The organism is Streptomyces sp. NBC_01571 (assembly GCF_026339875.1).
Lineage (GTDB): Bacteria > Actinomycetota > Actinomycetes > Streptomycetales > Streptomycetaceae > Streptomyces.
The window spans coordinates 115,343-285,215 of record NZ_JAPEPZ010000003.1 but is presented as its reverse complement, the minus strand read 5'-3'; the positions used below and the strand labels follow the sequence as shown (position 1 = coordinate 285,215).

The following is a 169,873-nucleotide window of genomic DNA, read 5'->3' as shown; positions in this document are numbered from 1 at the left end:
GGTTGGGTGTGGGGGTTGGGTTGCGTGGGTGGTGGGGGTTGGTGGTGGGTTGGGTGTGGGGGTTGGGTTGCGTGGTTGGTGGGTTAGGGGTGGTGGGTGGGGGTGGTGGTGATGTGGGCGGTGAAGACGGTGTGGTTGTTTTGGTGGCCGGTGACGTGGATGGTGCGGGTGTTGGTGGGGGTGTTGGTGGGGGTGTTGGTGGGGGTGTTGGTGGGGGTGTTGGTGGTGGGGGTGGTGTGGGTTCGGTTGTTGTGGGTTCGGTTGTTGTTGGTTCGGTTGTTGTTGGTGGTGGTGTTTTGGTTGGTGTTTGGGGTGGGGGTGTCGCTGGTTGTGTGGGTGGTGATGTAGGTGGGGGTGTGGTGTTCGGTGTAGCGGTGGAAGGTGGCGTGGAGGGTGGTGAGGTGGGTGGGGGTGGGGTGGGTGTGGGTGTGGGTGGCTTGGCGGGCGGCTTCGAGGAGGACCATGCCGGGGATGTGGTCGGTGGTGTGGTCGAAGAGGATGGGGTGGTGGGGGTTGGGGGTGAGTTGCCAGGTGTGGGGTTGGGGGGTGGGGGTGAGGACGAGGTCGAGGGGGAGGTGGCGTCCGTAGGGGGTGGGGTCGGTGGGGGGTGTGGGGGGTGGGGTGGGTTGGGGGGTGGGTTGGGTGGTGTGGGGTTGGCGGAGGCGTTGGTAGGTGGTGGGGGTGAGGCAGGTGAATTGGCCGCCGCCGGTGGCGGTGGTGTGGCCGTTGCGGGTGATGTGGATGTGCATGGTGAAGTCGGCGAGGCGTTTGCCTTTGTAGCGGAGGGTGGTGCAGGTGGCGGTGAGGGTGAGGTCGGTGGGGGTGGGGCCGATGTGGAGGTGTTGGGGGTGGGTGGTGAGGTGGATGTTCCACATGAGGAAGTGGTGGTCGAGGGGGACGCCGAGTTCGGCGTGGGCGAGGTAGAGGCCGGTTTGGCGGATGGTTTCTGCGGCTTGGAGGGGGTCGTGGTGGGTGCCGTCGGGGGTGGTGTAGAAGGTGTGGGCGCGGGGCCATTGGGCGGTGAGGGTGTAGTGGTTGTCGCCGGTTTTTTCGCTGCCGGTGAGGAAGACCTCGGCGAGGCTTGAGCGGTGGACGTATTCGCGGGGGACGGTGGTGGTGAGGCGGGGCATGGGGGTGGTGGGGGCGGGGTGCGGGGGTGGGGTGGTGGCGGGTGGGGTGGGGTGGTTGTCCTGGTGGACGGTGAGCAGGGTCATGGGTGTCTCCGTTGCGCCGTTGGATGGGCTGGGATCGACCGTGCAGGGTCATAAGATACGAACCTACCGGTTTTCTTTTCAAGGGTGGGCGGGGAATTTCGCGGCCGGCGGTCGGGTGGAGGGTCCGGGCGGGCGGGGTGGCGGGGGTCGGTGGCCGGGGGCGGGCGGGGTGGGGATCTTTCCGGGTAAACGGGGGGTTGTATTCCGTTCTGGTGGTGTCTTCCGTGGGTGCGGGGTGCTGTGCGAGGCTCGGGTTCGGTGGCGGGGGTGGGGTGGGGCTCTCGCGGGTGGCGGGTTCGGGGGCTATGGTGAAACCGGCTGAGCGGTTTGGTTTGGGTGCTGTTTTGGGCGGGTGCGGGCCTGTGCCGTGGGCGTGGGCGTGGGCGCGTGCGCGGGTGTGGGTGTGGGTGGTGTGAGGGTTCGGGCCGGTGCTGTGGGTGGCGGTGCTGGTGGCGGGGCCGGGATGGTGCGGTGCTGGTGGTGTGGGGGGTCGGGGGGTGCCGGCCGGGGGTGGCCGTGCGGGGGTGCGGGGGGGTGCGGGTTGGGGGTGGCCGTGCGGGGGTGCGGGGGTCGGGGGGTGCGGGTTGGGGGTGGCCGTGCGGGGGTCGGGGCGGGCGTGGGGTCTGGTGCCGGTGTGGGTGTCGTGTCTGCTTCGTTCCTGGTGGGGGTGCGGGGGTGGTGCGTTGCCGGTTTCCTCGTGGTGGGGTGACGGGCCGTTCGGTGCCGGGCGGTTCGGTGCGGGGCGGTTCGTGGTGGCGGGGGTGTCGGGTGGTGCGTGGGTGCGGGGCGGCCTTGGTGGCGCTGGGTGTGCCGCGCCGTGCCGTGCTGTGTTGTGTTGTGGGCTGGCGTTTTGTGCCGGTTTTGTGTTGTTGGTGATTGTTTGTATTGCTGTGTTGGTTCGTGTCGTTGTGGTTTTTCCGGTGTTTTCGCTGTCTGCGGGGAGGGTCTGATGGTGCGTCGGCTGGATGGGCGTGAGCAGGGTCGCAGTGGGCTGGACGGGCTGGACGGGGGCGAGGCGGCCGGGGGCGGGGTGGCCGGGGGCGGGGTGGCCGGGACGGCCGGGAGTGAGGCGGCGGCGGTGGCTGGGTCGGGGGGCGGTGGGACGGCCGGGAGTGTGACGGCGGTGGCCGGGTCGGCGGGGTCGGCTGGGCTTGCGGGGAGTGAGGCGGCGGTGGTGGCGGGGCTGGCGGGGCTGGCGGGGAGTGGGGCGGGTGTGGGGGTGCTGGGTGGTCCGGGTGGGGTGGTTGGGGTGGGTGGTTCGGGTGGTGGGGGGTGTCCGTTTGTGTTGGATGTGTTGGGGCGGGATGTGCAGGGGGAGGCGGCTGTGTTGCGGGGGCGGGGTGCGGTGTCGCGGGTGGTGTTGCCGGGTGGGGTGGGGGCGTGGGTGGTGACGGATGCGGGGGTGATGCGTGGGTTGTTGACGGATGGGCGGGTGTCGAAGGATGCGTATCGGCATTGGCCGGCGTGGCGGCGGGGGGAGGTGTCGGGGAGTTGGCCGTTGGCGGTGTGGGTGTCGGTGCAGAATCTGGTGACGTCGTACGGGGCGGAGCATCGGCGGTTGCGGGGGTTGATGGCGTCGGCGTTCACGGCGCGGCGGGTGGCGTTGCTGGGGCCGCGGGTGGAGGAGATCGCGGGGGGTCTGCTGGATGGGGTGGAGGAGGCGGCGGGGCGGGCTGCGGGCGGGGTGGTGGATGTGCGGGAGTTGTTCGCGCTGCCGTTGCCGGGGCTGGTGATGTTGGAGTTGTTCGGGATTCCGGAGGAGTTCCGGGGGCCGTTGCGGGAGATCATTGACGGGTTTTTCGATACGGCGGTGTCGTCGGTGGAGGCGCAGGCCAATTACCGGGCGCTGTATTCGACGATGGGGGAGTTGGTCGCGTTCAAGCGGCGTTGTCCGGGTGAGGATCTGACCAGTGCGCTGATCGCGGCGGGTGATGCCGGTGGTGCGGGTGGTGCGGGTGGTGCGGGTGGTGCGGGTGGGGGTGGGGGGTTGGGTGGGAAGGAGCTGGTCGACAACTTGATCATGTTGTTGAGTGCGGGGTGTGAGCCGACGGTGAATCTGCTGGGCAATGCGGTGGCGTTGTTGCTGGGGGATGTGGGTCAGCTGGAGTTGGTGCGGTCGGGGCGGGCGTCGTGGGGGGATGTGGTGGAGGAGGCGGTGCGGGTGGAGGCGCCGGGGGCGAATGCGATTTTGCGGTATGCGGTGGAGGATGTGCGGGTGGGGGAGACGGTGATCGGGCGGGGGGATGCGCTGGTGATGTCGTTCGCGGCGGCGGGCCGGGATCCGGGGGTGCACGGGGAGGATGCGGATGTGTTCGATGTGACGCGAAAGACGCGTCGGGAGCATCTGTCGTTCGGTCATGGGGTGCATTACTGCCTGGGGGCGCCGCTGGCGCGGCTGGAGGCGGAGATCGCGTTGCGGGCGTTGTTCGGGCGTTTCCCGCGGATGCGGGCGGCGTTCGGGCCGGGGGAGCTGCCGCGTACGGAGTCGTTCATTTCGAACGGGCCGCGGGTGCTGCCCGTGGTGCCGGGCCCGGCGGCTCACCCGGCTGCTGCGGCCGGGTGAGCGACCGGGCCTGCCGGACTCCGCCAGGCCCGCCAGGGCCGCTTGGCTTGGTGGGTTTGGTGGGTTTGGTGGGTTGACCGGGGTGGGGGTCCTGGCCGGTGCCGGCCAGGGGCTGGTGCGGGGCGGTGTGTTGTCTGTTTCGCGGGCCGGGTCGCCCTGCGGGTGCGGTGTGTGTGGTGGTGGTGGCCGTTCTGGGGCGGTGGGCCGGGCGGTGCCGGGGATGGCGTGGGTCCGGGGGTGTCGGCTGCGTCAAGTTCCGTCATCCGGGCTTGCCTTGCCTCGTCGTGCCTTGTCTTGTCTCGTGGGGCCTGGTGTTGTCTTGTCTCGGGTTTGCCGGCTGTGGTGGGTGGTTGTCGGTGGCGGCCGCCCGGCGCTCTCCTTGTGGCTGTCTCGGGCGGGTTTTTGTGGGGCCGGCCGGTTCTGGCCTGTGGCTTGTCGCTGCTGTGGGCGCTGTGGGTGCTGTGGGTGGAGTGCGGGCTGAGGGGGAGGCTCCGGTCGGTGGTTGCCGGAGTTTTCGGCTGGTGCTGCCCGGACGGGGCCGGCGCCGGTGGGGGTGGGGTGCTGCTGGTTGTGACGGTGCGCGGGAGGCCGGGGGCGGGGGGTTTCGTGGCCGGTGGCCGGTCCGGGAGGCCGGTTGGGGGTTCGCGGACCGGGGGAAGGGTTCCGGTCCTGTCGGGTGCGGCCGGTCCGGGTGTTCGGGGGCCTGGTGCCGGGTGGGCTTGGTGGCGACCGTCTGCGTGACGTTGTGGGTGTAGGGGATTTTCCTGCTGTGTGAACCGGCCGGCGCCTGTGGTGTGTTGCGGTGCGGCCCCGGCAGGAGACGCGGGCACCCAGGGGTGCCGGGGTGCCCAGGGGTGCCGGGCGGCAGGGCCGGGGTGGGGTGGCAGACGTCGTTCTGCCGGGCCGTGTGCGGATGCGGTTTCTCCGGTGTGCCGGGCCGTGCGGGGAAGGGGCCCGGTGGTGCGCGGGTGCCGGTGTCCGCCCCGTCGTTGTCTGCGGTTGTCTGCGGTTGTGTGCTGTCTGGGCGGGTGGGTCAGGCGTCTTGGTCCCGGGGGGTGTGCTGCCGGGTGCCGGGGCGCCTGGGGGCTGTTGGCGGGCGGGCGGCTGGGTGGTGTTCGCCGGGGTTTTCGGGTGTGGGCCCGGCGGTGCGGGTGGTGAGCGTGGCGGCACGGGGTGGGGGGTGCGGGTGGGGTGTGGGCCGTGTCCGTTCCTGGTGTGGTCGGGTGAGCGTCTGGTTGTAGTGCCGGGGTCTGCCGTGCCGGGTGTTGGTTGTTGGGCTGTCGGGTGTGGGTGGGGGTGGCGGGTGGGGTTGTTGTGGGGTCGGGGTGTGCGGGTGTGGTGGTTCGGGGCGGGGCGGGGTGGGCGGGGACCGGTTGAATCCGGACTTCCGGTTGGGTGGGTGCGGGGGGTGGCGGGTGGGGGGTGGAGGTGTTGTCCGGCCCGGTGAGGGGGCGGGCGGGGCGGTGTGGTGCGGGGGTGGGCGGGGGCGGGGTTTTGAGCCGGGGCGGGGTGGTGGCGGGGGCGCCGCCCTTGTGAAAATACGGACTACCTGGTTTGGTTTGGAGTGGTTGCAAGGAAAACATCTTGCGATGGAGTGAGGAACGACCACTGGAGGGTTCGTGGTGCGGCAGGAGCGTGCGATTCGCACCCGGCGGGCGATTTTGAATGCGGCGGCGTCGGTTTTCGACGAGCGCGGGTATGAGGCCGCCACGATCGGTGAGGTGCTGACCCGGGCGGGTGTGACCAAGGGGGCTCTGTACTTCCATTTCCCCTCGAAGCAGGCGCTGGCGGAGGGGGTGCTGGCGGAGCAGTTCTCGGGTTTCACGCTGGCGCCCCGGGCGAGCAAGCTGCAGGAGCTGGTGGACATGGGGCTGTCGCTGGCGTACCGGATGCGCCGCAACCCGGTGGTCAGTGCCTCGGCGAGACTTTCGCTGGGCCAGGAGATGGGGGCCATCTTCGGCACCTGGACGATCACGACCTGGCTGGATGCGACGGAGAAGGTGCTGCGCGAGGCGCGGGAGCAGGGTGAACTGCTGCCGCATGTGGACCCGGCGGAGAGTGCGTGGGTGTTCTCGGCCGCGTGGACGGGTGTGCAGGTCTACTCCCACACGCTGGCGGGCCGGGAGGATCTGGAGCGGCGGGTCTCCGCGCTGTTCGAGCATCTGCTGCCGAGCATCGCGGTGCCCGCGGTGCTCGGCAAGCTGGTCACCGACCCGGCCCGGGCCGCCGAGGTCGCCGCCGAGGGCGAGCGGCTGGCCGCCGAGGCGGGAGAGCTGGGGGACCTGGACGAGGTCGCCGCTCCCGCCTGACCGCCTGACACCCGGCCCGCTCGCACCGCCCACCCCCAGACCCGCAGGCCCGCAGACCGGCAGGCCCGCAGACCGGCAGGGCGGCGGGCGGGCAGGCCGGCGCCCGTCCCGCACGGCCCTCCTCGCAGTCGTGGACCGGCCCGTGACTCGGGGCCCGTGCCTCGGCCTGTGGGCCGGTTTGTGTGTGCGGACCGGGCGGGGTGGCTTGTGCGGGATGGGCCGTGTGGCTGCCCGCGCGGTGTGCCGGTGCCGGTGCCGGTGCCGGTGCGGGCGGGGTGGGGTGCGGCCGGTTTCTGTTCCGTGGGGCTGTGTCCGGTGGCCGGGCGGCCGTTGGTGGGTGCCGGGGGCGGTGGCCTGGGGTTTCCGGGCCGGTGGCGGCCGGTGGCGGTGTCTGCGGGCCGGGGTGGGGCGGGGTGCCGGCGGGGCATCCCCGCAGTGAAACATACCGCGCGTGCGGTTTGGTAGGGTATGGCCTCGGAGTGCCCGGGGGTGTCCGCCGTGGCGGCGGCCGGTGCGGGCCCGGGAGGAGGCGGGATGGTCAAGCAGGTTCGGGCGGCACGTACGCGCCAGGCCCTGGTCCGGGCGGCGGCCGAGGTGTTCGCCGATGACGGGTACGCCCTCGCCTCGCTGCCGGCGATCAGCCGGCGGGCCGGGGTGAGTACCGGGGCGCTGCATTTCCATTTCCCGAGCAAGGATCTGCTGGCCCGTGAGGTGGAGGCGGCGGCGACCGTCTCCCTGCAGCGGCTGGCCGCGCGCCAGGACGCGCCGCCGGGCGGGGTGCCGGGCGGCCCCGCCGGAGCGGGTGCGGGGGGTGCGGCGCTGCGGTTGCTGGTGGAGGTCAGCCGTGACCTGGTGCTGGGGCTGTCGGCCGACCCGGTGCTGCGGGCCGGGTTCGGGCTGGGCGGTGATCCCTCGCGCAAGGGCGGTGAGGGGCCGGGCCGGTGGTGGAGCGAGTGGGTGCACGCGCTGCTGCGCGAGGCCCATGGTGCGGGTGAACTGGCGGAGGGGGTCTCCCCGGAGGCGGCCGCGGTGGCCGTGGTCGCCGCCACCCTCGGGCTGGCCGGTCTCGCCTCCCGCCACCGCTTCCACCTCTCCCCGCATCTGGTGGAACAGTTCTGGGCCCTGCTGCTGCCCGGCCTCGCCGCGCCCCCGCCCCGGCGCCCGGCACGGCCGGGCATACCCGCCGCCGAGACCGGCCCCGCCCCCCGCTAGCGGCCCCGCCCCCCGGCGGCGGATCTCCGGTCCCGCCCCCGGGCGCAGGCCGGTTCCGTCTGCGGCGGCAGGCCGAGTCCGCCTGCGGGCGGCGGACCGGTTCTGCCCGTCGGGGCGGGGATCCGGCTCGTTCCGTGCGGGGGACCGCACCCGCCTCCGGGTAAACAGACCGCATGGTCCGGCAATGGAGAGGTCAAGTCGTGCGGGGAGCGGGCCCGCAGGGCCGGTGTTCCGCCTGGCCGGGGCGTTGTGCGGCAAAAGTCGCGTTCCCTGGAGGGGGTCTCGAGTGCCGGCGGAGAGAAAACACGACGACCGGTTTGAGATTGACATACCGTCCATGCTGTTTTTTACTCGGGTGTGCCGGGAAGCACGGGGGCGGCGGTCAGTCCGCGGCCCGGCAAGTCCCGGCAGAACGGGGCCTGCTGACGGACCGGCAGAACCCTCGGCCGGCACACCTGAAGACGGCACACCTGAAGACGGCACACCTGAAGACGGCGGACCTGGAGCCCGGCGGACCTGGAGGCCGGCGGACCGGCTGGGCGGATGATCTGAGGATCTGACGCCGGCGGGTCTGAAGGCCGGCCGGCCGGTGACGAGCCGCAGAGCGGCCGGCGGGCCGGCGGCCGGCCGGACGGGCTCACGGGTCCTACCGGTCCGCGGGTTGGTGGGCCGGTGGGCCGGTACGGGGCCCGGGACCGGGCCGGCCGGCTCTGCGGCGGGCGGCGGGGCGGTGGTGGCCGGTGCGTGGCCGCGGGCTCTGGCAGATGGCAGCGAACGGACAGGGGAGACGGCGTGGACACCGACATACTCGGCACACTTGATGTGCGGGAGAAGGGCATCTCGATCACCCCGACCGCTCCCAAGCCGCGGCAGGTGCTGGCGCTGCTGGTGCTGCATGCCGACCAGATGGTGCCGGTGGGCATGCTGAGCGAGGAACTGTGGGGCGCGCAGCCGCCGCGCAGTGCACGGCCCACCCTGCAGACGTACATCCTGCAGCTGCGTGAGCTGATCACCGCGGCGCTGGAGAGGGATCCGGGCGGGCACCGTACGGCCAAGGACGTGCTGCTGACCGTGCCGGGCGGTTATCTCCTCAAGAGCGGTGAGGGCAGCAGTGACGTGCGGGAGTTCGAGCGGCTGGCCGGGCTGGGCTACCGGGCGATGGACGGGGCGGACTTCCCCGAGGCGGCCCGGCACCTGCGGGCCGCGCTCGCGCTGTGGAGCGGGCCGCCGCTGGCCGACGTGCAGGCCGGCCCGCACCTGGCCACCCAGGTCAAACGGCTGGAGGAGAGCCGGCTGTGCGCGCTGGACCAGCGCATCGAGGCCGATCTGCGCCTGGGCCGCCACCGTGAACTGCTCGCCGAGCTGACCGTGCTGGTCAGCCGGTATCCCACCCACGAGAGCCTGTGCGGGCAGTACATGCTGGCCCTGTACCGCTCCGGGCGGCGGGGCGAGGCCCTGGACGCCTACCAGCGGCTGCGGGCCACCCTGGTACGCGGTCTGGGCCTGGAGCCGTCGGCGGCCCTGGGCAAGCTGCAGCGTTCCATCCTGATGGCCCGGCCGGACGGCTCACCCGCCGCAACCGCCACGGCCGGATCCGGGTCCGCCGGTCCCGGTACGGGCCCCGCCGGGAGCGGACGGCTCGCCGCCCCGGTCGGCTGACCCACCCCCACCCCCACCCCGGCCCAGCACCGGCCCAGCACCGTCCCGCCCCGGCCCAGCACCGTCCCGCCCCCCGGGCTCCGTCTCAACCCCCTGGTCACCGGCCCCGATCCCCTGGCAGCGGCCCCCAACTCCCCGGCCCGGGGCTCTTGTTCCTCCCCGGGCGGGCCCCGGTGCCGAGAGGCACAGCCCGGACCGCCCGGACCGACTGGACCGTCCGGACCGACTGGACCGACTGGACCGCCAGGCCGTGCCGGGAAGTCCGGGCGGTCCGGTCCCTGGCGCGGGCCCCCGGGGTACGGGCATCTGGCCGGGGCTCGGCCGGGGGCGCGGTAGGGCTTGGCGTGGCGCGGGCCGCCCGCTCGGGGGCCTGGACATGCCGTGCCGCGTCGGCCGTGCGATACCGGCGGTGCCGTGCGAAGCCTGGGCCGGGCCGCGCGAAGCCGCTCCCCGCCAGTGCCGAGCCAGTACCTGTCGTGTCCCGTGCCGTGCATGCCGGTGCATGCCGGTGCATGCCGTGCGGGTCGGCCGGGTTGTTCGGGCCGGCGGGGTTGGCGGGGCCGGCGGGGTTGGCGGGGTCGGTGGTTGTTCGGGGTTCGGGGTTCGGGGTTCGGGGTGCCGGCCGGGGTGGCGGGGTGCGGGGGGTCGGTGCGGGCGCGAGGCGGGCTCGAGTGGGGTGGGGCAGGGTGGGGGTATCCGCAGGAGGAGGGGCAGGCATGTCGTCGCGCGTGCACGCCGGCGAGGACGCCGTGGAGGTGGCCGCTCCGGCCGGTGTGGTCTACGGCCTGCTGGCCGATGCCGTGCGCTGGCCGGTGTTCCTGCCCTCTCATGTGCACGTCGAGCGGCTGGACTTCGACGGCGTGCGGGAACGGCTGCTGGTGTGGGAGGTGGCCGACGAGGCGGGTGCCCCGGGCGGCCACGTCCGCTCCCGGCACACCCGGCGGGTCCTGCGGCCGCAGGACCGCAGTGTCGTCTTCGAGGAGGAGGACCAGGCCCGCCCGGGCATGGTGACCTCGGGGGTGTGGACGGTGCGCCCGGCGGGTGAGACCCGGTGCGTGCTGAGCCTGCGTCAGGAACGGGTGCTGCCCGTGCTGCTCGCCGCGGGCGACAGCCGCCTGCGCGGTGACGCGGCCGCCGGCGTACGGCGCCGGCTCGGCGAGGTCCGCGGGGCGGCCGAACGGTGGGAGGAACTCGACGAGCTGCTGCTGTCCTTCGAGGACCGGATCCGTGTCGAGGGCCCCGCCGAGCTGGTCTACGACTTCCTCTACCGGATCGGGGACTGGCAGGAACGGCTGCCGCACGTCGAGGGGACCCGCGTGCGCGAGGACGCGCCGGGCGTCCAGGTGGTGCAGGTGGACACCTGCGCCGCCGAGGACGCAGGGACCGTCACCACCCGGGCGGTACGGCTGTGTTTCCCGCACGCCGGTCGCATCGTCTACAAGGAGACCCTCACGCCCCGCCTGCTCGCCGCCCACAGCGGCGAGTGGTCCCTGCTGCCGGACGCCTCCGGGGTGACGGTCGTCGCCGCCCACCGGGCGATGCTCCGGCAGGACGCCGTCGCCCGGGAACTCGGCGAGAACACCAGCCTCCTGGAGGCCCGCCGGTACGTGCACGGCTGGCTGTCCCGGGCCGACAGACAGGCACTGGGCCTGGCCAAGTGGCATGCGGAGAGCACCGTCCGCCGTCTGCGATGAACAGATGAACAGGAGGCCGCCCATGGCCGTCACCCGTCCCGCCCCCCGCACCGTCCCCGCCGGCCTCCCGCCCGCCCGGCCCGGCCACGGCCAAGGCCAAGGCAGCGGCAGTGGCAGTGGCAGTGGCAGTGGCAGTGGTGCGGTGATACCCGGGCCCCGCCGGGGCGTCGCGCACCGCTATGCCGCACTGCCCCCGCCCCTGGAGGTGGCACTCGCCGCACTGCGCCTGGACGCCCTGCTCGGCGACCCCCGGGATGCCGCCAACCCCTACGGCCTGCCCGCCCTCACCACCACCCGTATCACCGGCAGCACCACCACCGGCAGCACCACCACCGGCAGCAGCACCACCCGCACCACCGGCAGCACCACCGGCAGCACCACCGGCAGCACCGCCGGCAGTGCGGGTGGTGCGGGTGGTGCGGGTGGTGCGGGTGGTGCGGGTGGTGCGGGGGAGGACCGGGCCGGGCTCCTGGCGGCGGCGGGCCTTGGCCGGATACGGGCCGCCGACCAGCTGGTCCGTGCCCTGCGGCCGGTCCTGCGCCGGGACGTTGCCCTGGGACAGGCCTGCGCATCGGCCGTGCGGGCGTGCCCGGTGCCCGCCGCCCTGCTGGGGCCGGCCGCGCTGCTGGCCGCCACCGGTACCGTGCTGCGCCAGGCCGCGCGGATCGTGGCCGGCCGCTGCCACAGCGAGCCGGCCCTGCGGCAGTGGCGGCCGGTGCTCGCCACCGTCTTCGCCGACCTGCTGGCCTGCGAGAGCCTGACCAGCGTGGCGCTGCGCCGCCCGATGCGTCCCGCGTCCGGTGCGCTGCTGCCCGCGGTGGCCGGCTACGTGGTGCCGACGGTAGTGGCGGACGTACTGGCCCAGCTCGAACTGGTGCTGACCGAGTGCGGCCACGGGCCCGCCGGTCCTGAGGGCCGCATGCTGGCGAAACTGGCCGGTGACCTCCCGGCGGCCGGCGTGGACGCGGCAGCCGCCGGGTCCTGGCAGACCCACCTGGTACGGGCTCTGCCGGCGCTGGCCGAAAGCCCCCGCCCCCCGCACCCCACCGCCCTCCCGGCCCTGTTCCGGCTCGCCGACCCCCACCCCGGCTCCGCCTCCGACCCCCACCCCGGCTCCGACCCCGCCGTCACCGCCGCGAACCGGCAGGACCGGCAGGAGCGGGACAGGGACGGGCAGGACAGGGACGGGCGGGGCGGGGACAAACAGGGCGGGGGCGGGCAGGGCGGGGACGGTGTGGTGCTGTCGGGGCTGCTGCGTGCTGCCGCCCGTGCGGGCGGCGGTGATCCGGACCGTGCCGCGCTGGCCGGTGCGGCCCGGCGGCTGCTGAGCGAGCAGCGCGCGCTGCGCCGTCCGTGCCGCGCGGCGGGCCAGGACGGTCCTGACGGTCCGGCCGTACGGGCGCTGGCGGACCGTCAGGCGCTGCTGTGGCTGGCCGCGGCCGTGCTCGGGGTCCAGGAGGCGGCCGACGACGGGCGCGGTCTGTTCCTGGGCGGCCCGCACTGGGCGCTGCTGGCACTGTCGGGCATCACCGAACGGCTCGGGGTGCCGCTGCCCGGCCCGGCCGCCGACCCGCGCGAACAGGTCTGGGCGGAACTCGCCGACCGGGTCCGGCACGGCGTGGACTGCGACATCTACGCGACCCGGCTGCTGTGGTGAACGGACACGGCCCGGCCGCCCCGGGCAGCACCGGCCCCGCCCGCCCCCGCCCGTCGTCCCGCCCGCACCCCTCCCACCCGGACGTCCCCGCCCCGGACGTCCCCGCCCCGGACGTCCCCGCCCCGGACGGGCCGGGCACGGGCGGGCCGGGTACGGGCGGCCCGGGTCTGCCGGAACCGGCGGAACTGGCGGAACCGGCGGATCTGGTGGGCCGGGTGGGCCGGGTGGGTCCGGGGGGCGGGCAGGGGCGGGGGAGCAGCGGGGGGCTGCTCGGGCCGCCGCTGCACGTGGCGGGTCCCGAGGGTCCCTGGGAGGAGGTCCATGACCAGCTCACCGGCCGCGGTCACGTCCTGGTGCACACCACCTGGGGGCAGTGGCTGGCGGCCGCGCTGCTGGATCCGGGACTGCGGGGCCTGCTCGGCCGTGACTGGCCGCGCTACCGGCAGACGGCCGCGCCGGCCGGCCGGCTGCGTTTCGCCGCCTCGCGGATGGTCCTCAAACACACCGCGGCCGCCGCCCTGCAACTGCCCGCGGACGCCCTCGACCTGGCCTACCGGCCCGGCGGCCGCCCCCATCTGCGCGGCCTGGCCGGCACCGAGGTGAGCCTGGCCCACACCGACGAGCTGATCGTGGTCGCCGTCAGCCGCACCGGGCCGATCGGGGTGGACGCCGAGCCCGTCACCCGCCGGCCGTCCTTCGAGCTGCTGCACCCCTACGTGTGCACCCCCGCCGAGGCCGCCGAACTCGCCGCGCTGCCCGAGGACGACCGCACGGCGCGGCTGCTGCACCTGTGGACGCTCAAGGAGGCCTACACCAAGGCACTCGGGCACGGCATGCGGCGCCGTTTCGCCGCGTTCGGCTTCAGCCGCGACGAGCAGGGCCGTACGGTCCTGGCCGACGAACCGGCCGGCGCGCCGCGGTGGATTCTCGCCACCCACCTCGTCCACGGCCGCTATCTGGTCAGTGCCGCCCACCATCCGCTGTTCCCGGTCGAGACCCCTTCGCGGCCCGCTCCACACCCGCTCGAGGAAACAGGCCTCCCACCTGCGGCGACGCTAGGCTGGCCGCTGCCGGGCAGCTCCGGCGCACAGCCGACATGACGAGAGGCGGGCGTCGTGAACCACCGTGCAGCCACCCCACCGCACACCGCCCCGCCCGCCCCCGCGCGGCCCCGTGCCGCCGGCGGCAGGCCGGGCGGCAGCTTTCGCCGCCGCCCGGCCGGATACCGGCCGGGCACCACGATCCCGCCTGTCCCCACGATCCCTTCGGCCCGCCCAGCCGTTACTGCCCGCCCAGCCGGTACTGCCGGGTGTGCCGGGTGTGTTGGCTGCGCGGGGCCGGTCCGGCCGGTCTGGCCGGTGCGGTGGGTGCGGTAGGGGGAGCGGGGGGCCGGTCCGCTGGTGTGCCGCGGGTGTGGTCCCTGGTTCGCGGGAGGGCGGATGAGCAGCCGGTACGCGCCGCGGGGCGCCGTTCTTGCCGTGGTCCACGAGCCGGGTACGCCCCCGCCGGGGGGCCCGCTCGTGCTGGAACTGTGCGGCCCGCTGGGCCCGGCCGACGCGGAGAGCGTCGCCGCCCGCCTCGCGCAGCGCCACCGTGCCTTCGACGTCGCGCTGGACAGTCACCGGCCCGGCCGTCACACCCTGCGCCTGACCCCGCCCGCCGGCGCGCCGGGCCCCGTCCCGCTGCCCGCGGAACTGCTGGCCGACGTGCTGGCCCCGCCCCCGCCGGGCGGTGAGGTCCTCCCGGTCACCGGACACCAGCAGACCCTGCTGATCGCGGCCCTCGCCCCCGCCGGCGCCACCGACCACACCGACCACATTGATCACACCGGCCCCGCCAACGGCACGGACAGCACCGGCGGTACGGACGGTTGGGACAGCACCGGCGGCGGGGACGGTACGGGCGGCGCGGGTGGCGGGGACGGTCAGCTGGAGCAGTTGTACTGGGACTGGTCCGGGCCGCTGGACGTGGCCCGGTTCGCCGCGGCGTGGCAGTCGGTCGTGGACCGGGAGTCGGTGCTGCGGGCCTGTTTCGACTGGGTCGCCTCACCGCGTCTGGTGCTGCACGCCCGCGCCGATGCCGACATCGCCGTCCACTCCCGTACCGCCGTCACCTGGGCGCGGCTTCTGCGGCGCGACCGGGCGCGGGGTTTTGCACTGCACCGGCCCGGCCTGCTGCGCCTGGCCCTGCTGCGGGGGGCGTCCTCGGCCGCGGTGCCGGCCCCGCCCCCGCGGGTGCTGCTGACCTACCACCCGGCGCTGCTGGACGAGCGGGGCGTGCACCTGCTGCTGCGGGAGTTCTACCGCGCCTACGCCGCGGGCGGTGTGCTGCCCGGCGGGGAACGCCGCCCCGACCTGCGTGATCACGCCCGCTGGCTGGCCGGCCAGAACACCGACGCCGCACGGCAGTTGTGGGCGCGGGCCGCGCCGCCGCGGCACGCCGCGACCCGTCCGGGCCGGGCGGGCGGGGAAACCGGGCAGCACGGGCCCGGACTCCTGCACACCCGGCTGCGGGCGGCCCAGACCTTCCGGCTGCGTTCCTGGGCGGCCCTGCGCGGCGTGGCGGAGAGCAGCGCCCTGCACCTGGTGTGGGCGCTGCTGCTGTACCGGGCGGCGGACGCGCAAGGTCCGCTGCCGGTGAGTTTCGGGGTGCAGCTGTCCGGCCGGGACATCGCCCTGCCGGGCGCCGCGGGCATCCCCGGCCCGCTGGACGGGCCGCTGCCGATGACCGTGACCGTCGACCCCGACGAACCCCTCACCAACCTGCTGCACCAGGTCCGCGACACACTCCTGGACCTGGCCGCCTATCCGTGGGCCGGCGCCGAGTCGATCCGCGCGTGGAGCGGCAGACCACCCTCCCCGCCCCCAGCCGTGTCCGGGTCCGTGTCTGCGTCGGTGTCGGGGTCGGGGGCGGGGTCGGGTCTGTTCGCCGACACGTTCACCGACCCCTGCGCCGACACCCTGGTGCGGTTCGAGGGCCCGCTCCTGCTGCCGCAGGCGCTGCGCGGTGAACTCGCCGCCCAGGGCATCGACGTGCAGAGCCCGCGCACCGCGGCCGGCGCCACCGGCCGGCCCCTGACCCTCACCGCCCGCCACGACACCGGGGGCGGTCTGGCCCTCACTGCCGTCTATGACCGGGCGCGCCTGGCCGACGAGGACGCCGCCGCCCTGCACGCCCAGTGCGTGCGTCTGCTGGGCGCGCTGCCCGGACACCGGGATGCCGCGGCCACCGCCGGGCAGCTGCTGGACGTGCTGGCCCGGGCCGCGGTCCCGCGCATGGCCCGCCCCGCCCCGCCCCCGCCGCGTCCCGCGCTGAGCGTGCTGCGGCCCGGACACCCCCACGCGGACGTGATCTGCCTGGTCGTCGTCCCCGGTGTGCCCAGGGGCGGTTACGACCTGTTCGTCCGCGGCCACCGGGGCCCGGAGAAGATCGTGGCCGTGCACGCCGACGGTGCCCCCGGCGCCCCGCAGGCCGTACTGCACCAGGCCCGGGGGCCGGGCCGGCGGCTGGTGCTGTGCGGGTGCGGGCCCGGCGGGCGGGCGGCCTACGAACTCGCCCAGCACATGCCGTATGCCGCCGGCCCCGCTCCGGCCGTGGTCATGACCGGCATCGGCGATGCCGCCGCCAGCGCGTCCGCCCTCGCCCGCGGCGTCCGCGCCGTCCTCACCCCGCCCCCTGAACCCCGCCCCCTGAACCCCGCCCCCTGAACCCCGCCCCCTGAACCCTGCCCCCCTGAACTCCGCCCTTTTGAACCCGGCCCCGGGCCGGCGTCGCGCGCAAGTCCGGTGAGCGCAGGGCGCTGCCGGGGCGGGGGCAGGGCGTTGCCCGGGCGGGCGCACCAGCGGCCCCGCCGCCCGCGCGAAGCAGCGGGGTCCACGAAGCAGGGGGCCCGCGAAGGAGGGGGCCGCGAAGGAGGGGGCCGCGAAGGAGGGGGCCGTGAAGGAGGGGGCTGCGGCGGTGTGTTCGCGCCCGGCCGCCCCGGGCGGGCCGGGCGGGCCGGGCGGGGCGCGGACGGCGGTGTCCCGGCGGCCACCGCTGCGCGGCGCTGCCGGGACACCGCCGGGGCGGACCGTCCCTGCCGTCGTTGCCCGCCGCCGTTGCGGCAGGTTCGGGGACCGTGGGCGGACCCGCACGGCACGGATGCGCCCGTACCCCGTTCCCGTCGAGGAGTTGAAGGGCCGGGGAGAGCGCGCCGGTTCCGCGGGGCATCCGCACGCGCCCAAAACGGCCCGGTGCCGGCACCGCCCGGTCCCGGCACCGCCCGGCATCGGGCCGAGCCGGGACCGGGCGGGGAAGTCACGCGGCCCCCGCGCCCCGCGCCCCGCGCGGCCCCCGGCCCGTGGCGGGCGGAAATGCAGGCGGCCCCCCGCGCCCCGCCCAGACCCGGTGCCGAACCAGCGCCGGGGCCGGGGCCGGGGCCGGGGTCAGGGGCGGGGGTGGCGGGCCCGGGCCGGTTTCCTGTCGTGCTGTCACCGGCCGGTCGGGGGCCGCAGGCTGCCCGGCGGCGGCCGTGTCGCCCGTCCCCCGCCTCCGCCTCCGTCCACGCTCCCGTTCCCGCTTTCGCCCCTCCTGCTCGCGGGTTCGGCTCGGGCTCGGGCTCAGGCCGTGAACAGGTCGTAGGTGGAGCTGTGGCGCGGTCCGGCCAGTACGTCCAGCTGGGGGTCGACGGTGAGGACGGCCTGGTGCAGCCGTTGCAGCTGGGGGGAGGGTTCCACGCCCAGGTCCTCGATCAGCCGGACCCGCAGTCTGCGGTAGACCTCCAGGGCGGAGGCCTGCCGGCCGGAGCGGTAGAGCGCCACCATGGCCTGCGAGTGCAGCCCCTCGTGCTGGGGGTGACGGGCGGTCAGTTCGATGAGTTCGGCGATGAGTTCGGCGTGCCGGCCCAGCCGCAGGTCGGCGTCGATGCGCCGCTCCACGGTGACCAGCCGGCTCTCCTCCAGCCGGACCACCTCGATCTCCAGGACCGGCCCCAGGCGTACGTCGACCAGGGCGGGTCCCTCCCACAGTCCCAGGGCCTCGCGGAAGCGGGCGGCGGAGACCTCGTCGTCGCCGCTCTCGAACGCGGTCTGTCCCTCCCGTGTCAGCCGGTCGTACTGGTGCACGTCGACGCTGTCGGGCGGGATCTGCAGCAGGTAGCCGCCGTGCCGGGTGGCCAGTACCTCCTTGGCGCCGCCCGGCGCGCCGGGCCCCATCGCGGTGCCCAGCCGCCGGCGCAGCTGCAGGATGTAGGTCTGCAGGGTCGTCAGTGCGCTCTGCGGGGGCTGCGTCGCCCAGATCTCCTCCATGAGGGTCGGGACGGGCATCACCCGTCCGGGATACAACGCCAGCAGCGACAGGATCTGCCGCGGCTTGCCCGCGCTCGGAACGATGGATCCCCCGTTGACCTCGGCACTCAACGGACCCAGAACCTGAATCCTCACCGGTCTCCTCCGTATGTCGTCGAGCTCCTTGTCCCGTTCCTTTTTGTGGCCAGAAATCCGCGCCGCCGCTCACGCTAGCCGCGGCCGTCCCTCCCCAGCGATTTCCTGGAGCCGTTCTCGAGCGGACTTCCAAGTCCGGTGTCACGCCCGCTGTCCGGGGCGCTGGAGGACGCTTGCAGCGCGGCTCGAATCGAACTCCTGATTCCGCCGTCGCCGCACTCCAGACGGTTACCGTCGGCCATTTCCACGCGCCCGCGCCGCTGCCGGCGGCATCCGTAATCACCGCCGCGGGCGCCGTCAAGACATCACGTCCGCGCCCCGCCCCGCACCCGCCGCGCACCGGAGCGCACGCCCCGCCCCCGCGCTCCCGGCCCGCCCCGCCGGACACCTCCCGCCCGCCCCGCACCCACGGCAACTGGCCGAAGCGTTTCCCCCCGCCCCGCCCCGCCCCGCCCCGGCCGTCCCGTCCCGGCCTGTGCTGCTGCGTGCGGGCCGTGTCCGGCCGCCGCGGCCCCGCGGCGCGGGTGTGCCGGGCCGTCCTGTGGTCGCGGGCGGCGGCGTGGAGCGCTCTTCAAGCGCAGTGAGAGCGGTTCTTGAGCGCGGTGACCGATGGTGTCCCCCAAGGCTGAAGAAGAAGGAGGAGGAGGGAGGAGGTATGGGCACCCCGAACCAGTACGAGCCCGTCCTGCGCGTGGAACGCGGGCGGGCCGGCGAAGAGGAACTGGCCGCACTCACCGTGGTGCTGCTCGCGCTCAGCGCGGGCGGCGCACCCGCCCGCCGGGGCAGGCCGGTCAACGGCTCCCGCTGGTGGAGGAGGCCCCGGGCCTACCGCGGCCCGCGCGGCTGGCAGTGATACGGACCTCGCCCAGAAAGGGATCTGACATGGCAATGACCACTGCCCCCGCCCCCGTCGAGCCGGGGCCGACCGACATCCGCGGACGCGTGGCGGAACTGCACGCGATCCGTGAGGCGGCCCGGCTGGGCCCCAGCGAGAAGGCGACCGCCGCCCAGCACGCCAAGGGCAAGCTGACCGCCCGGGAACGCATCGCCCTGCTGCTGGACGAGAACAGTTTCCAGGAGGTCGAGCAGCTGCGCCGGCACCGGGCGACCGGCTTCGGCCTGGAGGCCAAGAAGCCGTACACGGACGGTGTGATCACCGGCTGGGGCACGGTGGAGGGCCGTACGGTCTTCGTCTACGCCCACGACTTCCGTATCTTCGGCGGCGCGCTCGGCGAGGCGCACGCCACGAAGATCCACAAGATCATGGACATGGCCATCGCGGCCGGGGCGCCGCTGGTCTCCCTCAACGACGGCGCGGGCGCCCGGATCCAGGAGGGCGTCTCCGCGCTGGCCGGCTACGGCGGCATCTTCCAGCGCAACACCAAGGCCTCCGGCGTCATCCCGCAGATCTCGGTGATGCTCGGCCCGTGCGCGGGCGGCGCGGCCTACTCGCCGGCCCTGACCGACTTCGTGTTCATGGTCCGTGAGACCTCGCAGATGTTCATCACCGGCCCGGACGTGGTCAAGGCCGTCACCGGCGAGGAGATCAGCCAGAACGGGCTCGGCGGCGCCGACGTGCACGCCGAGACCAGCGGCGTGGCCCACTTCGCCTACGACGACGAGGAGACCTGCCTCGCCGAGGTCCGCTACCTCCTGTCGATGCTCCCGCAGAACAACCGCGAGAACCCCCCGCACACCACCGCCCACGACCCGGCCGGCCGGCGCGGCGAGATCCTCCTCGACCTGGTGCCCGCGGACGGCAACCGGCCCTACGACATGACGAAGGTCATCGAGGAACTCGTCGACGACGGCGACTACCTCGAGGTCCACGAACGCTGGGCCCGCAACATCATCTGCGCGCTGGCCCGCCTGGACGGCCAGGTGGTGGGCATCGTCGCCAACCAGCCGCAGACCCTCGCCGGCGTCCTGGACATCGAAGCCTCCGAAAAAGCCGCCCGGTTCGTGCAGCTGTGCGACGCCTTCAACATCCCCATCCTCACCCTGCTGGACGTGCCCGGCTTCCTGCCCGGCGTGGACCAGGAGCACGGCGGGATCATCCGGCACGGCGCGAAACTCCTGTACGCGTACTGCAACGCGACGGTGCCGAGGATCTCGCTGATCCTGCGCAAGGCGTACGGCGGTGCCTACATCGTGATGGACTCCCAGTCCATCGGCGCGGACCTCACGTACGCGTGGCCCACCAACGAGATCGCCGTGATGGGCGCCGAGGGCGCCGCCAACGTCATCTTCCGCCGCCAGATCGCCGACGCCGCCGACCCCGAGGCCATGCGCGCCCGCATGGTCAAGGAGTACAAGGCGGAACTCATGCACCCCTACTACGCGGCGGAGCGCGGCCTGGTCGACGACGTCATCGACCCCGCCGAGACCCGCGAGGTCCTCATCCGCGCGCTGGCGATGCTGCACGCCAAACACGCCGACCTGCCCTCCCGCAAACACGGCAACCCCCCGCAGTAACCCCGCGGACCGGCCACGGCGCACCCGCCCGCACCGCCCCGCACCGCCACGGCACCCGCCCGCACCGCACCCGCCCCCGCGCCCCTGCACTTCCCGCCCCCCGCACTCCCCGCCGCTCCGCTTTCCGCCCGGCATTCCGCACCAGGAGCAGACCCCACGGTCTGCTTTGCGGGACGCCGACCGGTCCCGCCCCGCCGCTCCCCGCCCCACCGGAGCGGGCCGGAACAGGCCGGAACCGGACCGGAGTTGCGCAGGACGCCTGGCAGCCGCCCCTCCCCGGCGGCGCACGGGCCGCGGACGGACAGCCTCCCCCACCCCCATTAAAACAGCACGACCGGTCGGGTATTGACAGACCGGATGCGCTGTTTTGTAATCGGGGGTGCGGCACGGGACACCGAGCAGGGGAGACGGCGTGGACATCGACGTACTGGGCGCACTGGCAGTGCGGGAGAACGGGGTGTCCATCACCCCGACGGCGCCGAAACCGCGGCAGGTCCTGGCGCTGCTCGCGCTCCGTGCCGACCAGGTGGTGCCCGTCGCGGCCCTCATCGAGGAACTGTGGGGCAACTCCCCGCCGCGCAGCGCCCGTACCACCCTGCAGACGTACGTGCTGCAGCTGCGCGAGCTCATCGCGCAGGCGCTCGAGCACGGCCGCAGCGGCGCCAAGGACGTCCTGATGACCCTGCCGGGCGGCTATCTGCTCGTCTCCGGCGGCGGCAGCAGCGACGTGCGCGAGTTCGAGCGGCTCGCGGGGGAGGGCTACCGGGCCATGGACCAGGGGGCCTTCGCCGAGGCGGCCCGCACCCTGGCCGGGGCGCTGCGGCTGTGGACGGGGGCCGCGTTCGCCGACGTGCAGGCCGGGGCGCAGCTGGCGATGGAGACCCGGCGGCTGGAGGAGAGCCGGCTGTGCGCGCTGGACCAGCGCATCGAGGCCGATCTGCGGCTGGGCCGCCACCGTGAACTGCTGCCCGAACTGACCGTGCTGACCAGCCGTTACCGCACCCACGAGAACCTGCACGCGCAGTTCATGCTGGCCCTGCACCGCTCCGGCCGGCGCAGCGAGTCGCTCAGCGTCTACCACCAGCTGCGCGCCACCCTCGTCAACGACCTGGGCCTGGAGCCCTCGCCGCGGCTGCGGCGGCTGCAGCACTCCATCCAGACGGCGGCGCCGGAGACGGCGGCGGCGCCCGCACCGTTCGACGGCGCGGGACCCCCCGCGCCCGCACGGGCCCGCTGAACCCGCACCGCCCACGCGGCGGCGGCACGGGCCACCGCCGTGCGGGCGGCCGGCAGCAACTGCGCCGGACTGCAAGGCGGTTCGGCACCTCGGGCCGCCCGGGCACCTCGGGCACCTCGGGCACCTCGGGCACCTCGGGCACCTCGGGCCGCCCCGACCGTCCGGCCGCACCGACCGTCCGAGCGGTGCGGACGGGCCGGATGGTGCGGACGGACGGAGCGGATGGTGCGGACGGACGGGGTGGGTGGTGCGGGTGGTGCGCGGGCTGCCCGCGGATGCGGGAAGCGGCTGAACGCGCCGTATCCGCGGGCCGGATGGACGGCACCCCCGGCGCCACGGGACCAGTGGCGCGACTCCCCTGCCCGGACCGCGGGTCGCCTGCCGGACGGGCCCGGCGGGCGCCGCACGCAGCCCATGCCCGCCGGGAGACCGGCGCGCGGGCCGGCAGCCGCCGTTGCGGCTGCCGTGGGCGGGCAGGGGCAGGCAGGTGGGCGGGCGGCTCATTCTTTGGGCGGAGGGTTTGGGCGCCGGCTGGTTCCCGGGAGCCAGTCGCCTTCGGCGGGATCACCACGGCCGGGGATGTGGCGCGGTGGCGGCGGCGCCCACAATGCCAGGACGGCCACCCGGGATCCGACCCTTGGAGACGCCCACCATGACCTCCGCCCCTCATCCGCACACGGCCTCGCCGACGCCGGCGGCCGACGTGCTCGCCGAGCTCACCGCGGTACTGGCGGGCATGATGCGGGTCGAGCCGCAGTCCCTCGACACGCAGGAGTCCTTCCGGCTGCTGGGCCTGGACTCGATGCTGTCCCTCGAGTTCGTCGCGGCGCTCAACGCCCGTTACGGCACCCAGATTGCGGCCACCGCGCTGTACGACCACCCCACCCCGGAGGCACTGGCCCGGCACGTCGCGGCCGAACTCGCCGCGCCCGGGCCCCTGCCGCGCACCGGCCCCGCCCCGCGGCACGGTGACGGGCAGCCCGACCCGGTCCAGGCCCCGTCTCAGGCTGCGGCTGCGGTGCGCGGTGCCGGCCCGTGGCCCGTCGCGGGGCCGGACACCGTCACCGACACCCTGCGCACGCAGCTCGCCGGGATCCTGCACTGCGCCGCGCAGGACATCGACGTGAGCGCGCCGTTCGCCGCGCTGGGACTGGACTCCATCCTGGCCGCGGAGTTCCTGGCCGGCATCAACCGCACCTACGGCCTCAGCGAGCAGACCGACCTGCTCTACGACCACCCCGACCTCGCGGCCATGGCCGCACACGTCACCGCGCAGGTGACGGACACCCGCACCACCGGCCCCGCACCCGCGTCCGGCTCCGCACCCGCACCCGCGTCCGGCCCCGCCCCCGCGCAGCCGCCGCGGGCCGTGGAGATCGACCTGAACGCCCTGCTGGACGCGGTGCGCGACGAGGTGCTCAGCATCGACGAGGCGGCTGCCCTGCTGGCGGCCCGTTCCGCCTGACACGAAGGGCACACGGTGACGGACACCCGCGAGATCCTGACGCGGTTCAAAGGCGGCACCCTGCAGCGCGAGCACGCCGTGGCCCTGCTGCGCGGCGCCGCATCGCCGGCCGGAGCACCGCCGCGGCCCGGCCCCGCGGTGCGGCCCGCGGCGGAGCGTGAACCACCGGCCGGCCCCGGTGCCGGCGGCGCCGAGCCGTGCGCCGTCGTGGGAATGCAGGGCTGTTTCCCGCACGCCGACGACCTGGACGCCTTCTGGCGCCACGCCCTGGAACAGCACACCCCCACGGCATCGTCCCCGCGGGGAGGGGACCGATTCGCGGACGGCATCCGGGAGTTCGACGCCGGCCTGCTCGCCCTGTTCGGCCTCGACACCGCCGGCGCGGCCGTCCTGGACTCCCGTGAACGCCTGCTGGCGCGCAGCGCGTGGCAGACCCTGGAGAGCGCCGGATACGCCGGAGTACGGACCGACCGGCTCACCGGCCCCGACCACGCAGGGCGCAGCGTCGGTGTCTACCTCGCCGCCGGCCCGGCAGACAACGCGCCGGGCGGGGACACGCCGGGCGGGCCCGGACCGGCCGGGCGGCTGTCGCGGCTGCTCGACCTGCGCGGGCCCAGCCTGAGCGTCGACACCGGCGCGTCCTCCTTCCTCACCGCGCTGCACCTCGCACTCGGCGCGCTGCGCGCGGGGGAGTGCGAGGCGGCGCTGGCCGGCGCCGTCGAGCTGCCACCGCGTCCGGCACCTCGGCCGCCCCGCACCGGCACCCACATTGACACCGGCACCCACACCGACACCGGTGCGGGCACGGATGCCGGTGTCGATGCCGATGGTGGGGGTGGTGGTGTCGGGGACGGTGGCGGGGGAGTGGTGGTCGTGCTGCTCAAGCCGCTGGCCGCGGCCCGTGCCGCCGGGGACCGCGTGTACGCGGTGATCCGCGCCGGCGCGGCCGGTCACCCGGGCCGCCTGGGAGCCGTACCGCACCACGCCCGGCTGGTCGGCCGGGCGCTGGCTGCGGCCGGCCTGACCGCCCCGGCCGCCGATCCGCACGGGACGCGCACCGGGCCGCCGCCGCAGATCACTCGGCAGCCGGCGCCGGCCGCCGCCCCCGGTCCGGACGGCCCGGGGGCGGGCCTGGTGGCGGGGGCCGGACTGGAGGCGCTGGGCATCGCTGTGCGGGAGAGCGCCCGGACGGCGGACCCGGCGGGTGACACGGGGGACGGCCCGGGGGTGGTCGCCGGGGCGGCCGCCCTGGTCCGTGCCGTGGGGCAGTTGCGCCACGCCACGCTGCTGCCCGGGCCCGGCCGGGCGGCGCCCGCCGGCTGGGAGCCGGCCCGCCGCGACGACGGCACCACGGTGCCCCGCAGGGCCCTGGTCGGCGTGTCCGGGCCGCCGGCCGCGGACGCCGTGCTGGTCGTGGAGGAGGCACCCCCCGCCCACCGTCCCCCCGCGCGGCCCGCCCGCCGCCCCGCAGACGCGGAACTGGTACTGCTGTCCGCCGCCACGCCCCGGCAACTGGCCGCCACCGCGGCGCGGTTCGCCCGCTGGCTGACCGGCGCCGCTGCGCACGGCGGCCCGCCCGGAGCGGACCTCGCCGCGGTCGCGCACGAACTGCGGCTGGGACGCGCGGCCCTGCGCTGCCGTCTGGCGGTGGTCGCCCACACGGTCACCGGCCTGGCCGCACAGCTGGCCGCCTTCGCCGAGGCCGCCGGCCCCGGCCGGCACCCGGCGGGCGTACACAGCGCCGACCTGCGCGACGCAGGCGACCCGCTGCTGCTCGACGGGCTCGCGGAGACCCGTACCTACGTGGCCGCCCTGTGGCAGGGCGGCCGCCTCGAACAGCTGGCGCGGCTGTGGCTGGCCGGCACCGACATCTGCGCCGTACTGCCCGCGCACCCCGGATCCGCGGGCATCGAACTGCCCCCCACCGTCCTGCAACCCCAACCCCAGCCCCAACCCCAGCCCCAACCCCAGCCCCAACCCGAGCCCCAACCCGAGCCCCAACCCGAGCCCCAACCCGAGCCCCAACCCGAGCCCCAACCCGAGCCCCAACCCGAGCCCCAACCCGAGTCCGAGCCCCAACCCCAGTCCGAGCCCCAACCCCAGCCCGAGCCCCAACCCCAGCCCGAGCCCCACTCTCAGCCTGAGCCCCACTCTCAGCCCGAGCCCGAGCCCGAGCCCGAGTCTCAGGTCCACGCCCGGTCTCAGGTGCAGTTCCGGTCTCGACGCGGGCCTCAGGAACGGCCGGTGGAGTCCGGCCCGGACGCGACGGCGTCCGGCGCGGGTGTGCCCGCACCCGACGGCGGCACGGACGGAGCACGGCGGTGACCGCACCCCTGACATCCCCGCCCCCGTCACCGTCGCTGTCCGCGGTCGCACCCTCGTCCTCGTTCCCGGCCCCGGCCCCGGCTCCGGCCCTGGTCCCGGCGTCCGTTCCGGTTGGCGTCGCGGGTGCGGACGCGGGCACGGACGAGCCGGTCAAGCTGTGGCTGTGTCCCAACGACGGCCTGCCGCCCGCGGTCGCCGGCCTGCTCGCCGCGCACTGGCTCGACGCGCAGGAGCAGAAGACCGCGAGCCGTTTCCTGTTCGAACGCGACCGGCGCCAGTACCTGCTCGCGCACACCCTGGTGCGGCGCGCGCTGGCGCTGGAGGCGGGCCTGGCCGAGGCCGAGCTGGTCATCTGGCGTTCCGCGCGGGGCCGTCCCTTCCTGCGGCCCGCTCCGGGTGAACTGCCGCGCGGCGGAGCGCAGTTGGACTTCAACCTCTCCCACGCGGGCGGCTACAGCCTGCTGGGTATCGTGCGCCGCCACCGCATCGGTGTGGACGTGGAGCGGCTGGAGGACCGGGACGAGCGGGCCATCACCACCATCGTGCGCACCTTCGCCGCCCCGGAGCGGGAGTGGGTCGAGCAGGCGGCACAGGGCCCGGACCGCGACCGGCGGGCACTGCGGGTGTGGACGCTCAAGGAGGCCTACTCCAAGGCCCGCGGGCTCGGCCTGGGACTGCCCTTCGACGCGTTCGTCTTCACCCTGGACGACGAACGCGGCGTACGCGCCTTCACGCCGCCCGCCGACGACACGGCCCGCCCGTGGCGGTTCGTCGAACTGGAGCCGGTGCCCGGCGTGCTGGTCGCCGTCGCCGTGCCCGCCGACGCGGCCCAGGACCCGGTGCTCCACCTCGGCTACGGCTTCCCCTGGAGCCGCTCGGAGCTCCGCAGTTTCCCGCTGCCCCGGCCGGTGGGGGGCCGCCTGGCCGCGGTCCCGGCGTGACTTCCCGGGCCGGTGCGGCGGCCCGGGGGCATCTCCAGCGGGCTTCGAAGACCTCTTGAGCCGGGACACCTACCGTGAGGCGTCCGCTGTTCCTGCTGTCTGCAGCCAGGAGGCCGCCGTGCCCATCCTCAGGTATCCGCAGAGCCCGCTGGACGACCTGCTGCGGCGGGCCGCGGACCGTGACGGCGACGCCCCGGCCGTGGTCACGGCCGGGGCCGCGGTGACGTACGCCGCCCTGGACCGGGAGGCGGACCGCATCGCCCGCTACGTGGGGCGCACCGTCCGGCGGGCCGACGCCGTCGTCGCCGCGGCCACCACCCTCGACACCGCCTTCCCCGCCGTGTACTACGGCACCGTCCGCAGCGGCCGGCTGCTGGCCCTGCTCGATCCGCGGATGGGGCCGGCCGCGCTGCACGAGGTGTGCGCGGCGGCCGGGGTCGAGATCGCCTTCGTACCCGGAGCGCTGGCCGCGCTGCTCGCCGCACTCGCGGACCGGCTGCCCCGGCTGCACACCATCGTGGTGACCGACCCCACGGACCCCACCGGCCGCCCCGCACCCGTGCGCCCCGCACCCGGCGGCTCGGTATCCGGCGGCTGGGTGCCGGACCGTCAGCCGTCCGGTGTCCAGCTGTCCGGTGTCCAGCCGTCCGGTGTCCCGGTGTCGGATGTTGCGGTGTCGGGTGCTGCGGTGTCCGGTGGGCAGGGGGCCTGCGCGGTGGTGGCGCTGTCCGCGGCTCTGGCGGCGGTGCCCGCCACCGGGTCCGTACGCAGGGCGCGGCCCGGTGTGGACGCGGTGGCGTGCCTGCAGTTCGCGCCGGACGGCGGCGGGCGGTTGAAAGGTGTGCGCATGACGCACCGCAATCTCGTCGCGGGCGCCGCCCAGACCGCCCTGGCCCACCGGCTCGGTGCCTCCTCCGTCGTCCTCAACCATCTGCCGCAGTACCACGCCGTGCACCTCAACTCGGCCGTGCACGCCGGAGCCCGGCAGGTGCTGTGCACGGACCCCGACCCCTTCGGGGCGCTGGCGGAGGCAGCGCGGGCGGAGGCCACGCACTACTACGGGCTGCCCGCCCGGCTGGACCGGCTGGCGGGTGATTCCCGGCTGGCCGCGGGCCGGGCGCACCTGCCCGGCCGGCACCTGAGCGCCATCCATGTCAGCGGCGGGGTACTGGCGCCGGAACGGGCCCGTGCGCTGCGCGACGCGCTGCGCGTGTCCGTTCTGCAGGGCTACGGCCTGACCGAGGTCTTCACGCTCTCCCACCACCAGCCGCCCGGCTCCCGGCCCGGTCTCGGCGCGGTCGGGGTGCCGCTGCCGGGCACCGAGTGCCGGGTCGTCCTGCCCGGCAGCACCCGGCCCGCCGCGGTGTGGTCGACCGGCGAGGTGCAGATCCGCGGACCGCAGCTGAGCCCCGGCCCGGCGGACGGACCCGGCCCGGCACCGCGGGACGCGGACGGCTGGCTGGCCACCGGTGACACGGGCTACCTCGACGCGGACGGCGGACTGCACCTCGTGGACGCGCACCGCTCCGTGTTCACCTGCGACGACGCGCTGGTCGCGCCCAGCGTGGTGGAGCGGGTCATCGGCCAGGACCCGCGGGTGGCCGACTGCATCGTCGCGGACTGGCCCGACCCGGCGCGCGGCGCCCTGGTCTGGGCCGGCGTGGTGCTGCGCGAGGCGCCCGACGGCGATGCCCCCGGTCTCCTCGACGTCCTCGACTCCGTCGCCGAACAGGCCAACGCCCGGCTCGGCCCCGGCGAGCAGATCCGCCGCCTGGAGGCCCTCGACGCCGTCCCCCGCCGGCCGGGCGGCCGGCCCGCCCGCCGCGAACTGCGCCTGCGGCTGCACGCCCTGGCCGCCGGGGAAGCCGCCGCCTGACCCACCCCGGCCGGCACCCCCGGTACGGACCGCGGCACAACCAGCCCGGGGACAAGAAGACAAGGAGACTTGCGGACAAGGGGACTTGAGGGCGACGGACCCCGGACCCGCCCCGCGGGCAACGGCCCCGCGCCCGCCGCCCGGAGGAGACCGGGCCGGAGCCCGCGCATCCCGGCCCCGGCGGCCCGGAGGTCAACGGGCCGGGGACACAGGGCCGGAGAGATCGGAGGCCGGCCGCAGGCGGGGGCCGGGCCGGCGGGGTGAGACGTGGTAGCGGACCGGTCGTGGCCCGCTGGAGCGCACCGGACACGGCGCCGCCCGCCGCCTACGGTGACCTGGCGGGACATCCCGGGATCCGGCGGGACATCCCCGGACGACAGGGAGGAGGCCGCCATGGACGAGCGGCACGCCGCACTCCGGGTGCTCCCCGCGCCAGCCCCCGCACACGACGAACACGCCGGCCGTGCCCCGGCCCCCCGGCCCGGCGCGACGGCCGCCGTGCGGGTGCACGTGGTCGGCGAGGACCCGCTCGCCCGCCGCGGCATCACGGCCCTGCTCGAGGGCCACCCCGGTATCCGTGTCACCGGCGAGAGCGAACCGGGGCCGGAACTGCTGCGCGCGCTGGCCGCCCGGCCGCCCCATGTCCTGGTCGCCCACGGCGCGTTCGCGGGCGACCAGCGCGAGGCCCTGGCCTTCGGCGGCGGGGACCTGCCGCTGCTGGTCCTGGGCGGCCCGGCCCGCACCGACCGTGCCGGCCGGCCGGCCGGCGGGCATCTGCCGGCCACCGCCACCGCGGGCCAGCTGGCCTCCGCCGTGGTGCTGGCCGCGGCCGGCTACACCCTCGCGCACGGACCCGCCCCGGCCCCGGCCGGACGCCGATCCGCCGCCGCGCCCATCCCGCCGATCTCACCGGTCAGCCCCGACCGGCTGACCGACCGCGAGTGCCAGGTCCTCGACCTGCTGGCCCGCGGCCTGTCCAACGGCGAGATAGCCCAGGCCCTGACCCTGTCCGAGCACACCGTCAAGACCCACGTGCAGAACCTGCTGCACAAGCTGCGCCTGCGCAACCGCGTCCACGCGGCCATCTACGCCTTCGAATCAGGCCTGCGCCCCCCGGCCGCCCGCCCCTCCGCCTGACCCGCCCAAGCCCGTCCCCCGGACCCGGCCCTCAAGCCCGTCCCCCGAAGGCGGCTCTCCAGCCCGTCTCGCTTGGCCCGGCCCTCAAGTGCGGCCTTCGAGCCCGGTCTTCAGGGTTTGGGTCTTCGGCCGGACGGCCGCGGGAGCGCCGGGCCGGGCGGGGTGACGGGCCCGGCAGATGACGAAGGTGACGCTGATCAGCAGGGCCCAGGAGATCCATTTGGAAGCGGAGACGGGTTCCCAGCCGTGGAGTTGGTAGGGCTTTCAACTGTTGCATGATCCATCAGTAAATATCAGCTTTTCTCATCTGTTATCTTGATCGCGTGAAGCTTTCCGAATGGGCGGCGCGCAACGGTGTGCACTACCAGACCGCGTGGACGTGGGCGAAAGAGGGCCGCATGCCGGTCCCGGTGCGCCAGACGCCGTCTGGTACGTGGTTGGTCGACGAGCCCGCCCCGGAGACGTCCGGCCGTGTCGTGGCGTACTGCCGGGTTTCGTCGGCGGACCAGAAGCCGGATCTTGACCGGCAGGTGGCCCGCGTGGTCCAGGGGGCTACCGGGCTCGGCCTGCCGGTTGCGGAGGTCGTGACCGAGGTCGGCTCGGGGCTGAACGGGCGTCGGCGCAAGTTGCACCGCCTGCTGTCCGATCCGCGGGCCGCGGTGATCGTGGTCGAGCACCGGGACCGGCTGGCCCGGTTCGGCGTCGAGCATCTCGAAGCCGTCCTGTCCGCCTCCGGGCGGCGCCTGGTTGTCCTCGACCCCACCGAGACCGCCGATGACCTGGTGCGCGACATCACCGAGGTGCTGACCTCGATGTGTGCCCGCCTGTACGGGCGGCGGGCGGCGAAGGACCGGGCCGCCCGCGCGGTGGCCGTGGCGACCGGCGAGGCTGCCGAGTGAAGAAATTCCAGCCACAGCCCGGGTTCCAGGTTCAGGCGTTCCGGTTCGCCCTGGACCCGAACACGACTCAGGAGCACGCGCTGCGCTCGCACTGCGGCGCGGCGCGTGCCGCGTACAACTGGGCTGTCGGTTGGGTGACCGCGTCGTGGTGGCAGCGCCGCGCGGAGGAGTCCTACGGCATCGCCGAGGCCGGGCTGACGCAGTGGCGGCCGTGGTCGCTGCCCGCACTGAGGAAGGCGTTCAACGAGACCAAGCACGCTGACCCCAGGTTCGCCGCCTGGTGGGAGGAGAACTCCAAAGAGGCGTACAACACCGGCCTCGCCAACGCTGCGGCGGCGTTCGACAACTACACCAAGTCCAAGCAGGGCAAGCGGCACGGCAAGCGGATGGGTACGCCCCGCTTCAAGTCGAAGCGGAAGGCCCGTCTTTCCTGCCGGTTCACGACCGGCGCGATCCGCGTGGACACGGGCGGCCGGCACGTGACGCTGCCGAGGCTGGGCACGATCCGTACCCACGAGCCCACGGTGAAGCTCCTCGCGCGCGTTGAGGCCGGGACGGCCCGGATCCTGTCCGCGACCGTGCGGCACGAGCGCGGACGCTGGTACGTCGCCTTCCAGGCCGAGGTCAAGCGCGACCTCGAACGTGTGGCGCGGCCGGACGTGGCGGTCGGCATCGACCTCGGCGTGAAGACCCTCGCGGTCATGGCCGACTCGACGGGTGAGATCCGCACCGTCGCGAACCCCGGACACTACGACCGGGCACGCAAGCAGCTGCGCCGCGCCTCTCGCATCGTCTCCCGCCGCCAGGGCCCCGACCGGCGCACCGGACAGAAGCCGTCGAAGCGGTGGGAGAAGGCCAACGCCGCCCGCAACCGCGTGCACCACCGGGTGGCGAACCTCCGCGCGGACGCCCTGCACAAGCTCACCACGAGCGTTGCGGCCGAGTACGGCACGGTCGTGATCGAGGACCTGAACGTCGCCGGGATGCTCCGCAACCGGCGCCTCGCGCGCAGGATCGCCGACGCCGGATTCGCAGAGATCCGACGCCAGCTCACCTATAAAACCCGCCAGCGCCACACCACCCACCTCGTGGCCGCGGACCGCTGGTACCCCTCCTCGAAGACCTGTTCCGGGTGCGGCGCGGTGAAAGCCAAGCTGCCGCTGCACGTCCGGACCTACGAATGCGACACCTGCGGCCTGGTCATCGACCGGGACGACAACGCCGCACTCAACCTCGCCGCTCTCGCGGCAGCCTGCCTGACTGGTACCGGAGTGGCTGGAGACCAGGACGCCACCGAGGTGGTGTCGAAGCCTCGTAGAGCCGACCAGAAGACCCGCGCCACCCGCACCCGCCGCAAGGCGAGCGCGGGGCGGGCAGGTGGCGCACCCCTGCCGCACCAGCGGCAGGAGGAAGCGAGAGACCGTACTCACGCCGAAGCCCTCACGCTTTGGTGACGAGACGGACCTTCCGGGCCGAAATGCCCGGAATGCTGAGAGCAGCTGAGGCTCTTAGCAACGGCGCACCGTCTGGGCCAGCCGATGTCCTCGTCGGAGGGGGCGGGTGCCTCTCCGGCCGGCCCGCCGGCGCCCGGTGCCCGGGCCCGGCTGCCGTGTCCCGCGGCGGCCGTCCACGCCGCCCGGTGCGCGCACACCGATGGCCTCATCGTCGACTCCCGGACGTTTGACATGCGCAAGGACTCCACGCCGGCCGGGTGTGCCGGCCGGATGATGCCGAGCGTGCCCGGCCGCGCTGGAGGAACGCTGGAGAAGTGCACGAGACGGACGTGAGACGGACGTGAGACGGACGTGAGAGGGGCGTGAGAGGGGCGTGAGGCGGGCGTGAGGTCCGCACGAGATTTCCGCCCCCGGCCTGGCAAAGGTTTGCCCGCGTGTTGCCCGGCGCCCTACGCTCGGGGCGGCTCCCGGCGAAACTTTCTTGCCCGCTCACCCCAGGGGATTCGAATCATGCTGCGACAGCCCGCGTTCGGACACCGCCTGAAGAAGCTCCGGATGGCCCAGGGGCTGTCGCAGACGGCCCTGGCCGGTGAGGGCATGTCCACCGGCTACCTCTCCCGTCTGGAGTCCGGGGCGCGCCAGCCCACCGACCGGGCCGTGGGCTACCTCGCCGACCGGCTGGGCCTTGAGGTCGCCGATTTCGAGGAGCCGGTCACCGGCTCGCTGGCCCACGCGCTGACCCTGGCCTCCTCCACCGGTTCCGCGGACGCCATCGAGGCGCTGCGCGCGGCACTCGCCGCCGAGGGCCACGAAAGCGCGGTGCTGCGCTGGCAGGCGCTGTGGCTGCTGGCGAGGGCCGCACGCCTGCAGGGCGACCATGCCGCGGAGCGCGCCCACCTCGCCCAACTGGTCGCGCTCGGCGACGAGGTGGGCCTGGCCGAGCTGCGGGTGCGCGGCCTGACCCGGCTGGCACGCTGCCTGCGTTCGCTCGGCGAGATCACCCCCGCCCTGGACGCGGCCGTCGCCGCCCACCGGCTCGCCCTGGGCGAGGACCTGGGCGTCGAGGACCGTGCCGCCGCGCTGCTGGCCCTGGTGTCGGTCCAGGCGGAGGCCGGGCAGGTGCCGGAGGCCCGGGTGCACGCCGACGAACTCACCGCCCTGGTCGAGGGCCGCAGCGACACGCTGTGGGCCGAGGCGATGTGGACGGCCGCCGCCGTGCGGGTGCGCCAGGGCGACCACACCGGCGCGCAGCACTGCCTCGACCAGGCCCTGGAACGCTTCAGCAGCCAGGAGGACCTGGTGCTGTGGCTGAGACTGCGGCTCGCCGCGGGCCGGCTGCACCTGCAGAAACTGCCCGCCGACCCCGCACAGGCACAGCGCTGCGCCGAGCAGGCCGAGGCCGCTCTCACCTTCGTCGGCACCCCCGCCCTGCGCCAGGACCTGACCGCGCTGAAGGCCGATCTGGCCTTCGCCACCGGCCGCTACGACGATGCCCGCGCCCTGCTGGGCGGCCTGGCCGGGGACGAGCCGAGGATGACCTACCGCGACCGGGTCCGGCTGGAGATCCTGCGCCAGCAGCTGCTGATCCTGGGCGGCGACGTCTCCGGCGTGGACGGGCTGCGCACCCTCGCCCAGCAGGCCCAGGCCGACGCCAACATCGACCTCGCCGCGGAGATCTGGCGCACCCTCGCGGACGCCCTCACCCCCGCCCCGCCGGCCTGAGGACTGTCCCCGCACCCCCCCCGCACACCCCCCCCGCACACCCCACCCCGCACACCCCACCCCGCACACCCCACCCCGCACACTCCGCCCGGCACGCTCACCCCCCCCGGCACGCCCACCCTCGTGCGTCCCGGTCCCGGTCCCGGGGCCGGCAGCCGGCGGGGCGGGAAATTCGGATGGCCGGCGCAGCGGATTTCCCGCCGCCCCGGGGGATTTGCTTTCCCGCCTTCCCGCCTTCCCGACCTTCCCGCTTTTCCGGGTTTTTCTCGACGGCGCCTCGAATTCCGGTGGACGGGGCGGAAGTTGCCTTGACGTGTGGAGTGCCGGTTCGTGAATCTCGGTACGGTACTGGCCGTTCACGCCCGAAGGGACACCATCGTGGTCAGCAAGAAGAGGAATCCCGCAGGACCCGAGCCGGAGCTCATCCCCGCCTTCGGCAGTGAGGTCACCGACGGTCTGGACGAGGACACGGAGGCGGACGTCCTGGGCAGCATCGCCCTGCAGTAGGGCGGCGTCGCGCAGCAGGACGGCGGGCGGACACGGGGAGGGGACCCGCCCGGCGGGTCCCCTCCCCTCGTCTCCCCTCGTCCCGTCCGCCGGCCGGTGCCGTCAGGACGTCACGAGCGCCACGCACATCGCGCCCAGGGCCACCGCCTGCAGCACGACCCGGGCGTTGATGACGCTGTCCCAGGTGCGCTGCAGGCCCCGCGCGTCGGGCGCGGTGCGGCAGTCCAGCGCCGCGCCGGTGAGCTCCTTGTTCACCGGCGCGCTGACCTTGTTGTAGACGGCCAGCCACACCACCAGGGCCAGCGCCGCCACCGCCGCGGCGACGGCCGGCGCCGTCTCGCCGCCGAAGCCGGCCGCGACGGCCGTGGCCACGGTGGCGACCAGGCCGAAGACGCCCGGGACGGGCATCCGCCGGTCCCCGAAGCGGTGGATCTGCCCCATGGTGCTGGTCAGCACCGCGTCGTCGACGTGCGCGAGGGCGGGCCGCTGGACGATCGCGGAGAAGACGTCGGTGCCGTAGACCACCGCGTTGGCCATCGTGGCCACCACGGCCAGGGTTTGTACGAGCGCTTCCATCACAACCACCCTTGTCCGTCTGCCGGTTGCCACAAGGGCCTTGCCGCCCCGTGGATATATCAATGCTAGATGTCCTGCCGACACTATCAAGTTCAGTGCTTCGAATGCTAGCGTTGACAACTGCATTGGTTCGCAAGGGATTCAGCGGGGACGTGGGACGGCCCGGCCGCGGCGGTCCGCCGTACCGCGCCCTGCGAGGACATCCGCCCGCACCGCCACGAGGAGACACCCAGATGGCCATTGGACGTGCCCGTCGCGTACTCATCGCCGGCGGAGGGATCGGCGGCCTGGCCGCGGCCCTCGCGCTGCAGCGCAGCGGTGTGGAGTGTGTGGTCTTCGAACGGGCCGAGGAACTGCGCGACGGCGGCGCGGGCCTGCACATCTGGACCAACGGAGTCCTCGCGCTGGACTATTTGGGCGTGGCCGGCCAGGTCCTGGAGACGGCCCCCGCGCAGCAGGTCGCGCACTTCAGCACCCACCGCGGCGAGGTGCTGGGCGCCTGGCCGGTGGGTGACTTCGTCGAGCGCTACGGAGCGCCCACGATCGCCGTCGAGCGCTCCGTCCTGCACGGTGTGCTGCGCGACGCCCTGCAGGGCTCCCCGGTGCGCACCGGGGCGCACGTGGTCGGCTTCGATCAGGACGAGGACGGGGTCACCGTGCGCTTCGCGGACGGCGGCAGCGAGCGGGGCGACCTGCTCATCGGGGCCGACGGCATCCACGGCACCGTCCGCGACTGCCTGTTCGGCCCCGCCGGCAACCGCTACAGCGGCTACATCGCCTGGCGCGGCCGCTCCCCCCTCCAGCACCCCGACATCCCGCCGGGGACCTTCAACGCGATGTTCGGGCCCGGGGTCCGGTTCACCTACTACGACGTCGCGCCCGGCCTGGTGCACTGGATGAGCGTGGCCAACGGGCCCGCCGGCGGACGCGACGAGCCCGGCGTGCGTGAGATGCTGCTGCGCCGGCACCGGGGCTGGGGCGGCCCGGTCGCCGACATCCTCGCCGCCACCCCGGAGGAGGGCATCATCCGGGGCGACGTCGAGGGCCGCCGCCCCGAACGCCGCTGGGGCCGCGGCCGTGTCACCCTCCTCGGGGACGCCGCGCACCCCATCACCTTCAACATCGGCCAGGGCGCCTGTCAGGCGCTGGAGGACGCCCTCGTGCTCGCCGAGCACCTGGCACCCGCCGGCGGCGACCCGGTCGCGGCGCTGCGCCGCTACGAGCAGGAGCGCCGCGCCCGCACCGCGCCGCTGCAGCGGATCGCGTGGCGGATCGGGCGGATGGGCGCGGTGGAGAATCCGCTGCTGATCCGGGCGCGCGAGGCGTTCATGCGCAAGAACTGGAACACCAAGGCCTTCGCCGCGGCCGAGAAGGGCCAGGTCTCCTACGGCACCCGCTGGGCCCGCGAGACCCGCCCGGACCACCCGGTCCCCGCCCCCCGCACCACCGTGGACTGACGCCGGGCCCGAACTCCGTTGGTCCGGCCCCGGGTTCGTGCCATCGCGGACCGGCCCCGGGCCCGTACCCCGGTGGGTCGCCTCCGGGTTCGTGTCACTGCGAGCCGGCTCTGGGCCGCGCCATGGTGGACCGGCCCCGGGCCCGAACTCCGGTGGTCCGGCCCCGGGTTCGTGCCATCGCGGACCGGCCCGGGCCCGTACCCCGGTGGGTCGCCTCCGGGTTCGTGTCACTGCGGGCCGGCTCTGGGCCGCGCCATGGTGGACCGGCCCCGGGCCCGAACCCCAATGGGCTGATGCCAGGCCCGAACCCCGCTGGGCTGACCCCAGGCCGGCAGCACCGTGGACCCGTCCCAGGCCCGAACCGCCGTGCACCGGCCCCAGGCCCGCACCGTCCTGGGCCAACGCCCCGGCCCGGCCCGGGCCCCGGGCCGGTCGGGGGCGCGCCCTGGCCAGGGGTGCAACTCGGACAGGGGCGCACTCTGCTCCAGGGCGCACTCTGCTCCAGGGCGCACTCCGGTCCGGGGCGCACTCCGGTCCGGGCTCCGCCTCCGGTCCGGGGCGCGCCCGAGCGCTCCGGACCCGAGCGCTCCGGACCCGGCCGCCCGCGCGCGTCGGCCGCCGAGGCATCGGCCCCGGGCCGCGCTCCCGCCGGGGAGGGCAGCGGCGGCCGGAGCGCCCGCCTGCCGCAGCCGTCGAGGGGGCCCGCCCGAGCACCCCCGCCTGCGTACCCCGGCCCGTTCCCGAAGCCACCGGCCGGCCACGGCGCCCGCCCCGCCCCGATACGGCACTTCCGGGACCTCGGCCGCACCCTCAACTCCCCGCCGCCACGGCCCGCGTTCACGCCCCGCAGGGCACGGCCTCACGATCCACGCCGGGACCGACCGCACCCGCCCCGCCCACGCGCCGGAGCCCGCCCGGAACACCGCACCCAGGGCCGGCTCCCCGGGATGGCACCGAACCGCAACAGGACCCGAAGCAACGACATGGACGCCCCGCCAGGAAACACCCCCGGCCGAAACCCCGCACCGCCTCCGGGTCAGTCCGGCGGAGCCGCCCGCTGCGGCGCCGACGGCCGCGCCGCGGCCCGTGCCGCCGGGTACAGGCCGTCCCAGACCGGGTGGTCGGGCGGAAACCCCAGGGAGACCAGGACGTTGACCAGCATCCCGTACGCCATGAACGTGGTGGTCCGGCCGGTGTCCGCGCCGAGCGGCAGATGGACGGTGTCCCACAGCCGCTGCCACTCGGCGCGGACCGCCTCGCCGAACCCGGCGTCGCCCCGCGCCTCGCACGCCGCCACCGCGACGTACACCTGCATCTGCATCAGCAGCCGTTCCGGTTCCTTGAGAATGACGCGGGTGTACGCGTTGGCCATCGCGCCCAGCGCCTCCTCGCCGCTCAGCCCCTCGGTCGCCTCGGCGAACAGCCGTGTGGTGTCGGCCAGGCAGCGCCGCGCCGCCGCGAGGAACAGCGCCCGCTTGCCCGCGAAGAGGCGGAAGAGGTACGGCTGCGACACCCCCGCGCGCCGGGCGACGGCCTCGGTGGAGGTGCCGTCGTACCCGCCCCGGGCGAACTCGCTCAGGGCCGCGCGGATGACGCTCTCGCGCCGCTCGTCTGCACTCATCCTCACCATGACCGAAAGTTAGTGGTTGATCACTAACTCGGTCAAGGGGGGCGGGGCGGAAAGCCCGGCCCGGGTGGAATCCGGGTGGAATCCCGGCGGACCCCGGCGGGAAAAGCGCCCCCCGGGGACGGGGGAATCCGGTGGAGGAAATCCCGCGCGGTGGTGCCGGTCCAGACGCATTCGAGGAATGCGCCAGAACTCCGTGCCAGATTCACAGAATCGAGATCCGCTCGCCGACGGCTCGATGACCTTTCTCCGGCGCTTTCGTCAACTCAGTGAGGCAGGAACGGGGATGATCGACAATTTCTTCACGATGTTTCCCGGGCAGGGCTCGCAGCGCGCGGGCATGGCCGGGCATCTGCTGCGTGAGCACCCCCGCACCGCCGGACGCGTCCTGGCGCGCGCGCAGGACGCCACCGGCCTGCCGCTGACCGCGCTGTGCAGCACGGCGGGGGAGGAGGAGCTGGCCCCGACCGAGATTGCCCAGCCCGCCATCGTCGCCACCAGCCTCGCGGTGCTCGAAGTGCTGCGCGAGGAGGCCGGGTTCGTGCCGGCCGTGGTGGCCGGGCACAGCCTGGGCGAGTACACGGCGCTGGTCGCCGCCGGGGTGCTGGGCGCCGACGAGGCGCTGCGGCTGGTGCGCCGCCGCGGCGAGCTGATGGCCGGCGTCTCGCGCCGGGCCGGCGGGGCGATGACGGCCGTACTGGGCCTCGACCCCGCCCGGATCGAGGAGATCTGCGCCGGCTGTGCCCCGCTGGGCGTGGTGGAGATCGCCAACTACAACGAGCCGGGCCAGACGGTGATCTCCGGGCAGCGCGCGGCGGTCGAGGAGGCCGCCCGCCGCGCGCTGGCGGCCGGCGCCGAACGGGTGGTGGCGCTGAAGGTCTCGGCGCCCTTCCACTGCTCGCTGATGCGGGCGATCGAGGACGAGTTCGCCGCCGAACTGGAGCGCGTCACCTTCGCCGCACCCCGGCTGCCGGTGATCAGCTCGGTCACCGGCACCCTGGTGCGCGACGGCGCGCACGCCCGGGACCTGCTGCGCCGTCAGCTGGCCGGGCCGGTGCGCTGGGTGGACGTGCTGGGCGCCGCGGGAGCGCACGGGACGGGCGGCTGCCTCGAGGCCGGCCCCGGCCGGGTGCTGAGCGGCTTCGCCAACCGCACCGGCGTCCACTCCGTGGTGCGCAGCACCCACGACGCGCGCCGCATCACCGCGCTGCTGCGCGAGCTGAGGCAGGAGTCCGCCCCTGACGCCGCCGCCTGACCCGCCGCGCGGGGCGGCCCCCGACCCACGGGCCCCCGCCCCCCGCCCCCGCACCTGCTCCCCCTGCCCGTCCTGCTCGTCCTGCTCGTCCTGCTCGTCCTGCTCCCGTCCTGTTCCCTCTTCTCCTTCTTCCCTCTCCCGTTCCCGTCCGTCCGGTGCCGGCCTCCGGTGCCGGCACCGGAGAACGACCCATCCGAAAGGCAGCCAACGGTGTCCGAAACCCTGACTTCCACCTCGACCGACTACTTCCATGCGGTCCAGGCCGCCATCGCCGACGCCCTCGGCATCGACGAGTCCGAGGCGGTTGCCGAGGCGACCCTGCTCGGACAGCTGGGCGCCGAGTCGATCGACCTGCTCGACATCCTCTTCCGCATCGAGCGCGCCACCAAGGTGAAGATCACCGTGGCCGACATCGCCGCGCTGCTCCAGGGCGGCATCCCCGACGAGGAGTTCGGTGACGAGAACGAGGTCGTCAACGACACCGGCCTCACCCACCTGGAGAAGGTCCTGCCGCAGTTCGACCGCAGCCAGCTCGCCGAGCCGCTGACCGCCGAGGGCGTGCTGGGCCTGTTCACCGTGCAGAACCTGACCGACCTGCTGACCGAGCGGGCCGCGGCGCAGAACGCCGCCTGACCCCACCCGGCCGGTGGTGTGCGGGCAGGCGGCGTCCCGCGCACCACCTGTCGCCTCCCGCCCCTCCCCTGCCAGCGGCCGGCCGGGGTGCGGCCCCTGTCCGCGCGGGCCCCGGCAGCCGCCGCCCACCTCGTAGCAGAAACGGGAAGAGACAGATGAAGCTGAAGGACCGCACCGCCCTGGTCACCGGTGCCTCACGCGGCATCGGCCGGGCCATCGCCCTGGCCCTGGCCGAGCAGGGGGCGGCCGTCGCCGTCAACTACCGCTCCCGGCAGGAGGACGCCGCCGCGGTCGTCAAGGAGATCGAGACCGCGGGCGGCCGGGCCGTGGCGATCGGCGCCGACGTCGCCGACCCGCAGCAGGCCGCCCGCCTGGTGCAGGAGGCCACCCGCCTCCTCGGCTCCCTCGACGTGCTCGTCAACAACGCGGGCACCAGCGACGACGGCCTCATCTACGACGCGCCGCCGGACGCCTGGCTGAACGTCATGAAAGTCAACTTCGGCGGCGCGTACCACTGCACGCACGCCGTCATGGAGCAGTTCATGGCCCACGGCGACGCCACGATCGTCAACATCTCCTCGGCCATGGGCGAGCGCGGCTGGATCGGCCAGGCCAACTACTCGGCCTCCAAGGGCGCGCTGAACTCCTTCACCCGCTGCGCGGCGATCGAACTCGCCCGCTTCGGCGTGCGGGTCAACGCGGTCCTGGCCGGGTTCACCCCGACCGACCTGGTGGACGGGGTGATGCAGCGCGACGGCGGCCGCAGCATCAAGCGGCAGATACCGCTGCGCCGCTTCGCCACCGTCGAGCAGGTCGCCGCGGCAGCGGTGTTCCTGGCCGGACCCGACTCCGGCTACACCACCGGCGAACTGCTCTGCGTCGACGGCGGGTTCTCCGCCCAGCTGGGCATCGGCCGTCCGTAACGGACCGTGAGGGAACGGAAGAAGAGACGACGATGCGATTCCATCTGATCGACCGGATCGAGACCTGGACGCCGCGGGAGCACATCACCGCGCGCAAGGTCACCTCCGTCGACGAGACCTACTGGCAGGACACCGGGAGCGGACCGGCACTGCCCTTCGGGCTGGCCCTGGAGGCGCTGTGCCAGTCGGCGACCTGGCTGATCATGCTCTCCACCGACCACCGGCTGCGTGCCGCGCTCCTCGCCGTCGGCGAGGCCACCGCGCACCGCGCCGTACGCCCCGGGGAGGTACTGCGCATGCGGGCCACCATCGAGTCGATGACCGAGGAGGCCGCCCTCCTGGACGGCACCGTGACCGCGGACGGCGAGGACGTCCTGAGCGCGAGCGGCATCCTGTGCGCGCTCATCGACGCCGAGCGCCTCGACGACCCGGCCGACACCCGGCGCATGGCGCACCAGCTGCAGGGCGGAGGGCCGGTGGGATGACCCGTGTAGCCATCACCGGAGTGGGGGCCGTCACCCCGCTCGGCAACGACGCCGACAGCACCTGGCAGTCGCTGGCCGCCGGACGCAGCGGCGTCGGCCCGCTCACCACCTTCGACGCCTCCGGCTTCCCGGTGCGTATCGCCGCCCAGGTCAAGGACTTCGACGCGGCCACGGCGATCCCCGCCCGGGTGGGACGCAAACACCTCTCCCGGGTCGGCCAGTTCGGCGTCGCGGCCGCCTGGGAGGCACTGCGCAACGCGGGCGCCGACGAACTCGGCGAGGACGTGTACCCCTTCGACGAGCGCGGTGTCGCCATGGGCGCCAGCGTCGGCCGGCCCGAACTGCAGGCCCTCCTCGACGTCGGTCACCTGCGCGCCACCACCGGCCGCCCGGACGCCTTCCTGTGCCACCCGCCGGCCGTCACCCTGACCGACGACCAGAACGTGCCGCTGAGCGCCATGGCCCGGATGATGTCCGCGACCGGCCCGATGATCGGCATCTCCACCGCCTGCTCCGGATCCGGGCACGCCATCGGGGAGGCCTTCCGCGCCATCCAGGAGGGCGACGCCCAGCTGATGGTCGCCGGCGGCTACGACTCCCTGACCACCTGGCTCGACCTGCTCGGCTTCAGCCTGCTGGGCGCCCTGACCGACCGTCACAACGACGACCCCGAGCACGCCTCACGGCCCTTCGACGCCGACCGCTCCGGCTTCGTGGTCGGCGAGGGCGCCGTCGCCGTGGTCCTGGAGGACCTGGATGCCGCCCGCGAACGCGGCGCACCGGTCCTCGGCGAGGTCCTCGGCTACGGCTCCACCCTCAACGCCTGGCGCATCACCGACTCGCCGCCCGACGGCTCCGGCGCGATCCAGGCCATGCAGGCGGCACTGGCCGAGTCGGGCGTGGGCACCGGCGGCATCGACTACGTCGTCGCGCACGGCACCAGCACCCACGGCAACGACCAGTCCGAGACCGTCGCCATCAAGAAGGTGTTCGCCGACGACGCCCGCCGCCTGGTCGTCAGCGCCCCCAAGTCGATGGCCGGCCACCTCACCTCGGCCAGCCTGGGCCTGGGCGTGCTGGCCGCACTCGGCGCGATCCGCCACCGCCTGGTCCCGCCCACCGTCAACCTCGACCAGCCCGACCGCGGCCTCGACCTCGACTACGTGCCGCACACCGCCCGCCCGATGCCGGTGGACGCGGCCCTCATCAACGCGTTCGCGTTCGGCGGCAGCAACACCAGCCTCGTCATCGGCGCCCCGCGGGAGGACACATGACCACCACCGCCCCGCAGACCGCCCCGCAGGGTGCCGCCACCACCGCCCCGCAGACCGCCACCGCCCCGCAGACCGCCACCACCCCGCAGACCGCCGCCGTCGCGCAGGCGCCGGCCGGCACCGGGGGACTGCCGGCCTTCGACCGGCTGCTGGAACTCGCCGAGGGCGAACGGGCCGTGGCCGTGCGCAACGTGCCGGCCACCCTGGCGTGCTTCACCGCCCACTTCCCGCGCCACCCCGTCCTGCCCGGCGTGCTGCTGCTGGAGAGCCTGGCCGCCCTGGCCCGCACCGCCGCCGGCCCGGGCGCCTGGCGCCTGGCCGGCGTGCGCGGGGTGCGCTTCAAGCACTTCGTCGGCCCCGGCGACCAGGTGCACCTCACCGTCGAGGTGAGCGAACACAGCCGGCAGCGCACCGAATGCCGGGCCACCGCCCGGGTCGAGGGCCGGGTGGTCGCCACCGTCCGCGCCCTGACCCTGGTCAGCGCCACGACGACCTGGGAGGGCACAGCATGAGCGAGCAGCGCCGCCGCGTGATGGTCACCGGCATCGGCCTGATGACCGCGATCGGCCAGAGCGCCGCCGAGACCTGGGACAGCCTGCTGGAGGGCCGCTGCGGCATCGGCCCGCTGCGCGCCTACGACCCGGCCCCGCTGCGCACCGGCATCGGCGCCGAGATCCACGGCTTCGACCCCACCCGGTGGGCCGGCCGGCGCACCCTGCGCATGCTGTGCCGCGGCGACCAACTGGCCCTGGCCGGCGCCACCCTGGCCCTGCGCGACGCGGGCCTGGACGGCGAGAGCGACCTGGGACAGCGCACCGGGCTCTTCCTCGGCAGCAACAAGGAAATGCCCCGCATGGACGAACTCATCGCCCAGCTCCAGGCCGTCCGCGCCGACGACGGCACCCCCGACCTGCACCTGCTCGGCCGCACCGCCTCCTCGGTGGTCGCCCCGCTGTTCTTCGTCGAGGGACTGCAGCCCGCCGCCGCCTTCCACATCTCCGAGAAGTACGGCATCCGCGGCGCCAACGCCTACTTCGCCGGCACCGCCGACTCCGGCGCGATGGCGATCGGCCGGGCCATGCGCACCGTACGCCGCGGCGAGGCCGACGTGGTCCTCGCCGGCGGCTACGACGACGCCACCGGCTGGTGGGCGATGTCCAAGATGGACGGCCTCGGCGTCCTGAGCACCCGCACCGACCTCGGCCAGGAGGCCTTCCGCCCCTTCGACCGCGACCGCTCCGGCTCCGTGTTCGGCGAGGGCGCCGCCCTGCTCGTCCTGGAGGAACGCGCACACGCCCTGGCCCGCGGCGCCCACTGCTACGCCGAAGTCACCGGATTCGGCGCCGGCAACGACTGCGTCCGCCCGCCCAGCCCCCAGCCCCGCGCCCGCGGCCTGGCCCGCGCGATCACCCGCGCCCTGCGCGACGCCGAACGCCCCTTCCCCGACGGCGGCTACATCGCCGCGCACGGCTGCGCCACCCCGCAGGGCGACGCCAGCGAGACCGTCGCCCTGCACGACGCGCTCGGCACCGCCGCCAAGTCCGCCCAGATCAGCAGCGTCAAACCACAGACCGGGCACCTGGTCGGCGGCGCCGGCGCACTGAACGCGGCCGTCGCCGCGCTCGCCCTGGACAGCGGCACCGTGCCCGCCACCCTCAACCTGCACCGCCCCGCCCCCGAGTGCGACCTCGACTACGTCCCGCTCAGCCCCCGCCACACCCGCCCCGACAGCGCCCTGGCCCTGGCCCGCGGCCTGGAGGGGCAGGCCGTCGCCGTCGCCCTGGGACGGCCCTCGTGACCCGGCAGCCCGACACACCCGCCATACCCCGCACACCGGCCGCACCCGGCCCGCCAGCCGCACCCGGCACACCGGCCATACCCAACACGCCTGGCACACCCGGCACATCAGCAGCACCCGGTTCACCCGCCATACCCGCGATACCCGCAGCAGCTGGAATGCCCGCAACACACGGCATCCCCGAAAGGAGTGCGGCCATGACCGACGTCTACGACCACGACACCCGGCCGGACGCCGCGGCCCGGCCCCGGACCGTGGTGGTCTGCGGCGTCGGCGCCGTGACCGCCCAGGGCGAGGGCGCCACGGCGCTGTGGGAGGGCATCCGGGCCGGGCATTCCGCCATCGGCCCGGTCCGCGGCATGCCGATGGACGGCTACGGCACGGCCATCGGCGGCGAGGTACCCGACCCCTCCCGGCCCGCCTACGACTACCTGGCCTCCTTCGGCGGCCGCGAGCGCGAGCCGGCGATGGACTTCGCGCTGACCGCCGCCCAGGAGGCGATGGCCGGCGCGGGCCTGGGCGCGCTGCCCGCCGAACGCTGGGGCGTCGCCTTCGGCTCCTGCAACGGCGGCCTGCGCACCGCCGAGAAACTCGCCCGCCGCAGCCGCGAGGGCACCGCGCCCCCCGACGACGGCCGGCACTACCTGCTGGTCCCCCCGCAGGCCATCGCCGAGGCACTCAGCAGCGCCTTCCGTCTCAAGGGCCCCGCGCTGAGCGTCAACACCGCCTGCGCCTCCGGCGCCCACGCCATCGCGCACGCCGCCGAGGCGATCTCCGCCGGCCGCGCGGACGCGATGCTCGCCGGCGGCAGCGACGCCTTCACCGAGACCGCGTTCGCCGGCTTCACCAGCCTGCAGTCCCTGTCCACCAAGCCCGCCGCCCCCTACTCCAAGGACCGCGACGGACTCTCGCTCGGCGAGGGCGCCGGCATGCTGGTCCTGGCCGAGGAGTCCGTGGCGCGCGCCGCCGGCGCCCCCATCCTGGCCGAGGTCCTCGGCTACGGCCTGTCCGCCGACGGCTACCACGCCACCGCCCCGCACCCCGAGGGCGAGGGCGCCGCCCGCGCCATCCGCGGCGCCCTGAAGGCAGCCGGCATCACCCCGCAGGACGTCGGCTACATCAACGGCCACGGCACCGGCACCCCCAAGAACGACTCCGCCGAGTCCAACGCGGTGCGCGCCGCGTTCGGCGAGGCCGCCGACAAGACCGCGCTCAGCAGCTCCAAGTCGATGATCGGCCACCTGCTCGGCGCGGCCGGCGCGGTCGAGGCCATCGTCACCGTCCAGGCCCTGGTGGAACAGACCGCCCCGCCGACCGCCAACTTCACCGGCACCGACCCCAAATGCGGACTCGACGCCGTCCCCGACACCGGCCGTGAACTGGCCATGAACGCCGCCCTGTCCAACAACTTCGCCTTCGCCGGCGCCAACGCCTGCGTCGCCTTCGGCTGGCCCTCCGGCCGCCGCTTCTCCGTACCGGCCCCGCCCGCCGCGGAGAAGGTCGTCATCACCGGCGGCGCCGCCATCACCCCGGCCGGCGAAGGCCTGGAAGCACTCTGGGAGGCCTGGCGGCACGGCGGACGGCTGGGCGCCGAGGAGGACGGACTGCACGTCGCCCGCGCCGACTTCGACCCCGCCGCGCACATCAGCGCCCGCGACCGCCGCCGCATGGACCGCCTCTCCCAGCTCGCCGTCGCCTCCTGCCGCGCCGCCCTCGCCCACGCCGGCCTGGACGCCGACGAGCACACCGGCGTCGTCCTGGGCACCGGACTGGGCCCCATGCGCAGCATCGAGGACTTCCTGCTGCCCGTCCTGGACGGCTGCCCCGCCGAGGGCAGCCCGGCGGTCTTCCCCAACACCGTCTTCAACGCCGCCGCCGGCCAGGTCGCCATGCACGTCGGCGCCAAGGGCCCCACCTCCACCGTAACCACCGGCCACGCCGCCGGCGCCTCCGCCCTGACCGTCGCCCACGACCTGCTGCTGCAGCACCGCGCCGACGCCGTCCTGTGCCCGGCCGTCGAGGACCTCTCCCCGGGCGTCCTGACCGCCTACCGCGGCCTGCCCCTGTTCACCGACACCGGCTACACCCTCGCCGAGGCCGGCATCACCCTGGTCCTGGAACGCGAGTCGAGCGCCCGCGCCCGCGGCGCCCGCATCCTGGCCGAGTTCGCCGGCCACGGCACCGCCTGCGACGCGGCCGGCGTCGGCCGCTGGGACGAGGACGGCGAAGGCGTCGAACGCGCCATGCACGCCGCCCTCGGCCACGCCGGACTGCACCCCGGCGAGGTCACCGCGATCTGGGCCAACGCCGCCGGCCTCACCCGCGCCGACGCCCCCGAGGCACGGGCCACCGGCCGGCTCGCCGCCGAGTCCGGCTGCCCCGTGCACACCCCCAAGCAGACCCTCGGCGAACCCGTCGGCGCCGGCGCCCAGCTCGCCGCCCTCCTCGCCGTCACCGGCTGGCAGGAAGACACCCCCGCCGGCCCGGTCCTCATCAACAGCTCCTCCCTCGGCGGCACCCACATCAGCCTCGTCCTGCGTCCCGCAACGGAGAACTGACCATGCCCCACACCCCCGCCCCGCCCCCCGCACCCGCCGAACGCCACGTGTCCGTCCTGGCCACCGGCGCCCACCTGCCCGGCGAGGCCCTCGACAACGACGCCCTCGCCCGCGTCTGCGGACCGCTGCCCGACGACGTCCTGGACGGCATCCAGGTCGAGCGCCGGCACTGGATGGTCGACCCCGCCACCGGCGCCCACACCACCAGCACCTCCGCCATGGCCACCGCCGCCGCCCGCCAGGCCCTCGACCGGGCCGGCGTCACGGCCGACGAGATCGACCTGATCGTCGTCTCCACCGCCAGCCCCGACTACCTGCTGCCCGTCGCCGCCACCTACGTCCAGGAACAACTCGGCCTGGAACGCTGCGCCGTCATCGAGGTCCGCGCCGGCTGTGTCGGCGCCGTCCAGGCCCTCGACATCGCCCGCCGCCTGCTCGCCGACGGCACCTACACCACCGCCCTGGTCATCGGCGCGGAAGCCGTCTCCCCCCTGCTGGCCCCCGTCTTCCTGGGCCGCGAACCCGAACGCGTACGGATGCGCGACCGGCTGACCGTCTACACCTTCGGCGACGGCGCCGGCGCCATGGTGCTGCGCGCCGGCGAGGAAGGCTCCGCCGCCGGCCGCCCCCGCCCCGTCTTCGCCACCCGCTCCCTGGGCGGCACCCGCAAACCCGGCATGCACATCATCGGCGGCGGCACCGACGCCCCCCTCGCCGAACAGCAGCGCCGCCCCCGCCTCATGGACATCCGCCTCGACATCCCCGGCACCGCCCGGTTCGGCCCCCGGGTCTTCGTCGAAGGCATCCACGACATGCTGCACCGCTCCCGCCTCACCCTCGACGACATCGACGCCTGCGTCCTGCCCGAGGGCAACGCCGAGTACTTCGCCGGCGAGTACGGCACCGCCGGACTGTCCCCCGCCGACCAGACCACCCTGAGCAAGACCATCGTGGAAAACCTCACCGACGTCGGCGCCACCGGCTCCGCCGCCGTACCGCTGGCCCTGGACGCCGGCTGGAGCGAGGGCCGCATCACCCCCGGCGACACCGTCCTGCTGCTCGCCATCGAGGCCAGCCGCTACGTGTACGCGGGCCTCACCCTCACCTGGGACGCCCCCTTCCCCGGCAGGTGACGGGCCGCCGCCCGCCCCCGCCAGCCCCGACCCGCCCCTCGCGGGCGCCGACGCCATAAGGATGGAACGTGTCGATACAAGAGACGGTGCGCACCGCACAGAGCGTGGAGGAGCGCAACAAGAAGACCATCCGCCGGGTCTTCGACGCCTTCGTCAACCAGGGCGACTTCTCGGTCGTGGACGAGATCTACAGCCCCGACATGGTCGACCACCAGCCGCTGCCCGGAGCCCCCGAAGGACTCGAAGGAGTCCGCTACACCATCGCCGGCCTGCGCGAGGGCTTCCCCGACCTGCACGTGACCATCGAGGACATGAGCGCCCACGGCGACCACGTCGTCATCCACAACACCTGGCGCGGCACCCACCTGGGCGACTTCCTGGGCGCCGCCCCCACCGGGCAGGTCATCGAGTTCACCGGCGTCGTGGTGTGGCGGCTGCTGGACAACGGCCTGATCGCCGAACGCTGGGGCATCGGCGTGGAGTCCAACATGCTGGCCGTGCTCGGCATGCGCCGGCTGGCCCCCGCCGCCCGCACCGCCGCCCGCGCCGCCGCCCGCCGGACGGTCACCGGCGCCTGCGCCCTGCTGCCCCTGACCGGCGGCGCGGCCGAGGGCTGGCGCCGCCTGCAGGCCGAGCTCACCGGACCGCGGCTGCACGCCTACGAGGCCTCCCGGCGCCGCGCCGGCATCCTCCAGGAGTCCTTCGACCTGCGCCCCCTCGACGGCCAGGACGTCCTGGTCCACCAGATCGAGGCCCGCGACCCGCAGGCCGCCGCCCGCCGCCTGCTCACCTCCGCCGACCCCTTCGACCACTGGCTGCGCGAGCAGGCCACCGAGGTCCTCGGCACCGACCCGTGGACCCGCCTGGCCGAGAGCGCAACCGCCGGCACGGGCCACACCTGGGCCTCCGTCACCAGCGAACTGGCCACCGCCGACTGACCCGCGAACCGCCCGCCGCCCGGCGCGACCGGTGACCGGCGCCCTCGCGAACGAGCCGCCCCCCGCGAACCGGCCGTGGGCCGGCGGCGGCGAACGGGCCTCCAGCCGGGGGGTGTTGACGCCCACGCACCGGCCCCCAGGCCCCGCCGGCACCGGTGAACGAGCCCGTGGCTCGCAGACGTTGACACCGCGAACAGCCCTCCGGCCCGTGCCGGTGCCGGCGGCGGTGAACGGGCCTCCGGCCCGGGGGGCGGTGCCGGTGAACGGGTTTTCCGGTCCGGGAACGACACCGACGAGCGCAGCTCCGGCCCGCGGGCGTCGACACCCGTGTACGGGCCTTCGGCCCAGGGGAGTGCCCCCGCGGATGAGGGACTCCGGCCCGCGCGGAGACCTGGTGAACAGACCCCCGCCGCAAGGGCGTTGAAACCGGGACGCAGGCCTGCGCATCCCGGGGGAGTCGACCCCGCCGGCCGGGCTCGCGGCCCACGTACGAGCCGGCGCCGGTGAACGGGCCCAAGGCGTACGGGGCCGGATCCGTGAACGGGCCCAAGGTGTACGGGGCCGGAGTCGAAGCCCTGAACTGGCCCTCAACGTAAGGGAGTTGCCCCTCCATGTGCGGGCTCCCGGCCCGGGGGAGTGGCCCCCGCGCACGGTGTCACCGGCCCACGAGAGTTGCCCCCGCGCACCGGCCCCCGGCCCCCGGTCCCCGCGCACCGGCCCCCGGCCCGGGGGAGCGAACCCCCGTGAACAAGCCTGCCGCCCGACGGAGTCGGCGCCGGTGAACGGGCGTAGGCCGGCCGGCGAAGCGCGGCCCCAGTACTTCTCTAGCAGGGGCATCAATACTGTCACTGCTAATTCCCGGGTGGTACCGGCACCGGCAGCCCCCGGGAACGACAACCGCGCGCACGGCTCAGGAAGGAACCGATGATGCGGCAACGAACACTCGGCAGCCAGGGGCCGGCGGTCTCCGAACAGGGACTCGGCTGCATGGGCATGACCTTCGCCTACGGCCCCGCCGACGACCAGGAGGCCCTGCGCACCGCGCACCGGGCACTCGAGCTGGGCGTCACCCTCCTCGACACCGCCGACTTCTACGGCCCGCACAGCAACGAGGAGTTCGTCGCCCGCGTCATCGCCGGCCGCCGCGAGGGCGTCGTCGTCTCCTCCAAGGTCGGCAACGAGATCACCGAGGACGGCACCATCACCGGCCGCCTCAACAACCGCCCCGACTACATCCGCACCGCCGTCGAGGGCACCCTGCGCCGGCTGGGCACCGACCACCTCGACCTGTACTACCTGCACCGCGTCGACCCCGCCGTGCCCATCGAGGAGTCCATCGGCGCCCTGGCCGAACTGGTCGAGGCCGGCAAGGTACGCCACCTCGGCGTCTGCGAGGCGTCCGCCGCCACCATCCGCCGCGCCCACGCCGTGCACCCCCTGGCCGCCGTACAGACCGAGTACTCCCTGTCCACCCGCGACGTCGAGGTCAACGGAGTCCTGGCCACCGTCCGCGAACTGGGCATCGGCTTCGTCGGCTACAGCCCGCTGGGCCGCGGCCTGCTCACCGGCCGCATCCGCAGCCTCGACGGCCTGGCCGAACACGACTTCCGCCGCGTCGCGCCCCGCTTCCAGCAGGGCAACCTCGACCAGAACCTGCACGTCGTCGAACGGCTGCAGCACCTGGCCGCATCCAAGGGCATCACCGCCGGGCAGCTCGCCCTGGCCTGGGTGCTCGCCCAGGGCGACGACGTGGTCGCCATCCCCGGCACCAAGCGCGTCCCGTACCTCCAGGAGAACCTCGCCGCGAGCGACGTGGTCCTGAGTGCGGACGACCTCACGGCGCTCGACGAGATCGCCCCCCACGGCTCCACGGTGGGGGACCGCTATCCCGTCGGCGCCATGGCCACGCTCGACGGCTGAGACCAGACCGGCCGCGGACCTTCGAAGGCGAGTGAGAGCGACAACCATGGCGAACATCACGATCATCGGCGGCGGACTGGCCGGCCTGACCGCGGCGATCTCCGCCGCCGAACAGGGCGCCCGCGTCACCGTCCACGAGGCCCACTCCCACGCGGGCGGCCGCGCCCGCTCCGCCTCCGGCCCCTACGTCACCAACGACGGGCCGCACACCTTCTTCGACAACGGCGACGCCTGGCACTGGCTGCTGCAGCGCGGACTGGCCGGCCGCTACGTACGGCTGTCCTTCCACGAGTGGACCCGCATGCGCTTCCGCCACCAGGGCCGGCTGCGGATGACGCTGCCCGGCGGCTACATGAGGATGACCTGGATGCACCGCGGCATCGACGTCCCCGTCGACCGCTCCTTCCAGGACTGGGCGAGCGAACGCTTCGCCCAGCAGACCGTCGACGAAGCCCTCGGCTTCCTCGGCCCGATCCTCTTCGACGGCGACCCCGGACGCCTCTCGGCGGCCTTCGTGTGGGAACGCCTGCTGCGCGTGGGCACCCCCCGCTTCCCGCTGCCCAGCCGCTACTTCATGGGCGGCTGGGGCGCGTTGATCGAGCGCATGCAACGCGTCGCCCGCGCCCGCGGCGTGGTCATCGAAACAGGCTCCCGGCTGACCGAACTGCCCACCGGCGGACCGGTCATCGTCGCGACCTCCCTCGCCTCCGCCCGCAGCCTGCTCGGCGACAACTCCCTGCAGTGGCCCAGCGGCACCGCCGCCCTGCTCGACATGGCCGTCACCCACTCCAAGAAGGACGGCAACGTCTCCTTCGACATGGACGAGGGCGGCTTCACCTCCCAGTACTCCGACCACGACCCCTCCCTCGCCCCCGAAGGCCAGGCCCTGTTCCAGGGACAGATGCCGATCAGGCCCGGCGAGTCGAAGGCCGACGCGCTGGCCCGGCTGGAGAAACTCTTCGACCTGACCACACCGGGCTGGCAGCAGCGCATCCTGTGGCGCCGCGAAGGCGTCTCCCGGGGCCGCACCGGCGCCCTCGACCTGCCCGGCCTCAGCTGGCGCGACCGGCCCGCCGTCGACCGCGGGGACGGGGTGTTCCTGGCCGGCGACAGCGTCGCCGCCCCCGGCATCCTCGCCGAGACCTCCATCAACAGCGCCCTGCGGGCCGCGGAACTCGCCCTCAGCGCCCGGCCGGCCGCGCACCGTTCCGCGGTGCTCGGGCGATGAGTCCGCCCCGCGTCTCACCCCACCCCGTTAGGGAGCGCAGCACATGAGAATCACCCTGTCCGAGCGCGGCACCCCGGACTGGCAGACCGCCGCGGACCTGGCCCGGCTGGTGTTCGCCAAGCAGTACCGGGCCAGCATCACCCCCGACCCGGACGGCTTCCTCGCCTTCTTCGAGGACACCGCCGACGGCCAGGAGGAAGTCCTCGCCTGCGCCGGCCTGTCCTTCCCCGAGGAAGAGACCATCCTGCTGGAACGCTATCTCGACGCTCCCGTCGAAGACGTCATCACCCAGGCCGTCGGCACCCCCGTCAAACGCGACCAGGTCCTGCAGATCGGCTCCATCGCCTCGGTGCGGGCCGCCGCCGGCGCCGAGATCATCAAAGCGATCCCGCTGATCATGGCCTGCCTGGGCCGCCCCTACGCCGTGATGACCATGACCGGCCGGCTCGCCGCGCTCATGCAGCGCCTCGGCTGCGTCTTCCACCCCCTCGCCGACGCCTCACCCGAGCGCCTGCCCGTCGACGAACGCGCCTCCTGGGGCACCTACTACGACACCCGGCCCGTCGTCGGCTACGCCGAGGCCGCCGAACAGTCCACCCTGCTGCTGGCCGCCATCGGCCGCTACTGCTTCACCTCGGTCGACATGCGGCTGCTGAGCAACCGCCCGGACCGGCAGGGGGTGCTGACCCGTGCCGCCTGACACCGCACCCCTGTCGCTGGCCCGCGGACTGCTCCGGCAGGCCGACAGCGACGCCGTCATGGTCCGCGTCCTGGCCGCCGACGGCGGCGAGGGCACCGCCCACAGCTACCGCGACCTCATCCGCACCGCCCTGGCCCTGGCCGCCGACCTCACCGACCTGGCCCGCACCCTGGGCCGGCCCGCCCGGGTGGGACTGCTCGCCGAGAACTCACCCGAATGGGTCGCCGCCGACCTCGCCGCCCTGTTCGCCGGCGCCGTCGAGATCCCCGTACCCACCGCCTTCACCGCCCAACAGGCCGCCTCCCTCCTGGAGAGGGCCGACCTGTGCCTGACCGACACCGCCGGCGGCGCGGCGCTGGCCCGCTGGACCACCGCCACCCCCGACCCCGTCCTGCCCGCCGGCTGCCCCACCACCCCCCTCGACCTGCCCGCCCTGCTCGCCCGGCCCCCCGCCCCCCACCCGCCCGTCCCCGACCACGACGCCGTCGTCAAGGTCATCCACACCTCCGGCACCACCTCCGCCCCCAAAGGCGTGCAGATCCGCCGGCACGGCCTGGACGCACTGCTCACCTCGCTGCGCACCCGCACCCGCCCGACGATCTTCGAGCGGTACCTGTCCATCGTCCCCCTCAGCCTGCTCATCGAACAGGTCGCCGGCCTCTACATGCCCTTCCTCGCCGGCGGCTCGGTGTCCTTCCTGCCCCCCGGCACCGCCCTGGTCGGCACCGCCGCCGACGCCGCACCGCGCATGCTCACCCTGCTGCGCCAGGCCCGCCCCACCGCCCTGGTCGTCCCGCCCACCGTCGCCGGCCTCTTCCTCGCCCTGTGCGACCAGCAGCCCGCCGAGAGCGTCACCGAACGCCACCGGCGGATCTTCGGACACGACGGCCCCGTCTTCATCGCCTGCGGCGGCGCCCCCGTCCCGCCCGAGATCCTCCAGCGCCTGCACGCCCACGGACTGACCGTCCACGAGGGCTACGGACTGAGCGAGAACTCCTCCGTCGTGTCCTGGAACTTCCCCGGCGAAGTCCGCTTCGGCACCGTCGGACGCCCCCTGGACCACGTGCACGCCGAACTCGCCGACGACGGCGAACTCCTCATCCGCAGCACCTCCCTGTTCGCCGGCTACACCCGCGAGGACCCCTCCAGCGTCGTCGTCGACGACCAGGGCCGCCTGCACACCGGCGACCTCGCCGAGATCGACGACGACGGCTACCTGCGCATCACCGGACGCAAGAAGAACCTCGTCATCACCGCCGGCGGCCGCAACGTCGCCCCCGAATGGGTCGAGGCCCGCTACCGCGAACTCGGCTTCATCCGCGAGGCCGCCGTCATCGCCGACGGCCTCGACCACGTGCACGGCCTGTTCGTCATCGACGCCGGCCTCGACCCCGACACCGCCCGCAGCCGCATCACCGAATTCGGCCGGCGCAAACTCTCCGGCATCGAACGCGCCGCCGTCGTCCACCTCATGTCCGAGGACGACCCCGCCTACGCCACCTGCTTCACCGTCACCGGACGCCCCCGCCGCGACGTCATCCGCCACCACGTTCTCAACCAGCCCCCCGCCGCGGCCGCGGCACCCCAGCAGACCAAGGAGAAGGCATGAGTACGGCTGTGCAGACCACGCCCTACGGCACCGGCAGCGGCCTGCTGGTCCAGCCCGCGGGCCCCGGCGGCCTCGACGGCATCGACCCCAAGGAACTGCGCGACCTCATCGCCCAGGCCGGCTTCCTGCTGCTGCGCGGCTTCGGCGCCGACATGGACGCCTTCACCGCCCTCGTCCAGAACACCTCCACCTCCACCACCCTCGACCCCGCCCGCGACTTCTACTCCGAGGTCGCCCAGAAGGTCGACGCCGGCTTCGACGAGGTCGGCCTGCACACCGAGAACGGCAACAGCCCCTTCCGCTCCCACCTCGCCTGGTTCTTCTGCGAGAAGGCCGCCTCCTCCGGCTCCCAGACCACCGTCTGCGACGGCTACCGCGTCTGGGACGCCCTCAGCGACCAGGCCCGCACCGCGTTCGCCGCCCAGGACATCGTCTACAGCCGCTACGTCGCCGAACCGCAGTGGCGGGCCATGGCCCACCACCTGCTGGGCCGCACCAAGCCCGCCGACCAGATCCAGGTGGCCGAACTCCTCGCCCTGGCCGGACAACTGCCCGGCACCGAGATCACCCCCCAGGACGACGGCGGCGTGCGCTACTCCTTCCGCACCCCCGCCGCCGGCCCCACCGTCTTCGGCCCCCGCCCCTCCTTCGCCAACAGCATCCTGGGCCCCTCCTTCAACTACGAGAAGCCCACCATCACCTTCGCCGACACCACCGAACTGCCCGCACCCCTGCTCGCCGAGGTCGAAGAGGTCACCGCCCGCCTCACCGAGAACCTCGACTGGCAGGACGGCGACGCCGCCGTCATCGACAACACCCGCGTCATGCACGGCCGGCGCGCCATCACCGACCCCGACCGCACCATCTACAACGCCCTCAGCTACATCGAGGCACCCGCCGCCTGACCGGGCCGCCCCCTTCCCGGCCGCCCGCCCCAGGGGCGGCACCGGGAAGGGAGCGGGAGGCAGACCTGTCCGAGAGGGAGCCATGACCACCGACCACCCCGCCGCCGCCCGCACCAAGAACCGCACACCCGACGCCGACGGCGCCGCGGCCGACCCGCGCCGCTGGCGCCTGCTCGTCTTCGTCGCCCTCGCCCAGTTCATGGTGCTCCTGGACACCACCGTGGTGAACCTCGCCCTGCCCGCCATCCAGAGCGACCTCGGCGCCGGCCCCACCGCCATCGAATGGGTACTGACCTCCTACATCCTGTGCTTCGGCGGCCTCATGCTGCTCGGCGGCCGCACCGCCGACCGCTGGGGCAGGCGACGCACCTTCCTGCTCGGCGCCCTGCTGTTCACCGCCGCCTCCCTGCTGTGCGGCCTGTCCGGCGACGCCGGCCTGCTCATCGCCGCCCGCGCCCTGCAGGGCTGCGGCGCCGCCTTCCTCTCACCCGCCGCGATGTCCCTGGTCACCACCACCTTCCCGCGCGGCCGCGAACGCACCACCGCACTCGCCGTGTGGGCCGCACTCGCCGGCCTCGGCGGCACCCTCGGCGTCATCGCCGGCGGCCTGATCACCGACAGCCTCAGCTGGCGCTGGATCTTCTACATCAACCTCCCCTTCGGCGCCGTCGCCGTCGCCGGCGTCCTGCTGCTCTCCCGCGGCCGCCCCGACACCGCCGTCCGCGGCTCCCGCCCCGACCTGGCCGGCGCCGCCACCGTCACCGCGGGCCTGGCCGCCCTCGTCTACGCCATCGTCAACATCCAGGACCACGGTGCCGCCTCCCCGCCCTACGTCCTCGCCCCGGCCGCCGCCGCCCTCGTCCTGCTGGCCGCGTTCGTCCTCATCGAACGCCGCGCCGCCGACCCGCTGATGCCGCTGCACCTGTTCGCCACCCGCTCCCTGGCCACCGCCGGCCTCGGCCGCGTCCTGACCAGCGGGGTCCAGGCCTCCGTACTCTTCCTGTGCAGCTACTACCTGCAACGCACCCTGGGCTACTCCACCCTCAGGTCCGGCTTCGCGTTCCTGCCCCTGGGCATCGTCGCCATCCTGGTCACCGCCCCCGCCACCCGCGTCATGCACCGCGCCGGCCCCCGCCCCGTCTACCTGGCCGGCGCCGCCGGCTCCCTGCTGGGCCTGCTCCTGCTCACCCAGGCCCCCGCCGACGGCAACTACCTGCTGCACCTGCTGCCCGCCCTGCTCATCCTGGGCGCCTCCATGCAGTGCTGCGGCATCCCCGTCAACGTGCACGGCGTCTCCGACATCCCGCCCCACCAGCAGGGCATCGCCTCCGGCGTCCTGGTCGCCGCCTTCCAGGTCGGCGCCTCACTGGGCGTCGCCACCGTCGCCACCAGCGCCCTGACCCGCACCACCAGCGAACTCACCGCCCGCACCGACCCCGCCCTGGCCTGGCTGGACGGCCTCCACCTGGGCTTCTGGATCGCCGCCGGCATCGGCGTCCTCAACCTCCTCACCGCCTACTTCGGCCTGCCCCGCCACCGCACCACCCCCGCCGGCACCCGCACCGCCTGACCCACCCCGCCACCCCCCTCACCGGACGAGAAGAGGCACCCGATGGCCCGCCCCGGAGACACCCTGCGCCTCGGAAAAGACACCCTCACCTTCCTGACCACCGCCGCCGAGACCGACGGCGCCTACGTCGAGGTCGCCGTCGAATACGCGCCCGCCGTCATCAAACCGCCCCAGCACTACCACCCCCGCCAGACCGAACACATGCGCCTGGAAAGCGGCCGCCTCAACCTCCAGCTCGACGGCACCCTCCACGAGTACGACCAGGGCGCCGACTTCCACATCCCCCCGGGCGCCGTCCACTCCATGTGGAACCCCGGCCCCGAAACCACCCGCGTCATCTGGCGCACCACCCCCGCCTACCAGACCGAAACCGTCTTCGAGACCCTGTGGGGACTGACCGACGAAGGCCGGCTGCGCCCCGACGGCACCCCCCGCCTGCAGATGCCGCTGCTCGCCCTCGCCTTCCGCGACGAGTACCGCGTCGTCACCGGCCGCCCCTTCCCCCTCGACATGGGCCTGTGCCTGCTGCTCGCCCCCCTCGGCCTGGCCTGCGGCTACCGCCCCACCTACCGCCCGCCCCAGGACACCGCACGCCTGCAGCCCACCGCCTGAAAACCCCCACCACCCGCCCCCAGCCTGGCGGTTCGAGCCGGAAACGAGGGCCGAGCGAGCGCGCCGCCCTAGCGTCGGCGGCAACCGAACAGGCCGATGCGTGGAGGAATGGTCATGGCCACCGAAGCACACGAATTCACTCTGCCCGGCGCGGATCTCCCGCAGCCCGACGCCGAACTGCGCAAGAAGCGCGAGGCGGTCGTCCTGCAGCACACGGTCGCCGAGATCGCCTGGGACATCGACGGCGTGCTGGCCACCTTCCCGCGCGGCGGCGTCTACCGCATCCAGGCCTTCGAAGAAGGCCCCCTGATCGGCGAAGAAGCCATCAAGAAGGGCTACTTCGCCGACCTCAAGGCGGCCTTCCCCGACCTGGAGCACGACCTGCACCACGTGCACCACACGCCCACCGCGGTGATCCTGGAGGCCCAGGCCCGCGGCAAGCAGCACGCGGACTGGCGCGGCATACCCAACCGCGGCAAGTCCATCGACGCCCCCGTCGCCGTCTTCTTCCACTTCGACGGCGACGTCCTCATCGACGAGACCCTCTACTTCGACATCGCCACCTTCCAGCGCCAGCTCGCCTGACCGGGCCCACCGCCGCCCGCACGCCGCGGCGCCCGCCTACCGACACCGGTACGCGGGCCCCGCGGCGCCGCCGTGCCCGCACCCCGCACCGGCGCCCACCGGGGCTCGAGGAGGAGTCGAGTACGCGTCCGTAGCGTCGTCGGCGCCGGACCGGCCCGGTGGCGACGGATGCGCCGGCGCAGGCCGGACAGGTCACGGCGAAGAGCATCTCGCACTGACCAGCCTCCAGAAAGGATGCTCGATGAGCACCGTCAACCCCCCATCCCCGGGCGGTGAAACCAAGAGGGTGGTCTTCTGGGCCATTCTCACCACCAGCCTCGCCTCGTTCATGGCGGGACTGGACAACCTCGTCATCATCACGGCGCTGCCCACCATCCGGGAGAAACTCGGCGGCAGCCTCACCGACCTGGAATGGACGGTCAACGCCTACACCCTGTCCTTCGCGGTCCTGATGATGTTCGGCGCCGCCCTCGGCGACCGCTTCGGCCGCCGCAAGGTCTTCAGCCTGGGCCTGCTGCTGTTCACCGCCGCCTCCGCGGCCGCGGCCCTCGCGCCCGGCATCAACGAACTCGTCGCCGCCCGCGCCGTCCAGGGCGTCGGCGCGGCCATCATCATGCCGCTGTCGGTGACCCTGCTGACCGCCGCCGTGCCCGCCGAGAAACGCGGCGCGGCCCTGGGCATCTGGGGCGCCGTCAACGGACTGTCCATCGCCGCCGGCCCGCTGGTGGGCGGCGCCATCGTCGAGCACCTGTCCTGGCAGTGGATCTTCTGGCTGAACGTGCCGATCGGCCTGGCCCTGGCCCCGCTGTCCTTCCGCAAGCTCGCCGAGAGCCGTATCGCCCACTCCCGCCTCGACGCCGTCGGCACCGCCCTGGCCAGCCTCGGCCTGTTCGGCATCGTCCTCGGCCTCATCAAGGGCCACGGCGACGGCTGGACGTCCCCGCAGGTCCTGGGCGCACTGATCGGCGGCACCGCCGTGATGGCCCTGTTCGTCGTCTGGGAGAACCGCACCGAACACCCGATGGTCCCGATGCGCATGTTCCGCAACCGCGCCTTCACCGCGATCAACCTGGCCGGCGCCCTGATGTCGGTCGGCATGTTCGGCGCGATCTTCCTGATGACCCAGTTCCTGCAGAACATCCAGGGCTACACCGCCATGCAGGCCGGCGTCCGCCTGCTGGCCTGGACCGCCATGCCGATGGTCGTCGCCCCGATCGGCGGCATGGTCTCCGACCGCATCGGCGGCAAACCCGTGGTCACCCTCGGCCTCGCCATGATGACCGCCGGCATGGTCTATTGGGCCTTCGTCCTCGAACCGGACGTCTCCTACGCCGCCCAGCTGCCCTCCCTGATGATCTGCGGCGCCGGCATGGCCCTGTTCTACGCCCCGCTGATGAACCTCACCATGGGCTCGGTCGCCGAACACGAACAGGGCATCGCCTCCGGCGTCACCGCCGCCACCCGCGAGGTCGGCGCCGCCCTCGGCGTCGCCCTGCTCGCCTCCATCTTCAGCGCCAACGGCGGCTACGCCTCACCACGCAACTTCGTCGACGGCCTCGTCCCCGCCATGTGGGTCGGCGCCGTCGCGGTGGCCCTGGCGACCTTCTCCATGCTGCTCGCCCCCTCCCGCCGCCCCGCCGCCGCGCCCACCCGCGCCCCGGCCGCGCAGCCCGCCCCGGCCGCGCAGCCCGCCCCGGCCGGGCAGCACACACCGGCGGGGGAGAGCACCCCGGCCCCGCTGCACTGACCCGCACACCCACCCGGGGTCCGCGGCCCCGACGGCCGCGGACCCCGCCCTCGGCACACACCGCCACACTGCTGACGGCCCGTCACCCCGCGGCCGGACCACCCCACGACCCGACGACCCGAACCGAGGAAGCATGGCCATTGAGGAGATGAAGGTCCGCGACGCCTTCCGGATCACGCCGTCGCAACTCCCGGACAACCGGGGCCGGTTCTTCGAGGCCTGGCGCCTGGGCGAGCTGACCGGAAGCAGCGGCCAGCCGTTCACCGTCCGCCAGGTCAACTTCTCGGTCTCCCACCGCAACACCCTGCGCGGCATCCACGGCACCACCCTGCCGCCCGGCCAGGCGAAACTGGTGACCTGCGTACGCGGCGCCGCCCTGGACGTGGTGGTCGACCTGCGCGTCGGCTCCCCGACGTTCGGCATGTTCGACACCACCCTGCAGGAGGCCGGCTCCGGCATCGGCGTCTACCTCGCCGACGGCCTCGGCCACGCCTTCCTCGCCCTGACCGACGACACCTGCATGAACTACCTGTGCTCCGAGGAGTACGTCCCCGGCACCATGGTCGACATCCAGGCCCTCGACCCGGCCATCGGCATCCCCTGGCCCACCACCACAGGCCTGATCCGCTCCGAGAAGGACGCCACCGCCCCGAGCCTGTCCGAGGCCGTCGCACGCGGCCTGCTGCCCACCTACGAAGAGGCACTCACCTCCTACGGCCCCTCCTGGCAGCTCCCGCACCCCCAGCACCTCGGCAGCTGAACACCCCCGGCGGCCGGAGACAGCCACCGCACCCCGGCACCACGGCGACCGCCCCAGCGCACCCGCGACGGCGAACACGCCCTCAGCGCACCCGCGACGGCGAACACCGCACCCGTCCCCGGCCCACCGCCACACAGGGCTCCGGTCACCGCCGCACCGAGCTCCGGCGGCATCGGCCACCGCCGGGCCGGGCATCCAGCCGCATGAGGCTCCGGTCCGGCCCGAGACCCAGCCGGCCCGGCCACCCTCCGGCGAGGACCTCTTCGCCCTCCGGCGGAAACCCTCCGAACTGCGGCGAGGACCCTTCCGTCGACCGTCCGGTGGAACTTCTGATGGGCGGGCCGAGGCGTGCGGGACATTCACCCGGGTGCTCACGCGCCCGGAGCTGAAGCGAATTCCTCTTCCTCGATGACGGCCCGTTACCTGGTCGCGCTGCGGCGTACGGGCCTGGCACCCGGCCTGTTGCGACGCCTTCGCGGCAGGCGTCACACCAAGCCGGGCGCACTCTCCTGGGCGGGATCCTTGCCTGCCGGGTGATCCGGACCGCCGGCCGGGGCGGCGGCACGCAGCGCCGCCTCGACCCGGCGGTTGCTGGTCATGGATGCCGTGACGGCCGTCATCGCAAGGAGGAGGACGCCGGCGGCGTAGAGCGGGGTGCGGATGTCGTAGGCGGTGGCCAGCCAGCCGCCGAGGAAGGCCCCGACGGGGGCGGCGCACAGGGCGAGCATGCGGGAGGTGGAGGCGACCCGGCCCATCAGGCGGGCGGGGACGATCGCCTGCCGGAGGGAGGGGGCGAGCACCATCGTGGCGCCCATGCCGGCCCCGCAGACGGCGAGCGCCAGCCCGGCCGCGTACGGGTTCGGGGCGGCGGCCAGGCCCAGGATGGCAAGCCCTTCGACGGCGGCTGTGCAGGTCAGTGCGGTACCGGTGCCGAGCCGCCGGCCGAGGAAGGAGGCGATGCCCGCACCGAGCAGGCCGCCGGTGGCCTCCGCCGTGAGGAGCAGGCCGAAGCCGTAGGTGTCGATGCCGAGGCGGTCGTGCGCGAAGAGGGCGAGGACGGTCTCCACGGCGAGGAAGGCGACGTTCCCGACCGCCGGGCGGAGCGCGAGTCCGAGCAGCACCCGGTCCCCGAAGACGTACGAGGCCCCGGCCCGCGCCTGCCGAAGCAGCGACTCGCGGGCCTCCGGCACGGGGCGGGGCATGGCGGGCAGCGTACGGACGAGCAGTGCGGAGAGCAGGAACGACACCGCGTCGGCGAGCAGCGGGACCGCCCGCCCGAGCGCGAGCAGGGCACTGCCCGCGGGCGGCCCGGCGAAGCCGGACGCGGCGGTCTGGGCGCCGCGCAGGCGGGAGTTGGCGCGCTCCAGGAGTGCGGGGTCGCGGCGGAGCAGATCCGGCAGGTAGGCCGTGGCGGCCGTGTCGAAGAAGAGTCCGCCGAGGCCGAGGAGGAAGGCGACGGCCGCGAGCAGTGGAATGCTCAGCACGTCGAGCGCGGCCGCTGCCGCGGGTATCGCGAGCAGTGCCGCACGCGCCGCGTCGGTGACCCACATCGTGCGGCGGCGGTCCCAGCGGTCCACCAGGGCACCGCCGAGCACCCCGAAGAGCAGCCACGGCAGGGTTCCGGCGGCCGTGACGACGGCGAGCGCCATCGGATCCCGCGTCAACGTCAACGCGAGCAGCGGCAGTGCGGCATGCGTCACCCCGTCACCGAGCGAGGAGATCGTCTGTGCGGTCCACAGCCGTCCGAATCCGGCCGGCAACTTCCGGGCTTCTGAGGTCACTTGGCGTCTCCTTCGGCCTGCTCGCCCGATGCCGGGTGGAACAGTGCGAAGACGAGTGACGCGTCCGGCAGCGACGGATCGGACAGCTCCCGGTACTCGTCCGTCAGTGCCTGCAGCCGCGCCCCCAGCTGTGCGAACTGCTCCTCGGTGAGCCGCAGGTGCGCCATCCGCACATGCCGCTCGGTATCCACCGGCGCTGCCTCCAGGTCCGCCACCGCGTGCCGCATCAGCACATCCGGCCCTCCCTCGCCGGGATCCGGCAGCGCGATCGACCGCGCGGCCATCGCGTAGTACCGCTCGGTGACCCCCCGGACCTTCCGTGTCCGTACCACCTTCACCAGGCCGGCCCGCTCCAGCAGCCGTACGTGGTAGCTGGAACTCCCCTTCGCGAGACCCACTCGCTCGGCGAGCTGCGTGATCGTCGCGGGCTCGAAGCGGAGCACGGCCATGATCCGGTGGCGCGTGAGGTTGGAGACGGCGCGCAGCTGTTCGTCCGTGGTGACGTGGAACGTCTCGGGGAGATCGTCGGTAGGCATGCGAGCAATGGTCAACGATTCTTGACCATTGCGCAAGGGGATTGGCGCGGACTCCCGGAATCCGCTGTCCGGCGCGCGGGACCTTCTGCCGATGCCTCCCGCCCGCTGCCGATCCGAGGGACTGTCACACCGGTGCCCCGAAGACCTGTACGGGTCTTCGGGGCACCGGTGTGCGACCGCGCGGCCCCGCCGGGGCTCACCCGTTCACAGGGCGGCCTTGTGCTTGAGGGGTTCCCACCAGGAACGGTTGTCGCGGTACCAGGCGAAGGTCTCCGCCAGGCCCTGGGTGAAGTCCTTGCGGGGCCGGTAGCCCAGCTCGCGGGAGATCTTGCCGCAGTCGACCGAGTAGCGCAGGTCGTGGCCCAGCCGGTCGGGCACGTGCTCGACGCTGTCCCAGCCCGCCCCGGCCAGGTCCAGCAGCAGCGTGGTCAGTTCCTTGTTGCTCAGCTCGGTGCCGCCGCCGATGTTGTACACCTCGCCCGGCCGGCCGCCGGTGCGCACCAGTTCCAGGGCCTGCACGTGGTCGTCGATGTGCAGCCAGTCCCGTACGTTCAGCCCTTCCCCGTACAGCGGGACGCGGTGCCCGTCGAGGAGGTTGGTGACGAACAGCGGGATGACCTTCTCGGGGAAGTGGTGGTGGCCGTAGTTGTTGGAGCAGCGCGTCACCCGTACATCCAGGCCGTGGGTGCGGTGGTAGGACAGGGCCACCAGGTCGGAGGAGGCCTTGGAGGCGGCGTAGGGGGAGTTTGGCCGCAACGGGTCGCTCTCCGGCCAGGACCCCTCGGCCAGGGAACCGTAGACCTCGTCGGTGGACACGTGCAGGAAGCGGGCCCGGCCGCCGGGCCGGCGCAGCGCCGCGTCCAGCAGGGTCTGGGTGCCCAGCACGTTGGTGGTGATGAACTCGGCGGCGCCGAGGATGGAGCGGTCGACGTGGGACTCGGCGGCGAAGTGCACGATCTGCTCGTGTCCGGCGACGAGTTCGGCCACCAGGCGGGTGTCGCGGATGTCGCCGTGGACGAAGCGGAAGCCGGGGTGGCCGCGGACCGGGTCGAGGTTGGCGGGGTTGCCGGCGTAGGTGAGCTTGTCGAGGACGGTGACGTGGACGTCGCCGGGGCCGGCCGGGCCGAGCAGGGTGCGCACGTAGTGCGATCCGATGAACCCCGCGCCGCCGGTGACGAGGATGTGTGTGGTGGTCATCGGGTTCCTCCGTGGACGGCCCGGCCTTCCGGCCGGGGAGGAAACGGACCCCTGCGGAGCAGGGCAGGGAGTGATGAGTCGCCGACTGCGCTGATCACCGTCCACCGTCGACGGCTTGCGGGGTGATGGTCGGTGGCGGCTTGTACGTTGGTCGCGTGCATCTGCGTTACTCCTTCCGTATCGAGCCGACGCCGGGCCAGCGCGTTGCGCTGGCCCGTACGTTCGGCTGTGCGCGGGTGGTCTACAACGACGCGCTGGCCGCAAGAAAGGCTGCCTATGGGGCGGACAAGTTCCGTATCTCCAGCGGGGTGTTGGCCCGGCGGGTGATCACGGAGGCGAAGCGGACAGCCGAGCGGGCGTGGCTCGCGGAGGTGTCCGTCGATGTCCTGCAGTCCGCGGTGCGAGACCTGGACGCGGCCTACAGAAACTTTTTCGATTCGGTGTCGGGGAAGCGGTCGGGGCGCCGGTTCGGATTGCCACGGTTCAAGTCGAAGCGGGACAGCCGCCAGTCGGTCAGGTTCCCCAAGAACGGGTTCCGGCTGCGGGCGGACGGCAGGTTGAACCTGGCGGAGATCGGTGACGTACGCGTGCGCTGGTCGCGGCCGCTGCCGTCTGCCCCGTCGTCGGTGACCGTGATCCAGGACGCGGCCGGCCGGTGCTTCGCCAGTTTCGTGGTGGAGGTCGAGCCCGCGCCGCTGCCGCCTGCCGGCACCGAGGTCGGCATCGACCTGGGCCTGAGCACCTACGCCGTTCTCTCGGACGGCACGGTGATCGGCAATCCGCGTTTCCTGCGCCGGGCCGAAGGCCGTTTGAGGAAGGCCCAGCAGGCCCTGAGCCGGAAGGCGAAGGGATCGAAGAACCGGGCCAAGGCCCGTGTCCGCGTCGCACGAGTACACGCCCAGGTCGCCGACGCGCGCCGGGACTGGCTCCACAAGGAAACGTCGAGGATCGTCCGCGAAAACCAAGCGGTCTACCTCGAAGACCTTGCGGTCAGCGGGCTCGCACGCACCCGGCTGGCGAAGTCCGTCCACGATGCGGGATGGGCTGCCTTCCGCCGCATGCTCGAGGACAAGGCGGCCCGCGCGGGTCGGCATGGGGGCGTCGTGTCGCGTTGGCTGCCCTCCTCCCAGACTTGCCACGTGTGCTGGACCGTGGACGGGAAGAAGCCGTTGCACGTGCGCGGGTGGACGTGCGCCGGCTGTGGTGCTGTACATGACCGTGACCTCAATGCGTCGCGGGTGATCCTGGCCGCCGGGCAGGCGGACAGACGAAACGCCTCCGGAGGGCCGGTAAGACCTGGCGTGGCGATCCCGCACCAGGCCGGGCCCGTTGAACGAGGAACCCACTCGAAGCCCCAGCCGGTGAGCACCGGCAGGCAGGCCGGAGTCCCGGCCTTGTGAGGCAGGGAGGATGTCAAGAGGAGATCTGCACCTTGCTGTGGTCGCCGAGGATGAGCCGGTGGGCGGCGGGGATCCGCGGGGCGGGGGTCACCTCCACGTTGCGTCCGATGATGGAGGCCTCCACGCGGCGGGCGCCGCGCACCGAGGAGCCGTCCAGGACGATGGAGAACTCGATCTCGCTGTCGGTGATGCGGCAGTCGGCGGCGATGGAGGTGAACGGGCCGACGTAGGAGCCGGTGATCACGCTGCCGGCGCCGATGACGGCCGGGCCCACGATGCGTGAGCCGGTGACGCGGGCGCCCTCGTCGATCCGTACCCGGCCGATGATCTCGCTGGTGTCGTCGACGTCGCCCTCGATACGGGGTTCGGCGTGCTCCAGGACGGACCGGTTGACCTCCAGCATGTCGCCGACGTTGCCGGTGTCCTTCCAGTACCCGGAGATCGTGGTGGAGCGGACGTCGCGGTCCTGGTCGATCAGCCACTGCAGGGCGTGGGTGATCTCCAGTTCGCCGCGCCAGGACGGCTTGATGGCGCGGACGGCCTCGTGCACGGCGTCGGTGAACAGGTAGACGCCGACCAGCGCGAGGTCGCTCTTGGGGTGCTCCGGTTTCTCCTCCAGGCCCACGATCCGTCCGCCGGGGCCGAATTCGGCGACCCCGAACTGCTGCGGGTCGGAGACCTGGGTGAGCAGGATCTGGGCGGCGGGCCGCTGCGCGCGGAAGGCGTCGACCAGGTCGGAGATGCCGCCCACGATGAAGTTGTCGCCGAGGTACATGACGAAGTCGTCGTCGGCGAGGAACTCGCGGGCGATGAGGACGGCGTGGGCCAGTCCCAGGGGAGCGGACTGGGGGATGTAGGTGACGGCGAGGCCGAACTTGGAGCCGTCGCCGACGGCTTGCATGATCTCGTCGGCGGTGTCCCCGACGATGATGCCGACCTCGGTGATGCCCGCGTCCGCGATCGCTTCCAGGCCGTAGAAGAGAACCGGCTTGTTGGCCACGGGCACCAGCTGCTTGGCGGATGTGTGGGTGAGGGGGCGCAGGCGGGTTCCGGCCCCGCCGGAGAGTACGAGAGCCTTCATGGCTTCGATGCTAGGAGCGGGCACTTGAGCCGGGATCGGGGATGGGCCGCGCCCACAGGCGCCCTCCAGAGCGGCTCCAGAGGCGGTGGGGATCCTCGGTGGGCAGCGGCCGGTGGCGAGCTCGGCGGGGTGACCCGCGGGGCCCCTTCGCCCGCCCGTCCAGTGACGCGAGCCCAGAGAGGCACACAGGCATGGCAGACAACCACCGTGAACTCGTCCAGCGCTTCGTCGACATGATCAACAGTCATGACGTGAGCACCATGAGCGCGCACACCGCGCCCGGGCACATCGACCACAACCCGGTCGTCGAGGACGGCATCGAGGCCAACACGGCGTTCTGGGAGCAGATCTTCGCCGCGTTCCCCGACGTCAAGGTCGTCACCCACGACCTGGTCGTGGAGGGGGACCGGATCGCCGGCCGCTTCGAGTACTCCGGCACCCACCAGGGCACCTTCTTCGGGGTCGAGGCCACCGGGCGTCCGCTCAGCTTCCAGTCGATCGACTTCTGGCGGGTCGAGGACGGGCTGCTGGCCGAGCACTGGGACCAGCTGGACATGGCCGGCCTCTTCCGTCAGCTCGGTGTCGACATCCACGCCGGCCAGGACGCGTAACCGCGCCCCCGGCGGACGGGGGGCGGCCCGGCGCGCACGCGGTGCGCGCCGGGCCGCCCCGCGTACCCCCACCCGACCCCGCCCCCCGCCCCCGGTTCCGGTCCCGGCGGCGGCCGCCGGTCAGGTGGCGGCCGGCCGGGGGCCGGGGGAGCGGGAGGGGCGGTCAGGGGGCGGGCGGCCGGGTGGCGGCGGCCTGTTCCACCTCGTCCACGAGCCGGGCGTGGGCCAGGACGGCCTCGGTGTGCGGGGTGAAGTCCTCGCCGTGCAGGACGGCGCGGGCGAAGACGCCCGCGATGTTGGTGAAGTGGGCGTCCGGCGCGAGCCGGATCTCCTCGACGGCGCCGCCGCGTTCGACGTGCAGCACGGGGACGTGCTCGTCGGGGGTGCTGAAGGCACGTTCCAGCCGCAGCCGCCCCTCGCTGCCCCACAGGTCGTAACCGCTGCGGTAGGCGTGCTCGACACCGTAGGCGAGCTGGGCCGCCGCCCCGGACGGGGCCGTCAGCAGCGCGCCGCCCGCGGGAGCGGGCCCGTGCGGGCCGGCCGGGCGCACATGGGCGCCGGCCACCCGCAGGCCGGGGCCGAGGAAGAGCTGGGCGGCGCGCAGCGGGTAGGCGGCGACCTCGGGCAGGGTGCTGGCGCGCCGCAGGGTGCCGTCGCCGTCGCGGCGCAGCGGGATGCCGAACTCGGAGCCGAACAGCTGCAGTTCGCCGATCAGTCCGTCGTCGAGGAGCCGGCGGACGCGGGCGTGCTGGGAGTGGTGCAGGAACATGAAGCTCTCCATCAGCAGCAGGCCGCGCTCGCGGGCGAGAGCGACCGCCTTGTCCGCGTCGGCCTGCCGCAGCGCGAACGGCTTCTCGCACAGCACGTGCTTGCCGGCCGCCAGCGCCCGCAGCGTCCACTCCGTGTGCAGCTCGGGCGGCAGCGGCACGTACACCGCGTCCACGTCCTCGCGCTCCAGCAGCCGCGCGTAGCCGGCCACCGGCGTGCCGCCGAACCGGTCGGTGAACGCCCGCGCCCTGGCGAGGCTGCGGCTGGCCACGGCGCTCACCCGGATGAGCGGCTGGCGGGCCATCGAGGGCAGCATGCGCCGTCCGGCGATGTCCGCGCAGCCCAGCACGCCGATGCGCAGGCCCGGCCCGCCCGGCCCGCTCACCGCGCGTACGCCCCGCCGCGCGCCCAGGCCGCGCGCAGCCCGGTCAGCAGCGTACGGGCCTCGATGTTCAGGTAGTTGCTGTGCCGCAGCAGCGCGGACATCTGGTCCACCGTCACCCACAGGAAGTCCTCGGGCACGTCGACGGGGAAGTCGCCGCCCACCTCCATCAGGACGTAGCGGTTGCCCGCGTGGTGGAAGCGCCCGCCCTCCTCGGACTGCACGGTGTCGTACAGCAGTGAGCCGGCCTCGGCCCGCAGGACCAGGTCCAGGAACCGCGGCTGGCGCGGTGCGGGCAGGGTCAGCGCGCGGCCCGGCTGGCACTGCACGGTGGGGCCGAGCTCCGCCACGTCCAGCACGCCCGCCTCGGAGCGGGCGTGCGCCAGCAGGTGCGGCACGCCGCCGATGCGGCGCACCAGGAACGCGGACAGGCCCTGTTCGGCCGGCGCGAGCAGCGGCTGGGTCCAGCGGGTGACCTCGCGGTTGGCGGCGGCCACGGACGCGGCGATGACGGTGAAGTGGTGGCCGCTGTCGTGGGAGATCCCGTCCTCGGTGCGCCGCCAGCGCCGTACGGCCGCCAGCGGCATGCTGGTCTGCACCAGCTCCCGGTGCGCCTTGATCTCGGTGAGCCGGTTGAGGAGGTGCTCCATGGAGTGCAGCGGGGGTCCCTCGTCGGCGAAGGACGGGATCAGCGACAGCACGGTACGGGCGTCCATGTTGACCACGTTCGACTCGTGCAGCAGCTGGTGGATCTGGCCGAGCGTCAGCCACACGAAGTCCTCGTGCTCGGGGACGTGGCCGAGCGCCTCCACCACCATGTTCCGGTTGCGCTTGCGCAGGAACCAGGAGCCCTGTTCGGACTGGAGGGAGTCGAACAGCACCCGTGAGGCGGTCCGCGGCGGCGCGAAGTACTCGATGTAGTTCACGGGGGCGCCCCGGTGCACCCCGGTGTAGTTGCTGCGGGTGGCCTGCACGGTGGGGGACAGCTGGACGGTCTCGATGTTGCCGGGTTCCATCTTGGCCTGCATCAGGCAGTGCAGGACGCCGTCGAACTCCTTGACGACGATGCCCAGGATGCCGATCTCCGGCTGGTTGATGATCGGCTGCGACCAGGACGCGGCGTGCCCGTTCCACTCGGTGCGCACGTGCAGGCCCTCGACGGAGAAGAACCGGCCGCTGTCGTGCACCAGGTTCCCGGTGGCGCCCTGGAAGCGCCAGCCGACCAGCTCGCGGAAGGGGACGCGCCGCACCTCGTAGCGGTTGGTGCGGCGCTGCTCGGCGAACCATTCGCGGAAGACCGGATTGGGTGTCACCGGGCTGTCCAGGGTCTGGGCCGACAGCGTGAAGCGCCGCCCGAGGCCGGTGAGGGCGCCCGCGGGCACCGCTTGGGTGATGGTCATAAAACATGACTCCTTCGCCGTGTCCCGCGCGCCCAGGGCCAGGCCGCCGCCCACGACCATCCGGCAGCGCGATCGGCCGTTGCTGGAGGGCGCCTCGAAACGCCCCGCACGCCCGCTCGAGGCACGCCCCCGCGCCCGGCGCGGGGGAGCGGAGGAGAGGGTCTCCCCCGCGGGGCGGCCCAGGTGGGGCCGCCCGGGTCGCCCTCCTGGAGCAGCCGCCCCCTCCCGGTTTCTTTCAGCGCTAGATCTATTGTCACTGCTAGACAAGGGGGGCGGGCGTCCCTACGCTGAGGCGGTATGAGAATCCTCTTTGCCAGCGCGGGCAACTTCGGGCACGTCTATCCCCTGCTTCCCTTGGCGAAGGCCGCGCGCGCCGCGGGCCACGAGGTGGTGTTCGCCACCGGCGAGCAGCTCCACCCGGCCCTGCGGGCCGCCGGCCTGGAGCCGGTGACGGCGGGCCGTTCGGTCCCCGAGGCGTTCATGGAAGCAGTGCGCGGCAGTGCCTCCCTCGAGCACGACGGCGCCGACCTGGGCGCCCAGGACGTGCCGCCGGAGGTGCTGGCGGACCTGCATGTGAAGGTGTTCGGTTCGGTGCTGCCCCGCTGGGTGGCCGCCGACCTCGCGCCCGTCCTCGCCGACCGGCGGCCCGACCTCGTCGTCTACGAGGCGATGAACCCGGGCGCCGCCTTCGCCGCACGGCTGGCGGGCGTGCCCGCCGTCGCGCACGGCGTCGGGGTGATGGCGATGGGCCCCGAAGAGGCCCGGATCCAGGAGGAGTTGCTGGCCACCGCGGCCGACCTCGGGGTGAGCGTGCCCTACGGCCAGCTGCTGGCGCTCGCCGCCACGTACATCGACATCTGCCCGCCGTCGCTGCAGGACGCCGGCTTCCTGGCCGCCCCGCTGCCCCGCATCGAGCAGCGCCCCGTCGCCTACGGCGAGCCGGGTGAACTGCCCGCGGGCATCCGCGACGCGGACGGCCCGTTCGTCTACCTGACCCTGGGCACCGCACTGGGCTCGGTGGACGTGCTGCGCACGGTCATCGACGGGCTGCTGCCGCTCCAGGTGCCGGTCCTGGTGGCGACCGGACCCGTGGTGGCCGTCGGCGACCTGGGTGAACTGCCCGAGCGCGTGGTGGCGGTGGAGTGGGTGGCCCAGCCCGAGGCGCTGAAGCGGGCGGCGCTGGTGGTGCAGCACGGCGGTGCGGGCACCACCCTGGCCGCGCTGGCGGCCGCGCTGCCCCAGCTGATCCTGCCGCAGGGCGCCGACGGCCCCGCCAACGGCGCCGCCGTGCGCGACGCGGGCGCCGGCGAGGTGATCCTCGCCGGCGGCCTGTCGGCCGACGCGGTCACCGAGCAGGCCCGCCGCATCCTGGGCGACGAGAGCTACCGGGACGCGGCCCGCAAGGTCGCCGCCGAGATCGCCGCGATGCCCGGCCCCGCCGAAACCGCCGCCCGCCTCCCGCAGTTCACCGCCTGACCTGCCCGACCTGCCTGACCCGCTCGGCCTGTTCGCCCTGTTCGGTCTGTTCGCCTCCGGGTGCCGATCCGCCGGCCGCCCGGTCCCCGGCTCCGGTGCGCGCGTGCACTCCCCCGGTACGCGCGCACCGGATGCTCCCCGGCCGCCTGCGGCCGGGGAGCCGGCCCCGCGACCCGGAGCCCGGAACCGGAAAGGGCGGTGCGGGGTCAGGGCAGGGGTACGGCGAGAGGGCGGGCGGCGGCTGCCTCGTCGCGCGCGGCCGCGGTGTCCGGCAGGTCGTCGACCGGCGTGTGCGGGGGCGAGGTCACCAGTGCCGTCAGGGCGGCGCGCAACGCGCGGGCGAGCTGTGCGGCCTGCGCGCGGGTGAGCCGTGCGCGGGCGAACTCCAGGCTCAGCAAGGGGTGTTCGCGCCAGCGCAGCACCGTCAGGGCGGCGTCCGCGGTGACGGCGCCCGGGTGCCCGTGATGGAAGCGCGCGCTCAGCCCGCCCGCCCGCAGGCTCTCGGGCAGCAGCTCGTCGCGGGCCGCGAACGTCACCTGCGCCAGGGCGGGGCGGAAGCGGTCCGCGGGCACCCCCGCGGCGCGCGCCGTATCGGCGTCGTCGACCTCCGCGTACTGGAGGGCCTCGCTGAACGCGCAGGCGATGCCGCGCAGGAAGTAGTCGACGCCGCCCTCCAGTTCGCAGACCACCGGCACCGTCGCCGAGCACGGCACGACGGTGCGCAGCAGCTCCGCGGTGAGCCGGCGCGGCACCTCGGTGCCCACCAGCAGCCGTTCGCGGCCCGCCCGCCGGCCCACCGCCAGCGCCCAGGCCGCCAGCAGCACCGTGCTGTGCGGCACACCGGCCCGCCGGGCCGTCGCGTCGGCCGCGTCCCGCAGCCGCGTGCCGAGGCCGAACAGCAGCCGCTCGCCGCGGAAGCCGAAGGCGGCCGCCGGCCGCGCCGCGGGCGCCAGGTCCAGGCCGGCGGCCAGGCCGCGCAGCTGCTCGGCGCGGCCGGCCGGCAGCACCCGCGCCGGGCCGGCCGGCCGGGTACGGTGCGGCGCGTCCGGGCCGGGGCGGGGCGTGTGGTCCAGCGGGCGGCGGCGGACGGCGCGGTCGTAGTCGGCGAGCAGTTCCTGCCACACCAGGGCGGCCGACCGGCTGTCCGCCACGGCGTCGTGGTGGACGAACGACAGCAGCTGCGAACCGGCCGCCAGCGGGGTCAGCGCGAAGGCCAGCGGCGGCAGGCCGGGCCGGTGGACCAGCCGCCCCGCCCGCACGGCCAGCCGTGCGTGCGCCGCCGCCACCAGGTCCTCGCCCGGACCCGCGGCCACCGGCTCCAGCATGACCAGCGGCGGGGGACAGACGGCGAGCACCCGCCGCACGGGGCCGCGCGGGGTGGCGGCGAAAGCGGTCCGCAGACCCTCGTGCCGCGCACTCAGAGCGGCCAGCGCACGCCGCAGCGCGCCCGCGTCCGGCGGGCCGGACAGCTCGGCGCTCAGGATCCGGGCCACCGCACCGGCACCGGCGACCCGCTCGGCGGTGAGCGCCGCCGACTGCCCCGGCAGCAGCGCCCGTACGCCCCCGCCGCCCGCGGCCGGCCCCGGTGCGGGCACCGGGGCCGGCCGCGCCCGGGCCAGTACGTCCGCGAGGGGGGCGGGGCCCAGCAGCTGCGCCAGGTCCACGGCCAGGCCCAACTGCTGCTCGGCGCGCGCCTGCAGCCGTACGGCCTGCCCGAGGCCGCCGCCCAGCGTGATGAAGGGGGACCCCGCCGCGCCGGCCGGCAGGCCGCGCCGGTCGCAGCCGATGACGTCCGCGGCCAGGTCGAGCAGCTCCTCCAGGGGAGTCGGCGTCAGCATGGGCGGGCCCTCTCTGTGGGCAGTCGTGCCCCGATGCTGGCGCCCGCGCCTCGAAGGCCGCTCGAACGCGGCCGCACGACGGCACCCGCCGCGCCGCACGGCGGGACGGCAACCCCCCGAATTTCAAAGGCAGTAACCCTATCACTGACAGCTCGATTATCGCTGAAAGTGCTAAAGTCGGTCCATGACGCTCCGAGAACGACGCCTGCGCGAGCAGGCCCAGCGCCACCGCCTGATCCTCACCACGGCCCGCGAGATGGCCGAGGCCGAAGGCTGGGACTACGTCACCACGCGGCGTCTCGCGGACCGTATCGAATACAGCCAGCCCGTGCTGTACCAGCACTTCAAGAACAAGGACGCCATCGTCCACGCGGTCGCCCTGGAGGGTTTCGCCGAACTCGCCGCCGCCCTGCGCGCCGCCCGCCTGGGCGCGGCGGAGCCGCGCGGCGCGCTGGACGCGGTGGCCCGCGCCTACGTCGACTTCGCCGAGCGGGGGCCGGTCCTCTACCAGGCCATGCTCACCCTCGACCCGGGAGGCGACGGCGCCCCCGAAGACACTCCGGAGGGCACTTCCGGCGACACGCCGGCGCCGCTCGCGGAGGTCCTCGCCGAGATCGGCCTCGCCCTCGCGCCCGTCGCGGCCGGCCGCGACGGCGCCCTGCTGGCCGAGGTCCTGTGGAGCGCCTGGCACGGCCTGGCCGCCCTCACCGGGAGCCGCCGTCTGCGCCCCGGCCTCACCGGCCGGCGGCTGGCCGCGCTGACCGAGGTCCTGCTCGGCCCCGCGGCCCAGCCCGCCTGACGACACGACGGCGGACCGGACCACGGGGCCGCACGCACGCGGCCCCGGACACCTGGTGGTTCAAGTCGCGGTGGTTCCAGGGCGCGGTGGTTGCAAGGCATGCCGGTCGGCGGGCGTGGGGTTCAGAGGCATGCCGGTCGGCGGCCACTGCGGCCCGGGGGCCGGTGGTTCAGACCGGGGTCCTGGCCGTCTCGGCCTGCTGCTCCGGCTCGGCGGGTCCGGTCCCGGCGGGCTCGTTCAGGCGCTTGCCGATCAGCACGAACAGCAGGATGAGCCCGACTGTGAGCAGGGTGTGCCCCAGACCCGCGGTGAGCGGTACCGCCTCGGGCACATGGTCGCCGAGCACGGTCTCGGTGCCGTGCACGAACATCATGGCGACGGTGATCGCGATGCCCGCGTTGTAGAACCAGAAGAAGTACGTGAACAGCTTCGTCCCGGACAGCGCGAACTGCTTGTCCAGGGCGAGGACGATGAGGAAGCCCATCATGCCCAGCGCGAGCAGGTGGGTGTGCATGAGCGCCAGCTGGGTTTCACCGTCGAAATCTTTGGCTTTGGTGAACTCCCGGTAATACAGCCCGGAGATCACTCCCAGGATCATGTAGACGTGTGCCGCGTAATACGACTTCCGCATCCCCGTGCTCGCTCCCTGCTGGTCATTGCTGGTCAATTCAGGCCTTCACGTGGGCCATTGAAGCACTCCGGCGTGAACCCTTCGCCCGTTTCCCAAGATCGTTCGAGCCGGCCTCCAGCGGGCCTCGAGGGCCTCTGTGAAGTCCCGGGCCACGCTGGGGCGTCGAGGTTCGTCCCCGCACAACGAGAGGCATCCGCATGAGGCACTCCCGTACGGTCGCGGCCGTCGCCGCGGTCACCGGACTGGTCCTGGCCGCCGCGGGCGCGGCGAGCGCCCAGGTCACACCCGGGCCCGTCACCCCGCCGTCGCCCCGGGACACGGAGGAGGCCGTATGAAGCACCCCCGCAGCGCCACGGGTGTCGCGGCCGCCGTCGCGGCCACCGGACTCGTCCTGGCCGCCGCCGGCGCGGCACCCGCGCGGACACCGGCCGGGCCGGAGCGCATCACCTCACGGGCGCAGCTGGCCCGCAGCATCGCCGGGGCCGTGGCCCGGGAACAGGCCGCCGCGAGCGCGCCGTTGTCCCCGGCGGCCCGGGGCATGAGCGTCGACGTCTCCTCCGTACTGCCGTGCTGACGCGCGACCCCGCACGCCCGGAGGCGGCCGCCGCCGGCCGGGAGCCCGCGCTCCCGGCCGGCGCCGAGGCCGGCACCCCTACGAGCTGGTGCCCCAGCGGTGCGGCGCACGCGCCGGAGTCGCTGGTCCTGGGCGTGCGCTCCGGTCTCGACGGACAGGTGACGTACCTGGCCGAGGCGGTCCCGGCCGCCGCGGTGCTCGACCAGATCCCCGAGGACATCGAACCGCGCCGGATCCTGCGGTTCGCCTCGCACTGCGTCGCCGACTGCGCCAACCGCCGGGGCAGTGACTGCACCCTGGTGGAACGGATGGTGGCGGCCTACCCGGCGCCGGCGGGCGGCACGGTGCCGCGCTGCCATCTGCGGGCCGGCTGCCAGTGGTGGGCACAGGCCGGGGTCGACGCCTGCCGGCGCTGCCCGGCACTGGCCACCCGTCACCCCGCGGACGACGAACTGGCCTCCCTGGTCGCCGACCCGGACGTCACCCCCGGACAGCTCGCCGCCTGGACCGCCGCCCGCCGGGACTGACAACACCCGCCCACCGCGCCCTCGTCCGCCGCGCCTTGCGCCGTGCCCCGGCAGCGGCCCGCGCGGTCGGGCACCGCCGGCCGGACCGGCTCAGGAGGCGACGTCGCAGGAGGTGAGGGCGGTGAAGGCGGGCCGGCGCAGTGCCTCGGCGAGCGACGTGCGCCAGTGCGGGAGCCCGGGCAGGCCCGCCGTGGCCCAGCGGGCGTGGCCCAGGACGCTGAACGCGGGCCGGCGCGCCGGGCGGGCGAAGGCCGCCGAGGTGGTCGGGCGCACCCGGTCGGGATCCAGCCCGCTGAGTTCGTACGCGGCCCGGGCCAGGCCGTACCAGGTGGTGCGGCCGGCGGCGGTGGCGTGGTAGACGCCCGGCGGGGCGCCCCCGGCGCGGCCGAGCGCGACCAGCAGCCCGGCCAGGTCGTAGGACCAGGTGGGCTGCCCGTGCTGGTCGTCGACGACGTCGACGGTGTCCCTGCGGGCGGCGAGACCGAGGACGCTGGCGACGAAGTTCTGTCCGTGTTCGCCGTACAGCCAGGCGGTGCGCACGATGTAGCCGGTGTCGGGCAGGAGTTCGGTGACCGCCCGTTCGCCGGCCAGTTTGCTGCGGCCGTAGGCGTTGACCGGGCCTGCCGGGGCCGACTCCGGGTAGGGCTCGGTGCCGTTTCCGGGCAGCACGTAGTCGCTGGAGACGTGCAGCAGCCGGGCGCCGGTGCGGCGGCAGGCGAGGGCCAGGTGACGTACGCCCGTCCCGTTGACGGCGGTCGCGGCGGCCTCGGCCCTCTCGGCGCCGTCGACATCCGTCCAGGCGGCGCAGTTGACCACCACGTCGTGGCCGGCGACCGCGGCCCGCACGGCCCGCGGGTCGGTGATGTCGAGGCCGGCCCGGTCGAGCGCGGTGACCTGCCCGCCGGCCAGCCGCGCCCGCACCTCGCGGCCCAGCGCCCCGCCGCCCCCGGTGACCAGCCAGCGCGTCATCGACCGCTCCTCGCGTGGAAGGCCCGGCCGCCGGCCGGGGAGGAAACACATCCCGCGCCCGGGGGCGCGCCGCGCCACGGCTCACCGCCCCCCCCCCGCGTCCGGCGCACGCCGCCCGCACGGGCCGACCCGCACCTCCCGCACGTCCCGCATCTTCGGCGCGTCCCGCACGTTCGGCCGTGTCCCCGGGCCGGCACCGGGCACCGTCGCACAGCCCACACCTTCCCGCACCCGGCCCGGCGGCACACCGGCGGCCACGACTTCCCGCACCGCACACCCGCGAGGGCCGGACCCGGGCCGTCCGCCTGGCCCGCGCGGGCCAGGCGGACGGCCCGGGTCCGGGAGCCAACGGGCTAGGCGGACCGGGCGGGTTGGGCGGGTTGGGGGGACTGGGCGGGCTGGGGCGGCCCGGCGGAGTGCGCCACGGCCGGGGCGGCGGTCAGCGAGCGCACCTGGGCGCTGCACAGCGCCGCCGCGGTCGCGCACACCACCAGCGCTGCGCCGCCCAGCAGCGCGCCGCTCGTCCCGGCGTGCGCGGCGACCGGACCCGCGGCCATCTCGCCCACCGGCAGGGCCACGAACGAGCCCAGCGCGTCGTAGGAGTACACGCGCGCCAGCCGGTCGGCGGGAATGTTCTCCTGCAGCGACACGTCCCAGGCCACCCCGAACTGTTCCAGCGCGATGCCGTTGGCGAACATCGCCGCGCCCAGCAGCAGCGCCCCGCCGCCCTGGGCCAGCACCACCAGCGGCAGCGCCTCCACCGCCACCGCCGCCACTCCCGCCAGCAGGATCCGCCGGGCCCGGGAACGGGCGGCGAGCACACCGCCCAGCAGCGCCCCGGCCATCTGCGCGGCCAGCACCGCGCCCCACGCACCGCGCCCGAACGTGGCATCGGCGACGGCCGGTCCCAGCACCTGTACGCCGCCCGCGACGACGGCGTTGACCACCATGAACTGCCCCACCACGATCCACACCCAGCGGCGCGCGGTGAACTCCCGCCAGCCCGCCCGCAGTTCCCGCAGCGGATGGGTGCGGCCCGGCGTGGGTCCGGGCGTGTCGGCGGGCGCGGTGTGCACTCCCAGGAAGCACCAGGCCGCCGCGCCGAACGCCGCCGCGCTGCAGGCCAGCCCCCAGCCGGCCCCGCACCCGGCCGCTACCGCGCCGCCCAGCGACACACCGGCGATCATGCCGAGGTTGGTGCCCATCCGCATCAGCGCACCGGCCGGGCGGATCAGGCCGGCCGGCACCGTCTGCGGGGTCAGCGCGGCGGAGGCGGGCAGCGACAGCGCCGCCAGCGCGCCGTTGAGGACGCTGAGCGCGGTCAGCAGGGGAAGCGAGGTGAGACCCAGCAGCACGCTCAGCGCGATCGCCGTCTGCGCCCCGCACGCGGCCAGCGCGGAACCCCGTACGACCAGGGTGCGCCGTATCCGGTCGGCGACGACCCCGCCGGCCAGCAGCAGCGCCACGTTGGCCACCGAGCGTGCCCCGACGACCAGGCCCAGGGCGGTGGTCGAGCCGGAGGCGTCGAGGACGGCGAAGGCCAGTACCACGGGGGCCATCGCGTTGGCGCAGTACACCAGCGCCCGCCCGGCGGCCAGCCGGCGGAACGAGCGGTGGCCGAGCGGACCGCGCAGACGCGGGGCGTGCCCGGGCGCGGTGGTGGCGGGGTTCATGGCGGGCTCCCTACGGACGGGGCAGGACGGTGAAGTGCACCCGGGAGACGCTCATGCCCAGGTCCTGTACGGCGAAGGGGCAGAAGTAGTAGGCCTGCGGGGTGGCTTGGGGGGCCAGGTGGAGGGTGAACTCGGCGTGGGCGCGCTGTCCGGCGACCGCGTCGACGCGGCGCAGCACGGGGCCCACCCGGGCGTCGAGGTAGAGCGGCAGCACGATGCCCAGGTTGAGGGTGCCGTCGCGGGGGGCCACCGCCTCCACCACCACGTGCAGGGTGCTGCCCGCGGCGGCCTCGGCGGGTGCCTTCACGTGCAGTTCGACGGCGCCGGTGTGGGCATTGGCGACGTCACCGCAGCGCGCGCACACCGTCTGGACGGTGTCGGCGATCGCCGGTACCCGGCCGTGGCGGCGGTAGGAGCGCAGCGGCCGGCCGCAGGCGCACGGGGTGTCGAGCGCGACGGGCGCTGCGGCGGTGCTGCGCTCGCCGAAGTAGGTGGGGAAGGCGAGGGCGGGGTCGTCGTGGTGCTTGGCGAAGCGGTGGGCGAGCGCGAGGTCGAGGGACTTGGTCTCGGCGGCGATCGCGGCCAGTGCCGGGCCGGCGTCCGGTGCGGACCGGGCCACGGTGCGCACCGCGTCGCGCAGCACGGTGTCCGCCAGCGCCCGCAGCCGGGGGCGCAGCGGGTAGTCGGGGCCCAGCAGCCCGCTGTCGAGCAGCCCCGACAGGCGCGCGCCGAGCCGGTGCAGCGGCGGGTACGGGGCGGCCGGGCCGCCCTCCCCGCTCCCGTTCCCGTCCGCGTTCGTGTCCACGGCCTCTTCCCGGGCGCCGTCCGCCGTGTCCGCCGCGCCCGGGCCGGAGGGCCCCGGGAAGCCGGTGGAGCCGGTGGTGTCGGTGGTGTCGGTGGTGTCGGTGGTGTCGAGGGGGCTGGGGGAACCGGAGGACCCGAAGACGTCGCCGGCGGGGGAGTGGGGGTGGGACGGTTCGAGGCCGGAGGACTGCAGGCCGGCCTGGACGAACGCGGGGTAGGGGTTGATGTCGCGCAGCTGCCGGTTCATGGCGACGGCCGCGCTGCCGGCGGCCGTGGTGGCGGTGAGCCAGGCCAGGTTCTCCGGGCGCTGTCCGTCGCAGGCGGTGAGCGTGGCGACGACGGTCTGCGCGGGCCCGTCGAGCGCGTTGAGGAGGATGAGGTATTTCGGGTCGTACATCGCGTGGCCGGCGAGGGCGCCGCTGAAGCAGTTGGCCAGTACCAGTTCGGCGGCCCGGATGCCGCGGGCGGGGATGAGTTTGTCCTGCGGTTTGGTGCAGCCCAGGCCGTAGGCGCAGCGGGGGCCGGGCATTGCGGGTGCGGCCGCGGCGGGGCTCGCTCCGCACAGGGTGAACTGGCCGAGGTTGAGCTGGTCGTCCTTGCCGTTGCCGTGGAAGAGCACCCGCCGCCACACCCGGCCCAGCGCGATCTGGTGGACGTCGAGGCGGTGGACGTCGTCGGCGCCGAGCCATACGTCGGCCTGCGGTGCGGGGGCGGCGGTGTCGAGTTCGGACAGGACGCCGACCGGGGCGTTCGCGGTGACGCGGGCGTACTGCTTGGCCGCCATCCAGCTGAGGCTGTGCACGTCGCGGCCGGTCAGCAGGGACAGGGGTCGCCCGGTGGCGTGGGCGGCGTCGAGGGTGTGCTGCACGGCGTCGGCGCGCAGGTGGGCGTATGCGCCGACCAGCAGTACGGATCCGGTGTCCGGCAGGTCGTGCGGGTCGTCCACCCAGTGGCGGGCCAGCGGGCGGATCAGCGCGTTCAGCGCGGCGGGCAGCGGGCCGCCGGCCACGACGCCGGTGTCGCAGGGTTCGGGGGTGCGCAGGCCGCTGTAGACCTCTTCGGCCAGGGCGATGCCGTCCAGCAGGTCCGTGCGGGGGCCGGTGAACACCGGCAGGGGGCCCCGGCCGCCGGCCACGGCCCGCGTGTAGTCGCCGAGCGAGGTGTACGGGGCGAACAGCGGCTGCCGCCCGGCACCGGGACCGGTGGCCGCGGCGTCCGTGGCGGCCGAAGTCCTCGTGCAGGCCGGGGTGTTCGCGGGGCTCGTGGCGGCGGGGGCGTCCGTGGCGGCCGAAGTGCCCGTGGCGGCCGGGGCGGTGGGGGTGCGCACGGCGTTCACGGGTGGTCCACCTTCAGCTCGAAGTGGGCGAGGACGGCCTGCATGCGCTGTTCGACCTGGTCGGCGGTGGCGCCCTCGACGTGGACGTAGCCGGTGGAGGCGTGGGAGGCGCGGGGCGGGTCGAGGACGTCGCCGGGGGCGGCGTCCAGGTGGGCGCCGATCACACCGGGCAGCCGCAGCAGTTCCTCCTCGGAGCTGATGTGGACCACGCGGCCGGCCCGGGTGGGCAGGAGCAGGTCGCCGACCGCCCGGTCGCGGGTGTAGACGGGCTGCGGGACGCGGTCGAGGTAGGTGTCGAGGATGACGTGCAGGAAGTCGAAGCCGTAGGCGAGGGAGTGGTTCACGGGGACTTCGCAGCCGCTGAGGCGGGCGGCGACCTCGCTCATGCGGAAGGAGCCGTCGTCGGTGAGGAAGAACTCGCCGTGCAGGTAGCCGAAGGGCAGGTCCAGGCCGTCGGTGAGTTGTTGGGCCAGGGCCCGCGCGTCGACGGGGAGTTGCTCGCCGGGCGCGTAGGTGATGTTGGCGTTGATCGCGCCGTCGAGGACCTCCAGGATCGGGCGGGGGTTCTTCGACAGGTAGGCGTCCACGACCCGGCCGCGGGCGACGACGGCGCACAGCTGGAACTCGCGGCCGCGGATGAACTCCTCGGCCATCCAGTCCAGGCCGGGGTCGAGCGGCGGGATCGCGGCGAGGGCGGCGGGGGAGTCGACGCGGTAGGTGTGCAGGCAGGAGTCGGAGTCGACGGGCTTGAGGACGACCGGCCAGCCGTGGCTGTCGCCGAACGCGGCGACGTCGTCGAGGCTGTGCACGGCGCGGTAGGCGGCGTGCGGGATGCCGAGCTCGGCGTAGCGGTCCTTCATGGTCTTCTTGTTGCGGACCCAGGCGACCTGACGGGGGGTCAGGTGCGGCAGGTCGACGAGGGCGGCGAAGCGCTGGGCGCGCTCCTGCAGCGCCTCGTTGGGGTTGCAGAAGAACCGCGGCCGGGGCAGGTCCGGGGTGCCCTTCATCCAGCGCAGGTAGCGGGCGGCCTCCTCGTGCAGGGGGGCGGCGGTGCGCAGGGTGAACGTGGGCAGGTGCGCGGTGCGCCGGAGGTAGTCCTCGCTCAGCGGCACGGAGTCGAAGCGCAGCAGGACGACGTCCACGTCGTCGCGGGCCAGGACGCTGTCGGTGAAGGTGGCCCGGCGGCTTTCGACGAGCAGGACGGCGGGACGGGAGGGCGTGCTGGGCATGGCGGTCTCCAGAGGTCGGGCGGGCCGGCGGGGGCGGGGGCGGGGCCGTGCGGGCGGGGGTGTCAGCCGATGACCCGGGTGGCGCCGTCGAGGCGGCCGGGCCGGGTGCGCCGCAGGTCGCGGACGAGGTTGACGCGCTTGAGCCAGCGGTCTGATCCGTCGAAGCCGGCGCTGAAGGGGCGCCGTCCGTGCACCACGTTGCGGTTGTCGAGGAAGCAGACGGCGCCGGTGGGCACCAGCACGTCGGTGAGGTTGGCGTCCAGGTGCGCCACCAGCCAGGCCAGGGCCCGTTCGGCCTCCCGGTCGCCGGGCAGCGCGGTGAAGAAGTCCCGGTCGATGCGGAGCACCGGCAGGTCGCGGTGGCCCGACAGGACGGCGACCGGCTCGGCCGGGGGAGCGTCGGCGGCGAACTCGTGGGAGGTGTCGGGCAGGGCGGCGAACCGGGGCCGGGCCAGCACCGCGCGCACGTCCGCGGGCACCTGGCGCACGTCGACGTGGGCGACGGTGGTGGGCACCCGGCCCGGGTTGCGGAGCGCGAACAGGCCGACCCAGTCCGCCCGGTGTGGGGAGAAGGCGTCCTCGGTGTGCCAGGCCAGTTCCAGTTCGCTGGAGGCGGAGACGAGGCTGTGTTCGTAGCCCTTGCTGGGCAGGATGTCGGTCACCAGCCGGCCGGCCTGCTGGGTGGCCCAGCCGGTGATGTCGCCGAGCAGCGCCGCGTAGAGCACCAGCAGGCAGCCGTGGACCTGGCTCGCCTCGGTGTCGGCCGCGCTCCAGTGCCCGGGGGTGGGTCCCAGGGCCGCCTGGTCGACGAGGTGGCCGCGGACCAGGGTGGCGTGGGTGTTCTCGTCGCGGCGGGCGGAGTTGAGGTGGCGGCGCACCGCGAGCGGCAGTTCGTGGGCGATCACCGGGGCCTCGTCGACGAACCGGGGGTCGTCGGCGGCCTTGAACGTCCGGGCGCAGGACGCGGCCAGGGCGTGCGCGGCGCGGGCCTCGCGGGCGGTCAGGTCGAGCACGTGGTGGCGGGGGTCGCCGGCCGGCTCCGGGGCGGGCAGGGGCCCCGCGGCGGCGGCCGGGCGGGAGGAACTCGTGGGGCGGGCGGGGGCGATGACGGTCATGGCGGGTCCCTTACGGCTACAGGAGCGGATGCGGGTGCGGGTGAGGATGCCGGTGCGGTGGGCGCTGACGGGCGCGGGGCCGGGTCAGCGGGTGGTCTGCAGGTGGTCCAGGCACAGCTCGTACAGGTCCTCGGCGTGGGTCTCGTGCCAGCCCCCGGGGGCGGGTACGGAGGCCGGCCACAGGGCGTGGCGGTCGCGGGCGTCGGACAGGACGACGAAGGTGCCGTACTCGTCGGCGAAGGGGTCGTCGGCCGGGGGCGGGCCCAGGACGGTCAGCCGGCCGTCGGCGTCGATGCGGGCGGCGCGGCCGGTGCGCCACATGAGGGCGGTCTGCTCGCCGGGGCCGGCCAGCGGGTCGGGCAGGAAGCGTTCGCCGGTGGCGGCGGGCCGGCCGGTGTAGCCGTGGGCGACGCCGGCGCCCGCGATGTAGAGGCTTCCGGTGCGGCCGGCCGCGGTGGGCCGCAGCTGCGCGTCCAGGACGTAGGCGCGGTGGCCCGGGGCGGGCCGGGGCCCGGCGGGGGTGTGTTCGATCCGCAGCCGTCCCTCCGGCCAGCCGCCGGGCACGCTCAGGGTGAGGTGCTCGGCGGCGGCGCGGGCCAGGAGCGCCTCGCCCGCGGCGCCCAGCAGCACGCTCGCGCCGCAGCCGCGCAGCCAGTCCAGGACGGCGGCGGGTGCGGCACCGTCCAGGGGAGTGGCCGGCAGATGGACACGGGCGCCGGAGACGAGGGCGGCGAGCAGGCCGAGGGCGGTGTCCGCGTCCGGGTAACCGGCGCTCAGCCAGGCCGCGTCGGCGGCCGGGGCGAGGGTGGCGGCGGCGACGGTCTCGGAGCCGATCTCCACCAGCGGGCCCGCCGCCGCGGCCACGTCCGCCGTAGTGGTGGTGTCCGGCGTGCCGGTGGTGTCCGGTGTGGCGGGGGCCAGGACCACCGGGTGCGCGGGGTGCGCGGGGTGCGGTGGGCGGACGGGCCGGGCGGGGGTGGCGGGCAGCAGGTCGGCGGCCGGGTCGCGCACCAGGCGGGCGGCTTCGGGGACGGGCGGCAGAGCGCGGTCGGCGGCCTCGTCGAGGAGCAGTACGGCGGGCCGGGCGGAGGCGGGCAGGGCGCGGGCCGGGTCGAGGGGCAGGCAGGCCGCGCCGGTCTTGGCGATGGCGAGGACGGCGACCGCGAAGCCGGTCGGTGAGGCGATCGCGGTGGCCACCGCGGTGCCGGGGCCGGCCCGGTGGGCGAGCAGAGCGTGGGCGAGCAGGTCGGAACGGGCGTCCAGTTCGGCGTAGTCCATGCCCGCCAGGGCCGGTGCGCCGGAGGCACGGGCGGCCTGCGCGGCGAACAGGGCGGCGACCCCCGCTTCGGGCAGCTCCAGCGCCGGCCCCGCCCACCGCCGCGTACCGCCGGCGGGGGAGTCGGGGGCGGTGCGCAGCCTGCTCAGGACGGTGGCGGGAGCGTCCAGGGCGGCCTCGAGCAGCGCGGTCAGCAGGCCGGTCAGATGGGCGGCGGCCGTCTCACCGACGCTCTCGTGATCGAAGGCGGCGCTGACGGTGATGCCGGCCGGCGCACCGGCGGGGGTGTGCCGTTCGGTCAGGGTCAGGCCGAGGTCGGCGTCCTGCGCCGGGAGCTGCGGCGGGGCCGCCTGCACGGTGAGCCCGGCCGCCTCGTACTCGCCGCAGCTCTCCGCCAGGACGCTCAGGGCGATGCCGCCGGGCCGGGCCAGGGCCGCACTGCCGGAGCGGTAGGCGGCGAGGTCGGCGGTGCGCACCCGCCGCAGCAGGTCGGTGAAGGCCGGGTCGCCGGAGGTGTCCACGGACAGCGCCAGCACCCGCCCGTAGGGTCCCACGGCGCGGCGCAGGGCGGCGCTGTCGCGGGCCGGCACCGGCGCGGCCAGCGTGATGACGTCTCCCGCGCCGAGCCGGGTGAGCAGGGCCGCGAGCGCCGCGTGCACCACCATGAACAAGGTGGCGCCCTGCTCGGCGGCCAGCCGGACCAGCCGCTCGTGCAGGCCCGCGTCCCAGTCGAGGTCGAGCCGGCCGCCGTCCCGGCCGCCGGCCGCAGACGGCCCGCTGCCCGGCAGCACCGTGGGCGACAGGTCCCCGGCCGCCGCCCGGGGAGCCGCCTCCGGCACGCCGCCGTCCCGGTGCGGGGCGTCACCGGTGGCCCGCGCCCCGTAGGCCAGGGCGAGTTCGGCGGCCAGCGGGGCGTGCGACCACAGGTCGACCAGGCCGGCGGGCACCGTGAGTTCCAGCAGATGGTCGTCGGCGGCCAGGGTACGCAGCCGGGTGCCCGCCGACCCCAGCCGGCTGTTGCGCAGCGCCTCGTGACGGCGCCCCAGGTCCCCGAGGGCCTCCTCCAGCGCCCGTACGCTCAGCGCGCCGCGCAGCCGCAGCGGCAGCACCGCGCAGCCCTCCCCGGCGCAGGCCCGGCCGGGCCCGGTGGCATCGGCCGGCCGGTCACCGGCGAGGGCGGCGAACAGCGCGGGAGTGGGCGCCTCGTACAGGGCACGGCTGCCCGGGTCGGCGCCCAGCACCGCCCGCGCCCGGGCCAGCAGCCGGGCCGCGGCCAGCGAGTGCCCGCCGATCCGGAAGAAATCGGAATCGGCGTGGACGGTGCGCCGCGGCACACCGATCACCTCGGCGAACAGATCACGGACGATCTCCTGCAGCGGGGTGCCGGGCGGCGTGCCGGGCCGGTCGGCGCTGAACGCGGGCACGGGCAGCGCGGCACGGTCCACCTTGCCGTTGGCGTTCAGCGGCAGCGCCGCGAGGGTCATCAGCGCCGACGGGATCATGTAGTCCGGCAACTGCTCCTGCAGATAGGCCCGCAGGACGACCTCGGTGTCGACGGTGCTCCCGAACGCGGTCGGCGTGTTGGCGCAGGCCTCGGCGGGCACCTCGGGGCCCGCGTACACACCGGTCAGGGGACCGGCGGGCACCTGTACGGGGTCGACGAAGACGATGTCCAGGAGCCGGCCCTCCTCGGCCGACCAGGTCGGCAGCGCCCGGTAGCCGGCGCGTTCCCCGGCCGCGCACAGCTCCTCCGGGTCGGGCGCGCTCCCGCCGTCGGCCGGCTGGGCCACCGCGCCGGACGGGCCCGCCGAGCCGTCCCGCAGGGCGCGCATCGCCGTCCACTCGCCGTGCACCCGCCGGTTGGGCACCCCGGCCAGCCGCACGGCGGCAGGCCGCCGCGCACGCAGGTACGCCTCCACACCGGCCGGGGACGCGGCGTCACGGCCCCACACCACACGGGGTGCGGGGGAGAGGTCCAGGACGGGAGCGGCGGTGGACAGCACCGCCTCGTAGCGGTAGCGGGTCAGTTCGTTGTGCGCGCCGCCCCGCTTGACCCGCACGTCCACCGCGCGCACGGCGGGCAGTTCACGCGCCCAGGCGGCGAACAGGTCCGGAGACAGCAGCAGTTCGGTCTCCAGCGCCACCCGCTGCTCGACGGCGCGCCACACGTCCGCGCCGTCGCCCGGCTCCGGCTGCCCGGCGCGGGCGGCGAGTTCGACGCCGGTCTGCAGGCAGGACGCCAGGTCGAGGTTGCGCACATCACCCAGGAGGACCGAGCCGCCGGGCGCGAGCAGCGGCAGCACGCCCTCGACGACGGAACGCAGATAGGCGAGATGGGGAAAGTACTGGACGACCGAGTTGACGACGACGGTGTCGAAGTGCCCGGCCGGCAGGCCGTCCAGGTCGTCGGCGCCACGGCAGCTCAGCCGCACCTTGCCGCGCAGCCGCTCGTCCGCCCCGGTCTGCGCGCGCAGCGCCTCGATGACGGAGGCGGAGAAGTCGGTCGCCCAGTACTCCTCGCACTCCGGCGCGCCGGCCAGCTGCGCCATGAGCAGACCGGTGCCGACACCGATCTCCAGGATGCGCCGCCCGCCGAGCTCACGGACGCGCTCCACCGTCGCCGCCCGCCACTGCCGCATCTGCTCCAACGGGATGGGCCGGGCGTCGTAACTGCTGTTCCAGCCCGCGAAGTTCTCCCCGTACGCGGCCCCGGCGGCATCGTCGTAGAGCGTCTCGTAGATCTCCTTCCACTCGGTGAGCTGCTCGCTCTCCCGCGCCGCGGCCCGGTGCGCGGCCGGCACCACATGCGCCACCAGACGCCGCTCCCCGCCCGCGCCGTTGCCGTCGTTGTTGTCGTTGGTGTCGTTGGTGTCGTTGTTTTCGGCGGTTGTGTGCACCGACACGACCGCCTCGGACACCGCCGGGTGCGCGGTCAGCACGGACTCGATCTCGCCGAGCTCGATGCGGAAGCCGCGCAGCTTGATCTGGTTGTCGACCCGGCCGGTGAACTCCATCGCCCCGTCCTCGCGCAGCCGCACCAGGTCGCCCGTGCGGTACAGCCGGCCGCCGCCGGGGGTGAAGCGGTCCTCGACGAACCGCTGCGCGGTCAGCTCGGGCCGGTCCAGGTAGCCGGTGGCCAGTCCCGGCCCGCCCAGCAGGAGTTCACCACTGCCGCCCGGCGCGGCCGGCCGCCCGTCCGCGGCCACCACGACGGCGACGGTGGCGCCCAGCGGCCGTCCGATCGGCACGGTGCGCGCGTCCTTCGCGACCGCGGTCACCTCGTGCCAGGTGGCGAACGTGGTGGTCTCGGTGGGCCCGTACACGTGCAGCAGCCGCTCGGGCCCGCCCGCCGCCAGGACCTGCCGTACCCGGCGCGGGTCGCAGGCCTCGCCGCCGAACAGGACGGTGCGCAGCGGGGCGAAGGCGTCGGGCCGCTCGCGGGCGATCTGGTGGAACAGCGCGGTGGTCAGAAAGACGGTGCTCACACCGTGCTCGCGGACCGCGTCGGCGAAGCGGGCCGGATCGATGACGGTGTCCTTGGCCAGTCCGACCAGACGGGCACCGGCGGCGAGAGCGGACCAGATCTCGAAGGTGACCGCGTCGAAGGCGGGGTTGGCGGCCTGGGCGACCACGTCGTCCGGTGTCAGACGCACGTAGTCGGTGGAGGCGACGAGGTCCAGGACGGCGCGGTGCGGGACGACGACGCCCTTGGGGGTGCCGGTGGTCCCGGAGGTGTAGCAGACGTAGGCCGCGTCCTCGGGCCCCGGCCGCACGGCCGGCAGGATCCCGGGCCGGGCCGCGATCAGGCCGGCGTCCGCGTCCAGGTCGACGGCCACCGCGTCCAGCCCCGCGTACTCCCCGGCCCCGGCCCCCTCGGTCAGCACGGCGCGGGCCGCGCTGTCCCGCACGATCAGCCGGCGGCGCAGGCCCGGATGGGCCGGGTCCACCGGCACGTACGCCGCGCCGGCCCGCACCACGGCCAGGAAGGCGGTCACCAGCCCCGGTCCCGGCCCGAGCGCGGTCACCACCCGGTCCCCGGGACCGACCCCCAGCGCCCGCAGATGGGCGGCGAGACGGTTGGCGGCCCCGCTCAGCTCCCGGTAGGTGAGCGAGACGTCGCGGCCGCCGGCCGAGGGGTAGGTGACGGCGGTCGCCTCGGGCCGCGTACGGACGTGCTGCTCGATCAGACCGGAGAGTGACATACGGGCTCGCTCCTTCGACAGCGGCTCGGAAGGACGGACGACTCCGCCTTGGCAAAACCTTGCCAAGATGTTGGCAACAAGATCTTGAGAGTGCGTCTCGCACCACTGGAGCACCGCTGGAGCCGCGGGTGACGGCCGACGGGCGCTTGTGCGGGGGCGGTTCACGGACCGGTGCCGGGGGCCGCACTCGGGGGTGGCGGGAAAGGTGCGCACCACCGGTGCCACTGAAGCGTGAATGCGCTGAACAAGGCCAAAAATCAGTCTGTTTGATGCCTCGATCAGACGCTCACACTCGAAAAATGGCGGTTCTTGAAAGCGTCAGCCAGCCTCAATGCCTGCTGTGCTCCACAAGGCGGCCCGATGTTCGTGAGCGTGGACGCCTGGTGCCTCTGTCGGTCGATCTGTGCGACAGGTGCTGGAACCGGGTCGCCGACGAGCTGGCCGTGGCCGAGGGGGCGACCGCGGCGCCCGAGCCGCAACCGGGGCCGGACGACGTGCGAGAGACCGCCTCCCGTGTCTGCCGCCAGTGCCACTCCGCTGTGCGCCGCTAACGACAGCTACGGCACCTCGCCGCGTTGTCGGATCGCCCGAATACACCCAGTACGAGGACGGCCCTCCGCCTTGCGATGCACCGCATCTGACGCCGCGCGCTGATCCACCGGGGATTACGGGACAGCCCTTAGCCGACGACCGCGGGGGGTGGTGCGGCAAGGGCTGGTTCACCGCCGCATGGTCGGAGAACTCGCCGACCGCGCACGCGACTTGCCTGAGTGCCACCCGCACTTTCCGAGCCGGCGGCGAGCGCCGGGGCGGGGCCGGGTGCGGTCCGGGAAAGGCGGGCGATCGGTGCGGTCGAAACAGCGCACGGGAAAGTCGCAGGACGTGCCCGCGGTCTCGCACCAGGTGCCGCACTCGACGGCGACGGCGATTCGCCCCTCGTCAGGATCCGGCCCGACCGAGGAAGCGGTGCTCGCTCCGTGTACTGCCCGCGTCGCGCACCGGTGACCGGGCGCCGCCGCCCGCGGCGCCGCCCCCGTGCGTCCGTCCCCGGCCGGGCGGCGGAGCAGCGGCCCGGCGGACCTCTGCGGCCGCCGCGCTAGATGTCCCGCCAGCCGGGTTCGAGGTGGTCGAGGAGGGCGTGGAAGGCCGCGCCGGCCCGGTCCCAGTCGCCGTCGGTCAGGGGTGCGAGGAGCAGGCCGAAGGAGGCGTCGACCAGGAGGGTGGCCTCCGTCCCGGCCCGGGCCTCGGCCATGCCCAGGTCGCGGAGGACGGAGGTGAGCAGACCGGTCCACCCGCTCAGTACGTCGCGCATCACGGGCCCGTACCGCTCGGGGTGGAGCAGGCCGGCGGCCATGACCTCGAGATAGAGGGGGAGTGTGGCGCGCAGGTCGGGGTTGCTGAACTCCTGCCAGGTCTCCTCCATGAAGCGGCGCAGCCCCGCCGCGTCCAGGGGGGAGCCGCCGGGGTCGAGCAGGCTCTGGGCGCGCAGGAGCGGTCGCCTCTCGTAGACGGTGAGCGCCTCGGCGATCATGCGTTCCTTGGTCCCGAAGTAGTACAGGAGCATGCGGTCGCTGGTCCCCAGGGCCCGGGCGAGCGGGCGCAGGGACAGGTCGGCCACGCCGTTGTGGATCATGTATGTGCGGACCTGCTCCAGGAGGTCGCGTCGTTTGGCCGGGTCGGTCGGCCGTGACATGAAGGGCTCCTACCTGCAGTGATGCGGGACTGAACGGACCCCGCATGTCCGATTCGGGAATCTTTGTACAGGTATTTACCGTAGCACTCGCTACGTGTATATTTATAGATGTAGCGAGCGCTACGTGAATGTGGGACCTGGCACATGCCGCTCCGGTCGTCGGACCTCCGCCGTTCCCGGCAGTCATCGTCGCCAGCAGTACGGAAGGGACTGATTCCCATGGCCGCCTGGGCCATCGACCTCGCCTCGATCTCACGACGGGGATGCTTCGCCTGGTTCTCCCGCGGTCGGACAGAGGGACTCGGGCGGAAGGCTGCCACGGACCACGCTCAGGACGAAGACCGGTCCGCGAAGGACGCGCCCACCTCGTGGATCACCCGGAGCCAGGCTCTGTGGTCGCGCTCCCTGGAGCCCCTGCGGCCGCTCGACGCGCCGCGCGCCCGGGCCACCGCCTGGGACGCCTCCTGGCCCCTGCCCAGGGAGCTGACCTCGGTCCGCCGGGCCCGGCGCCTGGCGACCGCCCAGCTGAGCGAATGGGATCTGCAGGACCTGGCCGACACCGCCGAGCTCCTGGTCAGCGAACTGGTCACCAACGCCCTGCGGCACACACGCGGCCCGCTGCGGCTCAACCTGTACGCACGCGGTTCCCGCCTGCGGTGCGAAGTGGAGGACACCGACTCCACCGGCCCCGTACGCCGCGTCGTCGACGCCGACGCGGAGGGCGGACGCGGTACCGAACTGCTCGATCTGCTCACCGAGGCCTGGGGCAGCATCCGTACGGCCACCGGCAAGACCATGTGGTTCGAGATCCCAACGCGGACGCTCTGACCCACGAGGCGCCGCGCGTCGCCGCACGCCTCCGGCCCGCCGCCGGGGAACGGACCCGGGCAACGCAAGGAAACCACCGTGGCCGTGCTCACCGCACACGGACAGCGGCCGCATCGTGTCGGCCGCACAGTGTCGGCCGCACCGGGTGCTTTCCGGCATCGCCCCCGCTCCGGGCCCCGTCTCGAGCCGTTCTCGTGCGATTCTGCGGCAGCCCCCGGCACGGTGCGTCCATACGGCCATGACGCCGCAACCCGGCTCCGCGGTCCCCGATCCGCAGCCCCGCCCCCGCGAACCCCCTCCCTTCAACCGCCCGCTCATCGGCTCCCGTTCGCCACCGCCCCGCCCGCGATCTCCGATCCGCAGCCCCGCCTCGCGAACCCCCCTCCCTTCAACCGCCCGCTCATCGGCTCCCGTTCGCCACCGCCCCGCCCGCGGTCCCCGATCCGCAGCCCCGCCCCGCGAACCCCCCTTCCCTCAACTCGCCTCCCACCGGTCCCCGTTCGCCACCGCCCCGCCCGCGCCACCACCCCGTCCCGCCCGCCCCGGCGGGGCTCGACCGTCGCACCCGAGCGCGGTCAAGGACCGCGCGAGGCCCCGCTGGCATGCTCCAGGGCAGCTCACCGCACCACCGCGGTGAGAACCCCGCCGCCTGTGGAGGCTGACATGGGTATCCGCGACACGAAGAACGCGATCGACAACTCCGAGAACCCGGAGGAGCTGGCGCAGACGAACATCAGCGCCGAGGAGGAGGACGCCTTCGACTCCCCGAAGACGATCATGAACCAGATCTCCAACGCCTGACACGCCAGACGGCTCTGCCCGGCCGGAACGCCCGCACTCAGCCGAGCGCTCCGGCCGGCGCCCGGACACCGAAGACACCAGAGCCCTGGGGGTCGGGTTGAACACGTCGCTCGTGGACACTCTGCGCGGCGAGGGAATCTTCGCCGACGCATGGAACAAGGAATTCAGGATCCTCCGCGGCGCGGTCGATCCCGCCGACCACCTCTCCTCCGCCTTCATCGAACAGAAGCTGGACGCCAGCCTGCTGCGCTGGCCCTACTTCTCGGTGCTGCGCCACGGAGCCGTACCGCCGGAAAGCGCCTACACCCGCTCCCGGGACGTCATCGGGCACCAGCGCCCCGGCTTCCCCGACGCCGCGGCCGTCCACCGGCTGATGTCGGCCGGCGGCACCCTCAAGCTCAACCAGCTCTCCGACTGGCACCGCCCCACCCGCACCGTCGTCGAACAGCTCCAGGCCGCCGCCCCGGTCGCGGTGGCCTCCTACGTCTTCTGGACCCCGCCCGAGAGCCGCGGCATGCTCCCGCACCGCGACGCCTCCCACGTCGTCGCCCTCCAGCTCGAAGGCCGCAAGGAATGGCAGCTGTACGCCGGCTCGCAGCAGGTCCGTGCCGACGCGGGCCTCGACGTCGACGCCGCCCACCCCACCCACACCTTCGTCCTGGAACCCGGTGACGTGCTCTACCTGCCGCACGGCTGGCCCCACGACGCCATCGCCCGCGACGGCGACTCCCTCCACCTCACCTTCACCCTCACCGAACCCACCCCCGACGACCTCCTCGAAGCGCTCGGCCGCCACCTCCTGGACGCGGACTCCGACCTGGCCCACCGCTTCCACACCACCACCCTCGAACAGCGCACCGAGCAGGTCCGCACCGCCCTGCTCGCGCACACCCGCCACCTCGACGACGACACCTGGGCCCACGCCGCCCTCACCGCCATGCGGGAGGTGACAGGATGACCACCACCCAGAAGAGCCGGAACACCCCCGACGCCGACGACACCCCCAACGCCCTTGCCGCACAGGCCACTTCGGCAACACCGGCCGCCCGGATCGCCCTCAAGGACCTGGTCGGCGACACCGACGCGTTCTTCCGCGACCACTGGGCCACCCAGCCCGCCGTCTTCCGCGCCTCGGCCGACCTGACCGGCCTGATCACCGAGCAGGAGATGTGGGAGGAGGTGGACTGCGGGCTGCTGATCCGCCCCTACTTCACCGCCTTCGACGAAGGCGTGCGCACCGCCGTCTCCGAGATGACACGCTCACGCACCATCGTCGGCCACCACGTCCCCGGCTACATCAACCCCGCCCAGATCAAGGCGGACTTCGCCGCCGGCGGCACCTTCAAGTTCAGCCAGCCCGAACACTGGCACCCCCGCCTGCGCGCCCTCGTACAGGCACTGGCACCCGAATTCCGCGCCGAACTCGAGTCGTTCGTCTTCCTCAGCCCGCCCGGCAAGACCGCCATCGCCGCCCACATGGACGGCTCCCACGTCCTCGTCCTGCAGATCGCCGGCGTCAAGGACTGGGTGGTGGGCCGGCTCGACGAGACCTCGACCAGCGACTCCGACCGCTACACCGGCGGCGTCATCCCGTACGACCGGCGCATGGAGGTCACCCTGCGCCCCGGCGACGTGCTCTACATGCCGCACGGCACCCCGCACTCCGCCACCGCCCGCATCGGCACCTCCCTCCACATCGCCGTCACCATCGAGGAACCCACCCCCCAGGACCTCGCCAACGTCTTCCTCGCCGAACTCCTCGGCCTGCCCGAGTTCGAGGCCCTCACCCGGCACCACCACGAACTGTCCCTGGCCGAACGACTCACCCGGCTGCGCGCCCTGCTCACCCGCACCCTCGGCGCGGCGGACGAGACCCAGGTGCTCAAACAGGCCGTACGGCTCAAGGCCGGGCACCTCGGATGAGACCGGTGCTGCGCCCGGCGACCGTGCTGCGCCCGGTGACCTCCGCGGACCTCGACCGGTTCGACACGGAGTTCGCCGGGCCCGACGGACCGGGTCCCTACCAGTGGTTCGGGCACACGCCGGCCCTGCGGCTGCGCCGACTGCTCGACGAGCGAGGCCTGCTCGGCGGTGACGAGAACATGCTGTCCGTCACCGTCGACGGCACCCTCGCCGGACGCGTCGAGTGGTTCCGCCGCGCGTGGGGACGCGTGGAGACCTCCGCCTGCTGGGAGATCGCGATCGGCCTGTTCGCCGCCCACCGCGGCCAGGGCATCGGAACCCAGGCGCAGCGCCTGCTCGTGGACTACCTCTTCACCCACACCCGGGCCGAACGCGTCCAGGTGTGCACCGACGCGGACAACCTCGCCGAACAACGCGCCGCCGAGAAGGCCGGCTTCGAACTGGAGGGCCGGGTCCGCCGCGCCCAGTGGCGCGCCGGCACCTGGCACGACCAGCTCCTCTACTCGGCCCTGCGCCCCCTCGGCCCGCCCACCCCCTGACCTGCCGCCACCCCGACCCCGAACCCGACCCCGAACCCGAACCCGTAGCCGTAGCCGTAGCCGTACGACCGAGCGGAGAGCGCGCATGCCCCTGTTCCCGGCCAGTCTGCAAGGCCCCGCACGGCAGCTCGCCGTCCTGCACGGCATCGACGGCATCGGCGTGGGCCTGTACATGTCCGGCTCCGCGGTCTACCTCACCCAGGTCACCGGCCTGAGCCCGGCCCAGATCGGCATGGCGCTGTCCGCCGCCGGACTGACCGGGCTGCTCGCCTCGGTGCTGTTCGGCATGGTCGCCGACCGCACCGGGGCACGCCCGCTGCTGACCTGGCTGCTCATCGGGCTGGGCTGCGGCTACCTCGCGCTGCCCGCCGTGCACACGGCCTGGCAGTTCGTCGTCCTGGCGGTGGCGGTGGGCGCCCTGCAGTTCGGCACCGGCCCCTCCTTCATGTCCCTGATCGCCGAACTCGCCCCCGGCCAGGACCGGGTGAACGCGCGCGCCGCCATCCGCTCCGTCGGCAACGCCAGCATGGGCCTGGGCACCCTGGCCGCCGCGGTCCTGCTCGCCGTCGGCACCCGTGGCGTCCTGCAGGTCATCCCGCTCGCCAACGGCGTCACGTTCGTGGTGGCGGGCCTGCTGGTGCACCGGCTGCCCGCAGCCGCCGCCCGCCCCGCCCCGCCCGCCGCGGGACGCTTCACGGCGCTGCGCGACGGACCGTTCCTGCGGGTCGTCGCGGTCAACGCGGTGCTGTCGCTGCACGACTCCGTGCTGGCGGTGGCCATCCCGCTGTGGATCGTCGTCGGCACCGGTCTGCCCACCGTGCTCACCCCCCTGCTCATCGGACTCAACACCGTGCTGTGCGTACTGCTCCAGGTCCGGGCGGCCAGGGGCAGCGACGACCTGCCCGGCGCCGCCCGCCTCGCCCGCCGCGCGGGCCTGGCCGGGGCCGCGTCCTGCCTGCTCCTGATCCCCACCGGCCATCTCGACACCCTCACGGCCGGATTCCTGGTGTGTGCCGCCTTCGTGGTGATGACCGGCGCCGAACTGTGGCACGCGGCCGGGTCCTTCGGCATCGGCATCGGTCTGGCCCCCGAGGACCGGCGCGGCGAGTACCTCGGCGCCTTCCAGCTCCACCACGGCCTGCAGTCGATCCTCGGCCCGCTGATCCTGACCGCGTTCATCGGCCACGGCTCCGGCCTCGGCTGGACGGCGGCCGCGGTCCTGTTCACCGCCGCGGCCCTCCTCGTCCAGCCCGCGGTACGCGCGGCCGCCGCCTCCGCCGCCGAAGTGCCGGCACCCCGGCCCATCGCGGACCAGCCCGCCCTGGACTGAACCCGGAGCCGGCGCAGACGCCGAAGCCGGCGCAGAGATCACAGACACCGCAGATACCGGAGGCACGGATGCTGCACCCCGCCGCCGATGCCCGCACCCCCGGCCCCTACAGCGGCCGCGAACTGGCCCGGGACCTGCGGGCCCTGGGCGTCGAGCGCGGTGACGTCGTCATGGTCCACACCTCGCTGAGCGCCCTGGGCTGGACGGTGGGCGGTCCCGTCGCCCTCCTGCGGGCCCTGCGGGAGACCGTCGGGGCGTCGGGAACCCTCGTGGTGCCCGCCTTCACCACCTACCTGACCGACCCGGCGACCTGGGTCCAGCGGCCCGTGCCCCCCACGTGGTGGCCCCACATCAGGGCGTCCCTGCCCCCGTTCGACCCGGACGTGCACCCCGTCCAGCCACGCCTCGGCCGCTTCCCGGAATTCGTACGGACCCTGCCCGGCGCCCACCGCTCCACGCACCCGCTCTACTCGCTGGCCGCCTCCGGCCCCGCCGCCCCCGCCCTGCTCGCCGCTCACCCGCTGCCCTACGGCCTGGGCGCGCGCAGCCCGCTGACCGCGCTGGGCGGTGCGGCCGCGAAGGTCCTGCTGATCGGGGTGGGCTGGGACAAGTGCACCGTCCTGCACCTGGCCGAACACCTCACCCCCTATCCGGGGCGCCGCGTCCACCGCATGCGGGTGCCCCGCGCGGGACACGAGGGAGCCACCGTCTGGCAAGGCAGCGACCAACTCGTCATGTACGAGGGTGACTACGCGCGCATCGGCGACCGGGCCGCCCGCGCCGGTCTGGTCCGGGAGGGCCCCCTGGCCGCCACCCGCGCCCTGTTGTGCCCGGTCGCCGAACTCGTGGACCTGGCCTGCGGCTGGCTGGAGCGGCACCGCGACCTGAGCGCCTGGGGTGTGGCACCGAACATGACCGGCGTACGGGAGGCCCCCGCCACGGCCCTGTGACCCGCGGGGGCCTTGTTCCCGGCTGTTCCCGGCTGTTCCCGGCACCGTCACCGGCGCCGGGGTGCTGTCGAGGGGGGAAGCGCTGTCGAAGGGGTCGCCGCACGTGTCCTCGGGAGTGTCCGGGGGAGTGGTGCTGCGGCCGGCGCCGGGCGTGTTTGGCAGCGGTCAGGCGACGGCCCAGGGACCCAGGTCACGTGTACGCCGGCCGGCTGCCGAGGGCCGGCTCTCGTCCCAGGCCGGCTGCAGCGCGGCGGAGAGGATGCCCCACAGCTGACCGACGGTCAGGGTGTGCACGGGGATGACGACCTGGCCGGCCAGGCTGACCCGGAACGCCGACTCCAGTGCGCCGACGATGCCGATGAGTGCCATCGAGTCCAGCCCGTAGGCCTCCATCGGAACGTCGGCCGCGGGCTCCTTGTCCTTGCCGAGCCCCGGCAGGCCCTGGCGCAGTACGTCCTCGAATTTCGCGTTCCACGGTACGTGGGCCATCGGGCGACTTCCTTCCGGACACGGGAGAGGGGGAGCGGTGCTCCGAGCAGCACCGTGCCGGATCCCGCTCGAGCCGCCGTGGACGCCTGCTCAGGCCGGCCGCCGCGATCGGCCGGCACACGACCGAAGCCCCCGCCACGGCACTGCCGGCGGGGGCCTCAAGATTCGGTTGGCTCGGCGGGGCCCGGTGGGTGAGCGGATCGCAGCGGGCCTGTGGTCGGTGAGGGCATCCCTGCCCGTCAGACGGCCGCGACGGTGACCGTCTTGGGCCAGCCGATGTTGGTGTCGTCGGCCGCGGCGGTGACCGTCTTGGGCCAGCCGATGTCGTCCGTGGCGGCGATGGCGGTGACCGTCTTGGGCCAGCCGATGTTGGTGTCGTCGGCCGCGGCGGTGACCGTCTTGGGCCAGCCGATGTCGTCCGTGGCGGCGATGGCGGTGACCGTCTTGGGCCAGCCGATGTTGGTGTCGTCGGCCGCGGCGGTGACCGTCTTGGGCCAGCCGATGTCGTCCGTGGCGGCGATGGCGGTGACCGTCTTGGGCCAGCCGATGTTGGTGTCGTCGGCCGCGACGGTGACCGTCTTGGGCCAGCCGATGTCGTCCGTGGCGGCGATGGCGGTGGTCGCCTTGGGCCAGCCGATGTCGCCCGTGGCGGTGGTGTAGGTCGCCTTGGGCCAGCCGATGTTGGTGTCGTCGGCGTAGGTGACGGCGGCGGCCGGCCACCCGATGGCGGAGGAGACCGTGGTGCCCGCCGACTGGGGCCGGCCGATGCTCTGCGCGGCGCTGCTGACGCCGCCGGTGGTGAGGACGGCGGAGGCGACGGCGGCGGTGGTGACGGCGATGCGGGCGAGGTTCTTCATGACGGCTCCTCCGTGGCAATGAGGCGAATCTGGGTTGGTAATTTCTTGCCAAGAAGCTTGGCAACGCGAACTCGGGATCCGCTCGGCATTCGCTGGAGATGAGCTGGAGACCCACGAGAGACGGGGAACTGCCTGCGCGGATGCCTGGCAAAGTTTGTCAACGGCCCTACTTCCGGGCCCGGTCGGCCCCGGTTCCGAGGGGGTGAACAGCGCTTTCGCGGCCCTTTCGCTAGAGCGCCGCCGGAGTCGGCGTTGCCACCGCGACCCCTCGCTAGGCAACATATTGCCAAGCATGTTGGCAATGCTTGCTCGTGGCGGGTCGCGCACAGCGGCCCCCGCGTCCTGGCAGCCGATGGCCCCGACAGCGGGGGGAGGCCCCGGAAATGAACGCGACGCCGTCATCCACGGATCAGAAGGACCGAAGGGACTACGCGCCCACGAGCGACCGCACGGACCGGAGTGACCGGAGTGACCGGAGTGACCGCACGGACCGCAGCAGCCGGGACGACCGGAACGCGGCGGGCGGCCCGGGCGGCCGGACGGTCCATCTGGACACGGCAGGCTGGGGCCGTATGCCCGCCGCCGTACGCGCACTCGTCGCCGACTGCGCGGCCCGTGAGGACCGTTACGGGCCGCACGAACTCGAGGAACACCTCGAACACGTCCTGCGCACCGAGATCCACGACCGTCTCGGCGCCCTGCTCGGCGTCCCGGCCGCCGACACCGCCGTCGTCACGGACGCGGCCACCGCCTTCGACGCGCTGGTCCGCCGACTCGGCCCCGGCCGCGGCGACCGGATCTGGACGACCCCCTACGAGGGGGTGGCCAACCTGACGGCCCTGTACGCCCTGCGCGACCGCACCCGCTGCCGGCTCGAGGTCGTCCCGCTGCGCGAGGACGGAGACCTGGACCTGGAATGGATGGCCCGGCACATCGACGACGACGTCGCCCTCGTCTCGGTCGTCCACGTCCCCTCCGGCCGCGGCATCGTCAACCCGGTCGAGACCATCGGGCGGATCCTCGCCCCGCACCGGTGCCTGTACGCCGTCGACGCCTCCTACGCCGCCGGCCAGCTCCCCGTGGACGCCGCCCGCATCGGATGCCATCTGCTGACCGGCGACGGCTGGAGGTTCCTGCGCGGCCCCCACGACGTCGGATTCGCCTACCTGGCACCCCGGTTGCGGGACACGTTCGAGGAGGCCGCCGCGCACCGCCCCCCGCCGCAGAACGCGGCCGTCGCGGGCCTCAACGCCGCCCTGGCCCACCACGCGGCGACCCTCACCGGGCCCGCCGGACACGACGGGCTGCGGCTGCTGCCCGCCCTGCGTGCCGCCGTCGAGGAGACACCCGGCACCGAACTGATCACGCCCGGCCTGGTCCAGTCCGGCATCCTCGCCTTCCGCCACCGGGAGCTGCCCGCCGCGCTCGTGCGCCGTCAACTCGCGGCCCGCGGCGTCGCCTTGTGGAAGACGGTCGCGCAGGAGATCCCGCTCCTGGACCACCCCGCGGGCACCGCCCTGCGCGCATCCCTCCACCACGGCACCACCCCCGACGACATCACCCGCTTCGGCCACGCCCTGCAGGCCGTCGTCCGCGAGGAACGCCCGCACCCCGCCGGCCCCCACCCGGCCGCCCGCGGCACCGCCCCCGCTCCGGCACCCGGCCCCCGCCCGCCCACTCGCCGCCACCTGACCCTGTGCCCCACGCCCTGACCCCGCAACGCCCGTGGTGAGAATGGGGGCGTGCGTCATGACATCAACCCCAGGCTGCTGCGCGCCTTCGTGGCCGTCGCCGAGGAGCTGCACTTCACCCGGGCCGCCGCCCGGCTGTTCGTCGCGCAGCAGGCACTCAGCCGGGACATCCGGCACCTGGAACGGGTGTGGGGCAGGGCCTTGTTCGAGCGGGACACCCGGCATGTGGCCCTGACCTGCGAGGGGCAGCGGCTGCTGCCCGTCGTGCGGCATGTTCTGGCCGCCCAGGAACAGCTGGGCCGGGAACTGGAGCAGACCCCGGCCGAGGGGAACGCCCGCCCTTTGATCGTCGACGTCGCGCTCCACGGCTCCACCGGGCCACGCGTCCTGGCAGCGGCCAGGGAGGCGGCTCCCGGCCTGGAGTTCGTCTCCCGGTTCCACAGTGGCCTGACGCGGGCGGCGGCCGAGATGGCGGACGGCCGGCTCGACGTCTCCTTCGGCCGCGTCGCCGGGCTGCCGGCGGCTGTCCGTGCCGGTCTGGAACACCGGCTGATCCGCTATGACCGACTGGCGGTGCACCTGCCCCCGGAGCACCGGCTGGCCGCCCTGCCGCGGGTGCCGCTGGCCGCGCTGGCCGGCGAAACCGTGTACGCCGCCGCGGGCAACGAGGACACCACCGAATGGACGGACTACGCGCGGGCCCTGTTCGCGGGCCGCGGTGTCGACCTGGCACCGCCCTTCCCGAAGATCGAGGGCGAGGTCGAGTTCCGGCGGGTCATGCGCAAGCAGGGCTGGTCGGTGCTGGCCAACGTCGACTTCGCGGACGTTCCGGAGATGGCCCTGCGTCCCCTGACCGACCCGGTGCCTCTTTCGCCCGTCTCCCTGGTCTGGCGCCGCGGCCTTCGCCACCCGGGAGTGAGAGCTCTGGCCGACGCCGCTCAAGCCCTCGGCTCGGCCGAGAACTGGCTCGAACGGCCGCCGGACTCCTGGCTCCCCGACGCCGACCGCACCCTCGCCGCGCAGCCCTCACCCGGCTTCTGAACCACACCGCCACGTCCGCGGCCGAACGCGCCGCGTCCTGGTTGCCGGTGCCGCCCGACAGGCGACGGCCCCCCCGGCCCTCCTATCCTTGAGGAGGACAGGACCCCAAGCCCCGTGTCCCGCGGCACCTCTGCGCACCGCGGCCCGTCGCGTGGCCCCCGCCCGCGACGACCGCGGGCCCGGTCCTCCTGTGCCCGGCCCCGGTCCTCATGTGCTTGGAGTCAGCCCATGACGCACTCGTGCACCCGACCGCGCAGGGGAGTTGTCACCGCCGCCGTGGTGGGAGCGCTCATGGCGGCGGCCGCGGGCGGCACCGCCTCCGGCGCGACCGCGGTCGCCTCCGTCCCCGCCGCCGCCACGACCGCCGACGCCACGCACGCCACCGAGCCCCCGTCGCCGTCCGGTACGGCGACGGGCGGCGTCCGCACCCTCACGCCGGCCGTGACCGGCCAACTCGACACGGCCGTGCGGCAGGTCATGCGCGAGGCCGGCGTGCCCGGGGTGACCGTGGGGCTGTGGACGCACGATCAGGGCACCTACGTACGGTCGTTCGGTGTCGCCGACAAGAGCGACGGGCGCGGGATGACACCGGACCTGTACATGCGGATCGGCAGCGAGACCAAGACCTTCACCGTGACGGCGCTGCTCAAGCTGGTCGACGAGGGCAGGGTGGGTCTGGACGACCCGATCGGCGGATACGTCGACGGCGTGCCCGGCGGGGACAGGATCACGCTGCGCGAGCTCGCCGGGATGCGCAGCGGCCTGTTCAACTACACCGAGGACCCGGCCTTCTTCAAGGCCCTCACATCCGACCCGCAACGGCCTTTCACCCCAGGGCAGTTGCTCGACTACGCCTTCAGGCACCCGGCGCTGTTCCCGCCGGGTCGGAAGTTCTCGTACTGCAACACCAACCTCATCCTGCTCGGGCTGGTCGTGGAGAAGGCCGGCGGCATGCCGGCCGGGGACTACATCCGCAGAAACGTCCTCGCGCCGGCCGGCATGGACCACACGCTCTTCCCGGCCGACGCGGCCTTCCCGGGCCCGCACGCCCAGGGCTACACCGACCAGACCGCGAGCGGCGCGGTCGAGGAGACCGCCGACTGGAACCCCTCCTGGGCCTGGACGGCCGGCGCGATGATCTCGGACCTGGACGACCTGCACACCTGGGCCCGTACGGTCGCCACGGGCGTCCTGCCCGACGGCACGGCCCTGATCGGTCCCGCCACGCAGAAGCAGCGGCTGGCCACGCTTCCCACCACGATCCCGGGCGCCGGGTACGGCCTGGGCATCTTCGACGTCCAGGGCTGGATCGGCCACAACGGCTCCCTGCCGGGCTACGAGTCACTGACCGTCCACCTGCCGTCGGCGCAGGCCACCCTGGTCGTGCTCCTGAACACCGACATCAGCCACGACGGCGCCGAGCCCAGCACGCTCTTCGGCGAGGCGGTCACGAGGATCGTCTCACCGGGACACGTCTTCGACCTGCCCGCGCAGCCCGCGGCGCGCTGACCGCGCACGCCACCACCACCGGCACCGGCCCGCGGCGGTGCCCCACGCCCCTGGGGGCTGCCGCCCCCAGACACGCGCATCGGCCTGGACGGCCTCGTCCTCAAACGCCGGACGGGCTGGAGACGCGAGCCCGCGCTGAGCGGTCCCGTACCGTCCAGGGAGCGGACACCGCGCCGTCGCGGGAGCATGGGCATGACCGGCCCCCACGCCGGGCCACATCCGGCAGACACGGGAGCGCCGGGACACAGCGAGGAGGGACAGGCCGGTGGGCATGGTGGTCTCCGTCGTCTTCGCCCTGCTGGCCGCCGCCAGCAACGCGACCGCCACCGTCCTCCAGCGCCGTGCCGCACAGGACGTCCCCCTGTCCGAAGGCTTCCGCGCCCGCCTGTTCGTCGACCTGCTGCACCGGCCGGCCTGGCTCGGCGGGATGGCCGCGGTCATGGCGGCGGCCTGCTTCCAGGCGCTGGCCCTGGTCAACGGCGCCCTGGCCGTCGTACAGCCGATCTTCGTCCTGGAACTTCCCTTCGCCCTGCTGATCGGCGGCCTGGTGCTGCGCCGGCGGGTGACCCGGCGCGGCTGGACGGCCGTGGTGTGCATCGCCGCCGGGCTGGGCGTCGCACTGGCCGCGGCGGCACCCTCGGCCGGCACCGACCATGCCGCCGCGGGCGGCTGGGCCGTCGCCATCATCTGCTGTGTGGGCGTCATGGCGGCCGCCGTCCGGATCGCGCTGCGCCTGCCCGCCGGACGCGCCCGCGCGGCCTGCTTCGGCAGCGCCGCGGCCATCGGCTACGCGCTCACCGCGGCCCTGATCAAGGACGCCACCCACGCCTGGCAGACGGGCGGTGTCACCGGCTTCTTCCTCGCCTGGCAGACCTACGCCTTCGCCGCCGCCGGGGTCTGCGCACTGTTCCTGCTGCAGAACGCCGTCCAGTCCGGCCCCCTGGTCGCCTCCCAGCCCGCCCTCACCCTCGGCGACGCCCTGGTCAGTCTCGCCCTGGGCGTCACCCTGTACGCGGAGGAGGTGCGCACCGGCTGGTGGCTGGTCCCCGAGATCGCCGGGGTCGGCCTGATCCTGTACGGAGCGGTCCAGCTGGCCCGGATCCCGCTCGCCCAGACCCTGGTCGCCGCACCGCCCGCCCGCCACCGCGGCCGGACCTGATCCCGCCCCGGGCGGCCCGCCCGCTTCCCAAGCCCAGGTGCCGGGGACTGGTTAGCCTGGAGTGGCAAGGGGGTGGCCAGGCCGACAGCCCGAGGAGGCTGACGTGGCTGAAGCGACGACCGACACCGGAGCGCCAGAGGGGCTTCGCCGCGACCCCGGTGCCCCCGGCCCCCGCGGCCCCGGCCCCCGTGGCGCCGACACACCCGCCTACCTGCCGATCGCCGAACACGGCCTGATCGGCGACCTGCGCAGCGCGGCCCTGGTCGGCACGAACGGCACCATCGACTGGTACTGCTGCGCACGCTTCGACGCGCCCAGCGTCTTCGCCTCGATCCTCGACGCGGAGCGGGGCGGGTGCTTCGAACTGACCGCGGACGTTCCCGCGCGCACGAAGCAGTTCTACTTCCCCGACACCAACGTGCTCATCACCCGCTTCTTCGCGGAGGACGGGGTCGGCGAGATCCAGGATTTCATGCCGGTCGTCGACGACTCCCGCGAGGCCGACCGGCACCGCCTGATCCGCCGCGTGATGTGCGTGCGCGGAATGCTTCCCTTCCGTGCGCGCGTCGCTCCCCGCTTCGAGTACGGTTCCGTGCCGCACACCGTGCACGTGCACGACGGCCAGGCGGTCTTCGAGTCGGCCTCCCTCCATCTCGCGCTGACTTCCACGGTGCCCATCGAGGTCGCGGGCCCGGACGTGTGGTCGCTGTTCAAACTCCACGAGGGCGAGTCCGCCGTCTTCACCATCGACCGGATCGGCGGCGAGGTGGCACCGCGTTTCTGCGCCGTGGCCGAGGCGGAGAGGGAGTTCAACGCGACCGTGCGCTACTGGCGGCACTGGCTGTCCCAGTCGCGCTACCGCGGCCGCTGGCGGGAGATGGTGCACCGCTCCGCCCTCACCCTGAAGCTGCTCACCTACGCGCCGACCGGCGCCATCATCGCCGCGCCGACCACCAGCCTGCCCGAGCAGATAGGCGGCGAACGCAACTGGGACTACCGCTACGTGTGGGTCCGTGACGCCGCGTTCTGTGTCTACGCGCTGCTCAGGCTCGGATTCATCGACGAGGCCGAGGCCTTCATGGGCTTCCTCACCGAGAATGTCGGGCTCGAATCGGCCCGGGCGTCCCAGACCGAGGGGCCCCTGCAGATCATGTACGGCATCGACGGCCGCCTCGACCTGCCCGAGCGTGAACTGCCCCATCTCGAGGGCTACCGCGGATCGGCCCCCGTACGCGTCGGCAACGGCGCCGTCAACCAGCTGCAACTGGACATCTACGGGGCACTGCTCGACTCGTTCTACCTCTACGACAAGTGGGGCAAGCCCATCTCCAGCGGGCACTGGGACAGCATCTGCGAGCTCGTCGACTGGGTGTGCGACCACTGGGACCAGCCCGACGAGGGGGTGTGGGAGACCCGCGGCGGACGCAAGCCGTTCCTGTACTCGCGGCTGATGTGCTGGGTCGCGATCGAACGGGCGATGCGGCTGGCCCAGCACCGCGGCCTGCCCTCCGACATGGTCCGCTGGGGCATGGTACGGGACGCGATCTACCGGCGGATCATGAGCCACGGCTGGTCCGCCGAACGCCACGCCTTCGTCCAGTACGAGAACAGCTCCATCCTCGACGCGTCGCTGCTGATGATGCCGCTGGCGAAGTTCATCTCCCCGACCGACCCGAAGTGGCTCGCCACCCTGGACGCGCTGGGGGAGGACCTGGTGTCCGACTCACTGGTCTACCGCTACGACCCGCAGGCCAGCCCCGACGGCCTCCAGGGCGAGGAGGGCACGTTCTCGATCTGCTCGTTCTGGTACGTCGAGGCCCTCACCCGCGCGGGCCGGCTGGACGAGGCCCGGCTCGCGTTCGAGAAGATGCTCACCTACGCCAACCACCTCGGCCTGTACGCGGAGGAGATCGGCCACACGGGCGAGCAGCAGGGGAACTTCCCCCAGGCGTTCACCCACCTCGCCCTGATCAGCGCGGCCTTCAACCTCGACCGCAGACTCGGCTAGAAGGATCGTTTCCCCCGCCCGCGGGACCGCCACACCCCCTCCCGCCGTACGCGGACGGTGACACACGCCCGGGGATCTCTCCCCCCGCCGAGGGCGTGAACGAGGGGATATGGGCCGCATGTCGCCGGCCCTTTCGATTACTGAGAGTCATATACGGTGACGGGCGTCGCGCCGCCGGACACCCCCGAGGACGGCAGGGCGGCGGACAACCTCACACCCCCTTCTGTGACCTACGCCCTGTCGCCGTCACCACGGCCGCCCTTACGTTTGACTGCCCACGCGCCCGCCCCCTCCGGCGCCACGAGGCCCGCGACCTGCTCGGTCGGGCACGGGCCACGGCGGGCACATGCGAAGGACGGTCACCATGCCCAGCGAACTCTCACCCGTCATCAGCGCCTCCGCGCGCTGGCTGCTGTCGGCGTTCCCGCCGGCGGCCGGTTCGTTGAACCATGCCCTCGCCGAGGCCCAGGCGCAGCACGCGGTCACCATCGCCGCCGCGCTGCGCTACCCCACCCCGCTGGACGCCGAACTGCTCAGCCTGCTCGGCCCCGGAGGCTCGGGCCGGCTGGACTACGTGACCGGCGCCGACGTGCACGCGCCGACCGGAGCCGAATACCTCTGGCGCACCTGGGTCGACGAGACCGTCGTCAGCTGGGCGGCCTGTCTGCTGGCCGACGCCGATCTCGCCGCCGTGGCGACGGCCTGCCTGGCCGCCACCCACCACGGCACCGACGGCATCGGCAGCGCACGCAGGCTCACCGTCCCCAGCCCCCGAGACCACCGGGCGGCACCCCTGCTGCGTCACCCGGATCTCCTCGACCCGATCGCCGACCTCCACCGCGCGACCCTGCTCGTCCTGCTGGACACCACCCCGGCGGCCGGCGCACCCGGCCGGAGGTGACCGCCCCCGCCGCCGTCACCGCGGTCAGGGTGCTGTGAACAGGCCCGGGAAGCGGGGAGCGAGCCAAGGCCTGCGGCCCCAGACGGTGATGCCGCCCCGCCCGACGGCGCTCCACTGGCCACGGCGGCCGAGCGCCATCAGCAGGAAGGTGACCGGCTCGGTCAGGATGGTGCAGTCCGGCCGGGCCGGTGGCTGCGGGTCGACCTGTACGACACCGTCGGTCACCGTCACGCCGAACCGGGCACCGCCCCGCAGCCGGATGGTGTAGCGCGCGTCCAGTCCGGCCGCACGGGCGGCGTCGGTCACCCGCGGCATGGCCGTGAGCAGGAACGGCACGGTCAGCCCGACCCGGGCACGGTCGATCATGTGCGGACGGCCCAGCGCGCGGGCGAGGTCGTATCCGTGACCCAGCATGTGGGTCAGCAGGTAGGACCCGAGCACGTCCGCACCCATCGGGCCCAGCGGGGTGACGAGGGTTCCCCGTGCGGCACCCGCGTCCCACGCCCTCAGATATGCCTCGGCCTGCGCCTCGATCATCACGGCCAGCGGCTTCGCCCTGCGCTCGCCGAACGCGGCGAGGGCCTGCTCGTTGGCCGCGGCGAGGCTCTGCGGCGTCCCGTCCCCGTAGCCGCGTACCTGCCCTGCCGCGAGCTGCGCCATCAGTTCGTTGGCCAGCGCCAGATGCGCCGCCGCCTCCCCGACGTTCCACCGCGAGCCGGGTACCGGCAGAGCCATGTCCGTGTCCCGGCGCAGCAGCGCGGCGATCTCCTGGGCGGTTTCGCGGATGGCCGCGCCCAGCCCCTCGGGCAGAGCACCCCGTACGTCCTGCCCGGCCACTGACTCCACGCCGCTCCACCTCGAGGTCCCGCGTCCGCGCCGGACGCGGGACGGCCCGGCGAGCCGGCAGGCGAACGCCTTGCCGGTCAACCGGGGTACAGAAGACCAGGTGAAGCGGCCCGCGACAAGACCCTGGGCGCGGCCGCGCGGATCAGTTCCACAGGGGGTAGGCGACCGTCTGCCCGTACCCGGCCGGCTTGCTGTCGGTGTAGACGAGCCGCAACCGGGTGTACTGCGAGGACTCGGGGTTCTTCTTCCATGCCTGCGGGCGGTCGAGCCGTACGGTGACGGGGTATTTGCGGAAGGTCCCCGCGGCACAGTACGGCTTGCAGTCGTTCACCACGTTGACGCCGCTGGCCACCGCGGAGTTGGCGTCCCAGCGCGACCACTGCAACGAGATGAGACGGCTGTTGCCGTCACCGCAGGCGAGCACGAAGTCCCCGGGTTCCACCTGCGGATGCCAGAAGCAGTCGACGATGACGGGCTGCGTCGGCACCGAGGGCTGCATCGACTCCTGCGCGAGGGTGTGCGCGGACCGCGGCGACGTCACAGGAGCGGCATCCGCCGTTCCCACGACAGTGGCGAGCGATACCGCGGCACAGAACGTGACTGCCGCCCTGACGGTGAGTTTTCGCATGTCCGCTCCCGGCCGCGTTCTCCTTGGACTCACTGGCCCCCACGTCCGTCCGGCCCGCCCACCGGGCCCCGCCTGCACGGCGGGCGCCGACCGGCTGCCTTCCCACGCGGAGGATGCCTCCTCCCACGACGCTACGACCCAGCCGGGAGATCCACCACTCGCACGCAGCAGCAGCACTTGTGGAACAGTCCGCCCCGCCCTCCGGGCCCCCGCCACGGCACCGCGAGGCGCCCGCCACGGCCACGACGGGATGATGGCCGGCATGCGCATCCGTATCGACGCCGTCGACCTGCCCGGCCGCACCTGTCCGGCCCCCGCCGACGCCGCCTTCCCCGAGTACCGCGACATCCATGTCGCCGTGCAACGCCGTGACCGTCCCGCCGAACTCCTCGACCCACAGCCCGGCGACGCCGAGTCCGCGACATGGACCCTGCCGTGCACGGCGGTCGCCTCGCCGGCCGGAACCGACGTCAAAGGCCCCTACGTACAGGACCGCCTGGGCCGCCGGTTCGTCTACCTGTCCTGGGGCACCGTCGACGAGTCGGGCGTCTTCACGATGTTCCGCCGCGCCAAGCTGATGCTCGACGCCGTGCCCCCGGAGGTGCTCGACGCCGCCGCGCGCGAAGGCCTCCTCGTCGGACACCTCGGCCTCACCGACGCGCACGGCAACCCCTTGTGCGCACGTGTCGAACCTCCGCACATCACCTGGACCGCCGGCCCTGCCCAACCCGTCGGGCGGAAAGAGCACATGAGGGGCCCCGGCGCCACGTCCACCTGAGGGCGCCGCCGCGGCGAAGGGCACCGGACCGCTCATGAGGGTGAGCGTCGATGTGTGCGCACGGACATGAAGGTGTTCTTCGGCGCGGACCGGGCCGCGCGGGTACGGCTGCGCATGCCTTCGCGTCAGTCGGTGACCGGGGCCTTCTGCTCCGGCGCTGCCTGCTTCGCGGAGTCGCCGGCCGTACCGGTCCCGGCCGCCGTGTAGTACACCGACGTGCCCTGCTTGCTGCGCTGGGCGCGTCCCTTGGCGACCAGTCCCTCCACCGTGGTGCGCACGACCGTGGCCTTGATGCCGCGCTCGGGGTGGGTCTCGGAGAGCGTGGAGGTGATCTCCGCGGCGGAACGTGGCTCGGACTGCCGGCTCAGGTGGTCGTGGATGAGCTCGACCAGGGTGGGCTTCCCCGCGGCCTCCGGCGCCTTCCTCGCGGCCTCCGGCGCCTTCCTCGCGGCCTCCGGCGCCCTCCCCGCGGCCTCCGGCGCCTTCGCGGCGGCCTTCGTCCCCGCGCTCCTGGGCGTCGTCCGGGCGGCCTTGGCAGGCTTGGCGGCAGCGGCCTTCTTCTGCTGCTTGGCGGCCTTGGGCCCGGACTTGGGTTCGGCGGAAGCCTGCCGCGGCACCGAGGGCACCGTCGCGGCGGGCTCGGCCGCCTTCGCGCCGGCCGCGGCGGGGGACTCGTCACCCAGCGTCCGCCGCAGGTTGACCAACAGGGCCTGATCGCGCCGCAGTGCCTGCAGCAGCTCCTGGAGGGCCACCACCTCGGCGCCGATACGTTCCTGTTCCTTGGTGTTGCGCTCAAGGTCCGCGGTGAGCTGGGCCGCGTACTGCGACTGGAGTTCGGTGGTCTCCGACTGGACTTGGGACATGACAGTTCCTTCTTCCGGGATGTCTGAATCGGTCCTGAGGGCGGATGGTACCTGCATCATCTGGCCATGATCCTGTGCGTGTTCGGGCTCTCGCGCACTGACCGACTCCCAAGGATGCCGTGCTCGGCGCCCACATGACATCGAGGAAGGCCACATGTGAGTGGCACCACCAGCCCACATCGAGGGTGTCTCATTCCCCTCATCAGCACGGGACATCCCCGGGGAGACCAACCCCGCGCGGACCATGGCCGATACCGGCCGCAGCGATGTGCGGCAGGCGCACACACCAACTCCCCTCCGGACCGGGGCCGCTGAGATCGGCCACGTCGTAGGAGGCACAGTCCCAGACAACGGGGTGCGGCATCGGGGAGAACAGCGGAACTCACCCGAACGGCATCCCGTCCGTGGACGCTCTCGTTGATGGGGACCGGTCGCCGGCGCCCACCACCCGCCCGGCCCGCCCACTACGCGGCGGGCTGAAAACCAGCGCCCCACACCTGCCGCAATGTGTCGCAGACCTCACCCACCGTGGCACCGGAAGCCAGTGCCCGCTTCATCGGGTGGAGGACGTTGTCACTGCCCTCCGCCGCCTTGCGTACCGCGATGAGCGCGTCGTCGACCCGGTCGGCGCACCGCCACGCGCGCAGTTTGGCCAGCCGCTCGGTCTGCCGCTGTTCGGCGACGGGGTCGAGACGGGCCGCCTCGTACAACCCGTCCCCGTCGAGGCGGCGGCGCGGTGGTGGTGGTGGTGGTGGGCGACGCGCTCGATCTCGTCCTTCTGGAAACCACGACCGAGGGCGGCGACCGCGCCACCCAGCTCCTCCACCCGCAGCATCAGCTCCAGCGCCGCGGACTCCAGGGCATCGACCGTCCCCGCGGCGGCCCGACTGCCCCCGAACGGGCGCACGGTGGGAGCGGACCCGTACAGCCGGCCGCCGAGCACCGCGGCCAGACCCCGCACCGCCCGACGCACCGGCATACGCGACCCGGGGCCGCGCGCACCGAACTGCTCACCCAGCACCCGCGACCAGACACGCCGCGCCGCACGCAGGGTGGCGAGCTCCTCCAGGAGCGTGCCGGCACCGCGGCCGGGGAGCGCCGGCCGCGCCCCGCATCACCCCGCCGCGCGGGTCACCGCCACCCGGGGCCCCCGGCCACCTGCCCGGCCGGAGCCGTCGTGGCCGGACCGAGCACCCCCGGCGGCCGGCTGACGCCGCGTCCGGTACTCCGCCCGGCGGGCCACGGACACACGCTCACCGCCGTACGCACCGCGCCGAGATCCGGCGTACGGCGCCCCGCAGCACCCCCCCGGTGCCCTCACCGCACCCCATGGTGCCCTCACCCGCACCCCCGGGTGCCCCCACCGCACCTCCTGGGCGCACCCCCAGCCCTCCCCATCAACGCCGCCTCACCGAGGAGCTCTGACATGGTCCACCTGACCGACCCCGAGCCGACCACCCGCGGCCTCGGTACCACCGACGCCCCCGCGATCCGCTTCGGCATACACGTGACACCGGACCTCGCCAAGGGCGTCATCGCCCGCACCGGCGCACGCATCGAGGACTTCGTCCTGGTCCCGTCCAGCGTCCGCGAGTCGTTCACACAGCTGCGCACCCGCCGGGTCGACGTGATGCTGGTGAAGTACAGCCCGCACGAGAATGACATCGCGGTGGGCCCGCCGGTCGGCTTCGACGCCCGCGCCGTGCTCGTCGGCACGGACCACCCGCTCGCCTGCCGGGACACGGTGTCGGTAGAGGAAGCCGCCTCCTACGACGCCTTCGACCGGCCGCAGGGCTTCCCGGAGTCCGTTTGGGACCTGATCGTGCCCCCGCACACCCCCGCCGGGACACCGATCCGCCGCGTCCACACCCTCACCACCCAGGACGCGCTGACCCGCACCCTGACCACCACGCGGGCCCTGCACTTCTCCTTCCGCTCGGTCGAGGCGGGCCTGTCACCGCGGATCAGGGCCGTCCCGGTGAGCGACCTGCCCAGCGCGCCGATCGCCCTGGCCTGGCTCAACGGCGCCGTCCTGCCGGCCCACGTACGCGCCTTCATCCGTGCCGCCCAGGCCGGCGCCACGTGGCTGCCGCAGGCGACCTGAGACCGGCCCCGTACGGCCGGCCCCGTACGGCCGGCCCCGTGCGGCCGGCCCCGTGCGGCCGGGGTCAGCCGGCGGGTTTCTCCCAGACCGAGACGTGCCGGGTGCTCTCGCCGGTGAACGGGGCCCGTGTCCAGTCCTCCCACCGGTCGCGCAGCCGCAGTCCGGCGAGGCGGGCCATCAGGTCCAGCTCGGCCGGCCACACGTACCGGAACGGGAGGGACCAGTGCTCCGCGCGGCCGTCGGTGATCGTGACGTAGTGCGAACTCATCGCCTGGGTGGCGACGTCGAAGGTGTCGAACGCCCAGCGGGTCGAACTGATGTGGAACGGCACGGCGTTCTGTCCCGGCGGCAGCCGGCGCAGGTCAGGCACCCCCACCTCGACCACGAAGCGGCCGCCGGGGTCGAGATGGGCGGCCGCGTTGCGGAAGCAGTCCACCTGGGCGTCCTGCGTCGTCAGGTTGTTGATCGTGTTGAAGACGAGGTACGCGACCGCGAACGTGCCCGGCACCTCCGTCGTCGCGAAGTCGCCGATCGTCACCCCGACGGCGTCGCCTCCCGGCTTCGCGTGCAGCCGGGCGACCATGGCCCGGGACATGTCGATCCCGTGCACCGGGACTCCGCGGCGGGCCAGCGGCAGCGCGATCCGGCCGGTGCCGACGCCGAACTCGAGCGCCCGGCCGCCGCCGGCGAGCTCGGCCAGCAGGTCGACCGCCGGATCGACCGCGCGCGGCTGGAACATGTCCGCGGCCGAGTCGTCGTAGCCGGCCGCGATGGATTCTCCGAAGTAGCCGTCGTCATCGAGCATTTGGGGACCGTACCGCCCGCGGGCCGGCCGGCGCGCGCCGTTTTCCCGCGGACGGGGGCCTTGGGGAAGGTCCACCCGAGCAGCCCCTGGCGGGGGCCTGCGGGGTCTACTTCAGCCAGTCGGTGTAGCGGGTGGGGGCGATGCGGGCGCCCTCCTTGGTGGTGAGGACGTCGCCCTTCGGGACGGCGAACATGCCGGCGGTGTCGTCGACGGTGACCGAGCGCTTGTCGCCCCTGGCGGCGAGGGTGATGCGGCCGATCTCGTCCAGCGGGTAGGTGTCGGGTCCGCCGAGGTCGAGGGTGCCGTCGAGGGGGGATCCGGCCGCCACGTCGGCGACGGTGGCCGCGACGTCGGCCGCGGCGACGGGCTGGAGGGGGGTGCGGGGCAGGCGGACGGTGTCGTCGTCGGCGGTCCAGGACAGGGTGGCGTCCATGAACTCCATGAACTGGGTGGCGCGGACGATGGAGTAGGGGAGGGGGCCGGCCTTGAGGAGGTCCTCCTGGAGGGTCTTGGCGCGGTAGTAGTCGAGCTCGGGGACCTGGTCGACGCCGACGATGGACAGGATGACGAAGTGCCCGGTGCCCGCCCGCTGGGCCGCCGCCAGGAGGTTGTCCATCGACGTCTGGAAGAACGCGGGGGAGGCGTCGTCGAAGGTCGGGGAGTTGGTCAGGTTGACGACCACCTCGGCGCCTTCCAGCGCCGCGTCCAGGCCCTTGCCGGTGAGGACGTCGACGCCGGTGGACAGCGAGTGCGGGACCGCCTCGTGCCCGGCCTCGTTCAGGTCCCGTACGACCTGCGATCCGATGAGTCCGGTTCCGCCGATGACCGCGATCTTCATGACCCGTCCTGCCCTTCTTTGATGGCTTATGTCCGCTATATAGCCAAAGAGACGCGTACGCACTCCACGTCTCTTACTCGGACATTCGATGTCCGGGATACTACTCGGACACTTGATATCCGAGTCAAGGGGAGGGTGGATTAGAGTGAAGCCGTGAAGATGTCGGGCGGGGTCGAATGGGCACTGCACTGCTGCGTCGTGCTGACCTCGGTGGAGGAACCGGTACCGGCCGCACGGCTGGCACAACTGCACGACGTCTCGCCCAGCTACCTCGCCAAACAGCTCCAGGCCCTCTCCCGCGCCGACCTCGTCCGGTCGGTCCAGGGCAAGGCGGGCGGCTACGTCCTCACCCGTTCCCCCGCACAGATCACGGTCCTCGACGTCGTCGAGGCCGTCGACGGGCCCGGCCCGGCCTTCGTCTGCACCGAGATCCGCCAGCGCGGCCCGCTGGCCGCCCCGCCCGAGTCCTGCCCCGCCCCCTGCGCCATCAGCCGCGCCATGGCCGACGCCGAGACCGCCTGGCGCAACGCCCTGCGATCCGTCTCCGTCGCCGACCTGGCCCGCAACGTCAGCTCCGACTCCGGCCCCGGCGCACTGAAGACCATCGGCACCTGGCTGACCACGGCCGAGGGATAGAACCGCCGCGCCCGCGACCCACACCCGCGGCTTACGCGCGCATCCGCCCCCTGCGATCTACGCCCGCGGCATACCGTCCGTCCGCCGTGCCGCTCGTCGTGCCGTCCGTCCGCCATACCGGCGTCCGGCGCCCGCGGCCCGTGGTTCGCGTCCGTGATCCGTGCTCACGGCCCACGTTCGCCCACCGCGTCCGCACCCGGCGTTCGCGGTCCGGCTCCGCGACCCGCGTCCGCGGCCTGCGCCGGCCCGCCGCGTCCGTGGTCCGCGTCGGCGCGCCCGCCGCCCGCGATCTGGGTCGCCCACCGCATCCGACACCGCATCCGTGGCCGGCCTCCCTGGCCCGGCGCCGGACCTGGCGCCCGCGACCGTGTCCGTGACGCGCGTCCGACAAGGACCGTTTTTGCCGGTCCGCCGGCCGCGTACGTGCCACAGCCGCCCCCGCAGCGCCGGGTAGAGCCCGGCAGGGCCCCGGTGTCAGCGCCCCTTGCGCGTCCGGGCCGCCGCGCGGGCCTCCGCGACCTTGCGCGCCTCGGCGGCCTTCCGGGACTCCTTGGCCGGACGGCCCGGACGCGTACCGAGGCCGGCGAAGGGGACATGGCCGCCGCCCTTCACCCCGGCCGGCGGCCGCTTCGCCCCGGTGATGGCGGTCAGCGCTTCCTCCCCGGAGCGCACCTGCGTGACCGTCGGCCGGATACCGGCCTCGGACATCACCCGGTTCACCTCGCGCCGCTCGCCATGGGTGACGAGGGTGACCACCTTCCCGGACTCCCCGGCGCGCGCCGTACGCCCGCCCCGGTGCAGGTAATCCTTGGCGTCGGCCGGCGGATCGACGTTGACGACCAGGTCGAGCGCGTCGATGTGAATGCCCCGCGCCGCGACGTTGGTGGCCACCAGCACGGTGACCTCACCGGCCTTGAACTGGGCGAGCGTGTGCGTCCGCTGCGGCTGCGACTTCCCGCTGTGCAGGGCGGCGGCCCGTACGCCGCTTGCCCGCAGATGGCGGGTGAACTGGTCCACGGCCGCCTTCGTGTCCAGGAACATCAGCACCCGGCCGTCCCGCGCCGCGATCTCGGTCGCCGTCGCGTACTTGTCGGCGCCGTGCACGTTCAGCACGTGATGTTCCATCGTGGCGACCGAGCCGGCCACCTGGTCGACCGAGACGACGACCGGGTCGTGCAGGTAACCCCGTACCAGCTGGTCGACGTTGCGATCGAGCGTGGCGGAGAACAGCAGCCGCTGACCATCACCGCGGACCTGGTCCAGGATCTCCGAGACCTGCGGCAGGAACCCCAGGTCACACATCTGGTCCGCCTCGTCCAGCACCGTGATCCGCACCTGGCCCAGATGACAGTCCCGCCGCGACACCAGGTCGGCCAGCCGTCCCGGCGTCGCGACGACCACCTCGACACCGGTGCGCAGCAGCGCCGACTGCCGGTTGATCGACAGACCGCCCACCACCGTCGCCAGCCGCACGTTCAACGTCCGCGCGTACGGCGCCAGCGCATCGCTCACCTGCTGCGCGAGCTCCCGGGTCGGCACCAGAACCAGGGCCAGCGGCCGCTTCGACTCCGCCCGCAGACCCGCCGTCCGCACGAGCAGCGCGAGCCCGAAAGCCAGCGTCTTGCCCGAACCGGTCCGGGCCCGGCCCAGGACGTCGCGGCCGGCCAGCGCGTTGGGCAGAGTCGCCGCCTGGATCGGGAAGGGCTCCGTCACCCCCAGGCCGCTCATCGTCCCCACCAGCTCCGCGGGCAGCCCGAGCGCGTCGAAGGACGCGGCCGGCGGCAGACCGCCGGAGACCGCCTGCGGCACCGCCGCCGACCGGTGCTCGCCGGCACGGGAGAGTCCGGCAACGGGCGGCTTCGCGTTCATGGGGAACCTTCCTCGATACGACGCCCGAAACGCGCCGGGGTCCGTACCCCTTTCGGTACGGACCCCGGCGACATCGAAGCGTGCCCCCATTTTACCAGCGGCACCCCGCCCGCCCGCCGCCCCGACCGGGCCGCAGAGGCACCGCGCGTTCCGCAGGTGGACGCAGGGACCATCTCGCGCGCGGGGAGCAAGGCTTCGATCGCTCCAGCCTCGTCCAGTACGCGGGATCATCCCCGCATGCGCGGAGAGCAGGTGAAGCAGGTCGCCATGAAACGGGCGGACAGGCCAGACGCTCCAAAGACCGACTCACGCGGGGCCGGACCGGCAGGTGCCGTTGGTGGCCGCCGTTAGTCGGATGCCATCCAGGCGGTGTCGAACAGCGCGCATTCGAGCAGGTCGGAGTCCCACTGGCCGGCCAGCTGTCATATACGGCCAACTGGCTGGCTGCGGCGTGCATGAAGGTGAGGTAGACCCCGTAGCGGTGGGCCGACCAGTTCCCGTCCGACCACACCCAGGCGGCGACCGAGCCGTCCACGTCGTGGCCGCTCTCGCGGCCGACGGCAGCGGCCATCCACCGCAGACGTCTGGAGAGTACGCGGTCGAGGATGAGGGGCCGCAGGCCGCGGGCAGGCGGCAGTGCGACGCCGGTGAAGTAGAGAAACTTGGTGAAGAAGGACGGCCCGAGACCGGGAACCCGCCGGTGGAGTGCGGCGTACGCCTGTGGTGCGCCGTGCGCGCGCAGTGCGGTGACCGCGGCGGCCAGCACCGCGTCCAGCCGGTCGAAGGCCAGGATCTTGTGCAGGGTCGCCGGTCCGCTGCCGCCCGGAGTGCCGCGCTTGCCCTTGCCCCACACATACGTCGCGACCAGCGCCTCCCTGAAGGCATCACGCCGCAGCGCGTCGGCGACGGCCGAGGCCACCTCCGCCCGACTCACCATGGCATCACCGCCGGTACCGGTGAAGGCCAGCGCTGATGGCCACGGAGTGATCTGCGCCCACCGGCTGGGCGTGTAGCGGACCGTGTGCGCGCCGGGTGTCCCGTCCGCACAAGCCGACGTGTTCACCTCCCACCAGCGGCCCAGCCTCCGCACAACGGGACCGGGCAGCAGGCGTGCGGCCATCTCGCGGTCCACCGCGTCGGCACGGTCCTGGCGACCCTGGCCATCCTGTTCGTTCTGTCCGTCCTGTTCGTTCACGAGCCGCTCCCTGCCTGACGTGCCGCCGGCCATGGGGAAGTGGCCTTCTTCGAGCCGACGGACCGGAGACGGATGATGGAGCAGGACGAGGCCCTGCAGGTCGCGGTGGCGTTTCTCGCGCGCAGCCAGCGCGATGACGAGCCGCCTCTCGCCATCGGCGCAGAGCGGGTACGGGAGAGCGACGGGCTCCTGATCGTGCCCTACAACTCCGTGCAGTACCTCGCCTCTCGTAATGCGAGAGAGCAGCTGTTGGGCTGCCGGCCCATCCTCGTCGACCTTGAACGCGGAGACGTGCGATTCGGGACCCTGGGCGAGCGACATCTATGGAAGAACCCGAGCACCTGAGGGGGCTGCGGCTGTCCACAACCGCAGTTACGGGACAGCCCCTAGGAAAGCACCGAAACACGCGCGAGATCACCTCAGTCCTGTGCGTCACCCTCCTCGAAATGCAGCGCCAGCGCGCGCAGGATGTCAGCAGTCGACACATCCGCTGCGCCGTCGTCGTGCGCCTCGGCGAGCGTGACGAACGCCAGGGCGAATGCGGCTGCCATCTGCTCGATGGCCGGTGACCACTCGCGCTTGACGGCCATGGTCACGTCGCGGACGGTCGCGTCGGGAGCGAACGCCAGCTTCGGCATCAGCTCCGTCAGGAGCGACGAGATCATCCCGGATACCGGTTCGTCGCCCTGCTCCTGGCCTTCGCGGACCAGTCGCCGTCTCTCGAGGGCTTCCGTCAGTACGGCAACGACTCCCTGCATTACCTCGCGGTGCTCCATGCGCGGCAGCCTACGACTCCAGTGCGAAGCCACGATTCAGATGGCGCGTGGGCTGTTCGTGTGCAGAGGTGAGCGCTTCGGCCCTCCCAGGACCACGAGTGCAGCCCCTGCCACGGAACCAAGGGTCCCGACCGACTTTCACTGCCCGCGCGGCCCGAAGGCTTCCGCCTGGAGGATGACGCCGAGCGACGCCAGACCCTCTGCCGCGCACAGCCAGTCCGAGGCGCCCCCGACCGTGGTCTGGAGGATCTGGTAGGCCGCACCGTGTTCGTGTCCCCACTGCATAGCCGCGCGCCACAGGGCCCGCCCGTATCCGCGGCCGCGGTACTGCGGGAGCACGCCGAAGTACTGCGGCACGAGGCGAACGATCCCGGCGCCCTCGACCCTTTCGCCGGGGTTTGGTGCCGACCTTGTGGTGGGGCCCAAGCGGCCCAAGCACGGCGGCGAGTTCGTCTTCGGCGACCCGGCCACGTGGGGCACCAGGCTGCCCCGGTGGACTGGACCGAGGGCCGGCAGGTACGGCACAGGCATCAGATGCTCGATCCAATCCCAGTGAAAGCGCATGCCCGCTCGCTACGCGCGCACGACGGCCAACCCTGGGGTCCAGGGGGCAACATCCGAGGTCATGGCCGTACCATCCCCCTCACAGATGCGATCCAGGGGTGGGCAGTGAAGGACGTCGTCATACGAAGATGGGCCGTCGGCGCCGCGGGCATGGTCCTGGGCCTCGGAGCGGTCGGCTGCGGTGCCGAGAAGGACGGGGGCTCCACCGCGGACCACGCCCCGGGCGCGGAGATCGCCGCGCGAACGGCTTCCGCCGCGACGCCGACGCCGAAAAGCCCGACACAGCGCCCCCTGACACAGGGTCAGCTCGGACGGGCGGTGGTCGACGAGCGGGACCTGCCGGCGTGGACCGTCAGCAGGCTGGGCGCCGGCACGGACGGCTTCGGCGACGGCACCGTCCGTGCCCTGCACGAGGAGGCCGCACATCCCGTGTCCTGCGCGCCGGTCGGCTCCGCCGTGGCGGGCGGCGCCAGCAGGTACGCGCCGCTCGGCAGCGTGACGCGCATGGCCCAGAGCAAGGAGAGAGCGTCCACCATGGAACTCGTGTCCTATCGCGCGGCCGACGCTGGGCGGGTGATGGACGAACTGCGGTCGGCCCTGGCGACCTGCACTGCCTACACGATGAAGTGGCCGACGGATACGACCTTCGAGGACGTGCGTCGCACCGGCGATCCGCATCAGGGTGACGAGGGGGTGTCGTTCCAACTCGACGTCGTTTCATCGTCTCCCGCCGTGGACGGCGATCCCGTCAGGACACTCCAGAGTTTCCAGGTCATCCGCTCGGGTTCCACCGTGGCAGTCTTCTCTGCGTTCAACACCCGGGCCCATCGGATCGAGGAGGTTCCCACCGCCCTCGTGACCGCCCAGATGAAGGTCCTGGAAACCGGCGGCCACCGGCCGTAGCGCCGGGTCCCGCCCAATCTTCGCCCAGCCCACCGCCGACGCGGTCCGCACTCAGCTCGACACCGTCGCCGACATGCTCGGCAAGCAGTTCCCCAAGGTCAAGGCGATGCTGCTGGAGGCGAAGGACGACCTGACCGCCTTCGCGGCATTCCCCGAGCGACATTGGAAGAAGATCCAGTCCACCAACCCGCTGGAGCGGATCAACCGCGAGGTCATGCGCCGATCCGATGTCGTCCAGGTCTTCCCGAACGACGACGCCCTCCTGCGGCTCGTCACCGCCGTGCTCTTCGAGCTGCACGACGAATGGATCGCCTTCCCCCGCCGCTACCTGCCCGAGGGCAGCATGGACCAGCTCTACCCTGCGATCTCATCGTCATCCGGGTCGTCGGGGTCGGGGAACCCGACCAGCAGATCATCCAGGAGGGCGAGATTCCGCGGGTCAGGCTGAACAACGGTGTCATCGCCGTCTGCCAAGCTCTGGCAGACAAGAAGTGCCCGGTCGACCGTGATCGGCATCGGCTCGTGCCAGACATAGAGATCGAAGCTCATTGCAATACCACCTGCATGATTGGCCTTTCTTGAGGTGATCACCTTCGCGGGCTGGGGCCAGCCTGGCAAGACCCAAACCTCCGGCGAAGCACCGCTCCAGAGCCCCTCAACGGCCTGGTCACCGCTGTACGCAAGCCCACCGAGCTCCCGAATGAGCCCCCGCGCTACCCAACACCACCAACACAACGTCCCGTTGATCGGCTACACCACAAGAAGGGACACGACCAACGTGGCCGTGTTCGCTAGCCCATGTGAAGTTTCCCCGTGATCTCGGACACGTGATCGTTATGCTGCGAGGGTGTGCTGATGCCGCTGCCTGGTCTCGGCCGGGGTGAGGTAGCCGAAAGTCCGGTGCTTGCGCAGGCGGCGGCGGTTATAGAAGGTCTCGATGAAGGAGAAGACCTCGGCGCGAGCGGTGGCCCGGTCGGGCCAGGTACGGGTGCCGATCTCCTCCTTGAGCAGGGCCCAGAAGCTCTCCGCGGCAGCGTTGTCGAAACATGATCCTGTGCGCCCGCAGCTCTGCCGAAGCCCCAACTCCCGGATTCGGGCGCGGAATTGGGCCGATGTGTACTCGCTGCCGCGATCGCTGTGGATCACACAGTCGGGCTCCAGCCCGCCCCGGCCGTGGGCCATGTCGAGAGCGTCGATGACGAGTTCGGCGCGGTGATGGTCGGCCATGGCATAGCCGACGACCTCGCGGGTGGCCAGGTCCAGCCAGCAGGCGAGGTAGAGCCAGCCCTCGGCGGTGGACAGGTAGGTGATGTCGCCCACCAGCTTGGTCCCGGGGCGCTTGGCATGGAAATCGCGGCCGATCAGGTCCGGGGCCGGCATCGCCTTCTTGTCTGGCCGGGTCAGCGAACGCCGTCTGCGCCGGGTGACGCCCCGGATGTCGCGCTCACGCATCACGCGGGCGATGCGCTTGCGGTTCACCCGCCGGCCCAGGCGGCGCAGTTCGGCGTGGATGCGCGGGACACCGTAGGTGTGCCGGGAAGCGATGTGCACCACGGTGATCTCGTGCGCGAGCGCGTCGTCAGCCGCCTGGCGCTTGCAGCGGGCGGCCTCGCCCTCGTGCCAGGCGTAGTACGAGGAGCGGGCGACCTTCAGCACCCGGCACAGCAGGACGATCGGGTAGTTCGCCTTCTCCGCACGGATCAACCGGTACAACTCATTCACCGGTCGTTCTCCTTCACGAAGAAGGCCGTCGCTTTTTTCAGGATCTCGATCGTCTGCTGCTGTTCGCGGACCTCCTTGCGCAGCCGCTTGAGCTCCTCGCGCTCGGCGCTGGTCAGCTCACCGGACTCGCCCTCTCCCCGGTCCGCCTTCGCCCGGCGGTACCAGCCGCGCAGGGACTCGGAGCTGATGCCGAGTTCCCGGGCAACGGCGGTGACCGTTCTGCCTGAGGAATCGACGAGCGCGATCGCGTCCCGCTTGAACTCCTCGGTGTACCGCTTCGTGTACTTGCTTCCCACCTGGTGCTACTTCCTCTGGAACTTCAAGATCCCAGTCTCCAGGTGTCCACGATCAAGGGGAAGCTTCAATGTAAGGCCCACGGAACCATTCGCTAGAGCCCGGCGTCGTGTCTGGTACTCGTGATTCCTTAGGGGTGCACTGTGGAAGGTGATCCGCCGTGGTGGACCATCATCGTGATTTCAGCCGGAGCAACCGTGATCTTTGGAGCGATCCTTCTGTCTGTGATTGTCGCGGTTGCTTTCGGAGCGGGCTGGATGCGTGGGAGGTATCGCCGCTAAAGCTTGTCCCGTAACCCATGAGGCGGGGTGAAACGGTCCTGGTTTGTGCGTCAGTTGGGGGGTTTGGGCAGGCCCAGGAGCTGCTGGTGGAGGCCGGGTCGGGCGAACAGAGCTGCGCCTGTGTCGGTTCGTCGCTGGCCGGAGAGGTCGCTGAAGGTGCCGCCGGCCTCCTCGACGATGGGGATCACTGCGGCAATGTCCCAGGGGCCGGCGCCCAGCAGCAGGAAGGCGTCGAGTTTTCCTGTCGCGACCAGGAGGGCTCCATGGCAGGTGCCGGATCCGGTGGATGGCTTGCTGGGTGGCGGCGTGGTGGGGTCCGCAGATGCCCAGTTGAGTGCGGGGAGCACGGTTGCGGTTCCTGCTGCCAGCCGGGCCGCGGCGACGCGTTCGGCTTTGCTTAGCCGCGGTGGTGGAGGCCAGATTCCGATGGCGGCATCCTTGGCGTTTCCTCCTGCCGTGAGCGTCAGCCGATGCGGCGGTGCTGACGGATCGGAGGGGCAGGGGCCCATCCAGGCGCCGGTGCCTGGCGTTGCCCACCAGCGGCGCCCGAGCGCGGGCGCGGAGACCATGCCCATGGTCACGGTGCCGTGTTCTTCCCGGGCGATGAGAGTGCTCCATTCCGGATCGCCCGCAATGAAGCTCGCCGTGCCGTCAATGGCGTCGATGATCCATCGGCGGCTGCTGCGCCCATGGGCGCCGAACTCTTCGCCCACGAACGCGTCGCCGGGATGTTCCGTACGGATCGACGCGCGCAGGACGCATTCGATCTCGCGGTCCGCGTTGGTGACCGGACTTCCGTCGCCCTTGTCCTCGGCACCCAGGTCGGGTGCGCGGAAGTGGCGCCGGGCGATCTCGTCCGCCTGATCAGCCAGTTGGTGCGCCAGCGTCAGGTCTGCTGAGTCCGTCATACCGCCCACTCTTCTCGCAGATACCCCCATGATCAAGTCCCGGTCCAGGCGCACGGGCTCGGTGAGACGATCAGCGCTGGCTGGTGTGATCACGGCGTCCGAGCCGTCCTAATCCAGTGGTAGCGACAGCCCTCTCGGCGCCCGGGTCCTGGCCGAGATCGGAGACGACCGCACCCGGTTCGCCGCCGCCCGCGGCCTCAAGGCATACGCCGGCGCCTCGCCCATCACCAGAGCCTCTGGCAAGAAGTCGAGCATCACCCGACGCTGGGTGAACAACGACCGCCTCAACCACGCCGGCTACGTCTGGGCCTTCTCCTCCATCACCGCCTCACCCGGTGCCAAGGCCCACTACCGCCGTCGCCGGGACAACCACGGAGACTGGCATGCGGCCGCCCAGGGAAACCTCTTCAATCGCATGATCGGACAGCTCTACCACTGCCCCCAGCACGGACAGCACTTCGACGAGGCTGTGGCCTTCCCTGAGGGCAACGTCGTCCCACAGGGGGCAGCGGCCTGATCTGTCGGGGCCCGCTATCGGACGACAGAGATGTCTGGCAGCGGCGAGGCGTTCACGCCTTCACGGGCGAGAACCTGCTGAGCCAGCACGCGGGCACGGATCCACCCCACATCGCTGAACAGAGCCGCAGCTGTCCATCGATCCGTGGACTCGTCGCAGCTCATCTCATCGAAGATCGAGTCGATCAGCCGGAGCTCGGGCAGGACATCACGGCTGAGGAATCCTTCCTCCACCAGACCGTCGGCCATGCGGAATGCGTGATCGAAGTCGAGGGCGATCTCGGCCGTCACGACACCATGCTTCTCCAGCCATGCTGTCTGGACCCGCGCAGGTGCCGCCACTATCGTCAGCGCCTCGTTCAGCAGACGACGTTGGAACGAAGGATCAGGAGTTTCCACACTCAGATCATCCCACTCTGGCCCCGAGCACCTGCCCCATCTGTTCGACCGCCCATAGCAACAGACTTGACGCGCTAACCGCCTGAGGTGTCCGGATAGCCCCGTTCACCGGGCTGAGCCCCCGTGCCTTCGGGAAGCTGGTGACGGTGCTGCGGCGTGAGGGTGCGGATGCCTTCCGCAAGGGTCGGCCGTGGAGCCTGTCCTTGGAGGACCGGGCACTGCTGGTCGCGGCGTACTGGCGCACGAACTTGACGATGCGCCAGCTCGCCCCGCTGTTCGGGGTGTCTAAATCCGCGGCGGACCGCGTGATCGACCATCTTGGGCCGATGCTCGCGCTCCAGCCCCGCAAACGGTTCGCCAAGGACACCGTGCTCATCGTGGACGGCACCCTGGTCCCCAGGGCAAGAACCGCCCAGCACGCTGCGCCGACGCGGAGCCAACGCACCGGAAGGCGCGTTGAACTGTCCGGAAAGGCCAGTGACCCATGGCCCGCCGACGAGGACTTCCGCCTGGTACGCATCCCGGAGGGGTGTCAGATGACGTGCCCGCCGTTGCCGGGCCAGCCACTTCCCGATGTCCATGCCGTGCACGGTGACGCCGGGCAGGACCTCGGTCTGACCGGCCTCGCCGTCTTCGTCGGCCAGCAGTTCGCGGAGTGCGGCGTCGCCGAGGTTCGCCTCGAGGGACAGCATCCGGCCGTGCCGGGTCAGGCGCCGCCACAGCGGCACCAGTTCGCCGGGGTGTCAGATGCGGCTCGGGGGATTGGAGTGCGTGGCAGCTGGCGCGGTGCTGACGGCCCGTGAGGGGCCGTCAGAGGTTGTGTGGGTGCCCGGAGGGTGCCCACAACCCCTCACACACGCTCTGACAGTCCCTCACTCCCGTGTCGGTCCGGTCGGGTTGGGCCCGGAGGGCTCAACCCTTCCCGGATTCCGTGGGCTCCCGCCGACGGGTCTGCGAGGATGTTCGGCGGCGTCCGCACCGGGCCCCGCAGCGGTGCGCGGGTCCGGAAATGCGCAGGCGGCGACGGGCGGACGGGGTCGGGCCCGGCGGGCGGGAGAGCGGAGTGGTGGGGGACGTGCCGGAGTACCCGGAGTACGTTGCTGCGGCGGTGTTCGCCGTGGGCGGCGTCGTCCATGCCGTGCTGGCGCCGCACCGGTTCTCCACCGCTGTCCTGTTCTGCCTCGCGGTGACGTCGGCCGGGCTCGGCGAGGCCGCCCGCAGTGCGGAGACTCACCCCACCGTCGTGACCGTGCTCGCCGTCGCCGCCCTGCTCATGACCCTCGCGCTGGGCCTGCTCCTGCTGGTCGACAGCATCGTCCTGGTCCGGCGCTACGGACCGCAGGCGTCCCTGCTGGCCACCGGCGCCGCCGGCTGCGCCCTGCTGGCGGTGCTCGGCTTCGACGCGGTCGTCCAGACTGCCGGGGGCGAGGTGGCGGGTGCCCTCATGGTGGCGGTGAACGCGGCCGCCGGATACCTCAGCCTGCTCTTCCTCGCCTTCACCGTCTACGTGTTCGTCCGGGGCCGCAGCACCCCGCCGCCGGAGACCACCCATGTCGTCGTCCTGGGCGCCGGGCTCAATGGCGACCGGCCCGGTCCGCTGCTGCGCCGCAGGCTGGAGCGGGCCCTCGCGGTCGACGACGCCGGCGCACCGGACGCAGACGGTGTGGTGTTCGTCGTCTCGGGCGGCCAGGGCGACGACGAGGTGCGCTCCGAGGCGGACGCCATGGCCGACTACCTGCGCGCACGCGGGGTGGCTGCCGACCGGATCGTGCGGGAGGACCGCTCCGTGAACACCGGGCAGAACCTCCGCTTCAGCGCGGCTCTCATGGACCGCACCGCTTCCGGGCACCGTGCCACGGTGGTCACCAGCGGCTTCCACGTCTACCGCACGGCCCTGCTGGCCCGTCGCGCCGGCGTCCTTGTCCACGTCGTGGGGGCGCCGACCTCTCCCGCGTACTGGCTCTCCGCGACCCTGCGTGAGTTCGCCGCCGTCCTGTGGTTGGACCGGCTGCCCCTGATCGGGCTCAGCCTGCTGCTGGCGGTGCCCGTGGCGACAGCGGTCTTCCAGCGCTGAGGCACCCGTCGCGCGTGCCGCCCCGGGCAGCAGGGTCGGCGTGGCTCCGCCAGCAACCCGCGCCCGCGCCGAACAGCGGGGGTGGCCGCTGGCTGACGGAGCTTGCAGGTCACAGTGCGATCGGATGGTATGTGAGAGCTTCGTGGACGATCTGCTCTGCATTGAAGTCATCGGGACTGGCTTTGACTTCTCCGGCCAGGATGCGGCCGTCGAAGGTGCCGATGATAGCGACGCTCTGCCGGCGACAGCCTCCTCACCGAATTCTTTAAGACGTCGTCTCATTTGGTGAGTCGGCGGTAGCAAATGAGGGTGCAGGCGATGGCGGTGAAGGCCAGGAAGTGTTCGGCTTTGCGTTCGTAGCGGCGGTGGAGCCGACGGCAGCCGGCGAGCCAGGCCATGGTGTGCTCGATCGTCCAGCGGTGGCGGCCCAGCCGTGTGGGGATTCGATGCCCTTGCGTGCGATGCGGTGCGTGATACCGCGCTTGCGCAGCCACCGACGCAGGTGGTCGTAGTCGTAGCCCTTGTCGGCGTGCAGCTTGGCGGGCTTGCGTCGGCGTGGGCCGCGGCGGGAGCGGATCGGCGGGATCCCGCGGACCAGGGACTGCAGGGCCTGGCTGTCGTGGAGGTTGGCGCCCGATATGCCCACGGAGAGGGGCAGACCAGTCCGCTCGGTGACCAGGTGGATCTTCGAGCCTTTCTTGCCCCGATCGACAGGATTCGGACCTGTCAGGTCCCCCCTTTCAGGGCCCGCATGTTCACCGAGTCGATCGCACACCTCGACCAGTCCAGGTCTCCGCGAGCGCCGAGTTCGTCCAGCACCAGGCGGTGCAGTTTGGCTCAGACCCGGGCCCTGCTCCATTCGCTGAACCGGCGGTGCGCGGTCGGCCCCGACGGGCCGAAGGATGGCGGTAACTGCTTCCACGTGCACCCTGACGTGGCCACGAACACAATCGCGGCCAGCACCTCGCGATCCCCGTACCGCCGTCGGCCACCACCTTGAGGCCGCGTCGGGGCTGGCGGCACCACCCGCGCGAACAACTCCCACAGCTCATCCGGCACCAGGCGCTCCACGATGTCCACGACCGCAGACTATCGAACACGCCAAATGAGATGTCCTCTTACTCGACAGCCGGGCCGACCTCCGGCAGCGATCACGGAAGTGTGCGATCACCTCCAGTGGACCGGTCGCGCTGCTCCTGCGGATTCACACTTTCTCTCTGTCGCCGTCGGCGCTTGCGCAGTTCAGCCCGGCGCTCGCGGTAGCGGAAGTATTCGAGTACCAGGTCCCGCTTGTGCTCGGACTCATCGGGTACCACGATCTTGGCCAGGCCGAGAACGAGCGAGATCAAGAACGTGGCACCCACGGTCAGAACCACGGCTTCCCAGGAGGCGTTGGCCATCGTCAGCGCAGTGACGACCGCGCTGCCGCTGACCACGCTCACAGCCGCCGACCGGATCCCGCCGAAGAGGGACTGCTGCGAGACAGGCGCGCTCACCGCGATGACAACTGAGCTCAGGGCGGTCGGTCGGAGAAGACGCGGTCGGCCGGCCGGAGCGCAGCCGGCGGTGCCGCCAACAGGGTTGAACGGACCGGCCCGGGCGGCCAGCCGTGGAAGAACCGCGGCCCCCGGCCTGTTGGCTTCGGTCATGCGAGCCATCATCACCAACCGCTACGGCGGTCCGGAAACGCTTGAATTCGCGGAGACCGATGACCCCAAGGTCAGCCCGGACCAGGTACTCGTCCGGGTGAAGGCCGCCGGCGTCAACCCTGTCGACTGGAAGATCGTCGCCGGGTACCTCGACCCGATCATGTACGTCCACTTCCCGCTCGTGCCCGGCTGGGACGTCGCAGGCGTCGTGGAGGCCGTCGGCCTGGACACCCCCGAGTTCTCGGTCGGCGACGAGGTCTTCGGCTACGTCCGCAAGGACGAGGTGCAGCACGGCACCTACGCGGAGCTCGTCGCCGCGCCGGTGCGCACCCTCGCGCGCAAGCCCGCCTCGCTGGACTGGCGGCAGGCGGCCGGCGTGCCTCTGGCGGGGCTGATGGCCTTGCAGTCACTGCGCCGGGTGGGCGTCAGCAAGGGCGACACGGTCCTGGTGCACGCGGCAGCCGGCGGTGTGGGGTCGTTCGCCGTGCAGATCGCCGTGGCCATGGGAGCCCGCGTGATCGGCACCGCCAGCGAGCGCAATCACGACTACCTGAGCTCCCTGGGCGCCGAACCGGTCACCTACGGGGACGGCCACCGCCTGATCGACCGGGTGCGGCAGCTCGCGCCGGAGGGCGTCGACGCCGCGGTGGACAACGTCGGCGGTGACGCGGTCGCCGCCTCCCAGGACCTGCTGAAGGACCCCAGCCGACTGGCCTCGATCGTCGACCCCGGCGTGACACAGCGGGGCGGCCACCACGTCTGGGTGCGGCCCGACAGCGCGGACCTCGCCGAACTCGCCGAACTCGCCGACGCGGGCAAGCTCAAGGTCCACATCGACCGTGCCCTGCCGCTGGCCGAGGCCGCTGAGGCGTTCCGCCTGAGTCAGAGCGGTAAGACTCGCGGCAAGCTGGTCCTCGAGGTCGGCTAGGGACATCCAGGGCGAAGGCGCGCCGTGCGGACTACCGGCGGGCGCCGCGACGATGCCGTCCAGGGGCAACCCGTGCGCCGACCGGAGGGAACGCACCACCGCCACCGCATGGGCACCCCTCGACACTACAGGTGACAGCCCTGCACTACTCCTCCACCGCAACGTCGTCCAGCGGCTCGGCCGGCCCCTGCCTGACAGCGACGCCGACCTCCTCCACCAGCTCTCCGACGAACGCACCGAACTGCCCCGACCCTGGTGACTGTGAGGCGCAGTCTGGCAGTGCGAGAAAGCGCAGGGTGGAGTCGGCCACGCCGCGCAGGACGCGGCGGACCAGGGTCACGGACAGCCCGGCCCGGTCGGCGATGTCCTGCGCGGACGTGCCCCACTCGCGCAGCCGGGCCGCTCACCGAGCGTCGGGCGTCTCGACCGCCCCGGCGTCCTCGCCATCCGCGGGCGCCTCAAACGCTGACCCGCACCTCCGGCTACCAGTAACCCAACTCAACCTGCCTCCCAGGCCGCCGAGGGGGCAGGGATGCCGCGCCCCGCGCGTGGACGCGCCTCGGCGAGACCGGCTGCGCGGCCGCGGAGCACGACTGGATCACTCCAGGTCGTCCCATGACCACAAAGGCGCGGCGTTTCCATTAGGTTCGCGCCCGAGCCGCAACTGCTCCACGTTGCCGCTGACCACGATGAATAGACCGAAAAGCCCTGAGACAGGAAGGCGTGCGCCAAGACCGTCTAGCTGCTCCAGCGCCACCTTCCGCATCGTTACCATCAGATAGGCCACCCCGTACGGCCCGCAAGCTGCTGCGCCAGCCCTACTACTGCTACGAGTTCTCCACCGTGGCGGTCATGCACTCCCTGATCGCGGTGGAGATCGGTGGAGCGTGAGATGTACTTCTGCCGGCATGGGCTACGGGGGACCTGGGTCGGCCGGCCTAAGGGCTGGTCGGCGGGGCGACGACCAACTCGGTGTCCGGGTCATGGTCGATCCGCGGAGGGCCGGCGACGATCATGGTGGCTCGGGCCCACGGCTGTTCTCGCAACATGAACGGCAGTTCCTCCAGCAGCCAGTTCGTCACGTGCTCCAGCTGCTCGGGGGAGTCACCGTCGCGGACGACCAACAAGCGCTCTTGCTCATCGAGGTCACCCTGCATCCACACCGAGGCGTCCAACCACGGGGCAAGCTCCTCGCGGATGATGCCGGTGCCCTCCACCCAGATGAAGTCGGCATCGGCGGGGATGGTGATCGATCCGGGCCGGTCGTGGGCGATCCAGGCATCAGGGCGGAAATCCACCGCCTCACCCCGGTGCAGGGGTTGCAGGATGTTCTCGACGAGCACGGCACCCCAGTCGAAATAGGCGTGGTTCCAGGCGACATCGTCGGTGTGCACGATGGCGGAGTTGGGCGCCACCTTGCGTAGCCGCTCGGCCAGGGTCGTCTTGCCTGCGCCGCCCCGGCCGTCGATCGCGATCACCCGCGGACGTCCGGTGACGTCGGTTGATGCATCGCGCAGTTGCCGGACGGTGGCGTGCACGGTCACCACCCGCCAGCCAACGGCCTCGGTCTCGCCTGGATGTAGATGCATCTGCAATCTGTCTCCGGAGGTGAGGACGCCGGTCCGGCCTGCCCGGACAATCCACCGGTCGGGTTACTGCGTGACGTGACTTCTCGGTTCTGGCAGAGATCTTGGGGAGCGGTCGCGGAGGGTGACGTTGGCGTTCGATTTACTCAGAGCGCGATCGGCCGGTACTTCAGAGCCTCATCGACAATCTGCTCCGCAGACGGGCCCTGAGTGATGTCCGAGGGATGGAAGACCAGGTCACTCACCCGGGGATGCGACACGTTCGCCTCCAGGAGCCGCAGATAGTAGTCGCTCTCCGCAGAGGCAGTCAGGAGTCTGCGAACGATCTCAACGAGCTCGTCCCGGGTGATGCCGGCAACCACGGGGCGAGCCGGCCGGGCCGCCTCCCTCGCGAACTGCTCCAGGCTCCTGCTTCCGTCCCTACTCAGCGAAGTCGAGAGCCACGTAGTCGTGCCCGGTCATCGCGTTGAACGCCTCGATCGCCTCGCCCGCCACTTCCGGGCGGGCGACCAGCAACTCAGCGATCCACTCGACCTCAGCGCACAGCTCGTTCAGTCGCTGCTGGCTCACGGGCGGGGGCAACAACTCCGGTCTCAGGTCCACAGCGGCATTATGTCCGTCGGTGCCGACACGCCCCAGCCCTCTGGGTGTTGTCCGTTCTCGGTCTTGGCGAAGGGTTCGGAGGGCTTGGAGTGCTACTGGAGCAGGATCATTTTGCGGAGTAGTTCGAATCCGGCGCGCCCGTAGAGCTGCCGCGTGATCTTTTTGATGCGGTTGACGGCGCCCTCGATGCTGCCAGAGCTCCAGTCCAGAGTGAGTCCGGCTCTCACGGCGTCGAGGTCTCGGAGCAGATGGAGTGCGAAGCCTGTGAGGCCGGGTAGCTGGCTGGCATCGACGGTGTCGATCCAGGCAGGAAGCGTGCTGCCAAGGCGGTCGGTAAGTATCTCGCCGAAGTCGCGGACGTGTCCGGCGGCCTTGTCCAGCTCGGGGCAGCGGGCGAGGACCTCCTTCAGGCCGGCCCGGTCTTCCTCGGTCAGGGCCGTGGGGTGCCGGGTGAGCCAGCCGGTCACCTGCCGCACGGCCGGCGGCCGGGGCGGCGCCCCGGACGGCGTCCCGCGCAAAGTGGCGATGTGCGCGCGGACCATCTGGTAAGTGACGGGTGCGTTGGCGGCGATCAGCTCGCTGTGCAGTCGGGTGACGCTGGTGCATCCCGCGGCGAATCGCCGCTCCAGGTAGGGCTTGTAGGGGTCCAGTCTGCTGGGTCGGGGCGGGTTCTCGCGGATGGTGTCCTGCCAGCGTGGGGTGTTCGCGTATTTGAGCACGGTGTTGAGGCCCCATCCCAGGTGCCGGGCAATCGCCCGGCGTGAGTGACCTTGGGCAAGGAGCTCGTGGACCATGGCATGTGCGGCCTTCTTCCGCTCGGCCCGCCGACCGATGGGCGCCGAGTCGCCCTGCGGCCGACCGGAAGCCAGTCGGGTGGTGGCCTCCGGCAACATGCCGCTGGGCGAAGGACTGCGCAGGCAGTCGCGATGGGCGGCGACGCAGGTCTCCACGGCTCGACCGAGGCCCTGCCACAGATGGAACCGGTCGGCGACCTGCAGAGCGTCGGGGGCACCGCGCCGGGCCCCCTCGGCGTAGGCGCCCGCCCGGTCCCGGCAGATGATCCCCACGCCGGGGTGGCGGATCAGCCAGGCGGCCAGTGGCCCGGCTTCACCGGTCGGGAGCACATCGACCACGCGATGGTCTTCGACGCTGGTCAAGACCGTGGAGTACGTCTGGCCGCGACGGATCGCGAAGTCGTCCACGCCCAGCACACGCGGCGTGCTGAACTGCGGATCGGGCAATGCCATGACCCTGCGTAATAAGGTCATCCGTCCCGCGCCGAAGCCCAGTTGGGCAGCCAGCCGAGCTCCGGCCCGCCCGGCCAGCGCGAGCCCCACCCGCTCCAGGGCGTGGTTGAGCCGCGTGGTGAACCGTGCGTGCGGGGCGGCCAGCCGGGAGAACGGCTCGGCGAACGTCCGGCGCGGGCAGTCCGGCGTTCCGCAGATGAAGCGCCGGACCGTCAGCCGGATCACGAAGCCCTGTTCAGCGAGTGGCAGGTCCTTCAGTCTGCGCTGGTATCGGTCGTGGACTCGGTCCGAGAAGCGGCCGCAGTCCGGACAAGCTGAGCCAGCCGCGCGGCCTCTCGCCGCCACCTCGACCGTGCCGAAGGCTGCCGTCACGGCCTCGACATCCACATCGTCGATCCCGTCGAACACCAGCGAGTCCCAGAACGGTGCATCGGTCTGCATGGCCAGCACCATCACCGTCCACAACCGACCGCAGCAGCGGCCGGCAGACACCTGAGGGAGCGTCAATTCTGATCGTCGGACGACAAGGCGTACGCGGTCTCACGCGAACCCGTCTCCTCGTATTCGAACCTCGGGGTAACGCTCCGCGACGACTCCCCAAGATCTGTGCCAGAACCGAGATTGGACAGCAGATGTTCATGACTTGGGAGGCAGCACAGCACACCGAGCATTCGAACGCTGACTGAGCCACCTGCCGCCGTCAGAGACGACGGTCAGCACACGCGTGCGCTGCGTTGCGCCTCCACGGCGGTGGCCGGTGCTGTTCCCACGAGGATGAGAAAACACGTTGGCTTGCCGGGGGGGACCTCGGGGCCGCGCGGAGCGTCTCCCGCGTGGTGCTCCGGCTCCCCGCCGGCTGGGGCGCCCGCACTCAGACGCTGTCCCTGCAGGCCGGCGCGGACGGCTCCACCTTCACCACCGTGAAGGCCGCAGCCGCCTACGCCTTCGACCCGGCGGCGGACAACACCGTCACCCTCATCTTGCCCGCCACCGTCCAGCGCTGGTTCCGGCTGACGGTCACGGCCAACAGCGGCTGGCCGGCCGGTCAGCTCTCGGAGTTCGAGGTCCGGAGTTCGTAGCACCAGACCCGGCTGCGCGCGGGGCGGTGCGTGCGCGCGGCGCTGCCCCGGGCAATCATGCTGGTGATCGAGAAGCGTCCCGCCTTACGCCGTGGAGGATGACCCGTGTCGAAGCCGCCCCTGCCCGAAGCCGCCGTCGCCATGCTGGAGAAAGCCAACCCCGCCGTCATCTGCACGCTGCGCCGGGACGGCCAGCCGGTGTCCGCGGCCACCTGGTACCTGTGGGACGACGGGCGTGTGCTCATCAACATGGACGAGGGGCGCGTCCGGCTCCAGCACGTGCGCAACGACCCCAGGGTCTCGCTCACCGTGCTCGACGAGGGCGGCTGGTACACCCATGTGACCATCATCGGCCGCGTCGTCGACCTGCAGGAGGACACCGACCTGTCCGGCATCGACCGGCTGTCCCGCCAGTACCTGGGCAAGGACTACGGGCAGCGCGACCGGCGCCGCTACAGCGCGTGGATCGAGATCGACCGCTGGCACGGATGGGGTGCGCTGAAGGACAATGAGCAGCCCGGCTGACGCGGCCGCGGATCCATACGCGGATCGTGCGCCCTGACCGCCGTACGACATACGGCGGTCAGGGCGCACGCGGTGCTCCCCGCCGCCGCCGGCGTGCAGCCCTGGTTGTCGATTCCCGCCTAGGGCGGCATGTCTCAAGGCGTCCTCGCCGACGACCCGCTCCCGCCGCACCCCAATTGCCCGTTCCGGGCCGACCGGGGAACCCTTCAGCACACCTTGGTCCGGCTGCCAGCCGTTCGCAGCCCGTGGATGCGCACGATCCTCAAGAAGCTCGCCCAGGGCGGATCGGCCAGCCTGTTCTGATCGCCTGGCAATCGAACAGCGCCAGACTCTCCTGCCTCCCCAACCGGTTACTCAGCGTGCCCTCACCACACAACCTGAGCCAGAACCACTTCTCGTGACCATTCCCCGACAGGCGAACGTTCGACTGCTGCACAAGCTCATCGACAAACGCTGTCGATAATAGTGAACGAAGCCAGACCCGGACTCCGCGGCGAAGCGTCGCTTGGTGATCGTCTCAACTGCCCACAAGGCCAAGGGACGGGAATGGGTGCGGGTGAGGATCGCGGACGACCTGACGTACCGGCCGATCGCGCTCTGAGTAAATCGAACGCCAACGTCACCCTCCGCGACCGCTCCCCAAGATCTGTGCCAGAACCGGGCTTTGATGTCACCTTCGGTCTTGTGCCTCAGGGTTTCGTGTGCCCTTTCCCGGCGCAGTCTGACCTGCTGGGCCTCTGTGGCGTACGTTGATCCGAACGGGAGGGGATGCATGACAACGTGGGGACTGATCGTCGAGACGACCGTGGGCGCGGGAGAGGGCAAGCACTCCGAGGCCCACGTGCTGACGTATGTGAATGGAACGCGCGACGAGGCGCTGGTGGAGCTGGAGACGCGTGCCAGGCGCTATAAGCCAGATCATCCTCTGAGTCCCAAGCGCCGCAGGTTGTTCCGGGACGGCGACGGCTTCCTCCTGGTCATCGACGGCGCCCGGCAGTCCTATGGATCCCGGTTCACGGTCGCGGAGTTGCTGGAGGACGTCACCGTACGATAGCTGCGCCGAGGTCCGGCGCGAGGGGATTCGAACGCCTACGCAAACACTGAGCCCGGCCGCCCGGCCCCCGGCTGCCCAATCCGCGTACGACACCCCCCGCCACCTTGCTGGGGGCTACGAGCCTGAGCGCTTCGGCAGACAGCGCGGCACCGGCGCCCACAGCCCGCTTCCTTGGCCTGGACACGAGCCTGGCCTGGTGCCGTTCATGCCACAACGGACCTACTCCGGCAACGAGGTCAGCGACCACATCGGCCGAAGGACCCGTGATCCTCCGGTCGTTGATGATTGCTGCACGAGATGCGTTCCCCACCACACGACCATGATCAACGATCGAAAACCCGATACCTCACCGCCTACCGCGCGCGAGCTCGTAAGGCGCCCCTCAACGGCTTTTGTCCGGGTGGAGGGAAACGGCTGTTCAGGCTGTGTGGGGGGCTTGGTGTGGGGTCCGACATCCCGCTCATCACTCTCGTCCCCGCCCCTCCCTGGTAGTGGCGGTCGGGGCGGGAACAAGAGTACTCCGGGGGGTCGCGCCTGTGGGTGTTGCTGCGCGTCGTCGTCGGCCGCCGCGCTTCGGGCGGGCGCTGCCCACCGGACCTGACGGCTTTCCCCGGGGGGATGGGGGGACCGGCCCGCCGTCGACCTGCTGGTCGCCGGATGAACCGGCACGTAGGTGATGGCAGTTCGTCGTGCGGGTTTCGAAGGGTTCTCGTACCGCGTGGGCGTGGGGTGTTGAGGAGCTGTCTCTGGCCTACCTGCCAAGCAGGGCCACGGTCTCTCGTAGTCGCGCGCACGCCCACTCATACTGCTCGGTGTTGGTGTGTGCCCGGAAGGTCGTCTCGATGATCTGGACCAGAGCGAGGTGAAGGTTGTACAGCCGCCGGCGGGTCCGCTCGGCCGCGGTCAACGGCCGGCGGCCGTAGCCGCGGGTGAAAGCCGTGGCGTCCCCATAAGCGCTCGATTCACTTCCTGCGAAGCCGAACTCCATCAGCGGATCACCGTAGAACGCCCGCTCGTGATCGATGATCGCCACTATCCGACCGTCGCGCACCATGCAGTTGCCGGGCCACAGGTCCCACTCGACGAACCGGGGCTCGGTCACCTCCTCGAGCGAATCCGCATCGGCGGCCACGACGTCGCGGACCACGTCGTAGCCGTGCGGGAGGACGACGCCGCGTCGCTCGCCGTCTCCCAGCAGCTCCTCGACCATCCGCAGGAAGGCCGCGCGCCACGTACTGTCGCCCGGACCGGTCAGCGAGCCGAAAGCGCCGCCGGGGATGGCGTTGAGTTCGCGGGTGATCACACCGAGCCCTTCGGCGTACGCGTCGCTCTCCGCCTTGGCCAGGGTGTCGCTGACGGTGTTGAGGTTGTCCGCGTCCACGTACGTCATGAAGAAGTAGTCGGCGTCGCACACCTCATGGGACTGATCGACGAAGTCGACCTCCGGCACGGGAGCCTTCGTGTACTCCCGGACCAGCCGCAACGCCTCCAGCTCGGTGGTCATGGCTCCTCGCTCGTAGGTCATGACCTCAACATCCGGCGGCGGCGCGATCTTGAGCACGGCCTGGGCGCCGGAGCGTAGCCGGATCCGGTAGACCACGTTGAAGCAGCCGTCGCTCAGTTCCCTGAACCAGTCCTCGCCCGCATCACACACCTCGTCCGGGCCGTACGCGCGGGCGACCATGGTGCGAAGTGCCTCAACGGACTGCCGGTTCTTTGTGATGCTCTCCATCACTCCTCCACCCCAGGCATGATCGGACGCTAGCACCAGGACGCAGTCGTGGACTCGGGTCTGCCGGAACGCGACGGCGCGACGCCGACCCGCGTGCGCATCCCTGGTCGGGCAACGCACTCATTCCCCCAAGCAGCGAGACCGCCGACCGTCATACGGATGCCGTGCTCAGCGCGGCGCGATCGCAGGGCCGGTGTCACGATGCCGGCGGGCGCTCTGCACGCACTGCACAGCATCGGGGCGCCCCTCATGCCGTGCGCGGCCCGCCGCCCCCTCGACCAACGCCAGCTGCCCCGGGGCAACACCAGGACGGCCACGCCCACCGAAGGCGGACCTGAAGATCTCGTCGTCGAACAGCGGACCAAGCGCGTCCCGCACCCGCATCGCCAGACAGCCCTTTGGGAACGCAGCCCATGCCACCATCCGGGTCCCCTCAGGAACCTCCCGACCGGCGCCGCCCGCATCGACACCCGACCCTCCGCCCCAAGACCGAATCACAGGCGGGCTGCCCAAGCCCCACCTCAGGGTCCACCTCTCGACCACCTGCCAAGACCGAGATCAAAGGCGTTCACCCAATTGGGCAACGGGGTCATCGACGGCTTCTACAACTCCCGGCGCATCCAGAAACGACTCGGCTACCTCAGCCCGATCGAGTTCGAGGAGAAGCACTACGCCGACCAGGCAACGGCCGAACGAACGAACCTGAAACCCCGTCATCCGACCAGCTGATCAGCACCTCCCGCACACCGGGGGAACCTCAGACCTGGCACACGAACCTGGACCTGGCCGACGTCGAGGCCGTGCGATCAAGCCTGCTGGCTTTGTTCGATGGCTGGGCCACTCCCGTCCTCGACCTCCTCCGCCACGGCACCGCTTTCGTCCACCGCCCCCTCTACGTCCTGCCCGTGTCCCACACCTGGGCCCACGTCCCCGGGGTGACGCTGCTGGGCGACGCCGCCCACCTGATGCCCCCCATTGGGGGCGGGTGCGAACCTCGCGATGCTGGAAGGCGCAGAACTCGCCGAGTCCATCGCCGCCGCCCCCGGTCCTGGAGATCTGGACAAGGCCGTCCGCGCCTTCGAGGAGCAGATGTGGGCACGGGCCGGCAGGTGGGCGAAGATCACGACGGCCGGTCTGGAACGCCTCGTGAGCCCGGACCCCGCTCAAGCCCTCGCCGTCTTCGACGAAGTCCAGCCATCCTGGTTGCCAAGCGCGAGAGCACCAGCACCAGCAGCTCGCCACGGCTTCATGGGGCAGTACGGCACCGTCCCTTCCGGCAAAACCAGCGCCGTCGCGCGCACCCCTCGGCCGTCCTCGAACAGAAGGTCATCGTCGACGAGGAACGCCATCCCCTCGGGAATCGTCGGCTTCCCCGACAGCCCCCAGGACTCCCAGCCCTCACTGGAGTAGAAGGTCAGCTCCATGCCCCCGACCGTACGGACGAGACACAGCTCACCACACCCCACAAGTGAGTTCGAGCAGTAGCCCAAATAAGGTCCGCGACGCAGGGTTGAACTCCAGGGCTTCGCTGAAGTCGAACGGGCAGATGTTTGTCTCGTGTCCGCATCAGGCGGCTCCCCCGGGCATGGGCACGACGTTGGTGGTGTCCACGGCCCGGCGAATGGCCTTGGCGAGGCTGACGGCAACACCGACGGCCCAGTAGTGGACGAAGAACAGGCGTGGTTCGTCGGTGAGGTTGTGATGGTGCACCTCGACGAGTTCGACGCCACCGCGCCGCAGGGCCACGAGGACGGGCTGGACCTCCTTGGCGATCATGACCAGGTCACCGCTGAGGGCGGCCCTTCCACCGCCGAGCGGCTGGAAGCTGACGGAGGTGGTGGCACCCAGTCCCGGAGGCAAAATCACAGGGCCGTCGGCGACGGTCTCGCGGCGGACATAGGTGCACCTGTAGATCTCGCCGTCGGTGGCGCCCTTGACACCCAGGGCGGCGTCGATCGCGGCGGTGTCCAGGTCGACGGGCGGCGAGGAGGTGGTGGTGGGTTCGGCGGGCGGAGTGCCAGTGCAGTCGAATGCGGCGCGCAGACCGCGGGCGACGGTGACCGGATCATGGCCGTGGGCATGCAGATGAACCCACCAGACATCCGGCTCGTGGGCGAGCAGGTGCTTGTGGATGGCGGTCTGCATGATCCCGTGCTCCTGCAGGACGTCACTGAAGTGCTGCAGTTCCCGCTCGGTGACCACGGCGTCGCCCATCAAAAGCGTGCTGTGGTCCGCGTACCGGACGAAGGACACGTGCGAGCCCAGGACGAGCGCGGGGTTGATCCGGATGCCGCGGGAGAAGACTGTGAGGTCCCGGCGCGGCAAGCCCGTGTGGTACATGAACCGCCTTATGTCACCGGGTCGGCCGAGAGCCTCGCCCACGTCCGCCCAATCCGCCAGCTTGGTCATCACCGGTTCGACCAGGGTGCGGTCCTGCGGTCCGGGGGACAGGGCGCGGGCCGCGGCAGGCACACCGGCGAGTACGGGCGCAAGGGCTGCCGCAGCCAGTACGCGGCGCCGGGAGCGGGTGTCCTGCTGTCGCTCGTTATCCATGTCCTATGCCTCCTGGCGCGATGGAAGCACAGGAGACCGCCCGGACCGCTGATCGGCACAGCCGCAACCCGCCAGGTGGGCTAACTGACTGCCGCCTATGGACCGCGGCTATACAGCAGCTCGCCGCGCGAGCCATTGAGGCCATCCCAGCCAGCGTCTGCCGGACATGCCGTGGCGGCCGAAGGGGGACCCCTCGCCGAGTGGTGTGGTCATACGGACCGCGTGGCTCCGCTCAGGATCGTGGCGGAAGACGCCTGTCGGCCCGCGTCCAGGCTGTCCGTGCTGCCCGCAGCCGTCAGCAGCACGATCCGGCACGGAGGTGGCTGCGCCGCCCTGTTGACCTGCACAGTCGTGAACTCCGCATTGCTGTACCACTTCGCGGGACGCGATGGAGCGTTTGGGCACCGTCTTGTCCGACCGCGGCGAGCGGGAAGCCGGGCTGCTGCTATCCGCCGCCTCCCTTGCCGCAGAAGAAGCGGCCTCGGCGGCTGCCACGTGCGCTGAGGGCGCCGGTTGGGCTGGTGGCTGCTGGGGCATGGCGTGGGGTTCCGCACCTCTCGGGCCAGTCGGATAGTGGACGCACGAACAGCTCGCCGCCTTCCAGGCAGTCATCGAGGCCCGCCTGGCCCTGCCGTTCGCCACTGTCGTGCTCGGCATCCCCGTGACCGTCACCGCTATCCAGGACCGGCCCGGCAGCGGCATCGCCGCCCGGTGCCGTTGTTCCTCATGAGTGATGTCCTCCGATCGTGACCTGGCATGCGTCTCACTGAAGCGGCGGTGACCGGCGCCGCTGGACGAGGGCGCTGCGGGGCCTCCCGGTGTTGACGGAGTACGGCCGGGGGGAGGGTGGGGCTTCGACGTGTGCGATGTCCTCTTGATTGTCTGTCAGGCAAGATCACGGTTGTGGCATGAGTGTCGATTATGTGTAGGCGACATGGATAATCTGTGTTCCCGTCCGGTTCCCTTCTGCTGTGTGGTGCCGGTCAGCACCAAGAGGAGGATGCCGTGGGGAACACCCCTGACGTCCTGCCGGACCAAAGTCCCGAAGAACCGGGGGACCTCGAGGAAGAAGGAGTGGCAACGGAAGAAGCCGCTGCGGCTCGTGTTCCTGTCCGCCGTCGCTTGCGCGCAGACACTGAGCCCTGCCGGCGCCTCGGGCACGCGTCAGGCAGCCTGCCTGCCGGGCGGAAACCGGTTCGTGCGACCACCCCCAGGCCGCGCACCAGGCAAGGAGACGGTGTACGTGTACGACGAGGAAGCGGCCAGGGAGCGGTTCCTTCAGGCGGGGTGCAGCCGCGAGGAGGCCGACACGCTGGTGAATGCAGGCATCGATCCTGACATCGTCGGAGCTCATGCCCGCGACGCCGTGGGCTTCGCCTCCGCCGCCGCCTTTCACGATCTGCCCGACCTCAACCACTATCTGCAGGCCGCGGGCGGCGATGCGGACGAGGCCTTCAAGCAGTGGGCGAAGGACTCCGTGGAGGGTCCCTTGTACGAAGGGCAGGACGGCGACGCAGAAGCGGACGAGGGGTGCGACGGCGAAGGGAAAGACGAAGACGACGGCGAGAACGCTCGCGGCGTCTACGGATGGGTGAGCGCCTACATCACCCATGTCGGCGCGGGGGAGTACTCCATCGAGCTGTACGACGATCTGGGCTTGCCGGGCAACGCCGCTTACGTGGACACACTGAGCTTCTCTGTACCCGCCACGATGCCTGCCGGCTCGCCGGCCGACCGGGATGCCCAGGTTATCAAGGCGGCCACCGAAGAACTCGCCGACTACGGATGCATCCCGGCCTCCGACTTCCAGGGCAGCGGCGACAGTTTCAGCGTGCAGGTCCGCGCGAGCGACCACGCCCGGCAGTGGCTCGAGGACCAACGGCCGCCGGCAGAAAAGCTCGAACTACTGCTGGCCGGGCTTGAGGGCCTGGTGGACGATCTGACGACCACGCATCCAGGCCGCGACCGGCCCTGCATCGACACCATCCCGCACCCCCGCCCGGGTCGGCCGGTCACGGCCCCGGACGGCGGCGCTCGCACCTCGATCGTCGGCTGGAGCGACCGGGAAGCCTTCCTGCAGGCAGTCGCTGCCGACGTGCCGGACAGCGTACGCCTCGAGCGATACCAAGGCGGCTGGTCAAAGCGCCTTGACGGGGCAGAAGACCTGAAGCATCCCCGGCTGCGGGGCCTGGAGCGGGTGCGGGCCGAAGCAGCCCAGCGCGATGGCGAACTGAGCGGCTTCACCGCCACCTTCCGCTCCGGTGACGTGGTGCACCACTACCAGGTGAGCGCCGACTGGGCCCAGGAACTGGACGAGTGCCTGGACGACTGGGAGATGCGTGTGAGGGGCGCGCGGGAGGAGCAGACCCGATTCCCGCACCTCAAGCAGTGGGGCCAGCATCTCTACCAAGCCCTGGTCGACGACGATCAGTTCATGGCGGTCGAAACACCCCAAGACCAGGACAGCAGGGGCGGGCATCTCGCCCGCAGCATGTTCGGCCCCGACTGCCCGATTCACTCGCATGACATCCAGTGCGCCCTTGCCAACGCACGGGCGAAGCGGGCCGAAATCCTCCTCCAGCGGCAGCGGGCCCAGTGGCAGGCCGCCATCCCGGCCTGGGCAGCGCAACTGGCCACCTCGCCGGGCTTCCAACAGGGCACGACCGCGCAGCGCGCCATGCTCGCCAGCAACCTCCTGTACGCGCACCACCCCATGGCTGACACACCAGACCTTGTCCGCCTGCTGCGCACCGCGGCTGCCGACCTGCTGGCTTGAGACGACACGAGCGCAACGGATCGCCGGGACAGCGCGTCATCGCCTGTTCGCGGAGGGGGGCGCCGCGAGTCCAGCCTGGAATTCAGCATGATCTAGCGCGGAACCCCGGGCGTTCGCGCCCGGGAGGAAGCGCTTCTTACAGCGAGGGCTCCTGGGTGAACTCGCCCATGTCGCCCCAGGGATCATCCTGCTCCATCAGGTCCGCCCTCTCCCGTTCCCGCCGCTCGGCGGCCGTCCGTTCTTCGACTCCTCGGACGCTCCAGGGGCGGCCTCCCGTCTTGAACCGCCAGATCACGCCCTCGAACTGCTGTCGCAGACGCTCGGGGTACGGGCCATACTCGCCGATCGGCAGGTACGGATCGACGAACTCCCACTCGCTGCCGAGTTGACCGGTGGGGCCAATCACGGGCGGGCGGTGTGGGCCGGGCATGGCCGACTTCGTCAGCTGGCATCCGGCAAGTTGCCGCGGGGGTGAGTAGTGCTTCCATGGGCTCCCGGAAGCCGAATCCGCTTTTCTAGGTCAGGTCAGCTCTGTCGCCGTGTGGTCCGGCGCGCACGGGCCGATACCAGGGGCAGGGCGCTTTGGCCGGTAAAGGAAAGCGCCGACAGGCGGCCGTCTGATGTGGTGCACCTCATGATGGGTTCCGCGATGAGGGCGACATCAAAGACGGATACCTGGTCTGACTGAGCCGCAGGCCATGGTTCGGGTCGAGCGCGCCAAATAGGCTGGAGGGGTGAGACCGAGTCAACTCGGTCTCACCCCTCCAGCCTATTTGGCGCGCTGTCGGCGGGCCCATCGTCCTCCAGTTCCAGTTCGTCCGGGCGGGCAGCAGCTTGGTATTGCTTTGGCCGGGGTTACCAGGCGCTTGCTCCGCCGTCGACCGGGTAGTTGGCGCCGGTGATGAAGGACGCCCGGTCGGAGGCGAGGAAGGCGGCAAGTTCGACGATTTCCTCGGGCTGCGCGAAGCGCTTGAGGAGAACCTTGCTGGTGACGGCGTCCCGCATGGCCTGGTTGTCACCGAGGTCACGGTCGCTGGCGGGGGTCAGAACCGGGCCCGGACTGATCGCCACGGCGCGGATTTTGTGGGGGGCGCCCTCGAGTGCGAGCTGTCGTGTCATTCCGATGACGCCTGCGTTGGCCGCGGTGTGGGCGATCATCGGGGGAGTAGAGCCTGCGATCAGGCCTGCCTCCGACGCGACGTTGATGATGACTCCGCCACCGCGGCGTACGAGGTGTGGCCACGTGTACTTCGACACGAAGAACGGGATGTCGAGTTCGCCGGCTACCGTCACACGCCAGTCTTCGGTCGAGAAGTCGGGCATGGGGCCGAAGCGCATCATGGCCGCGTTGTTGTAGACGACATCGAGGCCGCCGTAAGCCCTGGCGGCGTCCTCGGCCATCTGATGCACCTGGTCCGGGTCGGTCAGATCGAGCGGCGCGATGCTCGTCATCTCGCCGCCGGCCCGACGTACGAGGTCGGCTGTCTCCGCGTTGCCGTCAACCTGGATGTCGACGCCGACGATCTTCGCGCCTTCCCGGGCGAAGATCAGGGCGGCGACACGCCCCATACCTCCGCCGGTGCCGGTGATGAGCACTACCTTCTCGTCGAGGATTCCCATGACACTTTCTCCTGATTCGCGGCCTGTCCGGTGGATAGGCGTAGTACGTTGCGCAATGCGGCTTGGAATGCGCGGGGCGGCCCGGCCCTGGCCAGAGCCCTCAGCCACGGCCGGGCCGCCCTCGCAGCGCTACTTGGTGCTAGGGGTGGCGGAGCCGGGATCGGACACGCCGCGGAGCTCGTCGAGGAACCTGCCGAAGTTGCCTTCGGACCAGTGCTCGACGGACTGGCCGTGTATCACGCGGTCGATGGAGATGCCGCTGAGCGTGACGTTGCGGCCGGAAGCGGGAATCCCGAAGACGGTCCCGGTGTGGACACCTTCGAAGCTCCAGCGGGTGACGACCTTGTCGCCTTCGACGAGCTGGTCGAGGACGGTCATCTTGAAGCCCTTGAGCCCGGCCTTGATGTTGAGATCGCCCTTGATCCAGTCCTCGCGCTGCTCAGGTCCGTTGAACCCGTGGAGGACCAGGTCCTTGGAGATGTAGCGGTCGAAGCCGGCGGCCAGGTTCCCGTTGTAGCTGGCGTAGTAGGCCGAGGTGACCTGCAGTGGCGACAGGTAGTGGTGCTGCGCCGAGTGCCCTGAAGAGGCCTTGTTCGAGTCCTGGCTCTGCGCCATGGCCGGGACGGCTGTGGCGGTCAGAGCAGCAGCGAGAGCGAGACCGGTCACCACGCCGGTGACCCTGCGTCGCCGTGCGGCCGCGGTGGGAAGCATGGCGGCTGCGCGGTCCTTCTTGCTGGTCATGGAGCACCCCTGAGAAATAGGCCGGTGACTGTCAGCACCGGTATTTGCTTGACGCGTCAAGCATGCTCCCTCGTCTGACAACCGTCAAGCGAGTCGTTTACGCTTCTCCGCAGGGGCCCGCGATCGGCAGGCAGAGCCCGCCGCGCACGCTGTGGTGTCTGGACTGATCGAGGGGACGACCGTGAGGGGATGCGGCGGGGCCGTGATCAAACCTCGACGTCGGGCAGGCCGCTGCGAATGGATGGTGAGAAAGTGACCGACGGAAACCGAAGGGCGGCAAGGTCGCCGACGCGGAGCAAGTACGCCCCGGCGCGACTGGACGAGAGCGAGATCCTTCGGCGCGGGCTCGAGACGTTCGCGGAGCTCGGATACGCCGCGACCACCGTGCGGGAGCTGGCGCGGCGCCTCGAGGTCAGCCACAACTTCATCAACGACCGCTATGGGTCGAAAGGTGACTTCTGGCGTGCAGTCGTGGACTTCGCACTGCTGGACGACCAGAACGAGTTCGATCATCGGCTGGCGGAGTCCCGCGACGACGACGAACGCCTCAGAGGCGTGATCATTCAGCTCTATAGGCGATCAGCGAACGCCTCAGCGATGAACCGCCTGCTGGCGGATGAGTCCACTCGCGACTCCGACCGCCTGGACTATCTGCACGAACGGTTCATCAAGCCGTTCTGGGACAGCATCGAGCCGACCATCAACAGCCTCATCGCCGCCGGTCGCATCCCACAAGTGCCACCGCACGTCCTGTACACAGCCATCACCGGGCCAGCGCTGGCCCTCGCACAAGACCCCGTCGCCGACCGCCTGAACCCCGCCGCCGCACCAGCGGCAAAACAGGACAGAAAAAGCATGGCCGACACACTTTCCAGCCTCGTCCTCCACGGACTGCTCCGCCCGTGCAGGCAGTGACCGGAAAGCACCGCAGCAGAGCCAGACCACACCCAACGGTCATGGTGATGCGCCCACGTCTCCAGCGAGATATTTAACTACGCCAACCAAGACACAACCCGCGCCCACCCCGGCGGGTCTTGAAGCAGCAGCTCCGTCGGCGGCCGATGAGGCAGGCCAGCCTGTGTCCTCGACTACTCGGCTACACGGCGGCCGAGGTCGAGTTCCACGCCGTCGGGGCGCTGGAGTCCGCGGTCGAACAGGGACTGTACGCGGTGGGCGTTCTCCGGGCGCCCGGCGGACTGGAAGTAGGCCTGGAGGCTGGCACCATAGGACTCGGCCGTCGGCAGGGACTCGGCGTCGACCAACGCCTTGGTCCGAGAGACGGCCGTCTTGTCGAAGCTCGCGATGCGACGGGCGAAGGCGTCGACGAACTGTTCCAGTTCGCCTTTCGCGACGACGCGGTTGACATAGCCGTACTTCGCCGCCAGGTCGGCCGGGAAGTCGTCGGCGCCCAGCAGGATTTCGAGGGCGCGTCCGCGGCCCGCCAGGTGGGGCAGTCGGCCGCTGGGGTTTCCTCCGGGAACCGATCCGACGCCTACTTCGAACTGTCCGAGAATGGCGGTCGGTCCGGCGAAGCGGATGTCCGTCGCCAGGACGAACTCGCTGCCGGCACTGCGGGCGCGGCCGTTGATCTCACTGATGGTGACGACGGGAACCTTTGCCAGCCGGTACAGGTTGTCGGCATACGGATGTCTCCTCGACGGTGAACTGCTCGTGGGTGCTCATGTGGGTCCCTCCTTGGGATGACGAAGATGCGCTTTCGCTGCCGGCGCAGTTTCCATAAGAAACTTGTGAGAACGCGGCGGCCGTCAGCCGCTTTTGAAATCGGCGGTGCGTAGGTACGCCAGGTCCACGGTCCGGCGTCGCTGCGCGGGTCGCGAGCGGAATGTCACTGTGTGTGTCAGCCACACGGCGGCACAGATCCGTTGCCCTGGGGTGACCGAGAGCCCGGCCCGCCTCCCTGGGGATCGTCGCCGGTCGGGCGGCTCGACGCCGTCCGCGTCCGGCGTCGGGCCGCTTCACGTGCCGTCCAGCAACCGCTCGAACGGTACGGGGTCGTGATACGGATCCACGGGGGCCGGCGGCTGACTGCGGTGCACCTCGACGGCGAGCTCCCGAGCGGCTCGCGCTATGCGCCGCAGGAGCGACCCCTGGGAGTCGCCACCGCCGCCCCAGTCCTCCGTCGCGGCGTACACAGCGGTGGGCACGATCACCGCGTGCAGGTAGGTGAACATAGGCCGCAGTGCGTGCTCCAGCACGAGTGAGTGCCGTGCGGTGCCACCGGTGGCGGCGATCAGCACCGGCTTGTCTGTTAGGGCGGTGTCTTCGATGCAGTCGAAGAACATTTTGAACAGACCGCTGTAGGACGCGTTGAAGGTCGGCGTGACAACGATCAGGCCGTCCGCTGCCGCGACGGAGTCGAACGCGCGCTGCAGTTCCGGCGAGGGGTAGCCCGCCATCAGGTGGTTGACCAGGTCGTGTGCATAGTCGCGTGCTTCGAGGACGTGGATGTCGACCTGTGAGCCAAGGCGTTCCAGTTCGTCCCCGGCGGCATCGGCGAGACGGTCGGCCAGCAGGCGGGTGGAGGACGGCAGCCGCAGTCCAGCCGAGACGATGGCGAGGGTGCGCTTCATCGCGAGCCTTCCTGGGTTCGAACGGAGTCTTCCGGCGCCGCGATGAGAGAGGCGTGCGTGGGGGCGTCCGGAACGTGGGGCGGGCGGCCCGCCGCGAACTCCTTGCGCAGCACGGGAACGATCTCGCCCAGGAACTCGATCTGTTCGAGCACGGTCTTGCGCGGGACGCCGATGCCGTCCACGTTGAACAGCTGGCGCTGGTAGTCGCCCCCCGCGTGCTCGCGGTAGGCCAGTACCCGCTCGATCACCTCCTGCCGGCTTCCGACCACCATCGCGGTGCGGGCCATGGTGTCCTCCAGGGACGGACCGTTTCCATAGGTGGAGGAGGCGTCGAAGTAGGGGCGGAACTCGCGTATGGCGTCCTGCGAGTTCTTCCGCACGAACAGGTGCGCGGCCAGACCGACGACGGCCTGGTCGGCGCGGCCGTGTCCGTAGTGCTCGAAGCGGCTCCGGTAGAGGTCGACCAGCTGCCGGACGTGTTCCTTGGGCCAGAAGAGGTTGTTGTGGAAGAAGCCGTCGCCGTAGTAGGCGGCCTGTTCTGCGATTTCCGGGCTGCGGATGGAAGCGTGCCAGACGAACGGCGGTATGCCGTCCAGTGGACGCGGGGTGGAGGTGAAGCCCTGCAGCGGGGTGCGGAACCGTCCGGCCCAGTCGACGACGTCCTCGCGCCACAGCCGGTGCAGCAGGGCGTAGTTCTCGACGGCCAGTGCTATGCCGTCGCGGATGTCCTTGCCGAACCAGGGATAGACCGGTCCGGTGTTGCCCCGGCCCATCATCAAATCGACCCGGCCGTCCGCGAGATGCTGCAGCATCGCGTAGTCCTCGGCGATCTTGACCGGGTCGTTGGTGGTGATCAGTGTGGTCGACGTGGACAGGAGGATCTTTTCCGTCCGTGCTGCGATGTAGCCGAGCAGTGTGGTGGGCGACGACGGAACGAAGGGGCGGTTGTGGTGCTCGCCGATGGCGAAGACGTCCAGACCGACTTCTTCGGCGAGTTTCGCGTACTCCGCGAGTGCCTTGAGCCGTTCGTGTTCCGTGGGCGTGTATCCCGACGACGGGTCGACTGCCACGTCTCCTACGCTGAAGATTCCGAAGTGCATCCTGTACGTCCTGTTTGCTGTGTCGGTGGTGGAGTCCGCTGTTGTCGCCCCGGCGAAGAGGCTTTCGGCGGGCGGCGGGGCGGAGTGTTCAGCTGAGCGTGCTGCGCCGACCGCTCGTCAGAGATCTTGCGCGCGGTCGCGCAGGGTCTTCTCTCGCGCTATCAGAGCCTCGAGAGCCGCCAGGTCGTCGGCGACTCGCTGCTCCCAGCCGAGGTTCGCGCTCTCGCCCCGGGCGGCCGGGCGGTTGGCGTCGTGGCCGGGGCCATGGGGAGCGTCCGCCAACAGCACGCAGCCGGTGCGGCTCAGCCTGCGGTGACGGCCGTGGTCGCCTTCAGGTACCCAGCCGTCCTCATCGGCACGCAAGCCGCGGTGCCGCCCGGAGCCCGTCTCGTCAACAGCGCTACCAGGCAGGGAGAGGCCGGTCCGCACGTCGGTGATGGTGAGAGTCATGTGTTTCCTTCCCCAGGGTCGGTTGCGCGACAACTCGCTGCTCCGGAACGCGGCTGCGCGGCGTGGCGTGCGACGAGCGGGCTCGCCCGAGTCGATCGGTTCGGTGGAGCACCGCGAGGTGACGCGCACTCGGCGGAAAGCAAATTTAATTGCTACGCGCAGCAAATATAATCGGAATCTGAGGCGCCGCACGTACCTGGGACCTGTCCCTTGCGTCACACTCGACGGCCGTTCCGCACGACCGTGGGGTGGTGACCGCGCCGAGGGGCGTGCGCCGGGCTACCGCGTGCCGGCACGACCGCGCTGTGGCCGCGTGCGGCGGCGCCTCAGGTGGCGACGTTTTGCAAGGCGGCCGCGAGCTTTTTGAGGTCCAAGTCCTTCAGGTGGTCGAGGAAGTGCCGGCGTACCGCGGCCAGATTGCTGGGCCAGGCCTCTTCCAGGCGGGTGAAACCGGCATCGGTCAGGGAAGCGTGCCAGCTGCGGCGGTCCTTGTCGCACTGCGTCCGCTCGATGTAGCCCTCGCTCTCCAGCCGGTGCACGATCCGGGATGTGCCGCTGAGCGACATCTCGAGGGCGCGAGCAAGTTCATGCATGCGCAGCTGCCGACCGGGTGCCTCCGACAGGTACATCAGGGTCAGATACTCCGTGTTGGACAGTCCCTGCTCTCGCGCCATGTCGGCGTCGATGGCGCGTGGCAAGGCGTAGAGGAGGGAGGGTAGGGCCCGGACGACGGCTTCCTCGTCGGGAGTGAGCGGTTGCGGTGCCTCTGCGGGCGGGGTGGGCTTCGGTGTCATGGGGGCATACCTCGCGTGTGTGCGGTGGAACATACTTCGGCCGACTGGACGGCCCGGCTTCGTGGCTCTGCTGCGTTCTCTCGTAGCGGCGGTGACGTCTTTCGCCTCTTCGAATGACCCGCAGCCGAGAGGAGCCACTCCGCCGCCCGTGGACGGAAGCGTCGCACCATGGACTGCGTCCACTTACTTGACGGAACAACCTCTTGTGATAATTTGCTTGTCGCAACAACTATATCCCCCCACGGTTGCCAGGGCTATATGCACGCCCGACCGGACCACGGGGCCACCCTCACGAGAGGTTTTGACGTTGACCAAGATCGGAATCATCCTCGGCAGCACCCGTCCCGGACGCAACGGCGAGGCCGTCGCCCGCTGGGTGTACGACATCGCCTCGAAGCGGACCGACGCGGAGTTTGAACTGGTCGACCTCCTCGACTACAAGCTTCCGCACCTCGACGAGGCCCTTCCGCCGTCGCTGGGCCAGTACTCCCAGCCGCACACGCAGGAGTGGGCGAGCAAGATCGCCTCGTTCGACGGCTTCATCATGGTGACGCCCGAGTACAACCACTCGACGTCCGGCGCCCTGAAGAACGCCATCGACTACCTCTACGCGGAGTGGAACAACAAGGCAGTCGCCTTCGTCGGCTACGGCGGCCTCGGCGGCGCCCGCGCGGTGGAACACCTGCGGCTGATCGCGGGTGAGCTGCAGATGGCGGACGTGCGCTCGCAGGTCTCACTCTCGCTGTTCCACGACTTCGAGAACTTCAGCGTCTTCAAGCCCGGCGACTTCCAACTCGAGGCCCTGCACACCACGCTGGACCAGGTCCTGGCCTGGAGCGAGGCGCTCGCCCCGCTGCGCGCTGCATAACGTACACGCATCAGCGGCCGCCTCTCGACGGCATTGAAGCCGTGGCAGGGCACACGCTGCACAGGCGCGACCGGCGGTTCCCGGCCGACAGCGCGGACAGCGCTGCGGGAGTCCGCCAGTCGTGCCTGCTCGACGACGCCGCGGCGGCCCGGCAGGACCCCCGCAGCTGGAACGCCGTCCTCACCGACGAGGGCCTCGGCCGGCTGCGGAAAGCCTGGCCGAGCAACCTCGCCTAGTCTGCCGCGACTTCCTGGATCATCTTGCGGGGCTGGACCTCGGCGCACTCGAGGCAGCCCTGCGCAACATCGGCGTCACGGCGCGCGTCCACTCTTACGGCTGACACATGGTCGGGCGGATCGTGGCTCGTCGGTCCACGATCACTGACAGAACCTTCACCAGGGCCGACGCGGCCACATCCGGCGCGGCCCCGGCCGCCACCGTACGACGGCGTCGGCGCGCATTGCGGGGTCGTCCCCCACAACTCCTGTCCCGTGGCAGCCGCGAGGACGGACAGGTGCGGCCTCTCATACTCATCCCTCTCCATCCAAGGACCCACCCTCGTGTACATCGCTGCTGTAATCCTCAGTGTTCTCCTTGCTCTCCTCTGCCTCGCCGCGGGCGCTCCGAAGGCGCAGCTCAAGGGCGACGTCCCGGACGGCCTCGTCGCAAAGGGCCTCAGTTCCGCGCAGGTCCGTCTCATCGGCCTCGCCGAGATCGCTGCCGCCGCGGGGCTCGTGGCGGGTATCTGGTGGCAGCCGCTGGGCATCGCCGCTGCCGTCGGGATGGCCGTCCTGCTCCTCGCAGCAATCGGTTATCACGTGAAGTGGGGCGACTACGGCGACACCGCCACTCGCGGAGCTGCCATGGCCCCGGTTCTGTTCGTCCTCGTCGCGGTGGCGGCGGCCGCCACACTCGCCGCGTCACAGTGACCGACGGCATCGCTGTGCCCCTCGAGGCCGACGTGCCGTGCTCCTGTCCCGCGGGCAGGGGCGCCGGGGTGGCACCCGCTGCTGCGAGATCCGCCCACACCTGCTTGCCGCTGCGGTAAGGGACCATGCCCCAGGCCCCGGCCAGACCGTCCACCACCGTCAGCCCAGATCCGCTTCCCGGCTGCGGCCGGCGCACGGGCAGCTCACGCGAGCTGTCACTGACCATGATCCGCTGACGGCGCGCGCCGAACACCAGCATCAGGCCCACCTGGCCGCCCGCATGCTGCAGGGCGTTGGACACCAGCTCCGACACCATCAGGGCAACGTCCGCGTCATCTGGACGCCAGTGCGTCGGCCAGGAGAACCCTGTCACCTGCTCACAGGCCCACCGTCGCGCCCGGCCCACCTCACCCGGCTCCATCGACACGAGGAGTTGCTCAGCCATCACCGATCATCGCCAGCCCACCGCACCTTCCTCCGCACTGCCGGGCGCCGGACAGGGGAAGCCGGCCCCTCATGGCTGTTCACCTGCCCGCTGCACCCTGTCCCAGAACCACGGGGCAGGACGTGCCCTGCTGCGTGTTCCCCGGCGAGCCGGGTACGGCGGTAGGCGCTTCTCGCCGGTGGTACGGCCGCGGTCACTTCGCTGTCTGAAGGCGCCTGGTGTGAGGTGAATGCGAACACACGATGAGCTATCAGCTGATTGTTCGTTGTTTATCAGTTTTTGCGTGTTACATGCCGGATGTGGCTCTGTCGGGAGGAGGGTGGGCGATCCGGTGAGGTATGCGGCGGGTGGAAACCGCTTCCAGCGTGATGATCAAAGGATGGGTGCATTCGCCCGCGAACCGGGGGTTACGGCCTGGGGGTTCGTTGGGTGGTGCAGGCGAGGGTCACGGAAATGTCCGTATACAGCAACATGAAACGGCGTATCTCCCGCTGAGTCGGGTGGGCGGCCAAGCTGTGGGTCCTCGGCATCAGCCGGGATCCGCACACCGCCCGCCTCCGGCCATTCAGGTCGGTCGTGATGTGGGCTTGCACCTCAAGGGGAGCGCTGTTCATGTCTTCTCGTTCGATCTCCCGCGTCGCCGCCGCCGCTCTGGCCGCTGGCGCCGCGCTCGGCGCGGCCGCGCTGCCGGCCTCCGCACAGTCCACCCCTCATCAGGCCGCCGCGTACCGGTCGGGTGTGGTGATCAGTGGCGTGCAGTACGACTCCCCGGGCTTCGACGACCGCTCCAACTACTCCCTGAACCGGGAGTGGATCGACGTCACCAACACCTCCCGCCACAGCGTGAACCTGGACGACTGGACCCTGTCCGACGAGGACGGCCACACCTACACCTTCGACCACTACCGCCTCGGCGGCCGCGCAACGGTCCGTGTGCACACGGGTATCGGCCGCGACACCTACCGGGACGTGTACCAGGACCGCCGCAACTACGTCTGGGACAACCGCTCCGACACCGCCACGCTGCGCAACGACCGCGGCCGGTTCGTCGACGAGGTTTCCTGGAGCGGCCGTCACTTCCGTGACCGTGACGGCTGGCGCTGGAACGACTTCGGTGGCCGTCACCACCGTGACCACGGCGGAGTGCACCGCGGTGGCCACGGTGGGGTTCCCCGGGTCGGCGGTCACCAGGGCCAGAACGGTCACCACGGTCAGGGCGGTCAGGGCCAGGGCGGTCAGGGCCAGAACGGTCACCACGGTCAGGGTCAGGGCGGTCAGGCTGGTCAGGGCGGTCAGCACCAGGGCGGCCAGGGGCAAGGTGGCCAGGGCGGCCAGGGGCAAGGTGGCCAGGGCGGTCAGGGCCAGAACGGTCACCACGGTCAGGGTCAGGGCGGTCAGGCTGGTCAGGGCGGTCAGCACCAGGGCGGCCAGGGGCAAGGTGGCCAGGGCGGCCAGGGGCAAGGTGGCCAGGGCGGTCAGAGTGGCGGCCAGGGCCAGGGCGGTCAGGCTGGTCAGGGCGGTCAGAGTGGCGGCCAGGGTCAGGCTGGTCAGGGCGGTCAGCACCAGGGCGGCCAGGCCGGTCAGGGCCAGCCCGGTCAAGGCGGTCAGGGCGGTCAGCACCAGGGCGGCCAGGGGGGTCACCACTGATTCCATGTTCCGGGTGACCGTGGAGCTGGTCACCGGGTGAGTTCTGTTTGGCGGCGCGCAGCGGCTTATCCGGCCTCTGTGCGCCGCTCCGCGTGATCGGTGTCCGAATGGTCCTCGCCGGCTCCACGCTTCGTCAGGCTCTCGCGGCCTGGGGTGAGCTGAGGGCCCGAAGCCAGAGAACAGCCCGGGCCCTCGCCCCGCAGACGGGCTGTAGGGGACCCGTGTGCGGTGCCCGTTCAACGACAGCCGTTGCGGGCAGACACGTCGCGCCGCCTCTTGGACCAGTTGCGCGAGGTTTTTGCTGCCTGGCACCGGGCCAGATGAGCGATCGGCAGCGACGTCGACGACGACTAGCCCTGCTGAGACTGGTTTCGCTCCCAACGGAAGTGCATCGCCCCGCCCGCTGCCTGAGAGGCAGAACGAGCGGCCGCGCAACCCCGCGAATCGAGCCGAACTACTGCATTTTGTTGCCACGTGACTATCTTCGAGGTGCCTCTCGCTGCCCGTGCCCGCTACATCTGAACCAGGTGTGTTCGGGGAGGGGTTCTCATGGTGCTGACGATCAACCTGGCGGTGCTCCTGGCTGTCATCATCGTGTCGGTGTGAGGTCTCAGGACTTCCTTGACGGTTTGTCGTCAGGAGATCCTTGACGGCGCTTCTCGGTGCCCATGCCTTTGACGTAGAGCCTGGTGATCGGCCCGAGGCTCTTGCGGGGCCTGACAGCGAGTTCGTCCTCCCCATGCAGGATCCGGTAGTGGGTGTCCTCGATGACGACGGTGACGATCTTTCCCGCATGCCGCGGGCCGAGCTTGATGAACTGACCGTTGATCATGAAGCGGCCGCTCGCGTGCACCTTGCGCTGGGCCCGGATGGCACCAGCAGGCAGGGGCGGAGGCGGCAGCGGGGACGTCGCCGTTCGTGCCCCGTCGATCTGTCCCAGACGGTCGGCCGGAACGGGGCAGGGCCACGTTCCCATAAGGGCGTTGTCGGCGATGGCGTGCATGAGGTGTCCGTCGAGGCGGAGGGTGATCGTGCGGCTGGCGAGGGCGAATCCGACCTGGTAGCGGCCGCCGGCCAGGCAGACGATCCCGTCGCGATGGACCTTGCGGTCGACCTCAACGGGTTCACCGGCGGCGAGGATGGCCGGGCCGCTGCGGGCTCTGGGCAGGGCGGCGGGTGCGGGCTCGGGACCGGCCGGACGGGCGCCGTAGCGCATGGTCAGGTAGGCGAGGTCCTCCGGCCGCAGCCGGGACGGGACCGTGGTGACGAGGTGCCCGTCGAGGAGGAAGTGGACGCTGCGGTGGTTCGCCCAGACCGTCAGCGTCCGGCCGGCCAGTGCCTGGTGGATGCCGACTCGCTGTCTGCCCGTGACCAGGGTGATCTCGCCGCTGGGCGGCACCCGCACGTCGAACTCGATCGCGGTGCCCTGCGGGGGCAGGACCGGCGGTTCGACGACCTCAATGGACAACTCCGGTTCGGCAACGACCTGTTCGGGGTGCTGGTCACCGCCGTGGACGGCGGCATGGGGACGGAAGAGACTGACCGGGGTAGCCATGCTCAGGGCCTGGTGCGGGCGCTGGTGGTTGTAGGCGTCCACCCAGCCGTCGATCGCTTCCTGGGCCGCGGCCAGCCCTTCCGTCTCGGGCGGAACTCCCGGAAGGCGGCGCCATGTTCGAGGGTGTGGTGGTGAGCGCCGACTCCGCTTTGCAGGGAGGGCTCCCGCACCGCTGGACGTTGGCAATTGCCAACGGAAGAGTCCGTTCCGGCTGCCTGCGATCACGACGGCATGGCCCGTGATCAACAGCGGCTACCGCATGGCAACCTGCGTTCCATCACAGTGACGTGGAACCGGAGGCATCGCGCGTGGCGGCAAAGAACAATCCCACCATCAGGAGGCGCCGTCTGGGGGCTGAGCTGCGGCGGCTGCGCATGGACAGTGGGCTGAAGGGCAGGGAAGTCGCTGAGTGGCTCATGGTCTCCCAGCCCAAGATCAGCCGTCTGGAAAGCGGCGAGCGCGCCATCAGCCCCCGCGATGTGCGCGACCTGTGCGTGCTCTACGGAGTGACGGATCCCCAGGTCATCGATTCGCTGATGGAGATGGCCAGGGAATCCGGCGAGTGTGGCTGGTGGCATGCCTACGGCGACATCCCGAACAGCGTCTACATCGGCCTGGAGACAGACGCCGCCTCCCTCCACGCCTACGAGCCCATGGTGATCCCCGGCCTGCTGCAGACCCCGGCGTACGCCCAGGCGGTCATCGAGGAAGCCCTCCCCGAGATCAGCGTCGAACAGGCTGCCGCACGTCTCAAGGTACGGATGCGCCGGCAGCACCGGATCTACGACCCGGGCCGCCCGTTGCGCCTGTGGGTCGTCCTGGACGAATCGGTACTGCACCGCGTTGTCGGCAGCCCTGAGATCATGCGTGAACAACTGGAGCACCTGAAGGCACTCGGCACAGAGCCGCATATCAGCGTGCAGGTCCTCCCCTACACGGCAGGCGCCCACCCGGGTCTGCCGGGACAGTTCTCCATCCTGGGGTTCGCCGACAGCGCCCAGACAGGAGTGGTGCACCTGGAACGGTTCACCAGCGACCTCTACCTGGAGAAACCCTCCGACGTGCAGTACTACAGCGTGATGCACGCCCACCTCCAGGCCCGGGCCCTCGAGCCCGCAGACAGCCGCGACTTCATCACCGACGCCACCAAGGCATTCGTCGACACAGCGGGCTCGCCCGGAGTGCCGTCCGCAGGAACCGGTCGCGGCCGCGTTCCTCCTGCTGACGCGGGCGTGGACGACGTCGCCGATGTCATCACCGTGTGCTGATCCTTGCGCATCGGCTGCGTAACGTCTCAGTCTGACGCGTCGCCCGGCTTGTCTTCCGGTCGGCAGATGATGGGCGGCGACGGGCGCCCGGTCACCGGTCTTCGGCGGGATCCGCGGGCCGCAGTCAGCGTCCCCGGAGGTCGTGACGGGCCGGGAACATCTGTGGCCGTACGCCGGTTACACCATGCGTGGTTGTGAAGGGGACAGTGTCCCCGGGCCTCACCCATTGCCCATGAGGACGATCGTTCGGCTGAAGCCTCATGGAGCCTTTCGCCGCGTAGGCGACCGCCCTTCACGACCATGCGCATCGACAGCCCCGGCCAGGACCGACACTGGCCGGGGCTGCTTGTGTATCGATCATGCGGCTGCCGCGGGGTGTGGGATGCCGTCGAGGTGAGGTCGGTGCGGGTGCGGTGCCAGCGTGCGGGCTGCCGTCACCGGCCGGCGCCCATTCCAACTCTTGACGTGGGTGTATTCCATTGCTGTTGTCGCTGGATGCCTGCCAGGCGCCGCGTACGCACGGTGGCGATCTGATCGGCGAGCACCTGACGGACATCGAGCGGCGTCTGGCCGGGTTGCGCGCGACGCGCACGGTGCTGAGGGATCTGGCCCGGCGGGCCGTGGCGACCGCCTCTGCCACGTGCCCCCAGGACAGCATCTGCACCGTCCTTACGGAGGGTCCTTCCTGATCCGCCGTCCACACGCCGGGGGTTTGTCGGGAGGTGTGGCCGCGGCTGCAATGAGGGCGGCCATGGCGGAGATGAGCGCGAGCACTGTGAACAGGTGCGGGTAACCCCCGAGAGGTGCGGCCAAGGCGGCACCGGCGAAGGGCGCGAGCGCTGAGGCTGCGGTTACCGGGGCCGTGAGGAGCCCGGACAGGTGGCCGTAGTGCGTCGTTCCCCAGCGGTCCGGGAAGGCGGTGGCCTGGAGCAGGGTGATGTTGCCGCGGACCATGCCGGCCGCGACGGAGAGTGCGGTCAGCAGTGCGTACGGGCCCGGGACGAGGGCGAGTGCTGCGGTGGTCGCGCCGCCGAGGGCGATGAGGGTGACCGTGCGGGTGGTGGTTGTGCTGTGGCGGGTGAGGGGGGAGTACAGGGTGCGTCCGAGGGTCTGCCCGGCGCCGCCGAGGCCGAGGGCCCAGGCGGCTTGGGAGGTGGTGAATCCGCGTTCGAGCAGGAGGGAGACCAGGTCGACGACGACCGCGTACACGGTGAACGCGGAGAGGGTCAGAGCGCAGGCCAGCATCCAGAACGGTCGGCTCCGGGCGATGGCGCTCACGCCGCCGCCTGCGTGAGCGGGGGCCGGAGGCGCCGCCGGCCATGGTCCTTTGAGCGCGAAGGCGTGGGCGGGGATGGTGATGGCGGCCAGGAGCAGGGCGAGGACGGTGTACGTCGCTCTCCATGAGAGGTGGTCGGTGAGGGCTGCGGTGGTGGGGGCGAAGATGGTGGAGGCGAGGCCGCCGGCGAGGGTGACGACGGTCAGGGCGCGGACGTGGTCGGGGGCGTACCAGCGGGTGAGGGCGGCGAAGGCGGGCTGGTAGAAGGTGGCGGCCATCGCGGCTCCGGCGAGCAGCCAGCCCGCGGTGAAGAGGGGCAGGTCGGGTGCGGCGGCCACGACGAGGAGGCTGAGTGCGCCGAGGGGGGAGCCGGCTGTCATCACGGTGCGCGGTCCGTGGCGGTCGATGATCCGGCCGACGCGGATTCCGGCGAGGGCGGAGACCAGTAGCGCGGCGGAGAACGATGCGGTGGTGGCGCCGGTGGGCCAGCCGGTGGTGGCGGTGATCTGGGGGTTCAGGACGGGGAAGGCGTAGTAGAGGATGCCCCAGCTGGTGATCTGGGTGGCGCACAGGGCAGGCAGTGCGGCGCGGGGCCGTGACCGGACCCCCGTCCCGGTCACAGCCCCGCTGGTGTGGAGTTCGGTCATCGGCGGATCAGCAGCAGCCGCCCGCGGGGGCTGCTTTCGCGTCGGTCTCGGTGGGGGCCGTGCAGCAGGTGCTGCCCTGCTGTTTGGCGAGGGAGTCGGCGTCGGCCTTGACGACGTAGACCTCCCACGGTTCCTGGCCGGGGCCGTGGACCCAGACCTTGTCCTGTACGGCGTAGCAGCAGGTGGTGTCGTTCTCCACGTCCGTTGCAAGGCCCTGGTCCGCGAGGCGGGTGGTGGCCGCGTGGACGGCTTCGGTGGATTCGACTTCGACGCCGAGGTGGTCCATCCGCGTGGCCTCGCCCTCGGGGCCTTCGATCAGGACGAGCTTGAGCGGGGGTTCAGTGATGGCGAAGTTGGCGTAGCCGTCGCGGAGTTTGGCGGGTTCGGTGCCGAACAGCTTGCTGTAGAAGGCGATGGACGCGGCGAGGTCGGGGACGCGGAGGGCGAGCTGTACGCGGGACATGACGATCCTCCAGCGGTAGAGGGTGGTCGCGCCCCGGCCCGTGGAAGCCGGGGCGCGGTGCGGGTCGGTTCAGCAGCACTCGCCGGTCGAGGGCTCCTCGGCGGCGGCAGCGGCGGGGGTGCTGATGCCGATCTGGACGAGCTCGGGGGCCGGAGCGCAGCAGCCTCCCTCGTGGTCCTGTCCGGCGGCCGGGGCACCCGTCAGTCCGCTGCCGCCGCATACTCCGGTCTCCGGGAGGGTGAGTTCGACGCGGTCGGCGGATTCGAGGTCGCCGGCGATGGCGGCGGTGACGGAGCGGATCTGTTCGTAGCCGGTCATGGCGAGGAAGGTGGGGGCCCGGCCGTAGGACTTCATGCCGACCAGGTAGATGTCCTGTTCGGGGTGGGACAGTTCGCGGTGGCCGTGCGGGTAGACGGTGCCGCAGGAGTGCTGGTTGGGGTCGATGAGCGGGGCCAGCGCGAGGGGTGCTTGGAGACGTTCGTCCAGGCCGAGGCGGATCTCGGAGAGGAAGGTCAGGTCGGGGCGGAGGCCGGTCAGCACGACGGCCTCGTCGACCGGGTCGAGACGGCGGCCGTCCTCACCCACCAGAACGAGACGGCCGTCGGTATCGCGGTCGATGGCTTCGGTACGGAACCCGGTGACGGCGTCCGCATACCCGTTGTCCACGGCGGCCTTCGCGGCGAGCCCCAGGGCGCCGCGGGCGGGGAGTTCGTCGGCTTCGCCCCCGCCGAACGTCGAGCCGCTGATGCCGCGGCGCAGGATCCACACGGCGTGCGTACCGGGCTCGTCGTCGGCGAGGTCGGCGAGGGCGGCCAGCGCGGTGAAGGCGGAGGCGCCGGAGCCGATGACAGCGGTGCGCCTGCCCGCGTAACGGGCCCGCACCACCGGGTCCTCGAGGTCGGGCACACGGTGAGTGATGCGGTCGGCTGCCGCCTTCTCCCCGAGCGCGGGCAGGCCGCCGGCTCCGGCCGGGCCGGGTGTGGTCCAGGTGCCGGAGGCGTCGATGACGGCTCGGGCGAGGACGCGCTGCTCCGCGCCGTCAGCGGTGGTGAAGTGCAGGACGAAGGGCTGCTTGTCCCGGTCGGCGTCGACGACGCGGTCGCGTCCGCTGCGCGAGACGCCGGTGACCTTGGCGCCGTAGCGCACGTGGTCGCCCAGGACATCGGCCAGCGGCTGGAGGTAGAGCGCGGCCCACTCGGCGCCTGAGGGGTAGGTGTCCGGGGCGGGCTTGGTCCAGCCGGTCGGCGCGAGAAGCCTTTCCGCGGCCGGGTCGGTGACCTCGCCCCAGGTGGAGAAGAGCCGGACATGGCCCCACTCGCGTACCGCGGCCGCCGCGGCCGGCCCGGCTTCCAGGACCAGGGGCTCGACGCCGCGCTCGACGAGGTGGGCGGCGGCGGCCAGTCCGGCCGGTCCGGCTCCGATGACAACGACGGGAAGCTGGTCACTCATGGCGCAAGGTCTCCTCGGACACGGGGTGGTGGCAGGTGGTGCGGGGTATCGGTCGGCGGGCCGCGGACAGGAACGCTGTCAGACACGACCGGGGTCGCCCGGGAGCGGATCGCGGGGCTCGGTGTCTGCAGGCCGCCCCCTTATATCGACGTGTATCGATGTCTTTCGATATACGGAGCTTGTCACTGGTATCGATGAGTGTCAACATAGACGCATGTCGAATTCTCAGGTGGTGGAGCTCCCGGTGCTGCCGGCCGAGTCGGTCGTCCCGTGCTGCCCGCCGATCACGTCGGCCGAGCTGTCCCAGGCCGACGCGGAGCAGATGGCCGTCATGTTCAAGGCGCTCTCGGACCCGGTGCGGCTGCGCCTGTTCTCCAAAGTCGCCTCGCACGAGGGCGGCGAGGCGTGCGTGTGCGACATCCAGGACGTCGGCGTCTCCCAGCCGACCGTCTCCCACCACCTGAAGAAGCTGCGCGAGGCCGGGCTGCTGACGTCCGAGCGGCGCGGGACCTGGGTCTACTACCAGGTCGCCCCCTCCGTGGTGGCGGCCATGTCCGCCATGCTCGACCTGCGCTCCTGACCGACGCTCTACGGGATGCGCCGCCGGTTCACGCAGCCCTGACGGCAGTGAGGGGTCTGCGTACGCAAGTGCAGAGGGCGCCGCGGGGCACCGGATGAGCGGGAAATTCCCGCCCAGGTGTCAGTGAGGCGCGGCACGATGACCTTATGACCATCGATATCCCCTGGGCGCGCAACGAGTTCGATGAGTTCCTCAAGCTCACGGCGTTGCAGCGAGCACAGGATGTACCCGGCGTCGTCGGCGGCACCAACCGACTCGTGAATCGCGGAAGACCCTCAGAGATTGTGGCCAGTGCCCATGTGGTGGAACAGATTCTCGACCGGGTTCTCCCGCGTTGGCGTCAAGAGGTGCCTGACGACAAGAACAAGACCATCAACCGCTGGTACCAGCATCGTGAAGCCGTCCAGCGAGCGGATGCCGCCCTCACGCGGGACGAAGAGGTACGAGCGCGTCTGGGGGACGATGCTCCGCAGGCCAGCGCAGCGATGATGCACTCCTGGGCGTGGGACGGTGCCCGGGCTCTGTGGCGCAGCGGCCATTTCCGGGAAGCGGTCACCGCTGCCGCCAGGAAGGTCAACGCCGAGACGCAGAACAAGGTCGGCCGCCGCGATCTCAGCGAGACCAAGCTCTTTCAGAGCGCCTTCTCAACGAACGCGCCCAAGGCAGACGAGCCACGCCTGCGTCTCATGACCGACGACGGCAGCGACACCTTCCGCAGCATCCACCGGGGCGCCATGGCCTTTGCCGAGGGCTGCTACGCCGGCATCCGCAACCCCAACAGCCACGAGGACGGCCTGCCTGAACTGCCCGAGCACGAGGCACTCGAACAGCTCGCGGCGTTCAGCGTTCTCGCCCGCTGGGTGGACACGGCAACCCTGCTGACGATCTGAGGCAAGCACGCCGGTGCGCTGCTCAGCGCACGAGTCCTGCGATCTCGTGTGCGGCTTCGCGGGCCGGGCGGCCGACGCCGATGAGGGTGGCGGAGGCGGGGCCGGTCCAGTCGCCGTAGCCGAGCAGGTGCAGGCGTGGCTCGTCGGCGGCCCGCGTTCCGCGCGTGGCGATGCGGCCGCGCTGGCCGCGGAGTTGGAGCGGGGCGAGGTGGGCGAGGGCCACCGCAGCTGCTTGACCCGATAGCTGCATGGGGTGTCTTGTCGGCACGCACTCTGTCCGGCCGCTTGCGTGGACGCCCCAGTCCCTGCCGTGGCACCCGGATGTTCTCCAGGACCGGTTCGAACTGCGGGGAATCCCCGCGCTGCCCGGCCGTGATCACAATCGACATGGGCTTCTGCCCCTGCTCGACCGCGAGATGGACCTTGGTGGTCAGACCACCTCGCGAGCGCCCGAGACCGTGGTCGTCCGGCTCGACCTCAACGCCGCCGGGCGGCTCCTTCTGAAGATCCCCCTTTTGACCGCTCCGGCAGCGTGCTGGTGGGCGCGGCAGATCGTCGAGTCGACACTGACATCCCAGGTGATCAGGTCCTTCACGTCCGCCTGGGCCTGCAGTTCGGTGAAGACTCGCTTCCACGTGCCGTCGCGCTGGCGGCGCCGGAACAGGTCGTAGACCCGATCCCACGGCCCGTACCGCTCGGGCACATCCCGCCACGGCGTCCCGGTCCGGGTCCGCCACCGTATGCCGTCGACCAGCTGTCGCCTCGGCCATATCGGCGGCCGGCCAGGCTTCATTCCCTTCGACAACAACGGCTCCAGTCTGGCCCACTGCTTGTCCGTCAGATCTCCACGCGCCACAGCGCATGAGCATTCCACGACCAAGATCGACTTTCGCAACAGGCCCTAGTTCTCGCGCAACGAGGACGGACGATCTCCTGGTGAAGCCGGGTACCTCAGACCTCAGGTGGTGGCGGTGCTCTGGGGCCGGCTCGACACCGGCTTCAGAGCACCGCAGTGGTGCTGGACACAAGGCTCAGGCGCGAAGCTGCATGTACTCGAAGACGGAGCCGTCCGGGTGGCGGGCAACGATCCTGGTGCCGTTGGGAACTTCGTTGGGCGCTTCGAGGATCTCGGCGCCCGCCTTGCCGAGGGCCTCGAGAACGGGGGCCAGGGAGCCGACGATGACGGTCCCGTTCTGCGAGACGTAGTTCTCAAGCGGCCCGGAGTAGAGCAGGAAGGGCCCTACGAGTGCCAGCTCAAGTTCACGGTAGGGGAATCGGCGTACCTCCGTCTCTCCGGTCAATTCCTGGTAGAGAGGGATCGCGTCCTCAAGGTTTTCTACCTCAACGTTTGCGACCATTGCGTGAATGTTGCTGCTCATGGTGGTGCTCCCTTTTTTGGGTTATGGATCTGGCTGGCGGCATCGCCGGTGCACTTTTTGGCGTGCAGCGGAATACCTCATCACCGGACGGTGAAAACCTTTAACTGAGTGACGCTTAAACAAGGGTTTGAGCGACGCCTGCCTCGCAGGCGTCGTAGGCGCGGCAGGAGGAGTTAGGCGGGGATGTCCGGCACTCCGTTCGGCAGCATGGCGCGTGCAGCCCGGACGAGTTCCAACGACTCGCGAAGGAGCTTGATCTTCCCGTTCTCGGCCACGAGGCGTCCGGCGTAGGTCTGCGTGAAGGGGCGGCCCGTGACCGTGGTCCTCTCCACCGACCATTCCCCGAAGACCTTCGCCTCCGTCTTGAGCATCAGCGGCGGGATCGCGCTGAGCAGGACGGCCTTCGCGATCCGTCCGGTGCCGTGGCGGCCGATGTACCGTGCCACCTCACCACCACCGGTGGAGTGCCCGACAAGGATGACGTCGCGCAGGTCGAGGCCCTCGATCAGCGAAGCCAGGTCGTCGGCGTAGGTGTCGAGGTCGTTGCCGTCCCAGGGCTGCCCGGAGAATCACTCAGACTTGATTCAGTCCACCGTCGACGTAGAGCTCGGTTCCTGTGACGAAGCTGCTCTGGTCGGACGCGAGGAAGAGTGCTGCCGCAGCCGCCTCGGCAGGGTCGCCCATCCGGCCGAGGGGCACCTGCTGAGCGAAGAAGGCGCGGAGCGACTTGGCCTCTTCCTCGTTGGGTGCCAGGCCGGTGATTGCCGGGGTCTTGATCGGTCCGGGCACCAGAGTGTTGACGCGGATGCCACGGCCGCGCAGCTCGTTGGCCCAAGTGCGGGAGAAGGAGCGGACGGCGGCCTTCGAGGCGGCGTAGACGCCGAACGCTTCTCCGCCGGTGGTGGCGGCGGTAGAACCGGTCAGGATCACGGACGCACCGTCGTTGAGGAGCGGCAGCGCCTTCTGCACGGTGAAGAGCGTCCCCCGGACGTTGACGTTGAACGTGTCGTCGAAGTGCTGCTCCGTCACGTCCTCCAGGGCTGCGAATTCCCCGCTGCCCGCGTTCGCGAAAAGCACGTCGATGCGGCGGCCCTGCTCGGCGACGATCGCGAAGAGCCGGTCGAGGTCGGCCGGGCTGGCTATGTCTCCGCGGACGGCGGTGACGTTGTCGCCGATCTCGGCCACGGCCGCGTCCAGCGCATCCTGGCGCCGGCCGGTGATGATCACGTGGGCGCCTTCAGTGGCGAAGCGACGTGCTGTGGCCAGTCCGATTCCGCTGTTGGCGCCGGTGACTACTGCCACCTTGCCTGCGAGTACTTCCGTCATGACGTGCCACTCCCTAGTTCTTGACTCATTCGTCCACAACGCTAACCGTTGTGGACGAATGAGTCAAGAAAGCGTAGTCTTGCCCGCATGGCACGACCTCGGAAATTCGATGAGCAGCAGGTGCTCGAGACCGCTCGGGAGCAGTTCTGGGCGGGCGGGTATGCCGCGACGCGCATGGACGACATCGCCGCGGCGACGGGTCTCGGCAAAGGGAGCCTGTACGGCGCGTTCGGCGGCAAGCAAGAGCTGTTCCACCGCGTGTTCGACGAGTACTGCCGCGCGATCGTCGACGCCACCGCCCAGCAGCTGCGCGGCGACGACAAGAACGCGTACGCGCGGCTGTCCGCTTACGTCCACGCGGTGGCCGCGGCCACCGCCGCAGATACCGCCCAGCGCGGATGCCTCCTGGCCAAGGGCGCTGCCGAGCTGACTGAACACGACAAGACGGTGGCCAAGCGGGCGCACACCGCCATCGAGGCACTGCAAACGTTGCTGGAGGACGACATCGCCGCCTGCCAGCGCAACGGCGACCTCGCCGCGGACACGGACCCCGGAAAGCTGGCCGCGCTGGTACTCGCCGTACTACGCGGCATCGAAGCACTGGGCAAGGCCGGAGCGAACGAAAAGACGCTGACAGACATAGCCGATAATGCCCTCGCCGTCCTGCCCCGCCCGTGAACTGACAGCCCCGCCACGCCGTCGGGGCTGCAGGTAGGGCCTGACGTGCAAGAAGTCCGGGACGGTGTGAAGCAGCGTCGCGGGAAAGCCTCGAATCCCCGAATTTCTCCGGGGCCGGGCCGAATCCGCCACCACCAGGGGCGTCCCGTCGTCCGCCCGCTGGTCCGGCCCGGGTCCGGAAGGGTGCAGCGTTCGAACTCCTTGTCGATTGTCTCCATTAGGGGGCCCAGGTCTGCCTGGGGTCCTTCGGGCAGATGCCGCAGGGCCAGGTCGTCCCGGCTGTCCTCGATCTCGATGCCGGGACTCCCGCCGAGGCCGGTCAGTTGTCGTCTCGGCTGCTTGAATGCCCACTCGAACCGGCTGAGGGCATTGGCAACCGCGTACCGCCGGAGGTGCTGGGCGTCAAATACGGCGTACCGCCGTCCGAGTCCGAGCCCATGCACCCGGGTGTGGACGGACCGGCATGTGCCTGGGCGGCCGCTGCTGTTCAGCGCGGACGGCCGGGGGGAAGCTTACGCGGCATCGCTCTTTCGGATCAGAACCGTGTCGTCATCCTGCCACGGCCTGAGCCCTCGGAGGGGGACGACGGACTCGGCTCCGTCTCACCGAGAGGCCCGCAGGCGAACAGCCCGCCGGCCGGCTCGCGGCCCGCGGTGAACGCGCCGGGTCCGCCGGGGGAGGCCGGCGATGCGGAAGACGCGCTCGCCCGGTGAGGTGCGGGCTGCTTGTGACATGACGGGTCAGGGACGCTGCCCGCCCAGTACCTACATCGTGGTCATACGTTCACGCCGAAGTCCTTGATGATGCCTCGCAAGCCTGAGGCGTAGCCGTGCCCTCCGACCTTGTATGTCCATCCCGACCTGGTCCGGTGCAGCCTGCCCGAGATTACAGCTGTCTCAGTGGCTGCCGCTTTGGAGAGGTCGTAGCGGCCGATCTCCAGACCGCTGGCCTGGTCGACGACGCGGACGTAGGCGCTGGAGAGCTGGCCGAACGCCTGTTGATGGAGACGGGGAAGACGATCTCCTTGATGTCGGTCGGTAGGGCGGCGAGGTTTTGTCCCCGGGCCTCACCTCCAGCCCATGAGGACGATCGTTCGGCTGAAGCCTCATGGAGCCTTTCGCCGCGTAGGCGACCGCCCTTCGCGGCCATGCGCATCGACAGCCCCGGCCGGGATCGACACCGGCCGGGGCTGCTTGTGTATCGATCACGCGGGCGCCGCGGTGTGCGGGGTCTCGGCGAGGGTGAGGACGGTGCGGGCGGTGCCGGCGTGCGGGGTGGCGTCATTGGCTGGCGACGTCGGCGCCGACTTCCACCGCGAGCCCGGTTCATCAGTGCGGTGTCCCGTGTGTCCGGGCTGCCGCACACGGTGGAGAACGACCAGCGTGTTCATGGATGTCTGGGTTGCTTTACTGCGAGCAGTCCGGCGATCGCGGCATCTGCTGTCAGGTGCGGGGCAGTCGGGTTGCGGTCTCGAGGTAGAAGGTGTCGATGCTCTGGACGGCCTGCTCGGATTCGGCCAGGTTGACGGGCTGCAAGATCCTCAAGTGCGAGATCGTGGTCACCGCCCGGTGAACCACGCGCCGACGGACCGCCGTGGCTCTCCTCCGCCTCGCTGCTCCCGAGGCGGGTGGATGTGGTCCGTGGGAATATGAGACGAATTGTTTCCGGCCAGTAGATGGCGGCAGGAGCGGACATGGAGATCAAGCCGCAGGCGGCGGTCATTCCCAAGGACACCGCCCAGTTCGAGCAGGGGAAGTACGGCCCTGTTTTTCCGAAGACGCCGGCGTGCTACGGGTTCACGATCGTCGCCAGGGTGAAGCCCGGCCGCGCCGACGCGATGCGTGAGTACGGCTATGCCTTGGCCAAGGCTTTGGATGGAGACCCCCACCTTCTCGCACCATTGAAGTTGCACTATCTGCGCTGGGTGCTTTTCGACGACGACACGCGCTTCATGTATCAGGGGATCTTCGACACCGACTTCGACAAGTACACCGAGGACGCCGTCGCGCTTTTCGGCAAGGCGGGGGTGAATACGGCCTTCGAGAACCTCGAAGGATTCCCTGAGGACTGGCGGACCAATCCCGATGCGTTCGTCCGGTTCGTGCGTGAACACCACTGTCCCAGCTTCATCGAGTACGGGGAGTACCCGTACGTGACCGCTGATGAGATCAAGAAGGCTCTGCGGATCAAGAACGCCCTGTCGGAGATGCTCGACCAGCTGCAGTGAGAGCGGGCCGCCGTGTGCTCGTCCCACCGCGGATCGGAGACGAGATGAGCGAGGTCAGGACGGCACGCACCTACAACCAGAACCACATCCCGCGCGAACGCACCCCTGGCCGGCGACGGGTGAGCATCTACGTCGCGTGGAGCTATCCGGCCGAGGCGGGCAGGAATCCGGCTGAGCTGGACAACAGGTTCTCCACGCTGACGGAGGTCAGGCGGGTGGCGTGGCCTGCCTACGAGGACCCGAAGTGGTCCGACCCGATGCATTTCCAGCAGGGCATCGCCGGCTCGCTGGAATTGTTCTTCTGGGCCTGGGTGCCGTTCCAGGAGTTCGTCGAGGAGGTCACCGGGCACCCCGTCCCGGTGTATCAGCGCATCGACCAGGCCGGCTTTCGGACTCCGCTCGACGAGCGCGTACTGGCCGACACCGACACCCTGTTCGTGTTCGGGCTGGACCACATGGTCACCGGGCAGGAGGCCCAGCCCGAGGAGGTCGAGGCACTGCGGGCCTTCCTCGGCCGAGAGGACGCCTGTCTGGTCCTGGGGCCCCACCATGACGTCGGGGCATCGGACGATCTGGCCGCGCGGGACGTGGAGTACCGCCATCACGGCGATCCCCTGGTCCCCCGCCAGCAGCGGTTCGCCACATACGTCCGGGGCTTGATGCGCGGCCTCGGGGTGCCGGTCGAGAACCGTTACGGACTGCGCCCTGCGGTGCGGGAGAAGAACAAGATCGCCCCGCTGTCCACCGTCGGGGACCTGGACGCCAAAGGGTGGCTGGAGGGGGTGACGAACTTCAACTTCCACATGCATCTGCCGCACTACGCCGTGACGACCGACGAGCCGGATGCGATCCATGTCCTGGCAAGGCAGCCGATCGACACCTCCAGGCCGCACCCGTTCACCGATGCCGGCAACACCGAGTTCAACATGTTTCTGTGGATGCCGCCGAGCGGTGAGCGGGCTGGCGATGTGCTGCTGGCGGACTCCACGATCTTCAGTTCGCTGTTCGGAGGCGACGAGAGTCTCAGGAACTTCTGGCGGAACCTCGTCTCGAAGTAGCGCCACATGGAGGTGGACCGTGAGCGAGCCCACGCAAGTCGCGTTGGAACTCGACGACGTCCAGCGCGGGGCTCTCAGCCCGCGGCCGACTCCCTACGCGGCGACATATCTTGTGTTCCGCGTCGATGACCGGGCCGACGGTCGGGAACTGATGCGACGCGCGAGCGCGGTGGTGACCTCTGCCGCCGACCCGGTCAGCCCTTTGGGGGACACGTGGGTCAGTGTCGCCGTCACCTGTCACGGCCTGGCGGCGCTGGACGTGCCGCGCGGATCATTGGACACGTTCGCCTGGGAATTCCGGCAAGGGATGGCCGCCCGGGCCACAGCGCTCGGCGATGTCGGCGAGAGCAGCCCCGCGAACTGGGAAGCGCCGCTGGGCACGCCGGATGTCCATGTGGTGCTCGCGGCGGTCGCGCCCGACGTCCCGCGGTTGGAGGAGGCCGTCGATCGGGCCCGGCCCGCGTACGACCGCCTCGCCGGTGTGACCGCGATCTGGCGGCAGGACTGCTACGCACTGCCCACCGAGACCGAGCACTTCGGCTATCGCGACGGCGTCAGCCATCCGGCCGTCGAAGGAAGCGGCATCCCCGGGTCCAACCAGCTGGAGGTGCCGTTGAAGGCCGGAGAGTTCGTGCTCGGCTATCGGGACGAGATCGGCGGGATCCAGACCCCGCAGCCGGAGGTGCTCGGGCGCAACGGCAGCTACGCGGTCTTCCGCAAGCTCCACCAGGACGTCGCCGCGTTCCGACGCTATCTGCGGGACAACGCCACCGACCCCGACGACGAGGAACTGCTCGCGGCCAAGATCATGGGACGCTGGCGCAGCGGAGCCCCCCTCGCTCTCAGTCCGCAGCACGACGACCCCGCTCTCGGTGCCGACCCGCACCGCCGCAACACCTTCCTGTACGAGCGCGACGATCCGGCGGGATTCATCACGCCCGGCGGCTGCCACATCCGCCGGGCCAACCCCCGCGACGCCTCGGTGGCGGGAGAGGTGCGTTTGCACCGCATGATCAGACGCGGTGCCGTCTACGGTCCGCCGTTGCCCGAAGGAGTTCTGGAGGACGACGGGACCGACCGCGGCCTGATGTTCGCGTTCATCGGAGCCCACCTCGGGCGGCAGTTCGAGTTCGTCCAGTCGCAATGGATGAACGACGGCGTCTTCTTCGGCTCGGGCGACGCCAAAGACCCCGTCACCGGATCCCACGACGGCGTCACCGGCTTCACGATCCCCAGACGGCCGGTGCGACGACGCCTTGCGGCCCTGCCGCGGTTCGTCGTCACCCGCGGCGGCGAGTACTGCTTTCTGCCGAGCCTGAGCGCCCTGCGCTGGCTCGGCGACCTCCGGGACTGACAGGGCGGCGACGCGCACGCCGGCACTGCGGCTGCTCCGCCGGCCGAGGGGAATGCTCATGGACACCCTGCACATGCTGTTCAACGCCGTCACCGTGATCTTCATCGCGGCGACCATGTTCGCCGCCGGGCTCGGGGCCACCATCCCGGCGCTGCGCGGCATCTTCACCAACGTCCCGCTGCTGGTGCTCGCGCTGCTCACCAACATGGTCGTCATCCCGCTGCTGGGCTGGGGCATCGGTGCACTCTTCAGCCTCCCCTCGGCAGCGTTCATCGCACTCGTCCTGGTCGCCTCGTCCCCGGGCGGGCCCTTCGGGGCGAAGCTCGCCATGGTGCAGAGCGGCGACGTCGTCGCGGGCGCGGCCATGCAGGTGCTGCTCGCCACCGTCGGCAGCCTCACCTTCGCCCCGACCGTCAACGGCATCCTCACCGCCGCCGACCTCGGCAAGGACATCTCCCTCGATGTTGCGACGCTGGTACGGACCGTGGCCCTCCTGCAACTCGTACCGTTCGTCATCGGCCTGCTGCTGCGCCGCTACGCCGCGCCCACCGCACGGTCGTGGCACCCCGCGGCGGCCGCGGTGTCGAACGTGACCTTCCTGATCGTGCTGGCGGGCATGCTGCTCGGTAACTGGAGTGACGTGGTGGCACTCCTCGGCTCACTCGCCCTCCTCGCGGGCTTCTTGCTCGCAGCCGCCGCCTTCGCCGTCGGGACCCTGCTGGCGACAGGTCCGTCGGTGCGCCGCACCACGATGGGCGGCGTCGCCGCAGTACGCAACGCGGGGCCCGCCTTGGCCGCGATCGGCATCGCCTTCGGCGACCAGCCCGCCGTCCTGGGCGCGCTCGCCGCAATCTTGCTCAGCGGCCTGGCAGCAGCCCTCCCCATCGCCACCGTGCTCAGTGGCCGCCGAAGCCGCCCCGCAGCACCAGACGACACGCGCTGACCAGGCTGCACGCTGTTCCGGGCGGCCCGGTCACGCTGGTGTGTCTGCTTGGTCCACATGGTCTCCGGTGTGGTGCAGAAACTGTCGGTGGACGTGCGGGTCGAGGTCCATGCGGCGGGCAAGATGGTGACTGCCGTGGTGCAGTGCCCCACGGCAGTCACCCCCCACGGCTGAACACCGGGCCCGGACGTTGACGTGGACGTGTCCTGGGCAACGCCCTGTACGTTGACCGCCAGACACGCGTGCACGTGTGTCAGTGGTCCCGGATCCGTCTCCGGCGTCGGGCCAGGACCACGAACCTGCTGCCGGGCTGTGGCCGGCAGCAGGGGGCCCCGGGCAGTCATGGCCTGACCCTGGCTCAGGGCCTCCAGCCGGGTTCGGCCGCCGTCCTGGTGACGGGTGATGAGAGCGGTGTTAGTCCTCAGGCGGCGGCCGACAATCCGGCGTTACAGCGTGTTGCATTATCAGCTCTCGCCCCCCGCGGTGGCCGCGACTTCATCACCGTTACCAATGCCTTCATCGATGCGGCGGTCTAGTCCTGGTGCTGGCCGCAGGGAGCCGGTGGCTGCCCGGCTTCTCCTGTTGACGGGGGCGTGTCCGGCATAGTGCCGTGAGCGTTGGTCATGTGACACGCGTGCATGGTGTCGGTGGTCCCTGTCCGTCTTCCGCGTCGGATGGAGGGCCATAAAACCTGCCGGGCTGTGGCCGGGCAGCTGGAGGCCCTGGGCAGTCATGGCCCGAAGGCTCAGGGCCTCCAGCCCGCGGTGCTCGCTGGCCAGCGTCGGCGTGACGACGATGACCGGTGCTCTTCTCGGCGCTGTCACAGCAGTTCCTCCACCCGGCTGTGCACAAGGCGCCGAAGCCACCCGAATCGGCACACACGCCGTCATCACGGTACTACGAACTCTGCGGGGGACCGTTGCCACACGGGCGCTGTCTGAAGCAGTGCTCGTGGTGCTTGCAGCGTTGCAGGCAGAAGGCATTTCGATGAGGGGAGGGGACTGGCTGCGCTGGCTACGATGGCGGCGTGGTGGCCCCTTTCGGCGGGACGGGCGGCCGCTGCGGGCGCGGGGAGAGGCTTTTACCGTGAGGGACGTGAAGATCTCCGAGCTGGACCGGGCCCGGCTGAAGAAGTGGGCCGGGCAGCGCATCCCTGAGCATGCGAAGGCGGAAGTTGCGGTGGGGTGCGCGGTGCGGGGCAGTACCGCTGTGATCACCGAGGAGCGTGCGCCGTGGGACGGGGTCGGGCAGTGGACCTCACGTCGGGTCGCTCGGTTGCGGCGTACTGATGAGGGATGGCAGGTGGACGGGGCGGACCGCAACGGCCGCTGGTATCCGTGCGATCACCTGACGGCCGTCCCGTCCCTGGACGAGGCCCTGACTGTTCTGGATGATCCGCGGCATGCGTTCTGGGGTTGACCGGGCTGCTGGTCAGAACGGGTGCGGCTCGGCGGGTGCCGGACTCGGGGACGACTGCGCGG

At 72.2% G+C, this 169,873-nt stretch carries 148 protein-coding genes and 10 pseudogenes (1 of these 158 only partly in view); 92 read left to right on the top strand and 66 right to left on the bottom strand.

Translation table 11 applies throughout. The features are described from left to right. Positions 1-83: 83 nt before the first annotated feature. Positions 84-1,214, bottom strand: coding sequence for a ScbA/BarX family gamma-butyrolactone biosynthesis protein (locus tag OHB41_RS49305; protein ID WP_266695918.1), 1,131 nt, complete (start codon positions 1,212-1,214; stop codon positions 84-86). 1,504 nt (positions 1,215-2,718) lie between these two features. Here OHB41_RS49305 and OHB41_RS49300 point away from each other — a divergent pair. From OHB41_RS49300 to OHB41_RS49265, 8 genes are all read left to right on the top strand, one after another. Beyond that, positions 2,719-3,777, top strand: a complete 1,059-nt coding sequence (locus tag OHB41_RS49300) for a cytochrome P450 (RefSeq protein WP_323138445.1) — start codon at positions 2,719-2,721, stop codon at positions 3,775-3,777. A gap of 1,622 nt (positions 3,778-5,399) precedes the next feature. Continuing rightward, positions 5,400-6,086 (top strand): ScbR family autoregulator-binding transcription factor, encoded by a 687-nt coding sequence (locus OHB41_RS49295; RefSeq protein ID WP_381240001.1) that lies wholly within the window; start codon positions 5,400-5,402, stop codon positions 6,084-6,086. Positions 6,087-6,620: 534 nt separating this feature from the next. Next, positions 6,621-7,298 (top strand): ScbR family autoregulator-binding transcription factor, encoded by a 678-nt coding sequence (locus OHB41_RS49290; RefSeq protein ID WP_266695916.1) that lies wholly within the window; start codon positions 6,621-6,623, stop codon positions 7,296-7,298. A gap of 792 nt (positions 7,299-8,090) precedes the next feature. After that, positions 8,091-8,957 (top strand): AfsR/SARP family transcriptional regulator, encoded by an 867-nt coding sequence (locus OHB41_RS49285; RefSeq protein WP_266695915.1) that lies wholly within the window; start codon positions 8,091-8,093, stop codon positions 8,955-8,957. Positions 8,958-9,673: 716 nt separating this feature from the next. Then, positions 9,674-10,651: an SRPBCC family protein gene (locus OHB41_RS49280; RefSeq protein WP_266695914.1), complete on the top strand. Its 978-nt coding sequence runs from the start codon at positions 9,674-9,676 to the stop codon at positions 10,649-10,651. A gap of 22 nt (positions 10,652-10,673) precedes the next feature. Further along, positions 10,674-12,308, top strand: a complete 1,635-nt coding sequence (locus OHB41_RS49275) for a hypothetical protein (protein ID WP_266695913.1) — start codon at positions 10,674-10,676, stop codon at positions 12,306-12,308. Next, on the top strand, positions 12,305-13,408 hold the full coding sequence (locus OHB41_RS49270) for a 4'-phosphopantetheinyl transferase family protein (RefSeq protein WP_266695912.1): 1,104 nt from the start codon (positions 12,305-12,307) through the stop codon (positions 13,406-13,408). Before OHB41_RS49275 ends, OHB41_RS49270 begins: the two co-directional genes overlap by 4 nt. A 339-nt stretch (positions 13,409-13,747) precedes the next feature. Next, complete coding sequence (locus OHB41_RS49265) at positions 13,748-16,015, top strand: condensation domain-containing protein (RefSeq protein WP_266695911.1); 2,268 nt, start codon at positions 13,748-13,750, stop codon at positions 16,013-16,015. An 891-nt stretch (positions 16,016-16,906) separates the two neighbouring features. Here OHB41_RS49265 and OHB41_RS49260 read toward each other — a convergent pair. Continuing rightward, positions 16,907-17,728 carry an AfsR/SARP family transcriptional regulator gene (locus tag OHB41_RS49260; protein WP_168525349.1) on the bottom strand — a complete coding sequence of 274 codons (822 nt, stop codon included), beginning with the start codon at positions 17,726-17,728 and terminating at the stop codon, positions 16,907-16,909. Positions 17,729-18,383: 655 nt separating this feature from the next. On the opposite strand from OHB41_RS49260, the gene OHB41_RS49255 reads away from it, so the two are divergent. The 12 genes from OHB41_RS49255 (at position 18,384) to OHB41_RS49200 (ending at position 33,766) form a co-directional block, all read left to right on the top strand. Then, on the top strand, positions 18,384-18,581 hold the full coding sequence (locus OHB41_RS49255) for an acyl-CoA carboxylase subunit epsilon (RefSeq protein ID WP_266695910.1): 198 nt from the start codon (positions 18,384-18,386) through the stop codon (positions 18,579-18,581). A 35-nt stretch (positions 18,582-18,616) separates the two neighbouring features. Then, complete coding sequence (locus OHB41_RS49250; RefSeq protein WP_266705540.1) at positions 18,617-20,203, top strand: acyl-CoA carboxylase subunit beta; 1,587 nt, start codon at positions 18,617-18,619, stop codon at positions 20,201-20,203. A gap of 412 nt (positions 20,204-20,615) precedes the next feature. Further along, positions 20,616-21,440, top strand: a complete 825-nt coding sequence (locus tag OHB41_RS49245; RefSeq protein WP_266695909.1) for an AfsR/SARP family transcriptional regulator — start codon at positions 20,616-20,618, stop codon at positions 21,438-21,440. Between the two features lie 652 nt (positions 21,441-22,092). Next, on the top strand, positions 22,093-22,905 hold the full coding sequence (locus OHB41_RS49240; protein ID WP_266695908.1) for an acyl carrier protein: 813 nt from the start codon (positions 22,093-22,095) through the stop codon (positions 22,903-22,905). Between the two features lie 15 nt (positions 22,906-22,920). Beyond that, positions 22,921-25,230 carry a beta-ketoacyl synthase N-terminal-like domain-containing protein gene (locus OHB41_RS49235; protein ID WP_266695907.1) on the top strand — a complete coding sequence of 770 codons (2,310 nt, stop codon included), beginning with the start codon at positions 22,921-22,923 and terminating at the stop codon, positions 25,228-25,230. Continuing rightward, positions 25,227-26,171 (top strand): 4'-phosphopantetheinyl transferase family protein, encoded by a 945-nt coding sequence (locus OHB41_RS49230; RefSeq protein ID WP_266695906.1) that lies wholly within the window; start codon positions 25,227-25,229, stop codon positions 26,169-26,171. Before OHB41_RS49235 ends, OHB41_RS49230 begins: the two co-directional genes overlap by 4 nt. Before the next feature lie 118 nt (positions 26,172-26,289). Beyond that, complete coding sequence (locus OHB41_RS49225; protein ID WP_266695905.1) at positions 26,290-28,047, top strand: class I adenylate-forming enzyme family protein; 1,758 nt, start codon at positions 26,290-26,292, stop codon at positions 28,045-28,047. 393 nt (positions 28,048-28,440) lie between these two features. Further along, positions 28,441-29,184, top strand: coding sequence for a response regulator transcription factor (locus tag OHB41_RS49220; RefSeq protein WP_266695904.1), 744 nt, complete (start codon positions 28,441-28,443; stop codon positions 29,182-29,184). 323 nt (positions 29,185-29,507) lie between these two features. Then, positions 29,508-30,083, top strand: coding sequence for an IS607 family transposase (locus tag OHB41_RS49215; RefSeq protein ID WP_266695903.1), 576 nt, complete (start codon positions 29,508-29,510; stop codon positions 30,081-30,083). After that, entirely contained in the window at positions 30,080-31,537 is a 1,458-nt protein-coding gene (gene tnpB, locus OHB41_RS49210; RefSeq protein WP_266695902.1) for an IS607 family element RNA-guided endonuclease TnpB, read from the top strand. The genes OHB41_RS49215 and tnpB overlap by 4 nt, the downstream gene beginning before the upstream one ends. Before the next feature lie 510 nt (positions 31,538-32,047). Further along, entirely contained in the window at positions 32,048-33,259 is a 1,212-nt protein-coding gene (locus tag OHB41_RS49205) for a helix-turn-helix domain-containing protein (RefSeq protein WP_266695901.1), read from the top strand. A 330-nt stretch (positions 33,260-33,589) separates the two neighbouring features. Next, a complete protein-coding gene (locus OHB41_RS49200) occupies positions 33,590-33,766 on the top strand; it encodes a hypothetical protein (RefSeq protein WP_187286092.1) in 177 nt (58 codons plus the stop codon). 102 nt (positions 33,767-33,868) lie between these two features. Here OHB41_RS49200 and OHB41_RS49195 read toward each other — a convergent pair whose 3' ends face one another. Further along, entirely contained in the window at positions 33,869-34,342 is a 474-nt protein-coding gene (locus tag OHB41_RS49195) for a DUF1772 domain-containing protein (protein ID WP_266695900.1), read from the bottom strand. 233 nt (positions 34,343-34,575) lie between these two features. Between OHB41_RS49195 and OHB41_RS49190 the strand changes: the two genes are divergently transcribed. Further along, a complete protein-coding gene (locus OHB41_RS49190) occupies positions 34,576-35,799 on the top strand; it encodes an FAD-dependent monooxygenase (RefSeq protein WP_266695899.1) in 1,224 nt (407 codons plus the stop codon). 1,036 nt (positions 35,800-36,835) lie between these two features. On the opposite strand, the gene OHB41_RS49185 is transcribed toward OHB41_RS49190, so the two are convergent. Beyond that, positions 36,836-37,429, bottom strand: a complete 594-nt coding sequence (locus OHB41_RS49185; protein ID WP_266695898.1) for a TetR/AcrR family transcriptional regulator — start codon at positions 37,427-37,429, stop codon at positions 36,836-36,838. 283 nt (positions 37,430-37,712) lie between these two features. Between OHB41_RS49185 and fabD the strand changes: the two genes are divergently transcribed. The 20 genes from fabD to OHB41_RS49085 all read left to right on the top strand — a co-directional run bounded on the left by fabD (position 37,713) and on the right by OHB41_RS49085 (position 60,059). Beyond that, the gene (gene fabD / locus OHB41_RS49180) at positions 37,713-38,681 is read left to right on the top strand and encodes an ACP S-malonyltransferase (protein ID WP_266695897.1); all 969 of its coding nucleotides are present in this window, start codon (positions 37,713-37,715) and stop codon (positions 38,679-38,681) included. A 210-nt stretch (positions 38,682-38,891) separates the two neighbouring features. Then, positions 38,892-39,314: an acyl carrier protein gene (locus tag OHB41_RS49175; protein ID WP_266695896.1), complete on the top strand. Its 423-nt coding sequence runs from the start codon at positions 38,892-38,894 to the stop codon at positions 39,312-39,314. 155 nt (positions 39,315-39,469) lie between these two features. Beyond that, positions 39,470-40,237, top strand: a complete 768-nt coding sequence (locus OHB41_RS49170; RefSeq protein WP_266708833.1) for an SDR family NAD(P)-dependent oxidoreductase — start codon at positions 39,470-39,472, stop codon at positions 40,235-40,237. 32 nt (positions 40,238-40,269) lie between these two features. Continuing rightward, positions 40,270-40,722: a hotdog family protein gene (locus OHB41_RS49165; RefSeq protein WP_168525326.1), complete on the top strand. Its 453-nt coding sequence runs from the start codon at positions 40,270-40,272 to the stop codon at positions 40,720-40,722. Then, positions 40,719-41,996 (top strand): beta-ketoacyl-[acyl-carrier-protein] synthase family protein, encoded by a 1,278-nt coding sequence (locus tag OHB41_RS49160; RefSeq protein WP_266708830.1) that lies wholly within the window; start codon positions 40,719-40,721, stop codon positions 41,994-41,996. The genes OHB41_RS49165 and OHB41_RS49160 overlap by 4 nt, the downstream gene beginning before the upstream one ends. Next, positions 41,993-42,508 (top strand): 3-hydroxyacyl-ACP dehydratase FabZ family protein, encoded by a 516-nt coding sequence (locus tag OHB41_RS49155; RefSeq protein ID WP_266708828.1) that lies wholly within the window; start codon positions 41,993-41,995, stop codon positions 42,506-42,508. Before OHB41_RS49160 ends, OHB41_RS49155 begins: the two co-directional genes overlap by 4 nt. Continuing rightward, the gene (locus OHB41_RS49150) at positions 42,505-43,794 is read left to right on the top strand and encodes a beta-ketoacyl-[acyl-carrier-protein] synthase family protein (RefSeq protein WP_266708826.1); all 1,290 of its coding nucleotides are present in this window, start codon (positions 42,505-42,507) and stop codon (positions 43,792-43,794) included. The genes OHB41_RS49155 and OHB41_RS49150 overlap by 4 nt, the downstream gene beginning before the upstream one ends. A 197-nt stretch (positions 43,795-43,991) precedes the next feature. After that, complete coding sequence (locus tag OHB41_RS49145; RefSeq protein ID WP_266708824.1) at positions 43,992-46,352, top strand: beta-ketoacyl-[acyl-carrier-protein] synthase family protein; 2,361 nt, start codon at positions 43,992-43,994, stop codon at positions 46,350-46,352. 2 nt (positions 46,353-46,354) lie between these two features. Continuing rightward, positions 46,355-47,485: a 3-oxoacyl-ACP synthase III family protein gene (locus OHB41_RS49140; protein ID WP_266708822.1), complete on the top strand. Its 1,131-nt coding sequence runs from the start codon at positions 46,355-46,357 to the stop codon at positions 47,483-47,485. Positions 47,486-47,553: 68 nt separating this feature from the next. Continuing rightward, entirely contained in the window at positions 47,554-48,423 is an 870-nt protein-coding gene (locus tag OHB41_RS49135; RefSeq protein ID WP_266708820.1) for an ester cyclase, read from the top strand. A gap of 927 nt (positions 48,424-49,350) precedes the next feature. Beyond that, complete coding sequence (locus tag OHB41_RS49130; RefSeq protein WP_266708860.1) at positions 49,351-50,343, top strand: aldo/keto reductase; 993 nt, start codon at positions 49,351-49,353, stop codon at positions 50,341-50,343. 31 nt (positions 50,344-50,374) lie between these two features. Then, complete coding sequence (locus tag OHB41_RS49125; RefSeq protein WP_266708818.1) at positions 50,375-51,571, top strand: phytoene desaturase family protein; 1,197 nt, start codon at positions 50,375-50,377, stop codon at positions 51,569-51,571. Positions 51,572-51,614: 43 nt separating this feature from the next. Beyond that, complete coding sequence (locus OHB41_RS49120) at positions 51,615-52,271, top strand: thermostable hemolysin (RefSeq protein WP_266708816.1); 657 nt, start codon at positions 51,615-51,617, stop codon at positions 52,269-52,271. Continuing rightward, entirely contained in the window at positions 52,261-53,880 is a 1,620-nt protein-coding gene (locus OHB41_RS49115) for an AMP-binding protein (protein ID WP_266708814.1), read from the top strand. The genes OHB41_RS49120 and OHB41_RS49115 overlap by 11 nt, the downstream gene beginning before the upstream one ends. Beyond that, positions 53,877-54,785: a TauD/TfdA family dioxygenase gene (locus tag OHB41_RS49110; protein ID WP_266708812.1), complete on the top strand. Its 909-nt coding sequence runs from the start codon at positions 53,877-53,879 to the stop codon at positions 54,783-54,785. Before OHB41_RS49115 ends, OHB41_RS49110 begins: the two co-directional genes overlap by 4 nt. A gap of 82 nt (positions 54,786-54,867) precedes the next feature. Next, entirely contained in the window at positions 54,868-56,355 is a 1,488-nt protein-coding gene (locus OHB41_RS49105) for an MFS transporter (RefSeq protein WP_266708810.1), read from the top strand. A 42-nt stretch (positions 56,356-56,397) separates the two neighbouring features. Further along, positions 56,398-56,967 (top strand): cupin domain-containing protein, encoded by a 570-nt coding sequence (locus OHB41_RS49100; RefSeq protein WP_266708808.1) that lies wholly within the window; start codon positions 56,398-56,400, stop codon positions 56,965-56,967. Positions 56,968-57,081: 114 nt separating this feature from the next. After that, a complete protein-coding gene (locus tag OHB41_RS49095; protein ID WP_168525308.1) occupies positions 57,082-57,552 on the top strand; it encodes a nuclear transport factor 2 family protein in 471 nt (156 codons plus the stop codon). 241 nt (positions 57,553-57,793) lie between these two features. Continuing rightward, entirely contained in the window at positions 57,794-59,299 is a 1,506-nt protein-coding gene (locus tag OHB41_RS49090; protein WP_266708804.1) for a DHA2 family efflux MFS transporter permease subunit, read from the top strand. Between the two features lie 133 nt (positions 59,300-59,432). Then, on the top strand, positions 59,433-60,059 hold the full coding sequence (locus tag OHB41_RS49085) for a dTDP-4-dehydrorhamnose 3,5-epimerase family protein (RefSeq protein WP_266708802.1): 627 nt from the start codon (positions 59,433-59,435) through the stop codon (positions 60,057-60,059). A 485-nt stretch (positions 60,060-60,544) separates the two neighbouring features. Here the strand turns inward: OHB41_RS49085 and OHB41_RS49080 are convergent, their stop codons facing one another. The 3 genes from OHB41_RS49080 to rfbB all read right to left on the bottom strand — a co-directional run bounded on the left by OHB41_RS49080 (position 60,545) and on the right by rfbB (position 63,573). After that, the gene (locus OHB41_RS49080) at positions 60,545-61,840 is read right to left on the bottom strand and encodes an MFS transporter (RefSeq protein ID WP_266708800.1); all 1,296 of its coding nucleotides are present in this window, start codon (positions 61,838-61,840) and stop codon (positions 60,545-60,547) included. Continuing rightward, positions 61,837-62,376 (bottom strand): ArsR/SmtB family transcription factor, encoded by a 540-nt coding sequence (locus OHB41_RS49075; protein ID WP_266708798.1) that lies wholly within the window; start codon positions 62,374-62,376, stop codon positions 61,837-61,839. Before OHB41_RS49075 ends, OHB41_RS49080 begins: the two co-directional genes overlap by 4 nt. Positions 62,377-62,580: 204 nt before the next feature. Beyond that, entirely contained in the window at positions 62,581-63,573 is a 993-nt protein-coding gene (gene rfbB / locus OHB41_RS49070; RefSeq protein ID WP_266708796.1) for a dTDP-glucose 4,6-dehydratase, read from the bottom strand. 155 nt (positions 63,574-63,728) lie between these two features. Between rfbB and OHB41_RS49065 the strand changes: the two genes are divergently transcribed. After that, positions 63,729-64,973 (top strand): RNA-guided endonuclease InsQ/TnpB family protein, encoded by a 1,245-nt coding sequence (locus tag OHB41_RS49065; RefSeq protein WP_266708794.1) that lies wholly within the window; start codon positions 63,729-63,731, stop codon positions 64,971-64,973. A 13-nt stretch (positions 64,974-64,986) separates the two neighbouring features. Here OHB41_RS49065 and OHB41_RS49060 read toward each other — a convergent pair whose 3' ends face one another. After that, a complete protein-coding gene (locus tag OHB41_RS49060; RefSeq protein ID WP_266708792.1) occupies positions 64,987-66,054 on the bottom strand; it encodes a glucose-1-phosphate thymidylyltransferase in 1,068 nt (355 codons plus the stop codon). 191 nt (positions 66,055-66,245) lie between these two features. On the opposite strand from OHB41_RS49060, the gene OHB41_RS49055 reads away from it, so the two are divergent. Continuing rightward, entirely contained in the window at positions 66,246-66,665 is a 420-nt protein-coding gene (locus OHB41_RS49055; protein ID WP_168525295.1) for an ester cyclase, read from the top strand. Between the two features lie 163 nt (positions 66,666-66,828). On the opposite strand, the gene OHB41_RS49050 is transcribed toward OHB41_RS49055, so the two are convergent. Next, positions 66,829-67,818, bottom strand: coding sequence for a Gfo/Idh/MocA family protein (locus OHB41_RS49050; protein ID WP_266708789.1), 990 nt, complete (start codon positions 67,816-67,818; stop codon positions 66,829-66,831). Beyond that, a complete protein-coding gene (locus OHB41_RS49045; protein ID WP_266708787.1) occupies positions 67,815-69,215 on the bottom strand; it encodes an NDP-hexose 2,3-dehydratase family protein in 1,401 nt (466 codons plus the stop codon). Before OHB41_RS49045 ends, OHB41_RS49050 begins: the two co-directional genes overlap by 4 nt. Positions 69,216-69,512: 297 nt before the next feature. Between OHB41_RS49045 and OHB41_RS49040 the strand changes: the two genes are divergently transcribed. Continuing rightward, entirely contained in the window at positions 69,513-70,691 is a 1,179-nt protein-coding gene (locus OHB41_RS49040; protein WP_266708785.1) for a glycosyltransferase, read from the top strand. Positions 70,692-70,897: 206 nt separating this feature from the next. Here OHB41_RS49040 and OHB41_RS49035 read toward each other — a convergent pair whose 3' ends face one another. Next, positions 70,898-72,529, bottom strand: a complete 1,632-nt coding sequence (locus tag OHB41_RS49035) for a condensation domain-containing protein (RefSeq protein WP_266708783.1) — start codon at positions 72,527-72,529, stop codon at positions 70,898-70,900. A 184-nt stretch (positions 72,530-72,713) separates the two neighbouring features. On the opposite strand from OHB41_RS49035, the gene OHB41_RS49030 reads away from it, so the two are divergent. Next, positions 72,714-73,328 carry a TetR/AcrR family transcriptional regulator gene (locus tag OHB41_RS49030; protein ID WP_266708781.1) on the top strand — a complete coding sequence of 205 codons (615 nt, stop codon included), beginning with the start codon at positions 72,714-72,716 and terminating at the stop codon, positions 73,326-73,328. Positions 73,329-73,497: 169 nt separating this feature from the next. Here OHB41_RS49030 and OHB41_RS49025 read toward each other — a convergent pair whose 3' ends face one another. Then, positions 73,498-73,959, bottom strand: coding sequence for a DUF2871 domain-containing protein (locus OHB41_RS49025; RefSeq protein WP_266708779.1), 462 nt, complete (start codon positions 73,957-73,959; stop codon positions 73,498-73,500). Between the two features lie 197 nt (positions 73,960-74,156). Between OHB41_RS49025 and OHB41_RS49020 the strand changes: the two genes are divergently transcribed. Genes OHB41_RS49020 through OHB41_RS49010 form a run of 3 tightly spaced genes read left to right on the top strand, consistent with a single transcriptional unit; the run spans position 74,157 to position 75,060 of the window. Beyond that, positions 74,157-74,294 carry a hypothetical protein gene (locus OHB41_RS49020; RefSeq protein ID WP_168525281.1) on the top strand — a complete coding sequence of 46 codons (138 nt, stop codon included), beginning with the start codon at positions 74,157-74,159 and terminating at the stop codon, positions 74,292-74,294. After that, the gene (locus tag OHB41_RS49015; protein WP_266708776.1) at positions 74,291-74,533 is read left to right on the top strand and encodes a hypothetical protein; all 243 of its coding nucleotides are present in this window, start codon (positions 74,291-74,293) and stop codon (positions 74,531-74,533) included. The genes OHB41_RS49020 and OHB41_RS49015 overlap by 4 nt, the downstream gene beginning before the upstream one ends. Next, positions 74,527-75,060, top strand: a complete 534-nt coding sequence (locus OHB41_RS49010; RefSeq protein WP_266708774.1) for a hypothetical protein — start codon at positions 74,527-74,529, stop codon at positions 75,058-75,060. The genes OHB41_RS49015 and OHB41_RS49010 overlap by 7 nt, the downstream gene beginning before the upstream one ends. Before the next feature lie 90 nt (positions 75,061-75,150). Here the strand turns inward: OHB41_RS49010 and rfbD are convergent, their stop codons facing one another. From rfbD to OHB41_RS48975, 7 genes are all read right to left on the bottom strand, one after another. Beyond that, on the bottom strand, positions 75,151-76,029 hold the full coding sequence (rfbD, locus tag OHB41_RS49005) for a dTDP-4-dehydrorhamnose reductase (RefSeq protein ID WP_266708772.1): 879 nt from the start codon (positions 76,027-76,029) through the stop codon (positions 75,151-75,153). A gap of 353 nt (positions 76,030-76,382) precedes the next feature. Further along, on the bottom strand, positions 76,383-77,702 hold the full coding sequence (locus OHB41_RS49000; protein ID WP_266708770.1) for an MFS transporter: 1,320 nt from the start codon (positions 77,700-77,702) through the stop codon (positions 76,383-76,385). A gap of 10 nt (positions 77,703-77,712) precedes the next feature. Then, entirely contained in the window at positions 77,713-79,842 is a 2,130-nt protein-coding gene (locus tag OHB41_RS48995) for a hypothetical protein (protein ID WP_266708768.1), read from the bottom strand. Beyond that, positions 79,839-81,071, bottom strand: coding sequence for an ATP-grasp domain-containing protein (locus OHB41_RS48990; RefSeq protein ID WP_266708766.1), 1,233 nt, complete (start codon positions 81,069-81,071; stop codon positions 79,839-79,841). The genes OHB41_RS48995 and OHB41_RS48990 overlap by 4 nt, the downstream gene beginning before the upstream one ends. Before the next feature lie 62 nt (positions 81,072-81,133). Continuing rightward, positions 81,134-82,186: a guanitoxin biosynthesis L-enduracididine beta-hydroxylase GntD gene (gntD, locus tag OHB41_RS48985; protein ID WP_266708764.1), complete on the bottom strand. Its 1,053-nt coding sequence runs from the start codon at positions 82,184-82,186 to the stop codon at positions 81,134-81,136. 84 nt (positions 82,187-82,270) lie between these two features. Continuing rightward, positions 82,271-87,664 (bottom strand): non-ribosomal peptide synthetase, encoded by a 5,394-nt coding sequence (locus tag OHB41_RS48980; protein ID WP_266708762.1) that lies wholly within the window; start codon positions 87,662-87,664, stop codon positions 82,271-82,273. 1,096 nt (positions 87,665-88,760) lie between these two features. After that, complete coding sequence (locus tag OHB41_RS48975; protein WP_266708760.1) at positions 88,761-89,357, bottom strand: TetR/AcrR family transcriptional regulator; 597 nt, start codon at positions 89,355-89,357, stop codon at positions 88,761-88,763. A 219-nt stretch (positions 89,358-89,576) separates the two neighbouring features. Here OHB41_RS48975 and OHB41_RS48970 point away from each other — a divergent pair, with 219 nt between their 5' ends. The 7 genes from OHB41_RS48970 to OHB41_RS48940 all read left to right on the top strand — a co-directional run bounded on the left by OHB41_RS48970 (position 89,577) and on the right by OHB41_RS48940 (position 95,728). Continuing rightward, on the top strand, positions 89,577-90,185 hold the full coding sequence (locus tag OHB41_RS48970; RefSeq protein ID WP_266708758.1) for an ATP-binding protein: 609 nt from the start codon (positions 89,577-89,579) through the stop codon (positions 90,183-90,185). 663 nt (positions 90,186-90,848) lie between these two features. Next, positions 90,849-90,986, top strand: coding sequence for a hypothetical protein (locus OHB41_RS48965; protein ID WP_168500444.1), 138 nt, complete (start codon positions 90,849-90,851; stop codon positions 90,984-90,986). Positions 90,987-91,098: 112 nt separating this feature from the next. Beyond that, positions 91,099-91,944 (top strand): JmjC domain-containing protein, encoded by an 846-nt coding sequence (locus OHB41_RS48960; RefSeq protein ID WP_266708755.1) that lies wholly within the window; start codon positions 91,099-91,101, stop codon positions 91,942-91,944. Continuing rightward, complete coding sequence (locus OHB41_RS48955; RefSeq protein ID WP_266708753.1) at positions 91,941-92,909, top strand: JmjC domain-containing protein; 969 nt, start codon at positions 91,941-91,943, stop codon at positions 92,907-92,909. The genes OHB41_RS48960 and OHB41_RS48955 overlap by 4 nt, the downstream gene beginning before the upstream one ends. A gap of 5 nt (positions 92,910-92,914) precedes the next feature. Next, on the top strand, positions 92,915-93,448 hold the full coding sequence (locus OHB41_RS48950; protein WP_266708752.1) for a GNAT family N-acetyltransferase: 534 nt from the start codon (positions 92,915-92,917) through the stop codon (positions 93,446-93,448). A gap of 85 nt (positions 93,449-93,533) precedes the next feature. Beyond that, the gene (locus OHB41_RS48945) at positions 93,534-94,778 is read left to right on the top strand and encodes an MFS transporter (RefSeq protein WP_266708751.1); all 1,245 of its coding nucleotides are present in this window, start codon (positions 93,534-93,536) and stop codon (positions 94,776-94,778) included. Between the two features lie 68 nt (positions 94,779-94,846). Continuing rightward, a complete protein-coding gene (locus tag OHB41_RS48940; RefSeq protein ID WP_266708749.1) occupies positions 94,847-95,728 on the top strand; it encodes an AAC(3) family N-acetyltransferase in 882 nt (293 codons plus the stop codon). Positions 95,729-95,893: 165 nt separating this feature from the next. On the opposite strand, the gene OHB41_RS48935 is transcribed toward OHB41_RS48940, so the two are convergent. Together OHB41_RS48935 and OHB41_RS48930 are read right to left on the bottom strand one after the other, a co-directional pair. Beyond that, the gene (locus OHB41_RS48935; RefSeq protein ID WP_266708747.1) at positions 95,894-96,217 is read right to left on the bottom strand and encodes an acyl carrier protein; all 324 of its coding nucleotides are present in this window, start codon (positions 96,215-96,217) and stop codon (positions 95,894-95,896) included. 239 nt (positions 96,218-96,456) lie between these two features. Further along, positions 96,457-97,074, bottom strand: a complete 618-nt coding sequence (locus OHB41_RS48930; RefSeq protein ID WP_266708745.1) for a hypothetical protein — start codon at positions 97,072-97,074, stop codon at positions 96,457-96,459. A 383-nt stretch (positions 97,075-97,457) separates the two neighbouring features. Between OHB41_RS48930 and OHB41_RS48925 the strand changes: the two genes are divergently transcribed. From OHB41_RS48925 to OHB41_RS48900, 6 genes are all read left to right on the top strand, one after another. Beyond that, complete coding sequence (locus OHB41_RS48925; RefSeq protein ID WP_266708743.1) at positions 97,458-98,786, top strand: aminotransferase class V-fold PLP-dependent enzyme; 1,329 nt, start codon at positions 97,458-97,460, stop codon at positions 98,784-98,786. Between the two features lie 30 nt (positions 98,787-98,816). Next, positions 98,817-99,806 carry a LysR family transcriptional regulator gene (locus tag OHB41_RS48920; protein ID WP_266708741.1) on the top strand — a complete coding sequence of 330 codons (990 nt, stop codon included), beginning with the start codon at positions 98,817-98,819 and terminating at the stop codon, positions 99,804-99,806. 228 nt (positions 99,807-100,034) lie between these two features. After that, positions 100,035-101,315: a serine hydrolase domain-containing protein gene (locus tag OHB41_RS48915; protein WP_266708739.1), complete on the top strand. Its 1,281-nt coding sequence runs from the start codon at positions 100,035-100,037 to the stop codon at positions 101,313-101,315. Positions 101,316-101,586: 271 nt separating this feature from the next. Beyond that, positions 101,587-102,474, top strand: a complete 888-nt coding sequence (locus OHB41_RS48910; protein ID WP_266708858.1) for a DMT family transporter — start codon at positions 101,587-101,589, stop codon at positions 102,472-102,474. Between the two features lie 103 nt (positions 102,475-102,577). Continuing rightward, entirely contained in the window at positions 102,578-104,482 is a 1,905-nt protein-coding gene (locus tag OHB41_RS48905; protein WP_526025119.1) for a glycoside hydrolase family 15 protein, read from the top strand. Positions 104,483-104,846: 364 nt separating this feature from the next. Next, positions 104,847-105,383, top strand: a complete 537-nt coding sequence (locus tag OHB41_RS48900) for a hypothetical protein (protein WP_266708737.1) — start codon at positions 104,847-104,849, stop codon at positions 105,381-105,383. A gap of 24 nt (positions 105,384-105,407) precedes the next feature. On the opposite strand, the gene OHB41_RS48895 is transcribed toward OHB41_RS48900, so the two are convergent. Continuing rightward, entirely contained in the window at positions 105,408-106,229 is an 822-nt protein-coding gene (locus OHB41_RS48895; RefSeq protein ID WP_266708735.1) for a maleylpyruvate isomerase family mycothiol-dependent enzyme, read from the bottom strand. 142 nt (positions 106,230-106,371) lie between these two features. Further along, complete coding sequence (locus OHB41_RS48890; protein WP_266708733.1) at positions 106,372-106,857, bottom strand: hypothetical protein; 486 nt, start codon at positions 106,855-106,857, stop codon at positions 106,372-106,374. 262 nt (positions 106,858-107,119) lie between these two features. On the opposite strand from OHB41_RS48890, the gene OHB41_RS48885 reads away from it, so the two are divergent. Further along, on the top strand, positions 107,120-107,635 hold the full coding sequence (locus OHB41_RS48885; RefSeq protein ID WP_266708731.1) for a DUF5990 family protein: 516 nt from the start codon (positions 107,120-107,122) through the stop codon (positions 107,633-107,635). Positions 107,636-107,760: 125 nt separating this feature from the next. Here the strand turns inward: OHB41_RS48885 and OHB41_RS48880 are convergent, their stop codons facing one another. The 3 genes and pseudogenes from OHB41_RS48880 to OHB41_RS48870 form a co-directional block, all read right to left on the bottom strand. Beyond that, positions 107,761-108,498 carry a hypothetical protein gene (locus tag OHB41_RS48880; RefSeq protein ID WP_266708729.1) on the bottom strand — a complete coding sequence of 246 codons (738 nt, stop codon included), beginning with the start codon at positions 108,496-108,498 and terminating at the stop codon, positions 107,761-107,763. Positions 108,499-108,962: 464 nt separating this feature from the next. Further along, on the bottom strand, positions 108,963-109,208 hold the full coding sequence (locus OHB41_RS48875) for a methylmalonyl-CoA mutase family protein (RefSeq protein WP_266708727.1): 246 nt from the start codon (positions 109,206-109,208) through the stop codon (positions 108,963-108,965). A gap of 44 nt (positions 109,209-109,252) precedes the next feature. Further along, positions 109,253-109,477, bottom strand: a pseudogene (locus tag OHB41_RS48870) (methylmalonyl-CoA mutase family protein); the annotation flags it as partial. Positions 109,478-109,924: 447 nt separating this feature from the next. Here OHB41_RS48870 and OHB41_RS48865 point away from each other — a divergent pair. After that, positions 109,925-110,602 carry a LysR substrate-binding domain-containing protein gene (locus OHB41_RS48865; RefSeq protein WP_266708725.1) on the top strand — a complete coding sequence of 226 codons (678 nt, stop codon included), beginning with the start codon at positions 109,925-109,927 and terminating at the stop codon, positions 110,600-110,602. Positions 110,603-110,666: 64 nt separating this feature from the next. On the opposite strand, the gene OHB41_RS48860 is transcribed toward OHB41_RS48865, so the two are convergent. Both OHB41_RS48860 and OHB41_RS48855 read right to left on the bottom strand, forming a co-directional pair. Next, a complete protein-coding gene (locus tag OHB41_RS48860; RefSeq protein WP_266708723.1) occupies positions 110,667-111,407 on the bottom strand; it encodes a class I SAM-dependent DNA methyltransferase in 741 nt (246 codons plus the stop codon). Between the two features lie 106 nt (positions 111,408-111,513). Next, positions 111,514-112,245 carry an SDR family oxidoreductase gene (locus OHB41_RS48855; protein WP_266708721.1) on the bottom strand — a complete coding sequence of 244 codons (732 nt, stop codon included), beginning with the start codon at positions 112,243-112,245 and terminating at the stop codon, positions 111,514-111,516. Positions 112,246-112,404: 159 nt separating this feature from the next. On the opposite strand from OHB41_RS48855, the gene OHB41_RS48850 reads away from it, so the two are divergent. Then, positions 112,405-112,881 carry an RrF2 family transcriptional regulator gene (locus OHB41_RS48850; RefSeq protein WP_266708854.1) on the top strand — a complete coding sequence of 159 codons (477 nt, stop codon included), beginning with the start codon at positions 112,405-112,407 and terminating at the stop codon, positions 112,879-112,881. Positions 112,882-113,355: 474 nt separating this feature from the next. On the opposite strand, the gene OHB41_RS48845 is transcribed toward OHB41_RS48850, so the two are convergent. Next, entirely contained in the window at positions 113,356-114,750 is a 1,395-nt protein-coding gene (locus OHB41_RS48845; RefSeq protein WP_266708719.1) for a DEAD/DEAH box helicase, read from the bottom strand. A gap of 91 nt (positions 114,751-114,841) precedes the next feature. Next, complete coding sequence (locus tag OHB41_RS48840; protein ID WP_266708717.1) at positions 114,842-115,945, bottom strand: 8-oxoguanine DNA glycosylase OGG fold protein; 1,104 nt, start codon at positions 115,943-115,945, stop codon at positions 114,842-114,844. 39 nt (positions 115,946-115,984) lie between these two features. On the opposite strand from OHB41_RS48840, the gene OHB41_RS48835 reads away from it, so the two are divergent. Then, on the top strand, positions 115,985-116,290 hold the full coding sequence (locus OHB41_RS48835; RefSeq protein WP_266708715.1) for a YrhB domain-containing protein: 306 nt from the start codon (positions 115,985-115,987) through the stop codon (positions 116,288-116,290). A 74-nt stretch (positions 116,291-116,364) separates the two neighbouring features. Here OHB41_RS48835 and OHB41_RS48830 read toward each other — a convergent pair whose 3' ends face one another. Continuing rightward, positions 116,365-116,721 (bottom strand): hypothetical protein, encoded by a 357-nt coding sequence (locus OHB41_RS48830; protein ID WP_266708713.1) that lies wholly within the window; start codon positions 116,719-116,721, stop codon positions 116,365-116,367. A gap of 138 nt (positions 116,722-116,859) precedes the next feature. Continuing rightward, positions 116,860-117,078 (bottom strand): GNAT family N-acetyltransferase, encoded by a 219-nt coding sequence (locus tag OHB41_RS48825; protein WP_526025118.1) that lies wholly within the window; start codon positions 117,076-117,078, stop codon positions 116,860-116,862. 312 nt (positions 117,079-117,390) lie between these two features. Here OHB41_RS48825 and OHB41_RS48820 point away from each other — a divergent pair, with 312 nt between their 5' ends. Beyond that, positions 117,391-118,188: a hypothetical protein gene (locus OHB41_RS48820; protein WP_266708711.1), complete on the top strand. Its 798-nt coding sequence runs from the start codon at positions 117,391-117,393 to the stop codon at positions 118,186-118,188. Positions 118,189-118,195: 7 nt separating this feature from the next. Then, positions 118,196-118,636: pseudogene (locus OHB41_RS48815) on the top strand (transposase); the annotation flags it as partial. Positions 118,637-119,022: 386 nt separating this feature from the next. On the opposite strand, the gene OHB41_RS48810 reads toward OHB41_RS48815, so the two are convergent. The 3 genes from OHB41_RS48810 to OHB41_RS48800 all read right to left on the bottom strand — a co-directional run bounded on the left by OHB41_RS48810 (position 119,023) and on the right by OHB41_RS48800 (position 121,393). Beyond that, entirely contained in the window at positions 119,023-119,910 is an 888-nt protein-coding gene (locus tag OHB41_RS48810) for an IS3 family transposase (protein WP_266708709.1), read from the bottom strand. Then, entirely contained in the window at positions 119,907-120,206 is a 300-nt protein-coding gene (locus OHB41_RS48805) for a transposase (RefSeq protein ID WP_266708707.1), read from the bottom strand. Before OHB41_RS48805 ends, OHB41_RS48810 begins: the two co-directional genes overlap by 4 nt. Before the next feature lie 329 nt (positions 120,207-120,535). Beyond that, complete coding sequence (locus tag OHB41_RS48800; RefSeq protein ID WP_266708705.1) at positions 120,536-121,393, bottom strand: inositol monophosphatase family protein; 858 nt, start codon at positions 121,391-121,393, stop codon at positions 120,536-120,538. Positions 121,394-121,526: 133 nt separating this feature from the next. On the opposite strand from OHB41_RS48800, the pseudogene OHB41_RS48795 reads away from it, so the two are divergent. Then, positions 121,527-121,910, top strand: a pseudogene (locus OHB41_RS48795) (transposase); the annotation flags it as partial. Between the two features lie 14 nt (positions 121,911-121,924). Here the strand turns inward: OHB41_RS48795 and OHB41_RS48790 are convergent. Continuing rightward, a complete protein-coding gene (locus tag OHB41_RS48790; RefSeq protein WP_266708703.1) occupies positions 121,925-122,308 on the bottom strand; it encodes a hypothetical protein in 384 nt (127 codons plus the stop codon). A gap of 95 nt (positions 122,309-122,403) precedes the next feature. Here OHB41_RS48790 and OHB41_RS48785 point away from each other — a divergent pair. Continuing rightward, positions 122,404-122,748, top strand: a pseudogene (locus tag OHB41_RS48785) (transposase family protein); the annotation flags it as partial. 635 nt (positions 122,749-123,383) lie between these two features. Next, complete coding sequence (locus OHB41_RS48780) at positions 123,384-124,382, top strand: YdcF family protein (RefSeq protein WP_266708701.1); 999 nt, start codon at positions 123,384-123,386, stop codon at positions 124,380-124,382. A 278-nt stretch (positions 124,383-124,660) separates the two neighbouring features. Here OHB41_RS48780 and OHB41_RS48775 read toward each other — a convergent pair. Beyond that, positions 124,661-125,453 (bottom strand): annotated as a pseudogene (locus tag OHB41_RS48775) (IS5 family transposase). An 80-nt stretch (positions 125,454-125,533) separates the two neighbouring features. Continuing rightward, entirely contained in the window at positions 125,534-126,031 is a 498-nt protein-coding gene (locus OHB41_RS48770) for a hypothetical protein (RefSeq protein WP_266708699.1), read from the bottom strand. On the opposite strand from OHB41_RS48770, the gene OHB41_RS48765 reads away from it, so the two are divergent. Then, complete coding sequence (locus OHB41_RS48765; RefSeq protein WP_266708697.1) at positions 126,030-126,959, top strand: NADP-dependent oxidoreductase; 930 nt, start codon at positions 126,030-126,032, stop codon at positions 126,957-126,959. The genes OHB41_RS48770 and OHB41_RS48765 overlap by 2 nt on opposite strands. Before the next feature lie 598 nt (positions 126,960-127,557). Here the strand turns inward: OHB41_RS48765 and OHB41_RS48760 are convergent. The 5 genes from OHB41_RS48760 to OHB41_RS48740 all read right to left on the bottom strand — a co-directional run bounded on the left by OHB41_RS48760 (position 127,558) and on the right by OHB41_RS48740 (position 130,836). Beyond that, positions 127,558-127,716, bottom strand: coding sequence for a hypothetical protein (locus OHB41_RS48760; protein WP_266708695.1), 159 nt, complete (start codon positions 127,714-127,716; stop codon positions 127,558-127,560). Between the two features lie 181 nt (positions 127,717-127,897). Next, positions 127,898-128,497, bottom strand: a complete 600-nt coding sequence (locus OHB41_RS48755) for a uridine kinase family protein (protein WP_266708693.1) — start codon at positions 128,495-128,497, stop codon at positions 127,898-127,900. A gap of 194 nt (positions 128,498-128,691) precedes the next feature. Further along, the gene (locus OHB41_RS48750; protein ID WP_266708691.1) at positions 128,692-128,907 is read right to left on the bottom strand and encodes a bacteriocin immunity protein; all 216 of its coding nucleotides are present in this window, start codon (positions 128,905-128,907) and stop codon (positions 128,692-128,694) included. A 58-nt stretch (positions 128,908-128,965) separates the two neighbouring features. Then, positions 128,966-129,148 (bottom strand): hypothetical protein, encoded by a 183-nt coding sequence (locus OHB41_RS48745; RefSeq protein ID WP_266708689.1) that lies wholly within the window; start codon positions 129,146-129,148, stop codon positions 128,966-128,968. A gap of 92 nt (positions 129,149-129,240) precedes the next feature. Next, a complete protein-coding gene (locus tag OHB41_RS48740) occupies positions 129,241-130,836 on the bottom strand; it encodes an ISL3 family transposase (protein WP_266708687.1) in 1,596 nt (531 codons plus the stop codon). A gap of 293 nt (positions 130,837-131,129) precedes the next feature. Between OHB41_RS48740 and OHB41_RS48735 the strand changes: the two genes are divergently transcribed. From OHB41_RS48735 to OHB41_RS48720, 4 genes are all read left to right on the top strand, one after another. Next, positions 131,130-131,474, top strand: a complete 345-nt coding sequence (locus tag OHB41_RS48735; protein WP_266708685.1) for a discoidin domain-containing protein — start codon at positions 131,130-131,132, stop codon at positions 131,472-131,474. 105 nt (positions 131,475-131,579) lie between these two features. Further along, positions 131,580-131,999, top strand: a complete 420-nt coding sequence (locus OHB41_RS48730; RefSeq protein ID WP_266708683.1) for a PPOX class F420-dependent oxidoreductase — start codon at positions 131,580-131,582, stop codon at positions 131,997-131,999. Positions 132,000-132,128: 129 nt separating this feature from the next. After that, positions 132,129-132,302 (top strand): hypothetical protein, encoded by a 174-nt coding sequence (locus OHB41_RS48725; protein ID WP_323138635.1) that lies wholly within the window; start codon positions 132,129-132,131, stop codon positions 132,300-132,302. 469 nt (positions 132,303-132,771) lie between these two features. Beyond that, complete coding sequence (locus OHB41_RS48720; RefSeq protein ID WP_266708681.1) at positions 132,772-133,053, top strand: hypothetical protein; 282 nt, start codon at positions 132,772-132,774, stop codon at positions 133,051-133,053. Positions 133,054-133,804: 751 nt separating this feature from the next. Here OHB41_RS48720 and OHB41_RS48715 read toward each other — a convergent pair. After that, complete coding sequence (locus tag OHB41_RS48715) at positions 133,805-134,785, bottom strand: phosphotransferase family protein (RefSeq protein ID WP_266708679.1); 981 nt, start codon at positions 134,783-134,785, stop codon at positions 133,805-133,807. Between the two features lie 576 nt (positions 134,786-135,361). Here OHB41_RS48715 and OHB41_RS48710 point away from each other — a divergent pair. Beyond that, on the top strand, positions 135,362-135,514 hold the full coding sequence (locus OHB41_RS48710; protein WP_266708870.1) for an IS3 family transposase: 153 nt from the start codon (positions 135,362-135,364) through the stop codon (positions 135,512-135,514). Positions 135,515-135,540: 26 nt separating this feature from the next. After that, positions 135,541-135,985 (top strand): annotated as a pseudogene (locus OHB41_RS48705) (FAD-dependent oxidoreductase); the annotation flags it as partial. Here the strand turns inward: OHB41_RS48705 and OHB41_RS48700 are convergent. Then, positions 135,949-136,209 carry a hypothetical protein gene (locus OHB41_RS48700; protein ID WP_266708868.1) on the bottom strand — a complete coding sequence of 87 codons (261 nt, stop codon included), beginning with the start codon at positions 136,207-136,209 and terminating at the stop codon, positions 135,949-135,951. The pseudogene OHB41_RS48705 and the gene OHB41_RS48700 sit on opposite strands and share 37 nt — an antisense overlap. Positions 136,210-136,351: 142 nt before the next feature. After that, positions 136,352-137,338, bottom strand: a complete 987-nt coding sequence (locus OHB41_RS48695) for a DUF1259 domain-containing protein (RefSeq protein ID WP_266708677.1) — start codon at positions 137,336-137,338, stop codon at positions 136,352-136,354. A 1,243-nt stretch (positions 137,339-138,581) separates the two neighbouring features. Here OHB41_RS48695 and OHB41_RS48690 point away from each other — a divergent pair. Beyond that, positions 138,582-140,114, top strand: coding sequence for a hypothetical protein (locus tag OHB41_RS48690; protein ID WP_266708675.1), 1,533 nt, complete (start codon positions 138,582-138,584; stop codon positions 140,112-140,114). Positions 140,115-140,250: 136 nt separating this feature from the next. On the opposite strand, the gene OHB41_RS48685 is transcribed toward OHB41_RS48690, so the two are convergent. The 3 genes from OHB41_RS48685 to OHB41_RS48675 all read right to left on the bottom strand — a co-directional run bounded on the left by OHB41_RS48685 (position 140,251) and on the right by OHB41_RS48675 (position 142,475). Continuing rightward, a complete protein-coding gene (locus OHB41_RS48685) occupies positions 140,251-140,520 on the bottom strand; it encodes a hypothetical protein (protein WP_266708866.1) in 270 nt (89 codons plus the stop codon). A 449-nt stretch (positions 140,521-140,969) separates the two neighbouring features. Beyond that, on the bottom strand, positions 140,970-141,734 hold the full coding sequence (locus OHB41_RS48680) for an SDR family NAD(P)-dependent oxidoreductase (protein ID WP_266708673.1): 765 nt from the start codon (positions 141,732-141,734) through the stop codon (positions 140,970-140,972). 129 nt (positions 141,735-141,863) lie between these two features. Then, positions 141,864-142,475 carry an ester cyclase gene (locus tag OHB41_RS48675; protein ID WP_266708671.1) on the bottom strand — a complete coding sequence of 204 codons (612 nt, stop codon included), beginning with the start codon at positions 142,473-142,475 and terminating at the stop codon, positions 141,864-141,866. Between the two features lie 252 nt (positions 142,476-142,727). Between OHB41_RS48675 and OHB41_RS48670 the strand changes: the two genes are divergently transcribed. Next, positions 142,728-143,390 (top strand): TetR/AcrR family transcriptional regulator, encoded by a 663-nt coding sequence (locus OHB41_RS48670; RefSeq protein WP_266708669.1) that lies wholly within the window; start codon positions 142,728-142,730, stop codon positions 143,388-143,390. Between the two features lie 173 nt (positions 143,391-143,563). On the opposite strand, the gene OHB41_RS48665 is transcribed toward OHB41_RS48670, so the two are convergent. The 5 genes from OHB41_RS48665 to OHB41_RS48645 form a co-directional block, all read right to left on the bottom strand. Continuing rightward, the gene (locus OHB41_RS48665; protein WP_266708852.1) at positions 143,564-144,073 is read right to left on the bottom strand and encodes an enoyl-CoA hydratase/isomerase family protein; all 510 of its coding nucleotides are present in this window, start codon (positions 144,071-144,073) and stop codon (positions 143,564-143,566) included. 378 nt (positions 144,074-144,451) lie between these two features. Further along, a complete protein-coding gene (locus tag OHB41_RS48660) occupies positions 144,452-145,066 on the bottom strand; it encodes an FMN reductase (RefSeq protein ID WP_266708667.1) in 615 nt (204 codons plus the stop codon). Beyond that, positions 145,063-146,166, bottom strand: a complete 1,104-nt coding sequence (locus tag OHB41_RS48655; RefSeq protein ID WP_266708665.1) for a CE1758 family FMN-dependent luciferase-like monooxygenase — start codon at positions 146,164-146,166, stop codon at positions 145,063-145,065. The genes OHB41_RS48660 and OHB41_RS48655 overlap by 4 nt, the downstream gene beginning before the upstream one ends. Before the next feature lie 117 nt (positions 146,167-146,283). Next, a complete protein-coding gene (locus OHB41_RS48650) occupies positions 146,284-146,616 on the bottom strand; it encodes a hypothetical protein (protein WP_266708663.1) in 333 nt (110 codons plus the stop codon). 326 nt (positions 146,617-146,942) lie between these two features. Continuing rightward, positions 146,943-147,410 (bottom strand): MarR family winged helix-turn-helix transcriptional regulator, encoded by a 468-nt coding sequence (locus tag OHB41_RS48645; RefSeq protein WP_266708661.1) that lies wholly within the window; start codon positions 147,408-147,410, stop codon positions 146,943-146,945. 307 nt (positions 147,411-147,717) lie between these two features. Here OHB41_RS48645 and OHB41_RS48640 point away from each other — a divergent pair, with 307 nt between their 5' ends. The 4 genes from OHB41_RS48640 (at position 147,718) to OHB41_RS52890 (ending at position 151,299) form a co-directional block, all read left to right on the top strand. Beyond that, complete coding sequence (locus OHB41_RS48640) at positions 147,718-148,278, top strand: NADPH-dependent FMN reductase (protein WP_266708659.1); 561 nt, start codon at positions 147,718-147,720, stop codon at positions 148,276-148,278. 41 nt (positions 148,279-148,319) lie between these two features. Further along, complete coding sequence (locus OHB41_RS48635) at positions 148,320-148,514, top strand: hypothetical protein (protein ID WP_266708657.1); 195 nt, start codon at positions 148,320-148,322, stop codon at positions 148,512-148,514. Positions 148,515-148,838: 324 nt separating this feature from the next. Next, positions 148,839-149,207: a DoxX family protein gene (locus OHB41_RS48630; protein WP_266708655.1), complete on the top strand. Its 369-nt coding sequence runs from the start codon at positions 148,839-148,841 to the stop codon at positions 149,205-149,207. Between the two features lie 1,024 nt (positions 149,208-150,231). Continuing rightward, positions 150,232-151,299, top strand: coding sequence for a lamin tail domain-containing protein (locus tag OHB41_RS52890; RefSeq protein WP_526025117.1), 1,068 nt, complete (start codon positions 150,232-150,234; stop codon positions 151,297-151,299). A gap of 1,525 nt (positions 151,300-152,824) precedes the next feature. Here OHB41_RS52890 and OHB41_RS48620 read toward each other — a convergent pair. Further along, positions 152,825-152,929 (bottom strand): annotated as a pseudogene (locus OHB41_RS48620) (integrase core domain-containing protein); the annotation flags it as partial. Between the two features lie 233 nt (positions 152,930-153,162). Between OHB41_RS48620 and OHB41_RS48615 the strand changes: the two are divergent. After that, positions 153,163-154,122 (top strand): helix-turn-helix domain-containing protein, encoded by a 960-nt coding sequence (locus tag OHB41_RS48615; protein WP_266708653.1) that lies wholly within the window; start codon positions 153,163-153,165, stop codon positions 154,120-154,122. A 669-nt stretch (positions 154,123-154,791) separates the two neighbouring features. On the opposite strand, the gene OHB41_RS48610 is transcribed toward OHB41_RS48615, so the two are convergent. The 3 genes from OHB41_RS48610 to OHB41_RS48600 form a co-directional block, all read right to left on the bottom strand. Further along, the gene (locus OHB41_RS48610; protein ID WP_266708651.1) at positions 154,792-156,045 is read right to left on the bottom strand and encodes an MFS transporter; all 1,254 of its coding nucleotides are present in this window, start codon (positions 156,043-156,045) and stop codon (positions 154,792-154,794) included. Positions 156,046-156,052: 7 nt separating this feature from the next. Beyond that, the gene (locus tag OHB41_RS48605) at positions 156,053-156,508 is read right to left on the bottom strand and encodes an ArsI/CadI family heavy metal resistance metalloenzyme (RefSeq protein WP_168532015.1); all 456 of its coding nucleotides are present in this window, start codon (positions 156,506-156,508) and stop codon (positions 156,053-156,055) included. Positions 156,509-156,577: 69 nt separating this feature from the next. Further along, positions 156,578-157,957, bottom strand: coding sequence for an NAD(P)-binding domain-containing protein (locus tag OHB41_RS48600; protein ID WP_266708648.1), 1,380 nt, complete (start codon positions 157,955-157,957; stop codon positions 156,578-156,580). A 214-nt stretch (positions 157,958-158,171) separates the two neighbouring features. On the opposite strand from OHB41_RS48600, the gene OHB41_RS48595 reads away from it, so the two are divergent. Both OHB41_RS48595 and OHB41_RS48590 read left to right on the top strand, forming a co-directional pair. Next, positions 158,172-158,537 carry an ArsR/SmtB family transcription factor gene (locus OHB41_RS48595; protein WP_266708646.1) on the top strand — a complete coding sequence of 122 codons (366 nt, stop codon included), beginning with the start codon at positions 158,172-158,174 and terminating at the stop codon, positions 158,535-158,537. Positions 158,538-158,683: 146 nt separating this feature from the next. Beyond that, positions 158,684-159,427, top strand: coding sequence for a TIGR02391 family protein (locus tag OHB41_RS48590; RefSeq protein WP_266708644.1), 744 nt, complete (start codon positions 158,684-158,686; stop codon positions 159,425-159,427). A gap of 22 nt (positions 159,428-159,449) precedes the next feature. Here OHB41_RS48590 and OHB41_RS48585 read toward each other — a convergent pair. From OHB41_RS48585 to OHB41_RS48560, 5 genes and pseudogenes are all read right to left on the bottom strand, one after another. Further along, positions 159,450-159,647, bottom strand: a pseudogene (locus tag OHB41_RS48585) (pyridine nucleotide-disulfide oxidoreductase); the annotation flags it as partial. 210 nt (positions 159,648-159,857) lie between these two features. Beyond that, positions 159,858-160,283 carry an IS5 family transposase gene (locus OHB41_RS48575; RefSeq protein ID WP_266708643.1) on the bottom strand — a complete coding sequence of 142 codons (426 nt, stop codon included), beginning with the start codon at positions 160,281-160,283 and terminating at the stop codon, positions 159,858-159,860. Positions 160,284-160,458: 175 nt separating this feature from the next. Then, positions 160,459-160,806: a VOC family protein gene (locus tag OHB41_RS48570; RefSeq protein ID WP_266708641.1), complete on the bottom strand. Its 348-nt coding sequence runs from the start codon at positions 160,804-160,806 to the stop codon at positions 160,459-160,461. Positions 160,807-160,979: 173 nt separating this feature from the next. Further along, positions 160,980-161,372, bottom strand: a pseudogene (locus tag OHB41_RS52210) (alpha/beta fold hydrolase); the annotation flags it as partial. A 7-nt stretch (positions 161,373-161,379) separates the two neighbouring features. Then, complete coding sequence (locus OHB41_RS48560; protein ID WP_266708639.1) at positions 161,380-162,132, bottom strand: SDR family oxidoreductase; 753 nt, start codon at positions 162,130-162,132, stop codon at positions 161,380-161,382. 87 nt (positions 162,133-162,219) lie between these two features. On the opposite strand from OHB41_RS48560, the gene OHB41_RS48555 reads away from it, so the two are divergent. Further along, positions 162,220-162,810 carry a TetR/AcrR family transcriptional regulator gene (locus OHB41_RS48555; protein ID WP_266708637.1) on the top strand — a complete coding sequence of 197 codons (591 nt, stop codon included), beginning with the start codon at positions 162,220-162,222 and terminating at the stop codon, positions 162,808-162,810. Between the two features lie 775 nt (positions 162,811-163,585). On the opposite strand, the pseudogene OHB41_RS48550 reads toward OHB41_RS48555, so the two are convergent. Together OHB41_RS48550 and OHB41_RS48545 are read right to left on the bottom strand one after the other, a co-directional pair. Further along, positions 163,586-163,753: pseudogene (locus OHB41_RS48550) on the bottom strand (TerD family protein); the annotation flags it as partial. Positions 163,754-164,014: 261 nt separating this feature from the next. Beyond that, positions 164,015-164,200, bottom strand: coding sequence for a hypothetical protein (locus tag OHB41_RS48545; RefSeq protein WP_266708635.1), 186 nt, complete (start codon positions 164,198-164,200; stop codon positions 164,015-164,017). 303 nt (positions 164,201-164,503) lie between these two features. On the opposite strand from OHB41_RS48545, the gene OHB41_RS48540 reads away from it, so the two are divergent. The 5 genes from OHB41_RS48540 to OHB41_RS48520 all read left to right on the top strand — a co-directional run bounded on the left by OHB41_RS48540 (position 164,504) and on the right by OHB41_RS48520 (position 169,811). Continuing rightward, complete coding sequence (locus OHB41_RS48540; protein WP_266708633.1) at positions 164,504-165,037, top strand: hypothetical protein; 534 nt, start codon at positions 164,504-164,506, stop codon at positions 165,035-165,037. A gap of 44 nt (positions 165,038-165,081) precedes the next feature. Further along, positions 165,082-166,095, top strand: coding sequence for a hypothetical protein (locus tag OHB41_RS48535; protein WP_266708631.1), 1,014 nt, complete (start codon positions 165,082-165,084; stop codon positions 166,093-166,095). 19 nt (positions 166,096-166,114) lie between these two features. Then, positions 166,115-167,449, top strand: coding sequence for a Dyp-type peroxidase (locus tag OHB41_RS48530; RefSeq protein WP_266708629.1), 1,335 nt, complete (start codon positions 166,115-166,117; stop codon positions 167,447-167,449). A 58-nt stretch (positions 167,450-167,507) separates the two neighbouring features. Beyond that, positions 167,508-168,392: a bile acid:sodium symporter family protein gene (locus OHB41_RS48525; RefSeq protein ID WP_266708627.1), complete on the top strand. Its 885-nt coding sequence runs from the start codon at positions 167,508-167,510 to the stop codon at positions 168,390-168,392. A gap of 1,095 nt (positions 168,393-169,487) precedes the next feature. Further along, positions 169,488-169,811: a DUF3024 domain-containing protein gene (locus OHB41_RS48520; protein WP_266708625.1), complete on the top strand. Its 324-nt coding sequence runs from the start codon at positions 169,488-169,490 to the stop codon at positions 169,809-169,811. 12 nt (positions 169,812-169,823) lie between these two features. On the opposite strand, the gene OHB41_RS48515 is transcribed toward OHB41_RS48520, so the two are convergent. Beyond that, positions 169,824-169,873 carry the 3' end of a single-stranded DNA-binding protein gene (locus tag OHB41_RS48515; protein ID WP_266708623.1) on the bottom strand. 427 nt of this gene lie beyond the right edge of the window, so the window shows 50 of its 477 coding nt (coding positions 428-477); the start codon falls outside the window, past its right edge; its stop codon occupies positions 169,824-169,826.

Coding starts and splice junctions, on each gene's coding strand:
- OHB41_RS49305 (WP_266695918.1), bottom strand. CDS start 1,214: ATGACCCTGCTCACCGTCCACCAGGACAACCACCCCACCCCACCCGCC.
- OHB41_RS49290 (WP_266695916.1), top strand. CDS start 6,621: ATGGTCAAGCAGGTTCGGGCGGCACGTACGCGCCAGGCCCTGGTCCGG.
- OHB41_RS49280 (WP_266695914.1), top strand. CDS start 9,674: ATGTCGTCGCGCGTGCACGCCGGCGAGGACGCCGTGGAGGTGGCCGCT.
- OHB41_RS49275 (WP_266695913.1), top strand. CDS start 10,674: ATGGCCGTCACCCGTCCCGCCCCCCGCACCGTCCCCGCCGGCCTCCCG.
- OHB41_RS49265 (WP_266695911.1), top strand. CDS start 13,748: ATGAGCAGCCGGTACGCGCCGCGGGGCGCCGTTCTTGCCGTGGTCCAC.
- OHB41_RS49255 (WP_266695910.1), top strand. CDS start 18,384: ATGGGCACCCCGAACCAGTACGAGCCCGTCCTGCGCGTGGAACGCGGG.
- OHB41_RS49250 (WP_266705540.1), top strand. CDS start 18,617: ATGACCACTGCCCCCGCCCCCGTCGAGCCGGGGCCGACCGACATCCGC.
- OHB41_RS49240 (WP_266695908.1), top strand. CDS start 22,093: ATGACCTCCGCCCCTCATCCGCACACGGCCTCGCCGACGCCGGCGGCC.
- OHB41_RS49220 (WP_266695904.1), top strand. CDS start 28,441: ATGGACGAGCGGCACGCCGCACTCCGGGTGCTCCCCGCGCCAGCCCCC.
- OHB41_RS49205 (WP_266695901.1), top strand. CDS start 32,048: ATGCTGCGACAGCCCGCGTTCGGACACCGCCTGAAGAAGCTCCGGATG.
- OHB41_RS49195 (WP_266695900.1), bottom strand. CDS start 34,342: ATGGAAGCGCTCGTACAAACCCTGGCCGTGGTGGCCACGATGGCCAAC.
- OHB41_RS49190 (WP_266695899.1), top strand. CDS start 34,576: ATGGCCATTGGACGTGCCCGTCGCGTACTCATCGCCGGCGGAGGGATC.
- OHB41_RS49185 (WP_266695898.1), bottom strand. CDS start 37,429: ATGGTGAGGATGAGTGCAGACGAGCGGCGCGAGAGCGTCATCCGCGCG.
- fabD (WP_266695897.1), top strand. CDS start 37,713: ATGATCGACAATTTCTTCACGATGTTTCCCGGGCAGGGCTCGCAGCGC.
- OHB41_RS49170 (WP_266708833.1), top strand. CDS start 39,470: ATGAAGCTGAAGGACCGCACCGCCCTGGTCACCGGTGCCTCACGCGGC.
- OHB41_RS49165 (WP_168525326.1), top strand. CDS start 40,270: ATGCGATTCCATCTGATCGACCGGATCGAGACCTGGACGCCGCGGGAG.
- OHB41_RS49160 (WP_266708830.1), top strand. CDS start 40,719: ATGACCCGTGTAGCCATCACCGGAGTGGGGGCCGTCACCCCGCTCGGC.
- OHB41_RS49155 (WP_266708828.1), top strand. CDS start 41,993: ATGACCACCACCGCCCCGCAGACCGCCCCGCAGGGTGCCGCCACCACC.
- OHB41_RS49150 (WP_266708826.1), top strand. CDS start 42,505: ATGAGCGAGCAGCGCCGCCGCGTGATGGTCACCGGCATCGGCCTGATG.
- OHB41_RS49145 (WP_266708824.1), top strand. CDS start 43,992: ATGACCGACGTCTACGACCACGACACCCGGCCGGACGCCGCGGCCCGG.
- OHB41_RS49140 (WP_266708822.1), top strand. CDS start 46,355: ATGCCCCACACCCCCGCCCCGCCCCCCGCACCCGCCGAACGCCACGTG.
- OHB41_RS49130 (WP_266708860.1), top strand. CDS start 49,351: ATGCGGCAACGAACACTCGGCAGCCAGGGGCCGGCGGTCTCCGAACAG.
- OHB41_RS49120 (WP_266708816.1), top strand. CDS start 51,615: ATGAGAATCACCCTGTCCGAGCGCGGCACCCCGGACTGGCAGACCGCC.
- OHB41_RS49110 (WP_266708812.1), top strand. CDS start 53,877: ATGAGTACGGCTGTGCAGACCACGCCCTACGGCACCGGCAGCGGCCTG.
- OHB41_RS49105 (WP_266708810.1), top strand. CDS start 54,868: ATGACCACCGACCACCCCGCCGCCGCCCGCACCAAGAACCGCACACCC.
- OHB41_RS49100 (WP_266708808.1), top strand. CDS start 56,398: ATGGCCCGCCCCGGAGACACCCTGCGCCTCGGAAAAGACACCCTCACC.
- OHB41_RS49095 (WP_168525308.1), top strand. CDS start 57,082: ATGGCCACCGAAGCACACGAATTCACTCTGCCCGGCGCGGATCTCCCG.
- OHB41_RS49090 (WP_266708804.1), top strand. CDS start 57,794: ATGAGCACCGTCAACCCCCCATCCCCGGGCGGTGAAACCAAGAGGGTG.
- OHB41_RS49085 (WP_266708802.1), top strand. CDS start 59,433: ATGGCCATTGAGGAGATGAAGGTCCGCGACGCCTTCCGGATCACGCCG.
- OHB41_RS49075 (WP_266708798.1), bottom strand. CDS start 62,376: ATGCCTACCGACGATCTCCCCGAGACGTTCCACGTCACCACGGACGAA.
- rfbB (WP_266708796.1), bottom strand. CDS start 63,573: ATGACCACCACACACATCCTCGTCACCGGCGGCGCGGGGTTCATCGGA.
- OHB41_RS49060 (WP_266708792.1), bottom strand. CDS start 66,054: ATGAAGGCTCTCGTACTCTCCGGCGGGGCCGGAACCCGCCTGCGCCCC.
- OHB41_RS49055 (WP_168525295.1), top strand. CDS start 66,246: ATGGCAGACAACCACCGTGAACTCGTCCAGCGCTTCGTCGACATGATC.
- OHB41_RS49045 (WP_266708787.1), bottom strand. CDS start 69,215: ATGACCATCACCCAAGCGGTGCCCGCGGGCGCCCTCACCGGCCTCGGG.
- OHB41_RS49040 (WP_266708785.1), top strand. CDS start 69,513: ATGAGAATCCTCTTTGCCAGCGCGGGCAACTTCGGGCACGTCTATCCC.
- OHB41_RS49035 (WP_266708783.1), bottom strand. CDS start 72,529: ATGCTGACGCCGACTCCCCTGGAGGAGCTGCTCGACCTGGCCGCGGAC.
- OHB41_RS49030 (WP_266708781.1), top strand. CDS start 72,714: ATGACGCTCCGAGAACGACGCCTGCGCGAGCAGGCCCAGCGCCACCGC.
- OHB41_RS49025 (WP_266708779.1), bottom strand. CDS start 73,959: ATGCGGAAGTCGTATTACGCGGCACACGTCTACATGATCCTGGGAGTG.
- OHB41_RS49020 (WP_168525281.1), top strand. CDS start 74,157: ATGAGGCACTCCCGTACGGTCGCGGCCGTCGCCGCGGTCACCGGACTG.
- OHB41_RS49015 (WP_266708776.1), top strand. CDS start 74,291: ATGAAGCACCCCCGCAGCGCCACGGGTGTCGCGGCCGCCGTCGCGGCC.
- rfbD (WP_266708772.1), bottom strand. CDS start 76,029: ATGACGCGCTGGCTGGTCACCGGGGGCGGCGGGGCGCTGGGCCGCGAG.
- OHB41_RS49000 (WP_266708770.1), bottom strand. CDS start 77,702: ATGAACCCCGCCACCACCGCGCCCGGGCACGCCCCGCGTCTGCGCGGT.
- OHB41_RS48990 (WP_266708766.1), bottom strand. CDS start 81,071: ATGCCCAGCACGCCCTCCCGTCCCGCCGTCCTGCTCGTCGAAAGCCGC.
- gntD (WP_266708764.1), bottom strand. CDS start 82,186: ATGACCGTCATCGCCCCCGCCCGCCCCACGAGTTCCTCCCGCCCGGCC.
- OHB41_RS48980 (WP_266708762.1), bottom strand. CDS start 87,664: ATGTCACTCTCCGGTCTGATCGAGCAGCACGTCCGTACGCGGCCCGAG.
- OHB41_RS48975 (WP_266708760.1), bottom strand. CDS start 89,357: ATGTCACGGCCGACCGACCCGGCCAAACGACGCGACCTCCTGGAGCAG.
- OHB41_RS48970 (WP_266708758.1), top strand. CDS start 89,577: ATGGCCGCCTGGGCCATCGACCTCGCCTCGATCTCACGACGGGGATGC.
- OHB41_RS48965 (WP_168500444.1), top strand. CDS start 90,849: ATGGGTATCCGCGACACGAAGAACGCGATCGACAACTCCGAGAACCCG.
- OHB41_RS48955 (WP_266708753.1), top strand. CDS start 91,941: ATGACCACCACCCAGAAGAGCCGGAACACCCCCGACGCCGACGACACC.
- OHB41_RS48945 (WP_266708751.1), top strand. CDS start 93,534: ATGCCCCTGTTCCCGGCCAGTCTGCAAGGCCCCGCACGGCAGCTCGCC.
- OHB41_RS48940 (WP_266708749.1), top strand. CDS start 94,847: ATGCTGCACCCCGCCGCCGATGCCCGCACCCCCGGCCCCTACAGCGGC.
- OHB41_RS48935 (WP_266708747.1), bottom strand. CDS start 96,217: ATGGCCCACGTACCGTGGAACGCGAAATTCGAGGACGTACTGCGCCAG.
- OHB41_RS48930 (WP_266708745.1), bottom strand. CDS start 97,074: ATGAAGAACCTCGCCCGCATCGCCGTCACCACCGCCGCCGTCGCCTCC.
- OHB41_RS48925 (WP_266708743.1), top strand. CDS start 97,458: ATGAACGCGACGCCGTCATCCACGGATCAGAAGGACCGAAGGGACTAC.
- OHB41_RS48915 (WP_266708739.1), top strand. CDS start 100,035: ATGACGCACTCGTGCACCCGACCGCGCAGGGGAGTTGTCACCGCCGCC.
- OHB41_RS48910 (WP_266708858.1), top strand. CDS start 101,587: ATGGTGGTCTCCGTCGTCTTCGCCCTGCTGGCCGCCGCCAGCAACGCG.
- OHB41_RS48900 (WP_266708737.1), top strand. CDS start 104,847: ATGCCCAGCGAACTCTCACCCGTCATCAGCGCCTCCGCGCGCTGGCTG.
- OHB41_RS48890 (WP_266708733.1), bottom strand. CDS start 106,857: ATGCGAAAACTCACCGTCAGGGCGGCAGTCACGTTCTGTGCCGCGGTA.
- OHB41_RS48885 (WP_266708731.1), top strand. CDS start 107,120: ATGCGCATCCGTATCGACGCCGTCGACCTGCCCGGCCGCACCTGTCCG.
- OHB41_RS48880 (WP_266708729.1), bottom strand. CDS start 108,498: ATGTCCCAAGTCCAGTCGGAGACCACCGAACTCCAGTCGCAGTACGCG.
- OHB41_RS48865 (WP_266708725.1), top strand. CDS start 109,925: ATGGTCCACCTGACCGACCCCGAGCCGACCACCCGCGGCCTCGGTACC.
- OHB41_RS48860 (WP_266708723.1), bottom strand. CDS start 111,407: ATGCTCGATGACGACGGCTACTTCGGAGAATCCATCGCGGCCGGCTAC.
- OHB41_RS48855 (WP_266708721.1), bottom strand. CDS start 112,245: ATGAAGATCGCGGTCATCGGCGGAACCGGACTCATCGGATCGCAGGTC.
- OHB41_RS48850 (WP_266708854.1), top strand. CDS start 112,405: ATGTCGGGCGGGGTCGAATGGGCACTGCACTGCTGCGTCGTGCTGACC.
- OHB41_RS48845 (WP_266708719.1), bottom strand. CDS start 114,750: ATGAACGCGAAGCCGCCCGTTGCCGGACTCTCCCGTGCCGGCGAGCAC.
- OHB41_RS48830 (WP_266708713.1), bottom strand. CDS start 116,721: ATGGAGCACCGCGAGGTAATGCAGGGAGTCGTTGCCGTACTGACGGAA.
- OHB41_RS48800 (WP_266708705.1), bottom strand. CDS start 121,393: ATGACGGACTCAGCAGACCTGACGCTGGCGCACCAACTGGCTGATCAG.
- OHB41_RS48765 (WP_266708697.1), top strand. CDS start 126,030: ATGCGAGCCATCATCACCAACCGCTACGGCGGTCCGGAAACGCTTGAA.
- OHB41_RS48770 (WP_266708699.1), bottom strand. CDS start 126,031: ATGACCGAAGCCAACAGGCCGGGGGCCGCGGTTCTTCCACGGCTGGCC.
- OHB41_RS48740 (WP_266708687.1), bottom strand. CDS start 130,836: ATGCAGACCGATGCACCGTTCTGGGACTCGCTGGTGTTCGACGGGATC.
- OHB41_RS48725 (WP_323138635.1), top strand. CDS start 132,129: ATGTCTCAAGGCGTCCTCGCCGACGACCCGCTCCCGCCGCACCCCAAT.
- OHB41_RS48720 (WP_266708681.1), top strand. CDS start 132,772: ATGACAACGTGGGGACTGATCGTCGAGACGACCGTGGGCGCGGGAGAG.
- OHB41_RS48715 (WP_266708679.1), bottom strand. CDS start 134,785: ATGGAGAGCATCACAAAGAACCGGCAGTCCGTTGAGGCACTTCGCACC.
- OHB41_RS48700 (WP_266708868.1), bottom strand. CDS start 136,209: ATGGAGCTGACCTTCTACTCCAGTGAGGGCTGGGAGTCCTGGGGGCTG.
- OHB41_RS48695 (WP_266708677.1), bottom strand. CDS start 137,338: ATGGATAACGAGCGACAGCAGGACACCCGCTCCCGGCGCCGCGTACTG.
- OHB41_RS48680 (WP_266708673.1), bottom strand. CDS start 141,734: ATGGGAATCCTCGACGAGAAGGTAGTGCTCATCACCGGCACCGGCGGA.
- OHB41_RS48675 (WP_266708671.1), bottom strand. CDS start 142,475: ATGACCAGCAAGAAGGACCGCGCAGCCGCCATGCTTCCCACCGCGGCC.
- OHB41_RS48660 (WP_266708667.1), bottom strand. CDS start 145,066: ATGAAGCGCACCCTCGCCATCGTCTCGGCTGGACTGCGGCTGCCGTCC.
- OHB41_RS48655 (WP_266708665.1), bottom strand. CDS start 146,166: ATGCACTTCGGAATCTTCAGCGTAGGAGACGTGGCAGTCGACCCGTCG.
- OHB41_RS48650 (WP_266708663.1), bottom strand. CDS start 146,616: ATGACTCTCACCATCACCGACGTGCGGACCGGCCTCTCCCTGCCTGGT.
- OHB41_RS48645 (WP_266708661.1), bottom strand. CDS start 147,410: ATGACACCGAAGCCCACCCCGCCCGCAGAGGCACCGCAACCGCTCACT.
- OHB41_RS52890 (WP_526025117.1), top strand. CDS start 150,232: ATGTGGGCTTGCACCTCAAGGGGAGCGCTGTTCATGTCTTCTCGTTCG.
- OHB41_RS48610 (WP_266708651.1), bottom strand. CDS start 156,045: ATGACCGAACTCCACACCAGCGGGGCTGTGACCGGGACGGGGGTCCGG.
- OHB41_RS48605 (WP_168532015.1), bottom strand. CDS start 156,508: ATGTCCCGCGTACAGCTCGCCCTCCGCGTCCCCGACCTCGCCGCGTCC.
- OHB41_RS48600 (WP_266708648.1), bottom strand. CDS start 157,957: ATGAGTGACCAGCTTCCCGTCGTTGTCATCGGAGCCGGACCGGCCGGA.
- OHB41_RS48595 (WP_266708646.1), top strand. CDS start 158,172: ATGTCGAATTCTCAGGTGGTGGAGCTCCCGGTGCTGCCGGCCGAGTCG.
- OHB41_RS48590 (WP_266708644.1), top strand. CDS start 158,684: ATGACCATCGATATCCCCTGGGCGCGCAACGAGTTCGATGAGTTCCTC.
- OHB41_RS48570 (WP_266708641.1), bottom strand. CDS start 160,806: ATGAGCAGCAACATTCACGCAATGGTCGCAAACGTTGAGGTAGAAAAC.
- OHB41_RS48560 (WP_266708639.1), bottom strand. CDS start 162,132: ATGACGGAAGTACTCGCAGGCAAGGTGGCAGTAGTCACCGGCGCCAAC.
- OHB41_RS48555 (WP_266708637.1), top strand. CDS start 162,220: ATGGCACGACCTCGGAAATTCGATGAGCAGCAGGTGCTCGAGACCGCT.
- OHB41_RS48545 (WP_266708635.1), bottom strand. CDS start 164,200: ATGAACACGCTGGTCGTTCTCCACCGTGTGCGGCAGCCCGGACACACG.
- OHB41_RS48540 (WP_266708633.1), top strand. CDS start 164,504: ATGGAGATCAAGCCGCAGGCGGCGGTCATTCCCAAGGACACCGCCCAG.
- OHB41_RS48535 (WP_266708631.1), top strand. CDS start 165,082: ATGAGCGAGGTCAGGACGGCACGCACCTACAACCAGAACCACATCCCG.
- OHB41_RS48525 (WP_266708627.1), top strand. CDS start 167,508: ATGGACACCCTGCACATGCTGTTCAACGCCGTCACCGTGATCTTCATC.